The sequence below is a fragment of the Pseudomonas allokribbensis genome (assembly GCF_014863605.1).
GTDB lineage: Bacteria > Pseudomonadota > Gammaproteobacteria > Pseudomonadales > Pseudomonadaceae > Aquipseudomonas > Aquipseudomonas allokribbensis.
Map to the genome: position 1 here is coordinate 2572416 of NZ_CP062252.1, position 230686 is coordinate 2803101.

Genomic DNA, 230686 nt, shown 5'->3' on the forward strand with positions numbered 1-230686 from the left:
TCACCGTGGTACCGCAACGCACCTACATATATGCAGAGAAGTTGCAGGAGCTGGGTGTGCTGAAAAACAAGGCGGACAGCTGGAAGGATTATTTCTTTGAAGAGGCGCATGGCGGGGCGGGGAGTTGAACAGTCGTCATTTGTGAACAGTCCGCCCGGCAGCCTGTGCTGACGGGCGGACTTTTCGTATCAACTCACCGAGTCATCAAAGATGCTCTCAATCGGCATCTCGAACGCCCGGGCAATCTGGAACGCCAAAGGCAGGCTCGGGTCGTAGCGTTCGTTTTCAATCGCATTGATGGTCTGGCGCGAAACGTTCAGACGTTCGGCCAGATCCACCTGTGACCATTTGCGCTCGGCGCGCAGTTCCTTGAGGCGGTTCTTCATTGGTAGCGGCGCCGGGCGATGCGCAGGCCGATCATCCACATTGCGCCCATCACCGGCCAGACCCACAACCACGGGATATGCGGGGCGCCCACCGTTTCCAGAAAACCGTAAGTGAAGGTCAGCAGGGCCGATGCGGCGAATGCAAAGCCGAGGGCTTCGAACTGGATACGCAGATACATTTCGTCGAGACGTCGCATGTCGCGTACGACCGTCCAGCAGAACAAGCCGACCGGAATCATCGGCATCAGCACGATGACGCCGCGCAGGTAAGCGTTGGCATCCGCCAGATAAATCAACGCGAATTGCGATGCCAGCAGCACCACTGCGTACAGAACCATTGCCGCAGCCATCTCTCGGTTGAATCGGTTCATGTCCAAACTCCTATGTAAAAGACGCTTTACATAGTCGCTTAAGATATTTCCGATGTAAAGCATGCTTTCCATAAGGGTCGTGCCCGATCACTTCTCTGCATTCATTGGCCGGATAACGAAGGCGGTTGCCCGCACGTCCGTTGCCCGGGTGAGCAGTAAACTCGCGTCTATAGTGAGAGGGCTGTGTGAAACGGGTTGGCGCACCTCAAGGCTGCGACGGGAGGCGCCGAGTGAACAATCTGCTGTTATTCATTCAGGAGATCGCCATGAGCCAGATCGAAAAAGTCCTCTACACCGCAAAGACCCACACCACCGGCGGACGTGACGGGGCGTCGCGCAGTTCCGACGGGATTCTCGATGTGAAGCTATCGTCCCCCGGCTCCAACGGCGGTGGGACCAATCCGGAACAACTGTTCGCTGCCGGCTGGTCGGCGTGCTTCATCGGCGCGATGAAAGCGGTGGCGGGGCAACAGAAAATCAGCCTGCCAGCGGACCTTGCGGTGGATGCCGAAGTAGACCTGGGCACCAACTCGGGAGGGTATCTGTTGCAGGCACGTCTCAATGTGAGCCTGCCGGGCATGGAACGCGGCGCGGCGCAGCAACTGGTGGATGCGGCGCATCAGGTGTGCCCGTACTCCAAGGCCACGCGCAACAATATCGAAGTCGAGTTGAAACTGGTCTGACATCCAGATGCAAACGGGGCGGCATGATCGTCGATCATGCCGCCCCGTTTGTTTTTGAAGCCGTAAAACTGTCAGTCAGCGATCAATGCATCTTGCTGTGATCGTGGCCTTCCATGTTGGTCAGCGAGCGCACCGGCGCCTGGACTTCGATGGCTTGTTTCTCGCCCTTGGCGTTTTCGACGGTCAGGGTCAGCGGCACGTTGTCGCCTTCCTTCAGTTGACCGTTCAGGCCCATCAGCATCACGTGGTAGCCGTTCGGATCGAACTTCACAGCCTTGCCGGCCGGCAGGTCGACCGAGTTGACCGGGCCCATGCTCATGACGTCGTTCTTCATGGTCATTTCGTGAATCTGCACATCCTTGGCCACCGGCGATGCAACGCTGAGCAGCTTGCTGTCGCTGTCGGCGGTGACGGTCATGAACGCGCCGCTGGCCGACTGGTTTGGCACGGTTGCACGGACCCAGGCGTCATCGACCTTGGTCTGCGCCGAAACCTGGAAAGCCACGCCCAGCAGGGACAGGCCCAGAGCAGCACGTTTGATGTTGTTCAGAAAAGGGTTCATCAGCAGACCTCCATGACGGTAAGCAAGTCTTCCGTACACTCTTGTGCAGAAAGCGATTGGGACAGACCCACGCGCAGGTTGCCGCGGGTGTCGTAGACATAACTGGTAGACGTGTGCGACAGGGTGTAGGTGTCGCCGGCAGGGACTTTTTCGTAGAAGACGTCGAATTCCTTGGCGGTGGCCTTGGTTTCCTCAAGGGTGCCGTACAGGGCGACGAAGCTCGGGTCGAAGGTCTTGACGTAGGCGTCGAGGATTTGCGGCGTGTCGCGTTCCGGGTCGAGGGTGATGAACACCACTTGCAGGATGTCGCCATCCTTGCCCATCAGCTTCTTGATTTTTGCCGCGCGGGCCAGTGTCGTCGGGCAGACGGCCGGGCACTGGGTGAAACCGAAGAAGATCATCGGCATCAGGCCGCGAAAGCTCGACAGCGTCACGGTGTTGCCTTCGGTGTCCTTGAGCTTGAAGGTGCGTCCGAGGATCTTGTCACTCAGATCCTTGCCGTACTTGTACGACAGTTGGCCACGGGTGTCGCAGCCGGCGAGCAGGCCCAGACCAAGCACGCCCATTCCCGCAAGCACCTTGCGGCGAGTCAACAAAGCCGTCATCTAATACCGCCCTTTGCAGCCCGCCGGTCAGCAAGACAGGCGGGGGGTTAACCGTAAAAGCGGCGCATGATACCAAAATGAACCGCCAGGTCGGTTTTTGATCACCAACCAATGTCGGATCGGGCGACAAAAGGTGTAAGAAAACATGACCTGCGGTTATTGCGGCGACGGTTCAACCGGGCTCCAGCTGCCGCCCAGCGCGGTGTACAGGTTCACTTGCGCCACCAGTTGCGCCAATCGGTCAGTGATCAAGCCCTGCTGGGAGCTGAACAGCGAACGCTGGGCATCGAGGAACGTCAGGCTGCTGTCGACGCCGGTCTGATAGCGGTGCTGCGCCATGTCGTAATAGTCCTGGGTCGCCTGCACCAGATCACGCTGGGCCTGGAGTTGTTGCTGGTAGGTCTGGCGCGCCGCGAGTCCGTCGGACACTTCCTGGAAGGCGGTCTGAATGGTCTTTTCGTACTCGGCGACGCTGATGTCTTTTTGCAGCTTCGCGTAATCCAGACTGGCGCGCAGACTGCCGGCGTTGAAGATCGGCAGGCTGATCTGCGGCTGGAACGTCCAGGCGCCGGAGCCGCCCTTGAACAGCCCCGACAGGTCGCGACTGGAAGTGCCGGCGTTGGCGGTCAGGCTGACGCTGGGAAAGAACGCCGCCCGGGCCGCGCCGATATTGGCGTTGGCCGCCTTGAGCTTGTATTCGGCCTGGAGAATGTCCGGCCGGCGCTGCAGCAGATCCGACGGCAACCCGGCCGGTACTTGCGCCACCAGATCACTGTCCAGCGGACGTGCCGGCAGAGTTTCAGGAACCGGCGCGCCGACCAGCAGCGTCAGGCTGTTCAAGTCCTGTGCGACCTGGCGTTGATAGCGGGCGAGGCTGGCGCGGGTGCTGTCGACGCTGGTCTGTGCCTGGATCTGATCCAGCGCCGAGGACTTGCCGGCCTCGCGGTTGCGCGTGGTCAGGCGCAGGCTTTTCTCGTCGGCGGCGAGGGTTTCTCGGGCCAGGGCCAGCAACTCCTGGTCGGCGCGCCAGGTCAGGTAGGCATTGGCGACATTCGCCACCAGGCTCAGTTGCGCACTGCGCCGGGCTTCTTCGGTGGCCAGCCAGCTCATCAACGCCTGATCGCTGAGGCTGCGCACCCGGCCGAAGAAATCCAGTTCGTAGGCGCTGATGCCAAGGTTGGCGGAGTAGGTCGACGTGATCGCCGCTTTGGTTTTGGTCACGCTCGCCGGCACACGCTGGCGCAGTTCGTTGGCATTGGCCGAGACCGCCGGCAACAGATCGGCGCGCTGAATGCGGTACTTCGCCTGGAACGCCTCGACGTTCAGCGCGGCGACCCGCAAGTCGCGGTTATTGACCAGCGCGCTCTCAATCAACTGTTGCAATGCCGGGTCATTGAACAATCCGCGCCAGTCCTCGACCGCGCTGGTGGCCTGGGTTGGCGCAGGGTAGGCGGGGCCTTTTGGATACTGCGCCGCACTGGGCGACGCGGGCTGCTGGTAGTCGGGAATCAGCGAGCAGCCGCCCATCAGCAACGCCATGGACAGCAGGGAGATCGGCAACCTGGACATCAAACAGCCTCGTTCACGAATGAGAGCGGGCGCCGGGCGCCCATGATGAGAGAAACGCCGGATCAGGCCCCGGCCATCCATTTCGCCAGACCGTGACGACCACTGACCCCGAGCTTGGCGGCCGCGCGCTTGAGGTAGGTCTCGACCGAGCTGTTCTTGACCCGCAACCGCTCGGCCATCTGCGGCACGGTGCCGCCGGTCAGCAAGCCCAGGCAGACTTCCTTCTCGCGCACTGACAGGGTGATGTCGCCCAGCGCCAGGCGTTCGTCGAACACCTGTTGCAACGGTGTCTGCTCCTGATCGGCCTGGAGCGGGCGCGGTTGTCGGGCGACGATTTGCCGACGGATCTGCGCGTGACGCTCGATCAACGGCAGCAGGGTGTCGGACAGGCTTTTGAGAAACGACAGTTCCGGCAGGGAAAACACCCGGTGCGTGTGAGGGCGACAGAACGAGATGACACAGCGGCGGTTGGAGGTGCGTGACACCAGATTGCACTGATGGACGCTGCGGTGCGGGTGTCGTTGCTGCAGCGAAGCTTTGAGTTGAATCAGCAGCGAGTCATTCATCTCGATCATCTTCTGCAACAGCGGATGATCGTCCTGGCATTGCAGGGGATCCGGGGGCGGGAAGGTATCCGGCAAACCGGCGCTGCCCAATGCCTTGATCTCGACCACGCTGGCCTCGCGCTCGTCGAGTGTCCATTCGCTGAGATCCACCCGGTTGACCGGCACCAGGGTGTCGACCAACTGAAACATGTTCGTGGCGAAACGCTCGTTCCCCGTGCTGGCGATCAACTCGCCCAGCTGCCAATAGAAGTGCGGGTTGTCCATGTTGCGAAGACTGCCGGTCAGATTCATATCTTTGTCATCCTTGATTTAAAGCCATAGCCGAATCGTCTGCCGTGCATGCACCTGTGAAGCCGCCACCCAATCATTTCTCCTTGAAATCGATCTGGAGCGGGATTTAAGCCTATGCATTTGTCCTACGTCTGTAGGGGAAAACGGGGACACAAAGTGCCACTATTTCCGGATTAATGGCGCCACGTTTCTGTCAGTCCTAGGGTGACAAGCCTGTAGGACGTGACTGTGCGGTCTAGTGGAAACCCCGAAAACCGGGGTTCAGAGCGCCGTTTCCCACCATTGCGAAGTCGTAGTCAGCGCAGGTGGATGGCGATTGTCCTACAGGATTTTCAGTCATTTCTTTCCGAACTTTTGGTGGGATGGCCGGCCAGTCGAGGCCTGTCAGCCCGCAGGGCAGGGCAAAGAGGGGGGAGTTGTCCGGGTTTCACGTGTCATGCGGGTTTCGGGGCCGATGCTTGAATACGCGCCAAATCACATGAGACGGATCTTATGAACCAATTTGCTGCCGATGCGGCGGACGGTCTGTCCGCGATTTCCGAGGCCTTCCCGCTGACTGCCGCCCAGAGCGACATCTGGCTCGATCAACTGCGTCAGGGGGATTCACCGCTGTATAACATCGGCGGCTACGTCGAGCTGACCGGCCCACTGGATCCGGCGCTGATGCAAGCGGCTCTGGAAGGTCTCGTGGCCCGGCACGACGCCATGCGCACGATTCTGTTGCCGGGCGCCGGCCAGCACGGCTTGCCCCTGCAGCGCTTTGCGCAGTCCTTGCCGACCCCGATGCCAATCCATGACGTTTGCGCGCAGCCCGATCCACAGTCCGCGGCGCGCAGGCTGATTCAGGAACGCATCGAGCAGCCGTTCACGCTGGACGGCGGGCCGTTGTTCCGGTTTCTTCTGATCCGTCTCGATGCCGATCATCATTGGTTGTCGATCCTCGCCCATCACCTGATCGTCGACGGCTGGGGGTTCGGCGAGATGCTCAAGTCGCTGGACGAGATCTATAACGCGCTGGCGCTTGGGCAACAGCCGCCGGACTCGGCACCGTCCTATGTTGATTTCATCCATGACGATGCGCGTTATTACGAGTCGGCACGCTATACCCACGACCGGACGTACTGGCTGGAAAAGTACCGCAACCTTCCCGAGCCGTTATTGCTGCCCCGATATCAGGAACGCTTTGCCGGTGCCCCGGCCCCGACCCGGATTTTCTCTCAGGCTTTTCCCGCACGACTGCACGAACGCATGAAGTACGTGGCTCGCGAATACGGCGGGTCGGCGTTCCATGTGTTGCTGGCAGCCTTGCACGTGTATTTCAGTCGCACCGCCCAGCGTGACGAATGGGTGGTGGGGGTGCCGCTGCTCAACCGTTCCGGTGCCCGGTTCAAGTCCACGCTCGGGCTGTTCACTCAGGTCAGCGCAGTGCGGATGGGGTTTGGCCGGGCGTTGTCGTTCGGCCAATTGATCACGGCGATCCGTGACGAATTGAAGCGCGATTTCCGTCATCAGCGTTTTCCGCTGAGCGAAATGAATCGTGCATTGGGCCTGCTGCGCGAGGATCGCTCCCAACTGTTCGAACTGACGGTGTCCTACGAGCAGGATGTTCACGAGTACCGCTACGGCGAGGCTCAGGCGCGGGTCATCAAGGTCTCGAACCACGAGGAGGGCACGCCGCTGGCGGTGCATTTGCTCAGCACCCTCAACAACGACAAAGACAGTTTGTACATGGTCTACAACGAAGCCTATTTTGGCGCCGATGAGATCGAAGCGCTGTCCGGGCGCCTGTTGCTGGTGCTGGAACAGGGCCTGGAGAATGTTGACCTGGCGCTGGATGATTTCAATCTGAGCCTGCCAGCCGAATCGGCGTTGCTGCAGCAGTGGAATGACACGCGCGCGGATTACCCCAACGAGTTGACCATCCATCAGCGCATCGAAGCGCAAGCGGCGGCGCGGCCAGAGGCGGTGGCCGCAGAGTTTCAGGGACAACGGCTGACCTATGCCGAGCTGAACCGAAAGGCCAACGCCCTGGCCCATCACTTGATCGGGCTCGGTGTACGGCCCGATGACCGCGTGGCGCTGGTCGCCCGCCGAGGGCTGGACACGCTGGTCGCGCTGCTGGCGATCCTCAAATCCGGCGCCGGTTACGTGCCGGTTGATCCGGCCCATCCTGCGGAGCGCTTGAGCTATTTATTGCGCGACAGCGCTCCGGTCGTCGTCTTGACCCAGCGCGATCTGCGCGAACGGCTGCCGGTGCTGAATGTGCCAGTGATCGACATTGACGCGCGCATCTGGCCGGTCAACGATCTCAACCCCGAGGTCTCGGGCCTGACCACCGCGCATCTGGCCTACGTGATCTACACCTCCGGTTCCACCGGCCAGCCCAAAGGCGTGATGGTTGAGCATCAGACCCTGTCGAACCTGATCGATTGGCATTGCACTGCTTTCGATCTGTGCGCCGGTCGCCACACCTCGAGCCTCGCCGGCTTCGGTTTCGACGCCATGGCCTGGGAAGTCTGGCCCGCGCTGTGTGCCGGTGCGACCCTGCACCTGGCGCCGTCCCGCGACGGGGGAGAAGACATCGACGCGCTGCTCGACTGGTGGCGTGCGCAACCGCTGGACGTGAGTTTCCTGCCGACCCCGATTGCCGAATACGCCTTCAGCCGCCACCTCGAACACCCGACCCTGCGCACGCTGCTGATCGGCGGTGATCGCCTGCGCCAGTTCAATCGCGAGCAGACGTTCGCGGTGATCAACAACTATGGCCCGACCGAGGCCACCGTGGTCGCCACCTCGGGCCGAATCGAACCGGGTCGGACGCTGCACATCGGCAAACCCGTGAGCAATGCCACGACCTATCTGCTGGATGACCGACAGCGGCCGGTACCGATTGGCGTGGCTGGCGAGCTGTACGTCGGTGGCGCCGGGGTGGCGCGGGGTTATTTCAACCGGCCGGAGCTGACCGCCGAACGCTTTCTCGACGATCCATTCAGCTGCCAGCCCAACGCGCGGATGTACCGCACCGGCGACCTCGCACGCTGGCGCCCGGACGGCACTATCGAATACCTGGGCCGCAACGACGATCAGGTGAAAATCCGTGGTGTGCGCATTGAGCCCGGTGAAATCGAAGCCGCGTTGAGCAGCCATGAATTCGTGCGCGATGCGGTGGTGCAGGTGCGCGACGGGCAGTTACTGGCCTGGTTCACCGAACGCCAGCCGCTGGACATCACACAACTGCATGCCCATCTGCAAACCCGTCTACCCAGCGCAATGCTGCCGTCGGCGTACGTGCGCCTGGCGGTGTTGCCGCTGACGGCCAACGGCAAACTGGATCGCCAGGCGTTGCCTGCACCGGGACCTGAGGCGTTGATCCGCCGCGAATATGAAGCCCCGCAAGGTGACGTCGAAATCCTCCTGGCGCAGATCTGGGCCGAGGTGCTGCAAGTCGAAAAGGTCGGGCGTCACGATCACTTCTTCGAACTGGGCGGGCACTCGTTGCTGGCGGTCAACCTGATCGAGCGCATGCGTCAGCTCGGCATGAGCAGTGATGTGCGGGTGTTGTTCGGCCAGCCGACGTTGGCGGCACTGGCCGCGTCGGTGGGCACTGGCCGAGAGGTCGAAGTGCCGGCCAACCGCATTCCGCCGGGCTGCACGCAAATCACGCCGGACCTGTTGCCGTTGGTAGAACTGGATCAGACCACTCTCGACCGGATCATCGCCACGGTGCCGGGTGGGGCGGCCAACGTGCAGGACATTTATCCGCTGGCGCCGTTGCAGGAAGGCATCCTTTATCACCACATCACCGCCGCGCAGGGTGATCCGTACCTGCTGCAATCGCAGCTGGCGTTCGACAGTGTCGAGCGGGTCGAGGCCTACGCGGCTGCATTGCGTCAGGTCATGGCGCGGCACGATATCCTGCGCACCGCCGTGGTCTGGGAAGGCTTGACCACACCGGTGCAGGTGGTCTGGCGCGAAGCTGAACTGCCGGTGCAGGAAATCACCCTCGATCCGGCCGAGGGCGATGTCCTCGCGCAACTGCACGCGCGTTTCGATGCCCGGCGTTATCGCATCGACGTCAGTCAGGCGCCGCTGATCCGGCTGATGTATGCACGCGACCCGGCCCACGGGCGGATCGTGGCGATTCTGTTGTTCCATCACCTGGCGCTGGATCACATCGCGCTGGAAGTCTTGCGTCATGAAATGCGCGCCAACCTGTTGGGGCTGAGTGAACCGTTGCCGCCGGCGGTGCCGTACCGCAATTACGTGGCGCAGACACGACTGGGCGTCAGCGAACAGGAACACGAAGCGTTTTTCCGCGAGATGCTCGCCGACATCGACGAGCCGACCCTGCCTTTCGGTTTGCAGGACGTGCAGGGCGACGGTCGCGGCATCGACGAAGCCGTGCGAACGCTTGCGCCTGAACTGGACCGGCGCTTGCGCCTTCAGGCGCGGCAGGCAGGCGTCAGCGTGGCGAGTCTGATTCACCTGGCCTGGGCGCAGGTGCTGGCGGCGACGTCGGGGCAGGAACATGTGGTGTTCGGCAGCGTTTTTATGGGCCGCATGCAGGGCGGCGAGGGCGCGGACCGCGCGCTGGGGGTGTTCATCAACACCTTGCCATTGCGGGTGGACATGGACCGGGGCGCGCGCGATGCGGTGCTGCTCACCCACGCCCGACTGACCGACTTGCTCGGGCACGAACATGCGTCACTGGCGCTGGCCCAGCGTTGCAGCGGGGTCGCGTCACCGGCGCCGCTGTTCAGTGCGTTGCTCAACTATCGACACACTGACCTTGAGGCGCAGGAAGAGGCGTCGGACCAAGCCTGGCAAGGCATCCAGACCCTGGAGAACGAAGAACGCACCAACTACCCGATGACCTTGAGTGTCGATGATCTGGGTAGCGCCTTGCAGATCACCACACGGACCCTGATCAACATCGGCGCGCAACGCATCGGCGACTATGTGCAGACCGCGTTGCAGACGCTGGTGGATGCCCTGGAGCAGACACCACAACAACCGCTGAATCGCTTGCCGATTCTGCCGTTGGCGGAGCTTGAGCAACTGCTGGTCGGGTTCAATGCCAGCGAAGTCGATTGCCCGCTCGATCAGCCGCTTCAAGTGCTGTTCGAACAGCAGGCGCAACGCAGGCCCGACGCCATTGCCTTGCAGGCCGGGGATCAACAGCTGACGTATCGCCAATTGAACGAGCAGGCTAACCGTCTGGCGCATCATCTACGCGAGCAGGGTGTGCAGCCCGATTCTCGGGTGGCGATCTGTGTCGAGCGCAGCCTGGACCTGGTGATCGGCCTGCTCGGCATTCTCAAGGCCGGCGGTGCGTATGTGCCGCTGGACCCGGACTATCCGCTGGAACGCCTGCATTACATGTTGCAGGACAGCGCGCCGGTGGCGGTGCTGGTGCACGAAGCCACCCGCCATCTGCTGGGCGATCCGGGCGTGCCGGTCATCGATTTCGACCGTTGCACCTGGCAGGACGCGTCGGCCGATAACCTGCACGTACCGGGTTTGAGCGCTGCGAACCTGGCCTACATGATTTACACCTCGGGCTCCACCGGCACGCCGAAGGGCGTGATGATCGAACACCGAAGCGCCTGCAACATGGTGCATTGGGGCTCGCAGATCAGCCCGCCGACCGAGCACGGCGCGCTGTTGCAGAAGGCGCCGTTCAGCTTCGACAGTTCGGTGTGGGAGATCTTCTGGCCGCTGTGTTCCGGCCTGCGGCTGGTGCTGGCGCGTCCCGACGGCAACCGCGATTCGGCGTATGTGACCCAGGTGATTCGCGAACGACAGATCACCGTGGTCAAGTTCGTGCCAGCGCTGCTGCAACAGTTCGTCGAACAGGACGATGTCAGCCAGTGCACCAGCCTGACCGACGTGCTCAACGGTGGCGGCGAACTGACCGCCGCACTGGCCCGGCGTGTCCGCGAGCGCCTGCCATGGGTGCGTCTGCATAACGTTTACGGGCCGACCGAAACCACGGTCGACAGCACCGGCTGGACGCTTGAACCCGATCAATCGGTGCCGGAGGCCGTAGTGCCAATCGGCAAGGCGTTGAGCAACACCCGTCTCTATGTGCTGGATGCCCACGACCAACCGGTGCCATTCGGCGTCAGTGGTCACCTGCACATCGGCGGGGTCGGAGTCGCGCGCGGTTATCTGGGACTGCCGCAGATGCAGGCCGAGCGCTTCATCGACAGCCCGTTCGTGGCCGGTGATCGCCTGTACCGCACCGGCGATCTGGTGCGCTACCGAGCGGATGGCAATCTCGAATTCCTTGGGCGCAACGACTTCCAGGTCAAGCTGCGTGGCCTGCGTCTGGAACCGGGGGAAATCGAAGCGCGGCTGATCGAGCATCCAGCGGTGCGTGAAGCGGTGGTGCTGGTGCGGGATGAGCGGCTGGTGGCGTATTTCACCGTGCGTGAAGGCTTCGATGCGCCCAGCATCGAAACCTTGCGCGCCCATGTGCTTGAGCGCTTGCCGGAGTACATGGCGCCGGGCGCTTACGTGAAGCTCGATGCGTTGCCCCTGACCCCCAACGACAAGGTCGATCGCAAGGCCTTGCCGGCACCGGGGGCAGAAGCGGTGCTCAGTCGTCGTTACGAGGCGCCCGAAGGCGAGGTCGAGATCAGGCTGGCGCAGATCTGGGCCGAGGTGCTGCAACTGGAGCAGGTCGGGCGCAACGACCACTTCTTCGAACTCGGCGGGCATTCGTTGCTGGCGGTCAGTCTGGTGGCGCGCATGCGTCAGGCCGGGCTGCACGTCGATGCCCGGACGCTGTTCAGCCAGCCGACCCTGGCTGCTCTGGCGGCTCAGACTTCGGCGCAGTCAACGCAGGTGGAAGTCCCTCAAACCACCATACCGACGCTCAATCGCAAACGCCGGCTCTGAGCGACATCGGCGCCGATTCGCGGTTCCCGCGGATCGGCGCCATGACTGGCCGGTCACGGGTCTTGTCCCCGCTTCCCATGTCAGACACCCAAGCCCCGATGTTTTAGCTTTTCCGGGCTGCGCGTGGCCGCACGGATTCGCCGCTGCGCGCTCCTTTTTCCCGAATTTACAGCAGGTTACCCCCATGCAATTTCGCGAGCTGATGGCTGTTATTTCCACCCATGCGATCCGCCTTCAACAGGACGATGAAGACCTGGTCATTCTGGGCAACGACGACGCGCTGGACGACGCGTTGTGGGACAGCCTCGCCAAGCACAAGGCGCAATTGCTGGAACTGGTGGCGAGCCACGGTGGCGACTGGTCGAGCCCGGCGCTGCGCATCACCCCGGACATGCTGCCGCTGGTAAAACTGGATCAGCCGGCCATCGACCGCATCGTCGCCACCGTGCCGGGTGGCGTGGCGAATGTGCAGGACATCTATCCGCTGGCGCCGCTGCAGGAAGGCATGCTGTATCTGCACCTCGCGGCCGGCGAAGGTGATCTGTATGTGCAACAGGCGCAGTTCACCTTCGACAATCACCAGCGCCTCGACGCATTTGCCCAGGCGTTGCAATGGGTGATCGACCGTCACGACATTCTGCGTACCTCGTTTGTCTGGGAACGTCTGGACGAGCCGGTGCAAGTGGTCTGGCGCCAGGCACCGCTGGTCTGCGAAGAGGTGCAGCTCGACACCTCCACGGATGTGCTCAGCCAGTTGCAGGCGCGTTACGACGCCCGTCACTTGCGCCTCGATCTGCAACAGGCGCCGCTGCTGCGCTTGGTCTATGCACGGGATCCGGCGCAGGGACGGATCGTCGCGTTGCTGCTGTTCCATCACATGATTATCGACCACGTTGCACTGGACGTGGTGCGCCGGGAAATCCAGGCCTGGCTGCAAGGGCAGACTGAGCTCGTGGCGCCGGCGGTGCCGTTTCGCAATCACCTGGCGCGGGCGCGCATGGCCCTCGATGAACAGGCCCACGAGACGTTCTTCCGCGAGATGCTCGGCGATATCGACGAACCGACATTGCCGTGGGGCCTGCAGGATGTTCACGGCGGCGGACAGGATTTCGAAGACGCACAGCTCAGACTCTCTGACGATTTGAACCTGCGACTGCGCACGCAGGCGCGGCAACTCGGCGTGAGCGTGGCGAGCCTGATGCACCTGGCGCTGGCGCGGGTATTGGGCCAGTTGTCCGGGCGCACCTCGGTGGTGTTCGGCACCGTGTTGCTGGGGCGGATGGAGGCGGGCGACGGTGGCGAGCAGGCGCTGGGCATGTTCATCAACACCTTGCCGCTGCGGGTCGATGTCGGCGCGCAAAGCGTTTACGACGGCGTGCTCGCCACACACCGACGGCTGAGCGCCTTGCTCGCCCACGAACAGGCGTCGCTGGCATTGGCCCAGCGTTGCAGCGCGTTGAGCGCGCAGACACCGTTGTTCAGCGCCATGCTCAATTACCGTCACAGTGCTGTCGGTGATGTCGCCGAGGTGATCGAACTGGCCCCCGGCGTCCAGGTCCTGAGTGGCAAGGAACCGACCAACTACCCGCTGACCTTGAGCGTCGATGATCTGGGCAGTGGTTTCCGACTGTCCGCCATCGCCCCAATCGGCATTGGCGCTGAACGGGTTTGCGGTTACGTGCAAACCGCACTCGACGCCTTGCTGAACGCTCTGGAACAGTCGCCCGAGACGCTGATCAACCAGTTGCCGATTTTGCCAGCGCACGAGCGGCAACAATTGCTGGTGGGTTTCAATGACAGTCGCGTCGATCTCGACCTGGAACAGACCGTTCACAGTCTGTTCGAGGCTCAGGTCGAGCGCACGCCGCAAGCCATCGCGTTGCAGGCCGATGAGCAGTCTCTGACGTATGTTGAACTCAATGCGCGGGCCAATCGCCTGGCTCACCGATTGCGTGAGCTGGGTGTCGGGCCGGATACGCCGGTGGCGATCTGCGTCGAGCGCGGGCCTGAACTGGTGATCGGTCTGCTGGGCATTCTCAAGGCCGGTGGCGCTTACGTGCCGCTGGATCCGGCCTACCCGGCGGAGCGTCTGAATTACATGCTCAAGGACAGCGCCCCGGTGGCGCTGCTGGCGCACGGCGCGACCCGGGCGATATTCGAGGCGGGCGGCGTGCCGTTGCTCGATTTCGATCAGGATCACTGGCAGGACTACTCCGAGCACAATCCTCAGGTGCCGGGCCTGAATGCTTCGAACCTGGCCTACGTGATCTACACCTCTGGCTCCACCGGTACGCCGAAAGGGGTGATGGTCGAGCACCGTGGCCTGGGCAATCTGCTTCATTGGAGTTCGCAGGTGTGCCCGCCCGTGGCGGACGGCGCCCTGTTGCAGAAAACCCCTTACAGTTTTGATGCTTCGGTCTGGGAGCTGTTCTGGCCGCTGACGGCAGGCCTGCGACTGGTGCTGGCACGTCCCGATGCGCACTTCGAACCGGCGTATCTGACGCAAGTGGTGCGCGAGCAGCGCATCAGCGTGATCCAGTTCGTCCCGGCGTTGCTGCAACAGTTCCTCGACGTGGAAGACGTCAGTCAGTGCACCAGCCTTACGGATGTTTTCTGTGGCGGCGGCGAGCTGACGCCAGCGTTGGCCCGCCAGGTCCGCGAGCGTCTACCGCAGGTTCGCTTGCACAACGTCTACGGCCCGACCGAAACCACCGTCGACAGCACGGTGTGGACGCTGGAGCCGTCGATGCCCGTGTCGGAAGCGCTGTTGCCCATCGGCCGACCGGTCAGCAACACCCGTTTGTACATTCTCGACGAACAACGGCAACCGCTGCCGATGGGCGTGGCCGGTGAGCTGTACATCGGCGGCGTGCAGGTGGCGCGCGGCTACTTGAACCTTGCATCGCTCACCGCCGAGCGTTTCCTCGACGATCCGTTCAGCGATCAACCGAACGCGCGGCTGTACCGCACCGGCGACCTGTGCCGCTATCGAGCTGATGGCAACCTTGAATACCTCGGTCGCAACGACGATCAGGTAAAGATTCGCGGCTTGCGTATCGAACTCGGGGAAATCCAGGCACGGCTGATTCAACTCGATACCGTACTCGCCGCCGAAGTACTGGTGCGCGAAGACGTGGCCGGCGATCCACGGCTGGTGGCGTACTACACCGGTGAGCCGCTGGACATCGGCGAACTGCGCGGCCATCTGCTGGAGCAGTTGCCGGATTACATGGTGCCGACGGCGTTCGTCCATCTCGACGCCATGCCCCTGAGCCCCAACGGCAAACTCGACCGCAAGGCCTTGTCGGCCCCGGATCAGAGCGGCCAGTTGCTGCGCAGGTACGAGGCGCCGGTCGGCGATGTGGAATGTCGCATCGCCGAGATCTGGCAGACCCTGCTGAACGTCGAGCAGGTCGGGCGCCACGACAATTTCTTTGAATTGGGCGGCCATTCCCTGTTGGCTGTGAAACTGGTCGAGCGCATGCGCCGGCAGGAATTGAGCTGCGATGTGCGGGTTCTGTTCGGCCGGCCAACCGTGGCGGAACTGGCGGCAACTCTGGGCGCGTCGTCCAGCGTGCAAGTGCCGGTCAATCGCATCACCCCTGACTGCCAATACATCACGCCAGACCTGCTGCCCCTGGCCTCACTCGATCAGGCCGGCATCGACCGGGTGCTGGAAAGTGTCCCCGGTGGCGTCGCCAACGTGCAGGATATCTATGCGCTGGCGCCGTTGCAGGCGGGGATTCTGTATCACCACATGGCCGCGACTGCCGGTGATCCTTACGTGTTGCAGGCGCAATTCGTGTTTGACGGGATCAAGTCGATCAAGGCCTTTGTGCGCGCCGTCAATGTGGTGATCGCGCGCCACGACATCCTGCGTTCCAGCGTGGTCTGGGAAGGCCTCGAAGAGCCGGTGCAAGTGGTCTGGCGGGCGGCGCCGCTGGCGCTTGAGCGAGTCGATGCCGACCCGCAGGACGGCGATGTGCTGCAACAGATGCAGGCACGTTTCGACCCGCGTCACTATCGTCTGAACCTGGGCCGCGCACCGATGATGCGCTTTGCCTACACCGAGGACCCGCAGCAACAACGTTGGGTCGGCATCCTGCTGATGCACCACCTGATGCTCGATCACACCGCGCTGGAAGTGCTGGTGACCGAGATGAACAGCGTGCTGCACGGTCACGCCGCCGAACTGGCGACCCCGGTGCAGTACCGCAACTATGTCGCGCAGGCACGGCTTGGCGCGGATGCCGAGGCGCACGAAGGGTTTTTCCGCGACATGCTCGGCGACATCGATGAGCCGACCCTGGCGTTCGGCGTGCAGGACGTGCATGGCGACGGCAGCACGGTGGTCGACAGCCAGCTCACGCTGGACACCGCGCTGGCCTTGCGTCTGCGCGAGCAGGCACGCCGGCTCGGCATCAGCGTGGCGAGTCTGGCGCACCAGGCCTGGGCGCAGGTCCTGGCGCAGCTTAGTGGCCGGGATGAGGTGGTGTTCGGCACGGTACTGCTGGGCCGGATGCAGGGCGGCGAGGGCGCCGACCGGGCGTTGGGACTGTTCATCAACACCTTGCCGCTGCGCGTCAGCGTGACCGCCACGGCGGTACGCGACAGCGTGCTCGCCACCCATGAACGGCTGGCGCAGTTGCTCGCGCATGAACAAGCGTCACTGGCGCTGGCCCAGCGTTGCAGCGGGGTTTCGGGGGCGTTGCCGCTGTTCGGCACGTTGCTCAACTATCGCCACAGCGCACCGCAGGCTGCCGGCTTGACTCTGGACGGCATTGAATTGCTCAGCTCCCGCGAGCGCAGCAACTATCCGCTGGTGGTCAGCGTCGATGACCTTGGCGAAGGCTTGCGTCTGAGTGTGCAAGCGGTGCCGGGTATCGATGGTGCGCGGGTCTGCGAGTACATCAATGTTGCTTTCGACAGTCTGGTGCAGGCGCTGGAGCAGACGCCGCAACTGGGTGTCGATCAGTTGTCGATTCTGCCGCCGGATGAGCGTCGGGAGTTGCTGGTCGGTTTCAATGCCACCCAGCGGGATTACCCGTCGGGTTCGACGGTTCATGGTCTGTTTGAACAGCACGTGGAACTGCATCCGCAAGCTGTGGCGGCGGTGCATGGCCACACAACGCTGACGTATGAGGAACTGAATCAACGGGCCAACCGACTGGCCCACCATCTGATCGGGCAGGGCGTGCAGCCGGGCGACCATGTAGCGATCTTGCTACCGCGTTCGCTGGAGTTGTTGGTCGCGCAACTGGCCATCGTTAAATGCGCAGCGGCTTATGTGCCGCTGGATATCAACGCGCCGGCCGAGCGTCAGGCGTTCATGGTTGAAGATTGCGGGGCGAAAGCGCTGTTGACCTTGAGCACTGAAACGGTTGATTACGCGGTGCGCCGGATCGATCTGGATGCGCTGCCGTTGGACGCGCAACCGACGCATAACCCGGACCTGCCGCAGTCTCCAGAATCCGTGGCCTACATCATGTACACATCCGGTTCCACCGGCACGCCGAAGGGTGTGATGGTGCCGCACCGGGCGATCGGTCGACTGGTGATCAACAACGGTTATGCCGATTTCAACCCACAGGATCGCGTGGCGTTCGCCTCCAACCCGGCGTTCGACGCCAGCACCATGGACGTCTGGGGGCCGCTGCTCAACGGCGGGCGAGTGGTGGTCATTGATCACGCGACCTTGCTTGATCCGCACGCATTCGGACAGGAATTGGCGACTTCGGGCGCCACGATTCTGTTCGTCACCACCGCGCTGTTCAACCAGTATGTGCAGCTGATTCCCGAGGCGCTGAAGGGGCTGCGCATCGTGCTCTGCGGTGGCGAACGCGCCGACCCGGCCGCCTTCCGCCGCTTGCTGGCCGAGGCGCCGGATCTGCGCATCGTTCACTGCTACGGCCCGACCGAAACCACCACCTATGCCACGACGTTTGAAGTGCGCGAAGTGGCAGAAGATGCCGACAGCGTGCCAATTGGCGGCCCGATCTCCAACACCCAGGTCTATGTACTCGATGCCCGCCAGCAACCCGTGCCGATGGGCGTGACCGGCGAGTTGTACATCGGCGGCCAGGGCGTGGCGCTGGGCTATCTGAATCGCCCGGACCTGACCGCCGAAAAGTTCCTGCAAGACCCGTTCAGCGAGCAACCGGGCGCGTTGCTGTACCGCACCGGCGACCTCGCACGCTGGCTCGCACCGGGCCAACTGGAATGCATCGGTCGTAATGACGATCAGGTGAAAATTCGCGGTTTCCGCATCGAGCTGGGGGAAATCGAAAACCGTCTGCTGAACTGCGAAGGGGTCAAGGAAGCCATCGTGCTGGCCCGTCAGGACGGTCAGGAACCGTTACGCCTCGTGGCATATTTCACCGCCGAAGAGGGCGTGGACAGCGCCAGCCTGCGCGAACAATTGCAAGCGCGCCTGCCGGAATACATGGTGCCCTCGGCCTGGGTGCAGCTCGACGCGTTGCCGCTGAGCAACAACGGCAAGGTCGACCGCAAAGCCTTGCCGCTGCCGGATCAGAGCGCCTGGCTCAGCCAGGCATACGAAGCCCCGCAAGGCTCGGTGGAAACCGCGCTGGCGCAGATCTGGGCCGATGTCCTGAAGCTGGAAAAGGTCGGTCGCCACGACAACTTCTTTGAACTGGGCGGCCATTCATTGCTGGCGGTGAGCCTGATCGAGCGCCTGCGCCGGATCGGCCTGAGCACCGACGTGCGCGTGCTGTTCAGTCAACCAACCCTGGCAGCATTGGCAGCGGCGGTGGGTAGCGGACGCGAAATCGAAGTGCCGGCCAATCGCATTCCTGCTGATTGCACCCACATCACCCCAGACCTGCTGAGCCTGACCGAACTGGATCAGGCCAGCATCGACCGGATCGTCGCCAGCGTGCCGGGCGGTGCTGCCAATGTGCAGGAAATCTACCCGCTGGCGCCGTTGCAGGAAGGCATCCTTTATCACCACTTGAGTGCTGAGCAGGGCGACCCGTACCTGCTGCAATCGCGGCTGGCCTTCGACAGTGTCGAGCGTCTGCGCACCTTCACCGACACCTTGCAACAAGTCATCGCACGCCACGACATCCTGCGTACCAGCGTTGTCCACGAAGGCCTGGCGACGCCTCATCAAGTGGTGTGGCGCCACGCCGAACTGGTGATGCAGCACGTAACGCTGGACCCGGCGCAGGGCGACATCCTCGAGCAATTGCACGAGCGCTTCGATGCCCGTCACTACCGCCTCGACATCAGCCAGGCACCGCTGCTACGCATGGTGTATGCCGAGGATCCGAAACAGCAGCGCGTGGTGGCGATCCTGCTGTCCCATCACCTGATCCTCGATCACACCGCGCTGGAAGTGATCGTCGAAGAAATGCGCGATGTGATGTTCGGTGAGATCGACCACCTTTCGGCGCCGATCCCCTATCGCAACTACGTCGCCCAGGCACGCCTGGGGCTCGGCGAGCAGGAGCACGAAACGTTCTTCCGCGAGATGCTCGGTGATATCGACGAGCCGACGCTGCCGCTAGGACTACGGGATGTGCAGGGTGATGGTCACGGCGTCGAGGAAGCGCTGCAACCGGTGGCGGCGGAACTCAACGGGCGCCTGCGTGAACAGGCGCGGCACCTGGGCGTGAGCGCGGCCAGCCTGATGCACCTGGCCTGGGCGCAAGTGCTGGGCGTGCTGTCGAACCGGCGCGACGTGGTGTTCGGCACGGTGATGATGGGACGGATGCAGGGTGGCGATGGTGCCGACCGGGCGCTGGGGGTGTTCATCAACACCTTGCCGCTGCGCATCGATGTCGGCGCCGGCGCGCGCGACGGGGTCAAGGCGACCCACGCACGACTGACTGCGCTGCTCGGGCATGAACACGCCTCGCTGGCACTGGCCCAGCGTTGCAGTGGTGTCGCGGCGTCATCGCCGCTGTTCAGTGCCTTGTTCAACTACCGCCACAGTGCCCCCGCGCAACAGTCGCAGAACGGCCAGGGTATCTGGGAGGGCGTGCAGAAACTCGGTGGTGAAGAACGCACCAACTATCCGCTGACCCTGAGCGTGGACGATCTGGGCGAAGGGTTTGCCTTGTCGGTTCTGGCGGTCAGCCAGATCGGCGCGCAACGGATTTGCAGTTACATGCACACCGCGCTGGAGCAACTGGTGCAAGCGCTGGAGCAGACGCCGCAAAAGCCGCTGAACCGTTTGCCGATCCTTTCGACCGCGGAACTGGAGCGTCTAGTCGACGGCTTCAATCCTCCGGTTACGGCCTATCCCCGTGGCGCAACGATTCACGCAATGGTCGAGGTTCAGGCCGAGCGCAATCCGCATGTCCTCGCGGTGATTCAAGGTGCGCAACAGCTGACCTACGGTCAGCTCAATCAGCGCGCCAACCAACTGGCCCGTCATTTGATCGGCCTCGGCGTGCAACCGGACGACCGCGTTGCGCTCTGCGTGCGTCGCGGCCCGCAGATGCTGGTCGGGTTGCTGGCGATTCTCAAGGCCGGCGCCGGTTATGTACCGGTGGATCCGGCGCATCCGGTGGAACGCATCGCCTACCTGTTGCAGGACAGCGATCCGGTGGCCGTGCTCGCACAGGCTTCGACCCGGGAGCTGCTGGGCATGATGCCGGTGATCGATCTGGACAGCGACGCCTGGCAACACCTGCCCGACAGCAACCCGAAACTGCCGTACCTGACTCCGGCGCACCTGGCCTACGTGATCTACACCTCGGGCTCCACTGGCCAGCCAAAAGGGGTGATGGTCGAACACGCCACCCTGGAAAACCTCGTGCACTGGCACGCCGAAGCCTTCGACCTGCACGCCGGCAGCCACACCGCCAGCGTTGCCGGGTTCGGTTTCGATGCGATGGCCTGGGAAGTCTGGCCGGCGCTGTGCGTCGGTGCGACCCTGCACCTGCCGCCGGAATCGGTGAGCAATGAGCATCTGGACGAACTGCTCGACTGGTGGCGAGCGCAGCCGTTGCAAGTCAGCTTCCTGCCGACTCCGGTGGCCGAATACGCCTTCAGTCGCGAGCTGCAACACCCGACCCTGCGCACGTTGCTGATCGGCGGCGACAAGCTGCGCCAGTTCAACCGTGCGCAAACCTTCGCGGTGATCAACAACTACGGCCCGACCGAGGCCACGGTGGTCGCGACGTCCGGCCCGGTGGAAGTCGGCCAGCCGCTGCACATCGGCCGGCCGATGGCCAACGCTCGCATCTATCTGCTTGATGACCAGCAACGTCCGGTGCCGGTGGGCGTGACGGGCGAGTTGTATGTGGCCGGCGCCGGTGTGGCGCGGGGTTACCTGAACCGTCCCGATCTGACCGCCGAACGCTTCCTCGCCGACCCGTTCAGCGACCAGCCGCAGGCACGGATGTACCGCACCGGCGACCTCGCGCGCTGGCTGGCGGACGGCAACATCGAGTACCTGGGCCGCAACGACGATCAGGTGAAACTGCGCGGCGTGCGGGTTGAACTGGGGGAAATCGAAGCCGCGCTGGCCAGCCATCCAGAGGTACAGGACGCGGTGGCGCTGGTTCGTGACGGGCAGTTGCTGGTGTGGTTCACCGAGCGTGCGCCGGCCGATATCGAAGCCCTGCGCAATCATCTGCAAACGCTTCTGCCGCAAGCCTTGATCCCGGCGGCTTACGTGCGACTCGACGCCTTGCCGCTGACCGCCAACGGCAAACTCGACCGCAAGGCCTTGCCGGAACCGGATCAGAACGCCTGGCTCAGCCGTGAATACGAAGCCCCGCAGGGCCCGGTGGAAACCGCACTGGCGCAGATCTGGGCCGATGTCCTGAAACTGGAAAAGGTCGGTCGCCACGACAACTTCTTCGAACTGGGCGGCCATTCGCTCCTAGCGGTGAGCCTGATCGAACGCCTGCGTCAGATCGGCCTGAACACCGATGTGCGTGTGCTGTTCAGCCAGCCAACGCTGGCTGCACTGGCCGAAGCGGTAGGCAGCGGTCGCGAAATCGAAGTGCCGGCCAACCGCATTCCCGTTGGCTGCACCCACATCACCCCGGACCTGCTGAGCCTGGCCGAACTGGATCAGCCTAGCATCGACCGGATCGTTGCTACGGTGCCCGGCGGCGCCGCCAACGTGCAGGACATTTATCCGCTGGCACCGTTGCAGGAAGGCATCCTTTATCACCACTTGAGCGCGGAGCAGGGCGACCCGTACCTGCTGCAATCGCGGCTGGCCTTCGACAGAGTCGAGCGTGTCGAGAGCTTCGCGGCGGCGCTGCGTCAGGTCATGGCGCGCCACGACATCTTGCGCACGGCGGTGATCTGGCAAGAACTGGCCGAACCGATGCAAGTGGTCTGGCGTCACGTCGAATTGCCGGTGCAGGAAATCGTGCTCGCCCCGGCGGATGGCGACGTCCTCGAGCAGTTGCACGGGCGTTTCGATGCCCGACACTACCGCCTCGACATCAGTCAGGCACCCTTGCTGCGTCTGGTGTATGCCCGTGATCCGGCTCACGACCGGGTGGTCGCGATGTTGCTGTTCCACCATGTCGTGATGGATCACACCGCGCTGGACGTGGTGCAGCACGAAATGCTCGCCTGCCTGCAAGGGCGCGAAGCCTCGCTGGGCGCGGCCGTGCCTTACCGTAACTACGTGGCGCAGGCGCGGCTGGGTGTTAGCGAGCAGGAGCACGAAGCGTTCTTCCGCGACATGCTCGGCGACATCGACGAGCCGACCCTGCCGTTCGGCTTGCAGGATGTACAAGGTGACGGTCGCGACATCGAGGAAACGCAACAGGCCCTGACCGCCGCCACCGGTCAGCGTCTGCGCAGCCTCGCGCGGCAACTGGGCATCAGCGTGGCCAGCCTGTTCCACCTCGCGTGGGCGCAGGTGCTGGCGGCGACGTCCGGGCAGGAGCGCGTGGTGTTCGGCACGGTGCTGATGGGCCGGATGCAGGGCGGCGAGGGGGCCGACCGGGCGTTGGGGATGTTCATCAACACCTTGCCGCTGCGGGTCGATCTGGGGGCAACCCCGGTGCGCGAAGGGGCTCGGGCGACACATGCGCGTCTCAGTGCGCTGCTCGGCCACGAGCACGCGTCACTGGCGCTGGCCCAGCGTTGCAGCGGTGTGGCTGCGCCATCGCCACTGTTCAGTTCGATGCTCAACTACCGCCACAGCGCCGACGAGGCGCAACAGCAAAACGTGCGTCAGGCCTGGCAAGGCATCGAGACCCTGAGCAGCGAAGAACGCACCAACTATCCGTTGAGTCTGGGCGTCGATGATCTGGGCAATGGGTTCGTCCTCACCGCCATGACCTCGGCGAGCATCGGTTCGCAGCATATCTGTGACTACATGCAGACCGCGCTGGAGAACCTCGCGGATGCCCTGGAACAAGCCCCGGATCAGCCGCTGAATCGCTTGCCGATCCTTGTAGGCGCAGAACGTCAGCAGGTGCTGTACGACCTTAACGTCACCGGCACCGCAGACGATCTGCAGCAAACCGTTCACGCACTCTTCGAAGCGCAAGTACAACGCACGCCACATGCCATCGCGTTGCAGGCCGGTGAACAGCGGCTGACCTACGCCGAACTCAACGCACAGGCCAACCGTCTGGCCCATCACCTGCGCGAACTGGGCGTGGGGCCGGATGCACGGGTGGCGATCTGCGTCGAGCGCGGGCTGGAACTGATGGTCGGTCTGCTCGGCATTCTCAAGGCAGGTGGTGCGTATGTGCCGCTGGACCCGGCATACCCGGCGGAGCGTCTGGATTACATGCTCAAGGACAGCGCCCCGGTGGCCGTGCTGGTCCATGGGGCGACTCGTGAGTTGCTGGGCGAGAGCACTGCGCTGGTGATCGATCTGGACCAGGCTCACTGGACATTCAACCCGGATGACAATCCGCAAGTGCCGAACCTGAGCGCTTCGAACCTGGCCTACGTGATCTACACCTCCGGTTCGACCGGTGCGCCGAAGGGCGTGATGGTCGAGCATCGCGGCGTGGGCAATCTGTTGCACTGGAGTTCGCAACTGTGTCCTGCCGTGACGGACGGCGCCCTGTTGCAGAAAACCCCGTTCAGTTTCGATGCCTCGGTCTGGGAGCTGTTCTGGCCATTGAGCGCCGGGCTGCGTCTGGTGCTGGCGCGTCCTGACGGGCACCGCGAGCCGGCGTATCTGGCGCAGGTGATTCGTGAGCAGCGGATCAGCGTGATCCAGTTCGTGCCGGTGCTGCTGCAACAGTTCCTCGAGCAGGACGACGTCAGCCAGTGCAGCAGCCTCACCGATGTGTTCTGTGGCGGCGGAGACCTGACGCCAGCGCTGGCGCGTCTGGTTCGTGAGCGTTTGCCGCAGGTGCGTTTGCACAACGTCTACGGCCCGACTGAAGCGACGGTCGACAGCACGGTGTGGACGCTGGAACCGTCGATGTCGGTGCCGGACAGCGCGTTGCCGATCGGACGGCCGATCAACAACACTCGTCTTTATGTACTCGACGCCGCCGAACGGCCGGTGCCGATGGGCGTCATCGGTCAATTGTTCATTGGTGGTGCCGGGGTTGCGCGGGGCTATCTGGGGTTGCCGCAGTTGATGGCGGAACGGTTTATCCCGAGCCCGTTCGTGGCCGGCGATCGGCTGTACGCCACGGGCGACCTGGTGCGCTACCGCGCCGATGGCCAGCTCGAATTCATCGGGCGCAACGACTTCCAGGTCAAACTGCGTGGCCTGCGCCTGGAGTTGGGTGAAATCGAAGCCCAACTGCTCAGCCATCCGGCGCTGCGTGAAGCCGTGGTGCTGGTGCGTGAGGAGCGTCTGGTGGCGTACTTCACCTGGCACGTCGAAGCCGGCCAACCGGGGATCGAGTCGTTGCGCGAACACTTGCTCGCACGCTTGCCCGATTACATGGTGCCGTCAGCCTTTGTCGCACTCGACAGCCTGCCGCTGAGCCCCAATGGCAAGGTGGATCGCAAGGCGCTGCCGGCCCCCGGTGCCGAGTCGGTGCTGGTGCGTGAATACGAGCCTCCCGTCGGTGAGACCGAAGTCGCCCTGGCCCGGTTGTGGGCCGAGGTGTTGAAGGTGGAGCGGGTCGGACGTCACGATCACTTCTTTGAGCTGGGCGGGCACTCGCTGCTGGCGGTGAGCCTGATCGAGCGCATGCGTCAGATAGGCCTGAGCACCGATGTGCGCGTGCTGTTCAGTCAGCCGACCCTGGCCGCGCTGGCCGCCGCCGTGGGCAGCGGGCGGGAAATCGAAGTGCCGGCCAACCGCATCGCAGCCAATTGCACCCGCATCACCCCGGACATGCTGACGCTGGTCACGATGGATCAAGCCGCCATCGACCGCGTGGTGTCCAGCGTGCCGGGCGGCGCCGCCAACGTGCAGGACATCTATCCGCTGGCGCCGTTGCAGGAAGGCATTCTTTATCACCACTTGAGTGCGGGAGAAGGCGATCCGTACCTGCTGCAATCGCGGCTGGCGTTCGACAGCCTTGAACGTCTGCAGCGTTTCCGTGCGGCGTTGCAACACGTCATCGACCGCCATGACGTTCTGCGCACGGGTGTGGTGTGGGAAGGCTTGAGCGTGCCGGTGCAGGTCGTGTGGCGCCAGGCTGAACTGGTGGTGCAGGAGGTCCTGCTCGATCCAGCGGCAGGCGACATTCTTGAGCAGTTGCACACCCGGTTCGATGCCCGGCATTACCGTCTCGACATCGCCCAGGCACCGTTGCTGCGACTGGTGTATGCCCGCGATCCGGCCCGTGGCCGGGTGGTGGCGATGCTGCTGTTCCATCACATCGTGCTCGACCACACCGCGCTGGAAGTGGTGCGCCATGAAATGCAGGCGTACCTGCGCGGGGCTGACGAGCCGTTGCCGGCGGCGGTGCCGTACCGCAACTACGTGGCGCAGGCGCGTCTGGGCGTCACGGAGCAGGAGCATGAGGCATTTTTCCGCGACATGCTCGGCGACATCGACGAGCCGACCCTGCCGTTCAGCCTGCGCGATGTGCGCGGCGACGGACGCGGCATCGAGGAAGTGCAGCAGGTACTCGACAACGGCCTGAACTTGCGCCTGCGCAGTCAGGCGCGGCAGATGGGCATCAGCGTGGCCAGCCTGTTCCACCTTGCGTGGGCCCAGGTACTGGCGGCGACTTCCGGGCAGGACAATGTGGTGTTCGGCACCGTGCTGATGGGCCGGATGCAGGGCGGCCAGGGCGCCGACCGTGCGCTGGGCATGTTCATCAACACCTTGCCGTTGCGGGTCGATCTGGGCGAGACCCCGGTGCGCGAGGCGGTCAAGGCGACGCATCAGCGTCTCACCGCGCTGCTGGGGCATGAGCATGCTTCGTTGGCACTGGCCCAGCGTTGCAGCGGGATTGCGGCGCCGTCGCCGTTGTTCAGCGCGATGCTCAACTATCGACACAGCCACGGCGCAGAGCATTCGGACAGCGTGATTCAGGCCTGGCAAGGCATCGAGACCCTGAGCAGTGAAGAACGCACCAACTACCCGCTGAGCCTGAACGTCGATGACCTGGGCAACGGTTTCTCGCTGATAGCCATGGTGCCGACGGACATCGGCGCGCAGCGGATTTGCGGTTACATGCAAACGGCGTTGTTGGCATTGGTGGAGGCGCTGGAACAGGCACCGACGCAGGCGATGAATCGCTTGCCGATTCTTGAGGGAGCAGAGCGGCAGCGCTTGTTGTTCGACTTCAACGCTACCGATGTTGGTTATGACCTTCAGCAAAGCATCCACGGTTTGTTCGAGGCGCAGGTCTTGCGCACGCCGCAGGCTGTGGCGGTGCTCTCAGGCGAACAGCGGCTGAGCTATGCCGAGCTGAACGCTCGGGCCAACCGTTTGGCGCATCACTTGCGCGGACTGGGCGTTGGCCCGGATGCGCGGGTGGCGATCTGCGTCGAGCGGGGGCTGGAGATGGTGGTCGGGTTGCTGGCGATTCTGAAGGCCGGTGGCGGTTATGTGCCGCTGGATCCGGCGTATCCGCTGGAACGTCTGGCTTACATGCTGGAGGACAGTGCACCGTCTGCGGTGTTGGTGCAGGGTTCGACTCGCTCGTTGCTGGGTGAGGTGTCGGTGCCGATGGTCGATCTCGATCACCAAACCTGGCAATCGCTGTCGGCCGATAACTTTTCCGTCGATGGACTGACTCCGCAGCACACGGCTTACGTGATCTACACCTCGGGCTCCACCGGTCAGCCGAAAGGCGTGATCAACGAGCACAGCGGGGTGGTCAACCGCTTGCTGTGGATGCAGGACGCTTATCGCCTGACGGCTGAGGACGTGGTGCTGCAGAAAACCCCGTTCAGTTTCGACGTCTCGGTCTGGGAGTTCTTCTGGCCGTTGATGACCGGCGCCCGACTGGTGATGGCTCGTCCGGGTGGCCACAAGGATCCGCTGTATCTGAGCGAAGTGATCGAGCGTGAACGCATCACCACGCTGCACTTCGTGCCGTCGATGCTCGACGTGTTCCTCGCCCATGGCGAAACCGCACGTTGCAACGGTTTGCGTCAGGTGATGTGCAGCGGTGAAGCGTTGCCGGGCAGTCTGGTGCGGCGCTTCAAGCAGCAATTACCGGGCAGCGGCTTGCACAACCTGTACGGCCCGACCGAAGCGGCAGTGGACGTTACCGCATGGGATTGCGCCGGGCCGTTGGAGCTAACGCCAGACAACACGCCCATCGGCAAACCGATCGCCAACACCCGCATGTACATCCTCGATGCCCAGCAACAACCGGTGCCGCAAGGCGTGGTCGGCGAGCTGTACATCGGCGGGGTACAAGTGGCTCGCGGTTACCTGAATCGTCCTGAACTCAGCGCCGAACGTTTCCTTCAGGATCCATTCCAGCCGAACGGCCGGATGTACCGCACCGGCGACGTCGCCCGTTATCTGGCCGATGGCAACATCGAATACCTGGGCCGCAACGACGATCAGGTGAAGATCCGTGGCCTGCGCATCGAACTCGGTGAAATCCAGTCTCGCCTGACCGACATCGGTGGCGTGCAAGAAGCGGCGGTGCTGGCCCGAGAAGATGTGCCGGGAGACAAACGCCTGGTGGCCTATTACACCGGCGCACGGCTGGAAATCGACGTGCTGCGCGGTCATTTGCTGGAGCACCTGCCGGATTACATGGTGCCGGCGGTATTCGTGCACCTGGATGCGCTGCCACTGAGCCCCAACGGCAAACTCGACCGCAAGGCACTGCCGGCACCCGATCAAGCGTCTGTGATCACTCGCGAATACGAAGCCCCGGTCGGCGAAGTGGAAATTCTCCTCGCCGGGCTCTGGGCCGAATTGCTCAACGTGGAACGGGTAGGGCGGCACGACAACTTTTTTGAACTGGGCGGACACTCATTGCTGGCGGTCAGTCTGATCGGCCGGTTACGTCAGGAAGGCATGGAAGCCGACGTCAGGGCGTTGTTCGAACAACCGACCCTGGCCGGTTACGCCGCAATTACGGAAAGAATGGAGATCGTCCTGTGAACGTGATCGAACTGTTGGCAACACTCAAAGCAAAAGATATCCAGTTGGCGGTCACCGATGACCAGTTGCGCGTACAGGGCAACAAACAGGCGCTGAGCGATCCGGCGGTGCTGGCGCTGTTGCGCGAGCACAAACCGGCGCTGATCGAACTGATCAAGGCCGGGCAATATTCAGCGACCAAGAGCGGTCAGGTCGACGTGCCGGCCAATGGCATTGCACCCGGCACCACGCGCATCACCCCGGTGATGCTGACCCTGGCCGAACTCGATCAGGCGGCGATCGACCGTCTGGTCGCCGACGTGCCGTGCGGCGCGGCCAATGTGCAGGATATCTACCCGCTCGCACCGTTGCAGGAAGGCATTCTTTACCATCACGTCAGCGCCACGCAGGGTGATCCCTATGTGATGCAGGCGCATTTCGCCTTTGCCGATCGCGGGCGCTTGAGCGCTTTTGTCCAGGCTTTGCAGGCTGTGGTCGATCGCCACGACATCCTCCGTACGGCGGTGGTGTGGGATGGACTGGATACGCCGCAGCAAGTGGTCTGGCGCCAGGCCGAATTGCCGGTGGAAGAGATCGATGCCGAAGGCGATGCGCTGGCGTACTTGCACGAGCGTTTCGACGCCCGGGAATTCCGTATGGACGTGAGCCGGGCGCCGATGATGCGTCTGGCCCATGCGTGGGACGACGCCGGGCAACGGGTGGTCGCGACGCTGCTGTTCCATCACATGGCGCTGGATCACTCGGCGCTCGATGTGGTGCGCCATGAGATGCGCGCGTTCCTTACGGGGCAGGGCAATCTACTGGGCCGGCCGGTCGCGTTTCGTGATTACGTGGCACAGGCGCGGCTGGGCGTCAGTGAAACCGAGCACGAGGCGTTCTTCCGCGACATGCTCGGCGATATCGACGAGCCGACCTTGCCGTTCGGCTTGCAGGATGTGCAGGGTGATGGCCACGGCATCACCGAGCTGAGCGTGCCGGTCGAACCGGCCTTGGGGCAGCGTTTGCGGGGGCAGGCGCGGCAGCTCGGGGTGAGCGCGGCCAGTCTGTTCCACCTGGCCTGGGCGCAGGTGCTGGCCACACTCGCCGGCAAGCAGCGCGTGGTGTTCGGCACAGTGTTGATGGGCCGTCTGCAAGGCGCCGAAGCCACCGACCGGGCGCTGGGTATCTTCATCAACACCTTGCCGGTGCGGGTGGACGTCGATACCCAGAGCGTACGCAACGCCGTGCAGGCGACCCACGCGCGCCTGACCACATTGATGCGCCATGAACACGCGCCGCTGGCGCTGGCCCAGCGTTGCAGCAGCGTGGCCGCACCGACACCGCTGTTCAGCGCCTTGCTCAATTACCGCCACAGCCATGGCGCGGCATCGGCGAGCGCACAAACCCTGTCCGCATGGGAAGGCATCACCACCCTGCACTCGGAAGAGCGCACCAATTATCCGCTGACCCTGAGTATCGATGACCTGGGCGATGCCTTCAGCCTGACCCTGCTCGCCACTACTGAAGTCGACCCGCAACGGGTATGCGATTACATGCTCGGTGCCCTGAGCGGTCTGGTGTCTGCGTTGGAGCAGGCACCGGATTCGCCGATCAGCCAGGTGCCGATCCTGCCGGACGCCGAGCGCGAGCAGATCCTGCGCGGCTTCAACGCCACCCGCGCTGACTATCCGCAAGGGCTGACCATTCATCAGCGTTTCGAGGCGCAAGTCATCGAGCGGCCGGAAGCGGTGGCGGCGGTGTTCCTCGGTGAACAAGTGACCTATGCCGAGCTGAACCAGCACGCCAATGCACTGGCCCATCATCTGATCAGCCTGGGCGTTCGCCCTGATGATCACGTGGCCATCGTCGCCCGCCGAGGGTTGGATACGCTGGCCGGGCTGCTGGCGATTCTCAAGGCTGGGGCCGGTTACGTACCGGTTGACCCGGCGCATCCGGCCGAGCGCCTGAGTTACCTGCTCAGCGACAGTGACCCGGTGGTGGTGCTGACCCAGAGCGATTTGCGCGATCGGCTGCCGGCGCTGGACGTCCCGGTGATCGACCTCGACCGCCGTACTTGGCCACTGAGTCTGGCCGTCGATCCGCAGGTGACGGGGCTGACCACCGAGCATCTGGCCTACGTGATCTACACCTCGGGCTCGACCGGTCTGCCCAAGGGCGTGATGGTCGAACACCGCACCCTGTCCAACCTCGTCGACTGGCATTGCGGCGCGTTCGATCTGTGCGCCGGCCGCCACACTTCAAGCCTTGCCGGGTTCGGCTTCGACGCCATGGCCTGGGAAGTCTGGCCGGCCCTGTGTGCCGGTGCGACCCTGCATCTGGCCCCGACTCGCGACGGCAACGAAGACATCGACGCCTTGCTCGACTGGTGGCGCGCACAACCGCTGGATGTGAGCTTTTTGCCCACGCCGGTGGCCGAATACGCCTTCAGTCAAAACCTCGAACACCCGACCTTGCGCGCGCTGCTGATCGGCGGGGATCGCTTGCGGCAGTTCAGCCGTCACCAGCATTTCGACGTGATCAACAACTACGGCCCGACTGAAGCCACGGTGGTGGCGACCTCGGGCAAGATCGAGGCCGGGCAGACGCTGCACATCGGTCGGCCAGTGAGCAATGCCACGGTGTATCTGCTGGATGAGCAGCAACGTCCGGTACCCATCGGGGTGGCGGGGGAGTTGTATGTCGGTGGCGCCGGGGTTGCCCGGGGTTATCTGAATCGTCCCGAGTTGACGGCCGAACGCTTTCTCGACGATCCGTTCAACAGCGGGCGCATGTACCGCACCGGTGACCTGGCGCGCTGGCAGGACGACGGCACCCTCGAATACCTGGGTCGCAACGACGATCAGGTGAAAATTCGCGGCGTGCGCATTGAACTGGGCGAGATTGAAACCCGGCTCAACCAGCTCCCCGGCATACAGGAAGCGGTATTGCTGGCCCGCGAAGATGAACCCGGTCAGCCGCGTCTGGTGGCGTATTACACCGAACAGGCTCAGGTCGAACCGCAACCGGTGGCTGAGCTGCGCGCTTGCCTGCTTGCGCAATTGCCCGAGTACATGGTGCCGTCGGCGTTCGTGCGACTGGATGCGCTGCCGCTGACCGCCAACGGCAAAGTCGACCGTAAAGCCTTGCCGGCGCCGGACCGCGCGGCGCTGTTCACCCGCGAGTACGAAGCACCGCAAGGCGAACTGGAAACCGCGTTGGCGCGGATCTGGGGTGAAGTGCTGCAGGTCGAACAGGTCGGGCGGCGTGACCACTTTTTCGAGCTGGGTGGCCATTCGCTGCTGGCGATGCGCATGGTCTCCCAGGTTCGCCAACGCCTGGGCGTCGAGCTGGCGCTTAGTGAACTGTTTGCCAATGCCGAGCTGTCAGCGGTCGCAGAAGTGCTGGCCCAGGCCGGGCGCAGTTCGCAACCGGCGATGGTGCCGGTGCCTCGTGACGGCGCGCTGCCGCTGTCGTTCGCCCAGCAACGGTTGTGGTTTCTGGCGCGGATGGAAGGCGTCAACACGGCCTACAACATTCCGCTGGGCCTGCGCTTGCGCGGTGATCTCGACGAGGCGGCACTGCAACGGACATTGGCACGGATCATCGACCGCCACGAAACCCTGCGCAGCCGTTTTGTCCCGCACAACGATGACGTGCAGGTGATGATTGCGCCGGTCGACAGCGCAGTGCTGCTGCAGGTCGAAGATCTGCGTCAGCATCCACACGCCGACGAAGCCTTGCAGGCGTTGATCCGTGAACAGGCCTCGACCCCGTTCGATTTGCAGCACGATCCGTTGATTCGCGGGCGTCTGGTCCGGCTGGCCGACGATCACCATGTGTTGCTGCTGACCTTGCACCACATCATCTCCGATGGCTGGTCGATGGGCGTGCTGACCCGTGAACTGATGGCGCTGTATCAGGCTTACAGCCATGGCGAGGCCGATCCGCTGCCGCCACTGGCGCTGCAATTCGCCGACTACGCGACCTGGCAACGGCGCTGGTTGAGCGGTGAAGTGCTGCAGCGTCAGAGCGATTACTGGCAGCAGAATCTGGCGGGGGCCCCGACCTTGCTGGTGCTGCCGACCGACCGTCCGCGTCCGGCGCAACAGGATTACACTGGCAGCAGCGTCGAGTTCCGGTTGGACGAACCGCTGAGCGCCGCACTCAAGGCGCTGAGCCAGCGGCACGGCGTAACGATGTACATGACGATGGTGAGCGCCTGGGCACTGTTGCTCAGTCGCTTGTCCGGTCAGTCGGACGTTGTGATTGGCTCGCCGATTGCCAACCGTGGCCGCGCGGAAATCGAAGGGTTGATCGGGTTGTTCATCAATACCCTGGCCCTGCGGATCGATACATCCGGCGGGCTCAGCGTCGAGGCGTTGCTGGCCCGGGTCAAGGCGTGCACGCTGCAAGCCCAGGCCCATCAGGATTTGCCGTTCGAGCAGGTGGTGGAAGTCACCCGGCCGGCGCGCAGTCTTTCCCACAGTCCGTTGTTCCAGACCACCCTGAGCTGGGAAAACAGCGTGGGACCGGATCTGGCGCTGGGTGATCTGGCGCTGGAAAGCGTGGCCGGTCCGGCTCAGTTTGCCAAGTTCGACCTGTCGCTGACTCTGGGTGAAACCCGCAGCGGAATTCGCGGAGCGCTGGAATACGCCACGGCGTTGTTCGATGAGTCGACGATCCAGCGTTATGTCGGCTACTTCGAGCAACTGCTGCATGCGATGGTCACCAACGATCAGGCGGAGCTGGAACAGCTCGATATGGTTCAGGCCCACGAGCGTGAACAGTTGCTCGTCACGTTCAACGACACGCACACGGCGTTTGTGTCGGGGCTGACCATTGCGCAGCGATTCGAGGCGCAAGTGATCGAACGGCCCGAGGCGGTTGCGGCGGTCTGTCAGGGGCAGGCGTTGACCTTTGCCGAGCTGAACCGTCAGGCCAACACGTTGGCCCATCACCTGATCGGGCTGGGCGTTCGCCCTGATGATCGCGTGGCCATCGTCGCCCGGCGCGGGCTCGACACACTGGTCGGGCTGGTGGCCATTCTCAAGGCGGGGGCCGGTTATGTGCCGGTGGATCCGGCGCACCCGGCGGAGCGTTTGCACTATCTGCTGAACGACAGTACGCCCGTGGCGGTGCTGTGCCTGAGTGATTTGCGTGAACGCTTGCCGGCGCTTGATGTACCGGTGATCGATCTGGATTTGCGTACCTGGCCGGACAATGAGACCGGCAATCCGCAGGTGCCTGGCATGACCAGCGAACACCTGGCCTACGTCATCTACACCTCGGGCTCCACCGGTTTGCCCAAGGGCGTGATGGTCGAACACCACACCTTGAGCAACCTCGTCGACTGGCATTGCGGCGCGTTCGATCTGTGCGCCGGCCGCCACACTTCAAGCCTTGCCGGTTTCGGCTTCGACGCCATGGCTTGGGAAGTCTGGCCGGCCCTGTGTGCCGGCGCGACCCTGCACCTGGCGCCGGCCCGCGACGGCAGCGAAGACGTGGATGCGTTGCTCGACTGGTGGCGCGCACAGCCGCTGGACGTGAGCTTCCTGCCGACACCGGTGGCCGAATACGCCTTCAGCCAGAACCTTGAACACCCGACCCTGCGAACACTGCTGATTGGCGGCGACCGTCTGCGTCAGTTCAATCGTCAGCAGTCGTTCGATGTGGTCAACAACTACGGCCCGACCGAGGCCACGGTGGTCGCCACCTCGGGCATTGTCGAAGCGGGGCAGGCGCTGCACATCGGCAAACCGATCGCCAACGCGACGGTGTACCTGCTCGATGAACAGCAGCGCCCGGTACCTGTCGGCGTGGCGGGGGAGCTGTATGTGGGTGGCGCCGGTGTGGCCCGGGGCTACCTGAATCGTGCGGATCTGACCGAAGAACGTTTCCTGCGTGACCCGTTCAATCACGGCCGGATGTACCGCACAGGTGATCTGGCGCGCTGGCGCGCCGACGGTTCCATCGAGTATCTGGGGCGCAACGACGATCAGGTGAAAATCCGTGGCGTTCGGGTCGAGCTGGGCGAAATCGAAACCCGCCTCAATCAGTTGCTCGGCATTCAGGAAGCGGTGCTGGTGGCCCGCGAAGACGAGCCCGGCCAGGTGCGGCTGGTGGCGTATTTCACCGAGCAGGCACAGGTCGAACCGTTGGCCGTGGCCGAACTGCGGGCGCACCTGTTGACCCAGTTGCCGGAGTACATGGTGCCGGCGGCCTTCGTCAGGCTCGACGCGCTGCCGCTGACCGCCAACGGCAAGGTTGACCGCAAGGCCTTGCCAATGCCGGATCGCAGCGCCTTGTTCACCCGCGACTATCAAGCACCGCAAGGTGAACTGGAAACCACTCTGGCGCAGATCTGGGCCGACGTGCTGCAAGTTGAGCAGGTCGGACGTCAGGATCACTTTTTCGAGCTGGGCGGTCATTCGTTGCTGGCGATGCGCATGCTGTCTCAGGTGCGCCAGCGGCTGGGGGTGGAACTGACGCTCGCTGAGCTGTTCGCCAATGCCGAACTGTCAGCGGTCGCCGAGGTGCTGGCCCAGGCCGGGCGCTGCACGCAACCGCCGATCATGCCGGCGCCGCGGGACGGCGCGTTACCGTTATCGTTCGCTCAACAACGGTTGTGGTTCATGGCGCAACTGGAAGGCGCCAACACCGCCTACAACATTCCCCTCGGCCTGCGCCTGCGCGGTCGCCTCGACGAAACCGCCCTGCAACGAGCACTGGCGCGGATCGTTGAGCGTCACGAAACCCTGCGCAGCCGCTTCGCCCAGTTCAACGATGAAGCCCAGGTGCTGATCGCGCCGCTCGACAGCGGTGTGCTGCTGCGGGTCGAAGATTTGCGCCACCACCCGCAAGCCGACGACGCCTTGCTCGCGCTGATTCAGGGTGAAGCCTCGGGGCCGTTCGATTTGCAGGACGACCCGTTGATTCGCGGGCGTCTGGTGCGACTGGCCGATGATCATCATGTGTTGCTGCTGACCCTGCACCACATCATCTCCGATGGCTGGTCGATGGGCGTCCTGACCCGCGAATTGATGGCGCTGTATCAGGCGTTCAGCCATGGCGAGGCCGATCCGCTACCGCCGTTGGCGTTGCAATACACCGATTACGCCGTGTGGCAGCGCCGCTGGTTGAGCGGTGAAGTCTTGCAGCGTCAGAGCGATTTCTGGCAGCAGACCCTGGCCGGTGCGCCGGCCTTGCTGATGCTGCCGACCGACCGTCCACGCTCGGCACAGCAGGATTACGCCGGCAGCAGTGTCGACATCCGGCTGGATGAGCGTTTGAGCGCCGGGCTCAAGGCGCTGTGCCAACGCCACGGCGTGACGCCTTACATGGCGGTGATGAGTGCGTGGGCGATGTTGCTCGGTCGCTTGTCCGGCCAATCGGACGTAGTGATCGGTTCGCCCGTCGCCAATCGCAACCGGGCGGAAATCGAAGGGCTGATCGGGTTGTTCGTCAATACGCTGGCCGTGCGCCTCGACACTTCGGGCGCGCTCACCGTCGAGGCGTTGCTGGCCCGGGTCAAGGCCCGCACCCTTGAGGCGCAGGCCCATCAGGACCTGCCGTTCGAGCAGGTAGTGGAAATTACCCGGCCAGTGCGCAGCCTGTCACACAGCCCTTTGTTCCAGACATTGCTGAGCTGGGACAGCGGCAGTGGTGCGACGCTGGCCCTCGGTGACCTGACGCTGGAAGGTGTGGCCGAGCCGAGCCACTTTGCCAAGTTCGACCTGTCGCTGACGTTGGGCGAGGCCCAAGGCGTGATCCGGGGTTCGCTGGAATACGCTACGGCGCTGTTCGATGAATCGACGGTTCAGCGTTTTGCCGGTTACTTGCAGCAGTTGTTGCGGGCCATGGTCAGCAACGATCAGGCGTTGCTGGAGCAGGTCGATGTGCTGGCGGAGGATGAGCGTCGGCACTTGCTGCATGACTTCAATGCCACTGACGTTGATTACGATCTGGAGCAGAGCATCCACGGTCTGTTCGAAGCGCAGGTCTTGCGCACGCCGCAGGCTGTGGCGGTGCTCTCAGGCGAACAGCGGCTGAGCTATGCCGAGCTGAACGCTCGGGCCAACCGTTTGGCGCATCACTTGCGCGGACTGGGCGTTGGCCCGGATGCGCGGGTGGCGATCTGCGTCGAGCGGGGGCTGGAGATGGTGGTCGGGTTGCTGGCGATTCTGAAGGCCGGTGGCGGTTATGTGCCGCTGGATCCGGCGTATCCGCTGGAACGTCTGGCCTACATGCTGGAGGACAGCGCGCCGTCGGCGGTGTTGGTGCAGGGTTCGACTCGCGGGTTGTTGGGTGAGGTCGCGGTGCCGGTGGTCGATCTGGATCGCAACACCTGGCAATCGTTGTCGGCGGATAACTTGTCCGTCGACGGACTGACTCCGCAACACACGGCCTATGTGATCTACACCTCCGGTTCCACCGGCCAGCCGAAAGGCGTGATCAACGAGCACAGCGGGGTGGTCAACCGCTTGCTGTGGATGCAGGACGCTTATCGCCTGACGGCTGAGGACGTGGTGCTGCAGAAAACCCCGTTCAGTTTCGACGTCTCGGTCTGGGAGTTCTTCTGGCCACTGATGACCGGCGCCCGACTGGTGATGGCGCGTCCGGGCGGTCACAAGGATCCGCTCTATCTGAGCGAAGTGATCGAGCGCGAACGCATCACCACGCTGCACTTCGTGCCGTCGATGCTCGACGTGTTCCTCGCTCACGGTGACACCGCACGTTGCAACGGTTTACGTCAGGTGATGTGCAGCGGTGAAGCGTTGCCGGGCAGTCTGGTGCGGCGCTTCAAGCAGCAATTACCGGGCAGCGGCTTGCACAACCTGTACGGCCCGACCGAAGCGGCAGTGGACGTTACCGCATGGGATTGCGCCGGGCCGTTGGAGCTAACGCCAGACAACACGCCCATCGGCAAACCAATCGCCAACACCCGCATGTACATCCTCGATGCCCAGCAGCAACCGGTGCCGCAAGGCGTGGTCGGCGAGCTGTACATCGGCGGGGTACAAGTGGCTCGCGGTTACCTGAATCGTCCTGAACTCAGCGCCGAACGTTTCCTTCAGGATCCATTCCAGCCAAACGGCCGGATGTACCGTACCGGCGACGTCGCCCGTTATCTGGCCGACGGCAACATCGAATACCTGGGCCGCAACGACGATCAGGTGAAGATCCGTGGCCTGCGCATCGAACTCGGTGAAATCCAGTCTCGCCTGACCGACATCGGCGGTGTGCAGGAAGCGGCGGTGCTGGCCCGCGAAGACGTGCCGGGAGACAAGCGCCTTGTCGCCTACTACACCGGCGCACGTCTGGAAATCGACGTGCTGCGCGGTCACTTGCTCGAGCACCTGCCGGATTACATGGTGCCCGCAGTGTTCGTGCATCTGGAGGCGTTGCCGCTGAGTCCCAACGGCAAACTCGACCGCAAGGCCTTGCCCGCGCCAGATCAGAGTGCAGTCATTGCCCGCGAATACGAAGCCCCGGTCGGCGAAGTGGAAATTCTCCTCGCAGGGTTGTGGGCCGAACTGCTCAAGGTGGAGCGAGTAGGGCGCCACGACAACTTCTTCGAACTGGGCGGACACTCGCTGATGGCAGTCAACCTGGTGGCGCGGATGCGCCACGTCGGGCTGACGGCTGATGTGCGTGTGCTGTTCAGCCAGCCGACGCTCGCCGCACTGGCCGCCGCGGTCGGCGATGAGACGGAGAGCGAAATCCCGGCCAACCGGATTGCACCGGACTGCAAACACATCACCCCGGACATGCTGCCACTGGTTGCACTGGATCAGCCCGCCATCGACCGCATTGTCGCCAGCATTCCCGGCGGCGCGGTCAACGTGCAGGACATTTACCCGCTGGCGCCGCTGCAGGCCGGCATCCTGTTCCATCACTTGTCGGCACCCCAGGGCGATCCGTATGTGTTGCAGGCGCAGTTCGCCTTTGCCAATGAGTCACGCCTGAGGGTGTTTGCCGAAGCCTTGCAGGCCGTGATCGAGCGCCATGACATCCTGCGCACGTCGCTGTTCTGGGACGGTCTGCAAGAGCCGGTGCAAGTGGTCTGGCGTCAGGCGTCGCTGGTGTGTGAAACGGTGGAGCTGGATGCTGGCGAAACTGATGCACTCGATCAGTTGCGCAGTCGGTTCGATACCCGGCAATACCGCATGGCCGTCACACAGGCGCCATTGATGCGAGTGGTGCACGGCTGGGACGCGGTCAATCGGCGCGTGGTGGCGCTGCTGCTGTTCCATCACCTGGTCATGGACCACATTGCGCTCGAGGTTCTGCGCCACGAGATGCAGGCAGTCCTGCTCGGCCAGGTGCGGCAACTGGCCGAACCGGTGCCTTATCGCACCTATGTCGCCCGTACTCGCTCGGGGCTGAGCGAAGAGGAACATGAGACGTTCTTCCGTGACATGCTCGGCGATATCGACGAACCGACCCTGCCGTATGGCCAGAGTTCTGTCGCGGACAGCGGTAACGGGCATGCGCAGCGGCTGCTGAACACCGCGCTGAGCCAGCGGGTCAGGGCCAAGGCCAGGCGCCTGGGCATCAGCGCCGCCAGCCTGATGCACCTGGCCTGGGCCAGTGTGCTGGGACAACTGTCGGGGCGTGAAAACGTGGTGTTCGGCACCGTCATGCTCGGCCGGTTGCACGGCGGTGAAGGTGCCGAACGGGCGCTGGGCGTGTTCATCAACACGCTGCCGCTGCGCATCGATCTGGACGGGCAATCGGTGAAAGAAGCGGCGCTGGCAACCCATCAGCGCTTGAACCGCTTGCTGCATCACGAACACGCGCCGCTGGCGCTGGTGCAACGTTGCAGCGCCATGGCCCCGGGGTCGCCGCTGTTCAATGCGTTGTTCAATTACCGCCACAGTGGCGGCGGGGGTACGCCGTCCGACGAAGTCGTGGCGGCATGGCAGGGCATGCAGTTGCTCAATGCCGAAGAACACAGCAACTATCGCCTGAGCCTGAGCGTCGATGACCTGGGCGAAGACTTCAGCCTGACCGCGTTGACCACGTCCGGGATCGACGCCGAGCGGATCTGCGACTACATGGATCTTGCGGTCGACAGCTTGTTGCAGGCGCTGGAGCGGACGCCGCAACTGGGCATCGATCAGTTGTCGATCCTGCCGCGGGATGAGCGGCGGCAACTGCTGGTCGAGTTCAACGCCACTCAACGGGATTACCCGGCGACGTTGACGGTTCATCGTCTGTTCGAACAGCAGGTGACGAAGCATCCGCAAGCGGTGGCAGCCGTGCATGGTGCGCAATCGCTGAGCTACTTTGAGTTGAATGAGCGGGCCAATCGCCTGGCCCATCACTTGATCGGCCAAGGTGTGCAACCGGGCGATCATGTGGCGATCCTGCTGCCACGCTCGCTGGATCTGCTGATCGCGCAACTGGCCATCGGCAAGTGCGCGGCGGCGTATGTGCCGCTGGACATCAACGCACCGGCCGAGCGTCAGGCGTTCATGGTCGAGGACTGCGGGGCGAAAGCGCTGTTGACCTTCAGCACTGAAACGGTTGATTACGCCGTACGCCGGATCGATCTGGATGTGCTGAAGCTTGATGCGCAACCGACGCACAACCCGGATCTGCCGCAGTCCTCGGAATCGCTGGCCTACATCATGTACACCTCCGGCTCCACCGGCACGCCGAAAGGAGTGATGGTGCCGCACCGGGCGATCGGTCGGCTGGTGATCAACAACGGTTATGCGGATTTCAATGCGCAGGACTGTGTGGCGTTTGCCTCCAACCCGGCGTTCGACGCCAGCACCATGGATGTCTGGGGGCCGTTGCTCAATGGCGGGCGCGTGGTGGTAATCGATCACGCGACCTTGCTCGATCCACAAGCCTTTGGACGTGAACTGGCCAACACCGGTGCGACGATCCTGTTCGTCACCACCGCACTGTTCAACCAGTACGTGCAACTGATCCCCGAGGCCCTCAAAGGCCTGCGCATGGTGTTGTGCGGTGGCGAACGCGCCGACCCGGCAGCCTTCCGCCGCTTGCTGGCCGAGGCGCCGAACCTGCGCATTGTCCACTGCTACGGCCCGACCGAAACCACTACCTACGCGACTACTTTCGAAGTGCGCGAAGTGGCGGACGATGCCGACAGCGTGCCGATTGGCGGCCCGATCTCCAACACCCAGGTCTATGTACTCGATGCCCGCCAGCAACCGGTACCGATGGGCGTCACCGGCGAGTTGTACATCGGCGGGCAAGGCGTGGCGCTGGGTTACCTCAATCGCCCGGACCTGACCGCCGAGAAATTCCTGCAAGACCCGTTCGGCGATCAACCGGGCGCGTTGCTGTACCGCACCGGCGACCTCGCACGCTGGCTCGCACCGGGGCAACTGGAATGCATCGGTCGTAACGACGATCAGGTGAAGATTCGTGGCTTCCGCATCGAACTGGGGGAAATCGAAAACCGCCTGCTGAACTGCGAAGGGGTCAAGGAAGCCATCGTGCTGGCCCGCCAGGACGGTCAGGAGCCGCTGCGTCTGGTGGCGTATTTCACCGCCGAAGAGGGCATCGACAGCGCCAGCCTGCGCGGTCAATTGCAAGCACGTCTGCCGGAATACATGGTGCCGTCGGCCTGGGTGCAGCTCGACGCGTTGCCGCTGAACAACAACGGCAAGGTCGACCGCAAGGCGTTGCCAGTTCCGACGCAGGATGCACTACTCAGTCGTACCTATGAAGCCCCGGCCAATCCGCTCGAGGAAACCCTCGCTCAGTTGTGGGCCGAGGTGTTGCAGGTCGAGCAGGTTGGTCGTCACGACAACTTCTTCGAGCTGGGCGGGCATTCGTTGCTGGCGATTCGTCTGGTCAACCTGATGCAACAGAACGGCCTGGAGGTGACGCTGGCCGAGCTGTTCCAGCACGCCAGCATCGAGTCGCTCGGCACGTTGCTCAGCCAGCGCACAGGCGCAGAACAGCAGGATGACGGGCTGGTCGTGGTGCGGGCTGGTGGCGCAGATACGCCGTTGTTCCTGATGCATGAGTTCAGCGGGATGGACGCTTACTTCCCGGCGCTGGGCCTGCACATCGAGGGCGATTTCCCGATCTACGGCCTGCCGGGCATCCCGTTCGGCAAGGCACCGCTGCGCACCATGGAATGTATGGCGGCGCGCATGGTGGAGATCATCCGTTCGGTGCAGCCGCAAGGGCCTTATCGTCTGGCCGGCTGGTCGTTTGGCGGGGTGCTGGCCTATGAAGTGGCGATGCAGTTGCTCGGTATGGATGAGGCAGTGTCCTTCGTCGGTCTGATTGACAGTTTCGTGCCGCGCCTGACCGACCAGGGCAAGGCGCGCTGGAGCGACGAGCATGCGCACAAGCGCCAGTTGTTGCAGCACTGCACGATGTACCAGGCCTCTCTTGGCGACGCGGGACAAGCCGCGCTGGCGCATCTGGCGGTGTTGCAGACCGAGCTGGAGCAGATCGACTTCCAGCCGCTGTTGCAGCGCTGCCGGGAGGAGCAATTGCTGCACCCGGACATGGCCGCCGCCGCGCCTCAAGACCTCTGGCATTACCTCGACCGCGAGGTCGCCCACGGGCATGCGCTGGCGCATTACCGGATCAATCCATTGGGCATCCCGTTGCATCTGTTCCGGGCGCAGGAGCATCCGACAGAGCTGTCTCGTCGTCATCCGACCCTGGGCTGGGCGGACGAGGTGCCGGCCACGCTCCTGCATTGCATCGACGTGCCGGGCGATCACCAAAGCATGATGCAGGCGCCGCATGTGCACGTGCTCGGTCAGGCGCTGAGTCAGGCATTGCAGGTATCGGCAGTGGTCGAATCCCGGGCGTATCAGCCGTTGTTGACGATCCAGACCGGCTACACCGGGCATGCGCCGATTTTCTGTGTGCCGGGGGCCGGTGACAGTGTCACCGGGTTTATCCATCTGACCGAGGCGCTGGGGCCGGAGTGGCCGATTTACGGGCTTCAACCCCGGGGCCTCGACGGCGCGACGGTGCCGCACAGTCGGGTCGAAAGTGCCGCCATGTTCTACCTGCGGGCGCTTGAGCAGTTGTACCCGCAAGGGCCGGTGCATCTGATCGGGCATTCGTTCGGTGGCTGGGTGGCGTACGCCATGGCGGCGCAGTTGCAGGCTGCGGGGCGCGAGGTGGCGTCCCTGACCCTGATCGACAGCGAATCGCCGGGCGGCAACAGCGTGGTGGGCAAGCCTTACACCACCACGGCAGCGCTGCTGCGACTGATCGAGTCGCTGCAACTGTCCAGCGGCAAGTCTTTGGGCATTGATGCGCTGGCCTTCGCCGAAGCTGACGACACCACGCAAATGCGCCTGCTGCATGACGGGATGGTGCACGCGGGTGTGCTGTCTGAACGTGCGTCAACCGATGCGATGCAGGGCCCGGTGCGCACGTTCGCCACCGCGCTGCGCACGGTCTATCGGCCGGCTCTGGCCTACACCGGGCCGGTGCGTCTGGCGCTGGTGGACGACCCGATGCTGGATGCGTCGGGCAACCAGCGCGAACAGGTTGCAATGCTCGAAGGCTGGCAGCGCGAGGCCAGGGATCTGGCGGTGTGGTACGGCCCTGGCAACCACTTCACGATTCTCAAGGCGCCCAACGTCTTCAGTCTCGCGGCGTGGTGGCATGACGGGTTGACGGTGGTGGCTGGCCAAGTGTTGTCCTGATTGAAGTCTTTATCCTGGAACCCGGCCGCTGGCCGGGCTCAACCCTGAACGGAATTGTGGTCATTTATGGAACAGTCGAAGTTGCGCAAAGTCGGTCTGGGAATCGCGTTGACGCTGGTGGCCGGGTTGGTCTTCTACACGGTGCAGGCACCGGCCGAAGCACCGCAATACCTGACCGCCACGGTCGAACGCGGTGACATTGAAAACGCAGTGTTGGCCACCGGTTTGCTGGAGGGCATCAAACAGGTGGATGTTGGTGCCCAGGTCTCGGGGCAGTTGAAGTCGCTCAAGGTCAAGGTCGGCGACAAGGTCAAGAAAGGCCAGTGGCTGGCGGAAATCGACCCGTTGGTGCTGCAGAACACCCTGCGTCAGGCTCAGGTCGATGAGGAAAACCTGCAAGCCCAGCGCCGGGCGACTCAGGCTCAGCTCCGGCAGACCAAGGCGATCTACGAGCGCTATCAGAACCTGCAGGAGGATGCCTCGATCTCGCGGCAGGATTTTGAAACCGCACAATCGAACTACGAAGTGCAGCAGGCCAATCTGTTGTCGCTGGATGCGCAAATCAAGAGCGCGCATATCCAGATCGACACCGCCAAGGTCAATCTGGCCTACACGCGGATCGTCGCGCCCATCGACGGCGACGTGGTGGGCATCGTGACTCAGGAAGGCCAGACCGTGATCGCCAACCAACTGGCGCCGATCCTGCTGAAACTGGCGGATCTGGACACCATGACCGTCAAGGCTCAGGTGTCGGAGGCGGATGTCATACACATCGCGCCGGGGCAGGAGGTGTATTTCACCATTCTGGGCGAGGACAAGCGTTATTACGGCAAGCTGCGCGGCACTGAGCCGGCGCCGCAGAACTTCCTCGAAACCCCGCCCGCCGGCACGCCAAAACAGAACACGGCGGTGTTCTACAACGCGCTGTTCGAGGTGCCGAACCCTGATCACCGCTTGCGCATTTCCATGACGGCCCAGGTGCGGGTAGTGCTCGACACCGCCAAATCGGTGTTGACGATTCCGGTGGCCGCGCTGGGCCCGCGCAACAACGATGGCAGTTTTCCGGTGCGGGTGCTGGACGCGAAGGGCCAGGCGCAGTCGCGCAACGTACAGACCGGGATCAACAACAACGTCAAGGTGCAGGTCAACGGTGGTCTGGCCGAAGGCGACCGGGTGGTGATCGGTGATCCGGTGTCGAAAGTGGCAGGGGCATGAGCATGACCGAACCTCTGCTGCAACTGACCGGCATCAGCCGCAGTTTCACCGCGGGCGACCGTGAATTTCTGGCGCTGAAGAACATCGACCTGACGATCAATGCCGGGGAAATGGTGGCGATCATCGGCGCCTCGGGCTCCGGCAAATCAACCCTGATGAACCTCCTCGGCTGCCTCGACTACGCCACGGCCGGCAGCTACAAGATCAACGGCCGGGAAACCCGCGACCTGGATAATCAGGCGCTGGCCGAACTGCGCCGTGATTACTTCGGTTTCATCTTCCAGCGCTACCACCTGCTGCCGCATCTGAGTGCGATGCACAACGTCGAAATGCCGGCAATATACGCCGGCACACCGGAACCGCAGCGTCATGCCCGGGCCCGTGAGCTGCTGGCACGGCTGGGGCTGGAAGGGCACCTGACTCATCGTCCGAGCCAACTGTCGGGCGGTCAGCAGCAGCGCGTCAGTATCGCCCGGGCCTTGATGAACGGCGGCGAAGTGATCCTCGCCGATGAACCGACCGGCGCACTCGACACCACCAGCGGCAAAGAGGTGATGCGTATTCTGCTGGAGCTGCACGCCGCCGGGCACACGGTGATTCTGGTGACCCACGACCCCAAGGTCGCGGCCAACGCCGAGCGCATCATCGAAGTCAGCGACGGCGAAATCCTCAGCGACCGCCGCAACGAGCGCGACACCACGGCGCTGACCAATGAGGACGCAGTGCCGCCCAAGTCCACGGCGGCGCGGCGTCTGGTGGCCAGCCTCGGGTTGTTCAAGGAAGCGTTCAACATGGCCTGGGTCGCGCTGATCTCCCATCGGATGCGCACCTTGCTGACCATGCTCGGGATCGTCATCGGCATCACCTCGGTGGTGTCGATTTCGGCCATCGGCGAAGGGGCCAAGCGCTATGTCCTGAAAGACATCCAGGCCATCGGCAGCAACACCATCGATATCTATTCCGGCACCAGTTTCGGCGACAGCCGTTCGGCTGCCATCGAAACCCTGGTGCCGGCGGATGTGACGGCGCTCAATCAGCTCTACTACGTCGACAGTGCCACGCCGGTGGTCGGGCGCAATCTGTTGCTGCGTTACCGCAACATCGACCTCGATGCGCAGGTCAACGGCGTCAGCGATCTGTACTTCCAGGTGCGCGGGATCAAGATGGAGTCGGGCATCCCGTTCAGCGAAAGCGATGCAAGGCGTCAGGCGCAAGTGGTGGTGATCGATCACAACACCCGCCATCGATTGTTCGGCGAAGGGGTTGATCCGCTGGGGCAGGTGATCCTTATCGGTAACCTGCCGTGCACCGTGATCGGTGTGGCGGCGGAGAACAAGAACATCTTCTCGTCGAGCAAGTCGCTCAACGTCTGGGTGCCCTATGAAACCGCCGCCGGCCGACTGTTGGGCCAGCGTTATCTGGACAGCATCAGTGTGCGGATCAAGGACGGCCAGCCGAGCAAGGTGGTGGAAGACAACGTCAACAAGCTGATGCTGCAACGCCACGGCACCAAGGATTTCTTCACCAACAACCTCGACAGCGTGATGCAGACCGTACAGAAAACCAGCCGCTCACTGGCCTTGTTGCTGTCGCTGATTGCAGTGATTTCACTGGTCGTGGGCGGCATCGGCGTGATGAACATCATGCTGGTGTCGGTCACCGAGCGTACCCGTGAAATCGGCATCCGCATGGCGGTCGGGGCTCGGCAGTCTGACATTCGCCAGCAGTTTCTGGTGGAGGCGGTGATGGTCTGCCTGCTGGGTGGCGCCATCGGTATCTCGTTGAGTTACGCCATCGGCCACTTGTTCTCGCTGTTCATCAAAGAATGGGAAATGGTGTTCTCGCTGACCTCGGTGCTCACTGCTGTGCTTTGCTCGACCCTGATCGGCATCGTGTTCGGCTTCGTGCCGGCGCGCAATGCGTCGCGGCTCGATCCGATCGAGGCGTTGGCCCGGGATTGAAACGGGTGCAAAAAAAACCGCCGTCCTTTGCAGGAGGGCGGTTTCGTTACAGGCGTGTGAACCGTCAGGCCGCGTTCGACGGGCCGCAGGCTGCGGGGCAGTCCTTTGGCGAGTACATCCAGCGCATCAGCGAGTGACGGCCGCTGATACCCAGTTTGATCGCGGCGCGTTTGAGGTAGCTCTCCACGGTGTTGACCTTCAGTTGCAACTGCTCGGCCAGTTCAGGCGCGGTGCGCCCGGCGAGCAGGCCGACACACACTTCCATTTCGCGGTTCGACAGGCTCAGCCCCAGTTGCTCCACGCGCTCGCAAAAGCGCAGGCGCAGGGTTTCCAGGCCCAGCAGGGTTGAGTCCGATTGCTCCTGAGATTGTCCCTGGGCGTCAGTGTTCGCCGGTTGCAGGGCGTTGATGTGTTTCTCGACCATCGGCAGCAGCACTGGAGAAATGTCCTGCAACAAACTGCGCTCGTGGGCGGAAAAGCGTTTTGACGGGCCGCACCGGTAGACCGAGATCACATAGCGGTAACCGTCCTTGCGCCGGGTCAGATGCAATTGCGAGGCGTCGGTGACCGTCGAGGGTTCGGGAGTGGGCAATTCATTGGCACTCGGCAGAGTGCTCAACTCGGAATACACCGTTTCAGCCAGCAAGGATGCTTCCTTGACGCATTCGGGCTCACTGCGCGGCTGTGCGCGTCCGACCGGTTCCACGCGCATCTGCCGGATGTGCGTGGCGTCCACCGCCAGTTGGGTCAGGATCAGGTCGTGCAGCATCCGTGGGAAATGTCGGCTGCCAGTGCTGGCGATGACCTTGCCAATGTGAGGAAACAGCTGTGAGTTCATGTCGTTCATCCATGAGTTGCAGTGTGGTACTCGTGTTCCTGAACCACCGGAAAACAGCTCCATGCCCGGCGACAGCGAATCAGGAAATTGGATCCTATCCTAGTACAACGTTTCAGCGACGGTTTAATGAAGGGGCTATTAGCTCATAACTGACGGTGAGGGGGATGTCGGGATGACAGGTGTCAGTGAAATGCCTTACAGCTGAGAAGGGAAAATTTTATTAAAATCATACAAATGACAGTATTTGAAGACAAAAAAAGCCCGTTTCAGCCGAAGCCAAAACGGGCTTTTTCCCGTATCGACAACCGTTACTTCAGGTTGTCAAAGTGGTCTCGCAGGAACTCGTAAAAGCGAAACGCTTGAAACGATCTCCATACGAGGCTCAGCGTACGCAGCAAAAGCTTCATACGTTTTGGCCTCCAGGTCGGGGGCCAAACCTCCAGCGCACTTACCGGACCATGTGTGCCTTCGGACATAAATGTCAGTTCTGTCCATGAGGCGGCCGGTTGTGATCCCTCCGAGCCATCATTCCGGCACGGGTGCAAAACCGTGTCGAAGGGCATGAAACCGTTATGGTTCCAGCCAAACCTCACGGATGTACTGGCGAGTGAGCGCTGGCATATTAACCTGTCTTGCGGCGGGATCTTGAGGATCCTGGATATAGATTTGGTATGTTTTGTAATTCGTTATTTCTGTCAGCATGTTTTGGGATGGTAAACGTCCACCAGAGTCTTCCTTATCTTCGGATAGGACGCAAAATAACGTTGCAACGAAGACCAAAGATTAATAGTATTCCGGCACGTCAGTTCTGTCCGTGAGACACAACAGGCCCCAGCCGCAAACTGAGGCTTGCCGAAAAACCGCCCCGCAAAGGCGGTTTTTTTTCGCCCATCGTTTGCCCCCCGCCAGCAATCCTACGCCTCGCTCACCAAGGGCAACCCTGCATCCACCAGCTCGATCCAGTGCTTGACCTGCGTGCGTCCCGCGCCGTCGAGGTGGGTCTGGCAGCCGATATTGGCGGTGGCGATGATGTCCGGATGACCGCTTTCCAGGGCGTTGAGCTTTTGGTCGCGCAGTTGCCGGGCCAGCGCCGGTTGGGTTATCGAATAGGTGCCTGCCGAGCCACAGCACAGATGGGCGTCCGGCACGGTCGTGAGGTTGAAGCCCAGCCGGGTCAGCACCGATTCCACTGCGCCGCCGAGTTTCTGTGCGTGTTGCAAGGTACAGGGGCAGTGGAACGCCAAGCGCTGATCGGCATGAATACCAAGGGACTCGAGCGGTTCCTCACGCAACACTTCCACCAGATCTTTCGCCAGCGCACTCACGGTTTTCGCCTTTTCGGCATAGGCCGGATCGGTGCACAGCAGGTGTCCGTAATCCTTGATGAACGCGCCGCAACCGCTGGCGGTCTGCACGATGGCTTCGGCGCCTTGTTCGATGGCCGGCCACCACGCATCGATGTTCTGGCGGGCGCGGTCAAGTCCGGTGGCCTGGGCGTCGAGGTGATAGTCCACGGCGCCACAACAGCCGGCATTTCGCGCCGGTGTAATGCTGATCCCCAATCGATCCAGCACCCGTGCTGCCGCCGCGTTGGTGTTGGGCGACAAACCCGGTTGGACGCAGCCTTCGAGCATCAGCACCTGACGGGCATGCCGCGTTACCGGGCGGGGTGCGATTGCAGAGGTGCTGCGCGGCAGTTTGGCTTGCAGGCTATCAGGCAGCAGCGCGCGGAAGATCTGGCCAGCGCTGACCAGTCCTTTGAACAGTCCGGGATTCGGTGCCACACCACGCAAACCTGCCCGCAACACACGTTGACCAATGGGGCGCGGCACAGCGGCATCAACCACGGCGCGGCCGATGTCGAGCAGGTTGTGATAGTCCACACCCGAGGGGCAGGTGGTTTCGCAATTGCGGCAGGACAGGCAACGATCCAGGTGCAGCTGGGTCTTGCGGGTAACTTCGTTGCCTTCCAGCACCTGTTTGATCAGGTAGATGCGACCCCGTGGGCCGTCGAGCTCGTCGCCGAGCAACTGATAGGTCGGGCAGGTCGCGTTGCAGAAGCCGCAGTGCACGCAAGTGCGCAGGATGCTTTCGGCTTCTTCGGCGCGAGGCAGTTGTCGGGCTTCTTCGCTGAGAGTGGTTTGCATGGCTCAAAGCTCCGCGTACAGACGACCGGGGTTGAAGATGCCCTGAGGGTCAAGTTGCTGCTTGAGGCGGCGGTGATAGTGCAGGAGGGCGGGCGGCAGGGGATGGAACGGCGCGTCGATCAAACCATGGCTGTAGCAGGTCGCATGCCCGCCGACGGCCGAAACCACCTTGCGAATCAGTGCCGCCTCGGCTCCTGACTTGAGCCAACGCTGGGCGCCGCCCCAGTCGAGCATTTGTACACCGGCCAAGGCCAGCGGCGGGGTGTTGTTCGGCACCGACAGGCGCCACAGGGGCTGGTCCTCATCAAAAAAATCCAGGCGCTGTTCATTCAGATCTGACCAATAAGCGCCATCGAGCATTTCGCCACCGAGGCGATCACGGGCTGCGGCCACGGAGCCTTCGCCACCCTCCAGACGCAAGTGCAGGCGCTGCCCATCGTGGCAGGCGGCGCTGATCGGCAGCGGCTGTTGACCCCACTCGGCCATACGCAGCAAGGCCCGCTCGCTGTCCATTTCCAGGCTGATGCTAAGGCACTCGCGCGGTTTGGGCAGGACCTTGAGCGAGACTTCGGTGATTACCCCCAGCGAGCCGTAACTGCCGGCCATCAGCCGCGACAGGTCATAACCGGCGACGTTTTTCATGACTTCACCGCCAAAGCGCAGATGCTTGCCGTGGCCGGTGATGATCCGCGTGCCGAGTACGAAATCCCGCACCGACCCCGACCACGGGCGCCGCGGGCCTGACAGTCCGCTGGCGATCATCCCGCCCACCGTCGCGTCGTCGGCGAAGGCCGGTGGTTCGCACGGCAACATCTGTTGTGAAGCGTCCAGCACCGCCAACAGCTCGGCCAGTGGAGTGCCGCAACGCGCGGTGATCACCAGTTCGGTCGGGTCGTAGCTGACGATGCCGCGATGGGTGCGGGTGTCGAGGATTTCTCCGGCAACGATCCGCCCCAGAAACGCCTTGCTGTTGGCGCCCTGAATCCGCAGTGGCGTTGCGTCCTGCAATGCCTGATTGACCTGATCGAGCAGCGCGATGCTGTCGTCGACATCCTTTTCTCGGACCATCAGAAACGCTCCAGCTCGGGGAAGGGCAGTTGTCCGGCGTGAATATGCATGGCGCCGAATTCGGCGCAGCGGTGTAACGTCGGGATGTTCTTGCCCGGATTGAGCAGACCGCCGGGGTCGAACGCGGCTTTGACGGCGTGGAACAGGGTCAACTCGTCGTTGTTGAACTGCGCGCACATCTGGTTGATTTTCTCCCGGCCCACGCCGTGCTCGCCGGTGATGCTGCCGCCGACCTTCACGCACAACTCAAGGATTTTGCCTCCCAGGGTTTCGGCGCGTTCGAGCTCGCCGGGTTGATTGGCGTCGAACAGAATCAACGGGTGCATGTTGCCGTCGCCGGCATGGAACACGTTGGCCACCCGCAAGCCGTATTCGGCGGACAACTGCGCAATGGCTTGCAGCACGCCGGGCAGTTCGCGGCGCGGGATGGTACCGTCCATGCAGTAATAGTCCGGCGACAAGCGCCCCACGGCCGGGAAGGCATTCTTGCGTCCGGCCCAGAAACGCACGCGCTCGGCCTCGTCCCTGGCTTGACGCACTTCCGTCGCGCCGGCGTTCTCCAGCACCTGGCGGACGCGGATGCAGTCATCGTGGACGTCGGCTTCGACGCCATCGAGTTCACAGAGCAAAATGGCTTCGGCGTCCACCGGGTAGCCGGCGTGGATGAAGTCCTCGGCGGCGCGGATGGCCAGGTTGTCCATCATTTCCAGGCCTCCGGGAATGATCCCCGCGGCGATGATGTCAGCCACGGCGCGGCCGGCGTTTTCCACGGAATCGAATGCGGCCAGCAAGACTTTGGCTGTCTGAGGTTTGGGCAGCAGTTTGACCGTGACTTCGGTGATGACGCCCAGCAGGCCTTCGGAACCGGTGAACAGCGCCAGCAAGTCGAAACCGGGGGAATCGAGCGCATCGGAGCCGAGCGTGAGGTGTTCGCCCTCGACGGTCAGGATCTCGACCTTGAGCAGGTTGTGCACGGTCAGGCCGTACTTGAGGCAATGCACGCCGCCGGCATTTTCCGCCACATTGCCGCCGATGGAGCAGGCAATCTGCGAGGACGGATCCGGCGCGTAATACAGACCGAACGGAGCGGCGGCCTGGGAAATCGCCAGATTGCGAACGCCGGGCTGAACGCGTGCCGTGCGGGCGTCGGGGTCGATGTGCAGGATGTTGTTGAAGCGCGCCATCACCAGCAGCACGCCTTTCTCCAGAGGCAACGCCCCGCCGGATAACCCGGTGCCTGCACCCCGGGCCACCACCGGCACGTTTCTCTCATGACAGATTCGCAAAATACCCTGCACCTCATCGAGATGCCGGGGCAGGACCACCAGCAACGGCGCGGTGCGGTAGGCGGACAATCCGTCACATTCGTACGGTGCGAGATCCTCGCGCTGATGCAGGACTTCCAGCGTCGGCCACTGGGTGTGCAATGCCTGCAACAGCGCCGCTTTGTCGACGTCCGGCAGGGCGCCGTCGACCTGCTCGTCGTAGAGAATGTTCATGAACGATGGGTGCCCCTTGGTTTTTGTTATCGGGTGCGGGTTGCGTGGGTTGCTCAGCCCAGATCAGCAGCCTCATGTCGTTCCGGTACCTGGCTCGCTTCATCGCCCCAGGTGCGGTTGACGCGCTGCCCACGAATGACCGCAGGCCGGTTGGCGATCTCCTCGGCCCAGCGCTGGACATGAGTGTATTCATGAGCCGACAGGAACTCGGCCGCCCCGTACACATTGTTGCGCACCAGTTGCCCGTACCACGGCCAGACCGCGATGTCGGCGATGGTGTAGTTGTCACCGGCAAGATAAGGGTTTTCAGCCAGGCGCCGGTCGAGCACATCCAGCTGACGCTTGGTTTCCATGGTGAAGCGGTTGATCGGGTATTCGAGTTTGTCCGGCGCGTAGGCGTAAAAATGCCCGAAACCACCACCCAGGTAGGGCGCCGAGCCCATTTGCCAGAACAGCCAGTTCAGGGTTTCAGTGCGACCGGCGATGTCGGTGGGCAGGAAGGCGCCGAATTTTTCGGCGAGGTAAAGCAGGATCGAGCCGGACTCGAAAACCCGGATGGCCGGCTCCACGCCACGATCCAGTAGCGCCGGGATCTTGGAGTTCGGGTTGATCTCGACAAAGCCGCTGGAAAATTGATCGCCTTCGCCGATGCGGATCAACCAGGCGTCGTATTCGGCCCCGGTGTGCCCCAGCGCCAGCAACTCTTCGAGCAGGATGGTGACCTTGACGCCGTTGGGCGTGGCCAGCGAATACAGCTGCAACGGGTGCTTGCCGACGGGCAATGCCTTGTCGTGGGTCGGCCCGGCAATCGGGCGATTGATGTTGGCGAACTGGCCGCCGGACGGCGCGCTGTGTGTCCAGACCCTGGGTGGTACGTAAGGCGTTTTGCTCATGAAGCGAACCTCATCGTCAGCTGCTGAATGGGCGTGAGCCGGCAGAAAAAACGACCGGCTCCTGACGAACAGAACACCACAGAAGGGCGTTTGAATTCCACCCTGTTGCCCGATCAACGCCTTATATCGTTATTCGATTCGCGGATGCTGCTGCGCCAGATGCTCGCGTTTGGCTTGCAGTTCGGCGATCTCGGCGTCGATGTCTTCGATCTTCTGTTCGATGTTGTCGTGGTGCTCCTGCAACAGCTCCCGCGCTTCCTCTATGTCGGAAGCCGCCGGTGCCGCGCCTCGCAGGGGTTTGTTCGCGGTTTCTTTCATCGTCAGCCCGGTCATCAGTCCGATCACGGCAGTCACCATCAGATAGTAGGCGGGCATGTACAGATTCTGCGTACCTTCCACCAGCCAGGCCACGACGGTCGGGGTCAGGCCGGCGATCAGCACCGAGACGTTGAACGCCCCGGCCAGCGCGCTGTAACGGATGTGGGTCGGGAACATCGCTGGCAGCGTCGAGGCCATGACGCCAATGAAGAAATTGAGCAGCACGGCCAGTATCAGCAATCCGGAAAAGATCAGGCCGATCTTGCCGCTGTTGATCAGCATGAACGCTGGAATCGCGAGGATGAACAGACCGACACTGCCGCAGATGATGAAGGGACGACGGCCGATCTTGTCGCTGATGAAGCCGATCGCAGGCTGAACGAACAGCATGCCGACCATGATCGCGATGATGATCAGCACCCCGCGATTTTCGCTGTAGTGCAGGTTGTGCGACAGGTAACTCGGCATGTAGGTGAGCAGCATGTAGTAGGTGACATTGGTCGCCGCCACCACGCCGATGCAAGTCATCAGGCTGCGCCAGTGCTTGGTCGCGACCTCCTTGAACGACACTTTCGGGCCGCTGGCCAGACCTTCGCGGTCGCCTTGTTCAAGCTTCTCGACGTGTTGCTGGAACGCCGGGGTTTCTTCGAGCGCGTGGCGCAGGTAGAGCCCGATCATGCCCAGCGGGAGGGCGAGGAAGAAGGGCAGTCGCCAGCCCCATTCCTGGAATTTTTCTTCGCCGATGATCGTGGAAATCAACACCACCACACCCGCGCCGAGGACAAAACCGGCGATGGAGCCGAAGTCCAGCCAGCTGCCGAGGAATCCACGTTTGCGATCCGGTGCATATTCGGCAACGAAGATCGAGGCGCCGGTGTATTCGCCGCCGACCGAAAACCCTTGAGCCATTTTCGCCAGCAGCAGAAGGATCGGCGCCCAGATGCCGATCGAGGCATAGGACGGAATCAACCCGATGGCAAAGGTGCTCAGCGACATGATCACGATGGTCGCCGCCAGGACTTTCTGTCGTCCGTACTTGTCACCCAGTGCGCCGAAGAACAGGCCGCCCAGCGGCCGGATCAGGAACGGCACCGAGAAGGTCGCCAGTGCGGCGATCATCTGCACACCGGGATCGGCACCGGGGAAAAACACCTTGCCGAGCACGTAGGCAACGAAGCCATAGACGCCGAAGTCGAACCACTCCATTGCATTGCCCAGCGCGGCGGCCGTAATGGCTTTGCGCATCTTGGCGTCGTCGACAATGGTGATGTCTTTCAGTCGGATCGGGCTGACGCTTTCCTTTGATTCCATGGGATTCACTCTGCATCTGATCTGTCTTTATGCAAACCGGTAAGCCCGGAGAGGCTTGGGCCAGAGCGGTTTGCCGTGACCGATGCCATCTCCTTGATGGCACGGCTTCTTTCAGATCAGATACAAGTGGACACGAAAAAATTCACCACTGATTTCGTTTTTTGCCGATGAAAGAATTGTGACGCGATCCTGTGCGCAATTGCGCCGGACTCACGCCAAGTCGCTGTTTGAACGCACTGGTCATGTGCGCCTGAGAGTTGAAGCCGCAGGCGAGGGCGATCTCCGACAGGCTGGCCGTGGAGTCGCGCATCAATGCGCGAGCCCGGGCCAGGCGGCGGTCGATCAGGTAGCTGTGGGGGCTTTTGCCGGTGGCCTGCTTGAAGGCACGAATGAAATAGCCTTCGGACAATTCCAGCAGTTGCGCCATGGTTTGAAGGCCGAGCGGGCCGTCGAGGCCGGCGTCGATGAACTCGTCGAGCAGGCGCATTCGGCGGCCGGTCATCGAGCCTTGGGGCGACGGCGTGTCTTTGCCTTCGGCGCGCTCGGCCAAGGCGAGCGCCCAGCTTTCCCAGTCATCGTCCACTGAGGCATTCAATAACGCACGGCGCATTCGCGAGGCGAGGTCAATGGCCTGCGGGTCGATGCGATTGTTGAACGCCTGCTCACCTGCCAGCGCGATGCCGTCGGTGCGGACCACCCGCAGGTATTCGCCGCCCATGGGTGACTCGGACATCACATCACAGCCGACGGGTACGAACGCCAGACCATTGGGCATGGCATCGAAGGGGCGCACCCGGTCGCTGCCGATCGCGTGCACGCCGCGCTGGCTGTCGAAGGCAAAACCGATTGCCGACTGCGCTGCCACATAGCGCGTCGCGTAGGCGGCGCCGGGCAGCAATTCGATCGCCCACGGGCCGGCCTCGATACGACGCACCGGTTCGGGGACGACGGCTGGCTGCTGGCGGTTTCGATGGCTCATGAGCGCCATAGTAGTGAAGTGCGGACGCAAAAGTCAGGTCAGTTTTTTGAAAGCCGACGTGATGTGCCTGTGCCTAGACTGAGTGACGCCCAAGGAGACTCACATGCACACATTCACTCGCGAAGACATCGAACACGCTGCCCGCCAGGTTTACCAGGTGATGCCGGCCACCGCTCAGTATCGCTGGCCGTTGCTGGCCGAGCGGCTGGGCTGCACGGTGTGGGTCAAGCACGAAAACCACACGCCGACCGGCGCGTTCAAGGTGCGCGGCGGCATCACCTTCATGCACTGGCTGCGGCGTGAACATCCCAACGTCAAAGGCATTGTCTCTGCGACGCGCGGCAATCACGGCCAAAGCCTGGCGCTGGCGGCGCAAGCGGTAGGGCTGAAGGCATTGATTGTGGTGCCGCAGGGCAATTCGCTGGAAAAGAACAACGCCATGCGCGGCTTTGGCGGCGAAGTGGTCGAGTACGGGCGTGATTTCGATGAGGCCCGTGAGGAAGCAGCACGTCTGGCGCTGGAACACGGGCTCTATCTGGTACCGCCATTCCACACCGAACTGGTCAAGGGCGTGGCGACCTACGCGCTGGAACTGTTCAGTGCGGCGCCGGATCTGCACACCGTCTACGTGCCGATCGGTTGCGGCTCAGGTATCTGTGGCGTGATCGCCGCGCGTGATGCGCTGGGTCTGGACACCCAGGTGGTGGGCGTGGTGTCCACGGAAGCGGCCGCCGCCAAGTTGTCCTTCGAGGCGAAAACGATCTGCGAGACCGCCTCCGCCAATACCTTTGCCGACGGCCTGGCCGTACGCAAACCGATTGCTGAAGCGTTCGATATCTACGGCGCCGGCGCAACAAGGATCGTCGCGGTCAGCGAGGACGAAATCGCCGAGGCGATGCGCGTGTATTACACCGACACCCACAACCTCGCCGAAGGTGCCGGCGCGGCTGCGTTGGCGGCACTCATTCAAGAGCGGGAAAGGATGCAGGGCAAAAAGGTCGGGGTGATCCTGTCGGGCGGGAACATCGACCGGTCGGTGTATGCGCGGGTGATTGGTTGACCAATGACGGCTGGCTGCGTGGCACGGTTTTTCCGCTTGTGATTGGTCCTGACTACCCCTTATAAGATCGGCTTTCACTTTCGATATGAAAAGGGTGTCACGCATGAGCAATGCCTGGAACGAAGGTTATTTCACGGACGAGGGCTACACCTACGGGTATAGCCGGGAGATCAATCCGGTTTTCCAGCGTTATTGTTTGTTGCTGCGCGGTTTTGCCACGCTGGAGAGTACCGACGGTTATCACTGCGAATTGGGTTTTGGCCAGGGTGTCTCGATCAATATCCATGCGGCAGGCAATCCGGGCGGCTACGTCGGCACGGATTTCCATCCCGGGCAGGCAGCCCATGCCATTGCGCTGGCAACCGACTGGGGCAGTGATGCCCGGCTGTATGACGACAGCTTCGAGCAACTGCTGGCTCGCCATGACCTGCCACAGTTCGACAGTATCAGCCTGCACGGCATCTGGACCTGGGTCAGTCGTGACAATCACAAGTTGATCGTCGAGTTTGTCCGTCGTCATCTCAAGCCGGGCGGTCATGTGTACATCAGCTACAACTGCTTCCCGGGCTGGTCGCCGCTGGCGCCGTTGCGTCAGTTGTTCAGCCTGCATGACCGCTTTGCCACGCAAACTTCTGCTCGCCCGGATCAGCGGATCGATGCCGCGCTGCAATTCTCCGAAGCCCTGCTGGCCGCCAACCCCAACTATGCCAACTCGGCGCCGAATCTGGACGCCAAGCTCCAGAGCATCAAAGGCCAGAATCGCCAGTACGTCGCCCATGAGTATTTCAACCGTGACTGGAATTGCATGTACTTCACCGACGTGGTCGATGCCCTGGCACCTGCCAAACTCGATTACGCCACAACCGCCGTGCCGCTGGACTCGGTGGACCCGCTCAACCTGAGCGCCGAAGGCATGGACTTTCTGGAAAGCATCGAGCATCCGATCATGCGCGAGCAAGCGCGCGATTACTTCGTCAATCAAAACTTCCGCCGGGACCTTTACATCCGCGGCGCGAACAAGCTGTCCACCAGCGAGCACCGCGAACGCATGCTCAGTACCCGCTTTGCCCTGTTGCAACTGGCCGACAGCGTAGCGGGCAGCGTCACCGGGCCCGCAGGCTCAGCCACGTTGCAGGCGGAAATTTACGGCCCGGTGCTGGATGCGCTGGCGGACGACGCGTATGTACCGAAAACCTTGCGCCACTTGCTGGAAGCCTCGCCTTCATTGAGTTATGGCGATCTGGTGCAGGCGATCAACGTGTTGATCGGTATGGGCGCCGTGGCGCCATGCCAGAGTGAAACGGCCGAGAAACTGGTGCAGACAACCTGCAACACCCTCAATCTGCAACTGTGCAGACGCTCGCTGTTCGATCACAAGATCCAGGTCCTGGCCAGCCCGGTGACCGGTGGTGGCGTGACGGTCAGTCGCTTCCAGCAACTGTTCCTGATATCGATCAAACAAGGCAAAAAGCACCCGGCCGAGTGGGCGCTTCTGGCGTGGGGCATCATCGGCGGCCAGGGTGAAGGCTTGCTCAAGGACGGCAAGGCGCTCACGACTGCCGAAGAAAACATTGCCGAACTGACCGAGCAGGCCGAGGCATTTGCCGAGCAATCGCTGGTCATTCTCAAGGCCCTGAAAATCGTCTAGGGGCAAAAAAGTCTTTTGGGGTCCGGTTTTTCATCGAACCGGCCGATCAGCGAACAGTTCATCGAGGGGCCGACACGCCGTTGCTGCGCCTTCGATAGACTGCTTGTATCCTGCGCGGCCCGGGACATACGGTCGCTGTTGTTGCCCCGGTCCGACAACGGCCGTGACGGAAAACGGACTTTCCAAAAGGTACTGATGTGAAGCGTGATACCCACCTCGTGATGCTGTTGCTGTTGATGATCGGCTGCTCCCTGGCGTCGCTGACCATCTGGAAGGTGCTGGGCTCTCGGGAGCGCGCACTGGACGAGGTGAACGTCCACGGGTTGAACCTGACCCAGGCGCTGGCGACCTATTCCGAAGGCATCGTCCGGCAGAGCTCGCTGCTCTTGCTCGGGCTCGTCGAGCGTCTGGAAACCGAGGGCAGCGGCCCCGCGCAGATCGAACGGTTGAATGCGCTGGTCAACCGTCAGCAGCCGCTGATGCCGCAGCTCAGTGGCATCACCGTTTACGATAATCGCGGCCACTGGCTGATGTCTTCCAACCGACCGATTCCGGCCGGGGTCAACAGCAGTGACCGGGACTATTTCATCCATCACCGTGACGATCCTTCCCGCGAGCCCTTCATCGGCCCGCCCATCCGTAGCCGCTCGAATCAGGAGTGGGTGATTACCGTCAGCCGCCGCTTCAATGACGCGCGCGGAGAGTTCGCCGGCGTGGTGGCGGTCACCCTGGGGGTCGAGAACTTCCTGCGACTGTTCGGCAAGCTCGACGTGGGGCAGGACGGCGCCATCGGTCTGTCCTACACCGACGGTACGCTGCTGGTGCGATATCCCTTTCGCGAACAGGACATGGGGCGCAATTTCTCCAAGTCGCCCATATATGCGAAGTACCTGGTGGACCAATCGGTGGGCACCGCTTCCTTCACTTCCAGCCTCGACGGGGTGGAGCGGCTCTACGCGTTTCGCAAGAGTGAAAAGCTGCCGCTGATCACCACGGTCGCGCTCGGCAAGCGCGAAGCATTGGCGGCGTGGCGACTGGAGGCGCTGCTGTCGATTGTGGTGGTCGCATCGTTGCTGGGGCTCACTGGCGTGATCGGCTGGTTTCTCATTCTCGATATACGTCGGCGGACTCAGGTGGAAGGGGAGTTGCGGCTCACTCAACAACAGTTGCTCGGATCAAACCGGCAGCTGGAGTTGCTGGCGATGAAGGATGCGCTGACCGGCCTCGCCAATCGCCGCTGTTTCGATGAAACATTGGCCATGGAAGCGCGCCGGGCTCAGCGGGACGGGGTTTCGCTGGCCTTGCTGATGATTGATATCGACTACTTCAAGCTGTTCAACGATTCCCAGGGGCATGTTGCCGGCGACGCCTGCCTGCAACGGGTGGGGAAAGTGCTTGAGGCCTGTGTGCGGCGACCGTCGGATCTGGTGGCGCGCTATGGCGGGGAAGAGATGGCGATCATCATGCCCGACACCGATGGCGAGGGGGCGGCGGTCGTGGCGCAACTGATTCTGGAGCGACTGACGCAAGCGCACATTGCTCATCCGGCGAGCCCGTTCGGTCGGGTGACGGTCAGTATCGGCGTCACCGCGGCGGCCGGTCCGCAACTGGCAGTGGTACAAGCGCTGATCGAGAAGGCGGATCAGGCGCTGTACCAGGCGAAGACCACAGGGCGGAACCGGATGGCAAGGAAAGCTCCCGGCGACAGTTCCCGTTCACCACTGCCAGTGTGAGCGGTGCTGAACGGGCGGGCGTTGCGCCTTACCGATAATCGGCAGTCATCACGCGTACTCGGGGTAGTCCACATACCCTTCGGCATGACCACCGTAGACCGTGGCCGGATTCAGTGAATTCAGCGGCCAGTCATTGGCGATGCGCGCAGGCAGATCCGGGTTGGCCATGAACGGACGACCGAAGGCCACGAAGTCCGCCAGCCCGGAATCGAGCAACTGCGCACCGGTTTCTGCGGTGTAGCGCCCGGCGTAAATGATCGCGCCGCTGAAGGTTTCGCGCACTGCCTGGCGGAACGTGAGTGGCATCGCCGGGGCATCGTCCCAGTCGGCTTCGGCGATGGACAGGTAGGCGATGCCCACGTCCTGCAGCACCTTGATCGCTTCGATGTAAGTGGTGTGCGGATCTTCCTCGACCATGCCCAGGTAGGTACGCGCTTCGTCGGTGGTGGTGAACAGCGGGGCGAAACGCACACCGACTTTTTCACGACCGATGCACTCGGCAACACCGGACACCACTTCACGCAAAAAGCGCAGGCGGTTGTGCAGCGAGCCGCCGTACTGGTCGGTGCGCAGATTACTGTGGGCCGAGATGAACTGGTTCACCAGATAGCCGTTGGCGCAGTGCAGTTCGATCCCGTCGAAACCTGCCTCCATGGCATTGCGCGCCGCCTGAATGTACAGCTGAACCAGTTCCTGCACTTCATCGGTGGTCAGTGCGCGAGGGGCGGACGGTGGCACCAGGGCGCCAGCGCCAGGCGCGGTTTCGATGAACACGCTGACCCGGTCGGTGGCCACCGCAGAGGCCGAAACCGGTGCGGCACCGTCGGGTTGCAGAGCTGTGTGGGACACGCGCCCCACATGCCAGAGCTGGGCGAAGATCACGCCCTCTCTGGCGTGCACTGCTTCAGTGACTTTGCGCCACCCGGCAATCTGCTCGGGTGTGTGAATGCCCGGTGTCCAGGCGTAACCCTGGCCCCGGGGTTCGATCTGGGTGCCCTCGGTCACCAGCAGACCGGCGCCCGCGCGCTGCTGGTAATACTCGGCCATCAACTCATTGGCAACGTTGCCCGGCTGTGTGCTGCGCTGGCGGGTGAGGGGCGGCAGGACAATGCGGTTTTTCAGGGTGTGACGACCCAAAGTGCCGGGTTTGAAGAAACTGCTGTGATTCATGGATGTGCCTTGATCGGAGTTTATTAGACCAGTCGACTAGTTGTCGGGCCAAAAAAAGACGCCGTGCAACACGCGCACGGCGTCCGGATTGGTGACGGCTGAAAGCGTCAGCCGAGCAGCTTCAACAGTTTCTCGGCGACAGCGGCGGAGCTGGCTGGGTTCTGGCCGGTGACCAGTTTCCCGTCGGTCACTACGTGTACCTGCCAGTCGGCGACCTTGGAATAACGAGCGCCGAGGCGCTGGAAATCGTCTTCGACCAGGAACGGCACCACATCCGTCAGACCGACCGCCGCTTCTTCAGAGTTGGTGAAGCCGGTGACGTCACGATCCTTGACCAAGGGTTTGCCCTCGGCGCCGAGCACATGCCGCAGCACACCCGGGGCATGGCAGACGAAACCATGAGGCTTGTTGCTGCGGGCGAAAGCTTCGATCAGGGCAATCGAATGCTTGTCTTCGGCCAGATCCCAGAGCGGGCCGTGGCCACCTGGATAAAACACGGCATCGAAATCCTCGGCGCTGACATCGGCCAGGCGTCCGGTGTTTGCGAGCGCCTGTTGGGCGATCGGATCCTTGCGGAATCGATCGGTCTCGGCGGTCTGTGCGTCGGGTTCGTCGCTTTTCGGATCAAGCGGTGGCTGGCCGCCGGCAGGGGAAACCAGCGTGATATCGGCGCCGGCGTCCTTGAAGGCGTAGTAGGGCGCGGCGAACTCTTCGAGCCAGAAGCCGGTTTTCTTGCCGGTGTTGCCGAGTTGATCGTGGGAAGTCAGAACCATCAAGATTTTCATAGAGCACCTTGGGTGGGTCGGGTGTCGTGGCTGTGCGAGGGATTCGCACACGATCGACACCGGGGAAAAGGTTGGTCGGGGCGCAGCATAGTTTCCAATTAGACCAGTCGTCTAGTAATTTTTTATCCGCATGTTTTTCATGGACCGGTGTGGCAAACTCCCGTTCCTTCGAGTTAAACGACTGGTCTATTGCCTGGTAATCTGCGCCCCGATGAAACCGACCTACGACGACACCCGCCAACACCTGCTCGACACCGGCCACCGGATGATGGCCGAGAAAGGTTTCACCAGTGTCGGCCTGAACGAGATCCTGCAAACCGCTGGCGTCCCCAAAGGGTCGTTCTATCACTACTTCAAATCCAAAGAGCTGTATGGCCAGGCGCTGCTCGAGGACTACTTTGTCGGTTACCTCGCCGACATGGAGCGGCGCCTGACGCTGCCCAGTCTGAATGCCCGCGAGCGACTGATGGATTACTGGCAGGGCTGGCAGGACCGCTGCACGCTGGAAGGGCACGGTGACGAGTGTCTGGTGGTGAAGCTCAGTGCCGAGGTGGCCGATCTGTCCGAGGCCATGCGCCTCACCTTGCGCGATGGCGCCGAGCGCGTGGTGGCTCGCATCACCACTTGCATCGAGCAGGGCCAGGCCGATCAATGCCTGCCCGACGGCGATGCCCGGCAACTGGCGGAAACCCTGTATCAGCTTTGGCTGGGTGCCAGCCTTTTGAACAAGTTGCAACGGACGGGACAATCGTTGGCTACATCGATGGCGACCACGAAGCGGCTCTTGGGCGTCTGAGTGGCATGCGATTACAAGTGATGAATGAACAACGGTTCAGTCTCTGGAGTTGACGATGGCGTTCTCCACCACGCTGTGGGAATGGTATGCGCAAGATGAACACAAACGCGTTCTCTCGGTTTGCGAAGCCATTGAGGGCCTGACAGTCCTGGCATCGAGCGCTGATGTGCAGCGAAATACGATCCCGGATTGCCCGGCCTGTGAGGTGTGGTCAGCGTCAATGTTGCCGGTCAATGAGGTGCTCACAGTGTGTGGCAGTGCGATGCCTCATGACGTTCGGGCTCAACTTCAGCAGGTTTGGGCGTTATGTGACTCGCTGCCGGAAGCAGCTTTTCTCTGCCATGACCAGGAAATTTTTTACCGTATCGAATGGCAAGCCATCCGGCATGCCGCCGCGCAGGCGCTGGAATTGATCGAAGTGGTGAAACTGACGCCCTACCTGGATGAGTTGATGTCGTATTGCAGCGATGCTGTGCGCGGACTGAAGGGGCGCGACCGGGGAACGCCTTTCGAATATTGAGTTGACCATGCCTTCCACGCTCAAAGGCCGCGACTGTTTCTGATCAGCTCATACCTGTCGTGGACGCTAACCCTCCCGCACCTTGCTGATCGAAAACCGGCGCAACTTCAGCGCCGTGTCCAGTCGGCTCACCCAGTTGATGTCATTGAGATCCGCGCCCAGCAGGTTCTCGATGCGTCCCGTCCGGTAATTGAGGGTGTTCGGGTGGATGCCGAGGGTTTTGGCGGTCTGGGCACGGTGACGGCCACTTGAGAAGAACGCCTCCAGCGTCAGCAGGAGGTCGGGTTCATGGCTGAGCTGTTCGATGAGCGAAATCAGGTACCTGAGGGTGTTGTCGTTGCTGCGCACGCTGTCTTCGATCAGTACGCTGGAATAGCGTCTGACGAGTTGCTCGGCCCCGTTGAAAGGGAAGAGGTCGATCGCCTTGATCGCTTCTTCTGCCGTACTGATCCAGCCGGCAATACCTTGGTTCAACAGACCGATACCCACGCCCCGCAGTTGGGGCAGGAGCGCGGGCAGTGACGCGGCGCTTTCGACCATTCGCTGGTCGCATTGGGTCAGGGTTTCACCTTTGATGCCCGGCAGCCAGATCACCAGTTTGTCGCGGTACCAGACGCGGATCAGTTCCTTGACGGGAATCTTCAGGTGCCGGGAAACCTGCAGGGTCAGGCGGTCGAATTCGTCTTCGCGCTGCAATGGCTGGACAGGGCGCAAGGGCAGTTCCAGTGCGAGCGCCACGCGGGGCGTGCTGGCGTCCAGGCCGAGTGCCGACAGGGTGTCCTCAAATCCCTCGGTATCCTGCGGCGAATGCAGCAGGAAGTGATAAAGGCGTTGGTGCAGGTGTTCCCTCCAGCGGACTTTCTGAATCTGTTCTTCCAGATACGCCTGGACCACTTCTTCGGCAATATCGTCGAAGAAGTCGAACATGTAGCCGGAAATCTGCAACAACAACTCTTTGCTTAATGCATCGTCGTCTCTGGCGAGTTCCAGGTAGCCGCTCCAGATTTCACGCACCCCCAGACTGAAGCCGCGCATCAGCGATTGCAGGGGCACGCCCTGATGGACCCGCCGGCAACCGATCTCCTTCAGCGTACGACGAGTGTCCTGCGACAAGCCCTCGCCGGTCAGCAGCGTTTCGCACCACAGGCGCGCGGTGTAGCTCAGGGAGTTTTCCAGATCCTTGCGGGCTTCGGGCGTGAGGTCCTTGTAGCCCGCCATCCCGTTGAGCTGGCTGTTGATCTTCGCGGTGAGCAGGGAAGGGGTGTTCGCAAACTCGCGGGTGATCGTTGCAAGTCGAGCGCTGAGGGTGGGAATGGGCGTCATTGCGTTCACCTTTTTGCGCCTGGAAGTGTCGGTTTCACTCGCCGGCGAGTGTCTGTGCGCGCTCTATACTCTTACGTTCACCAGGCCAGTTCAACAACGCTTTCAGCCCGGTTTTGCGGTTGTTTACTGTCACAACGAAGTTATGTTTTTTTCCAATATCGGGGCCGTGACCGGATCGGTAAGGTGCGCAGGTCAATTCCTTGCCCAGAGGTTCCGGTTTGCGTCAGTCGTCACTTGCGGAGGTAGACATGCCTTCATCCGATTCCGTCAGGCTGGCACTGATACCTGTCGTTCTACTGCTCAGTGGATGCTCCACGTCCCCCTCGCTTGTACTGTTTGGTGCGGCTTTTCCTGACTGGCTGTTCTGCATTGTCGGCGGCGTTCTGGCGACCACGGCGATCCACGTGATCCTGGGCAGATATTCGCTGCGCGAACGCATTTCTCCTCTGGCACTGAGTTACCCGGCGCTGACCGGACTCCTGGCGATGCTGTTGTGGCTCGTCGTCTTCCACGGATGAATGCCCGCCATGAATAAACCCACTGTAAAACCGCATTCAAGCCGTGTGCCGGCGCTGCTGATCGTGCTGGCGGCGTTTCTGTTGCTGGGTTATGTGCTCTGGCAAACCGAAACCCGACCGAGCACCGATGATGCCTACGTGTACGCCGACACCATCGATGTCGTTCCGGAAGTAAACGGCCGGATCGTCGAGATGCCGGTGCGCGACAATCAGTTGGTCAAGCAGGGCGATCTGTTGATCCGCATCGACGCACGTCCATATCAGGATGCGCTGGATCAGGCCAGGGCGCGGCTGGTTACGCTGAATCATCAGATCGGTTTGACTCAACGCAGTGTGAACGCCCAGCAATACGAGGCCGCATCGGCTGTGGCGTCGGTCGAGCGGGCGCGGGCGCAAGCCACACAGTCCAACGACACCCTTCAGCGTCTGGAGAAGTTGCTCGCCAAGGGCTACGTGTCCGTGGAAGCGGTAGACCAGGCGCGAACGGCCCAGCGTTCGACGGCTGCCGAACTCAACGCCTCCCGATTGCAGGCACAACGAGCCGGGGCTGCCGTCAGTGGTGTGGATGCGCTGGTGGCGCAGCGGGCCGAGGTCGAAGCGCAGATTTCCCTGGCCGAACTGAGCCTGGAGTTCACCGAGGTTCGCGCACCTTTCGACGGGCGTATCGCGTCCTTGCGTACCACGGTCGGTCAGTTCGCCTCGGCCTACAAACCAATCTTCACGCTGATCGATACGCGCCACTGGTACGTGGTGGCGAACTTTCGCGAGACCGATCTGAAAGGCATCAAGGCCGGCACGTCCGCCACGCTTTATCTGTTGGGTGACACCGGTAAACGGTTTCAGGGCCGGGTGGATTCGCTCAGTTTCGGTGTGCTGCCGGATGACGGCGGAACCGTCATCGAAGGCCTGCCGCGCGTCCAGCGCACCATCAACTGGGTCAGGGTTTCGCAACGTTTTCCGGTGAAGATCTCGGTGCAGGATCCCGACCCGGAGCTGTTCCGTATCGGCGCTTCTGCCGTCGCAGTGCTGCGCCCTGACGAACCGGCCAAGACCGGCCAATGAAACGCTCGGCGGAAGACTGGAACAGGGGTGGCCTGGAGCGCCTGTATCGGTTTCTGGTCGATGAACTTCAGCCCTATCCTGGCCGTGTGAACCTGTTGCTGCGCACGCTGCTGGGCAGTGCGCTGGTGATCATCATTTCGATGACCCTGCAGGTTCCGTTGTTGGCGCTATCGTTGATCGTGGTGTTCTACGTGACGCAGACCAACGTGGTGCTGACCCGCATGGTCGGGATGCTGTTCCTGGCCGGCGCGACGCTGGCCATCGGCTTGACCATCCTGCTTCTGAAGTTCACCTACGGATACCCGCTCCTGAGAATTCTGGGGGCGAGCGTGCTGTTTTTCTGCAGTGCGTATCTGATTCGGGTCACGCGGATCGGCGTGGTGTTTTTCGTGGTCGGCATTGTGGTGATCTATGCCCAGACTTTCGTCGATCTGACCGATCAGGCTGAGGCGGTTTTGCGTCTGGTGCTGTGGGTGTGGGTGGCGGTCAGTTACGCCATCGCCCTGACGCTGTTGGTCAATACGTTGCTGTTGCCGGCGGAGCCTGTCAGGCAACTGAAGAATCATTTGCGCTCCCAGTTGATGACTGTTGCCCGGTGTCTTGGCGGTGAGCAGAGCGGTGCGGCGCTGGGTGCCGCCGCGATTCAGCGCAGTGTGTTGGCTTCGCAACAGCTGTTGCGGTTCGCCTGCATGCGGGACGCCGATTTTCGCAGTCAACAGGCGGCGCACCTGGCGCGCATCAGCAGTATTTCCCGGCTGTTGACGCTGGCTGCTCAACTACCGCCGCCAACAGCGAATGCCCGGGCGACCGAGTTGTTGCGCCAGGCAGTGCTCGATCTGGAGGCGTCTCTGGATACGGGTCAAGGGCCTGAAGGATTGTCTGCTCTTGATCAGATCGATACGACCGGTTTGCCCGGCGTGTACGAGGAAATGCGTCTGGAGTTGCTGTCTTTTCTCAATGTGGAAAAGGCTGAGATCCCTCAGGAAACCAAGCCGAAGGACGCCCCGATGTGGGTGCCTGATGCCTTTGAAAACCCGGTCTACACACAGTTTGCCGTCAAGACGCTGCTGGCGGCATCGCTTTGCTACCTGTTCTACATGGGCACGGACTGGCAGGGCATCCACACCATCATGCTGACCTGCCTGATCGTCGCTCAACCCAGCCTCGGCGCGACCGGGATGCGTGCGACGTTGCGTGTCGGTGGTGCGCTGGTGGGCAGTGCCTTGGCATTGGCGATGGTGATTCTGGTGGTTCCGCACATCGACGGGATCGTTGGCCTGTTGTTCATGTCATTGCCAGTGATTGCATTGGGCTCCTGGATCGCCGCCGGCTCCGAGCGAATCAGCTATGCCGGTGTGCAGATCGTGTTCACTTTCGCGTTGGCGTTGCTGGAGCAATTCGAGCCCAGCACCAACCTGACCGAGATTCGTGATCGCATCATCGGTGTACTGTTGGGTGTCGGGATTTCCCTGTTGATTCACGCGTTTCTGTGGCCCGAGGCAGAGGGTGAAACGCTGCGTCAGCGATTGGCGACGCTGGTTGGCCGGCTCGCGGACTCGCTGAAAACCAGACGAACAGCCGACGAGGCGCCCCGTGATTTACGGGTGTGGAGTGAGTTGGCCGATTGCCAGGCGATGGTGGCCCGAGTGGCGCTGGAGCCAGGATGGCAGGTTGCCGAGAGTCATCAGGAAGTGCTGGTTTTTCGTATGCAGGAACTGCTGGTACGGCTTCGCACCATCGCCATGGCAATCGATGCGCTACAGGTGGAGTTGGCTCACGGTCAGTCGCAAGGCGAGGCCTGGCTGGCATCGATTGAACTGTGCGACGAAACGGCCGCCGTGCTGGGTGACTACGCGCAACAACTAAAAGGTCAGCAGGGCTTTGCGGTTGCGAGCGGCGATTTGGAACGCTTGCGAGAGTACGCAACCGCAAGGTTGGCGGACGCTGTACTGAACGCGCGCTTTCTTGATCTGCTTGCGAGCGTGGAAAACCTGCCTGCCAGTGAGGCCGGATCAGTGGGGCTGAGTGGCGAATAGAGCCATCGAGTGGCCTACTTGAGGTTGTCAGACCCAAAGTCGCTCGGTAGCAACTCCTTGGCTGTAAAACGATGAATTTTCTTCAGATCCGGAGTCGCACACCAGACTTCAATATCCCGCTGCCCAGCATTCGCAACTTCGATCAAAACCTGCCGACAGCGTCCGCAAGGTGTCACGAGTTGGTCATCGTGCTCATGGCTATCCCGTCCGTGGCCACCCACTACAGCAATTCGAACGATATCCGCGATTTTGCCATCAGCAACGGCTGCCTGAATGGCGCCTACTTCAGCGCAAGACGTTACGCCATAGGACGCGTTTTCGAAGTTGACGCTGCTGTAAATTGAACCGCAGGAGGTTTCTACGGCGGCACCAACAAAGTAGGAAGAGTAGGGGGCGTAACAGTTTTTCCGAATGTCGACTGCGGCCTTTAATAGTTTTTCTGGCTCTGTCATGACGTTCTCAAATTACGAATTGGTTGGATAAATAAATCGCGAGGGCGATTATGAATGCAACGGCAGCGAAGAGCGAAAGTCCCCATGCCCATCTGTAGATAAGGGTGCGAATACCAATCATTGACTCCAGACGCGAAAACTCTTCGGTGAAGTCAATCGTCTGTCCAGCGATCTCAGTTGCGCTGTCAGGAGTTTTAGGCATCTTCGCCTTGCCCAAGAATGGCCAATCCACATTGACAACGAAAAGACATAAAATAATGGAAAGCGTTAAAGGTAGTGCGTTGAATATAATCAATACTTTTATTTGTAATGTAGCCCCATGAATCAGCATAAACGTGGTAGTTGCGAGCATTACGCCGTTCAAACGCATTAAAGCAGAAGCCTTGGTGTCAAGAATCGCCAAAACATCGTAAATCCATTTCAATAGATTTTCGCCCGAGATCGGTGTGTTTTGAATTGTCGCTTCGAGTTTAGTGTTGTTAATGCCAAAAGCGGTTGAGGATAAAGCCTGTCTTTTCTTTATATAGTGGGAAAACTTATATTCGGCCATGTTGGTATCACTTCAAGTGACAATTGATCAATTGAATCTAGCAGCCATATACCACCCCGTCCAGAAAGCCAAACTCACTATTAATGCGACGAAACATACTCCGAGGGCATAGTCGGCGCTGGCAAGGCGTACGCCGCCTTCATCCACTCGATCTCCGCCTGCGGTGTCCTGCCAAAGAAGCGTTTGAACTCGCGACTGAATTGCGAGGCGCTTTCATAACCCACGTTGAACGCCGCTGCCGAAGCGGTCATGGCATTGCGCAGCATTAGCAGTCGCGCCTGGTGCAGACGTGTCGACTTCAGATATTGCATCGGAGAGGTGTCCGTCACGCTGCGAAAGTGCAGGTGAAAATTCGGCACGCTCATACTGGCTTCGTGGGCGAGTTGCTCGACGTCCAGGCGCTCTTGGTAGCAACTGTGGATCTTGCGTATCGCCCGAGTCACCTTGCCGAAGTGCCCCTGTCGATTAAGCGCAGCACGCATCGATCCGCCTTGTTCGCCCGTGAGAATGCGGTAGTAGATTTCCCGCAGCAGCGATGGCCCCAAAATCTGCGCTTCGCCCGGAATGCTCATCGCTTCAAGAAAACGCAACGTCGAAGTGCGGAGCCTGTCGTCCATCGGCGAAGCGTACATGCCCTTGGGCTGCGCATCGCTTGGGCCGTGAAGGTCATCCACTTGCTGCATCAACTCGCTGGCCAACTGGAAGTCGAGGTGCATGTAGATCGCGAGCATCGGCTCGGCCTCGGTGGCATCGGTTTCCATGGAGAAGGGGATCGGCACGGACACCACCAGATAATGCTGGGCGTCGTAAACGTAGACGTCATCGCCCAGATAACCGCGTTTCTGCCCCTGACAGAGGATCACAATGCCCGGGTCGTACAGCACCGGTGTGCGGGTCAGCGGCCGGTTCGAACGCAGAAAACGCACGCCTTCAAGCGCACTGAGGTTATAACCCTCGACCGGTGCGAGGGTTTCCATGAGCTGCACCATGCGCGAGGTACCTGTGTCGGCCTGCTTCATCGCGTCCTCTCTATTGGCCGCTCAATGGTCGGTGGAGCGAGTCAACGCTTCCCACTGATCGATCTCGCCGGCTGCGTGTTTGAGTTTTTCACGCACCAGTCGCAACGCGTCACTGCCCAGGAGCAGGTGCGCCGGCGGTGTCGGGCTGGCGATGATCTGCAACATCGCCTGGGCCGCTTTTTGCGGATCGCCAAGTTGCTTGCCGCTCTTTTCTTCGCGCGCCTTGCGCACCGGATCGAAACTGGCGTCGTAGTCGGCAATGCTGCGCGGCGTGCGCTGCATCGAGCGACCGGCCCAGTCGGTTCGAAATGAACCCGGCGCGACGGCGGTCACGAAAATATTGAAGGGCGCCAGCTCCTTGCTCAGCGTATCGGAGATGCCTTCGAGCGCAAACTTGCTGCCGCAGTAGTAGGCGATGCCCGGCATCGTGATCGTGCCGCCCATCGAGGTGATATTGATAATGCGGCCGGCACGCCGTTTGCGAAAGAAGGGCAGGAACGCCTTGATCACGACAACGGCGCCGAACACGTTCACGTCGAACTGGCGGCGCATGTCTTCCAGAGGCGACTCTTCGAAGATACCTTCGTGACCGTAACCGGCGTTGTTGATCAACACGTCGACCGGGCCGTGCGTGGCTTCAACCTGCGCGATGACGCCATCGATCCGCTCGAAGTCCGTGACATCCAGCATCACCCCGTAAGCGTTATCCACGGAGAGTGATTGAAAGGCGTGCAAGTCGGCTTCCTTGCGCACGGTGCCAATGACACGATGGCCGGCCGCGAGTGCTTCCCTGGCCAGCGCATGGCCGAAGCCGCTGCTGACGCCGGTAATGAAAAGGGTTTTGGTGGTAGTCATGACGGGCTCCGGTGAATGGGGTTTCAGCTCATGGTATCCATCGAAGAAACGCTCACCTATGTCGGTTTGTCTTTGAGCATTGCCTATTCCTATCAACGAGGCGAGATGACGGCCGATGAACTTTTTGCGTTGCTCCAGGCATCCAGTCTGGAACAGACCGCAACCGCTGATATCCTGCGCAACAACCGCCGATGAGCCAGGACGAAATGAAGACATCAACCCGCTGGCCCGTAGACGATAACGAGTTGGCGCAATTACGCGCTTTCAACAAGAAGCTTGCCCGGCTGCCGCGCTTTCGCATCCGCAATCGCATCACGCCACGGGCGATTCAGTTGCTGTTGCGCCTCAGCCAATGGGGCGGTGCGAGAAAGTTGCTCAAGCACGGACTCGAGGCAGAGCGCAAAGTGGTGGGCGTCGATGGCGCTTCAGTGCCGGTGCGGATCATTCGGCCAAAGACAAAGGCCAAAGGCGTGGTACTGGATTTTCATGGCGGCGGCTGGGTCATCGGCAATGCGCAGATGAACGACCACCTCAACATCGGCATGGTGAAAGCCTGCGACGTGGCGGTGGTCTCGGTCGATTATCGGCTGGTGGTCTCGACACCGATCGAAGGCGTCATGCAGGACTGCCTCACGGCGGCCCGCTGGCTGCTGAGCGATGACTGCCACGAGTTTGCGAACCTGCCCGTCATCGTCGTGGGCGAGTCTGCCGGCGGCCACCTCGCCGCCGCGACTCTGCTGCAACTCAAACAGTGGCCGCACTTGCTCGAACGGGTGAGCGGGGCGCTGCTGTACTACGGCGTCTACGACCTGACCGGAACCCCCAGCGTGCGCAACGCCGGGCCCGATACCTTGCTGCTGGATGGGCCTGGCATGGTTGAAGCGCTGCAAATGCTTACGCCGGGATTGAGCGATGAAGAACGCCGGCAGCCACCGTTGTCTCCGTTGTACGGTGACTTCACCGGGTTTCCGCCGGCGTTGATGTTTGCGGCGGAGCTGGATCCGCTCAGGGATGACACGCTTGAGTTGGCTGAGCGTTGGGGTAGGGCGGCGGACGTGGAGGTGCATCTGTTGCCGGAAACGGCGCATGGGGTGATTCATTTTCCGCTGGGGTTGGCGGGGAGGGTGCTTGGGTATAGCCGTGCTTGGGTTGCGGGGCGGGTTGATGAGGGGTGAGTGATGGAGAGAGGATTTAGTGCTGATTGGTGGGTTTTTATGGAGGGCTTTTTTCGGCCAGAAGCGGCCATTTAGAAATGGTTAGCGAACGCTTCGCATTGCAACACTCATGGTTTTGATCGCTTAAAAAACGATGCGGCCTCTTCTACTTGAGCGAGTTTGGTGGCAATCTGCCACGTCTGCCACGTCTGCCACGTCTGCCACGTCTGCCACGTCTGCCACGTCTGCCACGTCTGCCACGTCTGGCGCGTCAATTTGGCACCGCTAATTAATAGAACGTAGCTCGATGACACGACGCACTTCTCTGAGGCGTCACGCTTACAACTCGGACTGCCTCAATATTTGACCCAAGCACTACCCCTAAGATCTCGACAGTAAGGCTCTATCGTGAAAACCATTACAGACGTAATATCAAAGAAGCAAATGTATGTTCTGGCATTGGCGCCTCATATCACGGTTTGGTTTACGCTCTTTTGTATCATCATGATTGCAGTATGGTATTTATCGAAAAGCGCTCTAATTGGTTTTGGATCAGCCATCGCAATCCCCGCATTTTTAATAAAGTGGGGAGTCGATAGGAAAATACTTGTAATAAATAAATTACTGGACGACGTCCGCGCCAAGTCATTAGCGTCCCTGCAAAATATTGACTATTTTTACTATAATGCTAATGGTTCCATTTCTGTAGATTCTCGCGCTGCCAAAATATCTTATATAAAGGTTTTACCGACGTTGGAGGTTCTGTCTCCCGTTATTGTCAACGTTGCTGATGTTGTCGAGTTTTACTTCTATGACCCTGGCATGACCACTACGAAGTATTACGGTAGGGATATGGCCGTGGCACAGGAAGTGCTCGCCGATAATCTCAAAGCGATCGGTGCGCGTGCGGAAGCACGGGGGGTGCACATAAAATTAGACGATCTGCAGCATCCAAAGATTGTCATGAATATGACGGCCAAAGAGGCGGATCACTGGACCGTTATTCTTCGAAAACTAATGGATGGATCACTAGATCCAACCAACGCTCCAAAACTGATCCCCTAATGGGAGTTTAGATCGAATTGCTTTGAGCACAAAGCCATTCAAAATGTTAACGGCGGCTTGCGTTATTTATCGCGAAATGCCTTTCAGCACATGTGCAGAAAAGGGGGCTGATTTATTTTCTGAGAAATACATCAGCCCCCTTTTCTGATTTTTTCAATTACCCTGGAAGGGCCAGCCTCCGGTTTTTTTCGTCCCTACACCGCGTTATTTGTCACCCTCTCGGGATATTGGTGCACTTATGAGCCCATTAAGTTTTACAGTCTGGTCTGGGCTCAGCAGCGGACTCTGGAAAAACTTTGTACCCAAAATTTCTATACCTCCGCGATTAGTATTGGCAAGAGCAATCTCATAATTGCGGAGCCCGGCTGAAAGCTGGAGTGAGTAATCTAAGGAAGCTTGGCCTTTCTTAGCCTCGCCACACTCTCCTTCGCTAGGCTGCATTCCAAATGCTTCAGTTGGTTTAAGGGTCCTGAACCAGCACCGAGCAATTGACCAATTAGCTCCATCTGGAGCAGTCATGCCAGGTGGATTTTTTTGAGCTGTCATGTGACAGGAGAGACAAGACGAGTTTGGGTTGTCGACTGGTCCGTTCATCCTGCCACCTCGACCGAAATTCCGTTTGAAATCGAATGTTGACAAAACGATCCCTTCTTTCGGTTTTTCCTGATTACTCGCCATTTCGTCAGTGAGAGCGTGGTCATTGCCCCACATCAGACCGACGGGCCGCAACTTTTTCCAAGGGTCTGACCCAGGTTGTGTCCCATCGTAGAAGAACGTTCCAAATACCCAGCCTGATGCATCATTGGCACTACTATCGCGCACACCGATATCAACCTGAAGTAGCCGTAAAGTAGCTTCGATTCTTTTAGCTGGCACTCCATTTATATTGTCGGCCGGGCATTTATCATCATCCGGATTGGGATCCTCGATAATTCTAGCCTGAATTGTTGGCGCTCCTGAAAGAGAAGACAGATCTGTAGTATCTGCTTGTGTGTAAAGGAATTTCACTACCACGGTACCAGGAGGAAATGGCAATGCTGAATAGTCGGGCTCCTGTGAAGTTCCACTCACTATCGGTGCCCAGAAACGCCCCAATGTGTACCCTCCGAGGGGGTTGTAGAATCCAACTGCCCAGTTTTGCCGGCACTTTGTATGATTGGGCCCAAGCTCTTTTGGCTGTGACCGGCGCTCAGATGTAAGCCCGTTAATGTACTCGCGCCCCTTCCCGCCAGGCCCCATCCAAGGCGCGTGATACCACTTGCGCACAGGGTTTTTTTCCACCGCCCACCGGGACCTGTCCTGCCCCTCAAGCGCATATTGCAATACGGCCGCCATATAGAGCTCAGGGTTCAACTTAAAGGAAATTTTTTCCCAAGGGTGGGGTTCGGCCGCTGGCAATGCTGGAGGAAAATCAAAGCTTGGCTTAAAAACTGGCCCAACATAATTCGGATCTGGAGCCTCCGCTTGGTCCAGATGACTGCTTTTAGTTGGCGATTCTGCTACTGCATGATACGAGTAGGAGTTAAGGCTGAGCATTACCAAAAGCATCGCATATCGACTCATCATTCATCCCTTCAGGTCGGCACTTTTAAAGACAAATTGTGTGGAGCGATGGAACTTTCTTCTTTAATTAAAGCTTGGATCACACACAACGCAAGTAGCCATCTAATATGAAGAGGCTTTGCTCATTACCATCTTCGACTATCAAAAAAATGGGGACGCAGTTACGCGCGTTCAACAAGAAACTTGCCCGGCTGTCGTGCTTTCGCATCCGCAATCGCATCGCATCACACCACGGGCGATTCAGTTGCTGTTGCGCCTCAGCCAATTGGGCGGTGCGAGAAAGTTGCTCAAGCACGGACTCGAGGCCGAACACAAAGTGGTTGGCGTCGACGGCGCATCAGTACCGGTGCGGATCATTCGGCCAAAGACAAAGGCCAAAGACAAAGGCCAAAGGCGTGGTGCTGGATTTCCGTGGCGGCTGGGTCATCGGCAATGCGCAGATGAACGATCATCTCAACATCTCCATTGTGAAAGTCTGCGACGTGGCAGTGGTCTCGGTCGATTATCGGCTTGTGGTCTCGACGCCGATCGAAGGCGTGATGCAGGACTGCCTCACGGCGGCTCGCTGGCTGCTGAGCGATGACTGCCGCGAGTTTGCGAACCTGCCCGTTATTGTCGTGGGCGAGTCGGCCGGACGTGGAAGTGCATTTATTGCCGGAAACGGCGCATGGGGTGATTCATTTTCCGCTGGGGTTGGCAGCCGAGCGTGGGTTGCGGAGCGGGTTGCTGGGGGGCGATAGGTGGGGGATGACTCTTTGCTCTGTTGGCGTTTTTTGAAGGGCTGTTAACAGCCCAAACTGTCATTCGAGCGTCGTGCCCATTACCCGTCAGGGAGTTGCATGAAGTGCGGGAGTTGCGGTTTGAAAATATTTTTTTCACGCGGAAACTTAGAGTGTGGTGCTCAGTCTGTATAGATAATGGCACGCTGCCACTTTTGCGGGTTGGAGAGTATCGATAGCGGTCCAGTTTCTCAGGACTTGATCAAGGAGCTTCATTCACTAAATTCCTCATGTTTTCTTGCTCGCCAATAACTCAAGTGTTCGTGCGTGGTCGCGCGACCTAATGATCTTTCCGGTGATATCGAGTTTTCTTTCAGGGAGTTTTCATGAAGCTTAAGATGGCTTTGTTGGGGGCAGTCTTGTCTGTTATGCCGCTGTATCAAGCCCTTGCAGATTCTTGCAGTGCCAATATCTATGGTGGGTACGAGTGTAGCTACGATGATGGTACGACCTCTTCCAGCAGCAAGAATATCTATGGCGGACAAGATACCCATTATAGCAATGGCCGCACCTCGCAAAGCAGTGCAAACATTTATGGCGGGCAGGACACTCACTACAGCGATGGCACTACGTCGCAAAGCAGTGCCAATATTTATGGCGGGCAGGATACTCACTACAGCAATGGCAGTACGTCGCAAAGTAGCGCCAATATTTATGGCGGACAAAACACTACCTACAGTAATCGAGGGTCTTCACAAAGTAGTGCCAATATCTATGGTGGGTTCGATACTAGGAATTAGTAGTTAGTATTGATGTACGGGCCTGGCTGTTGAGTTGAAGCGTTGAGGACGTTTCTTCTTGAGAGTCAGGCCTTTTTTTGTAAATGGAGACGGGGGTAGTGAAAGTAAATCTATCCCCACTTTTTTGGTGCTGAATTTCCTATCTTGAATTTTTTTTGAGAAATTTTACTACGTACGAAACGTTGCATTGCTCATCATTCCAAATGCGGCAAATAGTGATTGGCTTTTATAGGTGGCGGACTGTACGACACGCGAAATACCTATTTCCACTTTGCGTTTGCCGCACGAGTCCATTACAACGCTTTCGTCTGGATGACGATCTGCACACGACGATCCATTGCGAGGCACTCCTTGAGTTCTGACTTGGGAAGATTACGTGCACAACTCGAAACCGGCTTTTGCGACCCCGCCGCCTTGATATTAATTGGCAATGTGGCCCCAAGGGTTTTGAGCTGCTCGACGACACTTTCTGCCCGGCGACGTGACAGCTGGTGGTTGCTGTCGTTAGAAGCAAGGACCGGGTTCCGATCAGTATGGCCTGTGACGGTGATCGCGACGACTTGGCGCTTTGACTCTTCCAGGTAACCTTTCACTTTCGCTGCAAAGGCCGTTAGGGTTGCAGTTCCTTCTGGCGTCAGGGTAGAAGCTAAGCTTTCGAACAGCAAATCATTACCGAGCGTAAAGCACAACGGAACACCTGCCTTGTCACCCGGACGTCGAACGACATTCACGCCCGCTCTATTCAATTCGAACTGATACGGAGACCCGCTGCTGTCAGTGAGAAATGGCATCTCGATCAGTGTGCGTTCGCCCATTCCATGCCAGAGGACATTCACATGGTGCACAACCTGCTCGGGGTGACTGTTGTTCCCACAGCTATTTAGTGTGATGTTTAGCTCGTCCACGACGCTCTTTACGATGTTCTGATTCGTCGAATCAAGGGTGACCGATACATCCATTTGCCGGAAGCCAAGACGCTGCATGGAGTTGGAAATGATGTTCGCTGTTAGGTCGGGTACGACGATTATTGGTAACACGATTGCAATCGTTATGATCAGAATTTTTAAGCGTTGGTGTTCTTGCACTCGCGCCACAGGTGTGTAAAGCGGGAGGGGTTTCCAGTACCAAAGAATTATCAAAAGGATCATCGCACCTAGGAGAGGAGCCAATACCTTCACATTTCGGGTTTCCAAGGCAGCGATGCCGAGTACCAGTGCCGACGCGAGGCCGACAATTAAGAGGCCCCAGTCGAACTTGATCTTTTCCGAACACCAGTGGAAAAGCCCATGTACCGCCCCCAGTGCGACTAAGTACCAGAGACCGTAGAAGATTCCGAACATCATCGCCGCAAAGACGAAGAGCAAGCTTTCGCTAATCGTTATGCCAGTCGGGTAAAAATTGATGATGAACGCCCAATAGCTGAAAATCACGATGACGCCAAGGGTAATGGTGACTTGTAGCAATGTGGCGGCATAGGACTTGAACAGATCGAACAGATACTTCAACGGAACATCCTTGTCATTTTTGAATGGCTCTATGCCACTATACCGATGACAATCTGAAAAGCTATCCGGCGTCTTGAAGGATTAAACGTCAATGAAACTCACCACCGGGTGGTTGAAACCGCCCTACGCAAGTAAAGGGATCGATCACCTAGGCACGCAGGCGCCCTGTGGAATGATCTATGGCCAGTTGCTCCCAGGCATCACTAACGTGACCGATCGGGCACGTTACTACTCTTTCTATCCTTGGCTGGTTTGGTCATACGACCAGCGCTATTCAAAAGACAACCCTGCACATTTTGTTGAGCGTTTCCGGCGAGCAGATTGCTTGTTCACGCTGATTGCCGAGCGACACTCCCACGTCGATGATCAAGATGATGAACGACATGGCATAGCGATGGTTGGCCGCAACAAGCTCATTACAGCATTGACTCGCTTGAGTGCTGGGGGGGCTCTACGTTTATCTCAGTACGCAACGACCGCAGACTTGGTGGACCGGTATTTTGTAAACAGGTTGGGAGGGCTTTCTCAGTACTACGCAGGCACCTTGGCCAATCTGATGATCATGCAGTCGTCTACAACCTCATGGACCAGGTACAGCACGGAATACGGCAGTCTATTGGCGCAAGACTTCGATACAAACGTTGCAGGAAAGCTTTTCTGGGAGAAGATTGAAGGTGACGAGATCACGCTGGCGGATCTGGATGAACTCAGTGGTTTTTGCGCTTGCAACATCCCTTCAAGTCCCGCGGAGTGCCAGCACCTGACCGATATCTTTTTCGATGGAAAATTTCGGTATGGAGAGGAGGGCGAGCAACGCCGCCGGAGCTTGGCACTGATCCAGCAACTGGCGAGTGCTCTTCCGGATGACGAGGATCTCTCTGAAGAGGTTTTTCGTGCTTGCGCCTACACCGGCGTATTGCCCGGAGGGCTGCCCTGGACTATCCCTCCGACGCTGCAAAGTACCTGTGCACTTTGGGTCGTCTATGTGCGTAACGATCTTCTCTCTGTGGCGTTTCAGACCATCCTCTCGATTTGTTTAACGGAGCTACAGCCGCAGACGTCCGATGAACGAGGGAAGTTCAGCTCGATTGAAGCCTTCGCTGATTGGTTTGTTAGCTCTGACAAGATGGATGAAGTCTTGAATGAGCTCGAGTACGAGACCTTCGCAGACCTTGTGGAGCACGCGAGCGTGTTGGGGCCGACTTTAGCTGATTGGGGAGACATGGGACACGAAATTCAACTCGGCAAGCACTTGATTGCTGGTTGGCGTGGTGGCGTTGAAGCCCCGCTATTACTCGCCAGAAGCCTTGAGCTATTGGCCATCCTCGTTGCTCGCGATGATTTGACGAAGCAACCCTATTCAGGCTTGGCGATTACTGCGGATTCATTGCGGGATTACCCAATTAATTTGGTTAGCTTCCGTCATTGTGCCGCCGATTGGCAGACGATGTCAGTGCGGAATGTGACGAGCGATTTGATGCTTTGGTGCATGAATACTCACCTGCGTGTGGCGCTGCGCAAACTCAGGCAGTCAGGTCGATCAACGTTCCAGCTTCACCCGTCGGAGCTTGGGGTGGAGGTCGCCTGCGTTCACGTTCCAGTCCCCACTCAGACCACACCTCGATTCAGGCAGGCAGTACGAATCTTGCGAGACCTGGGGCTGTTGACTCGTGATGGAGGTAGGACACGACTCACCGATCCGGGTAGACGTCTGATGGAGGTGGCCAGTGTCTGAAGCCGTTTCGATTCTGGAAGTGATCAAGCGAGGAGGGTATGAAGCTTCGCTGATCACCACCTACAACGCGACACTGCCGTTTTACGAGGAAGTGTTGCTGCGCAAGCTAGTGAGTGCGGGATGTCGACACAATGTGGTGCTGATGGATCGCCAGCAATGTGCCGTTTCCTGGGGAGTCAAGCCACTCGACCTCGTACGGCTGGATATGCCTACACGCTTTTGCCAATTGGGGTGAGTGGCGCCTTCCACCCAAAAGTCTGCCTGCTGTTAGGGGTAAAGAAAGCCTCGATCTTGATTGGTAGTCATAACCTTACGCTGTCCGGACTGGGCATTAATCGCGAGATGACCAACTGGATTGAAGTGGGAGGCGTGAAGGATGGTGAGGGAGCCGCCATACTCAGATCGCTTTGGCAAATGCTTCGAGAGTGGATCAGCTTGGAGCATGGCAAGGTGCCGGCGCCGATTATGGAATCTGCATTGGCGATCAGTCGCTTCGTCACACCTTTAATCCCTAACTCGTTACCTACTGTCGTCCAGTCGACTTTGCTAGGACAGGGCGCTGGCTCTCGTTCACTCATAGACCAAGTTGCCGAGCATCTCACTGCACCGGTGAAAAAGATCGCAGTCTTGGGGGCATTCTTCGATCCCAAGCTACTACTAATTCAGGAACTGAATCGTCGCTGGCCTGAAGCTGAGGTTGTAGTCGGTATTGACCCCGAGACGGTGCAGCATCCGGGTGCTTTTGACGTCGAAGGCGCGCGGCACGTTGATGTGAGTAAGTTGTGGGGACCTCAGGTTCGCTATCTGCATGCGAAGATTTTTTACTTTGAATGCGATCATTCTGCCGGCGACGTGTTTGTCAGTGGCAGTGCCAACCCCAGTCGTCCAGCTTGGATGGGTGGCGAAGGGGTTGGCAACGTTGAAGCCGTTCTATTGCTGCGCGGTGATCTGGCTCGCGAGACTGCTAAGTCCACATGGATGAGTAGGCTGTTTGATTTGCCTGAGCTGGATGAAGAGGCATTCGTCCAGATTCGTCAGCGGAATTTGCTCAAAGAGATAACGCATCAAGACGAGGGGCTGCCGATCCTTTCAGGTGTTTCCGGTCCTCAGGGGCAGATATGCATTGCTGCCCGTGGAACTGACCACAATGTAACCGGGGCTGTATTGCTCGATACCAACGGCGAAGTATTGCAGCGAGTCTATGTGATCGACTGTAGCGATGAGGAGATCGCGTTCAGTACGACAGTCAAGTCTACGGACATTCGTTCCTGCCTTCTTGAAGAGGATGGCTGCCCTGTTGCTCGTGCAATGATTCTGCATCCCTCCGTGATTGAAGCGGTCGCACATCCTTCCAGGCGTGAGCAGATTCGTTCAGCGCTTAGCGAATTAGGATCGAGTGATCCCAATATTGCTAAGCTCATTGCCACTGTTGGGCGAGTTATTTTTGCTGATCAGACTGATCGCGAGATTGAGGAGGCTATCCGTGAACATCGCGCAAGGAAGGATGGCGCTACCGCAGATTTACCACCGGATACCCTGGCGATCGGCATCAGCGAAATGAACGACAGCAAACACAAACCGCAGCTCTTGAAGTCTGGTGATTTAGCCTTTTTGATCGATATGTTGTTGCGACGTTTGAATGAGGGACTTGAGACGCAAAGCAATGGAGTCGATCACGCAGGACGAACCGAAGAAGAGCAGGTGGGGCAGGAGGATGAGCTGTCTGAGAATGACGATGAGCTGCCTGCCGAGGAACCCGAGGTTTCAGATACCGATATTGCGTACATAGTCTCGAAGAAGGCTCGATCGTTGTGCAGAAAAATGATCGCACAATTGGAGCTGGCGAGTAGGGATGAGTCGCGACAGCTTGTAGCTCCAATTCAATTGATTGCGGTGTTGGCTCTGATTCGAGAGTTGCGCCATTTGGATAAGCTGAAACGGTGGGCGGCCACTGGGCAATCGTTAGTCGAAGAGGATGACCGCCGCGAACTGCTTGATGGAAGCCTGAAGTATCTGCTGGGATCGGAAACAAGATTGCTTGAGGCGATCGACGAGGCTGCCGGTGATTCTGCTGAAGAGACGATGCAGCTGAGGGCGTTGCTTGTTTGGCTTGCGTGGGATCTGGGGGACGAAATGACAGATCATTTCAATCCGATCTGGGATTACTACGAAAGGACTCCCAAGTTGCAAGCCAACGCTTTGTTTTTGGCGCTCATGCCGGCTATCGCCGCTGATGGGCAAGCGAGTACGGCACTGCATGACAGCATCGAACGAACCATCAAGAATACTCCGGTTGCTTCATTGCGGGCGGAGAAGTGGTTGGCGAGACATATGGCTTTTGGAGCGACTTGGTCGGCAGGTGCAAAGGAGTGTGACGAGATGAAGGTGGGGGGGTATTGTCGAGTGAAAGGCTCGTTCGATGAGCTGCGAGTGGTTGTTGAGGTTTCGCAGGGGGCGGTGGGGTTTTGGGATTTTGGCCGGACTTCGAAATTTACGCGGGAGAGCGTGGTTGCAATGGTGGCTAATCATTAATTGAAAGAAACGGCTGTATTGTTTAAACAAAGAGCCGTTCTACGCCAGGAAACTCAATGTCTGCTTTCGGCCAGAAGCGGACATTGACACAACACGACTGTCGGCCGGAAGGCCATGGTCGCTATTGGCTGCTAACTATCCAATACAAATACGCGTTGCATTCCTTCATACACAGTGTAAAAAAGCGGGTAATCAATTATTTGGCGCAAAAAAATGACAGGTGGCGATGTCTTGCGAATACAGCGTCCCGAAGGTGAATTGCTGAATGTCCTCGAGGATCTGGGCGCTCTGGCATGGAGGCGATACGGTTCGCGGATAGCCCAGACCTGGAATGGTCGCGAATTTGTAGATGTTCCTGGCGGTCTACCTTGGGTGGCCTTTCGTTTCGCACAGGAAGACGATGCCACGATGAAACGCCTGGACGCGGCTGTTTCAAGTTATGAAGGCCATGAGCGTTGGCTGCTGATTGCCCATATCAGAGACTCCCTGCCAGGCACCAACTGGGAAATTTGCCTCGAACGCACCGGCCTGCTCAAGCGTCAGGCCGCGAATGTGAACCTTCCCGTCTGGCAGTACCTCGAACGAGTCGATCCTGGCTATTTAGATTTGGCATATGAAGATTTCAATGGACTGACAGCACACGTAAAGGCGTGCCTGGATCTCCATAAAACCTGATGGGTTTGACACGTGTCTAAGTAGTGACGCCGTGGATCCGCTTCTGGCCGACTCGCGCCCATCGTAACTGGAAGTGGTCGGCCAGAAGCCGTCCTCCCTGTTCAAGCCTCAATCCACGATGAACAATCTAGCACCAATGGCGGTCGACGACCGGTGAGCCTCTGCGTTGTCGGCCACCTGATAGCTCATTCCTGCAGTCAAAGTGAACGTGCGACCATCATCGAGTTCGGTCTCCAATCGCCCGTCGAGGCAGAGCAGAATATGCCCTTTGTAGCACCAATGATCGGCAAGATAGCCAGGGCTGTATTCAACCATTCGGACTCTTGCAGTGCCGAATTGACAGGTGCGCCAGAGCGCCGTACCAGTTTCGCCGGGATGAAAGGTGGGTTCTATTTTCGACCAATCGGTGGTGCCAAATGGAATGTCGGTGAGTTGCATGGTTGTCTCGGTCCAGGGAGGAGAATGAATCGTAGCGAGGTGGCAAAAACGCGAATAGATACAGATCGGGTTTAATTCTTTAATACTCGCAGAAATGGGGGCGCGCGCTCCTATGATTGCCGTCCGTGCACGCAACTCTGGCTGACCGCTTTTGGCCGGATACGGCCACATTGCTACTGTCCGTTTATGGCCATCAGCAGTCGTGTAACGATGTCCGCTACCGGCCAAAAGCAGACTGTTACGCAGGGTGCCCTAGCAGGCCTCTGTTGAGGCTTAGTAGTATCTACGAAACCCGGGACGATTCAGTCTGCTAGTTTTGATTAGTTGTTTTTCTGAGGTTTTGAATCTAGTTCGAAATGAACACTTTACCCGATAATTGAAGGCGCCAGTGACCATTAAAAACTAAAACCGATCTAAGACATTAATCGCTGGTCGCCGGTATAAAACGTGATTAATGTCCTTGGGGGCGCTAGGGTCTCGCATGATAGCGAAAGGTGGGGTAGTTCAATCGTCAGACATCTCACGTTTTGCTGCTTGGCGACACCGCCAGCGTGTTTCCATAAAAGTCATCTTTACCCATGGCGTACTAGAGTCTATGATTGCCCATTTGGGGGAAGGGATTTCGATGAGCATTCAGATTTTTACACAAGAATATGACGCAGTAATTAAAAGCGTCGTACTGACTGGGCAAACCACTTACGGGTATGCCATTGATCATATTTTTCCTTTGATCAATCGTTTTGCTGCGCAGCGCAAAATTCAGAATCCAGCTTTCTATGATCGGTTGCGTAATGACTTGCTTAAAGGCTGTTTAATGCCTGCTATTACTCTCGCATTGGTGGATCCAGACACTTCTGCATTTGATTCAGTGCAGAATTCAGAAACCTACGCGAATGAGAATATCGACAAAGGATATGTCCTGGATGGTATGCAGCGGTTGAATACGCTTAATAGCATTAAGGATGACGAAGATTTTCCGGCCGATAAAGCGCTTTACCTAAGTGTTGTCATTTCCGGCAATAAAGATATGCTCTTGTATCGGATGATTACGTTAAATAACGGGCAGCGCCCGATGACTCCTCGACATCAGATTGAAGTGCTCACTGAAGAGTTGTTTGATTTCGAAGCTTTGGATATCGAAGTCCAGTCGGAAAAAGATAGGGGCGAAAAAATCAAGCGGGGCGCCTTCAATCTTGCGGATATTTCCAAAGGTTATTTGGCGTTCTTTACAAATAGCGTTCACAATGAAAACAATAAAATCATCAGCGAAAAAATGGATGAGATTATAGTTGGTAATATCATGGCTACTGCGGTTGTTGAGAACGGGCTTGAGTTTCAGCAGGTGCTTGAGTTAGTGGACAAATTTTCGGTGAACGAAAGTGGGAAGAGCTGGCTAAAAACTCAGAATAACTTCATTGGGTTTTGTGTAGGGGTGAAGTCGTCATATGACGCGCTTACGGGAATTAGCGCTGATGAGTTTGGTGAAGCTGTCGAAAAATTTGATGCTGCGTTTAAGTCGATTGATGCGGCAAAAGTAAACCTTGGCAAGTATCGTCGTGAGCTGAGTAAGAAGTACATTGAGAAGATCAGTGAGCTCAAGGATTCGAGTGATATTGAGCTTCTTTCGTATTTTTCGGATGAGACAACGGCATAGATGAAGACTATTAGCTACGAGTTTTCTGAGTGCGCTGGCTCTCCACTTACGGCTGAATCTCCATTTTTTATTCATCCAGGTGTTGCTGAGTTCCCTGTGATATTTCGTGTTTTGTCGGGAAGTTGTCAAGTCACAAACTTGAACACCGATGAAAGTATGGTTATTTCAAAGAACTACTTCTACAGTGATGCGCGGCAGAATGATACCTATGATTTGTCCTTTCTAAATGAGTTCGATGAAGGTCTGAGCCTAACTGATTATGAGCGTCTAATAAAAAAGACGGCCTGGACTAATCGCAAGTTCTATAAGCCTTTCTTAAATGAGTTGGCTAGTTGTATTTATCATGAACAAAACGAACGCCATACAGCTTCTTTCGTGCATTTGTATCGGGCCTACGAGCATCTTTCATATGCTTTTCCGATGATCTATGCGTCGCGGACTAAGGATTACGTTGGTACGTTTGAAAATCTCAGAAAATGGATGAGTCATGATTCAGACGGAAATGTTGGTGAGCTAAAATTCCATAAGAATTTTATCGTGAGCCTTTTTAAGGATCTTCCTGAACTATCGCGAACCATCGATGTGGAAATTACCACAAGGCAGGAATATAGGGAGCCAATTTTTACGGCTCTAGCGGTGAAAGTTGCCGGTTGGAATGCACCAGATAAATACACGGCCACAACAATTCGGCCTGACAGATTGGCTATTCCATTCCTTGAGTATCATAGTTTTTTTGTGACACTTAGAAATAGGTTTTTCCATTACTCAAACTCTCGCTCCGATAATATTGGGCTAGAGGATATTGTGGATTCTGATTTGTTGTTCTCCTTTGTAAATAAGGTGACGTTAAATTATATTTCTACAATATTCCATGGTGTAATGAAACACCAGATTGCTTCGCTTGACTGACAATTTTTTTCCGGTTTTTTAGAGTTTGAAGTCGGAAAATTTAACTATGTATTGATGGTGCTACTAATTGTTGTTCTTGGTTTTCGTTGGCCAGATTGACGAGCCTGCCCCATAGTTGTGAGACTGCGCCTCTATGGTTTTTTAGTCGAGCATTTCTTTCGATGGGAAAATAGCCGGTAGGTGTCGGTCCTGGCTCTAGGCTAGAGGGGCGGCAGTCATGTGGTGTGTCTTTTATCGGATGCCCACGCCTTGGAAAATTCTACCTTGAACAACAAGTGGAGAAGCAGGTTCAAGCGGCAGTTGGTCGCGTTCTTACTAGTGATAGTCGTATTGTCACGGCGATGGTTGCCGATATTTTAAAGATCGAGATTCGGCCATATTAAACACTCAATAGAGTTTAGATGACGATAATGGAACTTGACTGAGGAGACGCAGCCTCTTCATCAATGGAGTAAAGTGGAAACTGATCGGGCATCACAAGAGGCGACGGTCTATACAGAATTTTTTCGCCTACAACTTCTTGGTAGTAGTAATTGTTCGCTGGAGATATATAGTCCACAAATAATTCGAGAGTCGAAATTAATTCAAGTATATCCTTGTTCCACCCCGACTTGATCATGTCGAGTATTTTTTGGTGACCAGAATCCTCGATATCCTCAAGGTGACTGAAATGTCCATCGACTAAACCCTTGAGACTCCGAACTGCGCGCCGATAATCTTTCGCAAAGCAATTAGATTTTGAAAAATGCAGGATCCAACGCTCTACAGCCTCGCTTCGATTTAGACTTATTTCACCTTTGATCGAATCATCTCCATGCTTGTTCTTATCAGATACACCAATGCCAAAGGTGCAATGCTTGTCTTTCATTGGTTTATCTTTGTAGTACGAGGGCAGGAATAAGGATTCGCCGTGATTCCCTTCAACTTCTCCAACAAATCCGATCGTCTCTTCATCGTTTGAAATCAATATAAACAAATCAGAATTCTTTAAGGTTTCATCCAGACTCAATCCGGGGGTTATAGTTGTTGGATAAGCCTTCACCCCCCGAGGTAGAAGCATCAAAACTCTTGTTTTGTTATAGTTTCTTTGGGCAAAATGAAATTCAGAATCATTGCCCACCTTAAATATGTTCATTTTGGTTATGTTAAAGTCTTTAATTTCATACTCGCTCAATACGCTCGCACATAACTCTTTGAAGTATGAGATTCCAGTTTTTGTTTTAAGGAAGTCAACCATGACATATTCGAATGCATGGTTTAAGACTGTATTTTCCATTTTTCCGAAGAAGCCACTTTCTCTAAGTGCGCCCTTATAGTCTTGTAAGCTTGAACTATAACCCCAATTAAAAGTAAGGTTTTTCTGATAGCGCACAGTTTTCAATATCGCGCAGTAAAAAGATGCCCAGTAAGAGGCGGTATCCCCAATGATGCCTCTCGCAGCTTGAGGTAATAGTACGGTAGTGTCAGTATTCAATTTCCACCTCGAAATCATTGAATTTAGTTATTGGTATACCTATAGGTTCTATTTCGCTATGCGCCCCAACCTTCGTACATTTAGCTTATAGTTTCTTTTGAAAAAACGGTTTACTGACTAACTCTAGGCCCGACGCCAGCTATTCGTACTTCACTTATACGTTTAGCAAAGTTTCGTAAAAGCCGTGATGTCTACCGATGAATTCGGCAGCAGCCTAGGACACGCTACTGATTTGCCATCACGCTGTCCACCGCTACTAGTAACCTGTAGCCGCCTGGGCTGACCATCACCTCCTGGCCGATAGTGATCGCTTGCCAACGTCCACTTATGGCCGGGAGGTGCAGCTCTCAAACGTCCGCTATTGGCCGAAAGCAGCCGGTCAAAAAACAAAGGATGAAGACCGACTTGATCCACCCGTTTAACCATCCCCCCAATCCCCGTTTAAAAGACACCATCCGTTACGCCCTCAAGGCTACACAACCTTGCGTCATTGCCTACGACTACGCCAGAATCCGCCGGCTTGTGCGTCTGGGGCGCGGGTTTTATCGTTTCCGGGTCACTGAAAAACAGTGATCGGGTTTGGTAGCCCGGTTTACCTGTCGCATCGCAACACCAGTTTGCAGGGACTCTTTCGTCCTCTGTTTTATGGTGGCCATGCGTAGGGCGTCTTCGGACGCGCCGGGTATCCAGGTGACCGGTCTACCAACCTCCGTATGGCCACCACCCTCGTTTGGTAGCGAGGTTGATGGCTCCACTTTCTCACCCTGGAGTTACATCTATGATCAAACCAACACCCAACCCACCCGAAACCGACCCGGTTTCCCCCTACCAATTCCCCGACTCCCGAACCCTCAACGAAGCCGCCGAACGCGCCCTCGATCACTACCTCACCCCGCAACAACGCATCATGGGCAGCCACCACAAACACGACCCGATGTTCCTGGCCAACCCCGCCTACAACAGCGAATCCCTCCTGGCCAACGCCAGCGAATCCCTAGGCTCAGTCACCGAAATGCTCAACAACTTCGCCGCCATCCTGGAACCCGCCCATCGCAAAACCGCACTGGGAATCGCGCAGGTGGTCATGGTTGCGGGGCTGGCGGTGAATCAGGCGCTGGATCATGTCGAGGTGAAGTCGTGATCGGCTGATTGCTGTCGCTCAATAACCAGAAAGAAAATGGCCGAGGTTGTCAGGCATAACTGACGACCTCGGCCATATCTCTATTTTTCCGGCACATCTCAAAACAAAGGCAACAAAACAAAGATGCCTCTCTGACCGCTCCCGGCCCGATGATAGAATCCGGTTTTTGAAAAGGGAGTTTCATCTGTGGTGGCTGGAAAAAAGAATTGTCCCTATTGCGCAGAAGTCATCATGGCTGACGCCATTTTATGCAAGCACTGCCAATCCAACCTTGGGCAGAAAGTACGGATTGCGCCGGAAGCGGCACCACGGTCAGAAGGAAAAGTGCGCCTCCCCAGCAAACTTCTCGTTGGAATCATGACTGCCGTCGCCTTGTACTGGGCTTTTGGTGTTTATCTGAGAGACAAGCCGCAAAACAACGAAGAAGCCCAAGTCCAGGATGCCATCGACAGATGCCGCCAGGAGGTAGAGAGCTACTCTGGCCCGGCACTCGGAAAAAGCGTAATCGCAGATGCCTGTCAGAAGCTGGAACACGAACTGCGCAAGAGTTTTAGCCACGCACCCTAGAACAAACCGATTACAAAGCCCGCCGTTGAGCGGGCTTTTTTGTTCTTGGGATCAGACCGGCATCCAGTTCGACAGCCTTGTCAGTCAGCGAGCTCTGAACTTTCCGCCCGCTTGACCACCACTTGGCGAGCATCCCGCCGCACCGCCTGCGGAGGCACGCCAAACCCCCGAATGAACGCTTCACGCATGTGGCGCCGATCGCGAAAACCGGATTCGCTGGCCACCACATCGAGGGAGTGTCGGCTCTGTTCGATCATCAATCGAGCGGCCTCCAGGCGCAGGCCTTCGATGGCTTTGGCGGGGGATTGGCCGGTTTCTGCGCTGAATATGCGGGTGAATTGGCGAGGGCTCAGGTGCGCCACGTCGGCCAGTTCTTCGACACTGAGCGGTCGGTTCAAATGCTGTCGTGCATAGTTCAGCGCGCTTTGGATGCGGTCGGACTTGGGGGCGAGGTCGAGCATTTCCGAATGCTGCGACTGGCCGCCGGAGCGGTGCTGGTGCATCACCAGTTTGTGCGCCACCGAGCGGGCGACGTCGGCGCCCAGATCCTTTTCCACCATGCCGACGGCGAGGTCGAGGCCGGCGGTCATGCCCGCCGAGGTCCAGAAGGGGCCGTCGACGATATAGATGCGGTCAACGTCGACGCTGATTTCGGGATGACGCTTCTGCAAGGCCTGCGCGTAGGCCCAGTGGGTCGTGGCGCGGCGTCCGGTCAGCAGGCCTGCTTCGGCGAGGATGAAGCCGCCGGTGCAGATGCCGACGGTGCGCCGCGCCTGATTGCCGGCCTGACGCACGAAATCGAGCACCGCAGAGGCCGTATCGGTTTTTACCGGATCGTTGACCCCGACAACGATCCAGGTATCGGCCAGTCCGGGCGCCTCAAGCGGGCGGGTTTCCATGGCCAGCCCCAGCGAGGAGCGCACCATGCCGCCGTCCGGTGAGAAATTCTCGACGCTGTAGAAGGGCTCTTCGGTGATCTGATTGGCGAACTCGAAAACGGCTTGAGTCGCCAGGGAGAGCACCTGGAAACCGTCGGTGAGCAAGTAGCCGATGCGATGCATGGTGTTTTCTCGGTTGTCCTGAATCACTACCATATACGTCATTTGAGATATGGCCAAGCCGTCGCATTCTGTTCTCCAGTACTTCCCACAACCCTGGAGACTCGACATGACTCAATCCCGCCTCGGTACCGCCCTGATCACCGGTGCTTCGTCCGGCATCGGTGCCATTTACGCTGAACGCCTGGCCCGTCGTGGCCATGACCTGATTCTGGTCGCGCGAAATCGCGACCGCCTGAATGTTTTGGCTGAGCGCCTGAGTGAAGAAACCGGCCGTCAGGTTGAAGTTCTGGCTGCCGATCTTTCCGACAGGACCGATCTGGCACGGGTCGAAGATCGTCTCAAAACGGACGCCAACATTTCTCTGCTGGTGAACAATGCCGGGGTTGGCGCGACTCATCCCTTGCTGGACTCGGACGTCGACAAACTCGAAGACTTGCTCACGCTCAACGTGAACGTGCTGATGCGACTGACTTACGCGGCGGTCCCGGGATTCGTTGCCCGTGGCGGCGGCACGCTGATCAACATCGCCTCGATCGTAGCCATCGCCCCGGAGGTGTTGAACGGTGTTTACGGCGGCTCCAAGGCTTTCGTCCTGGCGTTCAGCCAATCCTTGCGTCATGAATTGGCGGACAAGCATGTCCGGGTCCAGGTGGTGCTGCCTGGCGCGACGGCTACCGAATTCTGGAGCGTGGCCGGCACACCGCTGGAGCACCTGCCGGAAGCGATTGTGATGCGGGCGGACGACATGGTGGACGCTTCGCTGTCCGGCCTCGACCAAGGCGAGTTCGTCACCATCCCGGCACTTCCCGAGATCGCCGATTGGAATGCCTACGAGGCGGCGCGCCAGAAGCTGATGCCTGATCTGTCGCGCAGTGAGCCGGCTGCACGCTATCGCAACTGATGCTCAAGGCTGTGCAAAAAAGGGGACGGATTTATTTTCTGAAAATAAATCCGTCCCCTTTTCTCGTTGGCGCGACTCTCCTGTCAGCCAGACAGGGGGCCCAATGGGCACACAGGTTGGTATGGAAAATCAGGAGTGAACCGGGTAATCCACGTAGCCACGCTGGTCGCCACCGAAGAAGGTGCTCGGGTCTGGGGTATTGAGCGACAACCCGTCGCGAATTCGCCTTGGCAGATCGGGGTTGGCCAGAAACGGTCTGCCGAACGCGATGATGTCCGCGCGGCCATCAATCAGGGCCTGTTCCGCCGTCTCGGGGTCGTAGCCTCCGGCGATCATCAGCACGCCATCCCAGGCCGCACGCAACTGACTGATGATGGCATCCCAACGCGGATCGTAGTTTTCATCCTTGACGGTGCCTACGACGGCGGGCTCGACCAGATGCAGGTAGGCCAGTTTCCAGCGATTCAACGAACGCACGATATAGCCGAACGTTGCTTCAGGCGTCTCATCGCCCATGCCCATGAAGCGTCCCATCGGCGTCAGACGAACGCTCACGCGCTCTTCACCGACTTCGTCGACCACGGCGGCGACCACTTCCAGCAACAGGCGTGCACGATTTTCCAGGTTGCCACCGTACGAATCTTCACGCTGGTTACTGTTGCTGTTGATGAATTGATCGAGCAGATAACCATTGCCCGCGTGAATTTCCACGCCATCCATCCCGGCGTTCAGCGCATTGCGCGCGGCCCGGCGGTAGTCGCTGATGATCTCGGCAATTTCCGACGTCTGCAGTGCGCGCGGTACCGGCACATCTCCCCAGATACCGTTGCCATCCGCGTCGACGATGAAGGTCTTGCCCGGTACGGGCAATGCGCTCGGGGCCACCGGCAATGCGTTGTTCGGTTGAAAGCTGGGGTGCGATACGCGACCCACATGCCAAAGCTGCATGAAGATCAACCCGCCGGCCTCGTGTATCTGGCTGCTGACTTCGCGCCACGCTTGCACCTGTTCATCGCTGTAGATTCCAGGCGTCCAGGCATAACCCTGGCCCTGGCGGGAAATCTGCGTTGCTTCGGTGATGATCAACGCGGCACTCGCGCGTTGGCGGTAGTACTCGGCGTTCATGGCCGTCGGAATGTCGCCGGGTTGTCCGGCGCGCGAGCGGGTCAACGGCGCCATCGCCACCCGATGGGGGAGTGTGTAGGGGCCCAGGGCGATAGGGCGGAACAGGTGCTGCGTCATGAGTGTTCTCCAGTCTTTGAAAAGCGTCGGCAGAGGGTGTCGGACGTTGGGTTGGGTCTGGCACCGGATGGCCTTACGTTAAGCGGCTGCGCAGCGCTTGATAATCCATGCGTGTCGCTACGCTGCATTGCGTGAAGTGCAACGCTGCGACGTTCAGGACGGTTGATCCGAGCGGGTCAGAGGAAGGTTCAACCAGCGCCGGCCGGTGGCGTTCGCCACGGCATTGCCGATGGCTGCCGCCATGGGGCCCTGGACGATTTCGGCAGCCCCCAGAAACGGTTGTCCCGGTTGGTCGAGCAGATGAACGTCGACCTTTTTCGGCACCTGTGGGAAGCGCAGGATCGGGTAGCCACTCCAGTCGTAGCTGCGTATGCCGCCGGCGTCGTAGGCGACTTTTTCATACAGCGTCCAACTGGTGGACTGGACAATTCCGCCTTCGACCTGGTTGCGCAGCCCATCGGGATTGACGATCTGTCCCACGTCCACTGCCGTGACGACATGATCGATCTGCACTTCGCCGGTCTGCGGATGCACCCGAAGACGTACGGCGATGGCGCAATAGCCCATGATGTTTTTGTAGCGAGCGAATGCGAAGCCGAGGCCCGTGCCAGGCTCGCTGCTTTTTTGCGGCCAGTCGACGGCGTCGCGAACCTGCTCCACCACGGCCCGTGCCCGGGGATCCGTCAGGTGCGCAAGGCGCAAGGCAACCGGATCGACCCCGGCCCTGGCGGCGAGCTCGTCCAGGCACGCTTCAATCGCGAAGATGTTGATGTGTGCGCCCAGCGAGCGCATGGCCGAGGTGCGAAACGGCATCTCGGTGACGAAATTCATGTTGATGCGTTTGGAGGCCAGCGCGTACAGCGGCACTGCATTGCGATCGCCGTCGCCTTCAGGTTGTGCGATCGGCACCGAAGGCGCGGAGACGAAGGGTCGAGCCAGAAGTCGCGCAGGAAGCAATCGTCCGGCATTGACGATGCGTTCGTTGTGCGGTGTTGTCCACAGTTCATAATTCCAGTCCTGCATTCTTCCGTGTGCATCAAGGTTGGCTTGCACTTCGGTGACCATCGCTGAACTGTAAGGCTCCCAGAGGTTCTCCTGTTCGCGCATCCATTGCACTCGCACCGGCGTGCCCGGCAGGCGCATCGCAATCAACGCCGCGTCGGCCGCTGCATCGTCTGCGCCGTTGTGGCCGTAACAGCCGGAGCCTTCGGTATGGATACAGCGAACGCGCTCTGGCGGTAATCGCACCATTTCGGCGATCCCGGCACGCAGGGGATACACACCCTGGGTGTGGGTCCAGACGGTGAGGGTGCCGTCCTTGAACCAGGCCACGGCGCATGACGGGCCGATGGAGCCGTGCATCAGATACTGCTTGGTCACGCGTGCGCGATAGCTGTTGTCGGTCGTACCCCGCGGCGTGCCCTCCTGGCTGATGGGGTAGCGGCGTGAGGGGAGGCTCTCCAGCAACGCATGAATGTCCTGCGCTTCGGGTATCGCCTGCCCGCCAGTCCAGCGCGCCGATTCGTATCCGCTGCGCATGGCTTTGATTGCTTGCCACTCGTCACGTGCCACTACGGCCAGATAGTTGCCGTCGCGAATCACCTGCACCACACCGGACTGCGTTTTGATCGACTGCGCGTCGAAGGCTTCCAGCGTGCAGCCTGGCCGAGGCGGGCGAATGACCCGGGCGTGCAACATGCCCGGCAGCCGTATGTCCTGAACAAACGCGGCGCCGCCGCTGACTTTGGCCGGAATATCCAGCCGTTGCAGCGAATGGCCGATCACCTTGAATGACGTCGCGGACACGCTCGGCGATTCGGGCTTGGCGTAGAGGTGCAGATCGACGTTTCTGACGGCATCGGCGTAGGACATTCTTTGTCCGGTGGGGCCGTGAATGATGCCTTCCGAAGTCGTCAGTCGGGCAGGTGCCATCTCCCAGCTTCGCCCGGCCGACGCCAGCAGCAGCTCACGCACCTGTGCCGCCGCGTTGAACAGCGCGGTTCCGCTGTCGAAAATACTGTGGCTGCCGGCGGTATAGCCCTCGTTTGGCGTCAGTGCGGTGTCGGCGGTAAGCAGGTTGATCGTTGTCGGGGACACCTCCAGACGTTCAGCGGCAATTTGCACCAAGGCTGTTTTGACGCCGGTGCCCAGTTCAACCTTGCCGGTGTAGACGGTGATGCCTTCAGGGCCGACGCGGATCCAGGCATCAAGCCAGGGGTTGGTGCGCAGGCTGCCGGGAAGGTCAGGCGCCAGCACCACGGTGCCAAGCGTATCGACTTCGGTGTCCGCCCAGGCATGGCGCGTTGCGGGCACCAGGGTAAACGCTACCAGCAAGGCGCCTCCACGCAAGAACGCGCGGCGACTGTGATCGACCTCTTTGACCCCTGTCATGGTGCGCTCCCGTTTTGCCCGGCCACCAGGCTGATCGCTTCGATAATCCGCAAGTGAGTGCCGCAGCGACACAGGTTGCCTGCCATGTGCTCGCGAATGGTCTGTTCGTCCGGGTGTGGGTTGCTTTCCAGCAACGCCTGCGCGCGCATCAACATGCCGGCAATGCAGTAACCGCACTGGGCCGCCTGTTTGTCGATAAAGGCTTGCTGCAAAGGGCCGGGGTGTTCGACGGTGCCGAGGCTTTCGACCGTTCGGACTTTTTTGCCATCGAGGCCCGCGCAGGGTGTCAGGCAGGAAAAGACAGGCTTGTCATCGACGATGACGGTGCAAGCGCCGCATTGCCCCAGGCCGCAGCCGTACTTGGCGCCGTTCAACCCCAGATGATTGCGCAGTGCGTAGAGCAGCGGCATGTCAGGTTCCAGCTCCAGAGTCTGGACGGCGCCGTTGACGTTGAGCGTGAGTTGGGTCATTTCGTCTCCTGACGCAGTGCTTCGAGGGTGGCAGAAAGGTCGGTCCAGGGCTGGTCGGGTCTGGCTTGTCGACGCAGGTATGTCGCCAGGGCTGTGAGTTGATCGTTGTCGAGACTGGCGGCAAACGGCGGCATCACCGGCCCGGGCAAACCCGGTGTTGCCGGGACACCTTCGAGTACTGTTTTCAGGAAGTTGCGTGGGTGTAAGGCTTGCAGCGCTGAGGTGCGATCCAGCGACGGACGCCCGTCGATTTCGCGCATCGGTGCTGCGGAGGCATGGCAACCGGCGCAGGCGCTGGCGAACAGCAAGGCGCCCGTGGACGGATCTGAAGGGCCTGCATTTGTCGTTGCGACATGCGTTTCGGTGATCGTTTTTTTTGCCGGCAGGCTCAGCAGATATTCGGCAATCGCCTGTGCATCACCGACCGGCAAGCTGGCCAGACCGAGGCTGACCGGGCGCATCGGGCCGGCCGCCGTGCCGTGCCCGTCCACCACGTCTGCCCGCAGGTAGCTCACCAACTGATCGTTGCTCCACGCGTTTGCACGGTGAGCCATGCCGAGCAGCGACGGCGCTTCCCAGCCGTCAACGGCACCGCCCGACAGGCTTTCGCCGGACTTTTCGGCACCGATCAGGTTCAACGGAGAATGACAGCCTGCGCAATGGCCGGGCCCTTCGACGAGGTAACGCCCGCGATTCCAAGCATCAGACTGCTGCGCCATCGGCGTCAGTGGTTTCGCATGCAGGAACAGCAGTTTCCAGAACGACACCAGCGGGCGGATGTTCATCGGGAAATTCATGCGGTTTTCCCGGGCCGGCGAGTTCACGGCCGGGCCGCTCATCAAATAGGCATACGCATCGGCGATGTCGTCTGCGGTCATGCGCCGGTAGTGAACGTACGGAAAGGCCGGGTACAGGAAGTGGCCGTCGCGGGCGATTCCTTCACGCATCGCCCGTTCGAACGCCGGCAGCGACCATTGCCCGATGCCGGTCTGCGGATCGGGTGTGATGTTGGTGCTGTAAAGCGTGCCGAACGGCGTCACGAGGGGCAGTCCCCCCGCCAGGTATTGGCCGCCGGGACGTGTATGACACACCGCACAGTCACCGGCCTCGACCACTCGCGCACCGCGCTGCAGTTGCTCGGAACTGAATGTTCGCGAGCGTTCGACGGGCGCAATCGCCGGGTGCCACATCAGTACGACGGCCCCGATTGCACCGAGCGAGGCGAGGACTACTGCGCTGATCCATAGAGGCCTGGATCTCAAGAGCCTGCTTTTCATGAGGGGTTGACACACGAGAGACGCGCGGCGGGCATTGATGACGGATTCGGGATCATGAACAGCTCCTTGTGCGACCGGGGGAAGGGCGCCGATGGGGAGCCCTGCGCCAGGTGCCCAAGGGTAGAGAAGGCGCTGGTGTTCGAGTATTGCCGGGCCGCGCAATAGCGTATTGCGCCAACCGCAACGCTCTGGGTGTTGCGGATGGCGCATCACTCAATTGCCCGAAGGATGGATTCTCGGTGTCGACCGGAGCCCTTAGCCTTGCCATCACTTTTACGAATCAGATGAGGTGTCACCATGCTCACGGGTAACCCGGCTGCGGCGGCCAAGGCCGAACAATCCGCTTCACTCTCCGGCCTGATGGTCGCGTTCCTGGCGTTTTGCTGTGGCGCGGTCGTGGCCAACCTCTATTACGCTCAACCTATTGTCGAACTGATCGCGCCGCAGATCGGTCTGTCCAGCGCCAATGCCAGCCTGATCGTTTCACTCACTCAAATGGGTTATGCGTTGGGTCTGTTGTTGCTGGTGCCGCTGGCCGATCTCATGGAGAACCGACGTCTGGTGGTGGGGTTCACGCTGGCGGCGAGCGTGACCCTGATGTGTGCCGGCCTCACGCATTCGCCATCGATGTTCCTCGTTTTGTCGTTGCTGATCGGTCTTACCTCGGTGGCGGTGCAGATTCTGGTGCCACTGGCAGCGCATCTGGCGCCCGAAGCAACCCGTGGCCGCGTGGTGGGTAACATCATGAGCGGTCTGTTGCTGGGCATTCTGCTGTCGCGTCCGCTGTCGAGCCTGCTGGTGGAAGTGTTCGGTTGGCGCGGGGTGTTTTTCAGCGCGGCGGCACTGATGGCCTTCATCGCCCTGATCACCGCGATTGCGCTGCCGCGTCGTGTTCCGACACATCAGGCGACTTACGTGGCGTTGATCGGCTCGGTGTTTGCGCTGGTCCGTCGTCATCCGGTTCTGCGCCAGCGCTCCCTGTATCAGGGATTGTTGTTTGCCAGCTTCAGTCTGTTCTGGACCCTCGCGCCCATCGAGCTGATGCGTCACCACGGTTTCAGCCAGGTACAGGTTGCGATTTTTGCATTGGTCGGCGCCGTCGGTGCAGTCGCAGCGCCGATTGCCGGACGCCTGGCCGATGCCGGGCATGGCCGGCGCGGGACACTCGTTGCACTGCTGCTGGCACCGGTCTCATTGCTGATCGCCGCGTTGCCCGGCAGCAGTTACATCTGGCTGGTGGTCTGTGCGGTGCTGCTGGATTTCGCCGTGCAACTGAACATGGTGCTGGGCCAGCGTGAGGTTTACGCCATCGATCCGCATAGCCGTGCGCGCCTCAATGCCGTGTACATGACCAGCATTTTCGTGGGCGGGGCGTTGGGATCGCTGGTGGCGAGCCCCCTCTACGAGCATTTCGGCTGGCACCTGTCTGCCGTCACCGTGGCATTGCTGCCGGCACTGGCCCTGGCGATGTTCCTGGGGCGCAAGGCCAATGCCTGAGGAACTGGCATCGAAGAGTCCGAGGGGGCACGGTCATACAAGACGCCTGGCGTTCGGTGATGCACAATCATCGCCGTTCCTTTTTGACCGGGTTGCGCTTATGGACAAGTTACTGGCACTGAAGATGTTTGTTGAAACCGTGCGGTGCGGCGGATACTCCTCTGCGGCGCGCAAACTCGGTATTTCGACTTCATCGGTGACTCGCCAGGTCGCGGGGCTGGAACACGAACTGGGTGCCAGTCTCCTCAACCGCACGACTCGCAACACCAGTGTGACCGTCGCCGGGCAAAACTATTTCGAGAAGGCCGTGGCCATTCTCGATGCCATCGACGAGGCTGACGCGGTCGTCGCCGACCGTGGAAGCGAGGCGCAAGGGCGCTTGCGCATCAGCGTTCCGGTGGAGTTTGGTCGAAGGATCATCGCCCCCCATCTGGGCCGATTGCTCGAGCGACATCCGGGACTGGAATTGAGCATTTCGTTGAGCGATCAGGTCAGCGACCTGCTGAGCGAGCAGATCGATGTGTCGGTGCGTCTCGGGTCGACAGTGGTCAGTGAAGACATCGTCAGCAAGCGGGTCGGCGCGTTCGAACGCTGGGTGGTGGCCAGTCCGGATTACCTGAGCCGTCACCCGGTGCCGTGTCATCCCCGTGACTTGCTCGAGCACTCTTGCCTGCGCTTCGATTACGGTGGCCCGCACCAGAACTGGACGTTCCAGGGTGATGAGGAAACCCTCCAGTTGAATGTGCACGGCCGCCTGCAAAGCAACAATGCCGACATCCTGCGAGAAGCGGCAGTGGCGGGTGGCGGGGTGACATTGCTGGCCGATTGGCTGGTGCGCGACGATGTCGCTGCAGGCCGGCTGACGCGATTGCTGGCAGGTTATGAGATCAATCCCGGCAGTGCGAGCAGTTGCATCAATGTGCTGTATTTGCCCAATCACCGGGGTTCAAGCCGGATCAATGTGTTCATTGATTTTCTTGAAGAGCTTCTTGCGCCAGGTTCATAGACCTCACGTACGACATCCATGTCCCTTTGATGTCGTCACAGTGGCGTAGGAAGTCTCCGATACTTATTTCGCGGTTTCCTACATTTTGTTTGCCTCTCCAGCAAAAAACGTGGTTATTATCCGGCGGCGCTACGGGTCACAAACCCGGCGCCAGAAGATTGCCGTGCGTCTACAGACCCGGCAGTCGCAGCCGATCGGGACCACCCTGGCGCTGTCACCCACCGCGCAGGTTGTTCCTCGTCGTTGACCCTCAAATGGAAGTCGAGGTTTCAATTGATCACGCGGTTTGCAATCGACGATGCAATGAGCAGGGCGACGGACGTCGTCAACGATTCTGTCATCTCTCCAGCCGTTCGCGCTGACCGCGCCACGGTGTTCTTCGCCAGCCTTTCTCCCCCCGGTTTCCTGTGTGTGCCTGCGTGTGACGCGAGTCTGCACGCGCGCGCCGCGCCATCTTCCTGAATTCGAATGACCGAACCGGTACTTGCTGCCGGGGCCTGACTGGCAGGGCGCGTGCTGTCTCTGCCTGATCACAAAAATAATGCAGTCATGGACGGTAGCCTCCGATGCTCGACAACACTTCCTTGCGTGGGACGAATCCCGCGCAGCCCGACGTTTCATCCTTGATTCCGTTCGACACCGATCTGTGCGTGCACGGTCTGTTTGAAGCGCAGGTGCTGCGCAACCCCGAGGCCATTGCCGTACGCTGGCAGGAGGAGGCGCTCAGTTACCGCGATCTCAACACCCGCGCCAATCGCCTGGCCCATCACCTGTGCAGCCTCGGAGTCGGGCCGGACGTGCGGGTCGGGCTTTGTCTTGAGCGCTCGCTGGAGATGCTGGTGGGCGTGCTCGCGGTGCTCAAGGCCGGTGGCGCCTATGTGCCGCTGGACCCGGCGTATCCGACGGCGCGGCTGGCGCACATGCTGGCCGACAGCGCGCCGCCGGTGGTGCTGACCCAGAGCCAGGCGCGGCATGTCTTGTTGGCCGCGCTCGAACAATCGGCCACTGCACCGACGGTGCTCGATCTGGGCGATTCAACACATTGGGCTTCACAGTCAGCTGACAATCCCGATCCCTACGCGACAGGCCTGACACCTCGGCACCTGGCCTATGTGATCTACACCTCGGGGTCGACCGGAACCCCGAAAGGCGTGATGGTCGAGCATCGCGGGCTGATCGCGGTGAGCGCTGCCTGGGCACGACTTTATGCCTTGGGCGAGCCGATCAATCACCTGCAAATGGCCGGTTTTTCCTTCGACGTGTTCAGCGCCGATCTGATTCGTGCGCTGGGGTTTGGCGGCACGCTGGTGCTGTGTCCACGGGACACTTTGATGGACCCGCCGGCCCTGTATCGCCTGATGCGGGAAGCGCAGATCGGTTTTGCCGACTTCGTCCCGGCGCTGCTCAACCCTTTGCTGGTCTGGGTCGAAGAGAGCGGTCATGACTTGTCGTTCCTGCGCACCGTGGTCTGCGGCTCTGACATCTGGACTGCCCACAGCGCACGGCAATTGCGCAGACTGTGCGGTGAGCGGGTGCAGATCGTCCAGGCCTATGGCGTCACCGAAGCGAGCATTGACAGCACCTGTTTCGAGTTCACCGACGCCAGTCAGGTCGACACTGTGCTGCCCATCGGCCGGGCACTGCCCAATACCCGGATTTATTTGCTCGATGCTCAAAGTGCACCTGTTGCGGAGGGTGTCGCAGGCGAGCTGTACATCGGTGGCGTCGGCGTGGCGCGGGGTTATCTGAACCTGCCGCAACTCACCGCCGAGCGCTTCATCGACAACCCGTTCGTGGCGGGTGAACGCGTGTACCGAACCGGGGATCTGGCGCGTTATCGGGCCGACGGCCAACTGGAGTTCCTCGGCCGCAACGACTCCCAGGCCAAGTTGCGCGGCCTGCGCCTGGAGCTGGGAGAAATCGAAACCCGGCTGGCGGACATTGCGGGCGTGCGTGAAAGTGTGGTGCTGCTGCGTCAGGACGGTCTCGGTGAACCTCGACTGGTCGCTTATTACTGCGAAAAACCGGGCACAACGCTGAGCCCGCGTTCCTTGCGTGACCAGCTGAAAATCAGCCTGCCGGATTACATGGTACCGACCGCGTTCGTGCGTCTGCATGCGCTGCCGCTGACCGCCAACGGCAAGGTCGATCGGCCCAATTTGCCGGCACCGGACGTTGAGGCATTCGACCAACGGGATTACCAGGCACCACAAGGCTCGCTGGAAACCGCGCTCGCCGCGATCTGGGCCGAAGTGCTCGGCGTCGAGCGAGTGGGGCGTGAGGATCAGTTCTTTGCCCTCGGCGGTCATTCGCTGCTGGTGATGCGCGTGCTGGCGCAGGTTCGCCATACGCTGGGGCTGGAAGTCGCGCCTTCGACACTGTTTGCCGCGCCCGTTCTGGCAGCGTTCGCCGAACGGCTGCAAGCCAGTCAGGCTGCGGCTCGTCCAGCCATTGCGGCCCTTTCACGGTCGGGCGCGCAAACGTTGTCGTCTGCTCAGCAGCGTCTGTGGTTTCTGGCGCAAATGGAGGGTGGCAACGCGGCGTATCACATGCCGCTGAACCTGCGTTTGCGGGGTTCGCTGGACGTGGCGGCGCTTGAGCGCAGCTTCAATCAACTGGTGGCACGCCATGACGCGCTGCGCACCACCTTCATCGCCGTTGAAGGGGAAGGGCGGCAGCAGGTTTCACCGCCCGCGCACAGCATTCGACTGACCGTAACCGATCTGCAAGGTCTCGATGCTCAGGAGCGTCTCACCCGGTTGATCGACGAGGAGGGCGCCCTGCCGTTCGACCTGAGCCGCGGACCGCTGATGCGCGTAAGCCTGGTTCGACTGGCAGCGGATGACCATGTGTTGCTGCTGACCCAGCACCACATCATCTCCGATGGCTGGTCGATGGGCGTGCTCACCCGGGAACTGGGGCAACTGTACGAAGCGGCGTTGCAGGATCGCGACGATCTGCTGCCGACATTGCCCGTGCAGTACGTGGATTACGCGGTGTGGCAGAAGCAATGGCTGACCGGCGAAGTGCTGGAACAGCAAAACCGCTATTGGCGCGAAACCCTCACCGGCGCACCGGTGCTGCTGGAGTTGCCGACCGATCACAAGCGTCCGCCCGTGCAGGATTACCTCGGCGGTTTTGTGCCGCTGGTCTTTGACGAAGCCTTGACCGCGCGCCTGAAAGCCTTGGGCATGCAGCAAGGCACCACGCTGTTCATGACTTTGCTGGCCGGTTTTTCGCTGCTGCTGTCGCGCCTGTCGGGGCAGAGCGATGTGGTGATCGGCGTGCCATCGGCCAACCGTCCGCAGCAGGAACTGGAAGGGTTGATCGGTTTCTTCGTCAACACCCTGGCCCTGCGCATGACCCGGTCGGGTACGCCATCGGTGGCGCAATGGCTGCAACAGGCGCGACGGGTCGCGCTGGAGGCTCAAGAACATCAGGATCTGCCCTTCGAGCAAGTGGTGGAGTTGCTTAATCCGCCGCGCAGTCTGGCCCACAGCCCACTGTTTCAGGTGCTGTTTGCCTGGGAGCAGGATCAGGATTCCGATCTGCTGCTGACCGGGCTTGAAGTCACGCCGGTCGAGAGCAGTCATCACGTGGCCAAGTTCGATCTGCAACTGGCGCTCCATGAGCGAGACGGACAGATTGTCGGCGGTCTGGAATACGCCTCTGGCCTGTTTGAACGCGGCACTGTCGAGCAGTTTGTCGAGTACCTGCGCCGGGTGCTGACGCAGATGGTCGAGGACAGCCAACAGTCGCTGGCGGGGATCAAGCTGTTGAGCGCCGAGCAACACCAGCAGATCGTTTACGACTGGAACCGTACTTCACGCGATACGTCGTCACTTCCCGATTGCATGGCGCGCTTTGAAACCATTGCCCGGCAAACGCCCGACGCCGTGGCGCTGCTCGCCGAGCGCGAGCAACTGAGCTACGGCGAACTGAATCGCGCCGCCAACCGTCTCGCGCATTACCTGATCGAACAAGGTGTCAGCCCTGAACATCGCGTCGGCCTGTGTCTGGAACGCTCGCCGCAAATGGTCATCGGCCTGTTGGCGATCCTCAAGGCCGGCGCGGCATACGTGCCATTCGACCCGGCTTATCCGAGTGAGCGTCTGGCGTTCATGTTCAGCGATGCCGCGCCGACGATGCTGCTGACGCAATCGAGCCTGATGGCCGGACTGCCGGCCAACGAGACGAAAATCTGCTGCCTGGACACAGACGCAGCGCAATGGGCACAACTCCCAACGGCTGATCCGCAAGTCAGTGTGAGCCCGGAAAACCTCGGCTACGTGCTCTACACCTCCGGCTCCACCGGGCGCCCGAAAGGTGTGGCCCACAACCGTCGCGCGCTGGATAACCTGATCGCCTGGCAACTCGATCAAGCCACGACACCGCAGCGCGTGCTGCAATTCGCCTCGCTGAACTTCGACGTCTCTTTCCAGGAAATCTGCAGCACCCTGTGCCAGGGCGGCAGCCTGTTGCTGATGACTGAAGACAGCCGCAAGGACCTCGCCGCATTGCGCCCGACCCTGGTGGCCGAAGGCGTGCAACGGGCGTTCCTGCCTTTCGCCGTGTTGCAGCAACTTGCCGGCCTGACCGAGGCCGATGCACCGATGCCGGCCGGCGGCTGCGAGATCATCACCGCCGGTGAAGCCCTGCAAATCAACGACGAGCTGCGTGGTTTTGTCCGTGGGCTCGGTGGGGCGCAGTTGCACAACCAGTACGGGCCGACCGAAACCCATGTGGTCAGCCAGTTCAGCCTTGACTGCAACGGGGCCGAATCCTGGCCGGACGCGCCGCCCATTGGCCGTCCCATCGCCAACGCGCGGCTGTACGTGCTGGACGAACATCTGAATCCGGTGCCGGTCGGCGTGGCGGGCGAGTTGTACATTGCTGGCACCTGCCTTGCTCGGGGCTACCTCAATCGCCCGGACCTGACCGCCGAACGCTTCCTGCCGGACCCGTTCACTGACGAACCGGGCGCGCGGATGTACCGCAGCGGTGACCTCGCGAAGTTCCAGGCCGACGGCAACGTGCAGTACCTGGGTCGTATCGATCAACAGGTGAAACTGCGCGGCTTCCGCATCGAGCTCGGCGAGATCGACAGCCTGTTGCACCAGCAACCCGGCGTGCAGGAAGCCGCCGTGCTGTTGCGCGAAGACGTGGCCGGGGACAAGCGTCTGGTGGCCTATGTGGTCGGCTCCGCGACCAGTGAATTCTTGCGTGCCGAACTGCAACGCCAACTGCCCGAACACATGATCCCGAGTGCCTGGGTTCGGCTTTCGCAACTGCCGCTGACCCGCAACGGCAAGCTCGACCGACAGGCGCTGCCGGCACCGGAACGCAGCGCCGGGGCGACGTACGAGGCGCCGCGCGATGACATTGAACGGCAGATGGCCGAAATCTGGGCCGAAGTGCTCAAGTGCGAACGGGTCGGCATCCACGACAACTTCTTCGACCTCGGCGGCCATTCGCTGCTGGCAACTCGGATGATCTACGCGATCAACCAGCGCATGGGCGCGCAGCTGTCACTGAGCAGCCTGTTCCAGACCCCGGTGTTGCTGGATCTGGCTGCGCAGGTCTCGCGTGATGACCAGAGCATTGAACCTGCGTTTATCCAGATCGAGCCGGATCGTGGCAATCGACATGAACCATTCCCCCTGACCGATATCCAGCAGGCCTACTGGTTCGGTCGCGAGGCCACGGTTAGCCTCGGCGGCGTCAGCGCCCACGGCTACGAAGAACTGCGCATTCCTGAATTCGATGCCGAGCGTTTCGAGCAAACACTTAACCGCATGATCCTGCGCCACGACATGCTGCGCGTGGTGTTCCTCAGCGACGGCACGCAACAGGTGCTGGCGCAGGTGCCGACCTATCGCATGCCCCGCAGTGATCTGCGCGGTCTGCCCGCCGACGTGGCGCAACGCACCCTTGAAGCAACCCGCGAACGCCAGTCCCATCAGGTGCTGGATGCCAGTCGCTGGCCGCTGTTCGAGTTCAGCCTGTCGCTGCTCGACGACGGCATCACTCATTTGCACATCAGCCTCGATGCTTTGATCGTCGACGCCGCTAGCACGCAGATTCTGGCTCGCGAATTGATGGCGTTCTACGTCGATCCGACGCTAGAACTGGCTGAGCCGGGCCTGACCTTCCGCGACTATGTGCTGGCCGAACAGCAACTGCGCAACGGCCGCCGCTACGAGCAGGCGCTGGGCTACTGGCGCGAGCGGGTGACCACTCTGGCCCCGGCGCCAGACCTTCCGCTGGTGCGCCAACCCGAAAGCATCGCCAACCCGCACTTCACCCGCCGCGACCGCGACATGTCGGCCGCGCAGTGGACTCAGCTCAAGGCCGTCGCCAAGCAGTTTGCGGTGACGCCGTCGGTGATGCTCCTGACCGCGTTCAGCGAAGTGCTGGCGCTGTGGAGCCGAACGCCGCGCTTCACCTTGAGCCTGCCGCTGTTCAATCGCATGCCTTTGCACACGGATGTCGACGAAATCATCGGCGACTTCACCTCGCTGGTGCTGCTGGAGGTCGGCATCGACGGGACACAAACCTTCACCTACAAGGCCCGCGCGGTGCAGGCGCAGCTGTGGCGCGACATCGACCATTCGGTGGTCAGCGGTGTGCGGGTGCTGCGTGAATTGTCCCAGGCCCGGGGCGTGCAGCAGACGGCGATGCCGATCGTGTTCAACAGCACACTGTCGGAAGCAGCGCCGGAGCTGGCCGAATTCAACCTGGCCGACGCGTTGAATGCCAAACACATGCACAGCATCACCCAGACGCCGCAGGTGTGGCTCGACCACACGTTGCTGGAGCTGGAAGGACGCCTGTTGTTCAACTGGGACAGCATCGACGAACTGTTCCCTGAGGGGATGATTGAGCAGATGTTCGTCGCCTATAACACGCTGCTGGATCGCCTGTGCGAGCCGCAAGCATGGGCGGCGAACACGCCACAACTGTTGCCGCAGGCACGGTTGCCAGCGCCGGTCGACATTCAACAAACGCTGCCGTTGATGCACGAACTGTTCGAACGTCAGGCCCAGGCCACACCGGATGCACTGGCGGTAATCGGCGCGCGACAACTGACTTACGCCCAGCTACGCAACGAGGCCCGGCAACTCGGCGCCCGCCTGCAAGCGCAGGGCGTGCTGCCGAACCGGCTGGTCGCGGTGGTGATGGAGCGCGGTTGGGAGCAAGTGGTCGCGACTCTGGCGATTCTGTATGCCGGTGGCGCTTACCTGCCCATCGAACCGAGTCAGCCAGCAGAGCGGCTGCGGCATATTCTGGAACGGGCGGAGGCGAGTCTGGCCCTGACCCAACCGGCGCTGCTCGACAAGATCGAATGGCCGGCGCAGGTCACGGCCATTGCCGTGACCGAAGAAGTCTCAACCGATGCATTGCCACTGCAACCGGTGCAGGTGAACGAAAGCGACCTCGCCTACGTGATCTACACCTCCGGCTCCACCGGCCAGCCGAAAGGCGTGGTGATCGACCATCGCGGTGCGGTCAACACCTTGCTCGACATCAACCGGCGCTTTGCCGTCGGCCCGAATGATCGCGTGCTGGCGATCTCCTCGCTGAGCTTCGACCTTTCGGTCTATGACTTCTTCGGCACGCTGGCCGTGGGCGCGGCGGTGGTCATCCTCGACCCGCAACTAACCCTTGATCCGGCACACTGGCTCGAATTGATCAAGCGTCATCAGGTCAGCCTGTGGAACTCGGTGCCGGCGTTGCTCGGCATGCTGGTCGAGTACGTGGAGGGCGGGGGCGGTGCGTTACCGGCGAGCCTGCGGGTGGCGATGTTGTCGGGCGACTGGATTCCATTGAACCTGCCCGAGCGGACCTGGGCCTTGCAGCCAGGTTTGCAACTGATCAGCCTGGGCGGCGCTACCGAAGCGTCGATCTGGTCGATCTGCTATCCGGTGCAACACGTCGACCCGGCCTGGCGCAGCATTCCCTACGGCAAGGCTCTCGATCACCAGCGCTTCTACGTGCTGGATGAAGCATTGCAAGTCCGCCCGACCTGGGTCGCGGGACAGCTGTACATTGGCGGTATCGGTCTGGCCAAGGGTTACTGGCGCGATGAAAAACTCAGTGCCGGCAGTTTCTTCGAGCATCCACTGACCGGCGAACGGCTGTATCGCACCGGCGACCTGGGGCGCTTGCTACCGGACGGCAACATTGAATTCCTCGGCCGCGAAGACAATCAGGTCAAGGTTCAGGGCTATCGCATCGAGCTGGGCGAAATCGAAGCCGCGCTCAATCGCCATCCCGGCGTGCAGAGCGCGGTGGTGCGGATTCTTGGCAGCACCCTGGGCGAGAAACGTCTGGCGGGTTATGTGCTCAAGGCCGATCCGGCGTTGCAGGCCAGTGACTTCACCGACTACCTGACGGACAAGCTGCCGGCGTACATGATTCCGACGTCGTTCACCTTCGTCGAAGCCTGGCCGTTGTCCTCCAACGGCAAGGTCGACAAGAAGCGTCTGCCGGAACCTGAGCAAATCGAGGAACAGGGGCCGGCGCTGGAAGTCGAGGGCCCGCAGGAACAGCGACTGGTGGAAATCGTGCAGGGCGTGCTCAAGCGCGAATCCATTGCCGCCAATGCCAACCTGCTGAACCTCGGCGCGACCTCGATCGATATCGTCAGGATCAGCAACGCCTTGTCCGGCGCCTTGCAGTTCCGCCCGCACGTGGCGCAATTGCTGGCCCAGCCGACGTTGCTGCATCTGCTGGGCATGTACCGCCAGAACCGGGCCCGTCAGGAATTGCTCGGCAACGTGCAGCAGGCACCGGAAGCCACGCAGGACATCATCGAAGATCCGCAGCAGCGGGTGCAGTTCAAGGCTGAGCAACGCGGTCGCCGTGATTTCGCTCAAGCCCTGCCGACATTGGCGCTGGACTTGCCGCAAGACCCGGCTTTCACCCGGCGTTTGAGCGATTACCGCTCGGTGCGCCAGTTCGGCGCGCAGCCGATTGCGACTCAAGCGTTCGCGCATGTATTGGCGGCACTGGCCCAGGGGCAACTCGACGGTGAGGTGAAATACCAGTTCCCGTCGGCGGGCGGGTTGTACCCGATTCAGGCCTACCTCTACGTCAAACCGGATCGCGTGCTCGGCGTGCCCGGTGGCGCGTATTACTACGATCCGCGACAGCATCGCTTGCTGGCGCTCCAGAGCGGACTGCTCGACCCGGACACCTACGACTATTTCGTCAATCGTCCGGTGTACGAGAACGCCGCGTTCTCGCTGTTTTTCATCGCCGACATGGCGGCGATTCGTCCGCTGTATGGCGAGCGCAGCCGCGACTTCTGCCACATCGAAAGCGGTGCGATGGCGCAACTGCTGAGCATGACCGCCGTCGAGCAGGGCCTTGGCCTGTGCGGAATCGGTTCGGTCGAGGAGCAGCAACTGACGGCGCTGTTCGACCTCGGGCCAAGCCATGAATTGATCTACTCGATGATCGGCGGGCTGCGCACGGCCGATGAGCAGCACCGCGCGCCGGTCGAGGCATTTGCCATCGAACCTGTGACCGAAAGCCTGGACGACGAAGACATGGAGGAGTTCGAAGTATGAATGCCGATCAATTGCTGGCGCTGTTCGCTCGCCATGGCGTGGTACTCGAGGTGGACGGTGACAGGCTGCGCTGCAAGGCGCCTCGCGGGTTTCTCACCGAAGAACTGACCCAGGCGCTCAAGCGTCACAAACAGGAACTGATTGTCTTGCTCGGTGGCCGGGATGACGCCGTGATTCCCCGCCGTGTTGGCGAAGAAACGGCATGGCCGCTGTCGTTCTCGCAGCGGCAACTGTGGTTTCTCGATCAACTGGAACCCGGAAATCCGTTCTACAACGTGCCGACGGCGGTGACGCTAAAAGGGCAACTGAACGTTGCGCTGCTGGAGCGGGCGCTGAACGAACTGGTTGCCCGCCACGAAGTCCTGCGCACGACGTTTTGCAGTGTGGAGGGCGAACCACGTCAGGTGGTGCATCCGTCGATGCCGCTGTCGTTGTCGGTGACGGATCTGCGCCAGTTGTCAGTCAGCGAGCGTGAAGAAAAGGTCCGCATCGCCGTCGAGCAGGACGCCCGGGCACCGTTCGATCTGGCCACTGGACCGTTGCTGCGCGCGTCGTTAGTGCGCGTGGCCGACGACGAATACCTGTGGCTGTACAGCGTGCATCACATCATCGCCGACGGTTGGTCGATGGGGGTGATCCTGCATGAGGTCGCCACGCTGTACGGTGATTATCTGCGTGGCGATACACCGACTCTTGCGCCGCTGCCGGTGCAATACGCCGACTACGCCTGCTGGCAGCAACAGCGCGTCGGTGGTGCGGCGCTGGACGCACAGCTCGATTACTGGCGTCGTACACTGGACGACGCACCGTTGTTGTCGACCATGCCCGCCGACCGGCCGCGACCGTTGGTGCAGCGCTATGTCGGCGCCACGTTCAGTTCCTCCGTCGATGGCGGCACCTTGCGCGAACTCACGGCGCTGGCCCGCCAGACCCAGGGCACGCTGTTCAACGTGCTGCTGGGCGCATTGTCAGTGTTGCTGTGGCGTCATAGCGGTCAGCAGGACCTGTGCCTCGGCACGCCGTTCGCCAACCGTAATCGCCCGGAAATCGAGCCGCTGATCGGTCACTTCGTCAACACGCTGGTGCTGCGTCAGCGCCTCAATCCGCAGCAGACCTTCGCCGAACTGCTGCGCGACGTGCGTGGCCAGATACTCGATGTTCACGCCCACCAGGACGTGCCGTTCGACCGTGTGGTCGAAGCCGTCAACCCGCCGCGCGATCCCGGTCATTCGCCGTTGTTCCAGGTGATGCTGGTGTTGCAGAACACCCCGGGCAGCGGCGTGCAGATGTCCGGCCTGCAACTGGCGCCGTACAACACCAGCAGCGCCACGGCCAAGTTTGACCTGGCGTTTGAATGGGTCGAGCGGGAAGGGCGGCTGGACTTGCTGGTGGAATACAACACCGACCTCTATGACATCGCGACCATCGAACGCCTGAGCGGGCACTACCGTCATCTGCTCGAACAGATCGCCGCCGACGCCAAGCAACCGATCAATGCGTTGCCGTTGATGAACGAGGCTGAGCGTCAGCAGGTGCTGATCGACTTCAACCGCACCGCGCCACTGACACAAACGGCGTCATGCGTGCATCAGTTGGTCGAAGTGCAGGCCGCGAGCAACCCTCAGGCCTGCGCGGTGGTCTTTGAAGGTGAGTCGCTGAGCTACGACGAACTCAATGCCCGGGCCAACCGACTGGCGCGGCACTTGCGCACGTTGGGTGTCGGCCCGGACGTGCGCGTGGCGGTGTGCATCGAGCGCTCGCTGGAATTACCGGTGGCGTTGCTAGCGGTGCTCAAGGTCGGCGGCGCCTACGTACCGCTGGACCCCGATTATCCGCTGGGGCGCCTGAGTCATATGCTCGGCGACAGCACACCGGCGGTGTTGCTGACCCTCGGCTCGGCGCACGGGATATTGCGTCAGGCACTGCAAGGTTCGACCTGGGAAGCGCCGATCCTCGACCTCAAAGAGGACGCTGTGAGCTGGGCGTCGTTGCCTGCGGACAATCTCGATCCGCGCAGTGTCGGCGTCACCCCTGACCATCTCGCCTACGTGATCTACACCTCCGGCACCACCGGATTGCCCAAGGGCGCAATGGTTGCCCACCGTGGCCTGAGCAACCTGCTGTTGTGGTGTTTGCAGGTCTGCGGCGAAGCGGGGGCGATGCTGCACAAGATCCCGTTCGGTTTCGATGCCTCGGCCTGGGAGACGTTCTGGCCGCTGGCAACCGGTGGGCGACTGGTGATTGCACGGCCCGGCGGACATTACGAACCGGCCTATCTGGCGCGCGAAGTTTGCGAGCAGCGGGTCACGGCGTTGGTGTTCGTGCCGGCGATGTTGCAGCTGTTTCTGGAGGTCGAAGAAGTCAGCCTGTGTGCTTCGCTGACCGATGTGTTCAGCGGCGGCGGTGAACTCCCGCCAGCCCTGGCCCGGCGTTTTCAGGAGCGCCTGCCCCATGCGCGGCTGCACAACGTCTACGGCCCGACCGAAACCACGGTGATCAACAGCGTCTGGACCCTGGAGCCCGGCGCCGAAGTACCGGCCCGGCAACTGCCGATTGGCCGGCCGATTTCCAACAACCGTTTTTACGTACTCGATGACCGCGACGAGCCAGTGCCGGTGGGTGTCACCGGGCAATTGCACATTGGCGGTGTCGGCGTCGCTCGGGGTTATCTGGGGCTGGCGCAGCTCAGTGCCGAGCGCTTTATCGACAATCCGTTTGTGACAGGCGATCGGCTCTATCGCAGCGGCGATCTGGCGCGATATCGGCCGGATGGCCAACTGGAGTTTCTGGGGCGCAACGATTTTCAGGTCAAGTTGCGCGGCGTGCGTCTGGAACTGGGCGAGATCGAAGCCCGGCTCGAAGCGTTTCCCGGCATTCGCAGCGCTGTGGTGCTGATGGTCGGCGAAGCCGCACAGGATCAGCGACTGGTGGCCTGTTGTGTGGTCGGCGAAACCATTGATGAAGCGGTGGTTCAGGCCCATCTGGCGACAACGTTGCCCCGAGCGGTCGTCCCCGGCAGTTATCTGTGGCTCGACGCCCTGCCGCTGACCGCCAATGGCAAGGTCGACCGCGCCGCGCTGACGGCGTTGGCGGATGAGGAAATGGTCAATCGTCAGGTCAACCTGAGCAGCCCGCGCGATCACATTGAACTGACGCTGTACCAGATCTGGAAACGCCTGCTGCTGGTGCCGCAGATCGGCATTCGCGATAACTTCTTCAATGTCGGCGGCACCTCCATCGCCGCGATCAAGATGGCTCACGAAATCAGCCAGGTGTTCTCGGTTGAGATGCCGGTGCGTGTGGTGCTCAGCTACCCGACCATCGAAGCATTGGGCGGTTGGCTGCGTGTCGGGGCCAACCCGGCGGTGGCGCAGGGCAATTTGATCGAGTTCCGTCGAGGCACGGGTCACAGCAACGTGGTGTGCATTCACCCGGCGGGCGGTACGGCGTTCTGTTACCTGTCGCTGGCCAAGGTGTTGCCGGATGAGGCCGGTGTTTACGGCGTGCAATCGCCGGGGCTGAATCCGGGGGAGAGTACCGAGCCGACAGTCGAAGCAATGGCCGAGGCCTATCTGAGGCTGATCGAACCGCTGACCGCGAAACCGCTGATCCTCACCGGATTGTCGTTCGGTGGTCTGGTGGCCTATGAAATGGCCCGGCTGTTGACGGCGGCGGGGCATCGTCAGGTGACCGTGGTGCTGCTCGATACCCAGGGCAGCGACGATCCGGGTTTCCGCGAGCAGATCGGCACCGTGGACATGGCCGAGTTCCGCGACAAACTGGTGCGCTTCAACGGCATGTACCCCGGCATCGAAGACGCGCAGGTCGAGCGCTATTTCCACATCTACAACCACAACCGACTGGCCATGGCCGCCTATGAATGTGCGCCGCGCGCCGGGCGTGTGGTGCTGATTCAGGCAAGGGAAGACTTCAGTCGCCATCAGTTGCATGAACTGCGCGGCTTCTGGCGGCGTCGCGCGGGAAGCGGCTATCTGGCGAAACTGGTCAGCGGCGGGCACTGGGACATGCTCGAAAGTGCGGAAATCCATCGAGTCTCGCAGATCATCCGTCGAGAACTGCAACGCTTCGACGCGCAGGAGGCGAAATGATGAACGCGTCCAATGACCTGACTTTGCTTGCACGCTTTGACGAACAGGTAAGGCAACATCCGCAAGCCCCAGCCGTCATCGATGGGTCGGTAACCCTGACCTACGCCGAACTGGCCAGCGCCAGCGAGCGCATCGCCCGAGGGTTGCTGGCGCGTGGCGTCGAGCCCGGCCAGTCGCTGGCGTTGTGCATGCCGCGTTCATGGCAATGGCTAGCGGCGATCCTTGGTGCGTTGAAGATTGGCGCCGTGGTTGTGCCGCTGGACCGTGCCAGTCCGCTCAAGCGTCGGGAGTTGATGCTGGCGGATGCGGCGTGTGTCGGCCTGATTACCCAGGATGAGGAATCGCAGTGGTCGCCTTCATTGTGGCAAACCAGCGTCGAGGCCTTGCTCGATCAACCGGACGTTCCGCCGCAAGTGCTGGCTGAAGACTTCGCCGAGGTGATGTTCCTGTTCTACACCTCGGGCACCACCGGCACGCCGAAAGCGGTTGAGGTTGGCGAGCGTGGCCTGCTGCGTCTGGCGCACACCGACGGCTATATCGAGATTCGTCCGACGGACCGCTTCGCCTGTCTGTCCAACCCGGCGTTCGATGCGTGCAGTTTCGAACTGTGGGCACCGCTGCTCAACGGTGGCTGCTGCGTGATGATCGCCGACGAGGACGTGCTGGATGCACGCCGGCTGGCCGAGGTGCTGGAGCGGACGCGGGTTGACAACCTGTTCATGACGGTGTCGCTGTTCAACACCTTGATCGCCGAGTGGCCGTCGTGTTTTTCCAGCGTGCGGCAGGTGCTGATTGGCGGCGAGCAGATCAGCGCCGCAGCGGTCCGTGCCTGGTATCGGGCCAATCCTGAAAGCCAGTGCCGGATTCACAACGTTTATGGGCCCACCGAATGCACCACGTTTGCCCTGTGCTGGCCGATCAGCCGCGACTTTGCCGGCGACTCGGTGCCCATTGGCCGACCGCTGCCGGACACCGGCGTGCAGGTGCTGGATGAGCAGCAACGGCCGGTGCCGGCGGGAGAGGTGGGCGAACTGTATTTGAGTGGCAGCGGCGTCGCCCGTGGCTACCGCAACCGCCCTGAAGAAACGGCCCGTCAGTTCGTCCGTTTGCCCGACCTCGACGGTGGTGCACACGTCCATTACCGCACTGGCGATCTGGTGCGGTGCAATGCCGAAGGTTTGATTGAGTGTCTGGGACGGGTCGATCGCCAGGTGAAAATTCGCGGCTTCCGGATCGAACCGGGGGAGGTGGAGCAGCGGATGCTGGAGCATCCGGGCGTGGCGCAGGTGTATGTCTGCACTCGGCGTCAGGCGGCGGAAGATCATCAGATGCTGGCGTTTATCGTGCCGCGCGGGGAGCTGGACTATCACGCCTTCGAAACCCACTTGCGAGCGCAACTGGCGCCGTACATGCGCCCGCATCAGTTGTTCCTGCTGGAGCGCCTGCCGCTGACGGCCAATGGCAAGATCGATCGTGATGGCTTGCTGGGTCAACCGCTGAATCCGTGGCATCCAGTTTTGGCGGCGATGGACAACGACAACGCTTCGCCGGCGTTGGACTGGTTGCTGGGTCAGGCCCGTTCGCTGCTCGGCCAACCGAGCCTGAGCGCACAGGATGACTGGCTGGGCAGTGGCGGCGATTCGCTCAAGGCCATGCGCTTGCGCTCGGCGATTCGTAACCATTGGCAGCGCGAGATCACCATCGACAGGTTGCTCAACGAGCCTTTTTCGTCATTGGCCGAACGACTGACGGGTGAGCGGAATTACGATTCGATCTACCCACCTGCGCCTCCGATCAGTAGCGCCAAACGCTTGCCGGCCACCGCCGAACAGCGCCGCTTGTGGCTGTTGCAGCAACGTACGCCAACCTCGACCGCTTACAGCGTGCCACTGATTCTGCATCTGGCGACAGGTGTCGATCTACCAGCGCTGGCCGAGGCTGTGGGAAGTCTGGTGCTGCGCCATCCCGGATTGCGCACGGCGTTCGTGCCCGGTGCCGATGGCCTGGATCAGGTGATCGCGGAGCAAGGCCCGGCCTGCCGAACCTTCGCAGTCGGGCATTTCACCGAAGACAACTGGCAGGCGTTCGCAGAACTGGTGTTCAGCACACCGTTCGACCTGACCACGCCGAACCTGTTTCAGGCGTGGCTGTTGCCGTTTGCCGATGGCAGCTGCCGGCTGTTGCTGAACCTGCATCACATCATCGTCGATGGCTGGTCGGTGAACCTGTTGTTCGACGACCTGACGCAGCTCTACAACGACGCTGTGCAGGGTTGCGAAAGCCCTGAGCCGTCAGCACGTCTGACGACGCTGGAGTTTGGCCAGTGGCAGCGCCAGTGGAGCATCGATCCGCATTACCGCGACCAGCGTCGCGCATTGGCCGAGTTGCATCGTCGGCAGGAAGAACCATCTCCTGCATTGATGCCAATGCGCGAAATCAGCCCGGACGCCCGGTTGCATCGAGAACCCTTGGGCACCGTGCGCAGCACCGCCCTCGAGCGCATTTGCACGCAACAGCGGCTGACCCGTTTCGAAGTGCTGTTCAGTGTCTTCGCCTGGAGCCTGTACGCCTTGACAGGGTGCGAGCGGCCACGGATCGCCAGCCCGGTGTCCAACCGGCCACTGGCGGAGTTCGAAGACAGCGTCGGCATGTTCGCCAACACCGTGCTGATCCCCACCGCCGTAGAGCACGCACTGCCCCTCGGCGAGCAGTTGCGCAGGCAGACTGCCACGGTGCGCGAGGTGCTGGCATTGCAGGACGTGGCGCTGGCGGATCTGGTGGAAGACCTGCGGCTTTCATCGAATACCGCACTGTTCGATTTCATGTTCGTGCTGGAAAACACCGATTACGCCGCATTGGCCGACTCAAACCTGCACGCCACCCTTGAGTTCAACGAACACCTGCACGCCAAGTGCCCGCTGACTTTGTTGATGGTGGGCAGCGGCTCGCAGCTGGAGTGCTGGTGGGAATATCAGTGCAGCTATTTCGATGCAGAACAGGTGAGCACGCTGAACGCATTGTTCCGCCGTGGTCTGGACCTGTTGCTGGAAAGCCCGGCGGCCACGCTCGACAGTCTGCTGGGTCCTTATCGACACGGTCTGGCCCCGGCCAGTGAAGGGCCGAAGGGCGAGCTGCCATTCAACACCCTTGCGGACTGGTTCGAGCATCAGGTCCATTGCACGCCGGATGCGGTTGCGTTGGTTAAAGGTCAGCGCCGCCTCACCTATGGCGAGCTGAATGGACTCGCCGACGCTCTGGCTGCTGACTTGGTCGAGCGTCATCCGTTGCCGGCCGGGAATGCTCCGCTGCATGTCGTGCTGTTTCTCGACGCGTCAGTGGAGCACATCGTCGCCTTGCTGGCCCTGGCCAAACTCAACCTGACCGCCGTGCCGCTTGATCCCGCTTACCCGGTGGCGATCCAGCGTCAGGTGCTGGAGCAGGCGCAGCCGCATTGTGTGCTGTTCAGCGACACGACGGCGGCCGCGCTCGATGATCTGAATGCCGGACGACTCGCCACGTACCGGGTCGATCTGCGCTCCGATGTCGGATCGTTCGAACGTCCGCGCCACGCCGGTGAGCGACCGCTTTACACGCTGTTCACCTCCGGCTCCACCGGCACACCGAAAGGTGTGCAAGTGTCGGAACGCACCCTGTGCAACCTGCTGCAATGGCAGCGCACGGAAGGGCAGTTGCCGGCGAAAGCGGTAACCCTGCAGTTCTCCATGCTGTCGTTCGATGTGTCGTTTCAGGAGATTTTCAGCACCCTGTGCGGGGGCGGCTGCTATCACCTGATCACGCCGCGCTGGCGTCAGGATGCCGAGGCGTTGCTGGGTTACATGGTCGAGGCGCGGGTCGAGCGGTTGTTCCTGCCTTACGTGACCTTGCAGCATCTGGCACAAACCGCCGTGGCCCGGGGCATTTATCCGTCGGCGTTGCGTGAGGTGATCACGGCTGGCGAGCAATTGCTCTGCACGGACGCGCTGCGCAACTGGTTCGGCGGCATGCCGCAAGCTTCGTTGTTCAATCACTATGGCCCGACCGAAACCCACGTGGTCAGCGCGTTGCGTTTGCCAGCCGTGGCGCGGGACTGGCCGCTGCGGGCACCGATTGGCCATGCCGTTGGGAATGCCCGGTTGCTGCTGGTCGATGAGCATGATCGCCCGGTGCCCAACGGAAGTCGCGGTTATCTGTTGGTGGCCGGGCCGATGGTTGCCCGTTGTTATCTGGCCGATCCTGCGCTGAACGCCGTGCGGTTCGTCGAGTTGGCAGAGGGCTGCTTGTTCTACCGCACCGGCGATCTGGCATGGGCCGACGCTCAGGGCTGCTTACATTATCTCGGACGCGACGATCAGCAGATCAAACTCAGCGGCCATCGTCTGGAACTGGGGCAGATCGAAGCGGCGCTGATGCAGGTGCCGGACGTGCTCAACGCGGTGGTGGCGGTTCAGGCCGATCCGCCGCGCCTGACCGCCTGGCTGCAGCTCGATGGCGAGCCCGCGACGTTTCAACAGCTGGATCGTCAGGTGGCGCACCGACTGCCATCCCATGTACGAATCGATGAATATCGGCGGATCGACGTCTGGCCACGCACCCCCAGCGGCAAGATCGACCGCAAGGCATTGCCGAATTTAGGTGCGGCTTTGGAGCGGCGCAGCACACCACAACCGGTTGTTCAATTGACCGCACTGGAGCGGCAACTGAGCGAGCTTTTCCAGACAGTCATCGGCCGTGACATCGAACCGGAGCAAACCTTCTTCGAGGCCGGCGCCACCAGCCTCGGCCTGATGCGTCTGCATGCGCGTTACACCCAGGAACTGCCGCACAAGGTGACGATGGCCGATCTGTTCGAACACGTCACGGTACGGCGTCTTGCGGCGCATCTGTCGACCGCGCCAGTGGCGGCGGTAGAGCGCGTACGACAAGCCGATGCAGGCCATCAACCGATGGCGATCATCGGCATGTCGGTCAATGTGGCCGGGGCGCAGAACCTGTCCGAGTTCTGGGCGATGGTGCAGGGTAACGAGCTGGGCATCGAGCACTTTGCCGCGGAAGAAGGCCTGATCGGCGCCCGCAGCCAACTGGCCGGCATGCTCGATTTCGATCCCGAATATTTCGGCATCAGCCGCCAGGAAGCGCGCCTGATGGACCCGCAACAGCGGCATCTGCTGATGGGCTGTGTGCAGGCCCTGCAACACGCGGCCATCGTTCCGTCGGCGGATGGCCCGCGCATCGGCCTGATCGCCAGTTGCGGCGAAACCACGTACTTCCAGCAGATGCTGCGCGACACCGCGGAAGGCGATCTGCCGGATGGCTTCCAGATGGCGCTGCATCACGACAAGGACTTTCTGGCGACCAAAGCCGCATATTACCTGGATCTCAACGGCCCGGCCCTGAGCGTGCAGGCGGCGTGCGGCAGTTCGCTGATCGCCGTGCACCTGGCCAGTTCGATGCTGCGCCAGGGCGACAGTGATGTGATGCTGGCGGCCGGTGTGCTGATCGACCCGACCCTGAGCGATGGCTATCGTCATCGCTCGCAGCACATCTTCTCCGCCGATGGCCTGTGCCGTCCATTCAGCGACGACGCCAGCGGGACCATCGGCGCCAGTGGTTATGGCGTGGTGGTGCTCAAGCCATTGGCCAGGGCGCGGGCGGATGGCGACCGGATCTACGCGTTGCTCGAAGGCACTGCACTGAACAACGATGGCCGGGCCAAGATGAGTTACACCGCGCCGTCGGTGGCCGGGCAGAGCGCGGTCATCAGCGACGCCTTGAGTCGCGCCGGATTGACCGGTGCCGACATCGGCTACATCGAAGCCCACGGTACCGGCACCTTGCTGGGCGATCCGATCGAAGTCGCGGCGTTGACCAAGGCCTTCGGCGATGCGCCGGCCGGTCAATGCGCGTTGGCCTCGGTGAAGAGCCAGATCGGACATCTGGGGGCGGCGGCGGGGGTGGTCGGTCTGATTCGCGCAAGCCTCGCGGTGTTCCATGGCGTGCTGCCGCCGAGTCTCGGGTTCGGCCGGATCAATCCGCAGATCGATCTGGAGCATTCGCCGTTCTACGTACCCACCACGTCCCGGCCATGGCCGGAAGGGCGGCGGCGTCTGGCCGGTGTCAGCAGTTTCGGGATCGGTGGCACCAACGCCCATGTGATTGTCGGCGCCGCACCCAAGGCGCAGGACTTGACCGAGGAAACGCTGCCACTGCTGATGGTTTCGGCCCACAGTCGAGCGGAATTGCTGCGCGATATCGCGGCGATCCGCGAGCACATGCAAGCGCATCCAGAGCAGCAGACCGCGTTGCTGCGCCACTTGCAGTCAGGTCGCCGGCAACTGCGCTGGCGCTTTGCGATGGTCTGCCGGCCGGGTGACGAAATTCCTTTGCTGCCGACAACGATCAAGGAAATCACCGCGTCGGGTGTACAGATGATCGCCCGTGATCATTCAGCGCAGGCATTGCTGGAGGCGTGGTACGAAGGCGCAACTATCCAGTGGCCGCAGCGCTCGGCGCCACCGCCGTGGGATTTGCCGCCAGCGTCGTTCGATCTTCAGACTTATCGGTTTCAACCCGCTGCCGAAATCGTTGCCCCCGTTTCGGCAGGCATCGAGCGGCAACCGCTGGCGCAGTGGTTCCATCAGCGGCAGTGGGTGCGTGTCCAACGCCTGAACACCAAGGCAATGGACGGCGCACGAGAAACACTGATTCTTTGCGGCCATGAAGCGCCCAACTCGACGTTGCTGGAGCACCTGCGGGCTGTTTATCGACGCGTTGTTCACGTGCGCGCCGGAAATGGCTTCAAGCAACTGGGCGCTGATCGCTTCGAGCTTGATCCGCTGGATTCCGAAGCATTGGGCCGTTTACTCACCGATGTTGTAGAGCATGAACTCGGCGAACTCGACTGGCTGCACACCTTGCCGCTGGCGGTGTCAGGCGCAGTCAACGAGCAATCTCTGGATCTGGCGCAGTGGGCCTGTCTGGACACGGTCAGCGCACTGATGCAGGCCTGGGGGGGGCAAACTGCACGGACGACACGTCTGCGGTTGTGGTTGATGTCGTGGCAGGCGTGCCCGGTGGACGGCGAGGTTCGGCGTCCCGAATTGGCGGCACTGGCCGGGACCACCGAAGTGGTGCCGCAGGAATACCCGGTGCGTTGCCACTGGCTGGACTGGCCGTCGCCGCACCTTGATACGCAGGCCGGGGAATTGGCGGCGTTGCTTGGCGATCCGGTCGCGTTGCCTCGGCGAATGGCGGTGCGTGACGGTTACCTGTGGCAGCCACGACTGATATCCCAGCCATTGCCGAGCCTGGCGACCACCTCCAGCCTGTTGCCGGACGACGGCACGTTTCTGGTGCTGGGCGGCACGGGCGGGATCGGTCGGACCTTGTGCGAACACCTGCTGCAGGCACCCGCACGACGTGTAGTGTTGCTCTCGCGTCAGGGGCAATTGCCTGCAAATCTGACGGCTTATGCGTCGCGAATCGACTGCCTTCAGGCTGACATCGCTGACCTGTCGTGTTGGCCGCAGGTACTCGATCAACTGGCCCGGCGCTACGGCCAACTGACCGGGGTGATTCATGCGGCAGGTGTCGGTGCAGGCAGTCTGATTCGCCATCGCGATACCCGGCAGATGGCCGAGGCGATGGCCGCCAAGACCCGCGGCATGCTAGCGGTCGAAAGCCTGATCGAACAGCTTTCGCCGGGCTTCGTCCTGTACTGCTCGTCGATGTCGGCATTGTTCGGCGGCGCGGGGCACCTGGACTATTCAGCGGCCAGCGGTGTGCTCGACGGCTTCACTCATTACCGGGCGGATTCGGCCAGTACTTGCCTGCGCCTGGGGATCAACTGGGACATCTGGCGCGACATCGGCATGGCCACGACCAGCAATGGCGGGGACGCTGCGCATCAGGAACATCTGACGGTCGGCTTGTCGGCCGAAGAGGGTTGTCGGGTGTTCGATCTGGCGATGACGGCGCAGTTGCCGCAATTGCTGGTTTCCACCACCGGTATCGACACGGCGCGGCGCTTCTATCCGGTTCGCCATGGCGCCGCGGGGGCGCAGGCCGAAGCGTCGGAGGGCGTGGATCTTTCCGTGCGTCTGCGTGAATGCCTGTGCAAATGGCTCGGTGTGACGGATCTGGAAGACGATGATTCGCTGTATGACCTGGGTGCGGATTCGCTGACCTTGCTGGACCTGATCGACGAGTTGCAAGCGGCCACCGGTGAGGTGTTCCAGCTGTCGCAGTTCAGTCACAAGGTCAGCCTGAGCGAGGTGTTGGGGTTGGTGACAGCCTGCTCGGTCGAGGCGCCAACTGCCGCGCAGAGCAGTTGGAGCGGCGCGGTGCGGATCGACCAGTGGCATGCCGGCGCCGGTCGCGAATGGCTGTATCTGATCCATCCGGTGGGCGGTGATGTTCAGGCCTACCGGGAACTGGTTTCGGCGTTGCCTGCGGATCTTGGGGTGTGCGTGATTGCGGACCCTGCGTTACGTCTGCCGGCGCTACCGAACATCAGCATCGTCGAGCGCGCCCGGTTGTATCTGGAGGCAATCAAGGCCCACCTCCCGGACGGTTGCGCCTGGCGCCTGGCGGGTTGGTCGTTCGGTGCCTGGGTGGCGCAGGCGCTGTGTCAGCAAGCCCAGGCTGACGGCTTCAGGCAACCGCTGCTGTACCTGATCGATCCACCCGCGCCGGATGCCGGTGCGGAACTGGCCGGCATCGACGAGCGGACCATTGAGCAGGTGTTCCAGCGTGAGTTCGCCCAGCGCTGGCCTGACGTCGAAGGGCAGGCGATGTCCGAGGAGCGTCAGGCTTATCTGCAACGGCTGACAGTGTGCTGTCGCAACAACATGACCAGCATGGTCGACTTCCAGCCACCCGCGTTGGCCGCTACACCGGTGCGGATGTTCATCGCCGGGCATGCCAACCCTTATGGGCTGGGCAACAACTGGAACATGAATGACCTGCAACGCAACTGGCAGGCATTGCTGCCGCAACTGCGCAGTTGGCAACGGCTGGACACTGATCACTACGGCATCGTGGCGGGACGTTGGGCGCGGATGCTGGCCGAGGTCATTGGCACGGAGGGGCCGTCGATATGATTGAGTCGATTTCAATGCCTCGGTGGTTGCCGACCTTGGCGCAGGTGCTGTGCGAAGAGCAGCCCGATGTCTTGCTTCAAAGGATTTACAAGGTCGATGAACCGCAGTCGCTTCGGCGGGTTCATGGTTGGCAAGCCGACGTGGTGCTGCCGATGCTCTGCGAGGCCTTGCCGGAACATCGGCCAGCACTGCTCGCCTTGCAAAGCCTGCATCAACGGGCGGCGCTCGGCTTGTCCGGGCGTCAGGGCGAATGGCGGGCCACGCTCAAACCGGTGTTGCTGGCGCTGTATCGACGGGCCTACGCCTACGACGCGGCGTACGCCCAGGCCCATGCCAGTGCGATGACATACGGCCTCGCGCCAACCAACACCGCGATGATCGCCGAGCACTTCGGCGATGCCGAGGCGTTCGCGGTGTATTACGCGCAACTCAATACCGAAGCCAGTGCCACGGCGTTTGCCCAGGCTCATGCGAGTGCCAATGTGGAGGTTTCGGCCAAAGCATTCGCGACTGACGATGCTGACGCGTACGCGCAGGTGTGCGCGGCGTCGGCGCGGGTCTACGTCTGGGCCTGTGCGCAGACCGACGAGCAGCGGCGTGTGCTGTTCAACCACCTCGCAGAAGGGCTGGTCCGGCACTTGGCCCCGCTTCAATCCCGTTCAACAGGAGAACGACATGAATGACGCACAGCTGCAATTCGATGTGGTGATCAATGCCCAGGGTCAGTATTCCCTGTGGCCGGCGGGCAAGCCGATGGCCAGCGGCTGGAGTGCAGCCGGGATGCGTGGCGAACGCCAGGTCTGTCTGGACTACATCAATCAACACTGGATCGATATGCGACCACGGTCGCTGCGCGAGACCCTGTCGCCGTCGTCGGCGTCGTTCCAATAAAAAAGGTGAGGAAACATGGATCAGTTGGCACTCAAGGCAATCGAGCGCATCGCCGCAGAAAAGCGCGCACCGTATCAGCGCATCACGGTCGACCGGATCACGCCGATCATCGGTGCCGAAATCGGCGGCGTCGATCTTTCGCAACCGCTGAGCGACGATCAGCTCACGGAAATCCGCCGGGCCTTTCTGGAGAACCACGTGCTGGTGTTCCGCGATCAGCATCTGACGGTCGAGGAACACAAGGCGTTTGGCCGGCTGTTCGGCGAACTGCGGGCCTTGCCGGTGGAAGACATCGACGGCGATGACCCGGAACTGGTGGTGATCCGCGCCAATGCGCAATCGCGCTACGTGGCCGGCGAGACCTGGCACACCGACGGCACGGCCGACCTGGCGCCGTCCATGGGTTCGATGTTGTACGTCAAGGAAACCCCGGCCATCGGCACCGGCGGCGATACGTTGTTCGCCAACATGCACCTGGCGATCGAAATGCTCTCGCCGACGATGCAGCAGTTTCTCGGCGAATTGACCGCGATTCACGACGGCGCAATTCCGTGGAGGGGCTATGAGGCGCCGGCCAACCTGCCAAAAACCGAACACCCGGTGGTGGTTCGTCACCCGGAAACCGGGCGCAAGTCGCTGTTCGTCAATTCCGGTTTCACATCGCACATCTTGCAGTTGTCCGGTGGCGAAAGTCAGGTGCTGTTGAACATGCTGTTCGACCTGGTGGCACGGGAGCCATCGCTCAGTTGCCGCGTTCGCTGGGCGCCGAACACGCTGGTGTTCTGGGACAACCGCTGCACCCAGCACCACGCGATCTGGGATTATTTCCCGCATTCGCGTTATGGCGAGCGGGTGACGATTCTCGGCACGCAGCCCAAGGCTTGAAAACATCAGAGGGAGCAATGCGCTCCCTCTTTTTCTAAATGCCGCGACGAATCAGTTGCTCGACGATCAACTCACCGAATGCCAGATTGCCGTGCAGCGGGTCATCCACTTCGCAGAACGCCTCACGCTGAAAACCCTGCTCATCGTTCGCCGCCTCTCGCACGTCGATCAGCTCGACGCCAAGCCCTTGCAGGCGTTCGATCAGCAATGCCTGCGCGGCCATGAATACGCGCGGGTCGGAGAGCTCCGGCACCCGTTGCGGCGGCAATACGGCGAACACCTTGAGGTTCAGCGCCACGGCCTGTTCATAGAAAGCCAGCGCAGGGCGGGACAGGGTGTCGATGACCGTCTCGAACAACGGCCCGGCGAGAAAACCGTCGTCGAACTCGCCGTGCGCATTCTGGTAGCAGGTCCAGTTCGGCGCAGTGGCGAGGTAGTGCAGGCTCAGGCCGAGGGTGCTCACCAGCGGCACCTCGACCTTTGCCAGGTGCGGCACTTTCAGTGTGTCGAGGGCTTGGCGATACAGCCGGTCCATTTCCCCATCCCGAAAGACCACGTCATTGCGCGCCAGGCTGAAGAAGTCGACGGCGAAGTCCCGACCGGTTCCCAGCGGACCGCCACCAAAAGACACCTCGCGGGCCTGCGCTGCCTTGCCGATGACGCCGGCATGGGAGTCGCCCAGCAGCAGAAACCTAGGCGTAGTAATCGAGTACGGCGTCTTCACAGACAAGATCCTCGCTGGACACGCGGGTGGAAGGGGAGGTGGTCGGCGCCTGCACCGATTGAACCGCGTCGAGCCCGGCAAAGAACTGCTGCATCACGAACGCCACACCTTCTGGTGTGACTTCCCGTTGGTTGGGCTGGTAGAACGCACCCTTGAACGGCGTGCCGGTGATGATTTCGTAGGACGGGAAATAGTCGACGTCGGGCAGGTCTTCACACAACTGCCCGGCGACGGCGCGCAGGACCGATTTGGAATAGGTCGTCGAGCTCAGCACATGCTGGCCGGTGGCGGTTGCGGTCAAAGGCACCGGTGAAACGGTGAGCAGCAGGCGCAGTTGCGGGTTGATCGAACGCATCAACTCCAGCGCCCTGACCATGTCGCCATAGGTGTCCATGAAGCCGAAGTTGCAAAATTGATGGAGTTGCGGATCGAAGGTGCCGCGAACAGTGCCGGGGCACACGGGATACACCAAACCGGTCTGGCGATGTTGCCAGGCTTCGGTCAGGCCAAGGGTGAACACAAACACCTTGGCTTGGCGCAGCGCTTCGCGTATGGCGTCCAGGGTAGCCTCGCGCGACTCGAACAGGGCCTGCTCGCTGGCAAAACCGTCGGGCTCCACGGCTGGGCGGAAAGGGTCGAAGAAACGCCCGTCATGGGCCCAGGTTTCGCTCGGTGGCGAACTCACGCCCAGCGCCCATTCGAGCCATTGGCACAACATCGCCGGGGTATAAAGATTGCCGGTGCGGAACGAAAACACCCCGTAGTTGTGATCCTTCCAGTCCGCCTCGGGCAACGCGTCCGGGGCGGGTTCCGCATCCAGCCAGTTCATGCCGCGCGCAACCAGCGCGCGGCCGATGTGCTGGGCAAAACAGGAGCCGGCGGTGACGATGGCGTCCTTGTTGCCGATCTCGAATTGCGGTGTCCACAGCTCACCGATGTCCAGCGCGGACTTGTCGGCCACAGCCGTACGCCAGAAGGAGCGGGGTGGCAGGCATTGATAGGGATTCACGACGAAAGGCCTCCTTGGCGAGTCGTTGAGCGTAAGGCTCAGCGGATTTGATAGTGATAGATCAGATCGTCGAACCACCGATCACCGATCTGGTAGGCCTGCGGCACACGACGTGCGAACACAAAGCCGCATTTCTCCAGCACCTTGCAGGACGCGATATTACCGTCGGTCACGGTCGACTCCAACGAGTCCAGCCCGATGGATGCGGCATGGTCGATGATTGCCTGCCGCGACTCGGTACCAAAGCCTTTGCCCTGATGTTCCGGCAACAGCAGGCAACCCACCTCGGCATGCCCGGGCGAGAGAATGCGCAGCCCGGTCACGCCCAGCTCCTGGCCGCTGGCCCTGTCGGCCACCACCAGGCACAACCAGTGCTCCGATTGCGGCCCCCACGCCGGGAGCCGATGTTCGAAACCTTTGCGAACCTGCTCCTCGGCAATTTCGCCGAACACGTACTGCATGGTCTGCGGCTCGGAATGCAGCCTGAGGAACAGAGGCCAGTCGGACTCGAGCATCGTGCGCAGGTCCAGTCGATCCGTGGATAGCTCGAGCATCCGCTGCTCCTTGCGAGGATGGAAAAGGGAGAGGGTTTTTTACTGGGTGTGGGGGGAAAGATCAATGCAAAAGCAGGCGTTTACGTAATGACGTTGTTCATGGAAATCCTTTCCGCAAAAACTCGGGTCTGACGACCTTCGAAGACGATTGATATCTTTTTGATATCAAAAGGCTACTTCAAATGGAGTGATTTTGGAAAGCCATCCCGGGTTTCGCAGACGGCGTCTTGTGCGCGCTGGGCCAGATGGCGTGCTTTATCCGCCACTACGGCCAGGCCTCGAAGGCGCCACTCGTGCGTGGAAATGGTTCCATGAAATAACCTGGAAGTGGATCTCGTGGAGGGGCCAATCAATCCCTAAGATTCTTCTGCAGCCTATGAAAACAACAGGTTTTTTCATTACTTCAGGAGGGTCTCCCGGAAGGGGGATTCATTGTCATGACGCCAGCCAGCAGCTATCCACTCGCCTGGAAACTCGCGGCCACCATTCTGTCGGTCGCCACGTTATCCGGCTGTGAGCCACCCACCCGGGCGGACTTCATCAAATATCCGACCTTGAGGCAAAAGTGGGCAATGATCTGCGATGCGCGCAGTCATGCAGCGGAAATCAACGTGGAGGGGTGCAAGCATTGGCGCGACTGGCAAGCCGCCAGTCAACAACCGGTACTGGACAATCTGATGAATCAGAATCTGGGTAAATGAACGGTCGCGAAGCGATCTCGGCAACAGTCGGTTTTTGGGCAAACGGTCATCCCGGGGCATTGAAGCGCCCGGGATTTTCGTCGTTACATTAACGCGCTCGTCGAGCCCGGCGCTCAGCCTGCCAACGTCGCGTTATCAATCACAAACCGATACTTCACATCACCCTTGAGCATCCGCTCATAGGACTCATTGATCTGATCCGCGCGAATCAGTTCGATGTCGGACACGATGCCGTGCTCGGCGCAGAAATCCAGCATCTCCTGGGTCTCGGGAATGCCGCCGATCATCGAGCCGGCGATGGTGCGGCGTTTCATGATCAGGTTGAACACGTTCGGCGATGGATGCGGCGAGGCGGGCGCGCCGACCAGTGTCAGGGCGCCGTCACGCTTGAGCAGCACCAGGAACGCATCGAGATCATGCGGGGCGGCGACGGTGTTGAGGATGAAGTCAAAGCTCTTGGTGTGCGCGGCCATTTCTTCCGGGTTGCGCGACACCACCACTTCATCGGCGCCCAGTGCTTTCGCCGCTTCGCGCTTGGACTCGGAGGTGGTGAACGCCACGACGTGCGCACCCATTGCGTGGGCCAGTTTGATGCCCATATGGCCCAGGCCGCCGATGCCGACTACGCCGATCTTCTTGCCCGGCCCGGCGTTCCACTGACGCAGCGGCGAGTAAGTGGTGATGCCCGCGCACAGCAGCGGTGCGACGGCGGCCAGTTGTGCTTCGGGGTGGCGGATGCGCAGCACGTAACGCTCATGCACCACGATGTTTTGCGAGTAGCCGCCGAGCGTCCAGCCGGGGGCGTCCGGGGTCGGGAAGTTGTAGGTGCCGATCATGCTGTCGCAGTAGTTTTCCAGGCCGGTTTCGCAGTCTTCACAGTGTTTGCAGCTGTCGACGATGCAACCGACGCCAACCAGATCGCCGACCTTGTATTCGGAAACATGGGCACCGACCGCCGAAACGCGGCCGACGATTTCGTGTCCCGGTACGCAAGGGAATTGTGTGCCGGCCCACTCGGAGCGCACCTGGTGCAGGTCGGAATGGCAGATGCCGCAGAAAGCGATGTCGATCTGGACGTCATGGGCCGCAGGGGCGCGGCGATTGATCTGGATAGGCTCAAGGGGTTTGTCGCCCGCATGGGCACCGTAGGCTTGAACTAGCATGGGAACGTCCTCGATGGATCTGTCGGACAGCCATCCTCCCGCTCCGAACCCGCATTCCGTTAGTGCATTTCTACTGAATTCTTGCCTGATCCTGTGCGTCAGCGCCGCGCTGAAAGCTGCTGGGGGGCCAGAAACGCATCGTGGAAGTAATTGCGCAAGGCCTGCATCGCCGGGCTGAATTCGCGCTCGCGGTGCCAGGCCAGGCCGACGCTCATCGGGGTCACCTTGTCGGTGATGGTCAGGGTCTCGATGCGCTTGCCTTCCAGCGACCAGGGACGGTGCACCAGGTCCGAGAGAATCGCCACGCCACTGCCATTGGCGACCATGCTGCGTACGGCTTCTACAGAACTGGTACGCACCCGCACGTTGGGTTGTTGGCGGGCGTTTTCCCAATAGCGCATGGCACTTTGTTCCGCTTCATCCACGGTCAGCAGGATGTAGGGTTCCAGCGCGACATCCGCGAGGCTGACGGCCGAGCGCTCACAGAGTGGATGGTGGCTGGGCAGCCATAGACGACGTTCGGAGTTGAACAGGGTTTCCGAAACGATGTCGGGGTGCGTGAGGTTCGCGGTAAGCACCACCGCCATATCGAATTTTCCTTCCAGCAATCCCTGTTCGATGGCCTGCCGTTCCTGCTCGTGGACTTCGATGGCGACGTCCGGGTGCCAGTGCTCCAGTCGTTGCAGATGATGTGGCAGAAAATAGCCGATCACCGTGTAGCTCGCGGCCAGGCGAATCAGGCCGCTGGCGCGAATGTCGGGCAGCGGGCTGTTCAGCGCGTCGTCGACGCTGCGCAAAATCACGTAGGCGCGGTTCAGGAAGTGCCGGCCGGCATCCGTCAGGCTCATGCCTTGAGCCGAGCGCTGGAACAGCAACGTGCCGAGCATGCCTTCCAGTTCCTTGATCGCCGTGGTCACCGCCGACTGGGAAATATTCAAATGAATCGCTGCCTGGGATATCTGCCCGATCTCGGCGGTGGCAACGAAGTAGCGAATCTGACGCAAGGTCAACGACATGGGTGTTCCTGTTTTTCAGGTATCTGTTTTTCAGAAGATACCCTATCTGTTAATAGATCTTCCCAAGGGGGTGGCGGGAATTTAACGTGGCCTGCATGAAGTCACAAGTGTCAGGAGCAAGGGTTATGCAGGCAGTAGATTTCAACTCGGACATGGGCGAAGGCTTCGGCCCGTGGACCATCGGCGATGGTGTCGACGACGAACTGATGGCGTTTATCAGTTCCGCCAACATCGCTACCGGTTTCCATGCCGGCGATCCCGGCACCATGCGTCGCACTGTCGAGCTGGCCAAGCGTCTGAAGGTCGGCATCGGTGCTCATCCGGGGTTTCGCGATCTGGTGGGGTTCGGTCGCCGACACATCAATGCACCGGCTCAGGAGCTGGTCGACGACATCCTTTATCAACTGGGCGCACTGCGTGAACTGGCGAGGGTGCAGGGCGCGGCGCTGCAACACATCAAGCCTCACGGCGCGCTGTACATGCATCTGGCCCGGGACGAAGAGGCAGCGCGTCTGCTGGTGGAAAACCTGCAACGGCTGGAGCCCGATCTGTTGCTGTATTGCATGCCCGATTCGGTTATCTGGCGTGTCGCCAAAGAGCTCGGCCAACCGGTTGTTCGCGAATTCTATGCAGACCGCGAATACGACTTGAGCGGCTCTATCGTCTTCACTCGCAATGTTCGCGCCTACGATCCGGGATTTGTCGCCGCCCGTGTGCTGCGCGCTTGCCAGGAGGGCGTAGTGCGTACGGTCGAGGGTGAGGATCTGGCGATCGAGTTCGACTCCATCTGTCTGCACAGCGATACGCCGGGGGCGCTGGCTCTGGTCGAAGCCACCCGCAATGCGCTCGATGCCGCCGGGATCGAAGTGCGCCGCCCCCGCTGAATAAAAACGAAACACCCGGCACACAGACGCCGGGGGTCAAACATTTTTTTGCCTGCCTTTCTACAACTATTCCAAGAGGAACAGACATGGCCGAACACTCTGTCATCACCCCGTTACCCGGGACTTTCTACCGAAAGGCCACGCCGGATTCGGCGAATTACGTCGAGGTCGGCGATCCAGTCAGCGCCGACACGGTGATTGGCCTGATCGAAGTCATGAAGCAGTTTTCCGAACTGACCGCCGGGACGGCGGGGCGCCTCAGTGCCTTCCAGGTTGAAGACGGTGATCCGGTGGAGCCGGGTCAGGTCGTCGCTACGCTTGATAGCGAGTGAGGGCGTGAACATGACTCAACCTATACGTAAATTGCTGGTCGCCAACCGTGGCGAAATCGCCGTGCGGATTATCCGTGCCGCCAAGGCCCTGGGCATCCCCACAGTCGCCGCATGCAGCGAGGCAGATATCGACTCTCAGGCCGCGCGCCTGGCCGATGAGGTGCATCTTCTGGGGCCGGCCCGCGCCGATAAAAGCTACCTGAACATAGAGGCGTTGCTGGGTGCCCTGCAAGCGACGGGCGCCAATGCGGTTCACCCTGGATATGGTTTTCTGTCCGAGAACGCGGGGTTTGCCGAAGCCGTGATTGCCAGCGGCGCGATTTTCGTCGGCCCGGCCCCGGACACGATCCGGCGCATGGGTGACAAGGCCGAGGCGCGGCGTACTGCCCAGGCGGCAGGTGTTCCAGTGGTGCCGGGCTCGCCGGGCGAACTGTTTGATGTCGAGTCGGCGCTTCGGGCGGCTGAATCGGTCGGTTACCCGTTGCTGATCAAAGCCTCGGCCGGCGGTGGCGGGCGGGGTATTCGTCTGGCAGAAAATGCCGCGCAATTGAGTGAAGAATTTCCCCGTTCGCAGCGCGAGGCACAGGCCGCTTTCGGTAACGGTGCGGTGTATCTGGAGCGCTTTATCGGCAAGGCCCGGCACATCGAAGTACAGGTTCTGGGCGACGGGAAAAACGCCGTGCACCTGTTTGAGCGTGAGTGTTCGCTACAGCGCCGGCGTCAGAAAATCTTTGAAGAAGCACCGTCGCCGGTACTCGACGCGCAGCAGCGGGAGACACTCTGCGCCAGCGCTGTACGCCTGACCGAATCCCTTGGCTACAAAGGGGCGGGCACGCTGGAGTACCTGTATGACGACGTCTCCGGCGAGTTTTTCTTTATCGAGATGAACACCCGAATTCAGGTGGAACACCCGGTCACCGAATTGGTCACCGGTATCGATCTGGTGCAGGCGATGCTGCGAATTGCCGGTGGTGAACCACTGGGCCTGAAGCAGAGTGACATCCGTCTGAATGGCGCGGCCCTGCAAATGCGCTTGAATGCCGAAGACCCGGCGCGGGACTTTTTCCCCAGCCCCGGTCTGGTCGAATCGTTGATCTGGCCGCAAGGTGAAGGTGTTCGCGTGGACACCCACCTGTATGAAGGCTACCGGGTGCCACCGTACTATGACTCGCTGTTGGCCAAGCTCATTGTGCATGGGCCGGATCGCTCCACAGCCCTGGCGCGTGCCCGAACAGCGGTGGCGCAAACCTTGCTGACCGGCATGGCCAGCACCTTGTCGCTGCACGCTGAACTGCTGCAGCAACCGTGGTTGCAAACCGCCGACTTTCATACCGGGACGCTGGAAAACTGGCTGTCCGCACGCCGCAGCGGAGGTGAAGCATGAGTCGTCCGATCCGCTACAGCTTTGGTGCCGATGAGCATCTGTTTGCCGAAGTCAGTGAAAGCATGTCCCTCGAGGCGTTTTTCAAGGGCATGGCGGTCACCCGCGCCGTGGAGCGGTTGAAACTCGATGGCGTACTCGATGTGTGTCTGGCCAACGCATCCTTCCAGATCCGCTTCGATCCGGATCGAATTGCACCGCAGGCCTTGCTCGATGCGGTGCAGGGCGCCGAGGCAGAAGCCGTTGCCGAGCGCACTTTGCAGACCCGGATCATTGAGATTCCGGTGCTGTACAACGATCCCTGGACCCACGAAACGCTGATGCGTTTTCGCGACCGGCACCAGGACCCGAGCGCCACGGATCTGGAATACGCCGCGCGCATCAATGGTCTGGCGGATGTCGATGCGTTCATTGCTGCACATAGCGGGGCGCCATGGTTTGTCTCGATGGTGGGGTTCGTCGCCGGTTTGCCCTTCATGTTCCAGATGGTCGAACGCGAACGTCAGTTGCAGGTGCCCAAGTATCTGCGTCCACGTACCGACACGCCGAAACTGACACTGGGTCACGGTGGTTGCTTCGGTTGTATCTACTCGGTGCGTGGTGCCGGGGGCTATCAGATGTTCGGTGTCACACCGGCCCCCATCTACGACCCGCAGCAGTCGCTGGCGTACCTGAAGGACCACATGGTGTTTTTCCGCCCGGGTGACATTGTGCAGTTCAAGCCGATGGATCGCGCAGCGTATGACCAGGCCGTTGCGGACGTGGAGGCCGGGCTTTTCGATTTACGGATTCGGCCGGTGGAGTTTTCACTGGATGCGTTTCTCGCCGACCCGGTCGGTTATCCCGTGTCGCTGCAGGAGGTGTTGGCATGATCAAGGTACTCAAACCCGGTCTCGCCACGTCGGTTCAGGATCTGGGCCGCGAAGGTTACTACCACCTCGGCATCCCGCCCTCCGGCGCGCTCGATCAATATGCGCTGAGTGCGGCCAATCATCTGGTCGGCAACGCGGCGGATTGCGCCGCGCTGGAATGTACGTTGCTGGGCCCTGAGCTGGCGTTTCAGCAAGACGCACTGGTTGCGGTGTGCGGCGCGCACATGGCGCCTCGACTCGATGGTGTGGAAATGCATCACGCCACCGCGTTCGCGGTGAAGGCCGGCCAGGTTCTGCGTTTCGATTTTCCCAAGGCGGGTGCCCGGGCTTATCTGGCGGTGGCAGGCGGAATCGACGTGCCGCTGGTGTTGGGCAGTCGATCGACTTATGCGCTCGGGGCGTTGGGCGGTTTTGCCGGACGACGCTTGATCGCCGGAGACGAATTGCCGGTGGGCAAGCCCAGCGGCAAGGGGCGTCCCGGGGCCAGTCTGCCCATGGCGCTGCGCCAGTCACTGGGCGGGGAGATCACCCTGCGCGTGGTGCCGGGACTTTATTACGATCGCCTGACCGACACGGCAGCGAAGAGCTTTTTCGCCGAGCCGTGGACAGTCGGATCGGAAGCAGACCGCATCGGCTATCGCTTCAAGGGCGGCAGCGCGCTGGACTTCCAGCCGCGAGAACAACCATTTGGTGCAGGCTCCGATCCGTCGAACATCGTTGACAGCTGCTACCCGATCGGCTCGATTCAGGTACCCGCCGGCCTCGAACCCATCGTGCTGCATCGCGATGCCGTATCGGGGGGTGGTTACGCCATGATCGGCACCGTCATCAGTGCCGACCTGGATCTGATCGGCCAGATGCAGCCCAACCAGAAGGCTCGCTTTGTAGCGGTCAGCCTCGACGAGGCCCTGGACGCACGGCGCTCCTACAAGAAAAGACTCAGCTGCCTGAGCAAGCTTTTCCCTTCCTGACTCTGCCCGCCGCACCGCGCGGGCCCTGCCACACGCCAGGCCAACGCCGCACTTCGGTGCGGTGAAGGCTGCCCGCGCTTCAACCTTTGACTGGTTCTGGAGTACACGCATATGGCTGCTTTATCGCAATCGAGTCAAACCGGGCAAGATCCGGCCCATCATTCCGTTTCCACCGAGGCCCGCATGGGCCGACTGTCTCTGACCATGGCCTGGTGGGCCGTGTGCAGCGCCATGTTCTACATCGTGGTCGGCGCTTCGCTGGCCTTGTCTTTCGGCGCACGCAATGCGCTGATCGGGATGGTGCTGTCGGTGATCAGTTATGGGCTGGTCAACAGCGTTCTCAGTCGTTTCGCCATGCGCAGCGGATGGTCGGTCGCGTTGTTTTCAAGCGTGTTGTTCGGTCGGACCGGGGCCTGCCTGGCCACGCTGATTTTCTTTTCGACGGCGATTTACTACGCCGTGTTCGAAGGATCGGTGATCGCCGTGGCGCTCAATCACCTGTACCCGGAGCTGGTCTATCCACTGGCTGCCCTGCTGGTGGTGCTGTACAGCGTGCCGATGATTCTGGGTAGCGTGCAGCACTGGCTGGACAAGCTCAACGGCGTGTTGTTGCCGGTGTACCTGGGCGGTTTGCTGGTGGCGGTCGGGCTGTCGATCAGCCGTTATGGTTACCAGCCGCAATGGCTCGATTTCGGCCCGGCAACCCCCGCGACCTTCGGCTGGTGGGATTGCTTTGTGGCCTACATGGGCGTCTGGATCCTGATGCTGTTCACCTTCGACTACGCCCGTTTCGGCAAGCCGCAGGACGCTCGGTATCACGGTCGCTGGAACTTCGGCATGCCGTTCTATGCCGTGACTTTTCTGCTCAACGGCGCGGCAGGCATCTATCTGGTCAGCAGTATTCCCCATGAAGGCGCGCTGAACGAAGTCTCTGTGGTGATGGCAATTCTGCAGTTGATGGGGCTGTGGGGCCTGCTGTTCGTCTGGGCCACACAAACCCGGATCAACACCGCCAATTACTACCTGGCGACCCTCAATATGCAGGCATTCTTCGGCCGCTTCGGCATACGCGGTTCGTACCTGCTGTGGGCATTGGTGGTCGGGGTGATCGTGTACGGCTTGATGCTCGCCGACGTGTTTTCCTACCTGCTCAAGGCATTGGCGTATCAGGGCATTTTTGTGGTCGCCTGGGTCGGTGTGGCATTGGCGCAGATTGTCTATGGCAGCAATGACGAAGGCGCACTCCAACGCAGCCCGGCGTTCAACCCGGTCGGCCTGATGGCGTGGTTCGCCGCCACGGCGCTGGGGTTGTTGCTGATGTGGGTGGGCGGTGTTCCCGGCAGTTTTTCTGCGCCGGCGACGGTGGTGCTCGCGTTCAGCTTGCAGGCGGGGCTGGCTTATCGGCGACGGTGGGTAGGGCAGAGGGCAGTTTAAGAGGATCGGTGTTGGCCCGCTCGACTGCGGGCCAGCGTCGCGAGTCCATACTTATGTGATTCTGATATCAGTGCTATCCAATTAGTGCCGTTTATCAATCAATCGTCGAAGGGTAGTTTGCCTCTCCATACCGTATTGATGGAAAGGAGAGGCAAATGATGCGAACCACGATGAAGGCCGGCGTGCTGGCCGCGATGATCGGGATGTCCGGTGCTGAAGTAGAGGCGGCGGATTACCGGCAGAACCCGTTCACCTTGACTTACGGTGGCGCGATCACCCGCAACGAGCCGGGCAAGGTCAACATTCATCCGGTGACCTACACGCTCAATGGCCTGGCCATTTCCGCCAACGTCTACACCCCCGCGAACTACGACCCGGCCCGGCACTATCCCGCCGTTGTTGTCGCGCACCCCAATGGCGGGGTGAAAGAGCAGGTTGCCGGTCTTTATGCTCAGCGCTTGGCCGATCAGGGCTACATCACGATCACGGCGGACGCGGCCTATCAGGGTGCGAGCGGGGGAGAACCACGCAACATCGACAAGCCGGCCAACCGCGTCGAAGACATTCATGGCATGGCCGACTTCATCGCCAGCTACCCCGGCGTCGACAGTGCTCATCTGGGTTTGCTCGGCATCTGCGGCGGTGGCGGTTACTCGTTGAAGGCTGCGCAGACCGACAAACGCTTCCGCTCGATTGCCACGGTGAGCATGTTCAATTCCGGGCTGGTGCGCCGCAACGGTTATCAGGACTCGCAACTCGACACCATCCAGCAGCGTTTGCAGCAAGCCTCGGCTGCCCGCGCCCAGGAAGCCGCCGGCGGGGAAATCCAATACATCGGCGATGCCAAACTGACCGACGAGCAGATCGCCAAATTGCCGTTCGACCTGTACCGCCAGGGTTTCGAGTATTACGGCAAGACCCACGCGCATCCCAACTCGACTTTCCGTTACACCCTCAGCAGCCTCCTGGACCTGATGAGTTTCGATGCGACGGATCAGATCGAACTGATCGACAAACCGTTGCTGATGATCGCCGGCAGCAAGGCCGACAGCCTGTATATGTCGGAACAGGCCTTCGCCAAGGCCACCGGGACTCACGATAAAACCCTGTTCAAGATCGAGGGTGCCACGCACATCGAAACCTATTGGGTGCCGGCCTACGTCGATGTCGCCATGGAACAGCTGACGGCGTTCTACGCCCGAACCCTCTGATTCGAAGGAAGCCATCCATGAACAAAACCTTGTTGGGCCTCGCCATGTGCGCGGCCACACCTTTTGCCAGCGCTGCTGAAGTCGCGGGCGGCGGCAGTGAGCCGTTGAGCGCGCAGCAGATCCGTCGTGCGGGTTCTCAGGCTTCATTCGTGGGGCCTGAAGATTATTTCTCCGGTCGGGTGCGCGTCGATCCGTTGTTCAATGAAACGGGCGAAATCAATGCGTCCGGCGCTTACGTGACGTTCGAGTCGGGCGCGCGTTCGGCCTGGCACACCCATCCTGCCGGACAGCGGCTGGTGGTGATTTCCGGTGTCGGGCAGACCCAGGAGTGGGGCAAGCCTGTGCAGGACATTCATCCGGGCGATGTGATCGTCTGCCCGCCGGGCGTCAAGCATTGGCATGGCGCCGCGCCCAACAGCACCATGACCCATCTGGCGGTGACCGGCTCCGTGAACGGCAAGAATGTGGAGTGGCTGGAGAAAGTCGCCGAAGACCGGCCGGCGCCGCCGGCAGCACCGACAGAAGTCGCGGTCTCCGAAGTGCTCTCCGCGAGGCAGCAGGCGATTGTGCCGATTGGCGCGGCCATGGCCAGCAGCAACATGCCGCGTCTCAACGCCGCTTTGAACGAAGGGCTGGATGCCGGGCTGACCGTCAGCGAAGCCAGGGAAATTCTGGTGCAGTTGTATGCCTACGCCGGTTTTCCACGCAGCCTCAATGCGCTGGGCGAATTGATGAAAGTGGTCGAGGCGCGCAAGCATCGCGGCCTCCACGATGAGCCTGGGCGCGAACCCGGTCACGCCGTGGCGACAGGCGACGCCTTGCTGGCCGTGGGCAAGGCCAATCAGACCCGTATCGCCGGGGCGCCGGTTCAGGGGCCGTTGTTCGACTTCGCGCCGGTCATCAACCAGTTCCTGCAGACGCACCTGTTCGGCGACATCTTCGAACGCGACAACCTGGACTGGCAAAGTCGCGAACTGGCCACGGTTTCAGCCCTGGCGGCTACGCCCGGCGCCGAATCGCAGCTGCGCTCGCATATCGCGGCCAGCCTGCGGGTGGGCTTGAGCAGCGCGCAATTGCGTCAGTTGACGCAGGTGCTGACCCAACACGGAGAAGTCGAAGCGGCGGCGCGCGCCAGCGAAGCACTGGAAAAACACCTGGCCCAACCCTGAGCAGCATCAGCTTCCGTAGCGCAACGCATCACGCAGCAGGGTGAAGGCGGGTGAGCTCTGGCGTCGGCTGGGGTAGTAGAGGTGATAGCCGGAAAACGGTTCGCACCAGTCGGCGAGTACCCGAATCAGCCGGCCCTGCGCGACGTGCTCCTGCACCAGGTCTTCCGGCATGTAGGCCAGCCCCAGCCCCTGGAGCGCGGATTGCAGGCGCATGGCAATGTTGTTGAACACCAGTTGCCCCTCGACTCGCACATTCAGGGCTTGCCCGTCCTTCTCGAACTCCCAGAGCAGCAGGCTGCCATGGGTCGGCATGCGCAGGGTGATGCAGTTGTGTTCCATGAGATCGGGTGGAATCAGCGGTTTGCGATGGCGGGCGAAGTACGCCGGGGAGCCGACCACCGCCATGCGCATGTCCGGCCCGATGCGCATCGCGATCATGTCCTTGGCTACCTGTTCGCCCAGCCGCACACCGGCGTCGAAGCCTTCGGCGACGATGTCGGTCAGGCCGTAGTCGACGATGATCTCGACATTCAGGTCGGGGTTGTCGGGCAGCAGTTGGGCGAGGGCGGGTTGCAGAATCGTGATTGCGGAGTGCTCGCCAGCAGTGATGCGCAACTTGCCGGCCGGTTTGTCGCGAAACTCGCTGAGCAATGCCAGTTCGTGATCGATTTCTTCGAACCGGGGGGCGATCACTCGCAACAGGTGTTCGCCGGCCTGGGTCGGTGAAACACTGCGCGTGGTACGCGCGAGCAAACGCACGCCCAGACGCTCCTCCAGTTGACGCATCGCCCGGCTCAAGGCCGGTTGCGACATGCCCAGTTTCGCCGCCGCACGGGTGAAGCTGCGCTCTTGCGCCACCGCCGAAAAGATTGCGAGCAGGTCGTAGCTTTCAACGGACATTGATGCGCCCCTGTTATGAACTGCTGGCGATTATGCCATCAGCCATAACAATCAGCCGACCTTAAAAGCATGCGGGTTTGTCTGGGGTGGATCGATTTTTTACGCATTCTTTACGGTGGAGGATTTTGTTCGCATCGATACTGGCCGCGTTTTTTTGACCGCACCGCAGCCTTGTATGCCTGAAGGCCCCGGTCAGCGTATTGCCCAAGGATGGCATGCCACTTCTTCCCGCCGTTCGAGAGCCGCGACCCTTGAGTAAAAACAACGAAAATTCCCCGTCCAAATCCTCAGGCGCAGCCATGCTGGTGGCCGCTGTCGGTGTGGTTTACGGGGATATCGGCACCAGCCCCCTCTACACCCTCAAAGAAGTCTTTTCCGGCCACTACGGCGTGCAGCTCAATCACGACGGCGTGCTGGGCATTCTGTCGCTGATTTTCTGGTCGCTGATCTGGGTGGTCTCGATCAAGTACGTGCTGTTCATCCTGCGGGCCAACAACCAGGGTGAGGGCGGCATCATGGCGTTGACGGCATTGGCCCGTCGCGCGTCGGCGCCTTACCCGAACATGAGCAAAGTGCTGGTGTTGCTCGGACTGTTTGGTGCGGCGCTGTTCTACGGCGACAGCATGATCACCCCGGCGATCTCGGTGCTCTCGGCGGTCGAAGGGCTGGAGCTGGCGTTCGACGGCATCGAGCACTGGGTGGTGCCGCTGTCGGTGGTGGTGCTGGTGGCGCTGTTTCTGATCCAGAAACACGGCACGGCGCGGATCGGCATCCTGTTCGGCCCGGTCATGGTGCTGTGGTTCGTGGTGCTGGGCGCGCTCGGGGTCTACGGCATTTTGCAGCGTCCCGAGGTGTTGCAGGCGCTGAACCCGATCTGGGCGGTGCGCTTCTTTACGGTCCATCCGGGCATGGGCGTGGCGATTCTGGGCGCAGTCGTCCTGTCGCTGACCGGTGCGGAAGCCTTGTACGCCGACATGGGCCACTTCGGTCGCAAACCGATTGCCCGTGCCTGGTTCATGCTGGTCCTGCCCGGTCTGGTCCTGAATTACTTTGGTCAGGGCGCCTTGATCCTCGGCAACCCGGAAGCGGTGCGTAACCCGTTCTATCTGCTGGCCCCCGAATGGGCGCTGCTGCCGATGGTCGCGCTTTCCACGCTGGCGACGATCATTGCTTCGCAAGCGGTGATTTCCGGTGCGTTCTCCCTGACGCGCCAGGCCATCCAGCTGGGCTACGTCCCGCGCATGTTCATCCAGCACACCTCAAGCCAGGAGCAGGGCCAGATTTACATCGGCACGGTCAACTGGGCCTTGATGGTCGGCGTTGTGCTGCTGGTGATCGGTTTCGAATCCTCCAGCGCCCTGGCTGCCGCTTATGGCGTGGCGGTGACGGGCACCATGTTGATCACCACCCTCCTGTCCGCCGCCGTCGTCCTGTTGCTGTGGAAGACGCCGCGCTGGCTGGCGATCCCGATGTTGTTCGGTTTTCTGTTGGTGGATAGCCTGTACTTCGCGGCCAACGCGCCGAAGATCCTGCAGGGCGGTGCGTTCCCGGTGATCGCCGGTATCGGTCTGTTCTTTCTGATGACCACCTGGAAACGCGGGCGCAAGATCATCGTCGAGCGGCTGGATGAAACCGCGTTGCCGCTGCCGTTGTTCATCAGCAGCATTCGTGCGCAACCGCCTCATCGCGTACAGGGCACGGCGGTGTTCCTGACGGCGCGGGCCGACGCGGTTCCCCACGCGCTGCTGCACAACCTGTTGCATAACCAGGTGCTGCACGAGCAGGTGGTGCTGTTGACCGTGGTGTCCGAAGACAGCCCGCGGGTGCCGGTGGATCGTCGTTTCGAAGTCGAGTCCTATGGCGATGGCTTCTTCCGGGTGAACCTGCATTTCGGCTTTACCGAAGAGCCGGATGTGCCGCTGGCGCTGAGCCTTTGTCACTTGGCCGAACTGGATTTCAGCCCGATGCGTACTACGTATTTCCTGAGTCGTGAAACGGTCATCCCGACCAATCGCATCGGCATGGCCAAGTGGCGCGAGTACCTGTTCGCGTTCCTGCTCAAGAATGCCAACAGCAACCTGAAGTACTTCAAGTTGCCGTTGAACAGGGTCATCGAGTTGGGGACGCAGGTCGAAATGTAAGGACGGGAAACGGCTCAGGGCTGCTCGATGCTGACGGTGACACACAGTCCGCTGTTCTCGTTGACGTCGGTAAACCCCAGATCAACCTTGAGCCCCGTGCGATCGGCGATCGCCTTGACGATGGACAAACCCAGCCCCGAGCCCGACTCATCGGTGCCCAGGCTGCGATAGAACGGGTCGAAGACGCGCGCCTGTTCTTCCACGGCAATCCCCGGGCCGGTGTCGCTGACTTGCAGGACCACCGTCGCTTGCTCCCGTTTGACCGAGAGGTCGATACGCCCGCCGGGCGGGGTGTAGCGGATGGCGTTGTCCACCAGGTTGCGGATCAGGATCAGCAGGTCGGTTTCGTTGATGCTGACCTGCACGTCCTCGCTGCTTTCGACGCCGATATCGATATTCTTGCGGTCCGCCAGAGGCAGCAGGTCTTCCAGAATCCGCCGATAGATGTGCAGGACTGAAACGGTGCTCGGCGCTGCACTGGAATTTGACTGCGCGGCGGCCAGGCTCAGCAGTTGATCGATCAGGTTCCTGCTGCGCTCTATGCCTCGGGACAACGGCAACAGGCGTTCGCGGGCGGCTGCCGGCATTTCCGTGGCGGCCAGTCGTTCGGCCTGCAGGGACAGGGCGGTCATGGGCGAGCGCAGTTCATGGGCCGCATCGGCGACGAAACGCCGCTGGTTGTCCACGGACTGGGCGACGCGGGCGAGCAGGCGGTTGATGGCCACCACAAACGGCCGGATCTCGCTCGGCACATGGCTTTCGTCGATCGGGTGCAGGGCTTGTTCGTCACGCTGGTCGATATCCGCCGAGAGCATGGCGATGGGGCGGAACATCTTGCGCACCAGATCGCCCACCACCAGCAACAGCACCGGAAACAGGATCAGAAACGGCAGCAGACTGCGCCAGGCGCTTTCGCGGGCCTCTTTGTCGCGCACGCCGGTTTCCTGGGCGACGACGATGCGCTCGCCACGGGCCGTGGTTTTGACCAGCACGCGGAAATCTTCACCGGTCACCTTCAAGGTCGACAGTCCATCGGACAGGGCCGTGGGGAAGGGCAGTGGCAGCAGGGCGTCGTCGTTGCCGACCGCTTGGCTGCCGTCGGCCAGGTATTGCACGATCACCCGGGATTCTTCGTTGTCGTCGTCCACGGCCTGAGCGGCGGGGTAGTGCAGGGTCATTTGCTGGCGGTCGAACAGCGCCGCCACCTGGCGCAAGGACTCGTCCTGCATTTCGTGGGCCTCGTCCAGCGCCGAGACGAAGGCGAAAACCGCCGCCAGCAGCGCGACGATCAGGATGGCCAGCGACAGCGTGACCGACAGCCGCAGTTGCACCGAATCCCTCAGGCGCCTTTTGAAACCATCCATCCCATTCCCCTGACGTTCTTGATGACGTGACTGCCCAGTTTGCGTCGCAGGGCGTGAATCAGAAACTCCACCGCGTTGCTTTCCACTTCATTGCCCCAGCCATAGAGCCGGTCTTCCAGTTCACTGCGCGAAAGGATCGCCCCCGGCCGGATCAACAGGGCCTGCAACAGGGCGAACTCGCGGCTGGACAACTGCACGTCCATGTTGTCGGCAGTCGAGGCTTGTTTGGAGACCAGATCAAGGGATACCACGCCGTTGTCGAGCAATGACAACGCAGTCCCGCCTTTGCGCCGCAATACTGCGCGCATCCGCGCCAGCAACTCGGCCATGTCGAAGGGCTTGAGCAGGTAATCGTCGGCGCCGCCATCGAGGCCGCGCAGGCGATCGTCGAGACCGTCCCGGGCGGTGATGATCAGCAACGGCACCGGGTTGTTGCGAGCGCGAATGCTGTCGAGCACGTCCAGTCCGTCCTTGCCGGGCAAGCCGAGGTCCAGCAACACCAGGTCGTAGTGCTGGGTGTCCAGCGTGGCCAGTGCGGTGAGCCCGTTTTTCACCCAGTCAGTGGCGTAACTGGCGTCGTTCAGCGCACCCTGGATGGCATCGCCGATCATCGGATCGTCTTCGACCAGTAATATCCGCATGACCCGCTCCCCAAAAAAATAGCGCGACGGGCAGGGCCGTCGCGCTTGTATTGAAGCATCTGTGCAAGGGTTTGTCCGGCCCCGGATCAGGCGTTGCCCTTCAGCGAGTCAAAGGCTTTGAGCAACTCGTCCATCCGCGCCTTGCAGTCTTTCTGCTGCGGGGCGCTGGCACGCAAGGTGTCGAGCGAGCGGTCGATGGCCTTGTCCAGCATGTGCCAGTCCCCGGCGGCACGCGGCTTGATCCCGGCTTCGGCCGAGTCCCAGGCGGTTTCCAGATCCTTGATGCGAGTCTTGGCGCCGGGCAGGTCGTTTTTGTCGACGAGGGCGGCGACATCGGCGGCGATGTTGCGGAACTCGGACAGATCACCCAGTTTTGAAGCGGCCTGGCCTTGTGTGCTGACTGCACCTGCAGCGGCGTTTGCAGCAGGCTTGTCTGCCGGTTTCGAGCAGCCGGCAGCAATGCTCAGCAGGCAGATGGACGAGACAATGGCGACGTGACGAATGAGGTTTTGAATCTGGTGCATGACGATTCCTTGATGAACAGTTGAAGGTTTATTCAGTGATTGCTTTGCGATTGCCGGTACTGATCTGCGCGGCCGTCACCAGCAGGACGATGACGCAGAGGAAAATCGCGCTGGTCCAGGTCGCGCCCATGCCGAGGCCTCCGTAGGTTTTGGCCTGGGTCAGCAAGTCGCCGAGGGACGCGCCGAAGGGGCGGGTCAGGATGTAGGCGATCCAGAACGTCAGCACCGTGTTGCCGCCCAATCGCCAGGCAATGAAGGTGGCGGCGATCAGTGCGCCGAAGATGACGGCGCCGACAGTGAAGCCAAGGCCCAGCGCTTCGGTCGCCAGGTCGCCGGCGGCCGTGCCGAGGGCAAAGGTGCAGAGCACCGTGGCCCAATAGAACAGTTCTCGACGCGGGGTGACGATTTCGCGGATCGACAGGCTGCGTTCCGTCCGGTACCAGACCAGGAAATTCACCATCAGCAATACGGAGAACACAGCGGTGCTGGTGTAGAGGCTGACGTCCAGCATGTCGGTCAGGATGTCGGTGATCTGCGTGCCGACGATGCTCACCAGCACCACGGTCAGCCAGTAGATCCAGGGTGTGTAGGCTTTGGTACGCAATTGACCGAACAGCGCAATGGCCAGCAGCGCGGCCATGCCGAGGCTGGTCGGGCCCGCGCCGAATCCGGCATCCACGGCCAGAAAGTCGGCACCGGTTTCACCCACGGTCGTGGACAGGATCTTGATCACCCAGAAGGACAGCGTCACTTCGGGTACTTTGTTGAGCCAGTCGGCTATGGCGGGTTTCATGGGTGGGATGCCTCTCCTGAGCAGCGCTGGAAGTGCGCAGGGGGAGAAGGTATCCAGTGAAACTTAGCTGAGCCTGAGGACGGAACCTTGCGGTCTTGTTTCAGCGCTCGCGCAAGGCGACGGCGCTGTAGAGGCGCTGTTCATCAAACGCGTATCGGACATCCACCGTGAAGGGGGCGAGGCAGGATTCCAGATCGGGCGCCAGGCTGTGGATTGCGCAGTGTCCTGGCTCGGCCAACAGTTCCACGATCAGGTCACCGGCACGCACGTGGCGTTGGCAGAAGGAGAAGATGGCTTTGTAGAACGCCTCCTTGATGCTGAACTGCAATGTGCCTTCGCAGAAACCCTGTGTCGCGAAGTCTTTTGTCGGAGAACGGCCCAGCACCCGTCGATATAACGGCGCCTCCAACGGTCGGTTGCTCTGGGCATCAATGCCCAGGGCTGCGATGTGTCGCTTGAGGGCGAGGGCCGCCGCGCAGTAGTTGTCGGTGTGCGAGATGCTTCCGCAGACACCGGGCGGGAACAGTGGTTCGCCCCCGGAACCCTTGCCGATTGGCAGGCCCGGGAATCCGAGGTGTATGAGCGCTGCGCGGGCGCAGTTGCGCCCGGCAGTGTATTCGCGAAGGCGCTGCCGGTTCATCCCGACCGTCAATCCGCGTTCCGCTTCGAGCAGGCCCGCAGACCACATAGCGCGGTCGCGGGCCTCGACGATGCAGCAATCTTCCCCGAGCAAGGTCGTAAAGCCCGTCATGCCCGGTCCAACTCAACCGGCCGTGTAACCGGCGATGGTTGCAGTTCCTCCTTTATCAACGCACCGAGCGTTTCGACTTGCGGGGTCGTGAGCATGGACATGTGGTCGCCGGGGACATCCTGCAACTCGGGTACCTGGAGCAGGAGTTGCTGGCAGACACGGACAAATCCCGCTTGCAGTTTTTGCCGCAGGCTGGCGTCTTGCGCCAGAAAGACGGCAACCCTTCCACTGAACCTGCCGTCGGGTACATAGCCGGCGAAAATCTGGCAATGCTGCCTGTAGAGCTCTTGAGCGGCGGTCCGCAACTGATGTTGCAATGCGTGGCTGCCCGGATCTTCCTCGGTGGATTCCAGCCATTCAGGAAGCGTATCCGGTTGTGCGCGCAGTCCTGCCTGCTCTTCCAGTACTCGCGGATCGATCAATGTGGCATCCAGCAGGATCAGCCGTACGGTTTTTGATTGCTGTTCCAGCAAGCGTGCCGTCTCAAAAGCGATCGTGCCCCCGAAGGAGTGTCCCAACAGCGTGATCGGTTCCTCGCTCCCACGGTTGAGGATCGCGTTCGCGTAACGAATGGCGAGTTCCTGGACGCCGAGCAGGTGCTCGCCGTCGCGGTAGGTCTCGAAGGGCTCCAACGCATGGAAGTTGCACGTTGACGCCAGTGCTCTGGCCAACTGGAAATAGGCAATGCCATGCATCCCGCAGCCCGAGAACCCATAGACGTCGGGCAAGCCCGGTTGCTCGAACCAGCGTGTGATTTTGACCTCACGGGAATCGCTCACGGTGCTCTGCTGATCCAGGAAGCGGCTCAGCGCCTCGACGGTCTGGTGATCGAAGAACGTGCGCAAGGACAGTTGGCGGTCGAATTCGCGGTTGATACGCACCAGACAACGAATCGCCAACATCGAATTCCCGCCCAGTGCGAAAAAGTTGTCGCGCACAGACACCTGTTCGACCTGCAGGACCTGGGCCCAGATGGCGGCCAGTCGTTGTTGGGTGGCGGTTTGGGTGGCGACGCTGACCGTCTCGCCCGAGGTGGGTGGGGGCAGGCGGCTGCGATCGATCTTGCCGCTGACGTTCAGTGGTAATTGCTCCAGAAACACCCAGGCGCTCGGCACCATGTAGTCCGGCATGACGCGTTGCAACTGCAGTTTCAGGGCATCACGCTGCAGCGTCTGTCCAGGGCGCGGGACGACGTAGGCAACCAGTTTACGGGTGGCGGGATCGTCCCCGTGCGCGGTGACGATCGCCTGCCTTACGCAAGGACAACGTCTCAAGGCGGCCTCGATCTCGCCCAGTTCGATCCGCAACCCACGGATTTTCACTTGGAAATCGATACGGTCGAGGTAGATCAGGCGGCCATCGGGCAATTGGCGCGCCAGATCTCCCGTGCGGTACATGCGACTGTCCGGCGGGCCGAACGGGTCGGGCAGGAACCGTTCTGCAGTGAGGTCAGGACGATTGATGTAGCCCCGCGCCAGGCCATCGCCAGCGATGTGGATTTCCCCTGTGCAGCCCACTGGAACCGGATTCAGATAGCAGTCCAGCACATACAGGCGAGTATTTTCCACGGGGCCGCCGAGGGTGGGGGACTGGCCGGCAACGATGTGCGCGCGACTGGAGTAGATGGTGGTTTCGGTGGGGCCATAGAGGTTCCAGACACGGCGGGCGAAGGTACGCATGCCGTCAGCCAGCGCATCGTCCATGGCTTCACCGCCACTCATGGCGGTGTCCAGAGTCAGCTCGACCTGGCTGTCGATCAACATGCGCCACGTGGCAGGTGTCGCCTGCAGGACTGTTGCGCCGTATTCGTTGGCCAGTCGCGCCAGGGCCATCGGATCAGAAGTGTCTTGCTTGCTGGCGAGCAGGATCCGGGCTCCGCTGATCAGCGGGAGATAGACCTCAACGGCAAAGATATCGAAGGCGGCCGAGGTCACGCTCAGCCAGACGTCCGAAGCCTTCAGCCCCGGTGCGGCCTGCATGGCCGCAAGCAGATTGCTCAGGGCCCGGTGTTCGATCTGCACGCCTTTTGGACGCCCCGTCGAACCTGAGGTGAACAGGCAGTAAGCCAGCTGTTGCTGACCGACCTCGATCTGTGGATCGGTCGACAGCTGCCCGAGAAGGGCCTCCCGATCCCGGTCCAGGCAGATCGTCGGCAGCGCACTGTCAGGCAAGTGTCCGCGCAGACTGCCACAGGTGAGAATCAACCCGACTTCGGCGTCATCCAGCATGGTTGCGATCCGCTGCGCGGGATACATCGAGTCCAGCGGCAGATAAGCCCCTCCGGCCTTGAGAATGGCCAGCAGACTGCTGATCAACCGGGGGCCGCGTTCAACCAGTAGCGCCACGACGGTTTCCGCTCCCACCCCTTGCGCGCGCAAGTGCCAGGCCAACTGGTTGGCCTGACGGTTGAGGGTCGCGTAGCTCCATGCCTGCCCTTCAAAAATCAGCGCAGTGGCCTCAGGGGTTCGTTGGACCTGTTCTTCAAAACGCTGGAACACCGGCAATTGCTGTGCGGCACTGAGTACTGTGGCATTTCGGGTCAGCGATAGCGAAGGGCAGTCCATCGGGGCCAGAGGCAACGTGTCGATCGGCGCCTCGGGAGTGTGTGCGAGGGCTTTAAGGATGGCCTCGAAGTGCCGCGTCAGGTGCGCCATCGTCTCGGCGTCGAATTGATTGGCGTCGTATTCCAGACGGCCTTCGAGCGCTGTCTGAGCTGAATATGCCAGCAGCTTCAGGTCACAGCCGAGGCTCTGAGGCCGGGGCGAATCGGATTCTCCTCGTTCGAACATGACGGGCAGGTGTTCAACGGTCGGGTGATCACCTTGTCGGGCCAGTTCTGCCAGCACACCTGCAAAATCCGCATCGGGATTCTGCTCGGCCTGTGCATGGGCTTCACGTGTCAGAGACACCACCGCCGTAAGGCTGAGTCCGCGGCGAAGGCGGGTACGCAGGAGCCGTGTATCGGCGAGGCTGCCGACCCCGCCTTCCGCTTCGCCGGGGGGGCGACGCATCGGGGTGTAACCGAGGCAGATCTCGTCCTGCTGGCTGTAGCGATACAACAAAGTGTTGAATGCCGCGATCAACGCAATATCGAGTGTCGTGCCATGGTGTGCAGCCAGGCGTTCGATGGGCTCCAGCGTTGAGGGCTCGATACGCCAGGCGGCTACGCCACGCTGGCGTGGCCGGGAGGAAGGCGAAACTCCGGTTCGAGGCAGTTCCAGGGTCCATGAGCGCTGAGGCGCTGGCGGGTGGGTGATCGACGTTTCGGTGGGGGCCGTGGCGGGTTCTTCACGTTGCAGCCAGTCCGGAGGCGGCAATGCCTTGCGGTCGACCTTGCCATTGAGGTTCAGCGGCAGGCGCTGCAGCGCTATCCAGGTGTCGGGCACCATGTAGTCGGGCAAGCCGTGACGCAGGGTGCGGCTCAGTCGTTCGGGGTCGAGCGTGTGTTGGTCGGTGCAAACGAGGTACGCCACCAGCCGTTTTTCGCCTGGGGAAACGTCCAGCGCGATGACCACCGCTTCGCGGATCCCGTCGCAGGCCAGCAGTTGATTCTCGATTTCCCCCAGTTCGATGCGGTGCCCGCGAATCTTCACCTGGAAATCGATACGGCCGATGAACTCAAGTGTGCCGTCCGCACGGCGGCGTCCCAGGTCGCCGGTCTTGTACATCCGGCTGCCGACAGGGCCGAAGGGATTCGCGATGAACTTTTGCTCAGTCAGCTCCGGACGTTTGAGGTAACCCTGTCCGACGCCGATCCCGGCGATATGGATTTCGCCGGCCACGCCATCCGGGGCGAGATGCAGTTGTTCGTCCAGCACATACACCTGAACGCCAGGAATGGCCTGGCCCAATGGCATTTCTGCAGCGACTGCGGTCGATTGCAGGTCTTGCCTGCACCAGGTCGCAACGTCCGAACACTCGGTCGGCCCGTAAGAGTTGACCAGGGTCAGCGGCCTGCCTCGCAATTGCTCGATCAGCGAGCGGTCGACCGGTTCGCCACCCAGTACCAGCGTGCGCAGGCTGGCGGTTCGGGGCGAGGCGGCAAAAGCCCGGAACGCGGACGGCGCGCAGTTGAGCCAGGTCGGGCGATAGGCCGTGAGGGCCTTCAGGAAACCGCCGGCATTGGCAGGCGAATGGGCTGGAATCATGAGGCATGCACCGGCGCACAAAGGACCCAGAATGTTCTTCTGGGTGAGGTCGAAACCGATCGAACTGGCGAGCATCACCCTGTCGTCGGCAGACATCTGCAAACCGTCGCGGACATACCATTGCACCAGGTTGGCAAACCCCCGGTGATAGTTGAGTGCGCCTTTGGGACGTCCTGTGGAACCCGAGGTGTAGATGCAATACGCCAGATCGTCCATCGCCACAGGCCACTGCGGGTCCGTCGAGTCGAACGCGGCGAATTGTTCGGGCTCCTCCACGGCGATCGACTCCACCGATTGACCCTCGAAGCGATCCTGCAAATGACGGGAGGTCAGTACCGTTCGAACAGCTGTGTCTTGCAGGATGAAATGGATTCGCTCATCCGGATTGTCCGGGTCGATGGGCAGATAGGCACCCCCGGCCTTGAGCACCGCCAGAATGGCGACGACCATTTGTGGGCTGCGCTCAATGCAGATGCCCACCAGTGCGTTGCGGCTGACACCGGCAGCACGCAATCGCCCGGCCAACTGATTGGCCTGGACATTGAGTGCCCGGTAGCTCAAACGGGTGTCCTGGAAAACCAGTGCGACAGCGTCCGGAGCACGGCGCACCTGTGCTTCAAACCAGCGATGTACAGGCAGGCCAGGGGCAAGTGGCATGTCATCCCCGGCGCACGCGAGCTTCACAGGCGCGAGCAAGTCACTGACGGCGGCGCCCGGATCACTCAGGGAGGCGGACAGAATCCGTTGGTAGTCTTCGGCGAGTGCCGCGACATCGGAAGGGGTGAAGAGCATGTCGTCGAACTCGAACACGGTGTCAAAGCCACTGTCGGTCTCGACGATTGCCAGGTTCATTTCGAAGGCGGCGGTGATGTTGGTGCTGGGTAGCAGCTCGAACGTGCAATCGCCGACCTGCACGGGCAGCCGTTGTACGGAGGCATGGTTGAGAAAGATCCGGAACAGTCCGCCCGAGCCGGCTTCCTGGCCCAGACGCAGGTGGCCGACCAGTTCGTGAAACGCCAGATGGCGATGCATCATGGCGCGCAGCACTCGCGCCCGAACATGCTGCAACAGCCCGGAAAACGACAGGCCGCGCGTCAGGCGCAGCCGCAGCGGAACCACGTTGACGAACAATCCGGTCAGGTCTTTCTGGTCGGCGTTGTCACGGGTGGACAGCGGCATGCCAAAGATCATGTCTTCGGCGCCGGTGTGCCGATGAAGCAGCAGCGCGCAGACGGCCATGTGGACCATGAACGGCGTGAACGTGCCGGGACCGGTCAACGCCCGCAATTGCCCGGTGGTTGTCGGTGTCAGTGTGTTGACTACATCGCGGGCCTTGCGCGTGAGTTGTCCGCTGGCAGGCCTGGCACAAGGGAAACGCTGGGGGGCAGGGCGATCCGCCAGTTCCGTGAGCCAGTAACCCAGCGAATCCGATGGGGTGGTGGTCTTTTGGCGATTCACGTACTCGCTGTAGGACAGCGGCAGAGGGGACGCTGTATCGGTCCCGCCGGTGATTGCCGTGTAACGGGCCAATAGATCGCGCCACAGAATCTCGATCGAGCTGCCATCGAAAACCAGATGATGGATGACGAACAGCAACACATGCTGCTCGGGCCCGGTTCGCAGCAGCACACAACGCAACAGCGGACCACGGCTGATATCCATCGGCCTTTTCAGCAACGCATCGATGCGCGCCGCAAGGGTATCGTGCTCGCCGTCGGCGATCACCACGTGCTCGAGGGTGGCGTCGAGGGTACCGGAAATGATCTGGCGGGGAGTTTCTCCCTCCAGTACAAACCGCGCGCGCAGGTTGTCGTGGCGCTGTACCAGCCAATCGATGGCTTGCTGCAAGGCGGGGATATCGAGTGGGCCATCAATCGATACACGCACCGGAATGTTGTGGGAGGTGGCGGCCTGGTTGACCTGTTCGCTGATCCACAGACCTACCTGAGTGTCGAGCAGCGGCAATGAGCAATCGTTGGGAAGGGTCGGGTTCATGAGGCTTGTGTCTCGACTTCACAGGTTTCCAGCCAATCGAAAATCTGCAGTGCGCGATCCTTGGATTCGCAGGTGAAAAAGGCCGTCAGCACGGTTTCCAGGGCCACCGGAGGCGCCATGACGAACTCGCCGTTGCTGCGGTGCTGGATGATGGTGCCGGCACCCATTTCGCGGCATTGCGCGACCGTCTTTTCGATGGATTTCAGCACGCCGCTTTTCTTGACGCTGAAGTCGTACTCCAGGCCGATGCGGCGCTGCGGCAGATCCAGTCTCAGTTGCGGCGTATTCAGTTTGAGGTCGACGTCATAGACATCCAGCCCGAGGCAGATGTCCATCAGATAACGGGACGAGATGCCGCCACCGGAAATTCTCGGGGCCAGTTCCAGGATGTAGACCCGCTGGTCGGGCGTGATGCGAAACTCGGCGTGGAAGGGCGACTGATCCAGCCCGACGGCCGCAATGATCCGGCGCAGAGCAACCAGGAAAGGCTCACCCGCCTGCATGTCGAACGGTCTGGAAATCTGGGCGTTTTCGTGGAATGTCGGGCCTTCCAGACGTGGGTATTTATGGTGCAGCAGCAGGGGAGTGATTTCGCCATCCAGCACATAGCCATCCACCGAGAACTCTTCACCGTCGATGTACTCTTCAATCAGGATCTGCGAGCCGCCACGCTGGCTGGTCATCAATGAGCAGACCCGACGGGTCAGCGTCAGCGCCTTGTTGAACGCGGCCTGGTCATCGACCCGGATCACCCCGGCGCTGTAGAAGCCGTTGGAGGGTTTGAGCACGACCGGCAGATTCAGCGACGCCTCGACCTGCTGCCATGCCTGCTGTGCGCTCACATCCTGAGGCAGGCACAGATAGCGTGAAATGAAATCGGCGGTCGCGGGGACCGATTTGAAGGCCGCTTTGTCCGTCAGCGCGAAAATGGCGTCCGGATCGCGCGCGGGCAGCCCGAAGAGGCGCTTGAGGACATCCACCTGAACCTGAAACCCGTCGTTGAATGAAACGACATGGTCGAACCGTTGCCCGGCGCCGACGGCCTCCAGTGCGGCGGACAACTGTTGTTCCCAGGCGCTCTTTTCGTTCTGCAGCAGTGCGGGCGGTACGAAACAGACGACTTCTCTGCCGTGTTCGCGGCAATACGCAACATAATCCTGAAGGTCACTTTCACGGCCAAGGGCCAGAATCTGCATCATCTTTCCATCTCTGAATACAAAGTCATCGGGCGAGACGGCGCCGTTCGACGCGCCGGTCCGGTCGGTTGAAATCGCACCTGTTCCGTTCAGGTGTTGTGGAGCGAGTCATGCAGCGTTTGCCACAGCTCCAGCGTGAGGGACTCGATCACGTCGAAACGATCCTCCAGGCGCACGAGGATCAACGGTGAGTGGGTTGCCTCGAACTTGAGTGCCAGCATCGACAGCGCCCGCCAGTGGTTGATCAGCGTCTGGGTCAAGGTCGTCATCGACCCCTGGCAGTCCGCGCGTTGCAGCGATTGCGCGAGCAAGGTCAGCCCGGGAATCACGTAAAGCACCACAATGTGATCGAACAGTCGGCGTGCGGCCGTTGCACCGGTTTCCGGCACGTCGCGAAAACGCGACATGCACAGGGCTCGATAAGCCGGGAGGGCACCGCGGTAGGTATCGTTGGTGAGAAATGAACAGGCCTGACGGTACAGACTGGCTTGCACATCGAAGTCGACGGGCCGCCCGGCAGGCTGCATCACGACAAAATGGCCCATGTGGTCGTAGGTTTCGGTGCGTACCCGATCGGTGATTGCCGTCGCGAACGCTTCGATCGGCAGCCAGGCTTCGCAGCCGTGGGGTTCGCGATCGACGATCAGTGAGTCGAAGATCCTTACATGGGTGGCGGCGTCGTTCATGCCGATCACCAGCACCGCATGCAGATAACCCGGTTTACTGCTGTAGACCGGGGCGTAGTCCAGATACGCGGAATTGACCCACACCACGATTCCGGGGTATTCGCCGAGCAGGGCCTGGAGTTGCGCTACCCAGTCTGAAGCAATGGGCACCCGTGTCACCTGGGCACCCAACACCTTGCAGGCGCGAAGACCGACGTCCTCGACGGCGAACGTGTATTCCGGCATACCCCATTCATCCAGGCCGGCGCGCAGGAGGTAACCGTCACCGGCCTCCAGCAATTGCGCCTCGTGGAGCGCGGCACCGCTGCGGCCGGACAACTGCGCCAGGCTTCCGGTGAAGCAATTGATGGCCAGGGGGGCGAAGCGCACGACTTCATTCAGGTTCACAGGGCGCCCTCCGTGGCGGGATGATGATTGACCTGCAGGCGGTTTTCGGCACCTCGTACGGCTTTGGCGATCCGCCAGAAGTAAATGAGCCCGATGGCGAGTTCGAATACCGAACCGATGATCCAGCAGGTCACCAGCGACGAGGGATCATCGCGATTGCCCATGGCGACGTAATAGATCAGCGGGATGCTCATGAACCACATCAGCACCAGCCGCACGATCAGGGAAAACCGGGCCATCCCGATGCTTTCGAGAACAGCGGCGCCGGTCATCGAAAAAGCAAAGGCACCGGAAAACGTCCACAGGACGCGCTGGGTATCGATGGCCAGGTCGATGATTTCCTGGTTATGCCCCAGGTCGCCAAAAGCCTTGAGCAAGACTTGCGGCATCGTCACCTGGACGGTGGAGACCAGCAGGACGTAGATCAACTCAATGACCACGGTCACCCGCACAATCGTCGCCAGCTCGGCATATTGCTGTTTTCCTGCCGCCGTGGCGCACAGGATGCTGCAGCCGATGCCCAGCCCGATGATCGGGATGATGCCCAGGTAGTTGATCGTCAAGTTGACGTTGTTGGCCGCCAGCGCACTGGCGCCCAGTACCGCAACGATCCAGATGAACGCCGTGTTGCCGAGTTGATCCACCCCCGCCGACAACCCGCTGGGTACGCCTCGGCGCAGCCGGAAAGCCAGGCGACTCCACAGGTGTTCACTGCGGGCGATGAAGATATTCATCAGCTCGCGCCAGACCTCGCGCGGCAGCATGAGCGCGTAGCAGCCCAGCATGGACAACGTACCGATCAGGGTCCCGATAGCCGCACCGGCCATGCCCATTTCGGGCAGCCCGAACTTTCCGAACACCAGGCCCACGGTAAAGATCGAGTCGACCACCTGACCGACAATGCCGACCATCAGTGTTTCACGGGTGCGTCCCACGCCGTTGAAGAAGGATGACAACGCCGTATTGATCGCCATCACGCCACCGAAAATCGCGGCCCAGAGCATGTACTGCGACTCAAGGCTGACGATTTGCGCGGGACGCGAGCTCAACTGCGGAATCAACGCGATCAGCGGGGCGGCCATGAACAGCACCGCACCGCAGGCCAGTCCGAGGAACAATCCCAGCGCCCCTTCACCCCGGGCTTCTTCGAGTCCCGAGCGACCGTTTGCCTGGGCAACGAACGAGCGTGAAACCCCGACGGTGCTGCAGAAGAACGCGATGATCGCCATGCTGGTAAAGACCGCCGGCCCCGAGGCCGCCAGCGTATCCGGTGAGTAATGCGCCAGGCATAACCGGTCGACGAGCATCATCAGCAGGTTGCCGACCATTGTCCCCATCAACGGAAACGAGACGACGGCGATACGTTTGGCCACCGCGGCGTCAAACCAGCGCTGCATGCTCGAACTCCTTTGTCCGTTGGCCGGCAGGCTGATCATCGAGTACCTCGTGCAAGTGAGCAAGCAGGCGGTCGGGGTCGCCGATCCGGGCAAGCAAAGACAGCAGCAGGCGTTCCATGCCGAAGGCTACGCAGGCTGAGTGCATGGCGGGCTCAGGGGCTTGCGGGCCGATTTTGAATGCCTGCGTGAATAGGTCGCGGTGCAGGTTGCGCGATCCGACGCTGACCTGGCGCTGCGGCCAGGGAATCACTGCTTCGAGCTTGACGCCCATCGCCAGTTGAACCTTGCGGGTCACCTGGGCCGACTCGCCATAAAAGACATCGCTGGCCCGCTCCACGAAGGTCGATGGCACCAGGCGTCTGATCAGTTCCACGCCACTGTCGAACAGCACCTGACACATGTGTTCGACTTGCGACTGCTGACCCAACAGTACGAATTCACGCATGGTGAAACTGGCCAGGCGTGTCGGCTCGTCGAGCACGGGCTCGTATCGGTGGCAATGGCCCAGCGCCGTGAAGCACTTGAGGTCCCAGCGCTCTGTGCTGCCGGCCAGGTGGGAGAATGTGTGATAGCAGGTCGAGGGGCTCAATACCCAGTCGCCCTCGTGATCCTTTTCAGAGTGATCACTGCACGCATGCGGGCTGGCGGTCATCGGGATGCAGGGCAGCTTGTTGAAAAAACCGATCTTCTCCAGCGCCTGTCGCTCGATCAGCGTCGTGCACGAGTGTGCCGTGGCGCTGATATGGCGGCTCATGGTGTTGATCAGTGCCCGGTCCAGAGCCTCGTAGGCCTGGTGGAGGGTGTCGCAAAAACGGTAGCCGATCAGGCCATTGCCGGAAGCGACGACCGAGAGCAGGCGACGAGCCTGTAAATCCTGCAGTGCGAACATGTCGATTATCCCGCTTGGTTCATCATGGCGATCACGCTGTCGACCAGCGCCTCGCGGCTGTCCAGACAAAATGGCTGCAACGCGGCATCGTCGAAGACGAATTGCAGACGGTCTTCGATGGCGACCAGCAGCCGCATCTGATCCAGGGAGTCGAATACGATCATGTCCAGCGGCGATGTCGGGCTGACTTGCTTGGCAGTGGCGAGCGTGTGCAGAACTTCATCGACCACTCGGGTCAGGTCCACGTGAGTCAGGGTTTCCATACGATGAATCCTTCCATGTAAAGCGTGTCCAGGGCGATGGAACGGAACGTCGCGAGTGCGACATCCGGCGACATGATCAAAGGCTGGCCCTTGACGTTGAACGACGTGTTGATGGAGCAGCCATGGCCGCACACTTTGCGAACCTGGGTCAGCAGACGCCAGAAGTTCTCGTTGACGTCCTGGCTGACCACCTGGATCCGCGCACTGCCGTCGGCATGAGCCACACCGCTGACGGCGGCCATGGCGTTTTCCCGGACCCGTGCGGTGCAGAGCATGTAGCGGGTCGGCTGAAGTTTTTTCGACTCGAACAACTGATCGCAATCGATGTCCAGAACCGCCGGCGCGAAAGGGCGGAAGGGCTCTCTGAACTTCACCAGGCCATTGATCCTGGCCTTGATTTCATGCCCGTTGGCCCGTCCCAGAATGGAACGATTGCCCAGCGCCCTCGGGCCGAATTCCATGCGTCCGTGAAACCAGGCAATGATCTTGTCCTCGGCGATGTCCTGGGCAGCCCGGGCGAAGTATTCATCCGTCAGCCCTTCGTAACGCCATTTCAGGCCGCCATCCGCCGCGGCTTCGTCGAGTTGCCGGCGTATGTGTTCGACACTGTATTCAGGGCCCAGGTACGGGGAAAACCCGCTGTCCAGCGGCTCACCCTGTTGCGCCGCCAGATAGAGCGCGGCACCCAGTGCGGTTCCATCATCACCTGACGCCGGTTGCACGAAGGCCCGCTCCACCGATGGCAAGTTGCACAGCCGTTCGTTTGCCTTGCAATTGAGGAATGAACCGCCTGCCAGGCACAGCGATGTTTCACCGGTGCGCTCGAGCCAGAAAGCAACGAGTGACTCCAGAAGCGAGGTGAACACGGTCTGCAAGGCCGCGGCAAAATCGGCGTGCCGGTCACCGAGTGCCTCGTCGCTGGCTCGAGGTGCCAGGTTGAACAGCGTCGCCAGAAACTCCATCGCCGCGGGATAACCTTCCTCCGCCCGGCTGAGTGCCTGGGCAGGCCAGCGGATGTTGATCGAGCCGGTTTTCGCATCGATTTGTGCAAGCTGATTGAAGGCTTCGAGGTACGCCGTACCGTTGCCATAGGCTGCCAGCCCCATGACTTTGTACTCGTCGCTGTTGAAGGCGAACCCCAGGAATCGGGTGCAGATGGAGTAGAGCAGGCCAAGGGAATTCTTGATGGGTTGACCATGCAGTTTCTTGAGCGTGCGGCCTTGTGCCTGGAACACCGTCAATGATTCGACTTCACCCATACCGTCGGAGACGATGCACAGCGCACGTTCGTAACCGCTGGTGAAATAGGCCGAAGCCGCGTGGGCAATGTGGTGATCCACGGCTTTGAAACGCGGTGCGACATCCTCCCAGCCGGCTTGCTCCAAAGCCTTGATGACGGATTTTGCACTCAGGACTTCATCGAAGGATTCCGCCGACTGGGTGAAAAAGCGCCGGTAGCGGTCATAGTCGAATCCGTGGGCGATCACTTGAACATCACCCGGTTGCAGGTGTGCCGTACGCAGGCAATAGTCAATCGCGTGAAGGGGCAGTTCACCTGTGCCTTTATCACCGGTGAAACGTTCTTCGGCCGCTGCCGCAATGACCTTCCCATCAATGATCAGGCAGGCGGCACTGTCCAGGCCCTGACAGATGCGCTCGTCGATTTCCAGCGCTTGAGGGTGAGCGGCGCGATGGGCGCGCTGCGAGTTGGGTAATCCGCTGATTCCGAGAATGATCATGGTTCGATGACCTTGAAAATGGAGATGGCGTTATTGCCGCCAAACCCGAAGGAGTTGTTCTGGATATGCCGTAGCGGGCGAGACAGACCACCCGGTTGGGTGACCAGATCGATCTCGTATTCGAGGCTGTCCGGCTCGATGTGAGTGGGCGGTAACAATTGATGCCGCAGGGACAGGCAGCTCGCTACCGCTCCGATCGCTCCTGCGGTGGCCATCATGTGGCCAACCGTGCCTTTGATCGCGGTCACGGCCGCCGTGGGGTAGGTGTTGGCGAAGATCGTGCTTTCCGTGAGGTCGTTGGCGCGGGTTCCGGTGCCATGGGCATAGATTGCGCTGATGTCCCCGGCTTGCAGACCAGCCTGTTGCAGCACCTTCTGGTGGCAGGCGGACACGCCGGCCAGATCCGGGTTGGTCGGATGCGCCGCATCATTGTTGCTCGCGACTGCCAGCAGTTGGGCATAGGGCGTGGACACGACGTCGCTGGCTCGCTGCAGCACCACGAAAGCGCCGCCTTCGCTGATGGTGATGTAGCGCCGGTCACGGGAAAAAGGTTTGCATTGCTGTTCGCCCAGTGCGTTCAGGGTGTAGAACCCTGACCAGACTTTCTTTGAAAAGGCATCTCCACCGCCCACCACGGCGGTGTCGACCGCACCGCTGCGCAGCATGCGCAGCGCGAACTCCAGTGCCACGTTCGCTGAGGCACAGGTGTTGTGGAAGCACAGCGCCGGGCCTTGCGAACCGATGGCTCGCGCAACATTGCGGGCAATCGCGTGGCTGGAATAGGTGTTTTGGTGCCAGCCTTCGTCATCGTCTTCCAGATGCCGGTCGAGGATGTCGGCTTCGGCCTCGTTGTTGCCGACGCACACCAGCGCATGGCGCAGCGCAGCGGATCCGGCATCCAGGCCGGCGTCCGCGATCGCCTGCATTGCCGCGTCCACCGCGTACAGCGAAGAGTCGGGCACGTTCGGTCCGGTGACCTCAGGCGCACGCTGTTTGAGCAGGGCTTTTTGTGCCGCATCGATACGGCCGGCCATGAAGTTCGGCTTCATCCCTGGATAGACCGCCGCCTGGGCGCTGAAATTGGCTCGGCGATCGATCAGCGCGGTCCAGAACTGTTCGACATCGAGACCAATGGGGGTCACCGCTCCGAGTCCGGAAACGTAGATTGTGTTCAAGGGGTTTTCCTCTTGACGGAAATAGCGTTGTGAATCACCAGCCTCATGCCCTGTTCATCCCAGGCACAGGCATCCCAGGCGAGGAACGAGCCAAAGTGCCGAACGCGTGTTTTCAGATTCAGGGGGGAGGCGGCAACCTCGCGATTCAGATCGATCTGCAGTGCATCAAACCGGGCAAACACGTAGCTGGCCGCCGCGCCACCCGCACGACGCTGCTGCAGCACCAGGGCGAGATTGCCCAGCGCTTCGGTCAGGACCAGCAACGCCGGATCGGCCATTTGCGCCAGGTAGGGGTGCCGTGCAATGACCTGCTGCAGGTCGATGACAGTCTGGGCATGGGTGCCCTCGTCATTCAGATCGATCTGCTCCGGCAGAAACCAGTACAGCGGTTCACGCGCAGGGCTGACGGGTTGTGTCGATCGACATACCTCATCCATGAACGCCGGTGTCTCGATGAGATCGCCGGCGAGCGTCGAAAACGAACAGCAAAGGCCGGCGTCGCCATTGATCTGCGTGTGCGGCCCCTCGTTCACGTAAGTGACGGCTTGCCCCGGGCGCACGAACGATTTGAACAGCAGCCGTTCGACAACCGTGGAGGAGGGCGCGGGCCGAGTCGGTTGCTGCAGTTCTCTGAGCAACAACATCAGGCCCGGCACGATCGGGTCGTTTTCGAAGTGCACCTTGAACACGTCAAGGCCTGGGTCAAAGATTTCGGCTCGGGTGCTATTCATGATGGCGCGAAATCACGATGCTGGCGGCGTTGTCCGTCTGGGCCAGCAGCAGAGCGGCATGCTGGCCGGGCTTCAAGACCTGTACGCCCTCCAGGAAGGCCGCGAATACAAATGCCCGGTTGTACTCATTCGCCGTGGTGTCGTCGGCGTTGTCGTCCGGCGGACACTGAGCGGCCAGCAGCGTCCGGCTGCCGCTGTCGAGAAACAGCCGCGCATCGCCGGGTAACGTCTTGAGCGACTGTTGCACGTCCTTTTCAAAGCGGATAACCGCGCTGAATTGATTGCCTTGCTTCAGGGCCAGGTAGCTGACTCCCGAAGACACCCGGATTGCAGAGGGGGCCTGCCGGGCGATGTCATCGAGTGCTTCGGGGCAGTAGGTGTCCCCGACAAACACATGACTTTTTGCCTGATCGTGATCTTGCAGGTGAAGCAGGCCGTGCAGCATGGCCAGCGCCGGTGTGAGTACCCCGGCATTCAGGGTCGCATTGCCACCGCCGATGTGCTGGCTGATGTTGATGAAGGTCGAGGCCGAGCTGGTCGTGGCATAGGGAAACTGCTGAGCCGACAGTGCCTTGTGATCGAGTCTGGCCTGGCGCTGAAAGCGCAGCATGGCTTCCAGGTTGCCGTACTCGGTGCCCACGATGACGGTTTCATTGTGGGTCGCGTCCGTCGGGGTCATGTAACGTGCGGCGAGGTAGAAGCAGATTCGACTGAAGGTGTCGCGGAACCGATCGCCTTTGGCATCGACCCATTCATTGAAGTCTTCGGGCAGCAGTTCAGCGTCGCCAGACGCCGACGGTGCAGGCGGATACAGCGCGTAACGCTCGATCGAAAATTCGAGAGTCGCTGGGTTCATGGGATGCTCCGAGCGGAAATGCGCAAACGCATTTCGATAGAGGCGGAGGCATCGCGAATCCGGCCATGGGCCGAGCGCGATGCCGCCGAGGGTCCAGGGTTGAGCCGGCGGACGCTTTGCAGGACCGCCGATTGACGCGTCAGGCCTTGGCGCCCTCGATTTCACGCCACAGCTCGCCAACCGTGCGCGCGCGAACCAATGCATCCTCATCCAGCTCTGTGCCGAACTCGCGTTCGACCGACATCACGACATCGATCAGTTTCAGCGAATCGATGCCCAGCGCTTGCAACTCTTGGGACTCATCGATGGGATGGGTGGCATCAAGTTCGGCAACAGTTCTCAGGATTTCTACAAAACGGCTATCAACAGGCATGGTCTGGCTCTCTGGTTTTTGTATGAGTCAAATGCGGGGAACGCGGAAGGTGTCAGGACGCAAGCGCGGCGTGGATGTCGCAGACGAATTCCCGTGTATCGAGGATGGCGGCGTTGAACCCTTCCGCGACCTGGTTCGCTTCGATGGAACCGTCGGCGATCAATTGTTCGATGGATTCGCACGTTGCCTTGGCGTGGGCCTCTTCACCGCTTTCATCCATGTGGATGGTGAAAAACTCGTCGCGGGCGATAACGTTCGGGAATTGCCGGATCAGGGCGTTGTGGATCACGGCGATCTGGAAGTCGGCCTCGGTCTCGACGCCCAGGGCGTAACCCAGCGCAAAGCCCAGGTCTGCGCTGTACCCGGCGATCAGTCGGTCGACGAAACGTTGCGCGGTGTCGGGTCTTTCACCGACGTCGTAACCCAGGCTGCGAACAAAGTTGCTGAACATCGTGGAGTGGCAACTGGGGGTGTTTTCTTCGCGAATGATGCTCTTGATGTAGGCGCGCCAGTTCTCGTTTGTATGAGCCTTCAACGCTGCCGGCAGCACCTTCTTGTTGAAGCCCTGACTTGAACCCCAGTAATACGGTTGCAGGAACGACTCGAACGCACGGGATGACATCTTTCCGTCCAGCAGCGTCAGGTACATCGGATTTTCGATGTGTTCCAGATCCGTGATGCCGTGCTTGAGCAACCGGTTCAGCCAGGGCAGGGTCGAAGGATCGTCTCGCGAGGAAATTCGTTCGTGATAGAGCTGATTGGCCGCCGACCGAGCGGTGCCGGGCGCAATACCCTGCGCTGCGGCCAAGGTTGTTTCCATGGTCGTCATTGCGTTTTACCTTCCTTGCGTCAGTGTTTTCCTGGGTGTGGGGTTGCCGGTTTCAGCTGGCCAACCCACCGTCGAGCGTCAGTGCCGTGCCGGTCAGGTAAGGGGAGTCGAGCGTGGCAATGCAGAAGTGCGCGACGTCAGCGGGCGTGGCCAAGCGCTTGAGCGAAGGCTCTCTGGCCAATAGCGCTTTTTTCTCCTCCGGCAGATGGGCCAGCATTCCACCGTCGACGTAGCCTGGCATGACGGTGTAGGCGCGAATGTTGAAACGGCCATAGTCGTGGGCAATGTTCAGGGCCAGGGCATTCAATGCAGCCTTGGAGCAGGAGTAAGGCGCTGCACCGGTTGCTCCACGTACGGCTGCCGTGGAGGAAATGAACTGAAAAATGCCCTTGCGTGCCTTGATGAAGTGGGGGAGCAGGTGGCGGGCTACGCGAGCCGCGCCAAAGACGTTGACATCGAATGCAGCCTGCCAGGCGTCATCATTGAGCGTATGAATCAATCCGTCGCTGGACAGGGCAGGCGCATAGATAACCGCGTCGATCGTCCCGAAATCCGCGATGACCTGCTGGACAGCCGACCGGACGCTTTCATCGGACGTGACGTCCATGAACAGCCCGCTGGTGTCTGCCGAGCGCTTGGTACTGATGACTTGATAGTTGTTGTTTTCCGCCTGGCGGACAATGGCTGCGCCTATTTCACTGGAACCGCCAACTACCAGAAGATTCTTGTTTTGCATATATAAAGCCATAAATTCAGAGGATTAAAAGGCAACCCTTGCACTGCTGAAACCTAAGTTTCAGGACCTCTTCATCAATATCCGGTTTGATGATTTTCTTGCTGTTCTGTCGAGTGGCTTTCGTCGGCAGTACTTGCACTTTCAACAGTGCAATGAGTTGTAACAATTGGTGTGGCGGAGGGACTATGCAGCAAGCTTAAACGGGCTGTCAAGGATCTTGGATCCAAAAAAATCAACCCATAATGCAAAATAAAAAAATCATATAATGCTAATAAACCTATACAAAACAACGTCTTAAAAATAATGTGCGTGAGTGGTATGCATAAATGAGTTCTATCGATAGAAAAAATAATTCGACTCTTTGAAAGTATTAAATGAGGGCAGAGCGCCACTATCTGACTGTTGTTGCACTTTATTAGTGCATTGATAAGGGCGCACAAGATCAAGGATTGAAAACTTCTGGTGCTTCAACTTTCGTGCGGAGTTGTCCGGCCTTTGAGCAGGATTTAATAATTAAATTGAGGTTTTGTTTAAAGTCGGTTAGATCGTTGTCTTTCAGTCATCTGACGGGAGAGCACAAGGTGTGTTGTGACAGGTGATCGACAGGCCTGTCCTGCAGAGGATTGCGGAGCAATCAGTCCAGAGAGACTGGATCGTCGGCCCGTTTTTCTCCCGACACGGCTGGCCTAAGGTGGCCTCCAGATATTTATTGGAGGTCACCATGAATCACCCAACCCTGTTTTCTTCGATCCAGATCGGCCCGCATGCCTTGTCCCACCGCGTGGTCATGGCGCCGTTGACACGCATGCGTTCCGAGCCGGGCGATCTGCCCGGTGCGTTGATGGCTGAATACTATTCGCAGCGTGCCACCGCCGGCGGCCTGATCATTTCCGAAGCCACTGTGGTCTCGACCACCGGCAATGGCTATCTCGGTTCGCCGGGCCTGTACAACGACGCGCAAATTGCTGGCTGGAAAGCCATCACCGATGCGGTTCACGCCAAGGGCGGGCGGATTTTCCTGCAACTGTTTCATGCCGGGCGCCAATCCCACAGCGACATGCAGCCTGACGGCGCTCAACCCGTGGCGCCTTCGGCGGTCGAGTACGATGGCGTGGCCTACACCGCCAGCGGCTGGGTCCCGAGCACACCGCATCGTGCCTTGAGCGAATCGGAAGTGGTGGCGCTGGTCGAGGATTTCCGTCGCGCCTCGGCGCGAGGCCTGGAAGCCGGATTTGATGGCGTGGAAATCCACGGCGCCAACGGTTACTTGATCGACCAGTTTCTGCAGGACGGCAGCAACCGTCGCACCGATGCCTACGGCGGCACGATCGCCAGGCGTGCGCGGTTCCTGATGGACATCACCCGGGCGGTGATTTCGGTCTGGGGTCATGAGCGCGTGGCGGTACGTCTGGGCCCGAGCGGCAATTTCGGCGACATGAAGGACAGCGATCCTGAAGCGCTGTTTGTGTATGTCGCCGAGCAACTGGCCGAGCTGAAACTGGCGTATCTGCACTTGATCGAACCGCGCGTGCTGGGCAATTCGATCGATGAAAGCAAGGATCAGAACCCGGTGGCGGCGCAGTTGATCCGCCAGCATTACGACGGCGTGATCATCGCGGCGGGCGGTTTCAATGCCGCGTCGGCCGAGCAGATTCTGCAAGCGGGGGATGCCGACCTGGTGGCGTTCGGTCGCGACTTCATCGCCAACCCGGATCTGCCGGAACGCATCCGTCATGACCTGCCGCTCAATGCCTACGACCGTGACACCTTCTACGGTGGCAGCGCGGTCGGGTTTACCGATTATCCGTTTTATCAGCAGAGTGCCTGATCGGTTTCAACTGCTGCGTTGAAGGTAATACCGCCATCGCGGGCAGGTCCGCTTCCACAGACGATTGTGGGAGTGTGCCTGCCCGCGATGGCGTTTTTGTTGGCAAGACGTCTCTTTGCAAATCCCCCGCCCGCATCTACTCTGCCTGAACTCTCCCCACCCCCGAGTACCCCCGCCATGATGGACAGCCTCAGCGGTATCACGGCCTTCATTCAGGTGGCCGAAACCCGCAGCTTCACCGAAGCCGGGCGTCTGCTGGAGATCTCATCGTCCGCCGTCGGCAAGAGTGTGGCACGCATGGAGGAACGCCTCGGTGTGCGGCTGTTTCACCGCAGCACCCGCAGCGTCACCCTGACCACCGAAGGCGAGCTGTTTCTGGACCGCTGCAAACGCATCCTCAGTGAAGTGGAAGCCGCGCAAATGGAGCTGCTGGAGTTGTCCGCCACGCCACGGGGCAAGGTGCGCATCAGCGTGCCGATCCAGAACGTGCTGATCATGCCGGTGCTGGCCGGGTTCATGCGCGCCTACCCGGACATCGAGCTGGATGTGGACATGTCCGACCGCATGGTCGACGTGATCGAGGAGGGTTTCGACGCGGTGATCCGTACCGGCGCACCACAGGATTCGCGGCTGATGGCGCGCAAGCTCGGTGGCTATCAATTGCAGTTGGTGGCGTCGCCCGGTTACCTGGAGCACAACGGCACACCGACGCACCCGGACGATCTGAGCAAACATGTGTGCCTGCTGCACAAGTTTCCTGCCACGGGGATGATCGAGCGCTGGCCGCTGCGGGTGGGCGACACGCACATCGAGCCGAGCCTTTCGCGTGCATTGACCTGCACCACGATGGACCCGCTGACGTACCTGGCGCTGGATGGGGTGGGGATTGCGTGTCTGCCGGACTTTTCAATCCGTGAGCCGTTGGCCGATGGCCGGCTGAAGGTGGTGCTGGAGGACTACACCGACCACACCGGCAACCTGTGGATGCTCTGGCCTGCGTCGAAGCAGACGGCACCGAGGTTGCGGGTGTTGATCGACTTTTTCAAAGACAACATTCTGAAGGCCTGACACTCAGCGTTGCAGGGTCTCGGCAATCGGCGACTTGCTCAGACCGAAACTGAGCATCACGGCCAGCCCGAGCAGACCGACCCCGGCGCCCAGCCACAGCGGTGAAGCGATGCCGGCATGGTCGACCATCAAGCCACCGAACAACGAACCCGAGGCGATCGCTACTTGAAATGTGGTGACCAGCATCGCCGAACTCGCTTCCGGCAGTGTCGGCGACGTCAGTTGCATCCAGCTGCTGACACCCAGCGGAATCGCCCCGTATGCCACGCCCCACAGCAACACCGCCAGCGTCACGCCCAGCCCCTGCAAGTGCGGCAAGGCCAACTGCACGATCACCATCAGCAACACCACCGCGCCCAGGGAAGCACGCAAGTGCGAAGTAATGGTGCCGGCCATGGCAAAGTTCGCCAGCATGCCGACCAGACCGAAGCCCAGCAGGATCGCAGTAATCGCACTCGGCGAGAAACCGGCTTCATGGCCAAGGAACGGCGCGATGTAGGTGTACGCCGCGAAATGCGCCGCCACCACCGTGCCCAGCAACAGCATGCTGCGACGTGCATTGCCGCGCGACACATAAGCCAGCAGCGCGCGTACTTTCAGGCCCTCGCTGGAAGGCAGCGAAGGCAAGGTCAGGGCTTGGGCTGCGAGCGCGAGCAGTGCAAGCCCCGCCGTCAGCGCGAGCGACATGCGCCATGAAAACAGGCTGCTGATGAACGTCCCGAATGGCACGCCGAACACCGTCGCCAGGGTGATTCCGGCGAAGATCAGCGCCGTGGCCTTCGCCGCGTTAGAGGTGTTGACCAGTCGCCCGGCCACCGCAATCGCCACAGCCCAGAAGCCGCCCAGTGCTATGCCGACAAGTCCACGTCCGACCAGCATGATCGCCAGTGACGGTGCCAGCGCCGAGATCAGGTTGGCGGCCACCAGCAACAGGGTCAGCAGCAACAACAGATGCCGTCGGTTCATGCGTCCCGCGCCCAGCATGATTGCGGGCGCCGATACCGCCGCGACCATCCCCGGCACGGTGACCATCAATCCCGCGACACCCACAGTGACGTTCAAACTGTCGGCAATCTGCGGCAGGATGCCGACCGGCAGGTATTCCGTGGTGACAAATGCAAAGGCGCCGAGGGCCACGGAGTACACCGAGAGCCAGTCGCGCCAGGAGGAGGGGACCTCTTGTGTGGCCGTCGCCGTGGTGGGTAATGCCTGTAGATCGTGCATGGGAGAGCTCCACAATAATGAGTGGAGCCATGCTAGGCAGCGCGTGCCTGCGGAAAAACGGGGCACAGTTCCAATCACTGCGGAGCGATTGCTCCACAATCGAATGGCGCTGGCCCCGGTCGATCAATTGCGATCCTGAGCGACGATTGCAAAGTTGCCCGGCGCTTTTTCCAGCAACCCCAGGAATCTCACCAGATCGACCGTGCTGCCATCGACCTTCAGGTCTTGCGAAGTGAGCGCGTCCTTGATTCCCGCAGTACCACCCAGCAGTTGCACGAACAGGTCTTTGGTGACGGTCAGCGTTGCGTTGGCATTCGCTGCCGACGGGCCTTTTCGGTAGTGCAGCACGGCGTTCTCGATCCACAGCACGAAGGATTCGCGGGTATCGGTCAGCAGCAGATTGAAGGTCCAGTTCTTGCCGTCGGCCGCCGGCCCGTCGAGGCTCGCGGCCATGGCTTCGAGGAAGCGCTCGGTGGGTGTCTGCTTCATCAGTTCTATCAAGTCCGAACGTCTGACGCCTTTGGTGGGCGGGCCGTTGCGCAGTTCCTGAGCGGCGGTCAGGTAGCTGTTGCGCCAGGTCGCGGACTCCGATTGGTAGCCCAGCTGTTCATAGGTCTGGGCCAGCAGTTCCTTGGCGGTCTTGTCGTCGGGTGCGTCGAGAACGGCCTGATCCAACAGTTCGGCCACCCAGCGGTATTCGCCTTTGTCATAGGCCACGCGTGCGGCTTCGACCACTTTGGCGTGGCCGCCCATCAATTCGACATAGCGTTTGGCGGATTCCTTGGGCACCAGCGGATTCAAGTGCGCCGGGTTGCCGTCGTAGGCGCCCAGGTACATCTGGTAGATCGCTTTGACGTTGTGTCGCACATCGCCGTAATAACCACGGGTGCCGAAGTACGACGCCAGTGAGTCGGGCAATTGGATTTTGTCGGCGATCTCGTTGGGCGTGTAGCCAGCGTTCATCAGCCGCACGGTCTGATCGTGCATGTATTTATAGACGTCGCGGTGCTTGGTGATGAACTCGCGGATCCGCTCATTGCCCCAGATCGGCCAGTTGTGTTGGCCGAAATAGACTTCTGTGTCGCCGAGTTCGTCGAGGGCGATCTGCGTGTAGTCGGACCAGCGCAGCGCATCGCGAACCTTGGCCCCGCGAATCGGCAGCAGGTTGTGCATCGTCTGCGCCAGCAATTCCGCACCGCCGTAGGCCTTGCGTTCGGGGATCGAGAAGGTCAGCTCGGCCGGGGCTTCCGCGCCCGGCATGTTGTGAAAGACGAAGCTGACGCCGTCGAGTACGAGTTCCTGCATCGGCTGATCGATGATCTGCGTCGGCGCAAGAATGCCGACGCTGCCGTAGGCCACGTTTTTGCCCAACCCGGTGTCGACCATGCCGGTCGCGCCCGGCGCCAGGTTCTTGCCGAACTGATACATCGAACGGCGCGCCATCGCCGGACCGGCCAGGACGTTTTCGCTGGTCGCTTCCTCCATGAACCCGGCGGGTGCCACTACCGGGATGTTGCGCTGGGCGACTTCGGCGACCGAAGTGATGCCCAGCACGCCGCCGAAATGGTCAACGTGGTCGTGGGTGAAAATGATCGCGGTCACGGGCTTGTCGCCCAGTTGTGCGCGGGCGAATGCCAGGGCTGCGGCGGCGGTTTCCTTCGAGGTCAGCGGGTCGACCACGATCCACCCGGTTTGCCCTTCGATCAACGTCATGTTGGCGATGTCGAAACCGCGCAACTGGTAGATGCCGTCGGTGACTTTGAACAATCCGATCTGGGCGTTGAGCATCGCGTGGCGCCACAGGCTCGGGTTGACCGTGGCGGGGGCCTTGCCTTCGACGAATCTGAACGCATCGAAATCGATCAGCACGGTGCCGTCGGAACCGAGGATCTGCCCGGTCGGCCGGGCGATGAAGCCGCGTTGGGCATCTTCCATGTCCCGGGTGTCATTGAGGTCCAGGCCCTTGACCGAGGCTTCGATCACCGCTGCGGTCGCTGGTGTTGCTTCGCCATTGGCAACGCTCGGTGGTTTGTCACAACCGGCGAGGGACACCAGCGCCAGGGCGATGAGGGTGTGGCAGGTCGATCTCATTCTTGTTGTTCTCCGATGATCAATCAGCAGAGAGTAGGGAGAGGAGGGTGATGTATCCAATGCATTGTTTACATCCAGCCAATGCGTGGATAGCATCGGCGACATGGACCTCAAACGACTGACACATCTTCTGGCGCTGGCCGATGAACGCCATTTCGGCCGCGCCGCCGAACGCGTGCACCTCAGCCAACCGGCCCTGAGCCGCAGCATTCAAGCGCTGGAGAGCGAAACCGGCCAGCGCCTGTTCGACCGGGACAGTGGCGACGTGCGCCCGACGCCGGCGGGAGAATTTCTGATCGAGCGGGCGCGACGGCTGTTGTTCGATGCACGCTCGCTGGAACGTGATCTGGCGCTTTACGGTGATGGCCGGCTCGGCAACCTTGCGTTCGGCGTCGGGCCGTTTCCGGCGGCGATGTTGATGCATCAGGTGGTGCCTCGGTTGCGTCGGGAGTATCCGGAAGTCACCCTGCGGGTAGAGATCAACAACTGGCAGATTCTTGAGGCCCGTTTGCGGGATGAAGCGATCGAGTTTTTCGTCGCGGACATTCGCAATTTCTCGGCCGACACCGATCTGCTGATCCGTTCGCTGGGCCAGGCTTCGGCGGGGTTCTTTGTCCGGCCGCAACACCCGCTGGCCGGGCGCGCGGTGACGATGAGAGACCTGGAAAAGTACGGCATCGCAACGACGCGCCTGCCGGCCGTGGTGAAGGAAGAGACTGCGCATACCCTGGGCATTTCCACTCGCCAGGCCTTGCCGCTTGCGCTTGAGTGCGACGATGTGGCGTTGCTCAGAACGGTGGCCTGTTCGACCGATACCATCCTCGGCGTGATCCACGGCGCAGTGGCTGAAGACCTGCGCATCGGTAACCTGATCGAACTGCAGGTTGTGGACAGACCCGGGCTGCATTCCGAAATCGGCGTCGTCAGCCTGCCCAACAGAAGCCTGTCACCGACCGCCCGCTGTGTGATCGACGCCATCGTCGACGAGATGGCGCAACGCAATATCTCGACCTGAGCGGGGCTCCGGTCGGCGGCCAAAACGCCAAAGCACAAGACTTCCCGCTCAAAAACCGGATAATGGCGGCCATTCTGTTCAGCTCGCTATTCTGGTAGTCCCCCATGGAAATCAAGGTCAACTTTCTCGACAACCTTCGACTTGAAGCCAAGTTCGACGACTTCACGGTGGTGGCCGACCAACCGATCCGCTACAAGGGTGACGGCTCGGCACCGGGTCCGTTCGACTACTTCCTGGCCTCGTCGGCGTTGTGTGCGGCGTACTTCGTGAAGCTGTATTGCGAAACCCGCAATATCCCGACCGATAACATCCGCCTGTCGCAGAACAACATCGTTGACCCGGAGAACCGCTACAACCAGATCTTCAAGATTCAGGTCGAGTTGCCGGCAGACATCTCCGACAAGGACCGCCAGGGCATCCTGCGCTCCATCGACCGCTGCACGGTCAAGAAAGTGGTGCAGGCCGGCCCTGAGTTCGTGATCGAGGAAGTGGAAAACCTCGACGCCGACGCCCAGGCACTGCTGATGCCGGGCGCGAACTCCAGCGCGAGCACCTACATTCCGGGCAAGGACCTGCCGCTGGAACAGACCATCGCCAACATGTCGGGCATCCTCGCCGACCTCGGCATGAAGATCGAAATCGCCTCGTGGCGCAACATCGTGCCCAACGTGTGGTCGCTGCACATCCGCGACGCGCACTCGCCGATGTGCTTCACCAACGGCAAGGGCTCGACCAAAGAGGGGGCGCTGGCGTCGGCACTGGGCGAGTTCATCGAGCGCCTGAACTGCAACTTCTTCTACAACGATCAGTTCTGGGGTCTGGACCTCGCCAATGCGCCGTTCGTGCATTACCCGGACGAGCGCTGGTTCAAGCCGGGCAGCAATGACGAGCTGCCGACCGAGATCCTCGATCCGTACTGCCTGAAGATCTACAACCGCGACGGCGAGCTGCGTGGCTCGCACCTGATCGACACCAACTCCGGCAATGAAGAGCGCGGCATCGTTTCCCTGCCGTTCGTTCGTCAGTCGGACGGCGAGGTGGTGTACTTCCCGTCGAACCTGATCGAAAACCTGTACCTGAGCAACGGCATGAGCGCCGGCAACACCCTGGCCGAAGCCCAGGTGCAGTGCCTGTCGGAAATCTTCGAACGCGCGGTGAAGCGCGAAATCATCGAAGGTGAATTTGCATTGCCGGACGTGCCGCAGGAAGTGCTGGCGAAGTACCCGGCGATCATGGCCGGTATTCAAGGCCTGGAAGCACAAGGCTTCCCGGTGCTGGTGAAGGATGCGTCGTTGGGCGGCGAGTTCCCGGTGATGTGCGTCACCCTGATGAACCCGCGTACCGGCGGCGTGTTCGCCTCGTTCGGCGCGCACCCGAGCTTCGAAGTGGCGCTGGAGCGCAGCTTGACCGAACTGCTGCAGGGCCGCAGCTTCGAAGGCCTGAACGATCTGCCGCAGCCGACCTTCGAAGGTCAGGCGGTCACCGAACCGAACAACTTCGTCGAGCACTTCATCGATTCCAGTGGAGTGGTGTCGTGGCGCTTCTTCAGCGCCCAGGCGGAATACGAGTTTGTAGAGTGGGACTTCACCGGCCAAGGTGAAAACTCCAACGTCGAAGAGGCCGAAACCCTGTTCGGCATTCTCAAGGGCATGGGCAAGGAATCGTACATGGCGGTCTACGAGCACATCGGCGCAACCGCCTGCCGCATCCTGGTGCCGGACTACTCGGAAATCTACCCGGTGGACGACCTGATCTGGGACAACACCAACAAGGCGCTGTTCTTCCGCGAAGACATCCTCAATCTGCATCGCTTGAACGAAGAAGAACTCCAGTCGCTGGTCGAGCGTCTGGTCGAAAGCGAGCTGGATGACTACACCGACATCACCACGCTGATCGGCATCGAGTTCGACGACAACACCGTGTGGGGTCAACTGACAATCCTGGAACTGAAACTGCTGATCTGGCTCGCCCTGGGACAAATCGAGGAGGCTAAGGAAGCGGTAGAGATGTTCCTCCAGTACAACGACAACACCGTCGAGCGGGGTCTGTTCTATCAGGCGGTCAACGGGGTGCTGGAAATGCAGCTGGACGAAGACCTGGAGCTGGCCGACTACGAAGCCAACTTCCGCCGCATGTTCGGCAACGAACGGATGGACGCCGCGATCGGCTCGGTGGACGGCAGCGTACGCTTCTACGGCTTGACGCCGACCAGCATGAAGCTGGAAGGCCTCGACCGTCACCTGCGACTGATCGACAGCTACAAGAAACTGCACGCGGCCCGGGCCAGCGTGAAGACTTCGTAACGCTGACGGCAGCGACAAAAAAAAGCACCTTCGGGTGCTTTTTTGTTGTCTGGCGATTGGTCGGTTTTCAATTCGAGTGACGGGTCTCGCGGTCCAGCTGTGGTGCCTTGCCTGTCCATTCGCGGTATGCCCGGGTGAAGGCGCTGTGTTCGGAGTACCCGAGCAACAGAGCGATTTCCGAAATCTGCAGCCGTGGATCCTGCAGATAGGATCGCGCCAGCTCATGGCGGACGACGTTGAGCTCCCGACGAAAGCTTGTCCCGGCACTTTCGAGTCGCCGCTGAAGGGTGCGCGGTGAGCAGCAGAGCGTCGCGCTCAGGCGCTTGATGTCAGGTTCACCCTGCTGCAACAGTAGGGCGATTTCCTTTCTCACTCGCTCGATGATTTCCTGTTCCTGCGGTAGCTTTGCGAGCAGCTCTTCCGCATGGCGCTCCAGCACCGCGACGAGCGCGGGGTCCGGGCTTTTCAGAGGCATCGACAGCATTTCGGTCCCGAAGCGCAGCAGCGGCTCCGGCTGGTTGAAAAGCACCGGACAACCGAAGTAGTCCTCGTAAGGCTTCACGTCACGGGGTGCTGCGTGTACGAAATGCACGGTATTCAAGGGAATCGAGCCCCGAATCAGGCCGCGGCAGAACTGTGTCATCACGGTGAAACCAGTCTCGTCCATCAGGTGCCGGGTCTGATACTCGTGAATGTCCCAGGTCAGTTCGGTCCAGCAGGGGCCGATGCGGATCGTCATCGGTATGACGTCGAAGATCAGGCGTTGGTAGCGCTCGAATCGTTGCAGCGCGGCACCGAAGTTGTCACAGGCCAGGAGTACGGAGCCGAGGACGCCAAGGTGTCGGGCCGAGATGGTCTGGCCGACATGCAGCCCGATCAGCGGGTCATCCAGATGCTGTTCAGCGGTTTCCAGCAGTGCCTCCCAGTGTTCGATGGCAACCCCGCCGAGACCATGACGGGCGGGCGTCGGCCAGGGCTCTCCCAGCACCGTTTCAGGCGCATGACCGCGCGACTCCAGATACTCGAAGAGCAACTGAACGTATGTTTCCGGGATGACCCGTCGGTGGAGTGGCTTGCCCAATCGATGTCTCTCGCAGAACCATTGGATTGGCGCAAAGTGTCAAGCGACTCGTCATTACCCGTCAAGCGTCGCGGAGGGCCAAAGGTGATCATTCGATCACTGCTCCAGCGCCAACGAACGAGGTATTGATGAACGCCCGAATCACCGCCCCTGAATTCACCGTACTTCGTTTCGGATCAGGCGATACCGATTGCAGTGCCAGTTTTTATCACCCTGGGCGCGCGATCGCTTGTCCCGTCATCGTCATGGCCCATGGTCTGGGCGGAACGCGGTCCATGCGTTTGCCAGCGTTCGCGGAGCGCTTCGTCGCGGCGGGTTATGCCTGCCTGCTGTTTGATTACCGCTACTTCGGTGAGAGCGGTGGCGAACCCCGACAGTTGCTCGACATTCGCAGCCAGCTCGATGACTGGAAAGCGGCAATCGCTTATGCACGCACTCGTCCAGGTGTGGACCCAGGCAAAGTGATCCTTTGGGGAACCTCGTTCAGTGGCGGTCATGTGCTCTGGACTGCTGCCGAAGAGTCACGCATCGCGGCGGTGGTTTCTCAGTGCCCGTTTACGGATGGTTTGTCCTCCAGTCTGGCGATGAGTCCGATCAACGCAGTGAAAGTCACTGCGCTGGCGCTCAGGGACCGAATCGGTTCATGGTTCGGAGCCACTCCTCTGATGGTGACAACCGCAGGCAGACCTGCCGAGACCGCTTTAATGAACACGCACGATGCGTACTCGGGGTTCACCGGTCTCTCTCCCGCAGGAAGCGATATCAAGAACTACGTCACCGCGCGCATTGCCCTCGACATCATTCGGTATTCCCCCGGACGGCGGACTGCAGAGATTTGCTGCCCGGTGCTGTTCTGCGTCTGCGACCCCGACACGGTCGCGCCTGCCAAAGCGACGCTGCGCCATGCGAACAGGGCTGTGATCAAGAAGATCAAACGCTACCCCTACGGTCACTTCGACATTTATCTGGGTGATGCCTTCGAGCATGTCGTACGTGATCAACTCGACTTCCTGTGCCGCACTGTTCCGGCCTGGTGATTTCTCTAAAACAACAAGAAAGGCAAGAGCATGAAGTACGACCTCGATCAGAAAGTGGTGCTGATTACCGGAGCAGCCGGTGGCATCGGCTCTGCGACCGCACGCGAGTTGTATGCACATGGTGCGTGTCTGGTGCTGACCGATATGCAGCAAGAGGCGGTGGATCGTCTGGCGCAAGAGTTTGATGCCAAACGCGTATTGCCGCTGGCGCTCGACGTCACCGATGCCGAGGCGACGAAAGCCGTGGTGCGCAAGACCGTCGAGCGGTTTGGGCATCTCGACGTGGCATTTGCCAACGCCGGTATTTCCTGGCGTGGCGCACCGGCAACCCTGAGCACTTGCGATGAGGACGAGTTTGAACGCATCTGCGAAGTGGACTTGTTTGGTGTGTGGCGCACGATGCGCGCCGCGCTTCCCGAGGTGATCCGAAACAAGGGACAGATTCTGGTCACCTCTTCGATCTACGCCTTCCTCAATGGAATGGCGAACGGTCCCTATGCCGCTTCCAAGGCTGCGGTGGAGTCCCTGGCGCATACACTGCGCGCCGAATTGGGTGGGACGGGGGCAACCGCCAGCGTGGTCTATCCCGGTTGGACGGCAACCGCCATCGCACAGATCGCTTTCGGCGGCCATGACCTGGCTACCAGAATGAACGAAGTGGCACTGCCGCGATTCCTGCGACTTCCCATTCAGCCCGAGCAGGTCGCACAGGCGATAGTAAAGGGCATTCAGTCACGCCGTTCGCGAATCATCGCGCCGGGCCGCTGGGCGCCGATTTTGCTGTTGCGTGGCGTGTTCAACGCGTTGTCAGAGGGCTATCTGGCACGACATCGGCCACTGCAAGGTCTTCTGTCTCAACTGGAATCGCGGTCGCGAGAAAAGGTGGGTGCGGATCAATCAGGTACACCGCAATGAAAAACTATGCACTCAAAGACCGCGTCGTGGCGATCACTGGCGGCACGGGCGGGCTGGGGATGGCGGTGGCCAAGGCACTGCGCGCCAGAGGTGCCCTGATTGCGCTGCTTGATCTTGATGGTGCAGTGGCGGGGGAGAAGGCACGAGTGTTGGGTGGCAACGATGTCGCGGCTGGCTGGCAGGCCGATGTCTGCTCGCTGGGTAGCGTCGAAACAGCGATGGCCTCGGTCGCTCGCCACTTCGGGGGGATCGACGTGGTGATTGCCGGCGCAGGCATCGGCATCGTCGACTCCATGGCGAGCATTGATCCTCGACTGTTCGAGCGTCACATCGACATCAATCTCAACGGCGTTTTCCGCACGTTCCGGGCGGCACTGCCGTACGTGCAGGCCCGAAAGGGTTACATGATGGCCATCTCGTCAATGGCGGCATTTGTCCACGGCCCGCTCAACGGTCACTATGCCGCGAGCAAGGCGGGCGTCTGGGCGCTGTGCGACAGCGTTCGCCTGGAGGTCCGCCACCTCGGGGTCGGTGTCGGCAGCGTGCATCCGACATTCTTCAAGACGCCGATGATGGATGCGGTACAGGCAGATCCGATCGGGAACAAGGTCTGGGGTGGCAACGAGAAGGGGCTCTGGAAAATGATCGAACTCGACGAGGTCGTCACCCATATCGTCGAGGGAATCGAGCGTCGTCGCGACATGGTGATTGTCCCGAAGCGTAATAGCCTCGTAGCGTGGATGCCGGGCATACTCCGACGCGTGGTCGAAGCTGTGGGCTTCAAGCAGACGGATATTGTCGAGAGTATCCGGCTTGCCCGGGAGGGCAAGCGTGATGATTAGGTGCGCCTAGTGTCTTTGGCGAAAAGGAGCGATGCAATGGATCTGAAATTCAGCCACGTCGATGTGCTGGTCAACAACCTTGAAGAAGCCTGCGCCTACTATGCGCAGATCCTGAAAGCCAGAATCTCCCGGACCCTCGTCTGGGAGCGGGGTGGCCTGCATGTTCGCTACGCAGTAGCGCTGATCGGTCAGGAGCGTTTCATGCTGGTCCAGCCGTTGGCGGGCAACCTAAAGGAGCTGCTGGATTCATCGGGGGAGGGGATGATCTATCGTCACTGCTATTCGACTCCGGACATCGAGAAGGCCTACGACGAACTGGTGATCGCCGGCGTGCAGCCCGAAGACGAAAACGGACAGCCACTGGAACGCACCAACCTGCAATCACCGTCCGGGACACGCATCATCTGGCTGCCCAAGCGCTTCGGGCATTTCTCTATCGAGATTCTCGAAGAGCAGGCGCTGGAGGCGTTCATCACATCTGTATTTGCCTGAGTTTTTAAATGGGGACAGATTTATTTTTAAAATAGATCTGTCCCCTTTTGCATTTGCGATGTCTTCGTCTGAAAAATACATGCGTTGTGATGCATCCGATTGCGCGTCTGCTCCGTAAATTCAGCACCCTCATTCGAAGGGTCGAAGAATTCAGGAGACACACCATGCACTCGCTCATCAAACGCATTGCCATCGCCTGCTTCACATTGCTCTGCCTTGGCACGGGATCGAGTTTTGCTGCCGATACCGTGATGGTCGGCGGTGCAGCCATGTACCCGAACAAGACCATCGTTGAAAACGCCGTCAACTCGAAGGATCACACCACGCTCGTTGCTGCGGTCAAGGCGGCCGGGCTGGTCGACACCCTCAACAGCAAGGGGCCGTTCACGGTCTTCGCGCCTACCAATGAAGCCTTCGCCAAATTGCCCGCCGGCACCGTCGATACGCTCGTCAAGCCGGAGCACAAGGCCGACCTGACCACGATCCTCACCTATCACGTCGTTGCCGGCACTCACACGGCAAAACAGCTGATGGATGACGCCAAGATGCACGGCGACAAGGTCATGCTCAAAACTGTTCAGGGCGAATCCCTGACCGTCATGCTGCACGACGGCAAGTTGTGGGTGGTGGACGCCAAAGGCGGGAAGGCTGCGATCACCATTGCGGACGTGATGCAGTCCAATGGCGTGATTCATGTAGTGGATACGGTGTTGATGCCGAAGTAATCCTTTAAAGGGGACAGATTTATTTTTTAAATAAATCTGTCCCCTTTTAGGGGCTTGGAATTGGCCAGCGTGCCCTCATAACAAGGGTTACCTCCAATATCCCCCGAAGGGAAGGACAGACCATGACCAGCCAAACCGAAACTGCCATCCTCGCCGGCGGCTGCTTCTGGGGCATGCAGGATCTGCTGCGGCGCTATCCCGGCGTCCTGCAGACGCACGTCGGTTACACCGGTGGCGATGTGCAGAATGCGACCTACCGCAATCATGGCAACCACGCCGAAGCCATCGAAATCGTCTTCGATCCTGCTGTGATCAGCTATCGGCAGATCCTGGAGTTCTTCTTTCAGATACACGACCCGACCACGCCCAACCGTCAGGGCAATGATCTTGGCCCCAGCTATCGTTCGGCGATCTATTACCTCAACGACCAGCAACGCGACGTCGCCGAAGACACCGCCGCCGATGTCGACGCCTCACGGCTGTGGCCTGGACGAGTGGTGACCGAAATCGAACCGGCCGGGTCGTTCTGGGAGGCGGAGCCGGAGCATCAGGATTACCTGGAGCGTATTCCGAATGGCTACACCTGCCACTTCATCCGCCCGAACTGGAAACTTCCGAAGCGCGGCTGAGGTTCTTTAGCGTCAGTGTGAAAGAGGGGAATCGGTCTGTTTTCTGAAAAATGGACCGGTTCCTTTTTTTTGCCCTTGATTCTGAAAGGTAGCTAAGCAAGTTAGCTATATGTTAGTTTCGCGTCCTCATCACGACCAGTCCGGACCGATCCTGCCCATGACGTCACCTTCATCACCGCCAAATCCGACCGAAGATCCCCGCAGCCTGCAGATCGCCAGTGATGTCGTCGGCCAGCAGTTGCAACAGATCGCCATCCTGACGCGCAAGGCTGCCAGCCATCTGGGCACGGCGCTGGGCATCAATCAGACAGATGTGGCGGCGCTGGAGCACCTGATCACCGACGGACCGCTGCCGCCGACTGAACTGGCGTCGCGCCTTTCAGTGACCACCGCCGGCATCACGCAGGTCATCGATCGACTGGAACGGGCCGGGCATGTGGTCCGCGAGCGGCAGCTCAATGACAAGCGCCGGGTGTTGGTGTGTCCGGTTCCGGAGTCGGTGGCGCAGGCCTATCGGCATATCGCGCCAATGCTCAATGGCCTGAGCGCCGTGCTCGGAGCACTCGACGGCAAGGATCGCGCAGTGGTTGAAGCATTCCTTGGGAACGTGATCGAGGTCTACCGCACCACGTTGCCGGGCAGCCCTGTGGCCACGTCTGAAAACCAGGACGCGTGATGAAACCAAAAAAAATACTGGTGACCGGCGCAAGCATTGCCGGGCCTGCGTTGGCGTATTGGCTGTCCCGGCAGGGCATGGACGTTACGGTGGTCGAGAGGGCGCCTGCGTTTCGCGATGGGGGGCAAACGATCGACGTGCGGGGCGCCGGGCGTGTGGTGATTCAGCGCATGGGCCTGGAAGATTTGATTCGGGCGAACACCACTCAGGAACAGGGCATCGCCTTCGTTGACCAGGACAACCGGACCCGGGCGTTTCTGGGTGTCGATGCGTTCGACGGGGAGGGGCCGATTGCCGAACTGGAGATCCTGCGGGGCGAGCTCGCCAGGCTATTGATCCAGCACAGCCAGGATCAAGTGACCTATCGATTCGGCGACAGCGTTGCAGCGATGGAAGACGATGGTGAGCAGGTTCATGTGCGTTTCGAGCAGGGTGCCGAGCAGGTTTACGATCTGGTGATCGTAGCTGAAGGGATCGGTTCGACGACGCGTAATCAGGTGTTTGGCAACGAAGTCCAGCGCCGTCCGCTCAATCTGTATACGGCCTATTTCACTGTTCCTCGACAGCCGAGCGATGGCCAGGTCATGCGCTGGCACAACATTCCAGGTGGTCGCTGTGTCTGTTTGCGGCCTGACAATCTGGGCACCACCCGCGCGTTTCTGTCTTTTCAGCAGGCGCCGTGTGGATACGAAAAACTCGCGCAGGACGAACAGAAATCCTTGCTCAGGCAAATATTCGCCGACGCCGGTTGGGAGACACCCCGCGTGCTGGCTGCACTGGAAGATGCCACCGACCTTTATCTGGACGCGGTGGGGCAGGTCAAAATGCCTCGTTGGTCCAAGGGGCGCATCGCGCTGGTCGGGGACGCGGCTTATTGCGCATCGCCCATCAGTGGCATGGGCACCAGCTTGGGTCTGTGCGGCGCCTACGTGCTGGCCGGTGAACTGGGGCGCCATGCCGACCACATCCAGGCGTTCTCGGCCTATGAAAAACGGATGCGGCCCTTTGTCGCCCAGGCGCAAAGCGTGCCCGGATTCGCCCCCAGACTGGCCTCACCGCATTCGCGCCTTGGCATCGCCCTTGGTCACGCGGTGTTGAGGCTGGCGAGTGCGCCGGGGTTCAAGCGCCTGTTCGGGAATATTCTTTCGCCGAAGGCTGATGCCATTGAATTGCCGGAGTATGACGAGCAGCAGTGGGTGTAGAGCGAGAGCATTCAATGGGGACAGATTTATTATCAAAAAATAAATCTGTCCCCATTTTGTTTAGAATTGCGCCCCCTGCAGTTCTGCAGGTTTGCCATGGAAAGCAGCCGTCCGCACCTGCGCCAGGCAATCGGTTTCTACAAATTGAACAAGGATAAAGGCTCATGGGAATGAGAACGGCAGCATTGGTTTTGTTGCTTGCAACGTCACTGACCGCCTGTGGAGAAAGCAAGGACAAGGCCAGGGAACTGGTCGATATCAGTGGCGCCTTCAAGGAACATTACGATGAGGTGGTGGAAACCGTAATGCGAGATTACTCGCCACGTTACATGGCGGTGATGGACGAAGAAATCCGCGAAGTTGTGGAAGACAAAGTTCCCTTCGACGAGATTAGAAACCTGCGGATCGATACCTTGGCGGCTCACTTGCAGCCGGATGAACTCAATGCGGCGATTCGTGCCCACGATAACCCCGCGCAGAGCAAAGACATTTTGAACAACACGCCTGAGGGACGCAGCTTTCTGGACAAGATTTTCGACGCTGAAGACTCCGTCGAGAATACCTTCCAGGCCCTATTGAAGGAGCGTGAACCCGCCATCCTTAAAGCGCTGGATACAATCAATAACAAGAGGCTGGATGGCCAGGCGTCCCTGACGCACGCTCAATCCACCTTCACCGCCGTTGGCGGAGTTCACTGCGTCGAGCGCCGCCGCCATGAAGCATCCTTACTTCATGGCCGCCACCCGATGGCGGCGAGTCGCTGAAACCATAGCTCATGTTTGATCGAGTCAAATGGCGGTAACGGTCATTGCCGCCGGTTCAACCGGTCGATGCGCCACACCGGTTCCTGTACCCTGCAGCCTTTCACTCCCACGAGCATGGAAAATGGACTCTCACTCGATTCTGGCTTTTACCCTGGTGGCCGCAATTGCCATCGCCAGCCCAGGCCCCGCGACGCTGATGGCGATCAACAACAGCCTGGCCCATGGTCAGCGCAGCGCGATCTGGTCGTCGCTCGGCAATGCCAGTGGCCTGTTCTGTCTTTCAGCCGCTGCGATGCTCGGGCTCGGGGCGTTGCTCGCCAGTTCCGAAATGCTGTTCAACGCGGTGAAGATCATCGGCGCCGGTTATCTGTTCTATCTCGGGATCAAGCAACTGTTCAAAAAGGACGCGATGCTTCAGAACAGTCCTCAGGACGATTCGAAGAAAGCCCGGCCCACGCGCCTGAAACTCTACAAGTCGGCATTCCTGACGGCCGTGACCAACCCCAAGGCGACGATGTTTTTCACCGCGCTGTTCCCGCAGTTCATCGACCAGGGCGCGACGCTGCTGCCGCAGTTCCTGATCCTGACGTCGATTTTCATGGCGCTGTCGGTGACGTCCCTGACGCTCTACGCCGCGCTCGCATCCCGGGCCAAAGGCGTGTTGACCCGTCCGGCGTTTTCTCGCTGGGTCAGCCGGGTGGTGGGGTCGACGTTCATCGGCTTTGGCGCCGCGATTCTGACCATGCGCCGGCAGGCTGCCTGAGGAGCAGCGTCCATCGCCAGCGTCAGCGGGTCATAAAGCTGCGAATCGCCTGCGTGGTTTCCACCGGTGCTTCTTCCATCAGCCAGTGACCCGCTCCGGCAATCACCACTTCGGTGACGTTGTCGGCGGCGTTGCGCATCACGATCGCTTCGTTGTTGCCGAAGGATTTCTCACCGCCGACGGCCAGGACCGGCATCGTCAGTTTGTTCTTTGACGAAGCTTCATTGTCCACCGCGTCCTGGCGAATGGCGCGGAACTGAGCGAAGGCCGCATGCATCGCGCCGGGGCGGGCGTAGAGTTTGGCGTAGTGCTGGCGGGTGGCTTCGTCGACTTTTTTCGGGTTGCCGGCGAACTCGTTCCAGAACCGATCCAGGTAAATGCGCTCACGGCCGGCGACCAGTCGCTCCATGTCCGGGCCTCCAAAATCGAAGTGCCAGAGCATCGGCGAACGCACGATGTCGTTCCACGGCGCAATGCCCGGAGCAGGCGCATCCATCACCACCAGACGATCGGTCTGCTGCGGATACCGCGAGGCATAGGCGAACGCGACCATGGTGCCAATGTCGTGACCGATGACGACCGAATGCTCGATGCCCAGCGAGGCGAGCACGGCGCGGATGTCTCCCGCCTGGGTCTTCTTGTCGTAGCCACCGTCGGGAATCGACGACAGCCCCATGCCGCGCAGATCAGGGATCACCACGGTGTGATCCTTCGCCAGATCGGTCGCCAATGGCACCCACATGTCCCCGGTATCACCAAAACCATGCAACAGCACCACGGCCGGGCCTTTGCCGCCGATGCGCGTGTGGATCTTCGCGCCGTCCACGGCAATGTCTTGTGTGCGGAACGAGGAGGGGAAGGGTTTCACGTCCGCATGGGCCGGAACACTCAGGGCCACCAGCAAGGAAGCGGTCAGCAAGGCGCGGATCATCACGGTGACTCCAGAGGTGTAGGTGGGTGGAGCGTAGACCGCTTTTAGAACGCTGCCTTTACCGTTGAGTGTTTTGCGCGGGAGTCTGCCTCTGGCTGACTTGAGGTGTGGTGCAAAGCCTGTCGAGAAAGGTCGAAACCTGCCGTTTGCCACGCAAATGCACCACCGGGACGTCTGGCCCGATTGACTGGCGCACGTTGTCGATACCCGGGCGGTAACCCCGGTCAAAGGTCCATACGAATTTCAGAAACGTCAGGAATTTCCGGTCGATTTTTTCTCTGCAGCCTGCCGCGAGATCCGGGCGAGGGCGGTTCATGATGCTGCGTCGGATCACGCGGGCGAAGCAGGTGAGTCGTCGCGTATCGAGCCAGATAATCAGGTCGGCGCGGGGCAGGCGAAGGTCGAAGGTTCGCCGGGCATAGTTGCCTTCACACACCCATGAATCCGCGTTGATTGCCTCGCGGACCCGTGTGCGGAATTGTTCTGCGTCGGGCTCGACCCAGTCTGGTTCCCAGAACAAGGTATCCAGATGAACCACGGGCAGGTTCAGGCGCTGGCCGAGGGCGCGGGCGAGGGTGGATTTGCCACTGCCGGCGTTACCCAGAATCACAATCCGTTGCATAGGGACGTCCTGTCGAAAAAAGCCGGCAATTGTGCAGGTTCCGGATGTTCAATCAAAGCGGATTCAGTCGTATTTCTTGCCTGACCCGCCGATATCAGGGAAGCTCCCGCGAATCCTGTCTCGGGCAAGTTGGCTGTACGATCGAATCGTTAGGGAAGCGTTGAATGGCGTTCAAGGTGTTGGTGGTCGGTGGGTATGGAAACTTCGGCAGCATCGTCTGCCGGCATCTGGCGTCGATGCCCGATGTTGATCTGGCGATCTCGGGTCGCGATCCGCACAAGTTGTTGCGCAAGGTCGAAGCGTTGCAAGCTGCTTCAGGAAAAACCTGCGCCAGTTGGTGCGGTGATGCCATGGGGCCCGGGTTTCAATCCGCATTGGGCTCGATGGGAATCGAGTTGGTCGTCCACACCGGCGGCCCGTTTCAGGGGCAGTCCTATGCGGTTGCCGAAAGCTGCATCGAGGCCGGGGTGAACTATTGCGACCTGTCCGACTGCCGAACCTTCGTCAACGGTATTGCTGTACTCGATGCGCGCGCGAAAGAGGCGGGCGTGGCGATTCTCAGCGGTTGCAGTTCGGTGCCGACCCTGTCTTCGGCCATCATCGATCAGCAGCGGTATCGCTTTCAGCGCATCGACTCGATCGAACATGGCATTTCCTCTTCCGCCAAGATGCCGGGGCTGTCTACCGTTGAAGGTGTGCTTGCCTACGCGGGCAAGCCGATCAAACAGCTCAAGGATGGCCGGGTTCACGAAGTACCGGGCTGGCAGGATCTGACGTTGCGCAGGATGCCGCATCTGGGCACTCGCTTGCTGGCCAATGTCGACGTGCCGGACATGGACATTTTCGCCGGTCGTTATGGCGCCCGGACACTGAGCTTCAAGGCCGGTGCCGGGCTCAAGCTCGGCGGTGTCGCCAATGCTCTGTTCGCCCAGGCCCAGAAGATGGGGCTGATTCGCGACCATGCGCCTTGGGCCGCGCGACTGCATCGCCTGGGCACCTGGTTCGAGCGACTCGGCGACGGCAAAAGCGCGATGTACATCGACGTGCAAGGTCTCGGGGTTGAAGGACAACCACTGTCCATGACCGCTCAGCTGACGGCGTGGAATGACAAGGGCCCGGAAATCCCGAGCTGCGCCGCTGTGGCCCTGGCCACCAAAATGGCCCAAGGCTATGTGCCTGAACCCGGCGCCCGGCCTTGCGTGGGCGAAATCACCGTCGACGAATACATGGCCGCGATCAACGACCCTGAAAACCTCAGCCTGTCCGTGCGTTTCTCCGACGGGCAGCGCTGACCATGCTTTACCTGTGCCTCAAATACATTCATGTGATCGCCGCGGTTTTCCTGTTCGGATTCGGCATGGGTTCCTACCTTTACCTGATCGCCGCCAGCCGCACCGCCAACCCTCAGGTGATTGCTCATGTGGCGAAAATGGTCGTGCGTTTCGACGCCTGGATCACCACCCCGGCAGGCTTCATTCAGATCGCATCGGGCTATGGGCTGATCAAACTGGCCGGCCTTCCGCTGACCACGGAATGGGTGCTGACGTCGTTGATCATCTTTCTTTGCGTGGGATCACTCTGGCTGCCGGTGCTGGTACTTCAGAAGCGCCTGTACGTGATGGCTTCGAGTGCGAACGAGACCGGGGGAGGGCTCGCGGACGAGTTCCGGTCGGTGTACCAGAAATGGTTCTGGATGGGGGTGGCCGGTTTTCTGGGGATGTTCGTGATTGTCTTGATGATGGTGACGAAGATGACGCCCGTGCAGGTGCTAGGGCTGTTGCTGTAGCGAAGCCTTCAGAAAGCGTTGTTCATGATCGGGATCAGGCAGAAGACAGGTGTCATATTGTCCAAACAGCCGATAACGATTCAGTGCAATACGATCGTAGGCCCAGTTCCGAAGGCCGCGCGGGAAAATGCGCAAGCATTGCAAAGGACGCCAGCGGGCAGGCAGTTGAGCAACGACTTCGAAAAAGGCGTCGGAGCGCTCCCAATAGTGTCGGTCGCGGATGACCGCCATGGTGTCGAACTGATCGAGGGGTAAATCTGCCCAGGCGAGCAGCGCCTGCCCTTCGGGAGACTGCACTGCCGCCAGCCGGACTCGCTGATGGCGGTCATGGCGAATCAGGAATTTCGCCCAGCCATTGCACAACTTGCAGACGCCATCGAACAACACCACTGTCTCGCCGGGTTTCAGCAGGGGAGCCGGTGACGGGCGAATCCGGGAAACGGGCATAAACATCGGTCCATTGAGGCCTGGTTTCCCGGATCATATCCTTAAACGGTCACGACAATCTTGCCGACCTGCTGGTTGGCTTCAAGAAAGCGATGCGCCTCTTGAATGTCTTCGAGGGCGAACGTCTTCGCGATGATCGGTTGCAACGCGCCCGATGCGAGACCGTCGGAAATGAACGTCTTGGCTCGGGCCAGAGCCGCAGGATCCGCGACGACCTCCGCGTAAAGGTAGCCCTTGAGCGTCAGGCATTTGCCCAGCACGGTGAACAACGGGAACGGCGTAGGCTCCGGGCTCAAGGCACCGTACTCAAGCAGAATGCCGCCTCTGGCCATGCTCTGGGTGAGTTGTTCGAAAGCGGGGCCGCCGATCGGATCGAACACCACGCGTGCGCCCTGTCCATCGGTCAGTGCCATGACGGCGGCGACGATATCCTCTTCATCGCTGACGATGACGTGCGCAGCGCCGGCGTCCAGCAAGGCTTGCTTCTTGGCGTGGGTGCGGGTCACGGCAATCGAAGTCGCGCCCACCATTCGGGCAATCTGGAAGGCCGCCAGGCCGACGCTGCTGGAGGCGGCAGTGACCAGTACAAAATCGTTCTTCGTCAGTTTGGCTTGTTCGACCAGCGCGCCCCACGCGGTGACGTATTGCATCCAGGAAGCGGCGGCCTGTTCAAAGGACAGGTTCGACGGGTGTTTTACCGTCAGATCGGCGGGCACGTTGGCCAGCTCGCCGTAGGTGCCCCATTTGGCGATGTCCAGCGGCGGAATCAGGCTGACCGCATCGCCGACCTTGAACTCGCTGACACCTGCGCCGACGGCAACCACCACACCGGCCGCTTCATAACCGAGGCGGCTGGGAAACTGCGCTTCCTGCAGATAGGCGTGATTGCGGAACATGACCTCGGCCCGATTCAACCCGAAGGCCTTGACCTCGATTTGCACCTCGCCGGATGCCGGAGCCGGCACATCGACCGATTCCAGTTTCAAAACGCTTGCGTCGCCGTATTCATGAATCCTGACAATGCGTGCCATGGTTACCTCTTCTGTGATCAATGAGGCCGGTGTGACCGGCCTGAATTCGTGTGAAATCGCACCTGTTGCAGCCGTGCGCGTCGTTGCCATGGCCGCCAATTTAGGCTTTGGCCTGCGCCAGATAAAGACCTACGATAGCGCAACACTAGAAACACAGGGTTTCCAATGGATCGCCTCACCTTGATGGCCGTATTCGTCAAAGCGGTGGAGCTTGGCTCCTTCAGCGCAGTGGCGGATGAGCTCAATCTGTCCCCGCAACTGGTTGGCAAACAGGTCAAGATGCTCGAGCAGCATCTGGGTGTCTCGCTGCTCAATCGCACGACCCGCAAACAGAGCCTCACCGACTTCGGCCGTACGTTCTATCAACGGGCGAAGCTGATCCTGGCCGATATGGACGCCGCGGAAGAAATGGCCGCGATGACCCGAGGCGTACCCAGCGGCCGGCTCAGAATCAACGCGCCAGTCACCTTTGGCGTCAGCACGCTGTCGCCTCGGCTGCTGGAGTACATGGTCAGGTATCCGCAGGTGTCGGTGGATCTGACCTTGTCCAACGAACTCGTTGACCTGGTGGAGGGCGGATATGACGTGGTGTTTCGAATCGGTGAGCTGTCCGACAGCGGTCTGAAGGCTTTGCCTTTGAAGCCTTATCAAATGGTGCTGTGCGCGGCGCCTGCCTATCTGGCCAGACGTCCACCCATCACGACACCACTGGATCTTCAGGAACATGAGTGCCTGGCGTTTGCCTATTCGGACGGTCGCTCACACATTCGCCTCGAAGGGCCGGACGGTTGCATCGACGTGCCGATTAAAAGCAGATTGACGATCAATCAGGCCGACCCCTTGCTGTCGGCGGCGGTGGCAGGGCTGGGGGTCGTGCTGTTGCCGTTGGAGCTGGTCAAGGATGCGCTGAGAAGTGGAACGCTGGTGAACCTTCTGCCGGATTACAACGTCCCGGTTTCCCCGATGAATCTTCTGTATGCACCGGACCCTAGGCTGACGCCCAAGCTGCGAAGCTTCGTGGATTTTGCCAGGGCTGCGTTTGGCGCTGATGCGTGAAAGGGCAGCGAGGCCGTGATCAGGTTTCATCGTTCAACTCATTTCGAGGCTGTCAGAAACCCCGGATCGAATGACGTATTGGCGATCCTCGCGACGTCCGATTCAGCTTCCCATTCCACGGTGTCACCTGCAATTTCGCGCACGATCCACTGCTGTGGCGCCGTCCACGAGAGTTCGATGTAAGGACCGTTGAGCGCCTTGTTTGCAATCAGCAGCGCAACCTCATCGGCCGGGCCCGGGCACATGCCACCGACGGCCATGGGCACGCGTTCGCGAATCAGGCTCGCGAGCAGGCGCAGTCGCTCGGCGTGGGAACTGAAAGGGATTCGATGTTCTGCGCCTGCGTTATCCGTCAGTTGCAGGTAACCCGATTCGCTCGAGATCGAATGGATCAGCGCCAGATGCAACGGTGCCTTGCCTTGGCCTTTTACATAACGTGATTTGATGATTGCGATTTCCTGAGTTGACGGGATGGAAGGTGTCGGATCGCTGGTCAATTCGTTTTTGATTTGTCTGCCGCACTGCATCTTGTCATCCAGTCCCAACTCAGAAAACCTTCGGTGAAATCCAGCAGTTCCTGATCGATCTGATCGACTGTTGCATTTATCCCGGCTTGGGCCAGATCGTAGGCATCATCGAAGTAGCCGAACAGGCCAAGTACCTCCGCAAAGCCGCCACTTTCCCTTGCCCAGACTTGATACATGCGTTCAGCCAGCAGAGTGTTTAACAGGCAAATGATGGGTACGATGCAGCTCAAAGTCAGGCCAAGGAAACAATATGCCGCTGCTCGTATGGGACCCGTTTGATCTGATTGGCGTACTCGGTGTCCTTCCGTCCCAGGATGAGTTTGAAACGTCGCATCGATACTCGATTCAACAAGGTTCTCTCAGACTGGAGCTGACGGTATGGCAGTACGATTCCGATGTCGAGATTCAGCTATGGGAAGCATCGCTGCCCAACCCCATCATCAAATACACTCTGCTGGGCTGCCCGGGGATCCGGGTTGTAGAGGACAAGCGCGGAAAATTCCTCGAATTTGCCGCGTCGAACACGTTCACCGGGCGATATGACGGATATTCAGTGATTCCCTACGGGCTCAGGCTCTGGGTCGATCCTCAGATTTTCCTGGAGCCATTCAGCTACACGACAGCCTGATGACTCCACTGTCGCAAACGTCGCATTCCGCACTTCAAGCGTGTTGTTGCGATGCAGTCCATTGTGACCTGGTCAGTCCGTAGCACTTGCACCAGGCCTGCGTAGTGGACAGCGTCAGTTCGGCATCATACAAGTGCACCGCACCGATTTTCATGGCGGCTTTTTGCGAGCGGATGTTCGACGGGGCGATGTGGAGATAGACAGTGTCGTACGCCTTGAAGGCGTGTTCCACCATCAGCTGTTTCAGCTCGCGATTGGTCTCGCCACCCCATTTCGCCCGCACCAGAAAGGTATACCCGATAGCGATACTGTCCGGCAGGTCGGGCGGGGTGTAATAGCTCGACATGCCCACGATCAGCCCCGAGTCGATATCAATGACGGCCAGCGTTTTGCCGGTGGCTAGCCGCGCGGCGAAGTACGCTTCGAATACCGGCCGCTCATAGCGGTCACTGGCGGGATGGCCTGCCCAGATGTGCGGGTCTGAGGCCGCCAGAAACAGGCCTTCAAAATCGCTTTCGGAAAGAGGTTTGAGCCTAAGCGTTTTCCCGCATAAAACGGGTTGGCAGTCGAAGTCGTGCACTAGAATGGTTTCCTTTCCAGGTGAGTCGTGGGGAGGGAACCAGTCTAGAGCCACGGATCTTCAAGAAAAGAGCCAATGCGACTGATATTGATGGAGCCATCGCGCTCAAGCTTGATATCTACGGTTTCGACGCTTGAATCGCCCTGTCAAGCAAAGGCCCCGTGATCAGCCGTGCCTTGTAATCGCTGACGAAATAATTGATTCGATTGGCCAGGTACTGAATGAACAGCCAGCCCAGGCCGTGGTGATCGCGCAACTCCTCGTCGTTGAGCTTGATCAGAGCGTCGTAACTCACAAAAGACGCTTCGCAATTGACGAGCAGATACAGCGATCCGTCCTCAGCACCTAGAAGGTCCCAAAAACTGTCGTTCAGGTGATAGGTCGCAGGGGCGAGTTGAAGCCGCTTCATGTTTGATCCCCGAGAGTTTCCTTCCCCCTGAGTGCCGCCGTCATACAACGCTGTCACGTTGCAGGCTGCTCATATGCCCGATGCCCGCAGCCTTCAAACGGTTCACCAGATCATCGCGCGCTGAGCGCCCACCCGAACGAATGTATTCAAGCTCCGACGCTGTGATCAATACCACGGAAACCATTCTGACCGGGGATAGAGGCATGTCATCCAGTCGGGTAGGGAAGTCCGGTTCAGGGGCGCCCAGCAGGACGCCGGTTGAGTCGTCCTCGGTCACGAAATGTGCGGGCAGTTGATCACTCATGTGACTGGACAGGCTGAAGCCGGGAATTTCGATTGATAGCGCACCGTACTGGTCGAGTCGGTGAGTTATTCCTCCAGCGTCTGCCACCGTTTTGGCAATGTGCTCCACTAGCTCGAATGCCCAGCTGCGCTGGAAAGGGTCGACATCACCCAAAAGGCCACGGGCGTGCTCGGGTATATCGGCGGTTTCCAGGAACAACTCCATCTCGAAACCGTTGCCTGTCCCTTCAGCATCATCATCGAAAGGGTCCGACAGGCCTTCAGTGGCGATAATTATGTTGTCGCCACGGCGAATGACTCGGTAGGCCTGGCGCGTCGAGGGCCAGTAAGGGCCGCCGGAAAAGCTCGGGCTGATCATGTAGGCAAGGACATCCCGCTCCACGGTGCCGATAGATCCCCAGTAGCGATCCAGGCAGGCTTCACCGGCCATTCGGGCTGCCATGTTTGCTGCTTCAGCCTCATTCAGGTTGCCGGCAGTCACCAGTTCTTGCAGATGAAGGGCTTGTGGTGAGGCTTGGCTGTCCTGGTTAAAAGGACGTTTCAATGAGTCGAGAAGCTTCTTGAACAAACTCATATGCGTTCCTTGCGGGTGTTGACCGGGGTGGCCCCTTTCTTATCGGTAGCTGCAGCTTTTTCCTGATGTTTCCCCACGTGGTTTTTCCACGGAAAGTACTTAACAAAAACCGAGCGATTGATTACTCCAGACTCACCCACCTGAAATCCTGGCATCTGTTGCAGATCAAGCTGTAAGCACTGAGCCGCGAGTGCCTTTTGTAACGCGGGATCCGGATGAAACGACGCTGGACGGAAATTGCTTTTTTCAAGCGTCACATCGCAGCGTGTGATTTGGCCTTTAGCGTTAGCCGTGAAATCAAAATGGGCGCTGCCGAACGCGGTGATTGAGTGCCTGGCCAACACGTTGTCCCAGAAAAACCGGCTTTCCAGCCCGGCCTTCTGGTGTGTCAGGTCGTAATCGGAAATGGACGAAGTATCGCCCTTGGCTATCAACGGCGCGATGATCTCAAGGGAGCCATCGACTGGACTCTGGAGACCTTCCGGGATTTCCGTCCAGATGCTGCTCCAGCAAACATCGGTGACCAGATTGGCGAAGTCGGGTGGAGCGCCCGGGTCAGTTGGCTGCGCTTCGCAGAACAATACGTCACCTTGCTGGCTGAGCTTCATGCGCAACTTCACGCTGCCTTGCATGCTTTCGCCATTTGCCAGGAACACACTCTCGGCCAAGGTACTGCGTAGAACCGCGATATAGCGCCTAGCCTCCATTGCCTTGATTTCTTCTGATGTCATGTACGTTGGAGCGGACTTGCCTCCACTGTCCATATAGGCATTTATTCGCTGGTCGGTGGTCAGTTGGTGACAGCCAGAAAGCGTCACCAGGCCTGTCAGGAAAAGCAGCGGCGAGATCAGCCGACAATCGATCCATGATTTCAATGTATTGCTGATCACTCATGTGTTCCTTGAAAAAACGAGGCGCCATTTTGCCTTGAAGCCAGACCGCCGTACATTTGCAACGCACATCTCGATTGATCGCAAGAATCAAACCGGACTTGGCCGCAACTCGTGCACCAGATCAATCAGCGCACGCAATCGCGCCGGCACGAAGCGATGGCCCGAGTAATAAAGCCTCAACCCGCCAAACGACGGACACCACGGCATCAGCACCGGCACCAATGCGCCGCTTGCCAGTTCTTCCTGGATGAACCACTCGGAAATGAAACCGATGCCCAGGCCCAGCACCACGGCCTGTTTGATCGCCAGCAACTCGTTGAACACGAAGCGCGTCGGCAGATCCATCTGCAATTTCTCGCCATCGCGTTCCAGCTCCCAATGGTAGATACCTCCGTGGGCCATGCGCATGCCGATGCTCTGGTGGGTGAGCAGATCCCGCGGGTGTTCGGGCACGCCGTGGCGTTCGAGGTACTCGGGCGTTGCCACCATGAGCATCCGGATGTCGCCTGACAGCGCCACCGCAATCATGTCTTGCGGTACCGACTCGGCCAGGCGAATCCCGGCGTCGAAGCCCCCGGCGACGATGTCGACCATGCTTGCCTCGCTGACGACGTCGATGCGCACCTCGGGATAGCGCCGAGCGTACTGATCGAGCAGCGGCTCCAGCAGCAGGTAGGCCGCGCCGTGCGGTGCATTGATGCGCAGTGTGCCGCTGGGTTCGTCGAGACCGACGCTGGCTTCTTCGCCGGCACTCTTGATCTGCGCCAGGGCCGGGGCGATGCGCTCGACATAGCGCTGCCCGATGTCGGTGAGGGCAACGCTGCGTGTGGAGCGATTGAACAGGCGCACCTTCAGGCGCGCTTCGAGGCCGGCCACTGCGCTGCTCACCGCCGTGGTGGACATGCCCAGTTCCTGGGCCGCGCCGCGAAAACTGTTGCGCCGGGCAACGGCCAGCACCACTTCCAGCTCGGTCATTCCTGTTCTGTGCATGGATTGTCCTGAAAATAGGGATGCTTCATAAGCCAAAGGATAGCTTATCGGAACAATCAACTCTTCTTAGACTTCGCGTCATACAGGCTCGATTCAGGCGAGTCATTTTCAGCGAGGAGTTGCCATGCAGCGCATTGAACACATCTACATCAACGGCGAGTACGTCCTCCCACACGGTCAGGAGTGGTTCGACCTCCATAACCCGAGCACTGAAGAAGTCATCGGTCAGGTTCGACTGGGTGATGCGCTCGACGCCCGGCGCGCCATCGCCGCCGCCAAGGCTGCGTTCCCGGTCTGGTCTCGCACCACGCGCGAGGAGCGCATTGCCGCCCTGCAACGCATGCATAAGGCCGTGGCGGCCAGAGAGGAAGAACTGCTGGAAGCCATCCTTGAGGAGTACGGCTCGCCTGCGGTTCGTGGGCGCTGGATGGCGACGTATCCGGCGGATGTGATTGCACAAGCGATCGAGGCGCTGGAGGCGTTCGACTTCGAAGAGCAGGCCGGTATGGCCAAAGTCATTCTGACGCCCGTGGGCGTGACCGGTCTGATCACGCCGTGGAACAGCAATGCCGGCTTCATCTGCAACAAACTGGCTACCGCACTGGCGGCAGGCTGCACCGCCGTCATCAAGCCCAGCGAGATGAGCGCGTTGCAGACGCAGGTCGTGATCCGGGCGTTGCACGAAGCAGAGCTGCCACCGGGTGTCTTCAATATCGTCAACGGACGGGGCGATGTGGTTGGCGAGGAAATCGCCCGCCATCCCGACGTTGCCAAGATCTCGTTCACGGGGTCGTCCGCAGTCGGTCAGCATCTGGTCAGAACCGGCGCCGACACCCTGAAGCGCGTGACCCTGGAACTGGGCGGCAAATCGCCCACCGTGGTACTCGATGACGCGGATTTCCAGGCGGTCATGCCGCTGGCACTGCACGCCGGATTCCTCAACAGCGGCCAGGCCTGCATCGCCGGCACTCGCATTCTTGTCCCACGTTCACGGCTCGCAGAGTTCGAGCAGGCTGCGAAAGAGGGCGTCGCACAGTTTCAATCGGGCGATCCGCGCAACGCCGACACCGATATCGGCCCGATGGTCAGCCAGAAACAATGGGAAAGGGTGCAGCGCTACATCCGTATCGGTCAGGAGGAGGGGGCGAGGTTGCTGGCGGGTGGCGAAGGTCGTCCGGAAGGCCTGCACGCCGGATGGTTCGTCAAGCCCACGATCTTCACGGACGCCAACAACCAGATGCGTATCGCGCGTGAGGAAATTTTCGGCCCGGTGCTGACGATTATCCCTTACGAGGACGACGCCGATGCGATAAGAATCGCCAACGATACGGACTATGGACTGAGCGCTCTGGTGCTGGGCCAGAACCCCGAACGTTGTGTGAATATCGCCCGTCAGATCGATTCGGGACGCGTGCTCATCAACACCCTGGCCCACGAACCGCGCGCCCCTTTTGGTGGCTTCAAACACTCGGGCCTGGGGCGCGAAATGGGCAAGTGGGGGATGAGCGCGTATCTGGAGCCGAAGACATTGATCACCCATGACGCGGTGAAGTGAACGCTGTGTGTGGCATCGGAAACCGGGCGGAATTCATTCCTGGTTTCCAGCAGCGTTACGAATGATTGCCCGGGTTTGAAGTTGACCGTCCATGCTGCTGTATCGCAGCATGGCGCCTCCCGAACACCAAGCCTGGAAACTCATGTCTGACCCTTTGGATCTTGATGAACTGTTGGTACATGTCAGCGATGAAGCCTCGTTCATTCGCTTCATCCAGGCGCTGGGTGCTGATTTTGCCCACGAGCGATCACTGGAAGAGCTGTCACCTTCAACGCTCGATCGGGCCGGCGCTTCAGAGTGGGAAAACGGATCCGTTGACTCGTTTCTCGATGCCGCGGCCGCGTGGGCTGATTCAAGCAGCCGGTCCATCTCAAACGAAAGAGCGGTATCGAACGTGTGGCAGCGTTGCGCAGCCATTCTGTTGGCCGGAAAGTTTTATGAGTGAGCCGCACGCGACCTTCGCGTCTGGCCGGAAGAGCCCCATGCCCAGAATGCTACCGGACAACGAACTCAAGGCGCTTTCGGTGGAAGCCGAGGTCAATGGATTAACGCTGAGTGATCTTGCCGTCACGTGCGCGAAGTTCGGAATGACACCGCGAGATCTACTGAACGAGCTCTCCGTAGCGATTGCGGAAAGCTATCTGGAGAGATCGCTGGACTATGAATTTTGCGATGGTGTGATGAACGGAATCATCAATGCCGTGGTTGAGGTCGGCATGACTGACGATATGCCTGAGCCCGCCTTCTCGCTCTATCAGGCGTTTGATCTGGGTGAATGGATCCGCAGTGAAGACCCGCCGGGGACTGATCCCAGTGAGAAATACGCGAGGCCGGTGGTTGAGGACATAATGCGTGCGTTGAGGGGTTGAGGTTCAGTTTCGATTCTGACGGGCAACTGACGTGGAATCGAGCTTGTACCTCCGGCCTTCACCCGCTGCCATCGATCACACTGACTCATCCGCCGAACACCAACGATTGCGCCCCAGCCGCTTCGCCTGATACAGGCAGGTATCCGCCGACTGCAGCAGCATGGCCGGCGTCACTGTGTCGTCAACCGGATGGCGGGTCGCAATGCCGGCGCTGGCCGTGACGTACCCGAGGGGATGCCCGGAGTGTTCCAGTTCCAGCGAGCGGATGGCTTGCAGGATGTCCTCGGCGACTTGAATGGCGCCGGCGTTCTCGGTATTGGGCAGCAGCACGGTGAACTCTTCGCCACCGTAGCGGACGGCGAGGTCGCCGGGGCGTTTGACCGCTTGCTGGATCGCGCGTCCGACGGCGTTCAGGCAGTCGTCGCCGGCGGCGTGGCCGTAGCGGTCGTTGTAGCGTTTGAAGTGGTCGACATCGAGCATGATCAACGACAGCGATGAGCCCTGGCGCCGGGCCAGACGAATCTCGTCTGCCAGCGCGTTGTCCAGGCGCCGGCGGTTGCCGAGGCCGGTAAGGCTGTCGGTCAGTGCCATGTCGCGCATGGCCTGGTGGGCGGAACGGATCTCCCGCTCCATCGCAATCCGCTGGCGCAACTGGCTCAGCACGATCAGTCCAAAACCGGCGAGGACCAGGATCAGAAAAATCAGCACGAAGCCGTTTTTCAGCAAGTCCCGACGCCATGGCGCGGTGATGGAATCTTTCGACAGACCGGCCTCAACCACCAGCGGATAGGTGGTCAAGGCGCGATAGCCATAAAGCCGTTCAGTGTCATCGACCACCGCTCGGATCTGGGCGATGCCTTCGTTGGAGGCGGGCAGGTAAGTCTTGAAGATCTCGCTGTTCGCCAGGCTTTTGCCCACCACGGAGGCGATGAAAGGACGGCGAACCAGAATCGTGCCGTCACGCATGGCCAGCACCAGTGCGCCTTTGTCATCGATCCGGAAATCGCCGTAATAGTCGACGAAATAACTGACCTTGACCGTCCCCAGCAGCACGCCTGCGAACGAGCCATCAGGGTTGTTCAAGCGACGGGAGATGGGAATGATCAGGTCATGGGTGGAGCGGCTCTCGACCACCTGGCCGATGCGCACTTGCCGATCCTCGTGAGTGCGGTGGTACTGGAAATAATCGCGATCGGCGTTGTTGGCCGTTTCCGGGGTGACTTCTTTGTCGGTCACGATCCAGTGGCCATCCGGGCCGTAGATGAACAGGCCGTGCAACTGCGGCATGATTTTCGATTGCTGCACCAGCAGCTTGTGAATGCGCGGGACATCGAGGTTTTGCAGTCCGTCACCTTCGACACGCTCGGCCAGCCCGGCGGTGACCACATCGACCTGGCGAATGGTGTCTTCGGCGTGCTGGGCCGTGGCGCGGGCCAGGTTGGTCACCGAATCGCGCGCAGACGCAAAGACCGAACGATAGTCACGCCACGTCCGCCAGCTCTCGACTGCCAGAAACGCCACGACCACAACCAGCATGAAGCTGACCGTCAGCCGGAAGGTTGAGCCGGCCTTCACGGCTTTGCTGGCGGGGCGCCGCTTGTCGTTTGCAGTTGGCTCTTGCGTGTTGCGTCCGAGCATCAACTTTTCCTTGAATGTCGTTCTGAACGTAATGCTGGCGAACATTATGACAAGGATCGGCAGGAAGTTCGGGACCGCAGCGTGATTGAGCCTCGGTTTGCGTTGATTGTCTCTTCTGGGTTGACGGTTAAACGCTTTGCAGGTGATTTATCGCTTTCAGGCGAGTCATTAATCTGTGCCCATCTTGAACGCAAGCGAACTTCCACAACTAAAAAGGGATTCAACATGAGCACTGCAACCTACAACCGCCTGAACAAAGACGACGCCGTGGTTCTGCTGGTCGATCACCAGACCGGTCTGATTTCGCTGGTCCAGGACTTTTCGCCGAACGAGTTCAAGAACAATGTGCTGGCATTAGCCGACCTGGCCAAATTCTTCGAGTTGCCGACCATCCTCACCACCAGTTTCGAACAAGGCCCGAACGGCCCGCTGGTGCCGGAACTCAAGGAAATGTTCCCGGATGCGCCGTACATTGCCCGCCCGGGCCAGATCAACGCCTGGGACAACGAAGACTTCGTCAAGGCGATCAAGGCCACCGGCCGCAAGCAGATCATCATTGCCGGTGTCGTGACCGACGTGTGCGTGGCGTTCCCGACCTTGTCGGCGCTGGCGGAAGGGTTTGACGTGTTCGTGGTGACCGATGCCTCCGGCACCTTCAATACCACCGTGCAACAAGCCGCCTGGAACCGCATGACCCAGGCCGGCGCACAGATGATGAACTGGTTCTCGGTGGCCTGCGAGCTGCACCGCGACTGGCGCAACGACATTGAAGGGCTGGGCAACCTGCTGTCGCAGCGGATTCCGAACTATCGCAATTTGATGAATGGCTATGCGGCGCTGACGGCTCGTCAGGGTTGATCGAATACTGCGAAAAATGTGAAAGGCCTGCCCTCAAAAGCAGGCCTTTCGCGTTTTCAGAAACGATCCAGCCTGTAAGGCTCGACACTCGGCAGTTCCTCACCCCGAGTCGCTGCCAGCGGCGAAACCATCCGCAACACGAGCTCCGCCGTCACCGCCGCCTGGGTCAACCCCAGATGCTGATGACCGAAAGCGAGCAGTACCTTGCCGTCGTCTGTCTGATCGATGATCGGCAGCGAGTCCGGCAGCGAAGGCCTGAACCCCATCCACGGTGTGGCCGCCTCGGCACTCAACGCCTCACGGAACAATCCCTTGCTCAACCGATGCAATTGCCAGGCGCGTGCCATGGTCGGCGGCGCTTCAAGCCCGGCGAATTCGACGGTGCCCGCCAGGCGCAAGCCTTCGGACATCGGCGTCATGATGAACTTGCGTTCCAGTGACGTAACGGGGAAGGGCAGCCGGTTGTGTTCCTGAGGCAACATCAGGTGATAACCGCGCTCGGTGTCCAGCGGCACTTTCTTGCCCGTCAGCGCTGTCGTCAACTTGGCCGAGTGAGCACCGCAGGCAATCAATACCCGACGGGCATTCAGGTTGCCGGTTCCGGTATTGAGCGAAACGCCTTGTGCATCCAGTTGCCCGCCCTCGACCCGTTGCTTCACAAACTGCACGCCGCTGGCCTTCGCGGCGCTGACCAGTTCACACACCACTCGGTACGGGTCGATGAAGTGCCCGGTGCTCGGGAAAAACAGCCCGCCCTGAAGGTGTTCGCTCAGTTGCGGTGCGCTGTCACGCACCGTAGCCGCCTGCCATAAATCGACCGGCACCTGCTGCTGACGCAAGCGCGCCTGCAACGCTTCAATGGCCGGGCGCGAGTCGGGACGTTCGAACACCAGCAGCGAACCTTCCACTTTCAGCAGGTCGGGCCGCTGGATGTCACCGAGCAACCGGTGCCAGGCCTCCAGCGAGCTTTCATTGAGTGCTCGCAGACCCGCCACGGTGCGCTGGAACGGCGCCGACCGCAGGTTCAGCAACAGCCGAGTGAACCAGGGCAGGGCGCAGGGCAGGTATTTCCAGTCCAGGCGCAGCGGCCCCATCGGGTCCATGAGCATGGCCGGCAAGCGCTTGAGGATCGACAGATCGGCAATCGGAAAAACCTGCTCGGTCGCCAGGTGTCCGGCGTTACCGAACGATGCGCCGTGACCGGGTTCCTGCGGGTCGATCACGACCACCTGCAAACCCTGTCGCGCCAGACGCAGGGCGCAGGCAACGCCGATGATGCCGGCGCCGACCACGGCGATGTCATGGGTGATGTTCGGCATGGTTTCAGGCTTCCCTTTGGCCATCGAGCAGGCGTCGCAGTGCCAGTGGATTGGCCTGTTTGAGTGCGGTGGGCAGCAAGGCATCGGGGAAGTCCTGATAGCAGACCGGGCGCAGGAATCGCAGGATCGCCGCCGTGCCGACCGATGTGGTGCGCGGGTCGGACGTGGCCGGGAACGGTCCGCCATGCACCATCGCATCGCACACTTCCACACCGGTCGGCCAGCCGTTGACCAGCAAGCGTCCGGCCTTGCGTTCCAGCGTCGGCAGCAATGAACGGGCCTGATCCAGATCCTCGTCATCCAGATGCAGCGTGGCGGTCAGTTGACCTTCCAGCTGTTCGAGCACCTGACGGACCTCATCGTGGCCGGCGCATTGCACGACCAGAGACGCCGCGCCAAACGCTTCGGCTTGCAGCGCGTGATCGGCAAGGAAATCCGCAGCATCGGTGACGAAGACATGGGCCTGCCCCTGATTCGCACCTGTTCCTCTCTGGCCGACCACTGCAAGACGTGCGCGCGGATTTTCCGCCAGTGCATTCACGCTGCACTCGTAAGCATTGAAAATGCCGGGGGTGAGCATGGTCTGGGCCGGGCTGCGCTGGATGAGCTCGGCGGCGGCGCCAATGAAGGTGTCCAGCGCCGGCCCCTTGAGGGCGATCACCAGCCCGGGATTGGTGCAGAACTGCCCGGCGCCCAACGTGAGCGAGGCGACAAAACCTTCGGCCAGCGCTTGTGGGCGATTGTGTAGCGCGGCGGGAAACAGCAGCACCGGGTTGATCGAACTCATTTCCGCATACACCGGAATCGGTTCGGGGCGAGCCTGAGCCGCTTTGATCAGCGCGAGCCCGCCACTGCGCGAACCGGTGAACCCCACCGCTTTGATGCGTGGATCGCTGACCAGCGCAATGCCGACCTCGCGCCCGGAACCGTACAGCAACGAGAACACGCCCTCAGGCAGACCGCACGCCTTGACGGCCCGAGCCACGGCGCGGCCGACCAGTTCGCTGGTACCGGGGTGGGCGCCGTGAGCCTTGACGATCACCGGGCAACCGGCGGCCAGTGCCGAAGCGGTATCGCCGCCAGCGACGGAGAACGCCAGTGGAAAATTGCTCGCGCCGAACACTGCCACCGGCCCCAGCGCAATCTGACGCTGACGCAGATCCGAACGCGGCATCGGCTGACGCTGTGGTTGGGCGCTGTCGATGCGCACATCCAGCCATTCGCCGGCTCGTACAGTGCGAGCGAACAGCCGCAATTGCTGGCAGGTACGCCCGCGCTCGCCCAACAGGCGAGGGCGCGGCAGGCCGGTTTCGGCCATGGCGCGTTCAATCAACTCATCGCCGAGGACTTCGATTTCGTTGGCGATGGTTTCGATGAATTCGGCGCGTGCGTCCAGCGCTGTCTCGCGATAGCGGTCGAACGCGGCCCAGGCCAGAGCGCAGGCTTGTTCGACGTGCTCGGCGGAGCCGCCGGCATAAGCCGGTTCCAGCGGTGCATCAGTGGCCGGGTTGATCCCCCGGATGATGTCGCGGTCGCCGGTGATGGTGTGCTGACCGATCAGCAGTTTGCCCGTAAGAGACATGGCAGGTTCCTGGAAAAAATGAGGGCCCGCCGCGGATGTGGGCGGCGGGCTGAAGCGAAGCAGCCGATCAGACGAAGTTCTGTTCCGCCGACCAGTTTTCGTACCAGTGACGGAACAGCGCGTACTGGGCTTCCGCGTAGCGACGCTGCGAGTCGCTCAGGGCATCGGTCTCGTTGAAATGCAGGGTGTATTCCTTGTCGCCGTTGAGCACCATCAGGTGTTTGTAATACAGCACCAGATCCGTGCCCTCGTCGAAGGACGACAGCACCGCCAGCGCCGATTCCAGCTCCCGGGCCTGACGTCGTGCCTTGGCGTCACCCTTGGCCGCCTGTTTGCTCAGCGCCACCAGTTGCAGCACTTCGCGGGGCAGGGCGTTGCCGATGCCGGTGATCGCACCGGTGGCGTTGCAGTTGACGAAGCCGTGCACGACCTGAGTGTCGACACCCACCATCAGGGTCACGTCATCGTCCTTGGAGGTGATGTGCTCGGCGGCGTAACGCAGGTCGGCGCCACCGCCGAATTCCTTGAAGCCGATCAGGTTCGGGTACTCGCGGCGCAGTTCGAAGAATAGGTCGGCGCGGGTCGCGAAGCCGTAGTAAGGGCTGTTGTAGATCACCGACGGCAAGTTCGGCGCGGCCTGCAGAATCGCTGCAAAGTGGGCTTTTTGCGCGGCGAGCGAAGCGCCACGGGACAGTACCCGTGGAATCACCATCAAACCCTGAGCACCGACTTTTGCGGCATGGGCAGCATGGGAGACTGCTTCACGGGTGTTGATGGCGCCCGTACCGACAATGGTCGGAATCCCGGCGGCCACCAGGCGCGCCACGCCTTCCTGACGCTCGGCCTCGGTGAGCAGCGGCCAGTCACCCATGGAACCGCAATAGACCACGGCGCTCATGCCGGTATCGATCAGCTCGCGACCCTTGGCCACCAAGGCGTCGAAATCCGGTTTGCGTGCAGCGGTGCACGGGGTCATCAGGGCGGGCATGCAGCCGGTGAAGATGTTGTCGCTCATTATTGTTCTCCTTGGAACGGTCATTCGGATTGGATTGAAAAAGCAGCGCAGCGGCTCAGATGCCCCACGCGAACGGATCTTCTTCGTCGATCAGCAGCGTGCTGTCGGCGGTCATATAGGCGCGACCGGTGATGAACGGGCGCACGCGTTCGCCTTCCCATTCGAAGCGGCCTTCGAACTGGCTGCCGGTGATGCTTGCCTGTACCCAGCGCTCGCCGGGCGCCAGTTTTTCGTCGGCGGCCAGGCAAGCGAGTTTGGCGCTGGTGCCGGTGCCGCACGGTGAACGGTCGTAGGCTTTGCCGGGGCACATGACGAAGTTGCGGCTGTCGGCCTGGTCGTCATCGGCGAACAGTTCGACGTGGTCGATCACCGCGCCGTCCTCGCCATGAATGCCTTGGTCCTGGAGGGCCTTGAGCATTTTCCAGGTGAAGTCGGTCAGGGTTTCGACGTTGTCCATCGTCAGCGTCTGGCCGTGCTCCGACACCAGGAAAAACCAGTTGCCGCCATAGGCGATATCGCCGAGGAAACGGCCGTACCCCGGCACCTCAACCGCCACTTGTTTGCGCAATCGATAAGCCGGCACGTTGCCCAGGGTCACGGCGCCGTCTTCATGCAACGTCGCGCTGACCGGGCCGACCGGTGTGTCGATCTTGTGCACGCCCGACGCGATCAGCCCCAGGTGCTGCAAGGAGGCGACCAGGCCGATGGTGCCGTGGCCGCACATGCCCAGATAACCGGCGTTGTTGAAGAAGATCACGCCGCAGGTGGCGTCCGGCGACACCGGTTCGCAATACAGCGCACCGACCAGCACATCGTTGCCGCGCGGTTCCAGCAGGCAGGCCCGGCGCCAGCGGTCGTGCTGGTTGCGCAGGACGTCGCGTTTTTCGGCCATGGTGTTGCCGGGCAGATCGGGGAAACCCTTCATCACCAGGCGCGTGGGTTCGCCGCCGGTGTGCGAATCAATGACGTGTACTCGTTTCATGGACGTGTCCCTTCAAATGATTTCAATAAGCGCCGGCAGCGCGCGGGTTGGAAGCGGAGGCCGGCGACGTCGAAGTGACTTCGCTTTCATCCTCTTCGGACTCCAGGCGCAGCAGATGCGCCGGTACGCCAGTGGCGGCGCCCCAGTAATAAATGCCGGTGGCGAAAGCCGCGACGACCAGCGTGTCGAAAGGGTGGGCGAGGATGCCCAGACCACCAAAGGTGCCGAGTTTCGACAGGACAATGGTCACGGCGTAGAAGGCGATCAGCCACGCGGATGAACGCACTTGATGGGCGAGGCTCAGATGCTGGGTCGGCACGAAACGACCACACAGCAGGTACACGACAAACATCAGGATTTGCAGACCGAGCAGCCAGGACACGGTGTCCCAACCCGACCAGTAGACGATCAGCGCGGCGATGATGAACGACACCGGCCCGAGCAGGCCCATGCACTTGACCCGGAATGGGCGCGGCATGTCGGGTGCATTGCGACGCAGCGCGGCGACGGTGACCGGGGCCACGGCGTAACTCAATACCAGTGCGGCGGACACCACGTTGATCAGCGCTTCCCAGGACGGGAACGGCAGGGTCCAGAACACTGACAGGGCAAACGTCAGCCACAGCGCCGGACGCGGAATGCCGGACTTCTCATCGATGCGGGTGAAAATTTTGAAGAAGGTGCCGGTCTGCGCCCAGCCGTAGATCACCCGTGGCGTGGCGTTCATGTAGATGTTGCCGCAGCCGCTGGGCGAGATCACCGCGTCGGCCACCACCAGATAGGCCAGCCAGCCCACACCGAGCGCCAGGGCGATGTCGCGATACGGCAGGGCGAATTCCTTGGAAACACCGGCCCAGCCATTGGCGAGCAATTCGGTAGGGATGCCGCCGAGGAAGGCCGTTTGCAGCAACACGTAGATCGCGGTGGAGAGCAGCACCGACAGGATCAGCGCAATCGGGATGGTGCGCTGTGGGTTTTTCACTTCACTGGCCACCGAGATGATCGGGGTCAGGCCGAGGTAGGCGAAGATGACGCCGCCGGCGGAAACGGCCATCTCGATGCCCGAGAGCCCGAAGGGGGCGAAGCCTTGAACCTGGAAATTCTCGGGTTTGAAGAAGGTGAACAGCACGCCGATCACCAGCAGCGGCACGATGAACTTGAACACGCTGACCAGATTGTTGGCCTTGGCGAAGGTTTTCACGCTGCGGTAATTGAGCAGGAAGAACACGCAGAGCAGGCCGAACTGCACCAGCCAGCCCAGCACTGTCGGATCACCGCTGCCGGTTTTGGTCAGGCCGGGAAACCACGCCGCCGCATATTGGCGCGAGGCAACCACTTCGATCGCCACCAGACTGGAAAACGCGATCAGCGTGATAAAGCCCATCAGGTAACCCAGCAGCGGCCCGTGGCTGTAGACCGGATAGCGCACTACACCGCCGGCGCGGGGCAACGCCGCGCCCAGTTCGCAGTAGACGATGCCCAGCAGCAACACGGCGAAACCGCCCAGCAGCCAGGAGAAAATCCCGGCCGGCCCGGCAATCGCGGAGACGTGACTGGCCGCGAATAACCAGCCCGAACCGAAGATCGCCCCGAGCCCGATAAAGGTGAGGTCGATCAATGAAAGTTGTTTTTTGAACTTGCCTTGGCCTGACATGGCATCGCCTTCTTGTGAGTTATTGGATAGGCAGGTGTGAAGTCACTGGAACGGCTAAACAGTGAACTCATCAGGCGTCGGGCGATTGATGTTTTGCGCAGGTCTGGATGACGAAATCAGCATAATTGCGCTGAGCGACAGCAGGCCTCGACAGTCTGCGGACGTTGCTGCAATCTGCACGCGAACGCCGTACAGCCGATCCATCCGCGAAGGAAAAACTGACGATGCAGAACGCATTTGCGATCCTGTGCGAGGGTGATGAGCGCAATCGCCCCCAGACTCTCGAAGCCTTGGTGGCGGGCGTGGCTGCGTTGTTGCCGATGCTGGATGTGATTCCGAATGCAGCGATTTTCATCAAGGATGTCGAGGCGCGTTATGTCATGGCCAACCGCACGCTGGTGCAGCGATGCGGGTTGAAAGACTTGAAACCGTTGCTCGGTAAAACCAGTGCGCAGGTGTTCCCCGCGCAACTGGGGCCGGGCTACACCGAGCAGGATCGCCGAGTGCTGGAAGAAGGGTGGGTGCTGGAGGATCAGCTGGAATTGCACCTGTACGGCAGTCGCGAACCGGGCTGGTGCCTGACCCATAAACGACCGCTGTACAACCGCGATGGCGCGATTATTGGCCTGGCGGGGATTTCGGTGGACCTGCAATCGGCCAGCGAAACCCACCCGGCCTTCGAGCGTCTGGCCGCTGTCGACGAACACATCCGCGCGCATTTCAATCGCCGGGTGACGCTGGGTGAACTGACCCGGATCGCCGGTATCTCGGTGGCGCAGCTGGAGCGCTACTGCAAACGCGTGTTCCACCTGACGCCACGGCAGATGATCCAGAAAGTACGGCTGGAACATGCCCATCGCTTGTTGCACACCGATTTACCGATTACCGAGGTTGCACTGCAATGCGGCTATACCGATCACAGCGCTTTTACCCGACAATTCAAGGCCTCGACCGGATTCACGCCGCGTCAGTATCGACAGGCGACGGAACAATGAGCGGCTTGCGAGTCATCGCGGCTAGACTGAACACGTCAGCCCCCTTTGCTGCAGGTGAAACGAGATGAGCGAAATCTGGGTACGCCGATGCTCGTATGGCCTGTGCGCGATGCTGTTGACGCTCACAGCGTCCTGCTCAAGCAAGGCTCACTACGCGACCACCGGTGATCGCTGCTATGCCAAAGCGGTGCCGACGATGGGCGAGGGTGGCCTGGCCTGGGGATCGACCCTGGGCCAGGCACAGAAAAAATCCATGGATAACTGCATGCGCTACGCCGGCCGCTCCGGCGGGACGCCCGGTACCTGCCAGGTGGTGGTGTCCAAGTGCAAGAATTGATAAGGCGCGATAGCCGCCCGAGCCATATGGACCGGAAAGGACTTCAGTGAATCTTCATCTTGAAATCGAGCGGATTTTTACCGACCAGGCCTTCGCAAGGCCGCTGTTTTATTCCTGCCCCGGAGGACTGCGTTTCGAACTCTCCGAAACGGGAGGGATGATCGAACAGTTCCTGTTGGCCTTGCGAAAGTCGACCGAGATCTGCACCGACATTTTCAGTGGCGAGCCCACGCTCGTGACCTGTCTGCGCTTTCACTCCGGCGGCCAGCGATTTACCCATCGAGCGTTGCTTCAGTCCCTTCGGTCGGCTGGCATCGAGATACCTGCAGAGCGCTCGATCTGGAGTGAACGCACTGATCCGGATGACTGGTTCTGCGAAAGCGAACCCGAGTACTGGATCAACCTCGCATTCGAAGCGCCCGTAAGGTTGCTTCAAGCATTGCTCTGGTGCGCACTGGCCACGGATTTTGGCGCCATTGCGCCGAATCCACGCTGCGCGGTCTACCTGTTCAATTTGAAGGCCGAAGTGATGGTTTTCCCTTACGACGACCGAGGAATGGACGTGGTCGGGCCCAACAAGGATCTGCTTTCAAGGCTGTATCACCGGCATCAAGCGTATCTCCTCGATTACGACCGGCCCGCGATGGACGCTGACTTTGCAGGCGCTGCTTGATATTGGCCCCGAGCCCTTGATGCCGATCAGAGAGGTCCGAGGGCTCAAGGGCATTTGAATCAAGTCCCGTTCACTAGGTGCGTTGCAAGGCCCGCGACACGTACATTTTGGTAATCATTGACACCATCTCTTTTGCCCCGAAACAACGGAAGTAAAAGTAGCCGTAGTCGGTTTCCAGACACACAATCTTGGTCATGAACCCCCATTCCAGGCTGACCTTTCGAATCGATGCCATGGGGATTTCAATATCCAGAACCCCGTCCTGAACCATACGGTTCATGGCATTGGCGTTCATGAAAATCGTGGAGTGGGTCACCGTCACCTTCCCGCCAACCCAGAGTCCGCTGGGGGCCAGAAAATTGACCAGTTTCGTCTTCAATACTGCTTCGGCCATCCCTGCATCTCCCTCGTTCAAATCACAATCCAGCATTTCAGCCGCCTGTTTACCTGACAAAAAACAAAATCACCATGTGTTTACTTCGTTCATTCATACGTCGCAGTTCTCACTGCCCGTTTCTGTCTGTCTGGAGTTCTCTCGATGCCCTCGCTCAAAACACTGCCCGCTGCATTGCTGGGGCTGGCCCTTGCTTGTCCGGTGGAAGCTGAGTCTCAGAGCATGGAGTTGGGGCAGGTGCTGATCGGGGCTGAGGATCAGAGCGGCGAAGACCTTTCGCTGGAGGAGGCCAAGGCCCGCTTGGCACAGGTGCCCGGTGGCACCAACGTGGTCGATATGCGCCGCCCGATGCAGGGGCGGGTGGCGAGCAATCAGGATGTGCTGGCGTATCAGCCGGGGGTGTATGCCCAGTCGGCGGGCAACGAGGGGGTGAAAATCTCGATTCGTGGTTCGGGCATCAATCGGGCTCCTGGTGCTCACGCGTCGGGGCTGTACACGATGCTCGACGGTCTGCCGCTGACCGGCCCCGGTGGCACACCCTATGAATTGCTGGAACCGCTGTGGCTCGACCATGTGGAAGTGCTGCGCGGTGCCAACGGTTTCGATCGTGGGGCCCTGGCACTGGGTGGTGCAGTCGATTACGTCAGCCACACCGGCTACGACGCGCCTCGGTTGAATGTGCGCTACGTCATGGGCAGCCACGGTTATGCCCAGCGGCAAGTCAGCTCGGGCCAGGTGCTGGGCGACTTCGATTACTACCTGTCGATGACCGATGCACACTCCGACGGTTATCAGGATCACACCGCGAGCAAGAGCCAGGGCGTGATTGCCAACTTCGGTTATCGCTTCAATCCGAATCTGGAAACCCGCTTCTACATTCGTCACCGTGAGACCGACAACGACCTCGCCGGGCGGGTGACCAAACACTCCATCGAGCACGATCCACGGGCGGCCAACCCGGCCTACGTGACGCGCAACGACAGCCGCGATCAGCCCGGCAGCACCTTCATCGGCAACAAGACCACGTATTACATCGACGACGATTCGAGCATCCAGACCGGCCTCGTTTATCACGACTACCCGATGGACCTGCGCGAAGGCCCGAACCGTCTGAAAGTGGCGTACACCGATGTCAGCGGCACGTTCGACTACAAGCGCCGCGACACCCTCTGGGGCCTCGAAAGCCACAGCACGGTCGGCCTGCGGGTGACCAAACATTTGCCTAACGACGGTGCGAGCGAGCTGGTGCGGATTCCCACCGGCAACACCGCCGGCTATGCGCCGGGTACGCACATGCGCAACTTCACTTATCAGGGTTCGGATTCTGTCCTGCATGTGGGCAACGACCTGGAAATCGCCGACGATCTGTGGCTGACCACCGGCCTTGCCGCGATCTACACCCGCCGCGAAAGTGCCGTGACCTATCCCGAAGGTGGTGGCAAGACCAGTCTCGGCGACTGGGATTACGCGCCACGCCTGGGTCTGCGCTATCAGGTGACGCCAGACCTGCAACTGTTCGGCAACCTCAGCCGCTCGGTCGAAGCGCCGCATCCGTGGTCGCTGATCTACAGCTCCAACGTACGCTTCCCGGCCGGCAGCGGCGCCGCCACCGGCACCCAGCGTGATCCGGTCAAACTGCAGAACCAGACCGCGACCACCCTGGAACTCGGCGGCCGTGGCGACAGCGCACTCGGCGAATGGAGCCTGGCCTGGTATTACGCCCAGGTGCGCCACGAATTGCTCTCGGTATTGCCGGACGCCAACGCCACCACGCCTTATGAACTCAATGCCAGTCCTACGGTGCATCAAGGTGTGGAGGCGAGCCTCAACAGCAATCTGTGGTCGGCGAACGACGGCGGCAAGCTGAGCCTGCGTCAGGCCTACACCTTCAGTGACTTCCATTACCGCGACGACGATCGCTTCGGTGATAACCGCTTGCCGGGCTTGCCGATGCATTACTACCAGGGCGAACTGCGCTACGACTTCCCGCAGGGCTTCTTCGCCGCCGTCAACACGCAACTGGTGTCGAAAGTGGCGGTGGATTACGCCAACAGCTACTACGCCGACCCTTACGCCACCTTCGGCGCGACCCTCGGTTACAACGCACCCAAGGGCGACTGGCAGACCTGGCTGGACATGCGCAACCTGACCGACAAGCACTACGCCGCTACAGTTACGCCGGGCTATGACGATAAAGGACTGGATGCCGCACGCTCAACGCCGGGCGAGGGCATGGCGATGTATGTCGGGGTGTCGTGGAGCTTGCTCTGAGGGCCAACCCTCAAACAATATCGTCGATCAGAATATGGTGCTGCCCGCGGCTGCATTGCTCGATTCGCGCCTCGACCTTGTAAACCGTGCGCAGCATCGGCTCGGTGATGACTTCATGGCTCGGCCCGCTGCCATGGGCCGTGCCGCCGGCAATCACCAGCACCTGATCAGCAAATCGCAGCGCCTGGTTCAAGTCGTGGATGGCGATGAACACGATCACTTCACGGCGGCGCGCCAGGGCTTTCATGAAGTTCAACACCTGAACCTGCCGGTGCATGTCGAGTGCGCTGGTGGGTTCGTCCATCAACAGGATTTCCGGCTCGCGCACCAGGGTCTGGGCGATTGACACCAACTGTTGCTGGCCGCCGCTCAGTTCGCCGAGGTTGCGGAACGACAGTTCGGTGATCCCGAGCGCATCGAGAATCTCGTCCACCAATTGCAATTCATCGTCGTGAACCGACCAGTTGGGCGTCAGTTGCTTGCGCGCCAGCAGCACCGATTCGTACACCGTCAACCGCGCGCTGGCATTCAGGCCTTGGGGCATGTAGCTGATGCCTTGAGTGCCTTTTTTCGAGCCTTCGAGAATCACTTCGCCCGGGCCATCGATCAGCCCGGCCATGCGCTTGAACAACGTCGATTTGCCCGCCGCATTGGGCCCGACCACCGCCACGACCTGGCCGCCGGTAAACGTCGCGGTGCTGACACCGGAAATGATCTCGCGCTGCCCATAGCGGGCGCCGAGGTTGTCGAGCCGGATCTTCACCATGAGTTTTTCTTTCCGTTGAGAATCAGAGAAATGAAGAACGGCACGCCGATCAGTGACGTGACCACGCCAATGGGGAATATCGCTCCCGGAATCAGCGTCTTGCTGACCACCGAACTGGCGGACAGGATCAGCGCACCGGTCAGCAACGAGGCCGGCAGGAAAAACCGCTGATCCTCGCCAATCAGCATCCGCGCAATGTGCGGCCCGACCAGCCCGATAAAACCGATCGTGCCGACGAACGCCACCGGAAACGACGCGAGCAGGCTGACCATGATCAGCGTCTGAAAACGCAGACTGCGCACGTTGATGCCGAAGCTGGCGGCCTTGTCATCGCCCAGACGCAGAGCCGTCATCGCCCACGCGCGTTTGGCGAAGATCGGCAGAGTGATGAGGATCACCACGCAGATCACCCCGAGTTTCGGCCACGTGGCTTTGGTCAGGCTGCCCATGGTCCAGAACACCACGGCCGCCACGGCTTGTTCGGTAGCGAAGAACTGCACCAGCGCCAGCAGCGCATTGAAGGTAAACACCAGGGCGATGCCGAGCAGCACGATGGTCTCGGCCGTCACCCCGCGACGCATGCTCATGAAGTGGATCAACAGCGCCGAGAGCATCGCCATGATGAACGCATTGAGCGGCACCATGTATTGCGCCGCCAGCGGAAACAGCGCCACGCCAAACGCCAGCCCCAGCGCCGCACCGAAACCGGCCGCCGCAGAAATGCCGAGGGTGAAGGGGCTGGCGAGCGGGTTGTTGAGGATGGTCTGCATCTGCGCACCGGCCAGCGACAGCGCCGCGCCGACAGCGACCGCCATCAACGCCACCGGCAGACGGATGTCCCACATCACCACGCGCACTTGTGCCGATGCGGTATCCGGTGAAATCAGCGCGCCAAGCACTTCGCTGAGGCTGTAACGGGCCGGGCCGAGCGCCAGGTCGAGCAGCACGCTGAAGATCAGCAGCACGGACAGCCCAAGCAGAATCAGCCGTTTACGCAGCACCAATCGACGGTAAGTGACACTCTGCACAATCGGTGCTTCGCCCAGCGAACTCATGGTTTGGCCTCGGTTTTTTGCAGGCTGACGAAATAGCCCGGTTCGTAAGGCACTGGCAGAAACCGCTCATGCAACTCGCGAAACGCGGCATCCGGATCAAGATCGGCGAACAGTTCCGGATGGAACCACTTGGCCAATTGCTGAATGGCCACGAACTGGTAAGGGCTGTTGTAGAACTGGTGCCAGATCGCATGAAAGGCTTGAGTGTTCTGCGCCTTGATGCCGGCATAGGCCGGGCGCTGGGTGTACCAGGCCAGTTTGCGCCGGGCTTCGGCCAGGTCCGCGCCCGGGCCGACGCCGACCCAATGACCGCCTGGCGCAAAGGCTTCCCAGTCGGCGCTGGTGACCACGACATGGTCGGGGTTGGCGACGATCACTTGCTCAGGATTCAGTTGCCCGAAGGTGCTCGGAATGATCCGACGAGCGATGTTGTTGCCGCCGGCCATGTCGACGAAAAGACCGAAGTTCTCGTTGCCGAAACTCAGGCAGCAGTCATCGGTGTAGCCGCCTATGCGCTCGATGAACACGCTGGGACGGGCAGGGTGGTGCTTTTCGATGACGTCGGTGACGCGATGGATCTGCTGGTTACGAAAATCGATGAAGGCCTCCGCGCGTTGTTCCTTGCCGAACAACTTGCCGAACAGGCGCATGGTCGGCTCGGTGTTCTGCATGGGGTTGTTGCGAAAGTCGACGTACACCACCGGGATGCCCAGGGCGTCGAGTTTCTCGATGTAGCGTGCATCCTCGGTCGCGTGTTGGGCTTCGATGTTGAGGATGATCACGTCAGGCTTCTGGGAAATCGCCTGTTCGATGTCGAAGGTGCCGCTCTCGAAACCGCCGAAGGTCGGGATCTTGGCAATGTCGGGGAATTTGCGCAGGTAGGCGTTATAAGTGTCCGGGTCCGACTGGATCAGGTCCTTGCGCCAGCCGACGATGCGTTCGATGGGGTTCTGCGTATCCAGCGCGGCCACCAGATACAACTGGCGGCCTTCACCCAGAATGACCCGGCGCACCGGCAAGTGAACCTTGACTGTGCGGCCCTGCAAATCAGTCACGGTGCCCAGGGCCGGATCCGGCTCGGCAGCCTGCGCGCTGCTCGGCATCAAGGAAGACAAGGACAGGCCCAGCAACCCCGCAAACAGCAGGGCGGCGAAGGTCTGGCGGCGGCGAAAAACGTTAACCATGGTGTATGCCTTTGCAAAAGCCGGATCGGACCACGACGCCAGGCGCCGCTCCGGGCCGGACGTTTCAGAAATCGACAGTGGCCGAGAGCAACAGGGTCCGAGGCGCACCTTGAGAGAACGCACCGTAGGAGGCGACGCCCGACCAATATTCGCGGTCGAACACGTTCTGCACGGTGGCCCGGAAAGTGGTCGGTCGTTCGGCAATGCGCGTGGCGTAGCGGGCGCCGACATCGAAGCGGGTCCAGGCGTCCAGTTGTTGGGTGTTGGCCTGATCGACGTATTGGCTGCCGGTGTAAATGGCGCCGCTGGTCAATGTCAGGCCTTCGACTTTCGGGACGTCCCATTCGGCCCAGAGGTTGGCTTGCACCTCGGGAACACCGACCGGTTTGTTGCCACGGTTGGCGGCGACGCCGGTGCGGGTCAGTTCGCCGTCGAGCAGCGTCACGCCACCGAGCAGGCGCGTGCCTGATGCGATCTCGCCGGCCATGTTCAGTTCGACGCCACGGTTGCGTTGTTCGCCATTGACCGCGAACACCCCGGATGCCAATTCGCCGCTGGGCTTTTCAAGTTGAAACAGGGCGATGGTGGACATGAAACGGCCGTAGTCGAGCTTGACCCCGACTTCCTGCTGGCGGGACACATAAGGTGAAAAGATCTCGCCCGCGTTGGAGGCGGCGGACGGCGCGATGTCACCCTTGCTCAGGCCTTCGACGTAGTTGTAGTAGAACGCGACATGGTCCCAGGGCTTGACGACGACCCCGAACAGCGGCGTGGATTTGCTCTTGTCGTAATGTGTGGTGACGAAGCCCGCCGCGTTGTAGTTATCCGATTTGATGTTTTGCTGGCGCACGCCGAGCGTGACTTGAAGGCGTTCGTCGAGTACCGACAGGGTGTCGGCGAGGGCCACGCCCGACAGTTCGCTTTCGGAGACCTTCGGCGTATCGGGTTTGGCTATCGCGGGTTTCGGGCGGTCAATCGGGTGGTAGATGTTCGACAGGATCGCCGGGCCGGAAATAATGCCTCGGGACAAGTTATCGCGGTAACGGGTGACCTGCAGGGCGGTGCTGTGATTGATCGGCCCCGTGTCGAACCGCAGGCGCGCACCGGCATCGACGGTGTAGCGCTGGACTTCGAATTTGTAATAGCCGGGGATCGACGAGGTGTCACCGGCTTCGTTGATGATGGTCGGTGTCTGGTCGGACATGCGCGCGACATCCGATCGGCCTCCGCCAGCATGGGCGAACAGCGTCAGGTTGTCGTTGAGGTCGTATTCGCCACCCAATAACGCCGATTTATCGCGGGTTTCCGACCAGCCCCATTCCTGGCTGACGCTGGTGCGCCCGTTGGCTGCTGAAGGAATCTCCACGCCGGGGGCGATCAGAAACGGTCGGGACGCGGCGTCGAAGCTCTCTTTCTGGTTGATCAGATCCAGTGTGGTGCGCAGGCGGTCGCCCTGATAATCGAGGGAAATCGCGCCGATGCCGACTTCCCGCGATTGTTTGTCGATGGCCGTTTCACCTTGCTGGACGCTGCCATTGATTCGCACCCCGAACCGGCGTTCTTCGCCAAAGCGCCGACTGACATCGACGTGACCGCCGACCTGGGTATTCAAGGCGTAACTGGTGGTAAAGCGGGTCAGGTCTTCGTCCAGCGAACGCTTGGGCACCACGTTGATCACGCCGCCAACACCGCTGTTGGGTGACATGCCGTAGAGCAGGGCGCCGGGGCCTTTGACCAGTTCGATGCGTTCGGCGTATTCGGTGAACACCCGATAATTGGAAGCCACGCCGTACACGCCGTCGAACGCCAGTTCACCGAGGTTGCCTTCGCCGACGGGAAAGCCACGGATGAAGAACGAGTCGACAATCCCTCCGGCCTGGCCCGTGGAACGTACCGAAGAGTCACGCTCCAGCAAGTCGCCGACGGTGACAGCCTGCTGGTCCTTGATCAGCGTCGAGGTGTAGCTGCTGACGCTGAACGGGGTGTCCATCGCGTCGCGGTTGCCCAGCATGCCGAGACGTCCGCCGCGAGCGGCCTGACCACCCGGCAGTACCGACGGCAAGCTGTCGCTGCGCCTGTCGGTGCCTTCGATCGTGGTGTCCGACAACGTGACCCGGCGTACCACCAGCGTCCAGGTGCCGTCGCTGCGGGCGACCATTTCCAGGCCGCTGCCCTCCAGCAGGCGGGTTACCGCTTCCTGTACCGAGTAGCTGCCGGACAATCCCGGGCTGACAAGGCCTTCAGTGATCGAAGGCTGAAACGACAGGGCAATCCCGGCGTCCACGGCAAAACTCGACAGGGTTACGCCAAGCGGCCCAGGCGCGATGTTGTAGGCTCGAACGGTGACCGCGTCCAGTTGCGTCGGTCCGGCGGCCAGAGCGAACGTGCCACCGGCCAGGCCCAGCACGACGCTGAGCAACACACTGCGTAGAACGGGCTTTAGTAGCAGACGATCCGAAGGCAAGGGTCGTGCAACGAGCATGAAGGAGTGACCCTATGGACGAGGTGGAATGGTTGTTCCTTTCATTGCCAGCCGAGATCAAAAAAAGTATCACCTGCGAGGTGATTTTTTTGCTCAGGCGGGTGAGAGCGTCACCCAGTAACCGCTCAAGTGCCCGGAGACGTGCACGGGATAGGTCTGCGCCAGCATGTTCAGCGAACGTTGGGTATCGCTGATGGGAAAGGCCCCGGAAATGCGCAAGTCGGCAATGGCCGGGTCGCAGCGCACGAAACCCCGGCGATAACGCGCCAGTTCGACGACGAAATCCGCCAGGCGCATTTTGTCTGCCATCAGCATGCCCTGGGTCCAAGCGCCGACGTTGCGGTCGGTCGGGTTCAGTGAGCCAAAAGCCTGCGATGAAAAGTCGGTACGCTGCCCGGCGTTGACGATGATCGGCGCGCTCTGGGGGCTGTCGGCCAGCTCGACCTGCACAGCGCCTTCGAGTACCGCGAGTTGGGTGCGCGGCTGCCATTCACGAACGGTGAAGCGCGTGCCCAGCGCCTGCATCCGGCCCTGACGGGTGCTGACCAGAAAGGGCCGAGGCTGCGCGGCGTTGTCCGGCGCGGTCTGCACCAGGATTTCGCCTTCGCGCAGATTGATCAGCCGCTGACGGGTGTCGAACAAGACGTCGATGGCCGTGTCGGTGTTCAGGGTGATTTGCGAGCCATCGGCCAGGGTCAGTTCGCGGCGCTGGCCCACGGCGGTGTGGTAATCGGCGGACCATTGTTGCGATTGCGCCAGTTTCCAGCTGCCCCAACCGGCGGGCACCGCCGCCAACAGCAAGGCCAGTTTGCCCAGGGCTGCGCGGCGTTCCGGGTTGCTCGGGCGATCCAGTGCCGACATCGCCAGCGACGGTGGCAGGCCGCCAAACTTGCTTTGCAGCAACTGCGCGCGGGACCACGCCCGATTGCGTTCGGGGCTGCTGACTTTCCAGTATTCCCATTCCGCGCGCTCGGTCTCGCTGAGGTCGTTTTCACTCAGGCGCATCAGCCACTCGGCGGCTTCTTCGAGGATCTTCGGATCAAGCGGCGGTTCACTGCGACGCGTGAGCATTCATTCCACCAGCATCAGGCACTGCACGAAAGCCTGTTTCATGTAGCGCTTGACGGTGATCAGCGAGACGTCCAGCTGCTCGGCGATGTCGGCGTATTTCAAACCGCCGATCTGCGACAGCAGGAATGCGCGTTTGACCAGCGGCGGCAGGGTGTCGAGCATGGCGTCGATTTCGTGCAGGGTTTCCAGCACCACGAAACGCAACTCGGGTGAGGGCGCTTCCGGCGCAGGCAAATGAGCGAGGGCATCAAGGTAGGCGCGCTCCAGTGCCTTGCGCTGATACCAGTTGATGAGGATGCCCTTCGCCACGCAACTCAGGTATGCCCGGGGCTGCTCGATGGTCGTGACCTGGGAGGCGAGGATCCGGGTGAAGGTATCCTGCGCCAGATCCGCCGCATCCATGGCGTTCCCCAGTTTTTTCTTCAGCGTGTTGTACAGCCAGCCGTGATGACCGCTGTACAGCGCTTCGATCACGCGCAGGTGGTTGTCGTTGTTCGCGGGAAGGGTTTCGCTCATGGCTGCAGTGTTTTGCAATTGAGAAGTATTCCCAATGCTAGTGTACAAAGAGCCCGCGACGCAAGCGCGAATCAGCATCCGTTTTCAGGCGCGGGGCATTCTCAACAACGCGTTTACCATGGCGTCGATTTCGGCCTCGGTGTTGTAGGCGTGCAGCGATGCGCGACTGACTTCCAGCAGGTCCCGTTGCTGCATGTCGAGCATCGTCGAGCGGAAAGTCGAGGTGGTGACGTTGATGCGTTTTTCCTGCTTCGCCAGCCATGCCTGGACTTGCGCTGCACTGGCGGCCTGACAGGTGAATGTGACGATGCCGGACTTGACCGCGCCCCGATCCTGCGGCGTAACACCCGGCACATCGGTCAGGCGATTGCGCAGATGTGCCGACAATCGTTGAATGCGCTGCCACATCGGTTCGATGCCTTGCGCCAGCGCATAACGGGCCGCCGCGCCCATGCCCAGCTTCGCGGCGACGTTGCATTCCCAGTTTTCGAAGCGCCGGGCATCTCCACGAATCCTGAAGGTGTCCGGGGTCAGCAATGAAGCCGCATGCAGGTCGAGAAACGCCGGTTCAAGGTTTTCGCACAAAGTCTTTTCGACGTAGAGAAACCCCATGCCCCGAGGGCCGCGAAGGTATTTGCGGCTGGTGGCGGCGAGCATGTGACAGCCGATTTTCTGCACATCGATCGGCATCTGCCCGACGCCCTGACAGGCATCCAGCAGAAACAGAACCCCGGCGGCGCGGGCGAGGGCGCCGATCTGTTCGATGGGCTGCACCGGGCCGCCGTTGGTGGCGATCACCGGCAGCGACACCAGGGCAACCCGGTCATCGCCGAGCATGTCCCGCAGCGCCGGCAATGACACCTGGCCCTGTTCATCGTTGGGAATGACCCTGATCTCGATCCCGCGCTGCTGCTTGAGTTGCAAATAGGGAATGTAGTTGCCGGCGTATTCGGTGGTCGACGTCAGCACCACATCGCCGGGCCGCAGCGGCAATGAATAGAAGGCCATGTCCCAGGCGCGGGTCGCGTTTTCAATGACCGCGATTTCTCCGGGCAGAGCGTTGATCAGTTGGCCGATGGCGTCGTAGACGTCTTCCACTTCCCGGGCCTGTTGCCCGGCGGCTTCATAGCCGCCGATCCGGGCCTCAAGTTGCAGGTGACGGGTCATCACTTCGATGACCGGATCGGGCATCAGCGCCGCACCGGCATTGTTGAAGTGAATGAGTTGCTCGACACCCGGGGTGTCGGCGCGCAGTTGTTCAATGTTCAAAGCAAACTCCTTGATCAGTCGCCCGGCGGGATCTGGCTCGGTTGCATGACCATGGGCCGGTAGCGCAACGCAACGATGGGAATCAGCGCGAGGATGTAGGCGAGGCAGACAAACAGGTAGGTGTACTGCAAACCGTAGACCTGGCTGAGCAGCCCACCGGCCGAGATGCCGGCGATGGACGCAAACTGTGCGGTGCTCTGGGCAATGCCCAGCACATAGCCCTGGCGTGAGCTGTCGGCGGTTTTGGAGATCAGCGCCATCAGTACCGGCGTCGTGGCGCCCAGCAATACGCCCCAGATGAAGTAGGCGCCGACGAATATGATCGGGTTGCGGGTGACGCCGGCGAGTGCTGTCAGCGCAATGCAGCCGAGGACGACATAAGTGATGCGTTGCAAGGTGTCCTGTTGGGTACGGTGTTCGAAGTAACGCGACCACGCGGTTGCCGACAGAATGAAACCCAGCGCCAGTAAGCCGTAGCACAGCCCGACCACCGAGTTGCTGACCTCGAACACCGAGCTGACATACAGCGAGAACGACGTCTGCGGCAGCATCCGCGCCAGCAGCAAAATGCCCATGACGCCCAGCAGCGACAGCAGGGGCGTGCCTTGCCAGACGCTGGTGTTGTGGCTGACCGGAGCTTCTTTATCGGCAACCGGTGCTTTCTTCACTGGCGGCACGTCCGGCAATGTTACGGCCGCGACCACGGTGCAGATGGCGCACAGCACCGCCGCGATCATGTTGATCCAGAAGAACGTCGCGTAATCGAGGATCAGGCCGCCGACCACCGCGCCGAGCAACGAGCCGACGTTGGTGGAAATCTGCAGGATCGCGAACAGCCGCGCCCGGCGTGAAGGGGCCTCGATACTCACGCCATACGCCTGGGCCGGGGCGATGTAACCGGCGAAGGCGCCTTGCAGGAAGCGCAGGATCAGGATCACCCAGATGTCACTGCACAGGGCCAGCCCAAGCTGGGTCAATGACAGGCCGGCGAGGGCACGGATCATCATCAACTTGTGGCCGTAGCGGTCGCCGATACGGCCCCAGAATGCACTGGTCAGAATAATGCCCAGCATCGGCCCGACGTAGACGGCGATGCTAGCGAAGCTGAAGAGCGAGTCCGAAGACGTTAGCCCACGCAGGTGGACAGGCCAGAACGGCCCGCTCATTTCCATCGCGCCCATCGAAATGAGCTGGATCGCGAACAGAAGATAAATCAGGACTCTTACGCGCGAACCCGCGATGGCACCTGCATGGGTCATGAGTCAGCCTCGGTTATTGAACGACATTGAGCGGGTTGGTCAGCGTGTGCTGAATCCGGTAGTTGGAGTACTGCATCATGTGCATGCGCAACAACGAACGGGTCGGCCACGGATCATTGAGGAAGGCCTTGCGTTCGACTTCCCACAGATCCGGCGCGACACGCTCGCGCACCGCGGCAAAAGCCTGCTCGGTTTCTTCACGCAGAATGTCCCACATCCGATTGTTGTCCAGCGCGTACTCCTTGGTCAGCCACAAGGCCATTTCATGCAGATGCGTGAGGAACGCCGCGTCGAGCACGAACATGCGCACCGGCTCGATATCGCCTTCGAACACCGTTGGCAGAATGCCCGGCTGCACATGCGGTTGCAGGGTGTAGCCGCGTCCTTCCAGCAACGGAGCGTAGGTCCTGCCATCGCCGAAATCGCGGATCAGCAGACTACGTGCTTTGCCATCCGGGGAAAACAGCACCATCGTGTTCTGCTGGTGCGCCTCAAGCCCGATGCCGTACATCAAGTAGATTGCAATCACCGGATGGGTGACCACTTTGGCGTACTGACGGAACCAGTCTTCGACCTGGGCGGCATTGGCCCGAACGCCATCGCGCTCGATCAACTCGGTGAACAATGGCCGGCCGCTGCCCGGCAAGCGAGTGAACAGAGAAGCCACGGTGATCGGCAGACACTCGTCGGTACGCTCGAACGCTTGCTGACTGGCGCGGAACACCACCGACAGGTGACGGCCGGGGTGGTCATCCTGCGTGATCGCGTTCTTGTAGCGCACACCGATTTCTTCCGGGAAGATTTCCAGACGCTGCTCGAAACCATCCTCGACCTCGAGGATCTTCGTGATGACGGTGCTGATGCGCGGGCCCATGTGGATCGACTTGGCCTGCAGGCTGCGCAGCTCGCTGGTCATCCACACGGCAATCGGCAACTTGATCAGTGGCGCGCTCTCCTTGAGTACCGGCATCATCGTGCGGTACGACATGGTCGGCAGGGTCTGGATGTCCGGGCCGTCTATGATGAGGATGCCTTCTGCGATTTCCGCCGCGAAGTTTTTCAGCACGTAAGCCTGCAAATGCCACGCGTGAATCGGCAGTGGCAACCATTGGGATTCGTCGAGGCCCTTGTCGTTCAGCGATGCTTTCCATTGCTCCCATTGCGTCGGGAAATTGCTGGCGAACCAGGTGTGGTAATCGGTCACGTGGGGCATGCTTTCGCTTTTCGCCATGTCGGCCCGCAACGCGGCAATGCGCAGCGGCACCTGGGCGTTGAACTCCGGCGACAGTTGCTCGACTTCTTCATCGCTCAGGCCCGGTCGGGCTTTCCACGTCGGATAATACGGGTGACCTTCCAGCGAGCCCCACTGGTCGAGGAGGATCGCGGCGTCCTTGGTGCTGGCGTGCTGGCGCAGGTAATCGGTCAGGCTGTCGAGGCCCTGTTCCCGGGCGGCGGCAGCCAGTCGTGCGTTCCATTGCTGGCGATGCTGACGTGCGTGGGCGTCGTTCATCAGGCTGTTTTCCATGTCCGACTTGAGCCCGGCGATGCCTTCATCGGTCGGTTCGAAATCGAAGCTGTCGCGCAGCACATCCAACAGGTCCTGATGGGTGTAGATCACCTGGCGCACGCCTTCATCGGTCATCAGGATCACGTCGCCGTCATTGACCACGGTGTCCGCCGGGCCCTTGGCGATGTTGGAAAAGAACACTTGGGAACGGCCGTCTTTCAGCGCGTACGTGGCCTCGTTGCCGGCTGCGGAGAAGCGCAGGCCCGAGCGATCCAGAATGTTTTCGGCAAACAGGCAACGGATCATCCGTCGCAGGGCGTTCTTGCGGGAGTAGGCGATGAGTGTCTTGAAGTCATCCATATCAGCTATCTGCTCGTCGAGAAATTAATGAAGTGTTGAACCCGCTCACGCCGTGCGCGGCCATTGGCTGGGGAAGTAGTCGAGCGCCGAGTCGCGCAGGCCCTGCATGTAGGAAACGCTCCATTGCAGGACTTCTTCGATGTAGGGGACTTTCAGTTCGAAGCGCCGGGCCATTTCCACCAGCAGCACCAGGCCGTAGGCGACGTCTTCATTGAAGGCGCGGCTTTCACGTTCGATCACGTAGCCGGCGCGGTTGTCATCGGCTGGAATCATCGGGGCGAGGATGTCGTTGTAGGCCTGGTTGGTGCGCAGGATCGACAGCATGCTGCTCTGATCGCGGATCTGCTCGCCGTAGGCCTCGACGATTTCCTGCTTGAGGGATTTGACCGACGACAGGTCGATGCCCATGCGCTGGCTGATCACGCTGCACAGTTCCTGACTTTCCTGATCCATGCGTTCGAGGAAATAGGCGCCCAGCTCGGGGCACTCGGTCCACCAGCACATGCGCTGCGGGAAGATCTTGCGGTGCCACTGGCCGTAGGGACCGATCAACCCGTAAATCACCGAGCTGTGCATGATCGGATTGCCCGGTGTCAGGGTGATTTCCAGGTAGTGGTCGAGCATCGTCACGCAGGGGCCATAGAGCGTCGTGAGGATTTCTTCCAGGTGCTGCCGTGATTGCGCTGATTCCCGGTCGTGCAGCGCGACATACAACTGGCTCTTGCCGCCGCCCATCTTCACCGACACGCCCGGCTTCAGATCGAACGCGGTGTGCGGCACATCCTTCATGCCCCAGATCACCACGTTCGAACGTTCGCCCAACGTGGCTTCCGCCAGCCAGTCGAAGCCGCAGAAACCCGGAATGGCGCCGACGTACACCGGTTTGCCCGAACTCAAATGCGGCGCGATGGCTTGCAGGGTTTGTGGTCGGGCATGGGCCGGAACCGTGATGATCACGATGTCGGCGTCGGCCACCACGACACTGGCATCGGTGCTGACCTGATCCGGCCGGGCGCTCAGTGTCGAGCCGTCCGGCATCAGCGCCTGCATCGGCAGGTTGGCGAGGTGCCGGTCGACCACCTCCTTGTTGTTGGTGAGCATCGAGACCTGAACATTGGGCAGCTGTTTAAACAGGATGGCATTCAGGTGCCCGGTCCGGCCTGCGCCGCAGATGGCGACTTTCAGCGGTTTCATACAGAGACTTTCCTGTGTGGGAGACGCGTCAGGCGACGCTCAATTGCAGGGGAGTGGCGTCGGATTCCAGCCAGCGGGTCTTGCCCAGCCAGCGATCCAGTTGCGGTGCGACGCCCGGGTCCAGCAGGTCCCGTTCTTCCAGCCAGTTGTCGTCGAATACGGTGTGCAGGTATTTCTCGCCGCCGTCGGCAATCGGCACCACGACGTTGCCGGTCAACGTGCCTTTGTGAATCAGCTCCAGCGCCTTGAAAATCGCGCCACCAGTCGAGCCGCCGACCAACAGAGCCAGATTGCGCGCGATGTAGCGGGCGGTTTCGAAGGCCTGTGAATCGGTGACTTGCAAGCCCAGGTCGATGCAGCTGTAGTCGAGCACCAGGCCGACGGTGTCACCGGCCGGGGTGCCGGTGCCGGACTGGTAATACGGATAGCCGGGATGACCGAAGACGATGGAACCGGCCGGCTCGACGGCCACTGTCACGATATCCGGGTTGTGCAGTTTCAGACCGCGGGCGATGCCGGTCATCGAGCCGCCAGTGCCGACGCAACCGACGTACGCGCCGATGTGGCCACCGGCCTGGGCAATGGTTTCACGGACGAAATCGCTGTAGCCGCCGGCGTTGGCAGCGTTGTCCGACTGGTTCATGAACACCGCGCCGGGGATCTGCGAGGCGAGTTCGGCGGCCAGCCGTTGACGCTCGACCACGGCCACTTCGTCTTCCCGGTAAGTGCCGGCGACAAAACGGATTTCGGCCCCCAGTGCCTTCATCACTGCGATCTTGTCCTGCGCCGCATGGTGATCGACCACGGCAATGAAATGCAGGTCGAACTCAACGGCTGCCATGGCCAGGCCGATGCCGGTATTGCCGGAAGACGATTCAACGACCACGCCACCGGGTTTCAACTTTCCGGACTTGAGCGCCGCCAATACCATGTTTCGCGCCATACGGTCTTTAATACTGCCGCCGGGGTTGTTCTTCTCTATCTTGAGCAAAAGTCGGGCGTTGGTATCCGGAACATCAATGCCCAACATTGGTGTATTGCCAATAAGATCCGAAACTTTATTCAGTATCATCTGGACGTCTTCCTTTAATAGTCAGGTGTGAATGCGTAGTTACCTTCCGTACAACATGTCGCCATCAGTCGCCGTGGCAGCGGGTGGCGATGGAATTCGTTTTCCAGCAAGTCCATCTGATAACCGGCGGTGTTGGCGTAGATCAATAAGTCGCCGGCTTGTGGTGGTGTATCGAAGTTGATCAGGCGATGAGTGATCACGTCATCATCGAGACAACTATGCCCGGCGATGTGGGCTTGCATTGGAGCAAGTTTCGACTCTTTCGAAGTGATCAATATTGGATCGACAAGGTATTCAGATGAGAACCATGTTTCGCACGCGCTGAAACTGCTACCTTCGGCGAAGATCACAACTTTGTTGTCGGTCAGTTGTTTTGTGCGGGTTACGCGAAAGACGGTGATGGCGGCCTGGTCAACCAGACTTCGGCCAGGCTCCAGTGCCAGTTTTATATTCTGAGTTTTCAAGTAGCTCGCAATGGTTTTTCCCGGGGAGTGATCTGACTCCAGAAATAACTCCAGCCACTGGCAAGCCGTCAGACTGCTGCCATAAGGGTAATAAGAGTCGGGCACTCGACGATTCTGATAATGACCAGGATTGTTGTCGTTCTGCAAAAAGCTGTTGTAGTCCTGCGGGTCTACATACCGCATCGGCAGGCCACCACCGATATCGATCATGACCGGGTCGAGGCCCATTTCCCTTGCCGCATCGATGAAGCCGGTGACTTCACGGAAAGCCTGTACCCGGGTTTCGTAACCGTAACCGCCGAGGTGGAAATGGAAACCTTCGAAGTGGAACGACTCACGTTGTTCGATCAGGTATTGCAGGCACTGAAACAAATCATCCGCACCCATTCCGAATCGGCTCGCCGGGCAACTTGTCGGCCTGTAACGCAGCAGGATCCGGGCTTTGGCCGGTGGTTGCGAAGTGTCGAGCAATGCTTTGAGATGGCTGAACTCTTCCAGTGAGTCCACACAAATCAGCGATCCGCCTTGCACCAGTGCGTTATGAAACGCTGCCGTTTTGGCCGGCCCGGTCGCACACAGATGTTCCGCCGGGGTTCCGGCGCGCAGTGCCGCTTGCAGCTCAAAGAGGCTCGACACGTCGGTGCCGATGCCCGACGCCGATGCCGCAGCCAGCAGGCATTGTGACTTGTTGGCTTTGGCACCGTAGAAAATCGCGTAGTCGACGTCGTGTCGTTTCAACACCGATTGCAGCGCTTGAGCATTGGCTTCAAACGCATGCGGCCACACCAGGTTCAGTGGGGATCCGTGTTGTTTAACAAGTTCGGCAAGTGCTTTCGGAGAATGTTTAAGAAAGTTATCGATAACAGGATCAAGTAACGGTTTCAGCACTTTTGGGTATTGGGTTTCGATTGTTTTTTTAACTGTCGGCGCAATTAATTCAGGCATAGAAAACCTCTGGCGTCGATAATCGCCATGTGCAGGTCGACAACTAATGTTTGTCGAGTCGTGTGTTCTTGCTGCTCGTCAGATACGAGTGTTTAAAGAGGTGGAGGCGGATGACAGATCCGCTCCGCAAATGAACTCGGGGTATTTTCTTTCATAAAATTTTCACAAAACTGTTTCATGAGAACCCCACTCCTTAAGGCTCAGGCAGGCAAGGATAAGGCCAATAACTGATGGCCTTGTCTCTTTTGAAGTGCCATTACCTGGCATGTAAATGACATCATTGCGCCGAACTTTTCGTGAACAAAATTTCAGGTCTTGATTTGAGTCTTGACCCTGTCAGCGGCTCGAACAATATTGCGAACAGGAATGATTATCAAGTAAGGTTTTCAAATATTTTTGAATGAACACACACAACAGGGGAGTGCGAAGCCGCTTATTCGCATGCTCAAGTAAGCGCTCGCGTGTTGATTTTAAAAACCGTCAACGCCTTGTTATTCAAGGTGTTGGCGGTTGATTCAAGACACCCGGATGCAACCTGGTTTTCCCCCTGTAACAGGTGTTCGAATTTTTTTGAAAACCCACGACTGAAGCACGCTCAGGAGAGTCCCGATGACCGTTCGTCACAGCACCAACGCCACGCTTCCCATCAGCTACCTGTTCGTTCCCGGCAACCGGCCGGAGCGCTTTTCCAAAGCGGTCGAAGCCGGGCCGGATGCGATCATTCTCGACCTCGAAGATGCTGTTCATCCGAACAGCAAAGCCGTGGCCCGGGCGTCGATCTGGGCCTGGCAGCAGAGCACGCCCGAAACGGCCTGCCAGCGTTACATCCGACTGAATAGCGTCGGCAGTTCGCTGTTTCGCCAGGACATGACCTGGCTGGGTGACATGCGCTATCCCGAGCGCTGCGCAGGGATTTTCCTGCCCAAGGCCGAATGTCCAGAGAGCCTCTCTCGTGTGGTCGAACGCCTGCTGGCGTGGAACCCCGACCTGCAAATCGTCGCCATCATCGAGACCGCCAAAGGCTTGCATCAGGTCGAGGCAATTGCGGCGATTCCCGGTTTGGCACGGCTGGCATTCGGTTCGCTGGATTTCTCCCTGGACATCGATTGCAGCCAGATTCCCGAGGCGTTTCTGTTCGCTCGCAATCGCATCGTGCTGGCGTCGCGCGTCGCCAGTTTGCCTGCACCGATCGATGGCGTGACCCCGGCCATCAGCGACATGGCGGTGGTCGAGCGCGACTCGCGTTACGCCCGGTCGCTGGGGTTCGGCGCCAAGTTGTGTATCCATCCTTCGCAAATCGCCACGGTGCAGAAAGCCTACCTGCCCAACGCCCGCCAACTGGCGTGGGCGGATCGGGTCCTTAACGCCGTGGCCGGGGGCAGCCACGCGGTGCAAGTCGACGGTGAAATGGTCGATCTGCCGCTGATCGAGCAGGCGCAACGCCTGCGGGACATGGCCAGCCAGTACGCGCTGGTCGCCAACGCGGATGCTTGCTGAAACGGGGGACGCATCATGGGACATGGTTACCAGATTGCCCTGCGGCCACTGTGCGACGTGCGGCAATCCGAGCAGGTCGATCCGCTCAACGTGCAGCGGCTGCGCGAGGCGATCATCCAGGCCGGGCACTGGCTGGAACCGATCATCGTCGAGCGCTCCCGGGGCATCGTGATGGACGGCAATCACCGGTTCAACGCGGCGCGGGCGCTGGGGTTGAAACGGGTGCCGTGCATCCAGCTCGACTACGCCGATCCGCGAGTCTGTGTACGGCACTGGCAAACCGGGCAGGCGTTCGAAGTGGCGCGGATATTCACCACCATCGAGCGCGGCGAACTGTTCCCGTACAAGACCACCCGGCACGCGTTCGACCCCGCGCTGCCGATGATCTCCATTCCGCTGCAATGCCTGTACGACTGACCGGCGTCGGAGGGTGGGCTTCGCAGCCCATCCTCCGGACGTTCTCTTCCGAGCCATCCGCTCGCAAAAAAATATTCAACGACGCTGATACTTTTTCGATTGTCGACTGGCAAATAGGAGTCATTACCATTTCAGTCATTCGAGAAGGACCCCATCGTCATGTCTGTTGCACGTCGACCTTGCAGTGAACGCGCGTTAACGCTGGCTATTCGCACCGCCATGCTGAGTTCTATTCTGGCCGCAGGAAGCGCCACTGTCTGGGCAGCAGACCCCAAGCAATCCGAGCAACAGGACGTCGCCGCCACGGAAGGGCTGACGCTGGATACCACCAACGTTACGGGCAGCTACAACGGCGCGACTGCCTTGCCGGAAGTGCTCGCCGGAGGCCAGGTCGCCCGAGGCGCAAGGCTGGGGATGATGGGCAACAAGGATGTGATGGACACGCCGTTCAGCGTGACCAGCTACACCGTCAAGACCCTCGCCGATCTGCAAACGGTGACCGTGGCCGATGCGCTGGAACGCGACCCTTCGGTACGCTCCACCGGGCAGACCGGCGGCATCGTCGATTCGTTTTTCATCCGCGGATTTGCAATAGGCGAGGGCAACCTCGGCGAGCTGGCCTACGACGGTGTGTACGGCGTAGCGCCCAACTATCGGGTGTTTACCGAATACGCCGAACGCGTTGAAGTGCTCAAAGGGCCGGGCGCGCTGATGTACGGCATTTCCCCCAACAGCGGCGTCGGCGGCGTGATCAACATCGTGCCCAAGCGGCCACTGGACGAAGACCTGACCCGCTTCACCGGCACTTATGCTTCCGACTCGCAAGTGGGCGGGCATCTGGACGTCAGTCGGCGTTTCGGCAGCGAGAACCAGTTTGGCATCCGCTTCAACGGCAGTACCCAGGGCGGCGACACCGCGATCAACGATCAGGAACGCGCGCTGAACATCGGCGCCATCGCACTCGATTACAAGGGCGAGCGCTTGCGCCTGAACCTGGATTACATCAGCCAGAAAGAGAGCTTCGACGCGGCCTCGCGACCGTTCACCATTGCACCGGGTGTGAAGGTTCCATCGGCGCCGAACGGCCGCACCAACCTGCCGCAGGACTGGGGCTGGTCGGACACCAAGGAGCAGTCGGCATTGCTCGGCGGCGAGTATGACCTCAACGATAACCTGACCGTGTTCGCCCACGCCGGCGGCGGTCGCTCCGACGTCAAGCGCATGTCCGACCAGGTACCGCGAATCCTCAACGACGCCGGCGACACCAGCAACATTCCCGGTTACTACAAATTCAACGTCGACCGTTCGACGGCTGACGTGGGGATGCGTGCACTGTTCGCCACCGGCCCGGTCACCCACACGACCACGGTCATGGCGACCCGTTATCAGGACGAATTGTCCCGTGGCATCAACAACGGCACGGAAATCCGCTCGAACATCTATCACCCGGTAGACGTGCCCAAGCAGTACATCAGCTCGCCGAAAGTGCTGCGCATTTCCGAATCGGAACTGTCTGGCGTCGCACTGACCGATACCCTCGGCTTTCTCGATGACCGGATTCAGTTGACCCTCGGCGTACGCCGACAGGACATCGAATCGCGTAACTACAACGCCTCGGGCTCGGTCAGTTCTCGTTATGACGACAGCGCGACCACACCGCTGGCGGGCGTGGTGGTCAAACCATGGGAAGACGTTTCGCTGTACTACAACTACGTCGAAGGCCTGAGCAAAGGTGATATCGCTCCAGGCACCGCAGCCAACTCCGGCGAAACGTTCGCCCCTTACAAGTCCAAGCAACATGAAATCGGTGTGAAGTACGAACACGGTACGTTCATGACGACTCTGGCCCTGTTCCAGATCGAGAAACCGAGTGGCGAAATCGGCGCCGGCAATGTGTTCTCGGTGCAGGCCGAACAACGTAACCGTGGCGTCGAGTTGAGCATGTTCGGTGAAGTCGCGCCGGGCACTCGCCTGATGGGCGGCGTGACCTTGCTGGACGGCGAACTGACGGACTCGGCCACCGCCGCCAACCGTGGCAACAAACCGGTGGGCGTGCCGGATGTCCAGGCCAACCTTTGGGCCGAGTGGGACACACCGTGGGTCGAAGGTTTCACCCTGACCGGCGGCGCGATCTACACCGACAGCCAATACGTCAATCAGGCCAACACCCAGGAGCTGCCATCCTGGACCCGCATCGACGCCGGCGCTCGCTACGCCACCAAGATCGAAGGTCGGCCGACGACGTTCCGCGCCACGGTGCAGAACGTGTTTGATCGTGAGTACTGGTCAGGTGTGGCGTCCTACGGCGCGTTCTCCCCGGGCTATCCACGCACGTTGCAGTTGTCGGCGACCGTCGACTTCTGATCGGGGGCGCACTGCTGAGTGCGCCTTCTTCTATATAGAGCTACGCACAGCGGCTGATCATAAAAAGGAGTATTCGCATGTTAACCAGCCCGGCATCGACGTCCTCTGGCAAGCAATTGCAGTTTTCGTTGGCGAAGGGGCAGCGGGCCTTCGATTTCGAGCGCAGCACCAATGAGCATATCCGTGAGCTGCTGCATTATTACGGGCTGCGCACCAGTCTGATCCGGATCAAAGTGATCGATGCCTTGCTGGTTGCAGCACGCGAAGGACGCGCCGTTGGCGGGCGCGGGGTGCATGGGTATCTGCAGGCGTTTGTCAGCGGCATTCAGTTCATCAGCGTCAGGGAAGTGCTCAAGCGTTTGTGCGAGGAGGGCGTCATCGTGTTTCAGCCTGACAAGAGCTACCGGTTTACCGGCGAAGCCTACACCTTGCTGGAGCAGCATGCCGACCGCTGAATGACTGCGTTTGCTGTCCTGATCAAAACCACCTGCTCGCGGGTGGTTTTTTCGTTTGGGGCCGTCAATCCCGATTCGATGAAAGCGTTCGATCACCGGACAGCCAAACCTTCGTCCAATTGCCCACCCCGACACTCCGGCGTACTGTGACCGGTGAACCACCCGTGATCACACAATAAATAGAAGATCGAGTGCCTTGCCCATGGACAACCGCCTGCTGAGCGACCGCAGCAGCGTGTTTCGCCACGCTGACCCGTATGCCGTCTCCGACTATGTGAACCAGCACGTCGGTCAGCATTTCATCGGCCTGTCCCGGACTACCCATCCGCAAGCCAGCCTCAACCACCGCAAACTCGCCGACCTCGATCTGTGTCGTATCAGCTATGGCGGCAGCGTTCGCGTCACTTCGGTGGCGCTGGAAACGGTCTATCACCTGCAAGTCCTGCTGCAAGGCAACTGTCTGTGGCGCGGGCCCAAGCGCGAGCATCATCTGGTGCCGGGCGAATTGTTGTTGATCAACCCGGACGATCCGGTCGACCTGACCTATTCCGACGATTGCGAGAAATTCATCCTCAAGGTGCCGGTCAGCGTGCTGGAGTCGGTGTGCGACGAGCAGCGCTGGTTGCATCCTGCCGGTGGCATCCGGTTTCTGCGCAATCATTACCGGCTCGACGAACTGGAAGGTTTTACCAACCTGCTCGGCATGATCTGCCAGGAAGCCGAAGCCAGCGATCCGTTGCTGCGGGTGCAGGAGCATTACGCGCAGATCGTCGGCAGCAAACTGATCTCGCTGATGAACACCAACGTCAGCCGTGAATGCCTGAGTTCACCGAGCGTCAGTTTCGAGCGAATCCTCGACTATATAGAGCGCAACCTGAAACAGGATCTGCCTGCCGAGCACCTGGCCACACAGGCGAACATGAGCCTGCGCTCACTCTACGTCTTGTTCGAACGCCAGCTTGGCGTGACCCCGATGCAATACATCCGCCAGCGCAAGCTGGAACGTATTCATGCCTGCCTCAGCGATCCGAATTGCCCGGTGCGCAACCTCACCGAACTGGCGCTGGACTACGGCTTCCTGCACCTCGGGCGTTTCTCCGAAAGCTATCGCCAGCAGTTCGGCGAACTGCCGTCCGTGACCTTCAAACGCCGCCACTGAATTCCCGCCCCGAAACAACCTGAAGCACCTGCCGCGCCGTCCTGCACAAAACGGATAACGCTCTGCAGGATTCGGATATTGCCTCCCGCGTTGCCTCCCTAATCTGACCTGGCCTGAACAATAACAATGGAGGCCCCGGCCATGTCCCTGGGAATCGACTACCTCAATGCCATGCTTGAAGAGGACCCCGAGAAGGGTGCCTACCGCTGCAAGCGGGAGATGTTCACCGATCCGCGGCTGTTCGAACTGGAGATGGCGCACATCTTCGAAGGCAACTGGATCTACCTCGCCCATGAAAGCCAGATCCCCAACGTCAATGACTTTCTGACCACCACCATGGGCCGCCAACCCGTCTTCATCGCCCGCAACAAGGCCGGTGAACTCAATGCCTTTCTCAATGCGTGCAGCCATCGCGGCGCCATGCTCTGCCGGCACAAGTCCGGCAATCGTTCCAGCTACACCTGTCCGTTCCACGGCTGGACGTTCAACAACAGCGGCAAACTGCTCAAGGTCAAGGACCCGAGCGAGGCCGGCTACCCCGAAGGCTTCAACTGCGAAGGCTCCCACGACCTGACCAACGTCGCGCGTTTCGAATCCTATCGCGGCTTTCTGTTCGGCAGCCTGAATGCCGACGTGAAGTCTCTCGTCGAGCACCTGGGCGAGTCGGCCAGGATCATCGACATGATCGTCGATCAGTCCCCCGAAGGCCTTGAAGTGCTGCGTGGTTCCAGCTCTTACATCTATGAAGGCAACTGGAAACTCACCGCCGAAAATGGCGCCGACGGCTATCACGTCAGCTCCGTGCACTGGAACTACGCCGCCACTCAGAACCAGCGTCAGCAGCGCGACGCCGGTGAAGAAATCAAGACCATGAGCGCCGGCAGCTGGGCGAAGAAGGGCGGTGGTTTCTACTCGTTCGAGCACGGCCATCTGCTGCTCTGGACCCGCTGGGCCAACCCCGAGGACCGTCCGGCCTACGAGCGCCGCGATGAACTGGTCCGGGACTTTGGCCAGGCTCGCGCCGACTGGATGATCGAGAACTCGCGCAACCTGTGCCTGTACCCCAACGTGTATCTGATGGATCAGTTCAGCTCGCAGATCCGCATCGCCCGGCCGATCTCCATCGACAAGACCGAGATCACCATTTATTGCATCGCGCCCAAAGGCGAGAGCGCTGAGGCTCGGGCCAAACGCATTCGCCAATACGAAGACTTCTTCAACGTCAGCGGCATGGCCACCCCGGATGACCTCGAAGAATTCCGCTCGTGCCAGACCGGCTACGGTGCCGGGCGCGGCTGGAACGACATGTCCCGTGGCGCGACCCATTGGGTCGAAGGCGCGGACGCGGCGGCCGAGGAAATCGACCTCAAGCCATTGCTGTCCGGCATGCGTACCGAAGACGAAGGCCTGTTCGTGCTGCAACACAAGTACTGGCAGGAAACCATGCTCAAGGCCGTTGCCAGCGATAAAAACCTGATCCCCGTGGAGGCCGTGCAATGAGCAACCTCTACGACACCGTGCGCGATTTTCTCTACCGCGAAGCACGTTATCTCGACGATGGCCAGTGGGATCAGTGGCTGGAGCTCTACGCTGCCGACGCCAGTTTCTGGATGCCGGCCTGGGACGACCACAACACCCTGACCGAAGACCCGCAAAGCGAAATCTCGCTGATCTGGTACGGCAACCGTGGCGGCCTCGAAGACCGGGTATTCCGGATCAAGACCGAGCGCTCCAGCGCGACCATCCCCGACACCCGCACCTCGCACAACCTGAGCAACATCGAGATCGTCGAGCAGGGCGAAGGGCAATGCCGGGTGCGTTTCAACTGGCACACCCTGAGCTTTCGCTATCAGGTCACCGACAGCTACTTCGGCAGCAGTATCTACACCCTCGACCTGCGCGGCGAACAGCCGCTGATCAAGGCCAAGAAAGTCGTGCTGAAGAACGATTACGTCCGTCAGGTCATCGACATCTATCACATCTGATCGAGACGGCGGCGAGCCGGGCTCGACGCTGTGAGCGAGGTGCACCATGAGTTTCCAGATCGCACTGAATTTCGAAGACGGGGTCACCCGTTTCATCGAGGCCTCGGGCCTCGAATCCGTTGCCGACGCGGCGTATCGCCAAGGCATCAACATTCCGCTGGACTGCCGCGACGGCGCCTGCGGCACCTGCAAGTGTTTCGCCGAGGCCGGGCGATACGACATGGGCGACAACTTCATCGACGACGCCTTGAGTGAAGAAGAACTGGCCCAGGGTTACGTCCTGACCTGCCAGATGCGCGCCGAAAGCGATTGCGTGGTGCGGGTGCCGGTCGGCTCGCAGGTGTGCAAGACCGAGCAGGCGAGTTTCCAGGCGTCGATCAGCGATGTCCGGCAGCTTTCCGAGAGCACCATCGCGCTGTCGATCAAGGGTGAGTCCCTGAGCAAACTGGCGTTCCTGCCGGGGCAATACGTCAACCTGCAAGTGCCGGGCAGCGAGCAATCCCGTGCCTATTCCTTCAGCTCGTTGCAGAAGAACGGCGAGGTCAGTTTCCTGATCCGCAATGTCCCCGGCGGCTTGATGAGCAGCTTCCTGACCGGACTGGCCAAGGCGGGCGACAGCCTGAATCTCGCCGGGCCGCTGGGCAGTTTTTACCTGCGGGAAATCAAGCGGCCGCTGCTGCTGTTGGCGGGCGGCACCGGGCTCGCCCCGTTCACGGCGATGCTGGAGAAAATCGCCGAGCAGGGCAGCGAGCATCCGGTTCACCTGATCTACGGCGTGACCAATGATTTCGATCTGGTTGAACTTGACCGCCTCGAAGCCTTCGCCGCGCGCATCCCGAATTTCAGCTTCGGCGCCTGTGTGGCCAATCCGCAGAGCCAGCACCCGCTCAAGGGCTATGTCACCCAGCACATCGAGCCGCGCCATCTTAATGAAGGCGATGTCGACGTGTACCTGTGCGGCCCGCCGCCGATGGTCGAGGCGGTCAGCCAGTACATCCGCGAGCAGGGCATCACGCCGGCGAATTTCTACTA

Annotated in this window: 168 protein-coding genes and 1 pseudogene (2 of these 169 only partly in view); 83 read left to right on the forward strand and 86 right to left on the reverse strand. The window is 60.6% G+C overall.

What is annotated here, in order from left to right; all coding sequences use genetic code 11:
* Window positions 1-128, forward strand: partial view of an ABC transporter substrate-binding protein gene (locus IF199_RS11885; RefSeq protein ID WP_102621872.1) — the 3' end only. The gene continues 886 nt to the left of window position 1, outside the view; the window shows 128 of its 1014 coding nt (coding positions 887-1014); its start codon lies beyond the left edge, outside the window; its stop codon occupies window positions 126-128.
* A gap of 60 nt (window positions 129-188) precedes the next feature.
* Here the strand turns inward: IF199_RS11885 and IF199_RS11890 are convergent, their stop codons facing one another.
* Together IF199_RS11890 and IF199_RS11895 are read right to left on the reverse strand one after the other, a co-directional pair.
* The gene (locus IF199_RS11890; protein ID WP_096820557.1) at window positions 189-386 is read right to left on the reverse strand and encodes a helix-turn-helix transcriptional regulator; all 198 of its coding nucleotides are present in this window, start codon (window positions 384-386) and stop codon (window positions 189-191) included.
* Window positions 383-757: a hypothetical protein gene (locus IF199_RS11895; protein WP_096820558.1), complete on the reverse strand. Its 375-nt coding sequence runs from the start codon at window positions 755-757 to the stop codon at window positions 383-385. The genes IF199_RS11890 and IF199_RS11895 overlap by 4 nt, the downstream gene beginning before the upstream one ends.
* Window positions 758-1023: 266 nt before the next feature.
* Between IF199_RS11895 and IF199_RS11900 the strand changes: the two genes are divergently transcribed.
* Window positions 1024-1440, forward strand: coding sequence for an organic hydroperoxide resistance protein (locus IF199_RS11900; protein WP_096820709.1), 417 nt, complete (start codon window positions 1024-1026; stop codon window positions 1438-1440).
* An 82-nt stretch (window positions 1441-1522) separates the two neighbouring features.
* Here IF199_RS11900 and IF199_RS11905 read toward each other — a convergent pair whose 3' ends face one another.
* The 4 genes from IF199_RS11905 to IF199_RS11920 all read right to left on the reverse strand — a co-directional run bounded on the left by IF199_RS11905 (window position 1523) and on the right by IF199_RS11920 (window position 5033).
* Window positions 1523-2002 carry a copper chaperone PCu(A)C gene (locus IF199_RS11905; RefSeq protein ID WP_192560480.1) on the reverse strand — a complete coding sequence of 160 codons (480 nt, stop codon included), beginning with the start codon at window positions 2000-2002 and terminating at the stop codon, window positions 1523-1525.
* Window positions 2002-2607 (reverse strand): SCO family protein, encoded by a 606-nt coding sequence (locus IF199_RS11910; protein ID WP_102622132.1) that lies wholly within the window; start codon window positions 2605-2607, stop codon window positions 2002-2004. Before IF199_RS11910 ends, IF199_RS11905 begins: the two co-directional genes overlap by 1 nt.
* Window positions 2608-2763: 156 nt before the next feature.
* The gene (locus tag IF199_RS11915; protein ID WP_192560481.1) at window positions 2764-4176 is read right to left on the reverse strand and encodes an efflux transporter outer membrane subunit; all 1413 of its coding nucleotides are present in this window, start codon (window positions 4174-4176) and stop codon (window positions 2764-2766) included.
* A gap of 62 nt (window positions 4177-4238) precedes the next feature.
* Complete coding sequence (locus IF199_RS11920; protein ID WP_096820562.1) at window positions 4239-5033, reverse strand: helix-turn-helix transcriptional regulator; 795 nt, start codon at window positions 5031-5033, stop codon at window positions 4239-4241.
* A 492-nt stretch (window positions 5034-5525) separates the two neighbouring features.
* On the opposite strand from IF199_RS11920, the gene IF199_RS11925 reads away from it, so the two are divergent.
* From IF199_RS11925 to IF199_RS11945, 5 genes are all read left to right on the forward strand, one after another.
* Entirely contained in the window at window positions 5526-11936 is a 6411-nt protein-coding gene (locus IF199_RS11925; RefSeq protein ID WP_192560482.1) for a non-ribosomal peptide synthetase, read from the forward strand.
* 184 nt (window positions 11937-12120) lie between these two features.
* The gene (locus tag IF199_RS11930) at window positions 12121-28389 is read left to right on the forward strand and encodes a non-ribosomal peptide synthetase (RefSeq protein WP_192560483.1); all 16269 of its coding nucleotides are present in this window, start codon (window positions 12121-12123) and stop codon (window positions 28387-28389) included.
* On the forward strand, window positions 28386-43034 hold the full coding sequence (locus IF199_RS11935; RefSeq protein WP_192560484.1) for a non-ribosomal peptide synthetase: 14649 nt from the start codon (window positions 28386-28388) through the stop codon (window positions 43032-43034). Before IF199_RS11930 ends, IF199_RS11935 begins: the two co-directional genes overlap by 4 nt.
* A 66-nt stretch (window positions 43035-43100) precedes the next feature.
* Window positions 43101-44249 carry a macrolide transporter subunit MacA gene (macA, locus tag IF199_RS11940; protein ID WP_192560485.1) on the forward strand — a complete coding sequence of 383 codons (1149 nt, stop codon included), beginning with the start codon at window positions 43101-43103 and terminating at the stop codon, window positions 44247-44249.
* A 2-nt stretch (window positions 44250-44251) separates the two neighbouring features.
* On the forward strand, window positions 44252-46210 hold the full coding sequence (locus IF199_RS11945) for a MacB family efflux pump subunit (protein ID WP_096820567.1): 1959 nt from the start codon (window positions 44252-44254) through the stop codon (window positions 46208-46210).
* 64 nt (window positions 46211-46274) lie between these two features.
* Here the strand turns inward: IF199_RS11945 and IF199_RS11950 are convergent, their stop codons facing one another.
* The 7 genes from IF199_RS11950 to IF199_RS11980 form a co-directional block, all read right to left on the reverse strand.
* Window positions 46275-47048 carry a helix-turn-helix transcriptional regulator gene (locus tag IF199_RS11950; protein ID WP_096820710.1) on the reverse strand — a complete coding sequence of 258 codons (774 nt, stop codon included), beginning with the start codon at window positions 47046-47048 and terminating at the stop codon, window positions 46275-46277.
* A gap of 914 nt (window positions 47049-47962) precedes the next feature.
* Complete coding sequence (gene glcF / locus IF199_RS11955; RefSeq protein ID WP_192560486.1) at window positions 47963-49195, reverse strand: glycolate oxidase subunit GlcF; 1233 nt, start codon at window positions 49193-49195, stop codon at window positions 47963-47965.
* A gap of 3 nt (window positions 49196-49198) precedes the next feature.
* Window positions 49199-50263, reverse strand: a complete 1065-nt coding sequence (glcE, locus tag IF199_RS11960; RefSeq protein WP_192560487.1) for a glycolate oxidase subunit GlcE — start codon at window positions 50261-50263, stop codon at window positions 49199-49201.
* A complete protein-coding gene (gene glcD, locus IF199_RS11965) occupies window positions 50263-51762 on the reverse strand; it encodes a glycolate oxidase subunit GlcD (RefSeq protein ID WP_192560488.1) in 1500 nt (499 codons plus the stop codon). Before glcD ends, glcE begins: the two co-directional genes overlap by 1 nt.
* A gap of 53 nt (window positions 51763-51815) precedes the next feature.
* Window positions 51816-52655 carry a glutathione-dependent disulfide-bond oxidoreductase gene (gene yghU, locus IF199_RS11970; RefSeq protein WP_192560489.1) on the reverse strand — a complete coding sequence of 280 codons (840 nt, stop codon included), beginning with the start codon at window positions 52653-52655 and terminating at the stop codon, window positions 51816-51818.
* A gap of 129 nt (window positions 52656-52784) precedes the next feature.
* Window positions 52785-54284, reverse strand: coding sequence for a glycine betaine/L-proline transporter ProP (proP, locus tag IF199_RS11975; protein ID WP_192560490.1), 1500 nt, complete (start codon window positions 54282-54284; stop codon window positions 52785-52787).
* A gap of 142 nt (window positions 54285-54426) precedes the next feature.
* Window positions 54427-55272: a helix-turn-helix transcriptional regulator gene (locus IF199_RS11980; RefSeq protein WP_192560491.1), complete on the reverse strand. Its 846-nt coding sequence runs from the start codon at window positions 55270-55272 to the stop codon at window positions 54427-54429.
* A gap of 94 nt (window positions 55273-55366) precedes the next feature.
* On the opposite strand from IF199_RS11980, the gene IF199_RS11985 reads away from it, so the two are divergent.
* The 3 genes from IF199_RS11985 to IF199_RS11995 all read left to right on the forward strand — a co-directional run bounded on the left by IF199_RS11985 (window position 55367) and on the right by IF199_RS11995 (window position 59704).
* Window positions 55367-56323 carry a threonine dehydratase gene (locus IF199_RS11985; protein WP_192560492.1) on the forward strand — a complete coding sequence of 319 codons (957 nt, stop codon included), beginning with the start codon at window positions 55367-55369 and terminating at the stop codon, window positions 56321-56323.
* A 103-nt stretch (window positions 56324-56426) separates the two neighbouring features.
* Window positions 56427-57971 carry a methyltransferase regulatory domain-containing protein gene (locus tag IF199_RS11990; protein ID WP_192560493.1) on the forward strand — a complete coding sequence of 515 codons (1545 nt, stop codon included), beginning with the start codon at window positions 56427-56429 and terminating at the stop codon, window positions 57969-57971.
* Window positions 57972-58168: 197 nt separating this feature from the next.
* Window positions 58169-59704 carry a sensor domain-containing diguanylate cyclase gene (locus IF199_RS11995; RefSeq protein ID WP_192560494.1) on the forward strand — a complete coding sequence of 512 codons (1536 nt, stop codon included), beginning with the start codon at window positions 58169-58171 and terminating at the stop codon, window positions 59702-59704.
* A 48-nt stretch (window positions 59705-59752) separates the two neighbouring features.
* On the opposite strand, the gene IF199_RS12000 is transcribed toward IF199_RS11995, so the two are convergent.
* Together IF199_RS12000 and IF199_RS12005 are read right to left on the reverse strand one after the other, a co-directional pair.
* Window positions 59753-60874, reverse strand: a complete 1122-nt coding sequence (locus IF199_RS12000; protein ID WP_192560495.1) for an alkene reductase — start codon at window positions 60872-60874, stop codon at window positions 59753-59755.
* A 107-nt stretch (window positions 60875-60981) separates the two neighbouring features.
* Window positions 60982-61659: a type 1 glutamine amidotransferase domain-containing protein gene (locus tag IF199_RS12005; protein WP_192560496.1), complete on the reverse strand. Its 678-nt coding sequence runs from the start codon at window positions 61657-61659 to the stop codon at window positions 60982-60984.
* 211 nt (window positions 61660-61870) lie between these two features.
* Between IF199_RS12005 and IF199_RS12010 the strand changes: the two genes are divergently transcribed.
* The gene (locus IF199_RS12010; protein ID WP_192560497.1) at window positions 61871-62455 is read left to right on the forward strand and encodes a TetR/AcrR family transcriptional regulator; all 585 of its coding nucleotides are present in this window, start codon (window positions 61871-61873) and stop codon (window positions 62453-62455) included.
* 55 nt (window positions 62456-62510) lie between these two features.
* Window positions 62511-62975: a hypothetical protein gene (locus tag IF199_RS12015; RefSeq protein WP_192560498.1), complete on the forward strand. Its 465-nt coding sequence runs from the start codon at window positions 62511-62513 to the stop codon at window positions 62973-62975.
* 66 nt (window positions 62976-63041) lie between these two features.
* On the opposite strand, the gene IF199_RS12020 is transcribed toward IF199_RS12015, so the two are convergent.
* Window positions 63042-64298, reverse strand: coding sequence for a PucR family transcriptional regulator (locus tag IF199_RS12020; RefSeq protein ID WP_192560499.1), 1257 nt, complete (start codon window positions 64296-64298; stop codon window positions 63042-63044).
* 248 nt (window positions 64299-64546) lie between these two features.
* Between IF199_RS12020 and IF199_RS12025 the strand changes: the two genes are divergently transcribed.
* Genes IF199_RS12025 through IF199_RS12035 form a run of 3 tightly spaced genes read left to right on the forward strand, consistent with a single transcriptional unit; the run spans window position 64547 to window position 67914 of the window.
* Window positions 64547-64816, forward strand: coding sequence for a YtcA family lipoprotein (locus IF199_RS12025; protein WP_192560500.1), 270 nt, complete (start codon window positions 64547-64549; stop codon window positions 64814-64816).
* 9 nt (window positions 64817-64825) lie between these two features.
* Window positions 64826-65878 (forward strand): multidrug transporter subunit MdtN, encoded by a 1053-nt coding sequence (mdtN, locus tag IF199_RS12030; RefSeq protein WP_192560501.1) that lies wholly within the window; start codon window positions 64826-64828, stop codon window positions 65876-65878.
* Window positions 65875-67914 carry an FUSC family protein gene (locus tag IF199_RS12035; RefSeq protein ID WP_192560502.1) on the forward strand — a complete coding sequence of 680 codons (2040 nt, stop codon included), beginning with the start codon at window positions 65875-65877 and terminating at the stop codon, window positions 67912-67914. The genes mdtN and IF199_RS12035 overlap by 4 nt, the downstream gene beginning before the upstream one ends.
* 14 nt (window positions 67915-67928) lie before the next feature.
* Here the strand turns inward: IF199_RS12035 and IF199_RS12040 are convergent, their stop codons facing one another.
* From IF199_RS12040 to IF199_RS12055, 4 genes are all read right to left on the reverse strand, one after another.
* Entirely contained in the window at window positions 67929-68366 is a 438-nt protein-coding gene (locus IF199_RS12040; protein WP_192560503.1) for a cytidine deaminase, read from the reverse strand.
* A gap of 7 nt (window positions 68367-68373) precedes the next feature.
* On the reverse strand, window positions 68374-68916 hold the full coding sequence (locus IF199_RS12045; protein WP_192560504.1) for a hypothetical protein: 543 nt from the start codon (window positions 68914-68916) through the stop codon (window positions 68374-68376).
* Window positions 68917-68996: 80 nt separating this feature from the next.
* Complete coding sequence (locus IF199_RS12050; RefSeq protein WP_192560505.1) at window positions 68997-69935, reverse strand: AraC family transcriptional regulator; 939 nt, start codon at window positions 69933-69935, stop codon at window positions 68997-68999.
* Between the two features lie 21 nt (window positions 69936-69956).
* Window positions 69957-70790, reverse strand: a complete 834-nt coding sequence (locus tag IF199_RS12055; protein ID WP_192560506.1) for an oxidoreductase — start codon at window positions 70788-70790, stop codon at window positions 69957-69959.
* A 30-nt stretch (window positions 70791-70820) separates the two neighbouring features.
* On the opposite strand from IF199_RS12055, the gene IF199_RS12060 reads away from it, so the two are divergent.
* The 4 genes from IF199_RS12060 to IF199_RS12070 all read left to right on the forward strand — a co-directional run bounded on the left by IF199_RS12060 (window position 70821) and on the right by IF199_RS12070 (window position 73009).
* Entirely contained in the window at window positions 70821-70985 is a 165-nt protein-coding gene (locus IF199_RS12060) for a hypothetical protein (RefSeq protein ID WP_192560507.1), read from the forward strand.
* 11 nt (window positions 70986-70996) lie between these two features.
* Window positions 70997-71965 carry an alpha/beta hydrolase gene (locus IF199_RS12065; protein ID WP_192560508.1) on the forward strand — a complete coding sequence of 323 codons (969 nt, stop codon included), beginning with the start codon at window positions 70997-70999 and terminating at the stop codon, window positions 71963-71965.
* 149 nt (window positions 71966-72114) lie between these two features.
* Window positions 72115-72237 carry a hypothetical protein gene (locus IF199_RS30465; RefSeq protein ID WP_279612930.1) on the forward strand — a complete coding sequence of 41 codons (123 nt, stop codon included), beginning with the start codon at window positions 72115-72117 and terminating at the stop codon, window positions 72235-72237.
* Between the two features lie 115 nt (window positions 72238-72352).
* Window positions 72353-73009, forward strand: a complete 657-nt coding sequence (locus IF199_RS12070; protein WP_192560509.1) for a hypothetical protein — start codon at window positions 72353-72355, stop codon at window positions 73007-73009.
* Between the two features lie 204 nt (window positions 73010-73213).
* On the opposite strand, the gene IF199_RS12075 is transcribed toward IF199_RS12070, so the two are convergent.
* Entirely contained in the window at window positions 73214-74575 is a 1362-nt protein-coding gene (locus IF199_RS12075; RefSeq protein WP_192560510.1) for a hypothetical protein, read from the reverse strand.
* Between the two features lie 146 nt (window positions 74576-74721).
* Here IF199_RS12075 and IF199_RS12080 point away from each other — a divergent pair.
* Window positions 74722-75207: pseudogene (locus IF199_RS12080) on the forward strand (alpha/beta hydrolase fold domain-containing protein); the annotation flags it as partial.
* Window positions 75208-75677: 470 nt separating this feature from the next.
* Window positions 75678-76091 carry a hypothetical protein gene (locus IF199_RS12085; protein WP_192560511.1) on the forward strand — a complete coding sequence of 138 codons (414 nt, stop codon included), beginning with the start codon at window positions 75678-75680 and terminating at the stop codon, window positions 76089-76091.
* 293 nt (window positions 76092-76384) lie between these two features.
* Here the strand turns inward: IF199_RS12085 and IF199_RS12090 are convergent, their stop codons facing one another.
* Window positions 76385-77596 (reverse strand): OmpA family protein, encoded by a 1212-nt coding sequence (locus IF199_RS12090; protein WP_192560512.1) that lies wholly within the window; start codon window positions 77594-77596, stop codon window positions 76385-76387.
* Window positions 77597-77687: 91 nt separating this feature from the next.
* Between IF199_RS12090 and IF199_RS12095 the strand changes: the two genes are divergently transcribed.
* The 4 genes from IF199_RS12095 to IF199_RS12110 all read left to right on the forward strand — a co-directional run bounded on the left by IF199_RS12095 (window position 77688) and on the right by IF199_RS12110 (window position 82538).
* Window positions 77688-79331: a hypothetical protein gene (locus IF199_RS12095; RefSeq protein WP_192560513.1), complete on the forward strand. Its 1644-nt coding sequence runs from the start codon at window positions 77688-77690 to the stop codon at window positions 79329-79331.
* Window positions 79324-79566: a hypothetical protein gene (locus IF199_RS12100; protein WP_192560514.1), complete on the forward strand. Its 243-nt coding sequence runs from the start codon at window positions 79324-79326 to the stop codon at window positions 79564-79566. The genes IF199_RS12095 and IF199_RS12100 overlap by 8 nt, the downstream gene beginning before the upstream one ends.
* Window positions 79567-79622: 56 nt before the next feature.
* Complete coding sequence (locus IF199_RS12105; RefSeq protein ID WP_192560515.1) at window positions 79623-81863, forward strand: phospholipase D-like domain-containing protein; 2241 nt, start codon at window positions 79623-79625, stop codon at window positions 81861-81863.
* A gap of 213 nt (window positions 81864-82076) precedes the next feature.
* Window positions 82077-82538 (forward strand): hypothetical protein, encoded by a 462-nt coding sequence (locus tag IF199_RS12110; RefSeq protein WP_141401794.1) that lies wholly within the window; start codon window positions 82077-82079, stop codon window positions 82536-82538.
* A 108-nt stretch (window positions 82539-82646) separates the two neighbouring features.
* On the opposite strand, the gene IF199_RS12115 is transcribed toward IF199_RS12110, so the two are convergent.
* On the reverse strand, window positions 82647-82976 hold the full coding sequence (locus IF199_RS12115) for a DHCW motif cupin fold protein (protein WP_096821754.1): 330 nt from the start codon (window positions 82974-82976) through the stop codon (window positions 82647-82649).
* A gap of 481 nt (window positions 82977-83457) precedes the next feature.
* Between IF199_RS12115 and IF199_RS12120 the strand changes: the two genes are divergently transcribed.
* The gene (locus IF199_RS12120) at window positions 83458-84630 is read left to right on the forward strand and encodes a hypothetical protein (RefSeq protein ID WP_192560516.1); all 1173 of its coding nucleotides are present in this window, start codon (window positions 83458-83460) and stop codon (window positions 84628-84630) included.
* The gene (locus IF199_RS12125) at window positions 84631-85539 is read left to right on the forward strand and encodes a hypothetical protein (protein ID WP_192560517.1); all 909 of its coding nucleotides are present in this window, start codon (window positions 84631-84633) and stop codon (window positions 85537-85539) included.
* A 397-nt stretch (window positions 85540-85936) separates the two neighbouring features.
* On the opposite strand, the gene IF199_RS12130 is transcribed toward IF199_RS12125, so the two are convergent.
* Window positions 85937-87013, reverse strand: coding sequence for a hypothetical protein (locus tag IF199_RS12130; RefSeq protein ID WP_192560518.1), 1077 nt, complete (start codon window positions 87011-87013; stop codon window positions 85937-85939).
* A 778-nt stretch (window positions 87014-87791) separates the two neighbouring features.
* Between IF199_RS12130 and IF199_RS12135 the strand changes: the two genes are divergently transcribed.
* Together IF199_RS12135 and IF199_RS12140 are read left to right on the forward strand one after the other, a co-directional pair.
* On the forward strand, window positions 87792-88154 hold the full coding sequence (locus tag IF199_RS12135) for a DUF6124 family protein (RefSeq protein ID WP_192560519.1): 363 nt from the start codon (window positions 87792-87794) through the stop codon (window positions 88152-88154).
* Between the two features lie 231 nt (window positions 88155-88385).
* On the forward strand, window positions 88386-88721 hold the full coding sequence (locus IF199_RS12140) for a hypothetical protein (protein WP_244142460.1): 336 nt from the start codon (window positions 88386-88388) through the stop codon (window positions 88719-88721).
* A gap of 80 nt (window positions 88722-88801) precedes the next feature.
* Here IF199_RS12140 and IF199_RS12145 read toward each other — a convergent pair whose 3' ends face one another.
* Window positions 88802-89782, reverse strand: coding sequence for a GlxA family transcriptional regulator (locus IF199_RS12145; RefSeq protein ID WP_192560939.1), 981 nt, complete (start codon window positions 89780-89782; stop codon window positions 88802-88804).
* Window positions 89783-89888: 106 nt separating this feature from the next.
* Between IF199_RS12145 and IF199_RS12150 the strand changes: the two genes are divergently transcribed.
* Window positions 89889-90683 carry an SDR family NAD(P)-dependent oxidoreductase gene (locus IF199_RS12150; protein ID WP_192560521.1) on the forward strand — a complete coding sequence of 265 codons (795 nt, stop codon included), beginning with the start codon at window positions 89889-89891 and terminating at the stop codon, window positions 90681-90683.
* 129 nt (window positions 90684-90812) lie between these two features.
* Here IF199_RS12150 and IF199_RS12155 read toward each other — a convergent pair whose 3' ends face one another.
* The 4 genes from IF199_RS12155 to IF199_RS12170 all read right to left on the reverse strand — a co-directional run bounded on the left by IF199_RS12155 (window position 90813) and on the right by IF199_RS12170 (window position 96048).
* Window positions 90813-91925 (reverse strand): alkene reductase, encoded by a 1113-nt coding sequence (locus IF199_RS12155; RefSeq protein WP_192560522.1) that lies wholly within the window; start codon window positions 91923-91925, stop codon window positions 90813-90815.
* Window positions 91926-92078: 153 nt separating this feature from the next.
* Entirely contained in the window at window positions 92079-94316 is a 2238-nt protein-coding gene (locus IF199_RS12160) for a xanthine dehydrogenase family protein molybdopterin-binding subunit (RefSeq protein WP_192560523.1), read from the reverse strand.
* Window positions 94313-94786, reverse strand: coding sequence for a (2Fe-2S)-binding protein (locus IF199_RS12165; protein ID WP_102622141.1), 474 nt, complete (start codon window positions 94784-94786; stop codon window positions 94313-94315). Before IF199_RS12165 ends, IF199_RS12160 begins: the two co-directional genes overlap by 4 nt.
* Complete coding sequence (locus IF199_RS12170; protein WP_244142461.1) at window positions 94783-96048, reverse strand: cytochrome c; 1266 nt, start codon at window positions 96046-96048, stop codon at window positions 94783-94785. The genes IF199_RS12165 and IF199_RS12170 overlap by 4 nt, the downstream gene beginning before the upstream one ends.
* Before the next feature lie 312 nt (window positions 96049-96360).
* Between IF199_RS12170 and IF199_RS12175 the strand changes: the two genes are divergently transcribed.
* The 8 genes from IF199_RS12175 (at window position 96361) to IF199_RS12210 (ending at window position 123124) form a co-directional block, all read left to right on the forward strand.
* On the forward strand, window positions 96361-97560 hold the full coding sequence (locus tag IF199_RS12175; protein ID WP_192560525.1) for an MFS transporter: 1200 nt from the start codon (window positions 96361-96363) through the stop codon (window positions 97558-97560).
* 100 nt (window positions 97561-97660) lie between these two features.
* The gene (locus IF199_RS12180) at window positions 97661-98566 is read left to right on the forward strand and encodes a LysR family transcriptional regulator (RefSeq protein ID WP_192560526.1); all 906 of its coding nucleotides are present in this window, start codon (window positions 97661-97663) and stop codon (window positions 98564-98566) included.
* Between the two features lie 566 nt (window positions 98567-99132).
* On the forward strand, window positions 99133-108141 hold the full coding sequence (locus IF199_RS12185; RefSeq protein WP_192560527.1) for a non-ribosomal peptide synthetase: 9009 nt from the start codon (window positions 99133-99135) through the stop codon (window positions 108139-108141).
* Complete coding sequence (locus IF199_RS12190) at window positions 108138-112250, forward strand: non-ribosomal peptide synthetase (RefSeq protein WP_192560528.1); 4113 nt, start codon at window positions 108138-108140, stop codon at window positions 112248-112250. Before IF199_RS12185 ends, IF199_RS12190 begins: the two co-directional genes overlap by 4 nt.
* Window positions 112247-121348, forward strand: coding sequence for a hybrid non-ribosomal peptide synthetase/type I polyketide synthase (locus tag IF199_RS12195; RefSeq protein WP_192560529.1), 9102 nt, complete (start codon window positions 112247-112249; stop codon window positions 121346-121348). Before IF199_RS12190 ends, IF199_RS12195 begins: the two co-directional genes overlap by 4 nt.
* A gap of 14 nt (window positions 121349-121362) precedes the next feature.
* On the forward strand, window positions 121363-122031 hold the full coding sequence (locus IF199_RS12200) for a hypothetical protein (RefSeq protein ID WP_192560530.1): 669 nt from the start codon (window positions 121363-121365) through the stop codon (window positions 122029-122031).
* Window positions 122024-122239, forward strand: coding sequence for an MbtH family protein (locus tag IF199_RS12205; RefSeq protein ID WP_096820614.1), 216 nt, complete (start codon window positions 122024-122026; stop codon window positions 122237-122239). The genes IF199_RS12200 and IF199_RS12205 overlap by 8 nt, the downstream gene beginning before the upstream one ends.
* 15 nt (window positions 122240-122254) lie before the next feature.
* Complete coding sequence (locus IF199_RS12210) at window positions 122255-123124, forward strand: TauD/TfdA dioxygenase family protein (protein ID WP_192560531.1); 870 nt, start codon at window positions 122255-122257, stop codon at window positions 123122-123124.
* A 34-nt stretch (window positions 123125-123158) separates the two neighbouring features.
* Here IF199_RS12210 and IF199_RS12215 read toward each other — a convergent pair whose 3' ends face one another.
* From IF199_RS12215 to IF199_RS12225, 3 genes are read right to left on the reverse strand one after another with little or no spacing between them, the layout of a single operon-like run.
* On the reverse strand, window positions 123159-123848 hold the full coding sequence (locus IF199_RS12215) for a hypothetical protein (protein WP_192560532.1): 690 nt from the start codon (window positions 123846-123848) through the stop codon (window positions 123159-123161).
* Window positions 123817-124857, reverse strand: coding sequence for a GSCFA domain-containing protein (locus IF199_RS12220; RefSeq protein WP_192560533.1), 1041 nt, complete (start codon window positions 124855-124857; stop codon window positions 123817-123819). Before IF199_RS12220 ends, IF199_RS12215 begins: the two co-directional genes overlap by 32 nt.
* 38 nt (window positions 124858-124895) lie before the next feature.
* Window positions 124896-125411, reverse strand: a complete 516-nt coding sequence (locus IF199_RS12225) for a GNAT family N-acetyltransferase (protein ID WP_096820618.1) — start codon at window positions 125409-125411, stop codon at window positions 124896-124898.
* A gap of 437 nt (window positions 125412-125848) precedes the next feature.
* Between IF199_RS12225 and IF199_RS12230 the strand changes: the two genes are divergently transcribed.
* The gene (locus IF199_RS12230; RefSeq protein WP_096820619.1) at window positions 125849-126112 is read left to right on the forward strand and encodes a hypothetical protein; all 264 of its coding nucleotides are present in this window, start codon (window positions 125849-125851) and stop codon (window positions 126110-126112) included.
* A gap of 113 nt (window positions 126113-126225) precedes the next feature.
* Here the strand turns inward: IF199_RS12230 and IF199_RS12235 are convergent, their stop codons facing one another.
* Both IF199_RS12235 and IF199_RS12240 read right to left on the reverse strand, forming a co-directional pair.
* Entirely contained in the window at window positions 126226-127275 is a 1050-nt protein-coding gene (locus IF199_RS12235) for an NAD(P)-dependent alcohol dehydrogenase (RefSeq protein ID WP_096820620.1), read from the reverse strand.
* A gap of 98 nt (window positions 127276-127373) precedes the next feature.
* On the reverse strand, window positions 127374-128291 hold the full coding sequence (locus IF199_RS12240) for a LysR family transcriptional regulator (protein ID WP_119429207.1): 918 nt from the start codon (window positions 128289-128291) through the stop codon (window positions 127374-127376).
* Between the two features lie 125 nt (window positions 128292-128416).
* Here IF199_RS12240 and IF199_RS12245 point away from each other — a divergent pair, with 125 nt between their 5' ends.
* The 8 genes from IF199_RS12245 to IF199_RS12280 all read left to right on the forward strand — a co-directional run bounded on the left by IF199_RS12245 (window position 128417) and on the right by IF199_RS12280 (window position 136545).
* On the forward strand, window positions 128417-129175 hold the full coding sequence (locus IF199_RS12245; protein ID WP_192560534.1) for a 5-oxoprolinase subunit PxpA: 759 nt from the start codon (window positions 128417-128419) through the stop codon (window positions 129173-129175).
* Between the two features lie 86 nt (window positions 129176-129261).
* Complete coding sequence (locus IF199_RS12250) at window positions 129262-129507, forward strand: acetyl-CoA carboxylase (protein ID WP_085708515.1); 246 nt, start codon at window positions 129262-129264, stop codon at window positions 129505-129507.
* Window positions 129508-129517: 10 nt separating this feature from the next.
* Window positions 129518-130891, forward strand: a complete 1374-nt coding sequence (locus tag IF199_RS12255; RefSeq protein WP_192560535.1) for an acetyl-CoA carboxylase biotin carboxylase subunit — start codon at window positions 129518-129520, stop codon at window positions 130889-130891.
* Entirely contained in the window at window positions 130888-131760 is an 873-nt protein-coding gene (locus IF199_RS12260) for a 5-oxoprolinase subunit B family protein (RefSeq protein WP_192560536.1), read from the forward strand. The genes IF199_RS12255 and IF199_RS12260 overlap by 4 nt, the downstream gene beginning before the upstream one ends.
* Window positions 131757-132731: a 5-oxoprolinase subunit C family protein gene (locus tag IF199_RS12265; RefSeq protein ID WP_192560537.1), complete on the forward strand. Its 975-nt coding sequence runs from the start codon at window positions 131757-131759 to the stop codon at window positions 132729-132731. Before IF199_RS12260 ends, IF199_RS12265 begins: the two co-directional genes overlap by 4 nt.
* Before the next feature lie 183 nt (window positions 132732-132914).
* Window positions 132915-134165 (forward strand): purine-cytosine permease family protein, encoded by a 1251-nt coding sequence (locus IF199_RS12270; RefSeq protein WP_244142462.1) that lies wholly within the window; start codon window positions 132915-132917, stop codon window positions 134163-134165.
* Window positions 134166-134320: 155 nt separating this feature from the next.
* Complete coding sequence (locus IF199_RS12275) at window positions 134321-135376, forward strand: alpha/beta hydrolase (protein WP_192560539.1); 1056 nt, start codon at window positions 134321-134323, stop codon at window positions 135374-135376.
* A 17-nt stretch (window positions 135377-135393) separates the two neighbouring features.
* Window positions 135394-136545, forward strand: coding sequence for a (R)-mandelonitrile lyase (locus tag IF199_RS12280; RefSeq protein WP_192560540.1), 1152 nt, complete (start codon window positions 135394-135396; stop codon window positions 136543-136545).
* Window positions 136546-136551: 6 nt separating this feature from the next.
* On the opposite strand, the gene IF199_RS12285 is transcribed toward IF199_RS12280, so the two are convergent.
* Entirely contained in the window at window positions 136552-137445 is an 894-nt protein-coding gene (locus IF199_RS12285) for a LysR family transcriptional regulator (RefSeq protein ID WP_192560541.1), read from the reverse strand.
* A 215-nt stretch (window positions 137446-137660) separates the two neighbouring features.
* On the opposite strand from IF199_RS12285, the gene IF199_RS12290 reads away from it, so the two are divergent.
* Entirely contained in the window at window positions 137661-139586 is a 1926-nt protein-coding gene (locus IF199_RS12290) for a potassium transporter Kup (protein WP_425220386.1), read from the forward strand.
* Between the two features lie 14 nt (window positions 139587-139600).
* Here IF199_RS12290 and IF199_RS12295 read toward each other — a convergent pair whose 3' ends face one another.
* The 18 genes from IF199_RS12295 to IF199_RS12380 form a co-directional block, all read right to left on the reverse strand.
* Window positions 139601-140950, reverse strand: a complete 1350-nt coding sequence (locus IF199_RS12295; protein WP_192560542.1) for an ATP-binding protein — start codon at window positions 140948-140950, stop codon at window positions 139601-139603.
* Window positions 140926-141591 (reverse strand): response regulator, encoded by a 666-nt coding sequence (locus IF199_RS12300; protein WP_192560543.1) that lies wholly within the window; start codon window positions 141589-141591, stop codon window positions 140926-140928. Before IF199_RS12300 ends, IF199_RS12295 begins: the two co-directional genes overlap by 25 nt.
* Before the next feature lie 86 nt (window positions 141592-141677).
* Complete coding sequence (locus IF199_RS12305; RefSeq protein WP_192560544.1) at window positions 141678-142115, reverse strand: hypothetical protein; 438 nt, start codon at window positions 142113-142115, stop codon at window positions 141678-141680.
* 28 nt (window positions 142116-142143) lie between these two features.
* Window positions 142144-142908, reverse strand: coding sequence for a COG4705 family protein (locus IF199_RS12310; protein ID WP_192560545.1), 765 nt, complete (start codon window positions 142906-142908; stop codon window positions 142144-142146).
* Window positions 142909-143008: 100 nt separating this feature from the next.
* Window positions 143009-143659 carry a 4'-phosphopantetheinyl transferase family protein gene (locus tag IF199_RS12315; RefSeq protein WP_192560546.1) on the reverse strand — a complete coding sequence of 217 codons (651 nt, stop codon included), beginning with the start codon at window positions 143657-143659 and terminating at the stop codon, window positions 143009-143011.
* Window positions 143656-149802, reverse strand: a complete 6147-nt coding sequence (locus IF199_RS12320) for a non-ribosomal peptide synthetase (protein WP_192560547.1) — start codon at window positions 149800-149802, stop codon at window positions 143656-143658. The genes IF199_RS12315 and IF199_RS12320 overlap by 4 nt, the downstream gene beginning before the upstream one ends.
* Complete coding sequence (locus IF199_RS12325; protein WP_192560548.1) at window positions 149799-151001, reverse strand: ATP-grasp domain-containing protein; 1203 nt, start codon at window positions 150999-151001, stop codon at window positions 149799-149801. The genes IF199_RS12320 and IF199_RS12325 overlap by 4 nt, the downstream gene beginning before the upstream one ends.
* A gap of 86 nt (window positions 151002-151087) precedes the next feature.
* Window positions 151088-152071: a cysteine peptidase family C39 domain-containing protein gene (locus IF199_RS12330; protein ID WP_192560549.1), complete on the reverse strand. Its 984-nt coding sequence runs from the start codon at window positions 152069-152071 to the stop codon at window positions 151088-151090.
* Window positions 152068-153468 (reverse strand): MATE family efflux transporter, encoded by a 1401-nt coding sequence (locus IF199_RS12335; protein WP_192560550.1) that lies wholly within the window; start codon window positions 153466-153468, stop codon window positions 152068-152070. Before IF199_RS12335 ends, IF199_RS12330 begins: the two co-directional genes overlap by 4 nt.
* Window positions 153452-154357 (reverse strand): class-II aminoacyl-tRNA synthetase family protein, encoded by a 906-nt coding sequence (locus IF199_RS12340; RefSeq protein WP_176504847.1) that lies wholly within the window; start codon window positions 154355-154357, stop codon window positions 153452-153454. Before IF199_RS12340 ends, IF199_RS12335 begins: the two co-directional genes overlap by 17 nt.
* A gap of 5 nt (window positions 154358-154362) precedes the next feature.
* Complete coding sequence (locus IF199_RS12345) at window positions 154363-154620, reverse strand: phosphopantetheine-binding protein (protein WP_096820639.1); 258 nt, start codon at window positions 154618-154620, stop codon at window positions 154363-154365.
* The gene (locus IF199_RS12350) at window positions 154608-156359 is read right to left on the reverse strand and encodes a carbamoyltransferase family protein (RefSeq protein ID WP_192560551.1); all 1752 of its coding nucleotides are present in this window, start codon (window positions 156357-156359) and stop codon (window positions 154608-154610) included. Before IF199_RS12350 ends, IF199_RS12345 begins: the two co-directional genes overlap by 13 nt.
* The gene (locus IF199_RS12355; protein WP_192560552.1) at window positions 156356-157534 is read right to left on the reverse strand and encodes a beta-ketoacyl synthase N-terminal-like domain-containing protein; all 1179 of its coding nucleotides are present in this window, start codon (window positions 157532-157534) and stop codon (window positions 156356-156358) included. The genes IF199_RS12350 and IF199_RS12355 overlap by 4 nt, the downstream gene beginning before the upstream one ends.
* Window positions 157531-158223: a hypothetical protein gene (locus IF199_RS12360; protein WP_146013101.1), complete on the reverse strand. Its 693-nt coding sequence runs from the start codon at window positions 158221-158223 to the stop codon at window positions 157531-157533. The genes IF199_RS12355 and IF199_RS12360 overlap by 4 nt, the downstream gene beginning before the upstream one ends.
* A gap of 34 nt (window positions 158224-158257) precedes the next feature.
* A complete protein-coding gene (locus IF199_RS12365; RefSeq protein WP_192560553.1) occupies window positions 158258-159121 on the reverse strand; it encodes a hypothetical protein in 864 nt (287 codons plus the stop codon).
* 139 nt (window positions 159122-159260) lie between these two features.
* Window positions 159261-159494, reverse strand: coding sequence for an acyl carrier protein (locus IF199_RS12370; protein ID WP_096820644.1), 234 nt, complete (start codon window positions 159492-159494; stop codon window positions 159261-159263).
* Between the two features lie 52 nt (window positions 159495-159546).
* Window positions 159547-160302: a hypothetical protein gene (locus tag IF199_RS12375; RefSeq protein WP_192560554.1), complete on the reverse strand. Its 756-nt coding sequence runs from the start codon at window positions 160300-160302 to the stop codon at window positions 159547-159549.
* Between the two features lie 73 nt (window positions 160303-160375).
* Entirely contained in the window at window positions 160376-161059 is a 684-nt protein-coding gene (locus tag IF199_RS12380) for an SDR family NAD(P)-dependent oxidoreductase (protein WP_192560555.1), read from the reverse strand.
* 721 nt (window positions 161060-161780) lie between these two features.
* On the opposite strand from IF199_RS12380, the gene IF199_RS12385 reads away from it, so the two are divergent.
* The gene (locus tag IF199_RS12385; protein WP_096820647.1) at window positions 161781-162887 is read left to right on the forward strand and encodes an alkene reductase; all 1107 of its coding nucleotides are present in this window, start codon (window positions 161781-161783) and stop codon (window positions 162885-162887) included.
* Window positions 162888-163067: 180 nt separating this feature from the next.
* A complete protein-coding gene (locus tag IF199_RS12390) occupies window positions 163068-163955 on the forward strand; it encodes a LysR family transcriptional regulator (RefSeq protein WP_192560940.1) in 888 nt (295 codons plus the stop codon).
* Between the two features lie 3 nt (window positions 163956-163958).
* On the opposite strand, the gene IF199_RS12395 is transcribed toward IF199_RS12390, so the two are convergent.
* Both IF199_RS12395 and IF199_RS12400 read right to left on the reverse strand, forming a co-directional pair.
* The gene (locus IF199_RS12395; protein ID WP_102622414.1) at window positions 163959-165179 is read right to left on the reverse strand and encodes an MFS transporter; all 1221 of its coding nucleotides are present in this window, start codon (window positions 165177-165179) and stop codon (window positions 163959-163961) included.
* A 123-nt stretch (window positions 165180-165302) separates the two neighbouring features.
* On the reverse strand, window positions 165303-167270 hold the full coding sequence (locus tag IF199_RS12400) for an alkyl/aryl-sulfatase (protein ID WP_192560556.1): 1968 nt from the start codon (window positions 167268-167270) through the stop codon (window positions 165303-165305).
* A 103-nt stretch (window positions 167271-167373) separates the two neighbouring features.
* On the opposite strand from IF199_RS12400, the gene IF199_RS12405 reads away from it, so the two are divergent.
* Window positions 167374-168285 (forward strand): LysR family transcriptional regulator, encoded by a 912-nt coding sequence (locus IF199_RS12405; protein ID WP_192560557.1) that lies wholly within the window; start codon window positions 167374-167376, stop codon window positions 168283-168285.
* A 104-nt stretch (window positions 168286-168389) separates the two neighbouring features.
* Window positions 168390-170588, forward strand: a complete 2199-nt coding sequence (locus IF199_RS12410) for an OsmC domain/YcaO domain-containing protein (protein WP_192560558.1) — start codon at window positions 168390-168392, stop codon at window positions 170586-170588.
* Between the two features lie 67 nt (window positions 170589-170655).
* Here IF199_RS12410 and IF199_RS12415 read toward each other — a convergent pair whose 3' ends face one another.
* Entirely contained in the window at window positions 170656-171669 is a 1014-nt protein-coding gene (locus IF199_RS12415; protein WP_192560559.1) for an AraC family transcriptional regulator, read from the reverse strand.
* A gap of 128 nt (window positions 171670-171797) precedes the next feature.
* Here IF199_RS12415 and IF199_RS12420 point away from each other — a divergent pair, with 128 nt between their 5' ends.
* The 10 genes from IF199_RS12420 to IF199_RS12465 all read left to right on the forward strand — a co-directional run bounded on the left by IF199_RS12420 (window position 171798) and on the right by IF199_RS12465 (window position 179714).
* The gene (locus IF199_RS12420) at window positions 171798-172706 is read left to right on the forward strand and encodes an alpha/beta hydrolase (RefSeq protein ID WP_192560560.1); all 909 of its coding nucleotides are present in this window, start codon (window positions 171798-171800) and stop codon (window positions 172704-172706) included.
* Between the two features lie 30 nt (window positions 172707-172736).
* Window positions 172737-173621 (forward strand): SDR family NAD(P)-dependent oxidoreductase, encoded by an 885-nt coding sequence (locus IF199_RS12425; RefSeq protein ID WP_192560561.1) that lies wholly within the window; start codon window positions 172737-172739, stop codon window positions 173619-173621.
* Window positions 173618-174463: an SDR family NAD(P)-dependent oxidoreductase gene (locus IF199_RS12430; RefSeq protein ID WP_192560562.1), complete on the forward strand. Its 846-nt coding sequence runs from the start codon at window positions 173618-173620 to the stop codon at window positions 174461-174463. The genes IF199_RS12425 and IF199_RS12430 overlap by 4 nt, the downstream gene beginning before the upstream one ends.
* A 36-nt stretch (window positions 174464-174499) precedes the next feature.
* Window positions 174500-174955: a VOC family protein gene (locus IF199_RS12435; RefSeq protein WP_192560563.1), complete on the forward strand. Its 456-nt coding sequence runs from the start codon at window positions 174500-174502 to the stop codon at window positions 174953-174955.
* Window positions 174956-175119: 164 nt separating this feature from the next.
* Entirely contained in the window at window positions 175120-175680 is a 561-nt protein-coding gene (locus IF199_RS12440) for a fasciclin domain-containing protein (protein WP_192560564.1), read from the forward strand.
* A 122-nt stretch (window positions 175681-175802) separates the two neighbouring features.
* Complete coding sequence (msrA, locus tag IF199_RS12445; RefSeq protein WP_192560565.1) at window positions 175803-176309, forward strand: peptide-methionine (S)-S-oxide reductase MsrA; 507 nt, start codon at window positions 175803-175805, stop codon at window positions 176307-176309.
* Window positions 176310-176466: 157 nt separating this feature from the next.
* Window positions 176467-176985, forward strand: coding sequence for a MarR family winged helix-turn-helix transcriptional regulator (locus IF199_RS12450; protein ID WP_192560566.1), 519 nt, complete (start codon window positions 176467-176469; stop codon window positions 176983-176985).
* Window positions 176985-178187, forward strand: a complete 1203-nt coding sequence (locus IF199_RS12455; protein ID WP_192560567.1) for an FAD-dependent monooxygenase — start codon at window positions 176985-176987, stop codon at window positions 178185-178187. Before IF199_RS12450 ends, IF199_RS12455 begins: the two co-directional genes overlap by 1 nt.
* A gap of 164 nt (window positions 178188-178351) precedes the next feature.
* The gene (locus IF199_RS12460; protein ID WP_192560568.1) at window positions 178352-178951 is read left to right on the forward strand and encodes a hypothetical protein; all 600 of its coding nucleotides are present in this window, start codon (window positions 178352-178354) and stop codon (window positions 178949-178951) included.
* Window positions 178952-179072: 121 nt separating this feature from the next.
* Window positions 179073-179714, forward strand: a complete 642-nt coding sequence (locus tag IF199_RS12465) for a LysE family translocator (protein WP_192560569.1) — start codon at window positions 179073-179075, stop codon at window positions 179712-179714.
* Window positions 179715-179736: 22 nt separating this feature from the next.
* Here IF199_RS12465 and IF199_RS12470 read toward each other — a convergent pair whose 3' ends face one another.
* Together IF199_RS12470 and IF199_RS12475 are read right to left on the reverse strand one after the other, a co-directional pair.
* Window positions 179737-180645, reverse strand: a complete 909-nt coding sequence (locus IF199_RS12470) for an alpha/beta fold hydrolase (protein ID WP_192560570.1) — start codon at window positions 180643-180645, stop codon at window positions 179737-179739.
* Window positions 180646-180703: 58 nt separating this feature from the next.
* Window positions 180704-181267, reverse strand: coding sequence for a P-loop NTPase family protein (locus tag IF199_RS12475; protein WP_192560571.1), 564 nt, complete (start codon window positions 181265-181267; stop codon window positions 180704-180706).
* A gap of 164 nt (window positions 181268-181431) precedes the next feature.
* On the opposite strand from IF199_RS12475, the gene IF199_RS12480 reads away from it, so the two are divergent.
* A complete protein-coding gene (locus IF199_RS12480; protein WP_192560572.1) occupies window positions 181432-182559 on the forward strand; it encodes a saccharopine dehydrogenase family protein in 1128 nt (375 codons plus the stop codon).
* A gap of 2 nt (window positions 182560-182561) precedes the next feature.
* Entirely contained in the window at window positions 182562-183053 is a 492-nt protein-coding gene (locus IF199_RS12485; protein ID WP_192560573.1) for a DUF2269 family protein, read from the forward strand.
* Here IF199_RS12485 and IF199_RS12490 read toward each other — a convergent pair.
* Both IF199_RS12490 and IF199_RS12495 read right to left on the reverse strand, forming a co-directional pair.
* Window positions 183036-183500: a thiol-disulfide oxidoreductase DCC family protein gene (locus IF199_RS12490; RefSeq protein ID WP_192560574.1), complete on the reverse strand. Its 465-nt coding sequence runs from the start codon at window positions 183498-183500 to the stop codon at window positions 183036-183038. The genes IF199_RS12485 and IF199_RS12490 overlap by 18 nt on opposite strands.
* 41 nt (window positions 183501-183541) lie before the next feature.
* Entirely contained in the window at window positions 183542-184531 is a 990-nt protein-coding gene (locus IF199_RS12495) for a zinc-dependent alcohol dehydrogenase family protein (protein ID WP_192560575.1), read from the reverse strand.
* On the opposite strand from IF199_RS12495, the gene IF199_RS12500 reads away from it, so the two are divergent.
* Together IF199_RS12500 and IF199_RS12505 are read left to right on the forward strand one after the other, a co-directional pair.
* Window positions 184521-184715, forward strand: a complete 195-nt coding sequence (locus IF199_RS12500; protein WP_192560576.1) for a hypothetical protein — start codon at window positions 184521-184523, stop codon at window positions 184713-184715. The two genes, IF199_RS12495 and IF199_RS12500, sit on opposite strands and share 11 nt — an antisense overlap.
* Window positions 184697-185587: a LysR family transcriptional regulator gene (locus IF199_RS12505; protein ID WP_102622432.1), complete on the forward strand. Its 891-nt coding sequence runs from the start codon at window positions 184697-184699 to the stop codon at window positions 185585-185587. The genes IF199_RS12500 and IF199_RS12505 overlap by 19 nt, the downstream gene beginning before the upstream one ends.
* 38 nt (window positions 185588-185625) lie before the next feature.
* Here IF199_RS12505 and IF199_RS12510 read toward each other — a convergent pair whose 3' ends face one another.
* Both IF199_RS12510 and IF199_RS12515 read right to left on the reverse strand, forming a co-directional pair.
* Entirely contained in the window at window positions 185626-185994 is a 369-nt protein-coding gene (locus tag IF199_RS12510) for a hypothetical protein (protein WP_244142463.1), read from the reverse strand.
* Between the two features lie 86 nt (window positions 185995-186080).
* Window positions 186081-186290 (reverse strand): hypothetical protein, encoded by a 210-nt coding sequence (locus tag IF199_RS12515; protein WP_192560577.1) that lies wholly within the window; start codon window positions 186288-186290, stop codon window positions 186081-186083.
* 74 nt (window positions 186291-186364) lie between these two features.
* Between IF199_RS12515 and IF199_RS12520 the strand changes: the two genes are divergently transcribed.
* Window positions 186365-186742: a Ypar14, super integron cassette gene (locus tag IF199_RS12520; RefSeq protein WP_192560578.1), complete on the forward strand. Its 378-nt coding sequence runs from the start codon at window positions 186365-186367 to the stop codon at window positions 186740-186742.
* A gap of 34 nt (window positions 186743-186776) precedes the next feature.
* Here the strand turns inward: IF199_RS12520 and IF199_RS12525 are convergent, their stop codons facing one another.
* The 5 genes from IF199_RS12525 to IF199_RS12545 all read right to left on the reverse strand — a co-directional run bounded on the left by IF199_RS12525 (window position 186777) and on the right by IF199_RS12545 (window position 190491).
* Window positions 186777-187322, reverse strand: a complete 546-nt coding sequence (locus tag IF199_RS12525; RefSeq protein WP_192560579.1) for a GNAT family N-acetyltransferase — start codon at window positions 187320-187322, stop codon at window positions 186777-186779.
* A 118-nt stretch (window positions 187323-187440) separates the two neighbouring features.
* On the reverse strand, window positions 187441-187731 hold the full coding sequence (locus IF199_RS12530; protein WP_192560580.1) for a hypothetical protein: 291 nt from the start codon (window positions 187729-187731) through the stop codon (window positions 187441-187443).
* Between the two features lie 40 nt (window positions 187732-187771).
* Window positions 187772-188608 carry a suppressor of fused domain protein gene (locus IF199_RS12535; protein WP_192560581.1) on the reverse strand — a complete coding sequence of 279 codons (837 nt, stop codon included), beginning with the start codon at window positions 188606-188608 and terminating at the stop codon, window positions 187772-187774.
* Window positions 188605-189498 (reverse strand): hypothetical protein, encoded by an 894-nt coding sequence (locus IF199_RS12540; RefSeq protein WP_192560582.1) that lies wholly within the window; start codon window positions 189496-189498, stop codon window positions 188605-188607. Before IF199_RS12540 ends, IF199_RS12535 begins: the two co-directional genes overlap by 4 nt.
* 90 nt (window positions 189499-189588) lie before the next feature.
* Entirely contained in the window at window positions 189589-190491 is a 903-nt protein-coding gene (locus IF199_RS12545) for a LysR family transcriptional regulator (protein ID WP_176504849.1), read from the reverse strand.
* Window positions 190492-190615: 124 nt separating this feature from the next.
* On the opposite strand from IF199_RS12545, the gene IF199_RS12550 reads away from it, so the two are divergent.
* The 3 genes from IF199_RS12550 (at window position 190616) to IF199_RS12560 (ending at window position 192915) form a co-directional block, all read left to right on the forward strand.
* Window positions 190616-192046 (forward strand): aldehyde dehydrogenase family protein, encoded by a 1431-nt coding sequence (locus IF199_RS12550; RefSeq protein WP_192560583.1) that lies wholly within the window; start codon window positions 190616-190618, stop codon window positions 192044-192046.
* A gap of 91 nt (window positions 192047-192137) precedes the next feature.
* Window positions 192138-192491, forward strand: a complete 354-nt coding sequence (locus IF199_RS12555) for a DUF7660 family protein (RefSeq protein WP_192560584.1) — start codon at window positions 192138-192140, stop codon at window positions 192489-192491.
* Window positions 192484-192915 carry a hypothetical protein gene (locus tag IF199_RS12560; protein WP_192560585.1) on the forward strand — a complete coding sequence of 144 codons (432 nt, stop codon included), beginning with the start codon at window positions 192484-192486 and terminating at the stop codon, window positions 192913-192915. Before IF199_RS12555 ends, IF199_RS12560 begins: the two co-directional genes overlap by 8 nt.
* A 75-nt stretch (window positions 192916-192990) precedes the next feature.
* Here the strand turns inward: IF199_RS12560 and IF199_RS12565 are convergent, their stop codons facing one another.
* Window positions 192991-194553 carry a sensor domain-containing diguanylate cyclase gene (locus IF199_RS12565; protein ID WP_192560586.1) on the reverse strand — a complete coding sequence of 521 codons (1563 nt, stop codon included), beginning with the start codon at window positions 194551-194553 and terminating at the stop codon, window positions 192991-192993.
* Window positions 194554-194778: 225 nt separating this feature from the next.
* On the opposite strand from IF199_RS12565, the gene ycaC reads away from it, so the two are divergent.
* Window positions 194779-195411, forward strand: coding sequence for an isochorismate family cysteine hydrolase YcaC (gene ycaC, locus IF199_RS12570; RefSeq protein WP_085708478.1), 633 nt, complete (start codon window positions 194779-194781; stop codon window positions 195409-195411).
* A gap of 56 nt (window positions 195412-195467) precedes the next feature.
* On the opposite strand, the gene IF199_RS12575 is transcribed toward ycaC, so the two are convergent.
* The 5 genes from IF199_RS12575 to IF199_RS12595 form a co-directional block, all read right to left on the reverse strand.
* Entirely contained in the window at window positions 195468-196730 is a 1263-nt protein-coding gene (locus IF199_RS12575) for an NAD(P)/FAD-dependent oxidoreductase (protein WP_192560587.1), read from the reverse strand.
* A 4-nt stretch (window positions 196731-196734) separates the two neighbouring features.
* Window positions 196735-198312, reverse strand: coding sequence for an aldehyde dehydrogenase (NADP(+)) (locus tag IF199_RS12580; RefSeq protein WP_192560588.1), 1578 nt, complete (start codon window positions 198310-198312; stop codon window positions 196735-196737).
* 67 nt (window positions 198313-198379) lie between these two features.
* Entirely contained in the window at window positions 198380-199327 is a 948-nt protein-coding gene (locus tag IF199_RS12585; RefSeq protein ID WP_192560589.1) for a dihydrodipicolinate synthase family protein, read from the reverse strand.
* Between the two features lie 55 nt (window positions 199328-199382).
* Entirely contained in the window at window positions 199383-200309 is a 927-nt protein-coding gene (locus IF199_RS12590) for a 4-hydroxyproline epimerase (protein WP_192560590.1), read from the reverse strand.
* Between the two features lie 22 nt (window positions 200310-200331).
* Complete coding sequence (locus IF199_RS12595; RefSeq protein WP_102622448.1) at window positions 200332-201963, reverse strand: APC family permease; 1632 nt, start codon at window positions 201961-201963, stop codon at window positions 200332-200334.
* A 224-nt stretch (window positions 201964-202187) separates the two neighbouring features.
* On the opposite strand from IF199_RS12595, the gene IF199_RS12600 reads away from it, so the two are divergent.
* From IF199_RS12600 to IF199_RS12610, 3 genes are all read left to right on the forward strand, one after another.
* Window positions 202188-202958: an AraC family transcriptional regulator gene (locus IF199_RS12600; protein ID WP_192560591.1), complete on the forward strand. Its 771-nt coding sequence runs from the start codon at window positions 202188-202190 to the stop codon at window positions 202956-202958.
* Window positions 202959-203022: 64 nt separating this feature from the next.
* Window positions 203023-203295, forward strand: coding sequence for a hypothetical protein (locus IF199_RS12605; protein WP_192560592.1), 273 nt, complete (start codon window positions 203023-203025; stop codon window positions 203293-203295).
* Window positions 203296-203341: 46 nt separating this feature from the next.
* Window positions 203342-203968 carry a DUF3885 domain-containing protein gene (locus tag IF199_RS12610; RefSeq protein ID WP_192560593.1) on the forward strand — a complete coding sequence of 209 codons (627 nt, stop codon included), beginning with the start codon at window positions 203342-203344 and terminating at the stop codon, window positions 203966-203968.
* Between the two features lie 73 nt (window positions 203969-204041).
* Here the strand turns inward: IF199_RS12610 and IF199_RS12615 are convergent, their stop codons facing one another.
* Window positions 204042-204362, reverse strand: a complete 321-nt coding sequence (locus IF199_RS12615) for a hypothetical protein (protein WP_102622474.1) — start codon at window positions 204360-204362, stop codon at window positions 204042-204044.
* 144 nt (window positions 204363-204506) lie between these two features.
* Here IF199_RS12615 and IF199_RS12620 point away from each other — a divergent pair, with 144 nt between their 5' ends.
* On the forward strand, window positions 204507-206633 hold the full coding sequence (locus IF199_RS12620; protein ID WP_192560594.1) for a TonB-dependent receptor family protein: 2127 nt from the start codon (window positions 204507-204509) through the stop codon (window positions 206631-206633).
* A gap of 10 nt (window positions 206634-206643) precedes the next feature.
* Here IF199_RS12620 and IF199_RS12625 read toward each other — a convergent pair whose 3' ends face one another.
* The 12 genes from IF199_RS12625 to IF199_RS12680 all read right to left on the reverse strand — a co-directional run bounded on the left by IF199_RS12625 (window position 206644) and on the right by IF199_RS12680 (window position 221777).
* The gene (locus IF199_RS12625) at window positions 206644-207399 is read right to left on the reverse strand and encodes an ABC transporter ATP-binding protein (RefSeq protein ID WP_192560595.1); all 756 of its coding nucleotides are present in this window, start codon (window positions 207397-207399) and stop codon (window positions 206644-206646) included.
* The gene (locus IF199_RS12630) at window positions 207393-208454 is read right to left on the reverse strand and encodes a FecCD family ABC transporter permease (protein WP_096820687.1); all 1062 of its coding nucleotides are present in this window, start codon (window positions 208452-208454) and stop codon (window positions 207393-207395) included. Before IF199_RS12630 ends, IF199_RS12625 begins: the two co-directional genes overlap by 7 nt.
* Window positions 208451-209638 carry an ABC transporter substrate-binding protein gene (locus IF199_RS12635; protein ID WP_192560596.1) on the reverse strand — a complete coding sequence of 396 codons (1188 nt, stop codon included), beginning with the start codon at window positions 209636-209638 and terminating at the stop codon, window positions 208451-208453. The genes IF199_RS12630 and IF199_RS12635 overlap by 4 nt, the downstream gene beginning before the upstream one ends.
* A 64-nt stretch (window positions 209639-209702) precedes the next feature.
* The gene (locus IF199_RS12640) at window positions 209703-212120 is read right to left on the reverse strand and encodes a TonB-dependent receptor (RefSeq protein ID WP_192560597.1); all 2418 of its coding nucleotides are present in this window, start codon (window positions 212118-212120) and stop codon (window positions 209703-209705) included.
* A gap of 93 nt (window positions 212121-212213) precedes the next feature.
* Window positions 212214-213191, reverse strand: coding sequence for a FecR domain-containing protein (locus IF199_RS12645; protein WP_192560598.1), 978 nt, complete (start codon window positions 213189-213191; stop codon window positions 212214-212216).
* Window positions 213192-213707 carry a sigma-70 family RNA polymerase sigma factor gene (locus IF199_RS12650; protein ID WP_192560599.1) on the reverse strand — a complete coding sequence of 172 codons (516 nt, stop codon included), beginning with the start codon at window positions 213705-213707 and terminating at the stop codon, window positions 213192-213194.
* An 84-nt stretch (window positions 213708-213791) separates the two neighbouring features.
* The gene (locus IF199_RS12655; protein ID WP_192560600.1) at window positions 213792-214976 is read right to left on the reverse strand and encodes an aminotransferase class V-fold PLP-dependent enzyme; all 1185 of its coding nucleotides are present in this window, start codon (window positions 214974-214976) and stop codon (window positions 213792-213794) included.
* Window positions 214977-214990: 14 nt separating this feature from the next.
* Window positions 214991-216235, reverse strand: coding sequence for an MFS transporter (locus tag IF199_RS12660; RefSeq protein ID WP_192560601.1), 1245 nt, complete (start codon window positions 216233-216235; stop codon window positions 214991-214993).
* 13 nt (window positions 216236-216248) lie between these two features.
* Window positions 216249-218102: an IucA/IucC family protein gene (locus tag IF199_RS12665; RefSeq protein ID WP_192560602.1), complete on the reverse strand. Its 1854-nt coding sequence runs from the start codon at window positions 218100-218102 to the stop codon at window positions 216249-216251.
* A gap of 45 nt (window positions 218103-218147) precedes the next feature.
* The gene (locus tag IF199_RS12670) at window positions 218148-219296 is read right to left on the reverse strand and encodes an NAD/NADP-dependent octopine/nopaline dehydrogenase family protein (RefSeq protein WP_192560603.1); all 1149 of its coding nucleotides are present in this window, start codon (window positions 219294-219296) and stop codon (window positions 218148-218150) included.
* 28 nt (window positions 219297-219324) lie between these two features.
* Window positions 219325-220368, reverse strand: coding sequence for a PLP-dependent cysteine synthase family protein (locus IF199_RS12675; protein WP_096820696.1), 1044 nt, complete (start codon window positions 220366-220368; stop codon window positions 219325-219327).
* Window positions 220369-220382: 14 nt separating this feature from the next.
* Window positions 220383-221777, reverse strand: a complete 1395-nt coding sequence (locus IF199_RS12680) for a Y4yA family PLP-dependent enzyme (RefSeq protein WP_192560604.1) — start codon at window positions 221775-221777, stop codon at window positions 220383-220385.
* Between the two features lie 609 nt (window positions 221778-222386).
* Between IF199_RS12680 and IF199_RS12685 the strand changes: the two genes are divergently transcribed.
* The 8 genes from IF199_RS12685 to benC all read left to right on the forward strand — a co-directional run.
* The gene (locus IF199_RS12685; protein ID WP_192560605.1) at window positions 222387-223274 is read left to right on the forward strand and encodes an HpcH/HpaI aldolase/citrate lyase family protein; all 888 of its coding nucleotides are present in this window, start codon (window positions 222387-222389) and stop codon (window positions 223272-223274) included.
* Between the two features lie 15 nt (window positions 223275-223289).
* Window positions 223290-223691, forward strand: coding sequence for a ParB N-terminal domain-containing protein (locus tag IF199_RS12690; protein WP_192560606.1), 402 nt, complete (start codon window positions 223290-223292; stop codon window positions 223689-223691).
* A 159-nt stretch (window positions 223692-223850) separates the two neighbouring features.
* Window positions 223851-226055, forward strand: a complete 2205-nt coding sequence (locus IF199_RS12695) for a TonB-dependent receptor (protein ID WP_192560607.1) — start codon at window positions 223851-223853, stop codon at window positions 226053-226055.
* 77 nt (window positions 226056-226132) lie between these two features.
* On the forward strand, window positions 226133-226510 hold the full coding sequence (locus IF199_RS12700; RefSeq protein ID WP_244142464.1) for a fe2+ zn2+ uptake regulation protein: 378 nt from the start codon (window positions 226133-226135) through the stop codon (window positions 226508-226510).
* Window positions 226511-226712: 202 nt separating this feature from the next.
* Window positions 226713-227669 carry an AraC family transcriptional regulator gene (locus IF199_RS12705; protein ID WP_192560608.1) on the forward strand — a complete coding sequence of 319 codons (957 nt, stop codon included), beginning with the start codon at window positions 226713-226715 and terminating at the stop codon, window positions 227667-227669.
* Between the two features lie 141 nt (window positions 227670-227810).
* Complete coding sequence (gene benA, locus IF199_RS12710) at window positions 227811-229169, forward strand: benzoate 1,2-dioxygenase large subunit (protein ID WP_192560609.1); 1359 nt, start codon at window positions 227811-227813, stop codon at window positions 229167-229169.
* Window positions 229166-229654, forward strand: a complete 489-nt coding sequence (gene benB / locus IF199_RS12715) for a benzoate 1,2-dioxygenase small subunit (RefSeq protein ID WP_192560610.1) — start codon at window positions 229166-229168, stop codon at window positions 229652-229654. Before benA ends, benB begins: the two co-directional genes overlap by 4 nt.
* A gap of 46 nt (window positions 229655-229700) precedes the next feature.
* Window positions 229701-230686: the 5' portion of a benzoate 1,2-dioxygenase electron transfer component BenC gene (gene benC / locus IF199_RS12720; protein ID WP_192560611.1), read on the forward strand. Its footprint extends 22 nt past the window's final position; 986 of the gene's 1008 nt are visible here — the first part of the coding sequence; the start codon lies at window positions 229701-229703; the stop codon falls past the right edge of the window.

What these genes read in the sequence shown, in the direction of transcription:
- IF199_RS11890 (WP_096820557.1), bottom strand. Translation starts at nt 386, where the DNA reads ATGAAGAACCGCCTCAAGGAACTGCGCGCCGAGCGCAAATGGTCACAG.
- IF199_RS11895 (WP_096820558.1), bottom strand. Translation starts at nt 757, where the DNA reads ATGAACCGATTCAACCGAGAGATGGCTGCGGCAATGGTTCTGTACGCA.
- IF199_RS11900 (WP_096820709.1), top strand. Translation starts at nt 1,024, where the DNA reads ATGAGCCAGATCGAAAAAGTCCTCTACACCGCAAAGACCCACACCACC.
- IF199_RS11905 (WP_192560480.1), bottom strand. Translation starts at nt 2,002, where the DNA reads ATGAACCCTTTTCTGAACAACATCAAACGTGCTGCTCTGGGCCTGTCC.
- IF199_RS11910 (WP_102622132.1), bottom strand. Translation starts at nt 2,607, where the DNA reads ATGACGGCTTTGTTGACTCGCCGCAAGGTGCTTGCGGGAATGGGCGTG.
- IF199_RS11915 (WP_192560481.1), bottom strand. Translation starts at nt 4,176, where the DNA reads ATGTCCAGGTTGCCGATCTCCCTGCTGTCCATGGCGTTGCTGATGGGC.
- IF199_RS11920 (WP_096820562.1), bottom strand. Translation starts at nt 5,033, where the DNA reads ATGAATCTGACCGGCAGTCTTCGCAACATGGACAACCCGCACTTCTAT.
- IF199_RS11925 (WP_192560482.1), top strand. Translation starts at nt 5,526, where the DNA reads ATGAACCAATTTGCTGCCGATGCGGCGGACGGTCTGTCCGCGATTTCC.
- IF199_RS11930 (WP_192560483.1), top strand. Translation starts at nt 12,121, where the DNA reads ATGCAATTTCGCGAGCTGATGGCTGTTATTTCCACCCATGCGATCCGC.
- macA (WP_192560485.1), top strand. Translation starts at nt 43,101, where the DNA reads ATGGAACAGTCGAAGTTGCGCAAAGTCGGTCTGGGAATCGCGTTGACG.
- IF199_RS11945 (WP_096820567.1), top strand. Translation starts at nt 44,252, where the DNA reads ATGACCGAACCTCTGCTGCAACTGACCGGCATCAGCCGCAGTTTCACC.
- IF199_RS11950 (WP_096820710.1), bottom strand. Translation starts at nt 47,048, where the DNA reads ATGAACTCACAGCTGTTTCCTCACATTGGCAAGGTCATCGCCAGCACT.
- glcF (WP_192560486.1), bottom strand. Translation starts at nt 49,195, where the DNA reads ATGCAAACCACTCTCAGCGAAGAAGCCCGACAACTGCCTCGCGCCGAA.
- glcE (WP_192560487.1), bottom strand. Translation starts at nt 50,263, where the DNA reads ATGGTCCGAGAAAAGGATGTCGACGACAGCATCGCGCTGCTCGATCAG.
- glcD (WP_192560488.1), bottom strand. Translation starts at nt 51,762, where the DNA reads ATGAACATTCTCTACGACGAGCAGGTCGACGGCGCCCTGCCGGACGTC.
- yghU (WP_192560489.1), bottom strand. Translation starts at nt 52,655, where the DNA reads ATGAGCAAAACGCCTTACGTACCACCCAGGGTCTGGACACACAGCGCG.
- proP (WP_192560490.1), bottom strand. Translation starts at nt 54,284, where the DNA reads ATGGAATCAAAGGAAAGCGTCAGCCCGATCCGACTGAAAGACATCACC.
- IF199_RS11980 (WP_192560491.1), bottom strand. Translation starts at nt 55,272, where the DNA reads ATGGCGCTCATGAGCCATCGAAACCGCCAGCAGCCAGCCGTCGTCCCC.
- IF199_RS11985 (WP_192560492.1), top strand. Translation starts at nt 55,367, where the DNA reads ATGCACACATTCACTCGCGAAGACATCGAACACGCTGCCCGCCAGGTT.
- IF199_RS11990 (WP_192560493.1), top strand. Translation starts at nt 56,427, where the DNA reads ATGAGCAATGCCTGGAACGAAGGTTATTTCACGGACGAGGGCTACACC.
- IF199_RS12000 (WP_192560495.1), bottom strand. Translation starts at nt 60,874, where the DNA reads ATGAATCACAGCAGTTTCTTCAAACCCGGCACTTTGGGTCGTCACACC.
- IF199_RS12005 (WP_192560496.1), bottom strand. Translation starts at nt 61,659, where the DNA reads ATGAAAATCTTGATGGTTCTGACTTCCCACGATCAACTCGGCAACACC.
- IF199_RS12010 (WP_192560497.1), top strand. Translation starts at nt 61,871, where the DNA reads ATGAAACCGACCTACGACGACACCCGCCAACACCTGCTCGACACCGGC.
- IF199_RS12015 (WP_192560498.1), top strand. Translation starts at nt 62,511, where the DNA reads ATGGCGTTCTCCACCACGCTGTGGGAATGGTATGCGCAAGATGAACAC.
- IF199_RS12020 (WP_192560499.1), bottom strand. Translation starts at nt 64,298, where the DNA reads ATGACGCCCATTCCCACCCTCAGCGCTCGACTTGCAACGATCACCCGC.
- IF199_RS12025 (WP_192560500.1), top strand. Translation starts at nt 64,547, where the DNA reads ATGCCTTCATCCGATTCCGTCAGGCTGGCACTGATACCTGTCGTTCTA.
- mdtN (WP_192560501.1), top strand. Translation starts at nt 64,826, where the DNA reads ATGAATAAACCCACTGTAAAACCGCATTCAAGCCGTGTGCCGGCGCTG.
- IF199_RS12035 (WP_192560502.1), top strand. Translation starts at nt 65,875, where the DNA reads ATGAAACGCTCGGCGGAAGACTGGAACAGGGGTGGCCTGGAGCGCCTG.
- IF199_RS12040 (WP_192560503.1), bottom strand. Translation starts at nt 68,366, where the DNA reads ATGACAGAGCCAGAAAAACTATTAAAGGCCGCAGTCGACATTCGGAAA.
- IF199_RS12045 (WP_192560504.1), bottom strand. Translation starts at nt 68,916, where the DNA reads ATGGCCGAATATAAGTTTTCCCACTATATAAAGAAAAGACAGGCTTTA.
- IF199_RS12050 (WP_192560505.1), bottom strand. Translation starts at nt 69,935, where the DNA reads ATGAAGCAGGCCGACACAGGTACCTCGCGCATGGTGCAGCTCATGGAA.
- IF199_RS12055 (WP_192560506.1), bottom strand. Translation starts at nt 70,790, where the DNA reads ATGACTACCACCAAAACCCTTTTCATTACCGGCGTCAGCAGCGGCTTC.
- IF199_RS12060 (WP_192560507.1), top strand. Translation starts at nt 70,821, where the DNA reads ATGGTATCCATCGAAGAAACGCTCACCTATGTCGGTTTGTCTTTGAGC.
- IF199_RS12065 (WP_192560508.1), top strand. Translation starts at nt 70,997, where the DNA reads ATGAAGACATCAACCCGCTGGCCCGTAGACGATAACGAGTTGGCGCAA.
- IF199_RS12075 (WP_192560510.1), bottom strand. Translation starts at nt 74,575, where the DNA reads ATGATGAGTCGATATGCGATGCTTTTGGTAATGCTCAGCCTTAACTCC.
- IF199_RS12085 (WP_192560511.1), top strand. Translation starts at nt 75,678, where the DNA reads ATGAAGCTTAAGATGGCTTTGTTGGGGGCAGTCTTGTCTGTTATGCCG.
- IF199_RS12095 (WP_192560513.1), top strand. Translation starts at nt 77,688, where the DNA reads ATGAAACTCACCACCGGGTGGTTGAAACCGCCCTACGCAAGTAAAGGG.
- IF199_RS12110 (WP_141401794.1), top strand. Translation starts at nt 82,077, where the DNA reads ATGACAGGTGGCGATGTCTTGCGAATACAGCGTCCCGAAGGTGAATTG.
- IF199_RS12115 (WP_096821754.1), bottom strand. Translation starts at nt 82,976, where the DNA reads ATGCAACTCACCGACATTCCATTTGGCACCACCGATTGGTCGAAAATA.
- IF199_RS12120 (WP_192560516.1), top strand. Translation starts at nt 83,458, where the DNA reads ATGATAGCGAAAGGTGGGGTAGTTCAATCGTCAGACATCTCACGTTTT.
- IF199_RS12125 (WP_192560517.1), top strand. Translation starts at nt 84,631, where the DNA reads ATGAAGACTATTAGCTACGAGTTTTCTGAGTGCGCTGGCTCTCCACTT.
- IF199_RS12135 (WP_192560519.1), top strand. Translation starts at nt 87,792, where the DNA reads ATGATCAAACCAACACCCAACCCACCCGAAACCGACCCGGTTTCCCCC.
- IF199_RS12140 (WP_244142460.1), top strand. Translation starts at nt 88,386, where the DNA reads ATGGCTGACGCCATTTTATGCAAGCACTGCCAATCCAACCTTGGGCAG.
- IF199_RS12145 (WP_192560939.1), bottom strand. Translation starts at nt 89,782, where the DNA reads ATGCATCGCATCGGCTACTTGCTCACCGACGGTTTCCAGGTGCTCTCC.
- IF199_RS12150 (WP_192560521.1), top strand. Translation starts at nt 89,889, where the DNA reads ATGACTCAATCCCGCCTCGGTACCGCCCTGATCACCGGTGCTTCGTCC.
- IF199_RS12155 (WP_192560522.1), bottom strand. Translation starts at nt 91,925, where the DNA reads ATGACGCAGCACCTGTTCCGCCCTATCGCCCTGGGCCCCTACACACTC.
- IF199_RS12160 (WP_192560523.1), bottom strand. Translation starts at nt 94,316, where the DNA reads ATGACAGGGGTCAAAGAGGTCGATCACAGTCGCCGCGCGTTCTTGCGT.
- IF199_RS12165 (WP_102622141.1), bottom strand. Translation starts at nt 94,786, where the DNA reads ATGACCCAACTCACGCTCAACGTCAACGGCGCCGTCCAGACTCTGGAG.
- IF199_RS12175 (WP_192560525.1), top strand. Translation starts at nt 96,361, where the DNA reads ATGCTCACGGGTAACCCGGCTGCGGCGGCCAAGGCCGAACAATCCGCT.
- IF199_RS12180 (WP_192560526.1), top strand. Translation starts at nt 97,661, where the DNA reads ATGGACAAGTTACTGGCACTGAAGATGTTTGTTGAAACCGTGCGGTGC.
- IF199_RS12185 (WP_192560527.1), top strand. Translation starts at nt 99,133, where the DNA reads ATGCTCGACAACACTTCCTTGCGTGGGACGAATCCCGCGCAGCCCGAC.
- IF199_RS12190 (WP_192560528.1), top strand. Translation starts at nt 108,138, where the DNA reads ATGAATGCCGATCAATTGCTGGCGCTGTTCGCTCGCCATGGCGTGGTA.
- IF199_RS12195 (WP_192560529.1), top strand. Translation starts at nt 112,247, where the DNA reads ATGATGAACGCGTCCAATGACCTGACTTTGCTTGCACGCTTTGACGAA.
- IF199_RS12200 (WP_192560530.1), top strand. Translation starts at nt 121,363, where the DNA reads ATGCCTCGGTGGTTGCCGACCTTGGCGCAGGTGCTGTGCGAAGAGCAG.
- IF199_RS12205 (WP_096820614.1), top strand. Translation starts at nt 122,024, where the DNA reads ATGAATGACGCACAGCTGCAATTCGATGTGGTGATCAATGCCCAGGGT.
- IF199_RS12210 (WP_192560531.1), top strand. Translation starts at nt 122,255, where the DNA reads ATGGATCAGTTGGCACTCAAGGCAATCGAGCGCATCGCCGCAGAAAAG.
- IF199_RS12225 (WP_096820618.1), bottom strand. Translation starts at nt 125,411, where the DNA reads ATGCTCGAGCTATCCACGGATCGACTGGACCTGCGCACGATGCTCGAG.
- IF199_RS12230 (WP_096820619.1), top strand. Translation starts at nt 125,849, where the DNA reads ATGACGCCAGCCAGCAGCTATCCACTCGCCTGGAAACTCGCGGCCACC.
- IF199_RS12235 (WP_096820620.1), bottom strand. Translation starts at nt 127,275, where the DNA reads ATGCTAGTTCAAGCCTACGGTGCCCATGCGGGCGACAAACCCCTTGAG.
- IF199_RS12240 (WP_119429207.1), bottom strand. Translation starts at nt 128,291, where the DNA reads ATGTCGTTGACCTTGCGTCAGATTCGCTACTTCGTTGCCACCGCCGAG.
- IF199_RS12245 (WP_192560534.1), top strand. Translation starts at nt 128,417, where the DNA reads ATGCAGGCAGTAGATTTCAACTCGGACATGGGCGAAGGCTTCGGCCCG.
- IF199_RS12250 (WP_085708515.1), top strand. Translation starts at nt 129,262, where the DNA reads ATGGCCGAACACTCTGTCATCACCCCGTTACCCGGGACTTTCTACCGA.
- IF199_RS12255 (WP_192560535.1), top strand. Translation starts at nt 129,518, where the DNA reads ATGACTCAACCTATACGTAAATTGCTGGTCGCCAACCGTGGCGAAATC.
- IF199_RS12260 (WP_192560536.1), top strand. Translation starts at nt 130,888, where the DNA reads ATGAGTCGTCCGATCCGCTACAGCTTTGGTGCCGATGAGCATCTGTTT.
- IF199_RS12265 (WP_192560537.1), top strand. Translation starts at nt 131,757, where the DNA reads ATGATCAAGGTACTCAAACCCGGTCTCGCCACGTCGGTTCAGGATCTG.
- IF199_RS12270 (WP_244142462.1), top strand. Translation starts at nt 132,915, where the DNA reads ATGGGCCGACTGTCTCTGACCATGGCCTGGTGGGCCGTGTGCAGCGCC.
- IF199_RS12275 (WP_192560539.1), top strand. Translation starts at nt 134,321, where the DNA reads ATGATGCGAACCACGATGAAGGCCGGCGTGCTGGCCGCGATGATCGGG.
- IF199_RS12280 (WP_192560540.1), top strand. Translation starts at nt 135,394, where the DNA reads ATGAACAAAACCTTGTTGGGCCTCGCCATGTGCGCGGCCACACCTTTT.
- IF199_RS12285 (WP_192560541.1), bottom strand. Translation starts at nt 137,445, where the DNA reads ATGTCCGTTGAAAGCTACGACCTGCTCGCAATCTTTTCGGCGGTGGCG.
- IF199_RS12290 (WP_425220386.1), top strand. Translation starts at nt 137,661, where the DNA reads ATGCCACTTCTTCCCGCCGTTCGAGAGCCGCGACCCTTGAGTAAAAAC.
- IF199_RS12295 (WP_192560542.1), bottom strand. Translation starts at nt 140,950, where the DNA reads ATGGATGGTTTCAAAAGGCGCCTGAGGGATTCGGTGCAACTGCGGCTG.
- IF199_RS12300 (WP_192560543.1), bottom strand. Translation starts at nt 141,591, where the DNA reads ATGCGGATATTACTGGTCGAAGACGATCCGATGATCGGCGATGCCATC.
- IF199_RS12305 (WP_192560544.1), bottom strand. Translation starts at nt 142,115, where the DNA reads ATGCACCAGATTCAAAACCTCATTCGTCACGTCGCCATTGTCTCGTCC.
- IF199_RS12310 (WP_192560545.1), bottom strand. Translation starts at nt 142,908, where the DNA reads ATGAAACCCGCCATAGCCGACTGGCTCAACAAAGTACCCGAAGTGACG.
- IF199_RS12315 (WP_192560546.1), bottom strand. Translation starts at nt 143,659, where the DNA reads ATGACGGGCTTTACGACCTTGCTCGGGGAAGATTGCTGCATCGTCGAG.
- IF199_RS12320 (WP_192560547.1), bottom strand. Translation starts at nt 149,802, where the DNA reads ATGAACCCGACCCTTCCCAACGATTGCTCATTGCCGCTGCTCGACACT.
- IF199_RS12325 (WP_192560548.1), bottom strand. Translation starts at nt 151,001, where the DNA reads ATGATGCAGATTCTGGCCCTTGGCCGTGAAAGTGACCTTCAGGATTAT.
- IF199_RS12335 (WP_192560550.1), bottom strand. Translation starts at nt 153,468, where the DNA reads ATGCAGCGCTGGTTTGACGCCGCGGTGGCCAAACGTATCGCCGTCGTC.
- IF199_RS12340 (WP_176504847.1), bottom strand. Translation starts at nt 154,357, where the DNA reads ATGTTCGCACTGCAGGATTTACAGGCTCGTCGCCTGCTCTCGGTCGTC.
- IF199_RS12345 (WP_096820639.1), bottom strand. Translation starts at nt 154,620, where the DNA reads ATGGAAACCCTGACTCACGTGGACCTGACCCGAGTGGTCGATGAAGTT.
- IF199_RS12350 (WP_192560551.1), bottom strand. Translation starts at nt 156,359, where the DNA reads ATGATCATTCTCGGAATCAGCGGATTACCCAACTCGCAGCGCGCCCAT.
- IF199_RS12365 (WP_192560553.1), bottom strand. Translation starts at nt 159,121, where the DNA reads ATGAACCCAGCGACTCTCGAATTTTCGATCGAGCGTTACGCGCTGTAT.
- IF199_RS12370 (WP_096820644.1), bottom strand. Translation starts at nt 159,494, where the DNA reads ATGCCTGTTGATAGCCGTTTTGTAGAAATCCTGAGAACTGTTGCCGAA.
- IF199_RS12380 (WP_192560555.1), bottom strand. Translation starts at nt 161,059, where the DNA reads ATGCAAAACAAGAATCTTCTGGTAGTTGGCGGTTCCAGTGAAATAGGC.
- IF199_RS12385 (WP_096820647.1), top strand. Translation starts at nt 161,781, where the DNA reads ATGAATCACCCAACCCTGTTTTCTTCGATCCAGATCGGCCCGCATGCC.
- IF199_RS12390 (WP_192560940.1), top strand. Translation starts at nt 163,068, where the DNA reads ATGGACAGCCTCAGCGGTATCACGGCCTTCATTCAGGTGGCCGAAACC.
- IF199_RS12395 (WP_102622414.1), bottom strand. Translation starts at nt 165,179, where the DNA reads ATGCACGATCTACAGGCATTACCCACCACGGCGACGGCCACACAAGAG.
- IF199_RS12400 (WP_192560556.1), bottom strand. Translation starts at nt 167,270, where the DNA reads ATGAGATCGACCTGCCACACCCTCATCGCCCTGGCGCTGGTGTCCCTC.
- IF199_RS12405 (WP_192560557.1), top strand. Translation starts at nt 167,374, where the DNA reads ATGGACCTCAAACGACTGACACATCTTCTGGCGCTGGCCGATGAACGC.
- IF199_RS12410 (WP_192560558.1), top strand. Translation starts at nt 168,390, where the DNA reads ATGGAAATCAAGGTCAACTTTCTCGACAACCTTCGACTTGAAGCCAAG.
- IF199_RS12420 (WP_192560560.1), top strand. Translation starts at nt 171,798, where the DNA reads ATGAACGCCCGAATCACCGCCCCTGAATTCACCGTACTTCGTTTCGGA.
- IF199_RS12425 (WP_192560561.1), top strand. Translation starts at nt 172,737, where the DNA reads ATGAAGTACGACCTCGATCAGAAAGTGGTGCTGATTACCGGAGCAGCC.
- IF199_RS12430 (WP_192560562.1), top strand. Translation starts at nt 173,618, where the DNA reads ATGAAAAACTATGCACTCAAAGACCGCGTCGTGGCGATCACTGGCGGC.
- IF199_RS12435 (WP_192560563.1), top strand. Translation starts at nt 174,500, where the DNA reads ATGGATCTGAAATTCAGCCACGTCGATGTGCTGGTCAACAACCTTGAA.
- IF199_RS12440 (WP_192560564.1), top strand. Translation starts at nt 175,120, where the DNA reads ATGCACTCGCTCATCAAACGCATTGCCATCGCCTGCTTCACATTGCTC.
- msrA (WP_192560565.1), top strand. Translation starts at nt 175,803, where the DNA reads ATGACCAGCCAAACCGAAACTGCCATCCTCGCCGGCGGCTGCTTCTGG.
- IF199_RS12450 (WP_192560566.1), top strand. Translation starts at nt 176,467, where the DNA reads ATGACGTCACCTTCATCACCGCCAAATCCGACCGAAGATCCCCGCAGC.
- IF199_RS12455 (WP_192560567.1), top strand. Translation starts at nt 176,985, where the DNA reads ATGAAACCAAAAAAAATACTGGTGACCGGCGCAAGCATTGCCGGGCCT.
- IF199_RS12460 (WP_192560568.1), top strand. Translation starts at nt 178,352, where the DNA reads ATGGGAATGAGAACGGCAGCATTGGTTTTGTTGCTTGCAACGTCACTG.
- IF199_RS12465 (WP_192560569.1), top strand. Translation starts at nt 179,073, where the DNA reads ATGGACTCTCACTCGATTCTGGCTTTTACCCTGGTGGCCGCAATTGCC.
- IF199_RS12470 (WP_192560570.1), bottom strand. Translation starts at nt 180,645, where the DNA reads ATGATCCGCGCCTTGCTGACCGCTTCCTTGCTGGTGGCCCTGAGTGTT.
- IF199_RS12475 (WP_192560571.1), bottom strand. Translation starts at nt 181,267, where the DNA reads ATGCAACGGATTGTGATTCTGGGTAACGCCGGCAGTGGCAAATCCACC.
- IF199_RS12480 (WP_192560572.1), top strand. Translation starts at nt 181,432, where the DNA reads ATGGCGTTCAAGGTGTTGGTGGTCGGTGGGTATGGAAACTTCGGCAGC.
- IF199_RS12485 (WP_192560573.1), top strand. Translation starts at nt 182,562, where the DNA reads ATGCTTTACCTGTGCCTCAAATACATTCATGTGATCGCCGCGGTTTTC.
- IF199_RS12490 (WP_192560574.1), bottom strand. Translation starts at nt 183,500, where the DNA reads ATGCCCGTTTCCCGGATTCGCCCGTCACCGGCTCCCCTGCTGAAACCC.
- IF199_RS12500 (WP_192560576.1), top strand. Translation starts at nt 184,521, where the DNA reads ATGCGTGCCATGGTTACCTCTTCTGTGATCAATGAGGCCGGTGTGACC.
- IF199_RS12495 (WP_192560575.1), bottom strand. Translation starts at nt 184,531, where the DNA reads ATGGCACGCATTGTCAGGATTCATGAATACGGCGACGCAAGCGTTTTG.
- IF199_RS12505 (WP_102622432.1), top strand. Translation starts at nt 184,697, where the DNA reads ATGGATCGCCTCACCTTGATGGCCGTATTCGTCAAAGCGGTGGAGCTT.
- IF199_RS12515 (WP_192560577.1), bottom strand. Translation starts at nt 186,290, where the DNA reads ATGTATCAAGTCTGGGCAAGGGAAAGTGGCGGCTTTGCGGAGGTACTT.
- IF199_RS12520 (WP_192560578.1), top strand. Translation starts at nt 186,365, where the DNA reads ATGCCGCTGCTCGTATGGGACCCGTTTGATCTGATTGGCGTACTCGGT.
- IF199_RS12530 (WP_192560580.1), bottom strand. Translation starts at nt 187,731, where the DNA reads ATGAAGCGGCTTCAACTCGCCCCTGCGACCTATCACCTGAACGACAGT.
- IF199_RS12535 (WP_192560581.1), bottom strand. Translation starts at nt 188,608, where the DNA reads ATGAGTTTGTTCAAGAAGCTTCTCGACTCATTGAAACGTCCTTTTAAC.
- IF199_RS12545 (WP_176504849.1), bottom strand. Translation starts at nt 190,491, where the DNA reads ATGCACAGAACAGGAATGACCGAGCTGGAAGTGGTGCTGGCCGTTGCC.
- IF199_RS12550 (WP_192560583.1), top strand. Translation starts at nt 190,616, where the DNA reads ATGCAGCGCATTGAACACATCTACATCAACGGCGAGTACGTCCTCCCA.
- IF199_RS12555 (WP_192560584.1), top strand. Translation starts at nt 192,138, where the DNA reads ATGCTGCTGTATCGCAGCATGGCGCCTCCCGAACACCAAGCCTGGAAA.
- IF199_RS12560 (WP_192560585.1), top strand. Translation starts at nt 192,484, where the DNA reads ATGAGTGAGCCGCACGCGACCTTCGCGTCTGGCCGGAAGAGCCCCATG.
- IF199_RS12565 (WP_192560586.1), bottom strand. Translation starts at nt 194,553, where the DNA reads ATGCTCGGACGCAACACGCAAGAGCCAACTGCAAACGACAAGCGGCGC.
- ycaC (WP_085708478.1), top strand. Translation starts at nt 194,779, where the DNA reads ATGAGCACTGCAACCTACAACCGCCTGAACAAAGACGACGCCGTGGTT.
- IF199_RS12575 (WP_192560587.1), bottom strand. Translation starts at nt 196,730, where the DNA reads ATGCCGAACATCACCCATGACATCGCCGTGGTCGGCGCCGGCATCATC.
- IF199_RS12580 (WP_192560588.1), bottom strand. Translation starts at nt 198,312, where the DNA reads ATGTCTCTTACGGGCAAACTGCTGATCGGTCAGCACACCATCACCGGC.
- IF199_RS12585 (WP_192560589.1), bottom strand. Translation starts at nt 199,327, where the DNA reads ATGAGCGACAACATCTTCACCGGCTGCATGCCCGCCCTGATGACCCCG.
- IF199_RS12590 (WP_192560590.1), bottom strand. Translation starts at nt 200,309, where the DNA reads ATGAAACGAGTACACGTCATTGATTCGCACACCGGCGGCGAACCCACG.
- IF199_RS12595 (WP_102622448.1), bottom strand. Translation starts at nt 201,963, where the DNA reads ATGTCAGGCCAAGGCAAGTTCAAAAAACAACTTTCATTGATCGACCTC.
- IF199_RS12600 (WP_192560591.1), top strand. Translation starts at nt 202,188, where the DNA reads ATGCAGAACGCATTTGCGATCCTGTGCGAGGGTGATGAGCGCAATCGC.
- IF199_RS12605 (WP_192560592.1), top strand. Translation starts at nt 203,023, where the DNA reads ATGAGCGAAATCTGGGTACGCCGATGCTCGTATGGCCTGTGCGCGATG.
- IF199_RS12615 (WP_102622474.1), bottom strand. Translation starts at nt 204,362, where the DNA reads ATGGCCGAAGCAGTATTGAAGACGAAACTGGTCAATTTTCTGGCCCCC.
- IF199_RS12620 (WP_192560594.1), top strand. Translation starts at nt 204,507, where the DNA reads ATGCCCTCGCTCAAAACACTGCCCGCTGCATTGCTGGGGCTGGCCCTT.
- IF199_RS12625 (WP_192560595.1), bottom strand. Translation starts at nt 207,399, where the DNA reads ATGGTGAAGATCCGGCTCGACAACCTCGGCGCCCGCTATGGGCAGCGC.
- IF199_RS12630 (WP_096820687.1), bottom strand. Translation starts at nt 208,454, where the DNA reads ATGAGTTCGCTGGGCGAAGCACCGATTGTGCAGAGTGTCACTTACCGT.
- IF199_RS12635 (WP_192560596.1), bottom strand. Translation starts at nt 209,638, where the DNA reads ATGGTTAACGTTTTTCGCCGCCGCCAGACCTTCGCCGCCCTGCTGTTT.
- IF199_RS12640 (WP_192560597.1), bottom strand. Translation starts at nt 212,120, where the DNA reads ATGCTCGTTGCACGACCCTTGCCTTCGGATCGTCTGCTACTAAAGCCC.
- IF199_RS12645 (WP_192560598.1), bottom strand. Translation starts at nt 213,191, where the DNA reads ATGCTCACGCGTCGCAGTGAACCGCCGCTTGATCCGAAGATCCTCGAA.
- IF199_RS12650 (WP_192560599.1), bottom strand. Translation starts at nt 213,707, where the DNA reads ATGAGCGAAACCCTTCCCGCGAACAACGACAACCACCTGCGCGTGATC.
- IF199_RS12660 (WP_192560601.1), bottom strand. Translation starts at nt 216,235, where the DNA reads ATGACCCATGCAGGTGCCATCGCGGGTTCGCGCGTAAGAGTCCTGATT.
- IF199_RS12665 (WP_192560602.1), bottom strand. Translation starts at nt 218,102, where the DNA reads ATGGATGACTTCAAGACACTCATCGCCTACTCCCGCAAGAACGCCCTG.
- IF199_RS12670 (WP_192560603.1), bottom strand. Translation starts at nt 219,296, where the DNA reads ATGAAACCGCTGAAAGTCGCCATCTGCGGCGCAGGCCGGACCGGGCAC.
- IF199_RS12675 (WP_096820696.1), bottom strand. Translation starts at nt 220,368, where the DNA reads ATGATACTGAATAAAGTTTCGGATCTTATTGGCAATACACCAATGTTG.
- IF199_RS12680 (WP_192560604.1), bottom strand. Translation starts at nt 221,777, where the DNA reads ATGCCTGAATTAATTGCGCCGACAGTTAAAAAAACAATCGAAACCCAA.
- IF199_RS12685 (WP_192560605.1), top strand. Translation starts at nt 222,387, where the DNA reads ATGACCGTTCGTCACAGCACCAACGCCACGCTTCCCATCAGCTACCTG.
- IF199_RS12690 (WP_192560606.1), top strand. Translation starts at nt 223,290, where the DNA reads ATGGGACATGGTTACCAGATTGCCCTGCGGCCACTGTGCGACGTGCGG.
- IF199_RS12695 (WP_192560607.1), top strand. Translation starts at nt 223,851, where the DNA reads ATGTCTGTTGCACGTCGACCTTGCAGTGAACGCGCGTTAACGCTGGCT.
- IF199_RS12700 (WP_244142464.1), top strand. Translation starts at nt 226,133, where the DNA reads ATGTTAACCAGCCCGGCATCGACGTCCTCTGGCAAGCAATTGCAGTTT.
- IF199_RS12705 (WP_192560608.1), top strand. Translation starts at nt 226,713, where the DNA reads ATGGACAACCGCCTGCTGAGCGACCGCAGCAGCGTGTTTCGCCACGCT.
- benA (WP_192560609.1), top strand. Translation starts at nt 227,811, where the DNA reads ATGTCCCTGGGAATCGACTACCTCAATGCCATGCTTGAAGAGGACCCC.
- benB (WP_192560610.1), top strand. Translation starts at nt 229,166, where the DNA reads ATGAGCAACCTCTACGACACCGTGCGCGATTTTCTCTACCGCGAAGCA.